We start from the raw sequence: 230686 nt of genomic DNA, 5'->3' as shown, positions 1-230686 counted from the left end.
AACGCTGGCTGTGCCGTGCGGAGTGGTGGTGTCGATGGATCGAAGGTTGGGCCGGAGATGTCGGAACGGGTGAGCGGTGGCGACCGGCCACTGATATCCCAACTGCTCGATGTGGCGGAACTCGACCCGGCCGACCTCGACGCCATCCCGCGCCGGCAGTTGCACCGGTCCCTGCGGCGGCTGATCGACGAGAGCGGCGACCCGACCGCCGAGTTCCTCTGGTTCGGCAACCAGGCCGACAATCCGGGCGCGCGGCGGTGGTGGACGACGTCCGACACCGGGTCCGACGGGGGGACGGCATGACGATCGACGGTTTTCCGGACGCCCCGGCGCGCGGCACGTCCGCGTCCCGGCCCGAGCCGGGGGCGACCGAGACCAGGGTGACCGCCTTCGTCGCCGCGGAGAGCCTGACCGGGCGCACCAACGTGACAAGCAACGTGGCCTGGCTGCTGGCGCGCGCCGGCCGCCGGGTGCTCGTGGTGGACGCCGGCCGGGGGGCGGTCCGGGTGCACGAGCACCTCAGCCCCTTCTACAGCGGGGAGTCGCCCCTCACCGACCACCTGCCGCGCGGGCTGACCGACCTGATGTTCGCGCTGCCCGGGTTCACCACCGGGCAGCCCACCCTGCGGCGCTACGCCGCCCCCGCCGGTCACCTCGACGTGGTGTGGGTGCCCGAGTCGGCGACCTGGCCGCCGGTGACCGAGATCGGCGGTGGGCTGGGCGGCACGATCCGCAGTGAACTGCGCCGGCAGTTGCGGTTCATCGAGTACGACGACGTCCTGCTCGACCCCGCCGACTTCTCCGAGACGGTCGCCCAGTGGCTGGCCGTCCTCTGCGACGCGCTCGTCGTCTGCTTCCCCTACCGGGCGCCCCGGCTCGCCGACGCCGCCGCCGTGGCCCGCCAGGTGCACCGCGGCGCTCCCGCCGGAATCCGGATCATCGCCGCCACCACGCAGTCGGCCCCCGCCGACGCGGTGGCCGCCCGCCGGCACGCCGACGAGGTGGCGTCGAGCTTCCGCGGCGCCCTGGACGAGCCGGCGGTGGGCGTCGACTTCTGGCAGGTCGCCCTCCCCGGCGGCCCGGAGGGCCAGCCGCTCGCCCCGCTGCTGGAGGAGTCCCCGCACCGCGCGTCGGTGCTGGCGGCGTACGGCCAGTTGCTGAGCCTGCTGACGCAGGGTGAGCTGGACCGGGCCGAGCCGGAGGCGGAGCCGGTCCGGGCGCGCTACCGGTTCGGGCTCAGCCGGCCGCTCGCCGAGAACGGCGGCGAGCTGTTCGTGGCCACCCCGGGACGACAGCGGCCGTGGGCCGACTGGCTGAGCGCCGAGCTGACCGAACTCGACATCCGGGTCCGGCCCTGGCGCCCACGCGGTCCGGCCCCCGACGGGCCGGCCACCGTGCTGGCGGTCGCCCCGGACCCCACCGCGCACCGGGCGGGCGGGCCCGGCGTCGAGGACGACGACGAGGCGTGGCTCGACGCGCTGACCGGGGAGATGGCGGCGCGGCCCGGCACGGAGCTGCTGGTGCTGCGTACCGTCCCGGCCGGTCCACCCCCGGCCGGTCGACCGGTGGACCTCTTCGACTGCGACGAGCCGGAGGCACGTCGACGCCTGCGCGCCGCGCTGGGCCTGGCCGCGCTCAAGCCCTCGCCGCTGGACCGGCCCTGGCGGGTGGGCTTCCCGGGCCGGGACGACCAGTCCCGCAAGACGTGCGGCCTGCCCGACCGGCCGCGGCTGTTCGTCGGCCGGGACCGGGAGCTGAGCGAGCTGCGCGACGCGCTGCTGGCGAACCCGGGCGGCCAACCGGTGTGGGTACGCGGCCCGCTGGCCGCCGGCAAGAGCACGCTGGCCCGCGAGTACGTGGCCCGGTTCCACCGCGACTACCGCCTGGTCGTCTGGATCCCGGCGGGCAGCCGGCACGCGGTGCGTACCGCGCTGGCGGCGCTCGCCGACGAGCTCGGGGTCGAGCCGAGCGGCAACGCCGTCCACGAGATGCTCGCCGAGCTGCGCAAGCGCGGCGACCAGTGGCTGCTGGTCTACGACGGGGTCGGTGACCCGGCGGACCTGGTCGGGCTGCTGCCCTCCGGCCGCGGGCACGTCGTGGTCACCGGCGGCACCGGGGACCAGCCCGTCTACGGCCCCTCGGTGGCCGTCGACGGGCTGCGCCGCGACGACGCGACCGGGCTGCTCATCCGGCAGGTGCCCGGGTTGTCCGCCGCCCCGGCCGCCGCGGTCGTCGACGCGGTGGGCACGTTCCCGCTGGACCTGCGGCTGGCGTCGGGGCTGCTGGGCCAGGCCGGCATCCTGCTCGACAAGCGGGAGGCGGTCACCGGGTCGCGTGGCCCGGACGCGGCGGTGCCGGCCTTCCTGGAGGCGATCCGGCCCACCGGCGACGGGGCGTCCCCCACCCGGCGGATCGTCCGGGTGGCGTTGCGGCTGATGGACGAGGAGTTCAGCGGCCGGGTCGCGGTGATGCTGACGGAGATGTACGCCTTCGCCGCGCCGATCGGCATGTCGCTCGCGCTGGTCCAGTCCCGGCGGATGCGCGGGCAGGTCGCCGCCGACCTGACCGACGAGGACGCGGCCCTGCTGCGCGCCGACGGGTGGGAGATGGACCGGGCGCTGGCGCTGGGGATGCGGTTCCGGCTGTTCGACGTCGCCTGGGGCCGCGACGGGACGGTCCGGATGCACCCCGCCGTGCAGGCCACCGTGCTGGCCGACATGACCGCCGGGAAGCACGCCGCGCGCCGCGGGCGGTTCCTGCTCGCCCTGGCCGGGGCGGCGCCCCGGACCATCGCGGCGGCCTCCGCGCTGCGGCACGAGCTGCACCAGCATCTGCTCAGCTCCGGCGCACTGGACGCGGACGGCCCGGACGACGTCCGCCGGCTGGTGGTCGAGCAGCTCGAACACCTCATCGCCCGGGGCGAGGACGAGGCCGCCGAGGCGCACCGGCTCTGGCGGCCGGTGCTGGACCGCTGGCTGGCCGCGTACGGCTGGCAGGACCGGATCACGCTGCGGTTGGCGACCCGCCTCGCCGACGTCACCCGGTCCCTGGGCCACAGCGACGAGTCGTTGACGCTGAGCCGGCAGGTGCTGCGGGAGAGCACGGTCCTGCTCGGTCACGACCATCCGCGGGTCCTCGTCACCCGCCGGGGTCTCGCCGGTGACCTGCGCGGGCTCGGCCGGTTCCGGCCGGCGCTCATCGAGGACCAGGCCACCTGGCGGGGCTTCCGGGACCAGTTCGGCAACTCCCACCCGGAGACGCTGGTCGCGGCGCACAACCTGGCCCAGTCGTACTACCTGGCCGGGCGCACCGACGAGGCGGTCCGGGTGGCCCGGGAGACGCTGGCCCGCCGCCGACGGCTCTTCGCCGACGACCATCCCGACACCCTGGAACTCGCCAGCGACCTCGGTCGCTACCTGGGTGACCTGGGCGACCTCGCCAGCGCGCGGAAGCTGCTCCAGGAGGCGTACCAGGAGCGGTTGCCGGCCGGCCGCAACGGCGAGGAGGACACGCTGCTGCTGCGGATCATCCGCCACCTGGCGGTCATCGCCCGCCGGCAGGAGGAGCTCACCCGGGCCAAGGAACTGAACAGCCGCGCCTACCTGGCGTTGCGACGGCTGCTCAGCGAGGACAATCCGCGTACCCAGTCCTGCCGGCTCAGTCTCGCCGTCGACTACCACCTCGGCGGGGAGAGCGAACACGCGGTGCGGCTGGCGGACGAGAGCCTGGCCGGCTACCGGCGCGACCTCCCGCCCGAGCATCCGTTCACCCAGGTCTGCCTGAGCCTGCGCGGGGTGCTGCTGCGCGGCGTCGGCGACCTCGAAGAGGCGGTGTCCGCCGGGCGTCAGGCCGCCACCGGACTGGCGGCCACCCTCGGCGAGTCGCACCCGTGGACGCTCGGCGGTCAGGTCAACCTGGCCGGCAGCCTGGCGGCGGCGCAGCGGACCACCGAGGCGGAGCGGTTGCTGCGCGGTGTCCTCGACGAGGGCCGCCACTTCCTCGGGCTCCAACACCCGTACCTGCGCGCCACCCGGCGGCTCCTGGCCGCGTTGGTGACCGACGGCGAGATCAGCGGTGGCATCCCGTACGGCCCCGCGAAGCTCGACTTCGTCGACATGGAGGTCCCGGCGACATGAGCGCCCCCATCCCCGCCGACGAGGCAGCCGGGCCGTCCGGCGTCGACGGACGGATCGACGTGATGCTCGCCGACCACGTCCGGGAGCGGCCGGCCATGGTGGACGCGTGCGAGCGGCTGATGCGGAGCCTGCCCGGGATGCTCCACCTCGCCCGGTACCGCACCGGGGTCTGCGACTTCGCCCTGGACGCCCCGGCGCCGGTGGCCGGCGCCCACGAGCTGGACGCCGACGAGCGGCAGCTCGTCGACCGGGACGTGGTGCACGCGATGACCACCCTGGGCGGGGTGTTGCGCCCGGCGCGCAGCGGCGACCTGATCCGGGTGGTGCTGCACACCGCGCGGGGCGCGCTCTTCGCCCTGCAACTGAGCCGGGAACAGCACCTCGTCGGGGTGGTCCGGGTGGAGGATCCGGCGGACGAGCCGCCGCCCCGACAGCCGACGATCCGGGCCGCCGACATCGGCCTGTCCCGGCTGGCCAACGCGGAGCACACGGCCGCCGGCGAGCAGCCCACCAACTACGGCGGCTGGCTCACCCCGGTCAGCACCGCGTCGGGACCGCCCGGCCCGTCCGGTCCGCCCGCCGTCGAGGCCCGGCCCCGGACCTGGGTACGCGACGAGTCGTACGCCGGGTTGGCGGCCCGCTGCGCCGGGCAGGTCCACGCCGAGGGCCTGCACTACGTGGCGGTGTGCCGACCGGGCCGGCTGGAGGCCACCGCGGACGTGCTCGACGACCCGCGGCTGGGCGACTTCTTCGCGGACGCGTCCCCGGCCCGGCGGCGGGCCTTCTACGGCCACCTCGCCCAGCGGGTGGACGAGCTGCTGCGCGCCGTGGTGCGGTCCGCGCACCCGGCGATCGGCTCCCGGGTGCGCCGGCTGGTGCTCGACGTCGAGCAGGGCGCGTTCTACTGCTATCCGGTGGGGCTGGACCGCTACCTGCTCGCCGTCACGCTCGACCAGGACCGGGTGGCGGAGGGGGACGAGAAGGCGGCGGTGTTCGGCGCCGAGCTGGCCGGGTGAGCGCGCCGCCGGGCGGGGCGGGGCCGGCTCCCGCCGACCGCCGGGCCCGGGTGGTCGAGGCGGTGCTGCCGTCGCTGCGCCGCACCGCGCTGTTCGTGCTGGTCGCCACCGCCGGTTGGGCGTTGGCGGCCGGGCGGGGCTGGACCGACGTCCACCGGTCAGCCGGTTACCTGACGGTGGCCACCGCGCTGCTGGCGGTCGGCCTGTTCGCCAGCACCCACGGCATCGACCTCGCGGCGGCCCGGCGGAACCTGCGGCTGGTGCTGCTGGCGGTCACCGTCGGCGTGCTGGTCAAGGCGGCGCTGATCTCGGCGGTGATGTACCTCGCGTTCGGTCGGCCGGCGTTCCTGGTCCTCGGGGTGGCGGTCGCCCAGATCGACCCGTTGTCGTTCGCGGCGACCCGGCTGCGCTCCCGGATGTCCGGGCAGGCGCAGTCGATCCTGTCCGCGTGGGCGTCGTTCGACGACCCGGTCACCGTGCTGCTGACCGTGTACGCCGCCGCCTGGGTGGTCCCCGCGCTGCCCGGCGATCCGGCCGGCCCGACGACGGCGGAGCTGGGTGGGTTCACGCTCTCCCTGGTGCGGAACGCGCTGCTCGCCGCCGTGGCCGCGGTGGCCTGGTGGGGTACGCGGGCCCTGCACCGGCGGGCGGTCACCCGCGCCCGGTGGGTCGGCCGGGCGGTGACCGTCGGTCAGCTCGTGGTCCTGCTCGGGCTCGCGGCGCTGGCGGTCACCCAGTTCCTGCTGCTCGGGCTCGCCGTGGCCGGGCTGTTCTACCGCCCGCCGATCGGGCCGGCGCTCGACCTGCTGACCCGCTGGGCGTTCCTGGCCGCCACGTTCGCGCTCGGGCTGGTGCTGGTCGGTGGCGTGGACCCGGTACCGGGCGTGGTGCTGGGGCTGGCCGCCGTGGCGGCGCACGTGGTGGTGGCGTCCGTGATCGGTGCCCGGCTCCCCGCCGCCGACCGCCTCGACGTGCTGCTCGGCCAGCAGAACGGCATCACCGCCGTCATCCTGGCGCTGGTGCTGGAACGGCAGTTCGTCGGCACGGTCGCCGTGGTGGCGCCGGCGATCCTCGTCGTCAACCTGGTGCACGCGTTGACGAACGGCCTGCGTGAGGCGTCCGGCCGGGGTGGTCCGGGGACGGCCCCTGCCGGGCCGGCGCCGGCGGTCAGGCCGCGTCGTCGGTCAGGGCGGTCACCAGCTCCCGACGTACCCGCGCACTGAAGTCGGTCAGCACGTCGCTCGCCGTCTCCGACCGGCGGACGTCGTCGTCCACGAGGTCCCGCGCGCCGCGGAGCTGCCGCACGGGCAGGTATTCGTGCACGGCGTCGAAGATCTGGCACATCTCGTTCAGCCGGTCCCACTGAAAGGGGGCGGGACCGCCGGGGCGCTGGCGGGCCGCACGGTACCACTCCGCCACGGCCAGCCCGAACGCCTCGACGAGCGCGTTCAGCAGCGTGGCGACGCCGACCGCCGACTGGACCTCCGGGGTCCGGACCCGGGCCCGGACCGCCTGCCGCGCGCCCCGGCCGCCCTCGTCCTCGACGAACGACCGCCGGAACAGCACGCCGACCGGCGTCCGCAGGTCCACCACGGCGAAGGCGCGGTCGAACAGCTCGGTCACCGACGTCGGCAGGTCGGCGAGGTCGTCGCCGTTTCGGCGGTCGCCGGGCGGGACCGGCCAGCGTTGCAGCTCGCGCAGCTCCCGGCGGATGGCCGCTAGGTGCTCGTCGTTCTGGGCCCGCAGGTCGCTGAGCGAACCGTTGAGCAGGCCGAGCAGGTGCTGGGTGGCCGACTGGCGGCGGTCCAGCCGGGCCATGTGCGGCGCCAACGGCACCAGCGCCCCGTCGGCCGGATAACGCTCCTCGATCCGCCCGGTCATCGACGTCACCTCGGCGGCGAGCTGGTCGGCGAACGACCGGGGGCGGTAGAGCAGCGGCTCCCGGCCGACGGCCTCGCGGATCCGGGGGAGGAAGCGCTCGGGCACCGGCTCCAGCACGACGAGCAGCAGTTCGCAGTCGCGGTACGCGTGGCTGATCCGGGCCCGGGTCTCCACCCGGGCGGCGTCGCTCTCCTCCAGCAGCGGACCGGAGACCAGGATGCCGCAGCCGGCGTCGTCCCGACCGGCCGGGATCCAGTAGTCGATGCGGCTGTCCGGGTCGTCGATGGGGAAGAAGTCCGGCCGGGAGTTCTCGTGGCCGGTGCTCACCAGCACCCGCCGGATCTCGGCCAGGATGTTCTGCGCGCCGACGCCCCCGTACAGTTCGCGGGCGGCCTCCCGGACCATGCCGGCGGTGACCTGGCCGCCCTGGTCGCGGGCCCGGCGCCAGAGCCGGTGACAGAGCGAGATGATGCCCCGGGGGACGCCGTTGGCCAGCTCGACGAGCTGCCCGACGGTCGCCTCGCTGAACGGCTCCAGCCGGCCCCGCTGCCGCCGCAGCACGTAGTCGAGCACGTCGGCCGGGCTGAGCGGGGTCATCGTGATCTGCTCGCCGCTGCGGTCCCGCACGTCGCGGCGCAGCGTGCTGAGCAGGTCGGGCAGCCCGGCGAGCAGGAGGAACGTGTTGGAGGCGGCGAAGACCCGCAGCATCTCCTTGAACGCGTCGAGGGCTTCGTCCTCCCGCCGGCCGGCGGCGGTGAGCAGCTGGTCCAACTCGTCGATGACCAGGACGAACGGGTTCGGGCCGTAGCCGATCAGCAGCGCGAAGACGCCCATCGCCTGGAGCGCGGTGGCCTCGCTGCCGGTGAGCGTGCCGGTGATCCCCCGCTCGCGGAGCACGTCGGCCGGCGGCCGACCGGCGATCCACTCCCAGACCGGGTCCTCGAACCCGCCGCGCAGCAGCAGCGTCAGCGCGCGGGCGAACTCGGCGTTCTCGGTGACCTTCCGCAGCCGGTCGCGCAACTGCCCGAGCAGTTGGCTCTCCATCATGTTGAACGTGTCCACCACGGCGACCGGGTCCAGGGTGCCGGCGAGCAGTTGCTCGGCCAGGGGTTCGGTTACCCGGGACCGGCGCAGCTCGACGGCGAGGATGTCGGCGTACAGGCCGCGGACGCGCCGGTGCACCACCTCCCGGCGGTCGGCGAGCTTGTCGGCGAAGGTCCGGTACAGCGAGACGAACGTGTCCGGCGGGGCGGTCAGGTAGATCGACTGGAGGTCGCCGTCGAGGCGCTCGGTGGCGTGTCGGACCAGGTAGGACGCCAGGTGGGTCTTGCCGGTGCCGTAGTCGCCCACCACGGCGACCACCCGACCGGCCGGCGTCTGCGCAGCGTCGTGCAGCGCGTCGAGGTAGCCGTTCATCGCGTCGGTGGCCCGGCGGACCGCCGCGGTGGGAATGGTGTAGACGGTCGACCCGGTGTCGGCGACCTGCGCCACGGCGCTCGACGGATAGGGGTTCGCCTCGCCGATCGGGGCCGGGTCGTACGCGTCCATCAAGGCTGCTCCCTGAGGCGGCGGGCTTCTCTCATGAAGTGTCGGGCCAGATCCTGCCAGGTCACCTGGTTGGGTCGCTCATCTTGCACACGTAGTGTCTCGTAAACGCCGAAGAGTAACCATTGCATCTCGCGGATCGTTGCCAATCTGCCGTCGTCTATGTACTCCTCCAGTGCGGTATCCGCCAGCGGAGGCAGCAGCCCGGGTGTCAGCCGGCCGAGCCGGTCGGCGGCGAAACGGGCCGCGTGCCGGTGGTCGAAGCCGTCGACCTCCAGGTGGACGGTGTTGCGACCCAGCACGTCCCGGTCCCGGCGGTCCAGCGCGCTGGTGGTCTCGGCGAAGAAGACCATCCGCCGGGGCGCCCGCGCGGCGTAGTAGTGCAGCTCCTCGATCAGCTCCACCGGCGGCAGCAGCACGATCAGCGCCTGGTCGGTGTCCAGGCAGCCGGGCAGGTTGCGGTACGCGTCGTCGGGCCGGTCGCGCATCTCGTACGCCAGGTTGTGGCGCAGCAGTTGCAGCTCGTTCAGCTTGTCGAGCAGCGCCCGGCAGGTGTGCTCCCGCCGGGTGGGGATCGGGTCGTTCTCGTGGGCCTCCTGGCGCAGGTTGACCACCTCCGCCCGCAGCCCGTCCCGGCCGAGCCGATCGCGCAGCCAGTGCGCGCAGCGGTTGACCAGCGCGGTCTTCCCGCACCCCCGCTCGCCCCGGACCAGCACCAGCCGCCCCTCGTGGTGCAGGTGGGCGACGTCGGCGAACCGGCCCTGACACTGCTCGAAGGACGCCTCGGTGTTGTCCACCGGGACGTAGTAGTTGACGTGTTCGGCGTACCAGAGCGGGTTGAGCGGGTCGGTGCTGCCCAACCTGGGCACCGCGAACGGGTTCGGCGGATGACCCGGCGCCGGCGGCGGCGCGTCGGGCGGCTGGGGGTTCACCGTACGGCCGCCGGGGTGCGGCCCGGGACCAGCCCGGGATTCTCCACCGCCTGGGCCACCTGCTCCACCTGCGCCTCCAGCCGGCTCAGTTCCGTGCGTTGCCCGCGCACCCAGTCGGCGCGCCGGGGATCGTCCGCCGCCCCGCCGCGCGGCACGTCGTGCAGCGGGCCCGCGGACGAGTCGAGCGTGTCACCCAGCCGGCGGGCCAGCCGCCAACGCGGATGCGCGCCGGTCACCGTGTGCAGTCGGCTGGCCAGCTCCCGGCGCCGGGCCCGGAGGTCGTCCACCCCCGGGAACGGGCCCGGGGTGACCCGTTCCACGTGCGACAGCAGGGACTCGACGGCCAGCGCGTACTCCCGGGTCGCCGCGCGCAGCGCGTCCGCCTCCGTCCGCCGGGTGCCGGCGGTGGCCGACCGGCGGCTGAACCAGCCGGCCAGCGCGGCGCTGGCGGCGGCCAGCAGGATCGACGGGAGGAGAGTGGCCCAGGGCGACGGCGGCGGCGTGCCGGCGCCGGCCCGGTCCAACCGGGCGGCGGCCGTCAGCGCCCGACAGGTGCGGTCGAAGTCGGCCCGCCGGTCGGCCTGCCACTGCTCCGGGCTGCCCTGGCGGCCGGACCAGCTCAGTTGCCCCTCGGCCGGGCCGGGGGTGGCGAGGCCGAGCGCGCGGGCGGCGTCCACCAGGCCCGGACGGTGGGCCGCCGACAGGCACCAGACCCGGGTGGCGTCGTCGACCGGGGGATCACCCCGGGTGGCCAGGCGGACGCCGATGACCAGGAGCGCCGACGCCAGGACGACGGTGGCCACGCCGACGGCCCGTCGCGTCCTGACGGAAGGCATCGGCATAACGGCTGACTGTAGTGACAGTCACTCGTGCGTGGGTACCGCGGTCGGGGTCCGAGATCCGACTCGGCCGATGCGTCGCCGGCCCCCGGAGGGGGTGGGCCGACCGGGACCGGCGGCCCACCCGGGGTGGTCAGCGGAGGTCGTCGGGGCTGTCCGGGCGGGTGCCGGCGCGCGGTGGCGCCGACCAGGGTGACTCGCCGCCGGTGCGGCGGGGCAGGGGTTCGGTCGGGGATTCGGGATAGGCCAGCGTGAGCGGGGCGGTGTCCGGGTCCTTCGCCGGGCCCGGCGCGGACCAGCCGGTGAGCGCGGGCTCGGGCTCGGCCGGAGTGCCGGCCGGGGTCAGCTCCGCCCCGGCTCCCTCCGGCGCGGGCCGGCGACGCCAGCGTCCACCGCTGAACACGGCCATCAGCAGTAGCAGGCCGATGAGGAACAGCGTGCCGTTGTCCAGCGGCTGGCGCAGCGGCAGCGGGTCGCCGAGCAGCTTCAGGTCGCCGGGGATCCGGTCCCGCACGGTGAAGGGCGCGACGAACAGCCCCACGTACGGGGCCGCGAGCAGCAGCCCCGCCACCAGCGGGCCGAGCGGCGAGAAACGCAGCGTGCCGAGCAGGCCGAGCAGGATGCCGGCGACGCCCAGGTAGACGGCCGGTTCGATCAGGTTGGGGGTGCTGTACGTACCGATCTCCACCCAGCGGTTGACGGTCCGCCCAGATCCGTCCTGACCGAGGGTGACGAGCACCCAGGTGACGGGTGCCACCACCAACCCGGCGAGGAAGCTCCAGAGATGTCGCATCCGCGCACCGTACCGTTTCCGGCATGACAGATCATCCCGCGGTCCCGTCGGGTAAGCCGACCTCGTACTCCCGCGTCACGCTGAGTCGCATCATGACCGCCGTCGATGTCAATCTGTACGGGACCGTGCACGGTGGGGTACTGATGAAGTTCGTCGACGACGTGGCCGGCGCGGCGGCGGCCCGGCACAGCGGCGGCACCGCGGTCACCGCCTCCATCGACGAGATCGTCTTCTCCGAGCCGGTCCGGGTGGGCGACCTCGTGCACGCCCACGCCCAGGTCAACTGGACCGGCAGCACCTCGATGGAGGTGGGGGTGCGGGTGGTCGCCGAACGCTGGGACTCGGCCGAGGACGAGCCGGTCCGGGTCGCCACCGCGTACCTGGTCTTCGTGGGTGTGGACGTCGGCGGCGCGCCCCGCCCGGTCCGCCCGGTGCTGCCCGAGACGCCCGACGACGAGCGCCGCTTCCGGGAGGCGGAGATCCGGCGCGCCCACCGGCTGGCCCGCCGGCGCGCCATCCAACTCCACCGCGAGGTGAAAGGAGGGGCCCCCGCCTAACGCCTCCGGTAGAGGAAACGCCCCCGCTTGCCGCGCGATCCACATGGGGTGGGGGTGCGGGGTGTGGGGTGGGCACGCCCCGTGGGCGGCACCGGGTGCGGAGAATGGCGGTACGAGGTAGGGCAAGATGGCGCCACGGCCCATGCACAGTGTCGTGCCGGGCCCCAGGGGAGGGTGGAACGTGTCTGACGTGCTGTGGACGCCCCCGGCCGACGTGCGCGAGCGGTCCCGGATCGGTGACTACCTGCGCTGGCTGGCCGAGCACCGCGGGCTGGAGTTCGCCGACTACGACGCGCTGTGGCAGTGGTCGGTGACCGATCTGACCGGGTTCTGGTCCTCGATCTGGGACTACTTCGACGTGCTTGCACACACGCCCCCGACCGCAACACTGGCCGGGAGGTCCATGCCCGGCGCCCGCTGGTTCCCCGGGGCGACGCTCAACTACGCGGAGAACGTGCTGCGCATGCCGGGGCTCGGCGACGACGAACCGGCGGTGATCGCGCACGGGCAGACCCGCGCCCCGGAGACGCTCACCGCGGCGCAGCTCCGCGAGCGGGTCCGCCGGGTGGCCGCCGGCCTGCGCCGGCTCGGCGTCGGCCCCGGCGACCGGGTGGCCGCGTACGCGCCGAACATCCCGGAGACGTACGTCCTGCTGCTCGCCACCGCCAGCCTGGGCGCGATCTTCTCCTCCTGCGCGCCGGAGTTCGGCACCCGCAGCGTCACCGACCGCTGGCAGCAGATCGAGCCCACGGTGCTGGTCGCGGTGGACGGCTACCGGTACGGCGACAAGCCGATCGACAGGCGCGCCGAGGTGGCCGCGGTCCGGGCCGCGTTGCCGTCGTTGCGGCACACCGTCGCCGTCGGGTACCTCGATCCGGCCGGCCCGGCCCCGGACGGCGCGATGACCTGGGCGGAGCTAACGGCGGAGACCGACGAGCCGCTGGCCTTCGCCCCGGTCGCCTTCGACCACCCGCTGTACGTGCTGTACTCCTCCGGCACCACCGGCCTGCCGAAGCCGATCGTGCACGGCCACGGCGGCATCCTGCTGGAACACCTGAAGATGCTGGCGCTGCACCACGACCTGGGCCCGTCCGACCGGTTCTTCTGGTTCACCACCACCGGCTGGATGATGTGGAACTTCCTGGTCTCCGGGCCGGCGGTGGGCGCGGCGATCGTGTTGTTCGACGGCAATCCGGGCCATCCGGACCTGGGTGCGCTGTGGCGGCTGGCGGCGGAGACCGGCACCACCTACTTCGGCACCTCGGCCCCGTTCCTGCTGGCCTCCCGCAAGGCCGGGCTGGTGCCGCGGGAGATCGCCGACCTGTCCGCGCTGCGCGGCCTCGGCTCGACCGGCGCGCCGCTGCCCGCCGAGGGCTTCACCTGGGTGTACGAGAACGTCAGCGACCGCCTCCAGCTCCAGTCGCTCTCCGGCGGCACGGACGTCTGCACCGGGTTCGTCGGCGGCGTGCCGCTGCTGCCGGTGCACGCCGGTGAGATCGCCTGCCGGGCGCTCGGCGCGAAGGTGGAGGCCCGGTCCGCCGACGGGTCGGCGGTGGTCGGCCAGCTCGGCGAGCTGGTGATCACCGAGCCGATGCCGAGCATGCCGGTCGGGTTCTGGAACGACCCGGACGGCGCCCGCTACCGGGAGGCGTACTTCGAGGTCTATCCGGGGGTGTGGCGGCACGGCGACTGGATCACGGTGAACGAACGCGGCGGCTGCGTCATCACCGGCCGCTCGGACGCCACGCTGAACCGGGGCGGCGTGCGCCTCGGCACGGCCGAGTTCTACTCCGTGGTGGAGGGGCTCGACGAGGTGGTCGACTCGGTGGTGGTGCACCTGGAGGACGACGAGGGCGGCGCGGGGGAGCTGCTGCTGTTCGTGGTGCTCGCCGACGGCCTGGAGCTGGACGACGCGATGCGGAGGAAGATCTGCCGCGAGCTGCGGACCGCGCTGTCGCCCCGGCACGTGCCGGACGAGATCCACCAGGTCCGCGCGGTCCCGCGCACGCTGAGCGCGAAGAAGCTGGAGGTCCCGGTCAAGAAGATCCTCACCGGCACCCCGGTCGACGCGGCGGCGGCCAAGGGCGCCCTGGCCAACCCCGAGTCCCTGACGGCCTTCGCCGCCCTGGCCCAACAGCGCGCCTCCTGACCCCACCCCACCCCACCCCACCTCGTCGATCTTGCACTTGTTGCCCTGGCAAAAGGGGTGAATGCCTCAACCCAGGGGCGGCAACTGCAAGATCGACGAGGTGGGGTGGGGTCAGGGGAGGGTGTGGGTGGTTCGTTCCGTCTCGGCGCGGGCGGGCAGGTGGGTCGGGGTGGGGTGGGCGCAGGCGACCACCGTGGCGCCTGCCGTCAGCGGGGCCAGCAGCCAGTCGACCGGGTCGGGATGCCGGGTCACGTCGACCAGCAGGCGGTCGCCGGGGGCGAGGCCCAGCTCCGTGGCGCGGGCCTCCGCGCGGGCCAGCAGCGCCGCGTCCCCCGCGCCACCCGAGGGGTACGCGGTGAAGTGGTCGCCGTGCCCGCGTACCGCCGACACGAAGTCGGTGCAGCCGGCCGGCACCTGCCGCATCGGCAGCGCGAACGGGTCCAGCGCCAGCGCGTAACGCTCGCCGGCCGGCCAGCGGGCCGCCTCGTCGACCCGGTCGACGGCGGTGAACAGCACCTCCACCGGACCCGGCGCGTCGACCACGGTCAACGCCGCCGACCAGCAGCCGAGCAGCACCGCAGCGGTCTGCCAGTGCGGCGGCAGCAACACGCCGGCCATCTCGTCCGGTGCGGTGCCGACCTCGTCCACGAGCAGGTTGGCGGTCTTGGCCACCCAGTTCGCCAGCGTCGCGCCGGACAGCTCGGTGCGTTCGCCGGTGGCGTCGTCGTACCAGGTCAGCAGCGGTCGGGTGGGGTCGGACGCGGTCGCGTCGGCGAAGACGCGGGCAATGTTGTCGGCCATCGGAGCGAACGATACGCGCCCGAACCGCGTACTCGATGACGACGACAAGTCGGCGTACCGTCGGGTCGCAGTCAGCGTCGGACGGCCCGCGCGGCGTAGGCTTGCCGACAGTGTTCTTCCCCACAACCGTGCCACCTGAGGAGTCGCCCCGTGACCGCCGGTCGCCCGCCCCGCGTTCTCATCGACGCCACGAGTGTCCCCGCCGATCGCGGCGGCGTCGGTCGATACGTCGACGGCCTGCTCGGCGCGCTCGGCCGGGTCTGCGGCGACGGCGTCGACCTGGCGGTGGTGAGTCTCCGCACCGACCTGGAGCGCTACACCCGGATGCTGCCCGGGGCCGAGATCGTCCCGGCGCCGGCGGCGGTGGCGCACCGGCCCGCGCGGCTCGCCTGGGAGCAGACCGGCCTGCCGCTGCTGGCCCAGCAGGTCGGCGCGGAGGTGCTGCACTCGCCGTTCTACACCTGTCCGCTTCGGGCCGGGTGTCCGGTGACGGTCACCGTGCACGACGCGACGTTCTTCACCGAGCCGGAGCACTACGACAAGTCGCGCCGGACGTTCTTCCGCAGCGCGATCAAGACCTCGCTGCGTCGCGCCGCCCGGGTGATCGTGCCGAGCAAGGCCACCCGGGACGAGCTGATCCGGCTGCTGGACGCCGACCCGACCCGGATCGACGTCGCCTACCACGGTGTCGACCAGGCCGCCTTCCACGCGCCGGGCGACGAGGAGAAGGCCCGGGTCCGGGCCCGGTTGGGTCTCGGTGACAACAGCTACATCGCGTTCCTCGGCGCCAAGGAGCCGCGCAAGAACGTGCCCAACCTGATCCGCGGTTGGGCCCGGGCGGTGGCCGACCGGCCGAACCCGCCGGTGCTGGTGGTGGCCGGCGGCCAGGGGCACGACGACGACATCGACCGTGCGGTCGCCGAGGTCCCGTCGCACCTGCGGCTGCTGCGCCCCGGCTACCTGCGCTACGCCGACCTGCCGGGCTTCCTCGGCGGCGCCCTGGTGGCCGCCTACCCGTCCTACGGCGAGGGCTTCGGGCTGCCGATCCTGGAGGCGATGGCGTGCGCCGCGCCGGTGCTCACCACGCCGCGGCTCTCCCTGCCCGAGGTGGGCGGCGACGCGGTGGCGTACACCAGCGAGGACCCGGATCAGATCGCCGCCGACCTGGGTGCCCTGCTGGACGACGAGCAGCGGCGGCTGTCGCTGGCCAAGGCCGGCTTCGACCGGGCCAAGGAGTTCACCTGGGAGTCCAGCGCCGAGGTGCACATCGCCGCCTGGCGGCGGGCCCGCGCCTGACCGGCGGGCGGCGCGCCGCCTCATCCGCCGTGGCGGCTCGCCCGCTTCGGGCATGATGTGCTGATGTTCTACGCCGTCATCCCGGCGGGCGGCAGCGGCACAAGGTTGTGGCCGCTGTCCCGCGCCGGCCATCCCAAGTTCCTCCACCCGCTGACCGGCACCTCCGCCTCGCTGTTGCAGGCCACGGTGGGCCGGTTGGGGCCGCTGACCACACCGGAACGCACACTGGTGGTCACCGGGGCCGCGCACGCCGCGGCGGTGGCCCGGCAACTGGCTGGCCTGCCGGAGGAGAACATCCTGGTCGAGCCGTCGCCACGGGACTCCTGCGCGGCCATCGCGCTGGCCGCCGCGGTGATCGCCGGCCGCGCCCCGGACGCGGTGATGGGCGCGTTCGCCGCCGACCACCTGATCGCCGACCCGGCCGGCTGGGCCGAGGTGGTGCGGCAGGCGATCCACGGGGCCGAGCAGGGGTTGCTGATGACGGTGGGCATCACCCCGACCCGCCCGGAGACCGGCTACGGCTACCTGGAGACCGGTGACCCGGTCGGCGCCGGGCCGCTGCGCCCGGTGCACGAGTTCAAGGAGAAGCCCGCGGCCGAGGTGGCCGAGGGGTACCTCCGTTCCGGCCGGCACCTCTGGAACGCCGGCATGTTCGTCTGGCGGGTGGACGTTTTCCTGGCCGAGCTGGCCCGCCAGCAGCCGGCGCTGCACGCCGGGATCACCGCGATCGCGGCGGCCTGGGGCAACCCCGAGCAGGACGACGTGCTCGGCACGGTCTGGCCGACGCTGCCGAAGATCTCGGTCGACTACGCGGTGATGGAGGGCGCGGCGACCGCCGGCCGGGTGGCGACCGTGCCCGGCGACTTCGGCTGGAACGACGTCGGCGACTTCCACACGCTCAGCGAGGTGTTGCCGACCGACGCCGCCGGCAACGTGGTGCTCGGCGGGGACGCGAAGCCGGGCGTGCTGCTGCACGACACCACCGGCACCGTGGTGGTGCCGCACTCCGGCCGCCTGGTCGCCACCGTCGGCGTGCGTGACCTGATCGTGGTGGACACCCCGGACGCGCTGCTGGTCTGCCCCCGGGACCGGGCACAGGACGTGAAGAAGATCGTCGACCAGCTCAAGGAGCGCGGCGAGGAGGGCCTGGTCTGAGCCGCCGCGCCGCCGGCCCGTCCCGTCACCCGGTGGCGCGACGGGCCAGCGCCGCGAGCGCCGGCGCCACCAGTTGGGCGGTCCCGCCGGCCAGCGGTTCCGGCAGCCGGTCCGGTGGGAACCAGCCCAGCGCCTCGGACTCGTCGCTGACCCGTTCGACCGCGCCGGCCGGGGCGAACACGGCGTACCGGACGTCGTAGTGCAGGGAGCCGCCCTGGCAGGCGACCGGGTGGACGTCCACGTCGATCGGTTCCGGGTCCAGGGTCAGGCCGGTGATCCCGGACTCCTCGGTCGCCTCGCGCAGCGCCGCCGCCGCCAGCGTCCGGTCGCCGGGCTCGCAGTGCCCGCCGAGCTGCACCCACTTGCGGAACCTGCCGTGCAGGCAGAGCAGCACCCGGGCGCCGGTCGGGTCGAGGACCAACGCGCTGGCGGTGACGTGCCCGGGTCGGTGCGCGCGGCTCATCGCCACCGGCCCGGCGGCCAGCAGCGCCAGCGTCCGGTCCCGGTTGGCGGCGGCGGCCGGGCTGGTCGCCGTCCATCGGCTCAGCGTCGTCGTGGCGTCGGCGTGCAGGTCGGCGTACGCGGTGTGATCGGTGTCGGGCACCCGGACACTGTACGAGCGCGGCCTCCGTACCCTGACCCGGTGACCCTTCGACTCGTCGAGTTCCTGGTGGCCGGCAACGAGGCAAGCGACCTGCTGCCGGTCCGTTCGCCGACGCTGCTGCGGGCGTACGGCGCGCGGCGCGGCTTCTGGACCGTGCTGGACGAGGGGCCGGTCGAGCAGTGCCTGGCGCTGCTGCTGGAACGCGACGACGGTGAGTGGGTGGCGCACCACGTGCCCGCCGACGCGGGCCCGGAGAACGGCCGCACCGAGGACGGCGAGGCGCTCGCCCACCACGACGGCTGGGTGTACGTCTTCGGCTCGCACTTCGGGTCCAAGGCCGGGCCGTTGCGGCCCCGGCGCGCGTTCGTGGCCCGGTTCCGGGAGGACGACGCGGTGTCCGGGCCGCTCGCCGTGCACGTGGTACGCAACCGGTTCCGGCTGCACCGGGCGATCAACGACGCGCTCGTCGCCGCGCCGCTGGCCACGCTGCCGCCGGGCGAGCGGGTCCGGCAGCGGTTCGTGACGGAGACCGTGGCGCGGGGCACCGCCCGGGCCAAGGGCTGGGTGAGTCGGCTGGCCGAGGACGACCTGCCGCTGAACGTGGAGGCGGCGGCGTTCACGCCGGCCGGGACGGCGCTGCTCGGGCTGCGTTTCCCGGTGACCGCCGCCGGTGAGCCGATCTACGTGGAGCTGGCCGGGGTGGCGGGGATGTTCGACCGGACCGCGCCGAGCTGGCCCCGGGCGCTCGGGGCGTACGCGCTGACCGGGGTGACGCCGGCCGGCGCGCTGGCCGGCTTCCGCGCGATCACGCCGACAGACGACGGCGGCTACGCGGCGGTGATCGGGTCGATCGACGCGCTGGGCAAGGGTTCGGTGCTGCTCGACGACCACCCGCACGGCGGGAGGGTGACGTCCCGCCACGTGCGGTTCCGCCACTGTGCCGCGGACGACGCCCGGGTGGGCGCGGAGCTGGTGGCGGAGCTGGCCCCGTTCCATCACGTGGAAGGGCTGGCGGAAGAGGCGGGACGCTGCTATTACGTGACCGACGAGGACCACCGGGTGGCGCTCTGGATCGGATGAGCGAGGGCCGGACGGCACCCCTGCGGAACGAATCCGCAGACCCTCGTGGTGCCGTCCGGCCACGCCCGTCAGCCGGCGCCCGGGTCGACACTGCGCCCCGGCGTCGGCGGGCAAGGAAGAGTCTGCCGAACCGGCCGCCCTACCGTCGAGGTTTTTCACGTCACGCTTAAAGATGGAGATTACTGCCGGCGGGTAAAGTGCCAGGGGTGGCGGGCACCTCCGCCGTCCACCCGGGAGCGCTCTCCATGCTGAAGATTATTTTCTCGAGTGAGGACATTCTGCGGACCCGGGTCGCCCCGGCCGCGGACCCGCTCTGGGAACTGGTCCTCAGCCTGCACCTGCTTCAGGGGCGCGGCCGTGACCCCATGATGACCACCTGGCGGCGCGCCGTCGCGCAGGGGCTGCGGGCCGACAACAGCGCCGAGCGCTACCGGTTGCTCCTCGCGCTCAATCCACCGCGCGGCTACTTTCCCGACTTCCTCACGCCGTCCGCCAGCAAGGACGGCATCGAAGCGGGGTTGGAGGCGGTCCGCGGCACCCCGCGCGGCATGCTGCGCCGTGACCTGACCATGCTGGCCCCGGAGACCCCGCTGCCGCCCTCGGCGACCACGCTCGCCCGGGGCGAACCCGAGGTGTTGCAGAACCTCACCGACGCCATGGCGCGCTACCAGTCCCTGGCCGTCACGCCCTACTGGGCCCGGGTCCAGGCCGCCGTCGAGGCGGACCGGGCCCGCCGTGCCCGAGCCATGCTCGACGGTGGCGCCGAGGGGTTGCTCGCCAGCCTGCGACCCGCCATGCGGTGGGGCGGCGGGGTGCTCGAGGTGCTCGACTACCCGGACAGCCGGGAGCTGCACCTGGACGGCCGGGGGCTGCTGCTCGTCCCGTCCTTCTTTTGTTCCCGCACTCCGGTGGCGCTTGTCGATCCGACGTTGCCCCCGGTGCTGGTCTACCCGGTCGACCGGCTCGGCGGCCTCACGCCCGGCCTCGGCGCCGGGCAGAGCGAGGCGCTCGCCGCGCTGCTGGGCCGCACCCGCGCGGCGGTGCTCCAGGTCGCCGACGAGGGCTGCACCACCGGCGAGATGGCCCGGCGGCTGCGTATCTCCGCCGCCGCGGCCAGTCAGCACACCACCGTGCTGCGCAACGCCGGGCTGCTGGTCAGCCACCGGGACCGCAACACCGTGCTGCACACGCTGACCCCGCTGGGTCGCGCCGTCCTCGACGCCTGACCGCGCCGTCCTCGACGCCTGACCGCGCCGGGGCGGTCAGAGTGCCAGCGTGGCGCTGGCGGTGCTGCCCGCCGGCGGTGGCAGCAGCACCGACCCGATGCCCTCGGCGGCCAGCGCGGTGCGTAGGCGTTGCAGGTCCGCGCCGAACCGGACCAGGTCCGGCCGGTCGACAGGTGTCGGCGCCGCGCCGAGCAGTAGACCGGTGGCGGTGGCCGGCCAGTCGGGCACCGTGGCGGCGAACCCGGCGCGTACCTCGTCGTCGGTGACGTGGGTGAACACGGTGCCCGGGGCGACCACGTCGGCGACCGCGGCGATCGCCCGGTCCACCGCGGCCGGGTCGGGGGGCGTCGGGCCGGTCCCGTCGGGGAGCGTGGCCGCCGCCCGGAGGCCGGCGGCGTGCGCCTCGGCGGTGCCCAGCGAGAAGAGGTCCAGCGAGGCGTCCCGCACCAGCGCGCGGGCGCCCTCGTCGTCGTCCCGGGTCGTGCCGAGGTAACCGCGGACCACGGCGACGGGCACCTGGTCGCACTTGCCCTTGATCAGCTCACCGGCGGCGGCCAGTTCGTCGACCACCGCCATCTGGGTGAGCTGGAGTTCGTTGCCGTACGGGTCGACCTCGCCCCGGTGGTCGCGGATCGCCGGGATGCCGGCCACGCCGAGCGCCACGTCGGTCAGGCCGTTGCGCCACGGGCGGCCCATGGTGTCGCTGACGATGACCGCGACGTCCAGACCGTGCCGCTCGCGCAGCGCGGCCCGCAACGCCCGGGCGGACGCGTCCGGGTCGACCGGCAGCAGCACCAGGCGGGTCTTGTCCACGTTGGACGCGTCGATGCCGGCGGAGGCCATCACGAAGCCGTGGTGGGTCTGCACGATCCGGGTCGCGCCCCGGGTGGCGACCACCCGGGCGGTCTCGGCGGCCAGCACCCGGTCCCGCGCGGCGAGGCGTTCCGGACCGTCGGCGGGCACGTCGACCAGCCGGCCCTCCGCCTTCGACACGATCTTGCTGGTGACCACCAGCACGTCGCCGTCGCGCAGCCAGGGTGCCGCGCCGGCGATCAGCGCCGCCAGGTCGTCGCCCTCGGTCACGTGGCCGATGCCCGGCACCGGCAGGATCTCCAGCCTCACATCAACTCCAACGCGGCGCGCACCATCGCGGCGGTCGCCGCCTCGTCGGTCATCCGCAGCGGCGCCGCGCGGACGGTCACGCCCGGCACCACGGCGTCCTCGTCCTCCGGGGCGACCAGCCAGCCGTCGAGCAGCCCGCCGCCGGACCGGCTGCCGTAGAGGGCGCCCACCCCGGCCGCGCTGCACTCCACGCCGAGCACGGCCAGGCAGCGGTCGGCCATGCCGCGTACCGGCGCGCCGCCGATGATCGGCGACACCCCGATCACCGGGGCCGGACCACCGACCACCGCGTCGCGCAGACCGGGCACGGCCAGCACCGGGGCGACGCTGACCACCGGATTGCTCGGCGCGATCAGCACCACGTCCGCGGCGGCGATCGCCTCGACCACACCGGGGGCGGGCTTCGCCGCCTCCGCGCCGACGAAGACGAACTGCTCGGTCGGCACCTCGGCCCGGTACCGCACCCACCACTCCTGGAAGTGGACCGCCCGTCGCCCCTGCTCGTCGGCGACAGTGCCGGCGCTGTTCGCGACTGCGGGGCTCGCAAGCTCACTCCTCCCGCTCACGATCGCGTGCGTCTCCAGCCGCTCGTCGGTGGCCGGCAGCAGGCGTACGCCGGGCTGCCAGCGGGTGGCCAGCGCCTCGGTGACCTGGGACAGCGGGTAACCGGCGTTGAGCATGGAGGTGCGCACCAGGTGGGTGGCGAGGTCCTTGTCGCCGAGGCCGAACCAGCTCGGCTCCGCCCCGTACGCGGCCAGCTCGGTCTTCACCGTCCAGGTCTCACCGACCCGCCCCCAGCCACGCTCCGGATCGGCGCCGCCGCCCAGCGTGTAGAGCACGCTGTCCAGGTCGGGGCAGACCTTCAGCCCGTGCAGCAGCAGGTCGTCGCCGACGTTTACCACGGCGGTCACGTCGGCGCCGGTCTCCCGGGCGTACGCCCGGACGCCGAGCAGGAACCGGGCGCCCCCGATGCCGCCGGTCAGTACCACGATGCGCATGACGTCCATCCTTCCGCACGTGCCGCCGTGGATCGCCCGGTGGCCGGAGAGACTAGGCTCACGTCGCCAACTGTCCGCTTTCGTCCCCTGGGGGAGTCCGTGACCAGCCCCACCGAGCCCGCGTCCGGTGACGCCGCGCAGGCCAGCCAACTGACCAAGCCGCTGCGCGAACTGGCCGCGCTCGTTCTGCTCGGCGCGAACGCCGTATTGCTCTTCGTCGGCCTGCTGCGCCTGCTGGTGCCGGTCGACGACTACAGCACGTTCGGCGGTCGGGCCGGCAGCACCTACTTCACCTTCGTCGGGCTGGAGTCGACGGTCCTGCCGCTGCTGGCCGTGCTGCTCGCCACGCACATCCGTCCGGTGCTGCCGAAGGCGAAACTGATCACCCAGGTGGCGTTGATCGAGTTCGCCGTCTCCGCCGTCTTCGGTGCGCTGACGTTCCTGATCTGGCTGGTGAACCGGCTCGCCGACGGCGAGGTGCTTGACGCGTTCCTCGGGCTGCTCACCCGGGTGGCCTGGCTGGCCGTCTTCGCGATCGCCGGGTTCGTGGTGTTCAAGATCTGGCGCACGCTCTACTACGTGCCGAAGCCCAAGCCGCAGCCCGGCGTCTACGGTCAGGCCCAGCCGGGCTGGCCGCAGCAGCCCGGCCAGCCCGGCGGCTACCCCGCCCAGGGCGGCTACCCGCCGGCCGGGGTGCCGCCGCAGCCGGGCCAGGCCCCGGCGGGCTACCCGTCGGCGGGCGCGCCCCCGCAGCCCGGTTGGCCGCAGGCCGGTCCGTACGGCCAGCCGCAGTCGGCGCCGCCGTTCAACACCGCCCCGCCGCACGCCCCGCAGTCGGCCCCGCCGTTCGCCGGCCAGCAGTTCGGTGGGCCCCAGGCCGGCCCGCAGGCGGGGGGTCCGCAGTTCGGCGCCCCGCAGGCCGGCGCCCCGCAGTTCGGCGCCCCGCCGGCCGGTTCGGCGCCGTCGGCGCCGCCGTTCGGTCAGCCGCCGTCGGCCGACCCGACCCAGGCGATCCCGCGCCAGAGCGCCGAGCCGGGCCAGCCGGCGTCCCCGGCCGACGACGAGCGCACCCAGCGCTTCGACCGCGAGGACCCGAACCAGCCCCGGTGAGTCCCGGCGGCGGGCGGTGGATCCCATCGCCCGCCGCCGCGCCGCCGGAGGTGTCAGGAGGGGACCCTTCTCTACCCGAGGCGTTAAAAGGGGGCCCCGCCTTGCGCCGTCGGCAGCGCATAGGCTGGGCGGATGGTTGAGCGCAGCGAGTTCGTACCGACCGAGGCGAGCGTCCGGCGGGCGCTGGGCCGCGCCGCCACCGGTCGGGCGTTGGACGCGGACGAGGCGGCGGCCCTGCTCACCGCACGCGGCGCGGCGCTCGACGAGCTGTTCCGCATCGCCGGGGAGATCCGCGACGCCGGGCTGCGGGAGGCCGGCCGGCCGGGCGTGGTCACGTACTCCAAGAAGGTCTTCATCCCGCTGACCCGGCTCTGTCGGGACCGCTGCCACTACTGCACGTTCGCCACCGTGCCGCACCGGCTGCCCGCCGCCTACCTGGAGCGCGACGAGGTCCTCGCCATCGCCCGGGAGGGCGCGGCGCAGGGCTGCAAGGAGGCGCTGTTCACGCTCGGCGACCGGCCGGAGGAGCGCTGGCCGGCGGCCCGCGAGTGGCTGGACGAGCGGGGCTACGACTCCACGCTCGACTACCTGCGCGCCTGCGCGGTGGCGGTGCTGGAGGAGACCGGCCTGCTGCCGCACCTGAACCCGGGCGTGCTGTCCTGGTCGGAGTTGCAGCGGCTCAAGCCGGTCGCACCGAGCATGGGCATGATGCTGGAGACCACCGCGACCCGGCTCTGGTCGGAGCCGGGCGGCCCGCACTTCGGCTCGCCGGACAAGGAACCCGCGGTGCGGCTGCGGGTGCTCGACGACGCCGGTCGGGTCGGCGTGCCGTTCACCACCGGCATCCTGATCGGCATCGGCGAGCACCGGGCCGAGCGGGTCGACGCGTTGTTCGCGATCCGTCGCGCGATGCGGGAGTACGGCCACCTCCAGGAGGTGATCGTGCAGAACTTCCGCGCCAAGCCGGACACCGCGATGCGCGGCATGCCGGACGCGGAGCTGCACGACCTGGCCGCGACCGTGGCGGTGGCCCGGGTGCTGCTCGGCCCGAAGGCGCGCATCCAGGCCCCGCCGAACCTGATCGCCGGCGAGTACGACCTGCTGCTGCGCGCCGGCATCGACGACTGGGGCGGCGTCTCCCCGGTGACGCCGGACCACGTCAACCCGGAGCGGCCCTGGCCGCAGCTCGACGAGCTGGCCGCGCGGACCGCGGCCGCCGGGTTCACGCTGCGCGAGCGGTTGACCGTCTACCCGGAGTACGTGCGGGCCGGCGGGCCGTGGCTGGACCCGCGCCTGCTGCCGCACGTCACCGCGCTCGCCGAGCCGGCGACCGGGCTGGCGGTCGAGGCGGCCCGCCCGGTGGGGCGGCCCTGGCAGGAACCGGAGGAGGTCTTCGGCGGCCGGACCGACCTGCACGTCACCATCGACGTGACCGGGCGGACGGAGGACCGGCGCGGCGACTTCGACAGCGTCTACGGCGACTGGTCCGAGGTGGCGAACAAGGTCACCCGCCCGGTGCCCGGGACCGGCGGCGGGGACGCCGACCTGCGCGCCGGCCTGCGGCTGGCGGCGGACGACCCGGCCGCGCTGCTGACGCCGGCGCACGAGGCACAGGCGCTGGCGTTGTTCGGCGCGGACGGCCCGGCGCTGGACGAGTTGTGCCGGACCGCCGACGACGTGCGCCGGGACGCGGTCGGCGACGACGTGACCTACGTGGTCAACCGGAACATCAACTTCACGAACGTCTGCTACGTGGGCTGCCGGTTCTGTGCGTTCGCGCAGCGGGAGAGCGACGCCGACGCGTTCCGGCTCTCCCTGAAACAGGTCGCCGACCGGGCCGAGGAGGCGTGGACGGCCGGTGCCACCGAGGTCTGCCTCCAGGGTGGCATCGACCCGAAGATGCCGGTCACCGGCTACGCCGACATCGTCCGCGCGATCAAGGCGCGGGTGCCCGGGATGCACGTGCACGCGTTCTCCCCGATGGAGATCGTCACCGCCGCCGCGAAGGCCGGCGTGCCGGTGCGGGAGTGGCTGGGCATGCTGCGCGAGGCCGGGCTGGACACCATCCCGGGCACCGCCGCGGAGATCCTCGACGACGACGTGCGCTGGGTGCTCACCAAGGGCAAACTGCCGGCCGCCGCCTGGGTCGAGGTGGTCAGCACGGCCCACGAGCTGGGCATCCGGTCCAGCTCCACGATGATGTACGGGCACGTCGACCACCCCGGCCAGTGGCTGGCCCACCTGCGGGTGCTGGCCGGCGTGCAGGACCGCACCGGCGGGTTCACCGAGTTCGTGGCGCTGCCGTTCGTGCACACCAACGCGCCGATCTACCTGGCCGGCATCGCCCGGCCGGGGCCGACCTGGCGGGAGAACCGGGTGGTGCACGCGATGGCCCGGCTGCTGCTGCACGGCCGGATCGACAACATCCAGTGCTCCTGGGTGAAGCTCGGCGACGCCGGCACGGTGGAGATGCTGCGCGGCGGCTGCAACGACCTCGGCGGCACGCTGATGGAGGAGACCATCTCCCGGATGGCCGGCTCGGGCAACGGTTCGGCCCGTACCGAGGAGCAGTTGCGGTCGATCGCCACGGCGGCCGGCCGGCCGTTCCGCAAGCGGACGACCGCGTACGGTCACGCCCGCGCCTGACGTCGAACCTTTCGCCGCGCCGCGCCGTACCTGTGGGTGCCGGCGGCGGTTGCGGCGAGGACCGCCGCCGGTGACCCCCAGCCCGGGGATCCGGCGGCGTCCGGGTGCCCGGTCCCCGCGGCGCTGCGGCGCCGGTTGCGGAAAGGTTGCCGATGAGCACTGACGAGACCACCGACGCGCCGAAGCGGCGGCCCTGGCCGCGGCTGACCCGCCGGCAGACGCTGACCGCCGCCGCGAGCGCCACGCTGGGCGCGGCGGCGCTCACCGTGCCGGGCCTGTCCGCCGCGCAGAACGCCCCCACCGCGGGCCGGCGCGACGAGCCGATCGTGGTCCACCTGCGCGACGCCGCCACCGGCACGATGGACGTCTTCGTCGGCACGACCCGGGTCCAGGTGCGCGACCGTGGGCTGGCCGACCGTCTGGTGCGCGCCGCCCGCCGCTGACCCCGCTCCTCCCGGCGCGGGCTCCCGGCGCCGGTCCGACAGACGTTTCCCCGACGAAGGTGTGGTCCGCCATGTCCTCTCACCGCGAGGCCCCGGAGATCGCCAAGGATCCGGTCGCCGACAGTTCCGACCTGTACGCGTTCGTCAGCCCGACCCGGCCGGACACGGTCACGTTGATCGCCAACTACGTGCCGGTGCAGCTTCCCTCCGGCGGCCCCAACTTCTTCGAGTTCGGTGACGACGTCCGGTACGAGATCCACGTCGACAACGACGGCGACGGTTACCCGGACGTCACCTATCGTTTCGAATTCACCACCGAGATCACGAATCAGAACAGTTTTCTCTACAACACCGGGCCGATCGAGTCGCTTGACAGCAAGAACTGGAACCGGCGGCAGTTCTACAGGCTGACCCGGATCGCGGACGGCCGGGAGCACGTGCTGGCGAACAAGCTGCCCTGCCCGCCGTGCAACGTCGGCCCGCTGTCCACGCCGAACTACCAGAACCTGGTGAAGCAGGCGACGTTCAAGCTGTCCACCGGCGAGAAGGTGTTCGCCGGCCAGCGCGCCGACGGGTTCTTCGTCGACCTGGGCGCGGTGTTCGACCTGGGTACGCTGCGACCGTTCCAGCAGCTCCACGTGGCCGGCAAGAAGCTGTTCAAGACCGAGGGCGAGCCGGTCAACGCGTTGGACCGGCTGAACGTGCACAGCATCGCGGTCCAGGTGCCGTTGGGCAAGGTGCGCCGGAAGGCCGCCCGGTACGGCTACGCCGACAGCGTGTCGACGATCGGCGTCTGGACCACCGCGTCCCGGCAGCAGGTGCGGGTGCTCGGCGACCGGGTGTCCGCGGACACCGCCACCGGCCCCTTCGTCCAGGTGTCCCGGCTCGGCAACCCGTTGTTCAACGAGGTGATCGTGCCGATGTCGAAGAAGGACCTGTGGAACACGCTGCCGCCGTCGGAGGACAAGCGGTTCGCCGGGTTCGTCGAGCGCCCCGAGCTGGCCGCGCTGCTGCCGGTGCTCTATCCGGGTGTCTTTCCCAACCTGGACGCGTTGAACAAGGCGAAGAAGCCGCGCGCCGACCTGGTGGCGCTGCTGCTCACCGGCGTACCGGCCGGGCTGGTCGACGGCTTCGCGAACACCACCGGCGACACCCAGGCCGACATGCTGCGGCTGAACACGGCGATCCGGCCCAGCGCCCGGCCGGACCGGTTCGGGGTGCTCGGCGGCGACCTGGCGGGCTTCCCCAACGGCCGCCGGGTCACCGACGACGTGGTGACCATCGCGCTGCGCGCGATCGCCGGGTTGACCGTCCCGCTGGTCGACCGGACGTTCAAGCCGGACGCCGCGGCGGCAGCCGTCACGCCGGGTCTGGACGCGACGGACGTGACCGCGCCGTTCCTCGGTGACTTCCCGTTCCTCGGCACCCCGTACGACGGGTTCGGCAACCCGCCGGCGAAGCGGTCCTGAGGGGAGGGGGCGGCATGCACCGGCACCACGACCTCGGCCCGTCGTACCGCGGGACCGTGATGCTCGACCTCGGCGGCGACACCGGCGCACTGATCATCCACACCGGCCGGGACCTGCACGGACGGGAGATCGAGATCAGTCGCGCGGACCGGGACGGCCCGCGTACCCACTCGGCGGTACGGGAGCGGCACGTCCTGGACGGGGTCTTCCACAGTGCCGTCTACCCGGACCTGGAGGCGGGCGTTTATACCGTCTGGTGGGACGATGACACATCGGCCGGCGCGATCTCCGTCACCGGCGGGGCGATCACCGAATTCGTCTGGCCGACCAGTTCACCACCGCGAACCGACTGACCGAACGCTCAGTGACCCACGCGCCCCGTCCACATGTTGGACGGGGCGCGGTCGGCGTTGGCGGGCTGGACGGGCGGTACCGCGCCGAGCGCGTTAACCTTTGCCCCACCATTAGTGATCTTGGGCGGCGGCCGACGGGGGCGTCCGGCCGGCCCGCCGGTGTTGCGCCACGGCAGAAAACTTGGGGCAACTCGCCGGGGAGGGCGTTACTCGCCCGGGGTCTGAATCGATAGGGCAGGTTGCGAGGCTACGGACGGCCGCAGCGGTCGCGCCGGACGTGTCGGGAGGGCGACTCCATTATCAAGTTTGGCTTGACGGCGCACGCATTACACGCGTGTAATTTGAATGGGGTTGTTCGCGCGGAACGCACTAATTGGGTCCGTACGGACAAGCACGCCTTTCGCGTGGGGGGTTGCAGCGGCGAATGACGCCGGTGCGCGACAAGGAGGCAATCGATGGACGGCCAGCTCGAGGTGGCCGACCTGCTCGGGAACGCGCCGGAGTGGCAGGAGCGGGCGCTCTGCTCGCAGACCGACCCGGAGGCGTTCTTTCCCGAGAAGGGCGGCTCGACCCGCGAGGCGAAGCGCATCTGCTCGCGGTGTGAAGTCAAGACGGAATGTCTGGAGTACGCGCTCGGCCACGACGAGCGGTTCGGGATCTGGGGCGGGCTCTCCGAACGGGAGCGGCGCAAGCTCAAGCGGCGGGTGGCCGCCTGACCCGACATGGACCGGGCGGTGGGGGCCGCCCGGGTCCGTGGGGTGCGCGGGGTGCGACGCGGCCGGCGGTCAGGCCAGCTCGTCGGGGTCGACCCCGAGCAGGTTCGCCACCTGCTCGATGATCACGTCGTGCACGAGATCCGCGAGGTCCTCCCGGTCCATCGCGCGGAACTCCAACGGTCGCCGGTAGAGCACGATGCGCGGCGGCACCTCCTGCCGGCCGGGGCGACCCGGCAGCAGTCGGGCGAGCGGCACCTCGCCGTCCTCCAGCACGTCCGAGTCGTAGACGTTCAGATCCGGTGGGACGTCCTCGACGGCGAACTCCACCCCGGCCAGCTCCTTGGCGAACCGGCGTTCGAGCGTCTCCACGGTGTCGAGCACCAGGTCGTCGAAGACCTCGGCCTTGGTCCGGGCCAGCGGCACGGTGGCCGGCACCAGCCGCCCGCGCAGCCCGCGACCGTGCCGGTCGCGGTGGGTGCGCCGGCCCGAGCCGGGGCGGCTGTTCTGCGGGCTCGTCATGACGCACAGGGTAGCCCGGTGACCCGGCCGTCCCGCCGTCGCGCGGCACGCCCGGCGCGCCGGTGCGCCGATCGGACGAATTGTGATCACCGTGACGGGCGTGTCGTAACGCGAAGCGGTGCGCCGGACCCGGTAATGGGGATACCCTGCCGCACGTGAGGTCACCACGGCGCTGCTCCCGTAACGGCTGCCCCCGGCAAGCGGTCGCCACATTGACCTATGTCTACAACGAGTCGACAGCGGTGGTGGGGCCGCTCGCGGCGTTCGCCGAACCGCACACGTACGACCTGTGTGAGCAGCACGCCCGCAGCCTGACCGCCCCGCGCGGCTGGGACGTGGTACGGCACGAGGGCGAGTTCGAGCCGCCGCCGCCCACCACCGACGACCTGGTCGCGCTGGCCGAGGCGGTCCGCGAGGCCGCCCGCCCGGCGCCGCCGCGTCCCCCCGAGGAGCCCCACCCCAAGCCGAACTCCCAGCCGCCGCACCAGCAGGGCCGTCGCGGCCACCTCCGGGTGATCCCGCCCAACCACTGACCGTCGGGTCAGTGGCCCAGGAAACGGTTGAAGAGGGTGGCGCGGCGGGCCGGGCGGTGGGTGCGGTTCTCGGTGGCGTCGGCCGACGACATGATCTTCAAGCCGGCGTTCATGGCCAGCCACCGCAGCGGCTCCGGCTCCCAGCGCGGCGAGCGGTGCCCGACCCAGGGCAACGCGGTCAGGTCGCTCGCCTCGCCCCGGATCAGGTCGGCAAGCGTACGGCCGGCCAGGTTGCTGGTGCCCACCCCGTCGCCGACGTACCCGCCGGCCCAGGCCAGCCCGGTGCGGCGGTCCAGCCCCACCGAGGCGGCCCAGTCCCGGGCCACACCGAGCGGGCCGCCCCAGGCGTGCGTCACCGGCACGTCCGGCCCGAGCGCGGGAAACAGCTCGCCGAGCGTGCGGCGCAACGCCGCGAACACCCGGGGCTCCCGGTCGAAGCCGGGGCGCACCCGGGAGCCGTAGTGGTAGGGGGCGCCCCGCCCGCCGAACGCCAGCCGACCGTCGGCGGTGCGCTGGCCGTACACGATGAGATGCCGGTGGTCGGCGAACGTCTCCCGGTCGGCCAGGCCGATCCGGGCCCAGGTCTCCGCCGGCAGCGGCGCGGTGGCCACCATCAGTGAGTAGACCGGCGCGACCGCCCGCCGGTGCCCGGGCAGCCCCGGCGTGAAGCCCTCGGTGGCGCGGACCACCACCGGCGCCCGGACCACGCCCGCCGGGGTCACCGCCGCGCCGGGCCGCAGCGCGGTGACCGGGGTGCGTTCGAAGACGCGTACGCCCCGGCGCTCCACCGCCCGGGCCAGGCCCCGGACCAGCTTCGCCGGCTGCACGGTGGCGCAGTGCGGCGTGTACGTGCCGCCGCGTACCCCGTCGGCGGCGCAGCGGGCGGTGGCCTCGGCGGCGTCGAGCAGCACCAGGTCGTCGTCGGTGAGCCCGTGCGCGTGGGCCTGGGCGACCTCGGCGCGGGCCCGGTCGAGCTGCGCCCCGGTGCGGGCCAGCACCACGGTGCCGCCGGCCCGCCAGTCGCAGTCGATGCCCTCGGTGGCGGCCACCCGGCCCACCTCGTGGACGGTGGCGTGCATGGCCCGCTGCATGGCCAGCGCCCGGTCCGGCCCGTGGCGTCGGGCCAGCGCCGGCAGCGAGGTGGGGAACAGCGCCGAGCACCAGCCGCCGTTGCGGCCGGACGCGCCGTACCCGGCGATCTCCCGCTCCAGCACGACGACCCGCAGCGTCGGATCGGCCCGCGCCAGGTAGTACGCCGTCCACAGCCCGGTGTATCCGGCGCCCACGATCGCCACGTCGGCGTCCGTGTCGCCGGGCAGGCCGGGCCGTGGGGTCAGCGGCTCGTCCAGGTCGGACAGCCAGTGGGACAACTCCTGGTAGCGCACCGTCTACAGCCGGGACCACGCCTCGGTCAACACCGTGCGCAGGATCTGCTCGATCTCGTCGAACTGCTGCTGCTCGGCGATCAGCGGCGGGGCGAGCTGCACCACCGGGTCGCCCCGGTCGTCGGCCCGGCAGTAGAGCCCGGCCTGGAAGAGTGCGGTGGAGAGGAAGCCGCGCAGCAGCCGCTCGGACTCCGCCTCGTCGAACGTCTCCCGGGTCGTCTTGTCCTTGACCAGCTCGATGCCGTAGAAGTAGCCGTCGCCCCGGACGTCGCCGACGATCGGCAGGTCGGTCAGCTTCTCCAGGGTGGCGCGGAACGCGTCCTCGTTGGCCCGGACGTGCCCGACCAGGTCCTCCCGGGCGAACACCTCCAGGTTGGCCAGCGCCACCGCGCAGGAGACCGGGTGCCCGCCGAACGTCACGCCGTGGGCGAACATGCCGGTCTCGGTGAGGAACGGCTCCATCAGCCGGTCGCTGGCGATCATCGCGCCGAGCGGCGCGTAGCCGGAGGTGATGCCCTTGGCGGTGGTGATGATGTCCGGCTGGTAGCCGTACCGGGTGGCGCCGAAGTACTCGCCGAGCCGGCCCCAGGAGCAGATCACCTCGTCGCTGACCAGCAGCACGTCGTACGCGTCGCAGATCTCCCGCACCCGGGCGAAGTAGCCGGGCGGCGGCGGGAAGCAGCCGCCGGAGTTCTGCACCGGCTCCAGGAAGACCGCGGCGACCGTGTCCGGCCCCTCCCGTTCGATCGCCCGGCCGATCTCGTCGGCGGCCCACCGGCCGAACGCCTCGGCGTCGTCGCCGTGCTCCGGAGCGCGGTAGAAGTTGGTGTTCGGCACCTTGATCCCGCCGGGCACCAGCGGCTCGAAGTCGCTCTTGATGCCGGGCAGCCCGGTGATCGACAGTGCGCCCATCGAGGTGCCGTGGTAGGCGATGTAGCGGCTGACCACCTTGTGCTTGTTGGGCTGGCCGGTGCGCTTGAAGTAGGCGCGGGCCAGCTTCCAGGCCGCCTCGACGGCCTCGGAGCCGCCGGTGGTGAAGAAGATCCGGTTCAGGTCGCCGGGGGTCAGCGCGGCGATCTTCTCGGCCAACTCCACGGCGGTCGGGTGGGCGTACGACCAGAGCGGGAAGTAGGCCAGCTCGCCGGCCTGCTTGGCGGCGGCCTCGGCCAGCTCGGTCCGGCCGTGGCCGGCGTTGACGACGAAGAGCCCGGCGAGCCCGTCGAGGTAGCGGCGGCCCTGTGCGTCCCAGACGTACGCGCCCTCGCCCCGCACGATGGTCGGAACCTCGCCGGCGGAGTAGCTGGCCATCCGGGTGAAGTGCATCCAGAGGTGGTCGGTGGCGTTGGCCATGTCAGCCCCATCGGGTCTCGGGCCGGTCAGGGGTGACACCGGCCGCTCTGCCCACGGTTATCCCACAGTCGATACGGCCAAGGCAAGTGTTATCGGTGGCGCAGGAGGGTAGGCGCGACGAATTCGGCGCGCTGTGGGCTTCCACACAACGGAAACCGCACCTTCGTGATTCGTCGTCCCGGCGAACCCGGCGCGTCCGGACGGCGAGTGCGCTCACCGGCTACCAACTTGAGCGCGTGGACGGTTCACCGTCGTGAGCCGTCCACGCCATCAAGTTCGTAGCGGCCCGGCACGCCATGCCGCAGTGCCGCCCGCCCGACCGGTTCGCGCAGCGGTCGAGGACGTGCGGGACGTCCGCCAACATGTCCCACCGCAACACGCCGGTGGACCGCAGACGTGCACACGCAGCGTGGCTATCGTGCGGCGCAGCGCATCGAGCGACGCGACGGTGAGCGGGGTGTCCCGCCGCAGGCCGTCGAGTGACGAGGGCGGGAGGGGTCCGTTGGCGAACGAGGTGCTGCGGTTGGCGATGGCGGAGCGGGGCGAGACGGCCGAGTCGCTCGCCGCGAAGGTCCAGGTCGACCCGAAGACGGCGGCGCGCTGGCTGACGGCCGATCGCATCCCCCATCCGCACAGCCGGGTCGCGGTCGCCGAGGTGCTGGGCCGCGAGGTCGCCGAGCTGTGGCCGGAGCCGTTCCGCCGCCGCGACCTGCCGTGGTTCCGCCCGTGGGCCGACCTGGAGCAGGACGCCACCTCGTTGCGATCGTATGAGCCGCTGCTCGTGCCGGGCCTGCTCCAGACCGAGGGGTACGCCCGCGCGGTGCTGGGCACCGGCGCGTTGCTGCCGCCCGCCGAGGTGGACGAGATCGTGGCGAGCCGGATCGCGCGTCAGCGCGTCCTCGACCGGGGCGACCCGCCGCAACTCGTCGTGGTGATCGACGAGGTGGTGCTGCGCCGGCCGGTCGGCGACGGGTCGGTGATGGCCGGGCAACTCCGGCATCTCGCGGCGGTCGCCGAGTGGGAGCACGTCCAGGTCCGGGTGATTCCGGCCGACAACCCGTGGCACACCGGGCTGGCCGGCCCGTTCGTGCTGGGCCGGCTGCCCGACGGGACGGAATTGGCGTATCTCGACAATCAGCTTCGCGGTCAGGTCGTGACCGATCCGGTCGACGTGGCTAGCCTGGGTCGGAGGTGGGAGAGCGTGACCGGCGAGGCGCTGCCCCGGCGGCGCTCGATGGAGCTGATCAGGGGAGTGGCGGAGACATGGACATGACCGGCGCCCGCTGGCGCACCGCGACCCGCAGCAGCAACAATGGCGGAAATTGTGTCGAGGTGGCCGACAACCTGCCCGGTCGGGTGCTGGTGCGCGACAGCAAGGACCGCGCCGGCGGCACGCTCAGCTTCACGCCGACCGCCTGGCGGGCCTTCGTCGGCCAGGCTCAGGCCGTGCCCCAGGTGTAGGTCTGCTTGCGCAGCTTGAGATAGACGAACGCCTCGGTCGACAGCACCCCGGGCACGCCGCGCAGCTTCTGGAGGATCTCCAGCAGGTGTGCGTCGTTGCGGCACACCACCTCGGCCAGCAGGTCGAACGAGCCGGCGGTGATCACCACGTAGTCGACCTCCTCGAACTCGGCGAGCCGGTCGGCCACCGGCTCCAGGTCGCCGTCGGTGCGCAGCCCGATCATGGCCTGCCGGGGGAAGCCGAGTTGGAGCGGATCGGTCACCGCAACGATCTGCATGACGCCGGCGTCGAGCAGGCGCTGCACGCGCTGGCGTACCGCCGCCTCGGAGAGCCCGACCGCCTTGCCGATGCTCGCGTACGGGCGGCGGCCGTCCTCTTGGAGCTGCTCGATGATCTGCTTGGCCACGTCGTCCAACAGAGCGTGATTGGAGCCCTCACGCACGGTGACGCGGCGGGTGCCGTTGCCGTTCTCCAGTTGCCGGTTGGCCATCGCCGCTCCCCATGTCCGATTCGCTGTGCAGAAGCGTAGTGCCCCGGCGCAGTCTGGCGTAATTCGTGGTCCTTAGCTATTCCCACAACGGAATCCCTTGTGAGAGAGGGTTCCTCATGTCAGGATCAGGCCTCCATCGCCACTGACCTCCCGCCGGCGAGCCACCCCCGTCCCGCCGCCGACGATGCCCCCCAAGGAGTCGTCACATGCGTAGTCCCCTCCGGACGCTCACCCGGCGTGGTCTGCTCACCGGAACGCTCGGCTCGGCCGCGCTGCTCGCCACCGCGGGCACGCTTGCCGGCTGCGGCACGAAGGGCGCCCAGCAGACCGAGGCCGGCTGTAAGAGCGACGACGTGTCCGCCACCGAGAAGAAGTTGGCGTTCTCGAACTGGCCGCAGTACATGGACACCGACGAGAAGGACGAGTCGAAGCGCCCCACGCTCGACGCGTTCATCGCCAGCACCGGCGTCCAGGTGACCTACACCGAGGACGTCAACGACAACAACGAGTTCTTCGGCAAGGTGCAGAACCAGCTCGCCGGCTGTCAGAGCACCGGCCGGGACATCATGGTGCTCACCGACTGGATGGCCGCCCGGATGATCCGGCTCGGCTGGGTCCAGAAGCTGGACAAGGCGAAGATCGGAAACGTCGAGGCGAACCTGCTGCCGTCGCTGCGTGGCCGGTCCTTCGACAAGGACACCCAGCTCGCGATCCCATGGCAGTCCGGCCTCGCCGGCCTGGCCTACAACGCGAAGGTGGCCAAGGAGATCCGCACCGTCGACGAGTTGCTCACCCGCCCCGACCTCAAGGGCAAGGTGACCGCGCTGTCGGAGATGCGCGACACCATGGGCCTGCTGCTCCAGTCGAACGGCCACGACCCGGCCAACTTCACCCCGGCCCAGTTCGACGACGCGCTGAACAAGCTCAAGAAGGCCGTGGACAGCAAGCAGATCCGGCGCTTCACCGGCAACGACTACGCGCCCGACCTGGCCAAGGGTGACATCGCCGCGTGCATCGGCTGGTCCGGCGACGTGATCCAGCTCGGCTTCGAGGACTCCAAGATCAAGTTCGTGGTGCCGGAGTCCGGCGTGATGCTCTGGTCGGACAACATGCTGGTGCCGAACAAGGCCACCCACAAGGCCAACGCCGAGGCGCTGATGAACTACTACTACGACCCGGCGGTGGCGGCGAAGCTGGCCGCGTACGTCAACTACATCTGTCCGGTGCAGGGCGCGCAGGCCGAGATGGAGAAGATCGACCCGGACCTGGCGGGAAACCCGCTGATCTTCCCGGACGACGCGATGCTGGCGAAGTCGAAGGTCTTCATGGCCCTCGACGAGCAACGCGAGAAGGAGTACGAGACCAAGTTCCAGCAGGTCATCGGGGCGTGAGGCAGATGGCGCAGGAAACACCGGCCGGCGATCTGCGACTGGCCGACCTGACCAAGCGGTTCGGCGTCTTCACCGCCGTGGACGACCTCAGCCTCACCGTTCCGCAGGGCTCGTTCTTCGCCCTGCTCGGCGCGTCCGGCTGCGGCAAGACCACCACACTGCGGATGATCGCCGGGCTGGAGACACCGACCGGCGGGCAGGTGCTGCTCGGCGACCGGGACATCACCGGGCTGCGGCCGTACAAGCGGCCGGTCAACACCGTGTTCCAGAGCTACGCGCTCTTTCCGCACCTCGACATCCACGAGAACGTGGCGTTCGGGCTGCGCCGCCGGGGCATCCGCAAGGTGGGCGACCAGGTCGAGCGGATGCTCGCGTTGGTGCAGCTCCAGGGGTACGGCCGACGCCGGCCGGCCCAGCTCTCCGGCGGCCAGCAGCAGCGCGTCGCGCTGGCCCGGGCGCTCATCAACCACCCGCAGGTGCTGCTGCTCGACGAGCCGCTCGGCGCGCTCGACCTGAAACTGCGCCGGCAGATGCAGCTTGAGCTGAAGCGCATCCAGACCGAGGTCGGCATCACGTTCGTGCACGTCACCCACGACCAGGAGGAGGCCATGACGATGGCCGACACGGTCGCGGTGATGAACGCCGGCCGGATCGAGCAGCTCGGCGCGCCGGCTGACATCTACGAGTACCCGGCCACCGCGTTCGTGGCGAACTTCCTCGGCCAGTCCAACCTGCTCGCCGGTGAGGCCGGCGGCCACGCCGGGGACGACGTGCTGGTCACCGCGCACGGCGCGCGCTTCTCGGTGCCCGCCGGCCGGGCCCGGCTCGTCGACGGGCCGGCCTTCCTCGGCGTACGCCCGGAAAAGCTGCACCTGGTCGACGGCCCCGACGAGGTGCCCGCCGGCCACCAGCACGTCGGCGGCGTGGTCACCGACGCCTCCTACGTCGGGGTGAGCACCCAGTACCTGGTGCGCACCGCGTGGGGCAGCGAGCTGTCCGTGTTCGCGGCGAACAGCGGGCTGGGCGGTCGGCTCGCCACCGGCACGCCGGTGACCGCGCACTGGGACCCCCGGCACGCGTTCCTGCTGCCCCGGGCCGGCGGCGCGGACGACCAGACCACGCCGCTGCTCGACGAGCCGCCGGTCGGGGCGTTGCCGTGACCGCGCTGGCCCACGTCCCCACCTCCGCCGGGTCACCCGCGCCCCCGCCGGCGCGGCGCGGGCGGAACCGGCTGCTGCCGTACCTGCTGTTGCTGCCCGGCGCGGCCTGGCTGCTGGTCTTCTTCGCGCTGCCGCTGCTGCAACTCGCCGCCGCCAGCCTCTACGACCCGGCCGGCTCGCTCTCCACCGGGTACGCGATGACCTGGGCGGTCGGCAACTACCCGGACGCGTTGCAGGCGTACTGGCCGCAGTTCCTGCGGTCCTTCCTGTACTCGGCGATCGCGCTGGTGCTGGCGCTGCTGATGGGGTACCCGCTGGCGTACGCGATCGCGCAGAAGGCCGGCCGCTGGAAGAACCTGCTGCTGGTGGCCGTGGTCGCGCCGATGTTCACCAGCTTCCTGGTGCGCACGCTGGCCTGGAAGACCATCCTGTCGGACAACGGCGCGGTGGTCGGGCTGCTGCGCGACGTGCACCTGCTCGGGCCGGACGGCCGGCTGCTGGCCACCCCGATCGCGGTGGTGCTCGGCCTGACGTACAACTTCCTGCCGTTCCTGGTGCTGCCGCTGTACGCGAGCCTGGAGCGGCTCGATCCCCGGCTGCTGGAGGCGGCGAGCGACCTGTACGCGAGCCCGCTGCGCGCGTTCGCCCGGGTCACGTTGCCGCTGTCGATGCCCGGCCTGATCGCCGGCACGCTGCTGTTCTTCATCCCGGCCACCGGCGACTACATCAACGCGGAGCTGCTCGGCACGCCGAACGAGTACATGATCGGCAACGTCATCGACTCGGCGTTCCTGGTCCGGCTCGACTATCCGCAGGGCGCGGCGCTGTCGTTCCTGCTGATGGCCGCGATCCTGGTGATCGTCTTCGCCTACCTGCGCCGGGCCGGCACGGAGGAGGTGCTGTGAACGCGCGACGCTGGCTCGCCGACCGGTGGGTGATGGGCGTGGCCCTGCTCGTGCTCGGCTACCTCACGCTGCCGATCCTGGTGGTCGCCGGGCTCTCCTTCAACCGCCCGTCCAGCCGGGTCTCCTACGACTTCAACGAGTTCACGCTGGACAACTGGGCCCGCCCCTGCGCCACCGCCGACATGTGCGATGCGGTGGTGCGCAGCATGGAGATCGGTCTGATCGCCACCGTGGTCTCCACCGTGCTCGGCACGCTGATGGCGTTCGCGCTGGTCCGGCACGGCTTCCGCGGCCGGTCCGGGATCAACGGACTGATCTTCCTGCCGATGGCCACCCCGGAACTGGTGATGGGCACCTCGCTGCTCGCGCTCTTCGTCGCCGCCGGCGTGCCGCAGGGCTTCTGGACCATCGTCATCGCGCACGTGATGTTCTGCGTGTCGTTCGTGGTGGTCACCGTGAAGGCCCGGCTCGCCGGCATGGACCGGCGGCTGGAGGAGGCCGCCATGGACCTGTACGCCAGCGAGTGGCAGACGTTCCGCCGGATCACGCTGCCGCTGGTGCTGCCCGGCATCGTCGCCGCCGCGCTGCTGGCGTTCTCACTCAGCTTCGACGACTTCATCATCACCAACTTCAACGCCGGCACCACCGTCACGTTCCCGATGTACGTCTGGGGTGCCGCCCAGCGGGGCATCCCGCCGCAGGTCAACGTCATCGGCACGGCCATGTTCGGAATAGCGTTGCTGCTGGTCGGGGCCAGCTCGCTGCGCGGCCGGCGGGCCCGCAAGGCGGCGCTCGCGGTGATCGCCACCCCGGCGGGCAGGCCATGACGCTCCCGCATACCGGCCGGGCGCTGGCCGACGCCGCGCCCGTGCCGTACTGGCTGGACCGCCCGACACGCCCCGACCCGCTGCCGCCGCTCACCGGCCCGGCGACCGCCGACCTGCTGGTGATCGGCGGCGGATACGCCGGGCTGTGGACCGCGTTGCTGGCCAAGGAGGCCGACCCGGACCGCGACGTGCTGCTGGTCGACGCCGGCACCTGTGGCTGGGCGGCGTCCGGGCGCAACGGCGGGTTCTGCGCCGCGTCGCTCACGCACGGGCTGGCCAACGGCGTCGAGCGGTTCCCCGACGAGATCGGCGAGCTGGAACGGCTCGGCCGGGAGAACCTGGACGCGATCGGCGCGACGATCGACAGGCACGGCATCGACTGCGACTTCGAACGCACCGGCGAACTGGCGGTGGCCGTCGCGCCGTACCAGCTCGACGGGCTCGCCGCCGACGCCGAGCTGGGCCGCCGGCACGGCCGCGACGTGCGGCTGCTCGACCGCGACGAGGTACGCGCCGAGGTGGCCTCGCCGACGTACCTCGGAGGGCTCTGGGACACCGACCGGACGGCGCTGCTCGACCCGGCGAAGCTCGCCTGGGGGCTGCGCCGGGCCGCGCTCGACCTCGGCGTCCGGATCCACGAGCACACCCGGGTCACCGGGCTGACCGCCGACGGCCCGGCGCTGCGCGCCACCACGGCCGGCGGCGCGGACGCCGCGCCCGGCACCGTACGCGCGGCCCGGGTGGCGCTGGCCACCAACGCGTTCCCGCCGCTGCTGCGCCGGCTGCGCGCCTGGACCGTGCCGGTCTACGACTACGCGCTGATGACCGAGCCGCTGACCGCCGCCCAGCGGGACGCGGTCGGCTGGCGCAACCGGCAGGGGCTGGCGGACACCGGCAACCAGTTCCACTACTACCGGCTCACCGCCGACAACCGGATCCTGTTCGGCGGCTACGACGCCGTCTACCACTACGGCAACCGTGTGGCCCCCGCGCTGGAACAACGCGAGGCCACGTTCCACACGCTGGCCGCGCACTTCCTCACCACGTTCCCGCAACTGGACGGGCTGCGGTTCAGCCACCGTTGGGGCGGCGTCATCGACACCTGCACCCGGTTCTGCGCGTTCTTCGGCACCGCCCACCAGGGGCGACTGGCGTACGCGGCCGGGTACACCGGGCTCGGCGTCGGCGCGACCCGGTTCGGCGCGCGGGTCACGCTCGACCTGCTCGCCGGCGCGGACACCCCGCTCACCCGACTCGACCTGGTCCGCCGCAAGCCGCTGCCGTTCCCGCCGGAGCCGATCCGGGCCGCCGGCATCAACCTCACCCGATGGTCGCTCGCCCGCGCCGACGCGCGGGACGGGCGGCGCAACCTCTGGCTCCGTACTCTCGACCGTTTTGGACTGGGGTTCGACTCCTGATGCGTATCCTGCTCGTCGGCGCCGGTGGCGTCGGCTCCGCCGCCGTATCCATCGCCGCCCGCCGTTCCTTCTTCGAGACCATGGTGGTCGCCGACCACGACCCGGCGCGCGCCGCCCGGGCGGTCGCCGGACACGGCGACCGGTTCGTGGCCGCCACCGTCGACGCCTCGGACGCCGACGCGGTCGCCGCGCTCTGCCGGGAACACCGGATCACCCACGTGTTCAACGCGGTCGACCCGCGCTTCGTCCTGCCGATCTTCGACGGGGCGTTCGCGGCCGGCGCCGACTACCTCGACATGGCCATGTCGCTGTCCCGGCCGCACCCCGACCGCCCCTACGCGGAGACCGGCGTCAAGCTCGGCGACGAGCAGTTCGCCGCCGCCGACCGCTGGGCCGCCGCCGGCCGGCTGGCGCTCTGCGGCATCGGCGTCGAGCCGGGCCTGTCCGACGTGTTCGCCCGCTACGCCGCCGACGAGCTGTTCACCGGGATCGACGAGATCGGGGTACGCGACGGCGCGAACCTCACCGTCGCCGGCTACGACTTCGCGCCGTCGTTCTCCATCTGGACCACCATCGAGGAGTGCCTCAACCCGCCGGTGGTCTGGGAGGCCGACCGCGGCTGGTTCACCACCGAGCCGTTCAGTGAGCCGGAGGTCTTCGACTTCCCGGCCGGCATCGGCCCGGTCGAGTGCGTCAACGTGGAGCACGAGGAGGTGCTGCTCATCCCGCGCTGGGTGAAGGCGAGGCGGGTCACCTTCAAGTACGGCCTCGGCGCGGAGTTCATCGAGGTGCTGCGCACGCTGCACAAGCTCGGCCTGGACTCGACCGCCCCGGTGCGGGTGCGCGGCGTCGACGTGGCGCCGCGCGACGTGGTGGCCGCCGCGCTGCCCGACCCGGCCACGCTCGGCGATCGGATGAGCGGCAAGACCTGCGCCGGCACGTACGTCACCGGCACCGGGCCGGACGGCCGGCCCCGCGGGGTCTACCTCTACCACGTGGTCGACAACGAGTGGTCGATGACCGAGTACGGGCACCAGGCGGTGGTCTGGCAGACCGCGGTCAACCCGGTCGTCGCGCTGGAGCTGCTGGCCACCGGCGCCTGGTCCGGTACGGGTGTGCTCGGCCCCGAGGCGCTGCCGCCGACGCCCTTCCTCGACCTGCTCACCGACTACGGTTCCCCCTGGGGGATGGAGGAACGATGACCCGCTACGGCCCGATGTACGGCCCCGACGTCACGTTCCTCGGCGTGCCGCCGTGCACGGTCGAGGAACCGGTCACCTACGCCGACGCCGACGTGGTGGTCATCGGCGCGCCGTTCGACGGCGGCACCTCGCACCGGCCGGGCACCCGGTTCGGGCCGTCCGCCATCCGGCAGGCCTGCTACCTGCCGCACGACGGCTCCCGCCCGTCGCTGGCGCTGCGCGTGGACGCGCTCAAGGACCTGTGCGTCTACGACGCCGGGGACGTGGAGATGTTCGGCGGCGACATCGAACGCTCGCTGGCCGCGCTGGAGACCGCCGTGCACGCGGTCGCCGCCGCCGGGGCGATCCCGGTGGTGCTCGGCGGCGACCACTCCATCGCGCTGCCGGACGCCACCGGCGTGGCCCGGCACCACGGGCTCGGCCGTGTCTCGCTCGTGCACTTCGACGCGCACGCCGACACCGGCGACGTCGAGTTCGGCTCGCTGCACGGGCACGGCCAGCCGATGCGCCGGCTCATCGAGTCCGGCGCGGTACGCGGCGACCGGTTCCTCCAGATCGGCCTGCGCGGCTACTGGCCCGGCCCGGACACGTTGGCCTGGATGGCGGAGCAGCGGATGCGCTCGTACGAGATGACCGAGATCGTGGCGCGCGGCCTGGACACCTGTCTCACCGAGGCGTTCGGCATCGCCACCGACGAGTGCGAGGGCGTGTTCCTCTCCGTCGACGTGGACGTGGTCGACCCCGGCATGGCCCCCGGCACCGGCACCCCCGAGCCCGGCGGGTTCACCTCCCGCGAGCTGCTCGACGCGGTCCGCCGGGTCTGCTACGAGCTGCCCGTGGTCGGCCTGGACGTGGTCGAGGTCGCCCCGCCGTACGACCACGCCGACATCACCGCCTACCTCGGCAACCGCGTCGTCCTTGAGGCCCTGTCCGCGATTGCCCGCCGCCGCCGCGACGCCGAGACGGGCACGACCTGGAACCCCACCCAACCCCTCCTCGACGCCCGCTGAACGTGGCCCCCTAGAGACGCGTTGATCTTGCAGTTGGTGCCCCGGCATTCCGGTCTTTTGGGGCATCAGACGGGCATCAACTGCAAGATCGCGCGGGGAGGCGGGGCGGTTTAGCACAGGGGCGCGGGGGTTGGGGGTTGTGCACAAGGGAGGGGTTGTCCACAGCGGGGTTGGGTGAGGGCGGGGAACGGGGCGGCGGGGGCGCGATGGTGGACCCATGGCTACCGAGTTGTGGCGTACCCGGGAGTTGATGCGGTTGCTCACCGTGAGGCGGGTACGTACACAGGTCAAGCGGGAGGAGCTGACCCGGATCCGGCGCGGTGTCTACGCGCCGACGCCCTGCGACGACGAGGACGAGCTGCGCGCGCTGCTGCTGTGTCTGCCCGACGGCGCAATGCTGGCCATGCAGACAGCGGCGCGCCGCCATGGGTTCGGCGTACTCCGAGAGGTCGCCGTGCACGTGCAGTTGCCGCCGAGCGTCGCCAAGCCTCGGCTGCCCGGTCTGGTCGTCCATCATTCCGTGCTACCGATCCGGCCGGTGAGCGTCGGTGGCCTGCCGTGTGTGCCCGCCGCCCAGTGCGCGGTCGACCTGGCCCGCCGGGTTCGCCGGATGGACGCGTTGCCGGTGCTCGACGCCGCACTCCGCTCCGGTGCCGTCACGGTCGACGACTTCGCGGCGGAGTTGCCGCTGCACCGGGCCCTGCGCGGGATCCGGCAGGCTCGTGATCTCGTGCCGCGAGCCGACGGCCGATCCGAGTGTCGACAGGAGAGCCAGTTGCGACTGGTGCTGCTCGACGGCGGACTACCCGCACCGGAGCCGCAGATGTGGATCTTCGATCAGCACGGCATTCCGCGCTTCCGAACTGACCTGGGCTACCGCGATCGTCGGGTGGGGATCGAGTACGACGGTCTGACCCACCTCGATCGGGACCGCATGCGGTACGACCGGGACCGGATCAACTGGTTGGACGCGAACGGCTGGCGGATGCGCTACTTCACCGACCGCGACCTCTACCGCCGCCCGTCCCACATCCTCACCACCCTCCGCGCCGCCCTAACCCCCTAACCCCCCGTTCCCGTTCCCGTTCCCGTTCCCGCGATCTTGCACTTACGCACCCGGCAGATCGCGCAAATCCGGCTTCTTGCGGGCACAAACTGCAAGATCGCGGGAGTGGAGGTGGGGGTCAGTGACGCGGGCAGTGGGGGAGCAGGCGTAGGCGCTCGGTGGTCTCGGTGAGCGAGTTGGGCTCGACGACCAGGCGGGCGGTGGCGGTGGCGGAGCCGGGGCGGAAGGTGCCCGCGTCGGCGGGGACGGTCGCCGTCCAGGTGCCGGCCGTACGCTCGTCGGTGCACGCGCCGATCACGCCGAACCCGAAGCCGGTGACGTCGGTGCCCCGCACCCGCTGAGCCAGGTGCACCTCGATGTACGCCAGGCCGCGTTCGTCGCCGCAGTCGAACCGGCCCCGCACCGTGCCGGTGTGCGCGTGGACGTCGGCGGCGCCGAACCAGTTGACGGAGATCGCCGGGGCCGAGGCGGCCGGGCTCGGGGCGGCGAGCGCGCTGCCCGGTGCGAGTCCGAGGGCGGCGGCGGTGGCCAGCGTGGTGAGGCCGGCGGCGAGCAGGGATGGTCGGACCTGGTGCATGCGCGGCTCCTGGGACGAGGATCCGAAGTGGACGGCACCAGCATCCCACCCCCGCGAAGCCCACAAGCTGCAAGATCTTGGACAGGAAGGACGGCCCCCTGTTGACGCCTCCGGCACAGCAGGGCGCCCCGCTAACCGGCGGTCCGGCTGAACGGTCCGGGGCTGGCATCCGTATCAGGCGTCGAGGACACCGACGACGGGAGACAACGTGAGGGTGCAGCGCAAGCACGTGCTGGCGGCGACCGTGGCGGTGGTCGCCTCGGTGGGCCTCTCGGTCGGCACCGGAATGGGATTCGCGGAGACCACGCCGGCCGGGCGGTCCGCCTGCGTCGGGTCGGTGACGTTCTCGGCGGAAGGCGGGGCACCGGCCGCCACCAGCGACCGGTTCCCGGCGGGCACCCGGCTGCGGGTGACGAACCTGGACAACAACAAGAGCGCCACCGTGACCGTGGTCGGGCCGTCGGGCAGTTGCGTGCTGCTCAACGCCGCGGCCATGGACCTGGTCCGCGAGCCGGGCAAGAACGTCATCCGCCGCAACGTGGTGGAACGCCTCGACGGCGCCGCTCCCGCCCCCGGCGGCGGGCAGCCGGTCGAGACGCGGCCCGGCAACGCGCAGCCGATCGGCGGCAGCGTCTGCGCCGGAGCGATCACGTTCTCCGCCGAGGTCGGCGCGCCGGCCGCCACCAGCGGACAGTTCCCGGTCGGCACCCGGCTGCGGGTGACGAACCTGGACAACAACAAGAGCGCCACCGTGACCGTGGTCGGGCCGTCGGGCAGTTGCGTGCTGCTCAACGCCGCGGCCATGGACCTGGTCCGCGAGCCGGGCAAGAACGTCATCCGCCGCAACACGGTGCAGTTGCTGCGCTGACCACGAGGGGAGTGGAACACCACGGGCGGGACCTGGGGGGATCAGGCCCGTGGTGCTCCACGATCAGGGGGCGGCCGGGTCAGCCGAACGCGGCATCGAGAATGTCGAGGCCCCGGCCCAACTCGCCGTCGGCGATCACCAGTGGGGGCAGGAAACGCAGCACGTTGCCGTAGGTCCCGCAGGTCAGGGTGAGCAGCCCGGCCGCGTGGCAGGCCGCCGACAGCGCCGCCGTGGCGACCGGATCGGGGGTGGTCCCGCCCGGCTGCACGATCTCCACGGCGAGCATCGCGCCCCGGCCGCGTACCTCGGCGACCCGCGGGTCGCGGGCGGCGATCGCGTGCAGCCGCTCGCCCATCACCGCGCCGATCCGGCGCGCGGCGGCGGGCAGATCCAGCTCCCGCATCGTCTCCATCGCCGCGAGCGCGGCGGCGCAGGCGACCGGGTTGCCGCCGTACGTGCCGCCGAGACCACCGATGTGCACCGCGTCCATCAGCTCCGCCCGCCCGGTCACCGCCGCCAGCGGCAGCCCGCCGGCCATGCCCTTGGCGAGCGTGACCAGGTCCGGCTCGACGCCCTCGTGCTGGCAGGCGAACCAGTCGCCGGTGCGGCAGAAACCGGTCTGGATCTCGTCGGCGACGAAGACCGCCCCGGCCGCCGTCGCCCACTCGCGCAACGCCGGCAGGAACCCCTCGGCGGGTACGACGAAGCCGCCCTCGCCCTGGATCGGCTCGATCAGCAGCGCGGCCACGTTCTCCGCGCCCACCTGCTTCTCGATCATCTCGATCGACCGGGCCGCCGCGGTCGCCCCGTCGAGCCCGCCGTCGCGCAGCGGATACGACATCGGCACCCGGTAGACCTCCCCGGCGAACGGCCCGAACCGGTGCTTGTACGGCATGTTCTTCGCGGTCAACGCCATGGTCAGGTTGGTCCGACCGTGGTACGCGTGGTCGAACACCACCACCGCCGGCCGCCCGGTCGCGTGCCGGGCGATCTTCACCGCGTTCTCCACCGCCTCGGCGCCGGAGTTGAACAGCGCCGACCGCTTCTCGAAGCCGCCCGGCGTCACCGCGTTGAGCTGCTCGCACACCGCCACGTACGACTCGTACGGCGCGACCATGAAACAGGTGTGGGTGAACCGCTCGACCTGGGCGCGGACCGCCTCGACCACCTTCGGGGCGGAGTTGCCCACGTTGGTGACCGCGATGCCGGCCGCGAAGTCGATCCACTCCCGCCCGTCCACGTCGGTGAGCGTGCCGCCGCCCGCCCGGTCGACGTACGCGTCGACGACGCTGCCCACGCCCCGGGCCACCGCCGACGCGCGGCGCTTGCGCAGCTCCTCGCTGGATCCCATGAATCAGCCCTCGATGTGGTGCATGACGTGCTTGATCCGGGTGTAGTCCTCCAGGCTGTAGACCGACAGGTCCTTGCCGTGGCCGGAGTGCTTGAAGCCGCCGTGCGGCATCTCCGACACGAACGGGATGTGCGTGTTCACCCAGACGCAGCCGAAGTCCAGCCGGCGGGTCATCCGCATGGCCCGGCCGTGGTCGCGGGTCCAGACCGAGGCGGACAGGCCGTACTCGACGCCGTTGGCCCAGCGCACCGCCTCGTCCTCGTCGGAGAACCGCTGCACGGTGATCACCGGCCCGAACACCTCGTCCTGGATGATCTCGTCGGCCTGCCGGACGCCGGAGACCACGGTCGGGGCGTAGAAGAAGCCCCGCTCGCCGACCCGGCTGCCGCCGGTGGTGACGTCCGCGTGATCCGGCAGGCGGTCCACGAAGCCGCTGACCCGGGCGAGCTGGTTGGCGTTGTTCAGCGGGCCGTAGAGCACGTCCGCGTCGTCCGGCCCGCCGGTGCGGGTGTTGCGGGCCTGCTCGGTGAGCGCGGCGACGAAGTCGTCGTGGATGCCCGGGCCGGTCAGCACCCGGGTCGCGGCCGTGCAGTCCTGGCCGGCGTTGAAGTAGCCGCCCACCGCGATCGCCTCGGCCGCCGCCGCCACGTCCGCGTCGTCGAAGATCACCACCGGGGCCTTGCCGCCCAGCTCCAGGTGGGTCCGCTTCAGGTCCGGCGCCGCCGCGGCGGCGACCTCCATGCCCGCCCGGGTCGAGCCGGTGATCGACACGAGCTGCGGGGTCGGGTGGGAGACCAGCGTACGGCCGGTGTCCCGGTCGCCGCAGACCACGTTGAACACACCCGGTGGCAGGTGCTCGGCGGCGATCTCGGCCAGCAGCAGCGTCGACACCGGCGTGGTGTCCGACGGCTTCAGCACCACCGCGTTGCCGGCGGCGAGGGCCGGGGCGATCTTCCAGACCGCCATCATCAGCGGGTAGTTCCAGGGCGTCACCTGCGCGCAGACGCCGATCGGCTCGCGCCGCACGTACGACGTGTGGCCGGCCAGGTACTCACCCGCCGAACGCCCCTCCAGCAGGCGCGCCGCGCCGGCGAAGAACCGCAGCTCGTCCACGGCCGGGGGCAGCTCCTCGTCGGTGGTGAGCTGCCGGGGCTTGCCGGTGTTGCGCACCTCCGCGTCGACCAGGTCGGCGGCCCGGGCCTCCACCGCGTCGGCGAACTTCAGCATCGCCCGCTGCCGCTCCGCCGGGGTGGCGTCCCGCCAGCCCTCGAACGCGGTGGAGGCGGCCCGCATCGCCGCGTCCACGTCCGCCGGCCCGGACACGGGAGCGCGGGCGAACACCTCGCCGGTGCACGGGTCGACCAGATCGGCGTAGCCGCCGTCCACCGGGTCGACGTACTCGCCGTTGACGAAGTTGCGCAGCTGCTGCTGGTCGCTCATCTCAAGTCTCCGAGAGGGTGGCCGGAAGGAAGGTCAGCGGAGGTTCTCGCAATCTGACTGCCATCTTGGCTACTGAATTCGAGGCAGACAAGGGTTTGGGCAACTGTTTCCGCGCGGGCGTTCCTGGTCTACGCTGCCGGACGTGGAGCCGAGAGCCTTCTACGTCGCCGGCCGCCCCGCCCACGGCGAGGCAGAGCTGACCGTCACCCACCCGTACGACGGGCGGGCGGTGGGGCGTACCACGCTCGCCACTGCCGACCAGGTCGAAGCCGCCGTCGCGGGCGCCGCCCGGGTGGCCGCGGAGGCCGCGGCCCTGCCCGCGCACGTCCGCGCCGCCGCCCTGGACCATGTGTCCCGGCGGCTCGCCGAACGGGCCGACGAGGTCGCGGCGCTGATCACCGCCGAGAACGGCAAGCCGGTCAAGTGGGCGAAGGCCGAGGTCGGGCGCGCGATCTCGACCTTCCGCTGGGCCGCCGAGGAGGCCCGCCGCTTCTCCGGCGAGCTGCAACGTCTCGACACCGACCCGGCCGCCACCGGCCGGATCGCGCTGGTCCGGCGCGTGCCGCGCGGGCCGGTGCTCGGCATCACCCCGTTCAACTTCCCGCTCAACCTGGTCGCCCACAAGGTCGCTCCGGCGCTCGCCGTCGGCGCCCCGATCGTGGTCAAACCGGCTCCGGCCACCCCGCTCACCGCGCTGCTGCTCGGCGAACTCCTCGCCGAGACCGACCTGCCCGACGGCATCTTCTCGGTGCTGCCGCTGCCCAACGAACGCGCCGCCGAACTGGTCGCCGACCCGCGCCTGCCGGTGGTCTCGTTCACCGGCTCCGGCCCGGTCGGCGCGGCCATCCGCCGCGCCGCCCCGGACAAGCACGTCACGCTGGAGCTGGGCGGCAATGCGGCGGCGGTGATCTGCGCCGACTGGTCGGCCGACGAGGACCTGACATTCGCCGCGCACCGCATCGCCACGTTCTCGAACTATCAGGCCGGGCAGTCGTGCATCGCGGTGCAGCGGGTCTACGTGCACGAACGGCTCCACGACGGCTTCCTGCCCCGGCTCGTCACCGCCGTCGAGGAACTGCGCACCGGCGACCCCCGCTCCGAGCTGACCGACGTCGGGCCGCTGGTGTCCGTCGAGGCGGCGCAGCGGGTGGAGGCGTGGGTGGACGAGGCGGTCGCCGCCGGGGCCACGATCGAGGTGGGCGGCCGGCGCGACGGCGCGACCTTCCCGCCGACCGTGCTCAGCGGCGTGCCGGCCGACGCGAAGGTCTGCGCCGAGGAGGTGTTCGGGCCGGTGCTCGTGGTCGCCCCGGTCCCGGACGACCAGGCCGCGTTCGCCGCGGTCAACGACTCCGCGTACGGGTTGCAGGCCGGCGTCTTCACCCACCGGCTGGACGTGGCGTTCGCCGCCGCCCGGACACTGGAGGTCGGCGGCGTGATCGTCGGCGACGTGCCGTCGTACCGGGCCGACCAGATGCCGTACGGCGGGGTGAAGGGGTCGGGTGTCGGGCGGGAGGGGCTGCGCAGCGCGATGGACGACTACACCGAGCCGCGCGTCCTGGTGCTCACCGGGGTGGCGTTGTAGGCGGTCACCAGGTGCCGTCATCGCGGACCCGGGGGGCGGCACGGCCGAGCAGCAGCGTGGTGAGAGCGGCATCGACGTCCGCGCCGAGGAACCATTCGCCGGCCTGGTCGAGCGCGAAGACCCGGCCGTGCTCGTCGACCGCGAGGATGCTCTCCTGACGTTCGCTGCCCAACGGGAAGAGGCGGACACCCAGGACCGCGCCGAAGTCCGCGAGGGTGTCGGCGGTGTGCGCGACCTTGCGCGGACGCACGTCGAAGCGGGAGATCCACACCGCTTCGCCAGGGCCTTGCCGTGCGCTCACCAGCCCTGGAAAGGCGGTGAGCGTCGCCAGGGCGACGGGGAAGGAAGCATGGCTGTGCTGGGCCCCACGGACCCCGGTGACCTTGCGGACCGAGGCGGCGGCCGACACCTCGTCCCCGAAGTGCGGCCGCCAGCCGGCGACCACAAGCGCGTCCGCCACTTCGGACGGGAACCGTTCAGAATCGGGAGGAGTCTGCGGATCTGGGCGCCACTCCTCGGCGTACGCCAGCTCCGGCCAGGGCAGCACGTCGAAATGCACCAGGAACCGGATGCACGACTCGCATCGCAGGTCTGCCTGACCGCCCGCCGGATCACCGGACTCGCGGATGCGGAAGAACTCGATGCGGCTCACCCTCAACCACTGCCGGGCCTCGTCGAGCGTCAGCGGCGGTAGCCCTTCGGCGGCGCGACGGTGGTCGTGCTCGTGCAACGCGTCGGAGACGACGATCATCTCCGCGTGCCGATCGCCGCCCCGCACCAGGTGACCGGCGGGCAGTTCGTCGAGATAGGACCGGACGAGTGGATGGTGGTGCAGCTCGACGTCGCCCTTCGCGCCCTGCGCGACGTGCAGCCGGCCGTCCAGGGTGAGGTGCGCCGCCGCGCCGGGCGTAGGCAGCCGGGTCAGCTCGCGGAGCAACTGCCCGGCCGGGTCGACCGTACGGGGGGCGCGCGGCGCGGCCGGCCGGCGTTGCCGGTACATCTGCTCGACCGCCGACGCCGGCACCCGGGGCCAGGTGGAGACCTCGCCGGTCTCCTTGTCGATGACCGTGGTCGGCAGGTCGCCGGGCAGGGCCCGAGCCTCGTTGGACACGGTGGACAACACCAGGTAACCCAGGTCGAACTCCTCGACCACCGGCGTGCAGGGAAAGCCGAGGCGGTCGGAGTCGCGCCGGGCCCAGACGGAGGCGATCTGCTCGGCCTGCTGTCGCTCGATCACCACCTGAAATTACCGGACCCCACGGATTCCGTGGCACCCGGTATGGTCGGCCCTACCCACGGTGACGGAAGGGGGGCGGTGGTGGCCGAGAGTGCCGATCGGGATGCGAACCGTGCGTTGCGAGCGAGGTTCGACGAGGTGTACGGCCAGTACCAACGACTGCGGTCCGGCCTGGACGAACTCCAGACCAGGCTGGCCGAGTTGCGGGTGACCGAACGCTCCGACGACGACCAGGTCACCGTCGTGGTCGGGGCGCGCGGCGAGCTGATCACCGTCGAGGTGAGTCCCGCCGTGTTCCACGACCGGGATGCCCGGGCGCTGAGCCGGAAGATCACCGAGACCGTGCTGCGTGCCTCCGCCGCCGCGTCCGCCGCCACCCGCGATCTGGTCTCCGGCTATCTGCCGCCCGGCTCGTCCTCGGTCGAGTTCCTGCGTACCCATGACTTCGGCGCGCTGCTCGGCCGGGCCGACGCCATGGCGTCACGCGGCGAGTGACCGTGGCCGGGGAAGGGATCTGGCTGGACGCGGACCGCGCCCGGCGCGGGGGCGGCGACCTGGCAGCGACCGGCAAGGCCGTCACGGCGGCCCGGCGCGAGACCGGCGATCCGATCGCCGCGGCGAGTGGCCGACGACCGTGGGGGCGCGACGACATCGGCGCCGCGTTCGACAAGCACTACCAGGGCTACGCCGAGACGCTGCTGCGGGCGTGGGAACTGCTCGGACGCTCGCTCGAAGGGCTCGGGTCGGACGTGGTCCGCTCGGTCACCGCGACCGTGGAGACCGATCTGAGCAACGCCCGTGACCTCGGGAAGATCCCGCACCAACGGCACAACCCGCATCGGCCCTGGCGCTGACCACCGGAGGATCCGCGCGTGAGCATGCTGCCCAGCCCGATCCCGCACCCGCTCGACTACTGCCCCTGGGACGTGCCCGGCTGGATCTACGAGGCGCTCGACTGGGTGGTCGGCGTGGAATGGCCGGAGGGCAACGAGCGCGCCGTCTGGGACCTGGCCGACCAGTGGTACTCCGTCGCCGGCGTCCTGGCCGGCCCGCGCGACGAGGCGACCACCGCCGCCGGTGAGGTGAAGAGCGGATACGGCGGCGTCGGTCTGGTGGCGCACGCGTTCGACACGGCCTGGGACAAGGTGGCGGGAGGCGAGGACGCGCCGCTGCACGCCCTCGTGGCGGCCACCGACGAGCTGGGGCGGCTCGTCGACTCCTGCGGCTGCGACATCGAGGGCGCGAAGCTGGAAGCCTGGATCGAGCTGGGCATCCTGGTCGTCGAACTGCTGTCCCTCGCGGTGGTCACCGTGCTCACGCTCGGCGCGGCGTCACCGGCGGCCGGCGCCGCGATCACCGCCACCCGGATCGCCGTGCAACAGATCTTCAAGCGGCTGGTGGCCCAGTTGGCCCGCAAGGCGGTCAAGGAAGGCCTGAAGGAGGCCGGCGAACGGGCCGCGAAGGAGGCCGTCAAGAGCGGCGCCCGGGGTCTCGCCCGCAAGGCCGTGCTCGCCGGCCTGGCGGAGGCCGGGCAGGAGGCGGGCACCAACCTGGCCACCCAGGCGTACCAGAACTCCACCGGCCGCCGGAACGGCCTCGACCTGACCGACGTGGGCGCGTCGGGGCTCGGTGGCTTCGCCGGCGGCGCGGTCGCGCCGCTCGCCGGTCTGGGCCGGCATGCGAGCGGGCGGTTCGCGCAGGTCGGGGAGTGCTTCGGGCGCGAGATGGCCGGCGAGAGCCTCGCCGAGACCGCAGCCGGGCTGGCCACCGGTCAGGGCCCGTCACTGGAAGACCTGGCTCGCGCCGCGGCGTCCGGCGTCAGCGGTTCCGTCACCGGGCAGACCGAGACGGCGCTGCATCACCGACTCGACGGGAAGCTGGGCGGCCTCACGGCCCCGCCGGTCGGCCTGGACCTGCCGCCGGTCGGCCCGGAGGTGTCATCCGGGCCGGGTCCGACCGGTTTCGTTCCGGACCATCGGTCCGCCGGGCCGCCGTCCGCGCAGAGTGATGAGCCGGTCGTGCACTCCCGGCCGGTTGCTGGCCCGCCTTCTTCGACCCCGCTGGCCGATGCCGTGACGGCGGCTCCGCACCTCGACCCGGTGGGCGTGGCACACCCGACGCCGGAACTGTCCACCCCGACGCTGCCCGCCCTGGGAAACGTCGATTCCGCCGTCGTGACAACCACCTCGACCACCACTCCGATGCTGTCCTCGGTGGCCGTCGACACGCCGAACCCCGGCTCCGCTCTTCCGGGGGCCGCCGACGCTTGGCGCGGCGCGGGCCCGACGCCGGCGGTGACCGACACCCATGCTCCGGCACCCACCACACCCGTGCAGGCGGCGGCCCCGACGACACTTTCGCCCCCGCCCGTCGACCATCCGTACCCGGCGATGCCGCCGTCACCGGATCGGATCACCGCCGGCGGGTTTGACGGGCATCTCGCCGCGCCGCCAGCTCCGCCGCCCCATCCCCAGGTCGCGCCGAACCCGGGAGCACCCGGCGTCGGCCCCGATCCCCGGCCGGTGCCGAATCCCCGCTTCCCGCTGCTGGAGACGGTGGGGCCGACGAGTCCGCCGCCGAGCGTCCTCAATCCGTACGACCCTCCGTCTTCCCACCGCGAAACTCCGCAGGAGCGGGCCACGCGTCTGATGGCGGAGCGGGAGGCCCTCGATCGACGTCGCTACCAGGGTTACCTGCGATCCCAGCGCAACTGGTTCGAGGACCGCCGACGTCAGACCCGGGCGGACTGGCTCAATGAACGCGCCGATTACCACGAGGAACGGGCGAGTGACTGGGCGGCGCAAGCCTTGGAGCTGCGCCGGTCGGGGCGGACGCTCGCCGCCGAGCGTTGGCACCGGGAAGCGCATGAGGCCGACCTGGAGGCGTCGGAGTTGCGCGCGGAGGCGCAGCACGTACTCAAAGGGAAGTTGGTTCCGGAACGGGTGATGGTCGAGGACGACCTCGACTTCTACCGGATCAACGACGACGTGGCGGACCTGGCCCTCGGCGCGGTGGAGACGGCCGACCACTCCGCGCTCACCGGCCACGGTCACCCGCCGCCGGTCGACCGGTCCCGCCCCTACGGCCGGCGCGGAGGACTCCGGCCTCCGCTCGCGCTGCACCAGACCGACCTCGAACGGCAGATGCCCCGCAACCCGGACGGCGGCGTCATCCGGACCGCCGATCCCCGGCGCGGCGACTGGTTCCGGCTGGCCAACGACGGTGGCCCGGCCGCCGACGCCACCCGCGGCATCAACTGCCTCGACTGCACGCTGTCCCTCTTCGAGACCTGGGTGCACGGTCGGCCACGGGTCGCCGCGCCGCGTACCTTCGACGGTTATCTCGCGGGCGACGTGCAGCGACCGGTCGGCGGCGAGATCGACGGCCCGCTGCGGGTCGAGGAGACGACCGGCGGCCGGTTCCAGAACCTGTGCCGGCCCGACCGCGCCGGGGTGACCGGCGCGGCCCGGCGGAGGTTGGTCGAGCGCGGCTACCGCGACCTGCACGCGCAACTGGCGTCGGGCGGTCACGGCAGCTACGCCTTCCTCATCACCAGTTTCGAGGGCGGCGGCTCGCACGCCTGGGTGGCGCTCAACCAGAACGGCACGGTGCTCTACCTCGACCCGCAGAGCGGGATGGTGGCGGGGCAGCCGCTCTACCGGCACAGCGGCGTCCCGTTCGAGGGGAACGTGGTGGGGGTGGATGCCCTGGTCCTCGGCCCGGACGGTCGGCCGATGCCGCTTACCGGCCGGCCGCCCGGCGACTTCAACGTGCTGCCCGAGCCACGGCACCGTCCGGTGCCCCCACGACCGCCCGACCCACTGCCGCGCGACCACGGGGGTACGCCCGACTTCAACCGCGTCCACCTGCTCGGCGAGTCCACCACCTTGCACCGCCCGCCCGGCAACGCGCCGCATGCCGAGCCGACGCCTGACCGGATACGCGACAAGCACCGTGCGGCTCACGCGGACCGTATCGCCGCCGGGCTCTACGTGCGCGACGCGCTGGTGGCCAGCGCCAGCCTGGCTGACGCCTTCGCCGCCGGGGTGACCCCGGTCGAGTTGGCGCAGCACGCCGACGGGTCGACGTTGCGACGGCTCGTACCAGGGCTGGACGAGGCCGCGGCCGGTGACCTGAAACGGCTGTTCACCGACGCCCGCGTGCAGCGGATGCTGGACCAGAGCTGGGAGGCCCCGCCGCGGCGGGAGGAACTGCTCGCCGAGACGTTGGTGCGACAGCTCGCGGAGCGTCCCGACCTGGTGCGGATGATCCTGGCGACGCCGGAACTCGCCAACTCGCTGACCGCCAGGCCGGTGACCCTGCACCATCTCGCCAGCCACCAACAGGCCATCGACGTCCTCGGTGACGTGGTGCAGGAGATCGAGAGTAACGGGCCGGACGCGCTGGTCATTCTCGGCGACCGGGATCCCGTTCCGACTCCACTGACCGCCGAACAACGCCGTCTCACCCGAGCGGTGGCATCTCGGCGGCAGTTGGCTCAACAAGCCGGCTTTGAACAGGACCGGAAGAACGACCCGATCTATCTCAATGACTACGTCGATCGGTTGTACGCCGGCGCGGCGGTGGCTCAGTTGGAGCTGAACGACATCGCGAGCACGATAGCGGGCGAGACCGGTACGCCGGGTTGGCGTAGCGAGCCCAAGAGCCGCAAACGCGTTAGGGACAAGCTGGTTGAGTACACAAACAACGCCGCACGTCTGAAGGACCTGGCGGGGGCCAAGGTTGAGTTCGCCACGCTCGGTGAAATCTATGGTGCGCTGGCGACTCTGGCTGATCGTCCCGACGTGTTGATCATGGATATCAAGGACCGCTTCGTCTCGCCGCAGAGCAGCGGCTACCGGGATATCTTGTTGAATCTGAACCTCTCGAACGGTCATGTGGGCGAGCTGCGTCTACACCTCGCCGCACTTGAGGACGTGGCGAAGTGGGAACATGCGCTCTATGAAGTCAGGCGGGATCTGGAAGCACTGGCCGAGTTGGATCATCGGCCGTTGACGAAGACCGAGACAGCGGTTCGGGATGGCCTTCTGCGGCGGGCGCAGAGCATCTACTGGGACGCCGTGCAGGGCGGGCTGGAAGGGTGACGACGATGACGCATCCGCCCGGCCCGACGCTGCCGAAGTTCTTCCTCTACTACGAGTCTCCGCTGAAGCTGGTGAAGGCGGAAGACGGCGGAACAGCCGGTTGGCGACTCTCGCCAGACACCGGTGGCTGGCGCGCGGCGAACAATCTCGTGGACAAGGTTCTCTTCGTGGGGGGCGACGAGATACATGAGATCGATCGCAGCGAGTTCGTCTGGTATGTGGAGCAGGAGCGGGGCCGCTACCTTCGCGGTGAGGGACCCCTCTTCGCGCTCTACGAAACCGTTCGAGGGCTTGAGGACACCATCCGAGAGGAACGTCGCTACCCGACGACGCGCGAGCAGGCACTCATCCGGGGCATCCGGCGGCGGACTTTCGTGATGTTCGAAGAGCAGCTTCAGCGGGCCGGGGACCCTGGCGCTGATCCCGGCATCGCGACCGACGCGTCCTGAGATCGCAGGTGAGCGGCGTTTGCCTGTCCATGCTGTTTCCGGCATCGTCCAGCCATGCCTGATACGAGCCCCGATGCAGGGGCCGGTCCACGCCGGTTCGGCCGGGAGGACATGTTCGTCGCGCCGGACGAGGATCCCCGCGTCGACGGTCCGGGTGCGGACGAGCGGAGCGTCCTGGCCGGCGAGCTGAGGTACCACCGTCGCACGCTGGAGTTGACGTGCGCCGGGCTCGACGCGGAGCAACTCGCCCGGCGGTCGGTGCCACCGTCGACGCTGTCGTTGCTCGGACTGCTCCGTCATGCCGCCGAGCGTGAGCGGCACTGGTTCCGCCGCGTCATGGCCGGAAAGGACGTGTCGCGGATCTGGCCGACCGGTGACGTGGAGGAGCCCTTCACCGGCGCCGTCGCCGATCGGGCGCTGGTCGCGCAGGCGTGGACGGCGTGGCGCAGTGAGGTGACGTTCGCCGAGCGGTTCGTGGCGGAGGCGCCGAACCTGGAGATCAGGGGGCATCGGGGTGACCGGATGGTCTCGCTGCGGGAGCTGCTGGTGCACGCGATCGGGGAGTACGCCCGGCACAACGGGCACGCCGACCTGCTGCGCGAGCGGATCGACGGTCGGGTGGGCCGGTGACGCGCGCCGACCCTGCGCGCCCCGGGAGCCAGGCCGGGCCGCCGACGGAGGGGATTCCGTACCGGCCGCCGGCCGACGTGGCGGAGGCGCTGCGCGTACAGGAGGAGTTGCGGTCGCGGGTCGACCTGGTCGGGCCCGGTCCGAGCGCGCCCGCGACGGTGGCCGGGCTGGACGTCGCGTACGCGGAGAGCGGTGACCGGCTCGCGGCGGCCGTCACGGTGCTGGACGCGGCCACCCTGGCCGTGGTGGACGAGGCGGTGTGCGTGGGGCGGCCGGCGTTCCCGTACGTGCCGGGGTTGTTCGCCTTCCGGGAGATGCCGGCGCTGCTCACCGCGTTGGAGCGGCTGACCGTCCGCCCGGAGCTGCTGGTGTGCGACGGGCACGGGGTGGCGCACCCGCGCCGGTTCGGGTTGGCCTGCCACCTGGGGCTGGTGACCGGGCTGCCGGCGGTCGGGGTGGGCAAGACGCCGCTTGTCGGTTCGTGGACCGGGCCGGGCCCACGGCGCGGCGACCGGGCCGACCTGTGGGACGGCGGGGAGGTGGTCGGGCGGGTGCTGCGGACCCGGGACGGGGTCCGGCCGGTCTTCGTCAGCGTCGGGCACCGGATCGGGTTGGACGGGGCGGTGGAGCGGGTACTGGCTCTGACGCCCCGGTACCGGCTGCCGGAGACCACCCGGACGGCCGACCGGCTCTGCCGTCGGGCCCTCGCGGCGGGTGGCGACCGGAGCTGACCGGGGCGCGTAACGCTGCACACATGTGGGGCGCTCGATGAGCGGGTGCCTGGGTGGCCCGGTAGTAACCTGACCGGCGGATCTCGTCCGGGACGGAAACGGTGAGGTGGGGATGTCGGTGAGGCGGCACGCGGCGCGTTGGGCCACGGCCGGTGCGATGCTGGGTGGCCTGGTGGTCGCCGTGGCGTCCCCGGCGCTGGCCGACGGCGACCGGGTCGGGCTGCGCTCGGCGGGCAGCTTCACGGCCGGCGGCTCGGCGGGCGCGGTGACGGTCGAGGTGCGCAAGCGCACCGAGGGGTGTGTGTCGTTGCGCACCACGCTCGGGTTGCGGCTGGACGGTCTGCGGGCCGATCAGGTCCGGGTGCAGGTGGCGTCCGGTGGCCGCTGGGTGGGGGTGCCGGTCGGCGGTGGTGGTGGCGTGGTGACCACCTCCCAGGTGGCGTCGGTCGAGCGGCCGCTGTGCAAGGGCAAGGGCGCGGCGGTGCGCTACCGGGTGTCCTTCCTGTCTGGCACCGTGGGCGGGCGGCTGGAGATCGCCGGCGAGGCGAGTGCCGCGAACGGCCAGGTGCTCGGCCGGGCCGGCCGGTCGGCCCGGCTGGTGGGCGCGGAGCCGACGCCGAGCCCGAGCCCGACGCCCTCCCGCAAGCCGTCGCCGACCCCCACGCCCAGCACGGTCGCCGTCACGCCGCCGGAGACGGCGGGCACGTCGGCGGTGGTCGCCGCCGTCGAGCCGGCCGCCGGTGCCGCGGCCGACGATTCGTCCTTCGGAGGTTCCATGATCATGTGGTTCGGCATCGGGCTGGTCCTGGTCGGCGTCGCGCTGATCGTCCTGCTGGTGCGCCGCAGCCGCGCGGACCGGACGGACGACGGCCCGGTGGTCGAGCATCCCCCGGTCCCGCTGCCCCGCAGCAGCACCACCTACCGTTCCGGGGCGCCCGGGCCGGCCCCGACGGTGTATGGCGGCGGCGCCACGCCACCGCGCCCGACCGGCAACGTGTACGGGACGCCGCCCGCCGGGTCCCCGCCAGCGGCCCCTACGGACGGGGACGCCACCAGCCTGTTGCCCCGCATGCCGGACTGAGCCGGCCCCGACGGCTCCCGGGTTTACCGTGACCATGGGTGGACCCGGCCGGCCGGGTGTCGAACGGGGCCGGGTGCCGGGGCCGGTTCGCCGTTAAGATCGCGTGCGCCGGACGGCACCGCCGACCGGTGAGACCACATACGTGGAAGGAGCCGCGCCGTGGCCCTGGACCCGCAGTTGCTCGAGATTCTCGCCTGCCCGGACACACACCACGCCCCGCTCGACTACGACCCGCAGGCGCAGACGTTGACCTGCACCGAGTGCGGTCGCGTCTTCGAGGTCCGGGACGACGTCCCGGTGCTGCTCCTGGACGAGGCGCGGGGCGGTCCGGCGGCTGACGACGCGCGGGGCGGGTCGTCGCGGTGATGGACGGTACGGCCGGGGTGAGCGGGCACCGGCACGCGGACGAGGCACTGCTGGACGATCCGGCGCAGCTCGGCGAGCGGGATCCGGGCGGGATGCTGCGGTTCACCGCCTCCGCCGGCGCCCAGGTACGCGAGTCGGCGGCGTTGGCCGCCGAGGCGAACCTGTCCGTGCTGGCCGACGACGGGCGACCCCGGGCGGTGGTCATCGCCGGCATCGGCACCGCCGGGCGTACCGGGGACGTGCTGGCCACGGTCGCCGGGCCGCGCTGCCCGGTGCCGGTGATCCCGCACCGCAGCGCCGGCGTGCCCGGCTGGGTGGGCGCGGCGGACGTGGTCATCGCGGTGAGCGCCTCCGGCCGTAGCCCGGAGGCGTTGGGCGCGGCCGAGGCGGCGCACCGGCGCGGCGCCCGGCTGGTCGCGGTCGGCGCTCCGGATTCGCAACTCCAGTCGGTGGCGGAGCGGGCCCGTGCGCCGTTCATCCCGGTGCCGCGGCGGGCCCCGGCCCGGGCCAGCCTGTGGGCGCTCACCGTGCCGGTCCTGCTCGCCGCCCGTACGCTCGGCCTCGTGAAGGTCAACGAGGCGGATCTGGCCGAGACCGCGGCCCGGCTGGACGCCGACGCCGACCGGTGCCGGCCGACCGCCGAGTCGTTCGTCAATCCGGCGAAGTCCCTCGCGTTGGGGCTGGCCGGGTCGATCCCGATCGTGTGGGGTTCGTCCCCGCTGGCCACCGTGGCCGCCCGCCGGTTCGGTGACACGCTGTCCGCGAACTCCCGCTACCCGGTGGTGAGCGGTGCGCTGGGCGAGGCCGGCCGGGGCCGGGTGGGGCTGCTCGACGGCGTCTTCGGCGGGCTGGCCGAGGGCGAGCGGGACATCTTCGCCGACCCCGACGACTCCGACCCGGACGGCATCCGGCTGCGGCTGGTGCTGCTGCGCGACGGCGGCCTCAACGCCGACGACGACACCGACGAGCCGCTGGCGGTGGAGGAGCGCCGCGCGGACGCGGTGCAGACGCTCGCCGAGCGGCGCGGGGTGCGCTGCGACGTGGTGACCGCCGAGGGTGGTTCCGCGCTGGAGCGGCTCGCGTCGCTGGTGGCGGTGCCGGACTTCGCCTCGATCTACCTCGCCCTGGCACACGGGCTGGACCCGATGGCGGTTCCGGCCATCACGGAAATGAAGGAGCTGGCAAACCAGTGAGCATGTGCGGCATCGAGCGAGGCGGGGCATGAGCGCAAACGGGGGCACCAAGGCGATCGTCGCCGCCCTGGCGGCGAACCTCGGCATCGCCGTCACCAAGTTCATCGCGTTCCTGCTGACCGGCTCGTCGTCGATGCTGGCGGAGTCGATCCACTCGGTGGCCGACTCCGGCAACCAGGGCCTGCTGCTGATCGGCGGCCGGCGGGCCAAGCGGGAGGCCACGCCGCAGCATCCGTTCGGCTACGGCCGGGAGCGCTACATCTACGCGTTCATCGTGGCGATCGTGCTGTTCAGCCTCGGTGGCCTGTTCGCGCTCTACGAGGCGTACCACAAGGCGGCCGACCCGCACCCGATCACGGAGTGGCAGTGGGTGCCGGTGGTGGTGCTGCTCGCGGCGATCGTGATGGAGGGCTTCTCGTTCCGCACCGCGATCAAGGAGTCGAACCTGATCCGGGGCAAGCAGACCTGGGTCCGGTTCATCCGCCGGGCCAAGGCCCCGGAGCTGCCGGTGGTGCTGCTGGAGGACTTCGGCGCCCTGGTGGGTCTGGTCTTCGCGCTGTTCGGGGTCGGCATGACGCTGGCCACCGGCAACGGCATGTGGGACGCGGCCGGCACCGCGATGATCGGCGTGCTGCTGGTGATCATCGCGATCACGCTGGCGATCGAGACCAAGAGCCTGCTGCTCGGTGAGGGTGCCGAGCGCAGCGAGCTGGCCAAGATCGAGCAAGCCGTCACCGGCGGCCCGGAGGTCGAGCGGATCATCCACATGAAGACGCTCTACCTCGGCCCGGAGGAGCTGCTGGTGGCCGCGAAGATCGCGGTGCCGGCCTGCGAGAGCGCGGAGGAGTTGGCCCGGGGCATCAACGCGGTCGAGGCGCGGATCCGCCGCGAGGTGCCGATCGCCCGGGTGATCTACCTGGAGCCGGACATCTGGAGCGCGGCGGCGCAGCGGGCGGGCACCGGCCAGGCCGCCGACACCGCCGTGCCGGAGGCGGAGACGGAGACGGACGACGTGACCGCGCCGGAGGCGGCAAAGGCCGACGAGGTGGCCGGGCGGCCCGGGAGCTGACCGATGGAGTTGATGCAGGGCCGGATCCGGGACTACGCCTGGGGCTCGCGCACCGCGATCGCGCAGTTGCAGGGCCGGGCGGTGCCGAGCGACGGGCCGGAGGCCGAGCTGTGGCTGGGCGCCCACCCGGGAGCCCCGGCCACCGTCGACCGGGACGGCGGCCCGGTGAGTCTCACCGAGCTGTTGCTGGCCGAGCCGGGGCACTGGCTGGGTGAGCGCCTGGTCGGCCGGTTCGGCACCCGGCTGCCGTTCCTGCTGAAGGTGCTGGCCGCCGACGCGCCGCTGAGCCTCCAGGCGCATCCGGATGCCGAGCAGGCCCGCACCGGGCACGCGGCGGACACCGGGCGGGTCAACTACGTCGACCCGTACCACAAGCCGGAGCTGTTGGTGGCGCTCTCCGAGTTCGACGCGCTCTGCGGCTTCCGGGACCCGGCCGAGTCGGCGGCGGTGCTCGCCGGGTTCGGCGTACCCGCGTTGGCGCCGGTGGTGGCCGCGTTGCGTGGCGGTCCGGCGGGGCTGCGGGAGGCCGTACGCGCGCTGTTGAGCTGGCCGGAGTCGGAGCGCGCCGGGCTGGTGGCGGCCGTGCTGGTGGCGGCGACCGCCGGGCCGGCGTCCCCGGACGCGGCGCTGGTCCGCACGCTCGCGGCCGGTTATCCGACCGACCCGGGTGTGGTGGTGGCGCTGCTGCTGAACCGGGTGCGGCTGGCGCCTGGCGAGGGCATCTGGATGCCGGCCGGCAACCTGCACGCCTACCTGCGCGGCACCGGCGTGGAGATCATGGCGGCGAGCGACAACGTGCTGCGCGGCGGGTTGACCTCGAAACGGATCGACGTGGACGAGTTGCTGCGGGTGCTCCGGTTCGAGGTGCTGGCCGATCCGGTGCTGCGGCCGGAGCCGGTGGCGCCCGGCGTGTCGACCTGGCCGGTGCCGGTGGAGGATTTCGCGTTGCACCGGGTGGTGGTGGGTGCCGCTTCGCCGGAGGTGCGGTTCACGTTGCCCGGCCCGCGGGTGGTGCTCTGCGGGGCCGGCAAGCTGACCGTGGACGACGGGGTGGGTGTGGTGACGTTGGCGGCGGGCCGGTCCGCGGTCGGCACCGCCGCCGGTGGCCCGCTGGTGCTCACCGGGGACGGCGAGGCGTTCGTGGCCACCTGCGGCCTGTCCTGAGCCCCGCGGCGCCGATTTCCCGGAAACGCTTGACGGGCCGGTCGCTCAGTGTGAGTCTTTGTGTACGCAGCGTTGTCGCGACGAACGTCCGGGAACGCGCGGGGATCCAAACCGGGGGGATGCACGGGGGTGGCCGGGCCGTGGGCGGAAAAGTCGTCCACGACCGTCCGCCCCCGTGCGCTGTTCGTCGCTCCTGCGCCAACCGGAGCCGGGTGAGCGGGCCCACGCGCGTAAGGTGGAAGGCTGCGCAGCCCTTCGTTCGACAGGAGCTTCCATGACCAGCACGCTTCCGGCGGCCCCCAGCGGCGCGCCGTCCGGCGCCCGGCCGAGCACCCTCGCCGAGGGCGACTACAAGGTGGCGGATCTGTCGCTCGCCGAGTTCGGGCGCAAGGAGATCCGGCTCGCCGAGCACGAGATGCCCGGCCTGATGGCGATCCGGCGCGAGTTCGCCGACGCCCAGCCGCTCGCCGGCGCCCGCATCACCGGGTCGCTGCACATGACCGTGCAGACCGCCGTCCTGATCGAGACCCTGGTCGCGCTCGGCGCGCAGGTCCGCTGGGCGTCCTGCAACATCTTCTCCACCCAGGACCACGCCGCCGCGGCCATCGTGGTCGGCGCCGAGGGCACCCCGGAGGCCCCGGCTGGCGTCCCCGTCTACGCCTGGAAGGGCGAGACGCTGGAGGAGTACTGGTGGTGCACCGAGCAGGTGCTCGCCTGGCCCGACGGGCAGGGCCCGAACATGATCCTCGACGACGGCGGCGACGCGACGCTGCTCGTGCACAAGGGCGCCGAGTTCGAGAAGGCCGGCGTCGTGCCGCCGGTCGAGTCCGCCGACTCCGAGGAGTACGCGGTCATCCTCCAGGTGCTGCACCGCTCGCTCGGCGAGGACAACCAGCGCTGGACCCGGATCGCCGCCGGCATCAAGGGCGTCACCGAGGAGACCACCACCGGCGTGCACCGGCTCTACGAGATGCACCGTGCCGGCACGCTGCTCTTCCCGGCCATCAACGTCAACGACTCGGTGACCAAGAGCAAGTTCGACAACAAGTACGGCTGCCGCCACTCGCTCATCGACGGCATCAACCGGGCCACCGACGTGCTGATCGGCGGCAAGATGGCCGTCGTGATGGGCTACGGCGACGTGGGCAAGGGCTGCGCCGAGTCGCTGCGTGGCCAGGGCGCCCGGGTCGTGGTGACCGAGGTCGACCCGATCTGCGCGCTCCAGGCCGCGATGGACGGTTACCAGGTCGCCACGCTTGACGACGTGGTCGAGCAGGCCGACATCTTCATCACCGCGACCGGCTGCTTCGACGTGATCACCAACGAGCACATGGCCCGGATGAAGCACCAGGCCATCGTGGGCAACATCGGCCACTTCGACAACGAGATCGACATGGCCGGCCTGGCCAAGCGCTCGGACGTGACCCGGGAGAACATCAAGCCGCAGGTCGACGTGTGGCGGTTCGATGACGGCCACGCCATCATCGTGCTCTCCGAGGGCCGCCTGCTGAACCTGGGCAACGCCACCGGGCACCCGAGCTTCGTGATGTCGAACTCGTTCGCCAACCAGACCATCGCCCAGATCGAGCTGTTCACCAAGACCGACGAGTACCCGATCGGCGTCTACGTGCTGCCCAAGCACCTGGACGAGAAGGTCGCCCGGCTGCACCTGGACGCGCTCGGCGCCAAGCTGACGACGCTGACCAAGGAGCAGGCCTCCTACCTGGGCGTCTCCCAGGAGGGTCCGTTCAAGTCGGAGCACTACCGCTACTGATCCCGCACCCGGGAGGGACCGGGGTCGGCCGCCGCGCGGCCGTCCCGGTCCCTTTTCGCGTACGCGGGGACGAACGGGTCCTCCGGCCCTGTGCGATCCGGCCGGCTCGGGACGAGGCTGGGACGACGGTCGCGGCCGGCGGGGTGACGTTGCCGTGAACAACTTGACGCCGTGCCGGAACAGGAGCAAGGTATGGCTGCCCTAAGTTAACTGAGGCATGCCTGACCGACTACGGAGTTACGGATGTTCGCCACGTACCTGATCGGCCTGCGGGAGGGCCTGGAAGCGACCCTGGTGGTCAGCATCCTGGTCGCCTTCCTGGTGAAGTCGCAGCGGCGTGACCGGCTGCCCCAGGTCTGGGCCGGCGTCGGCCTGGCCGTGGTGCTCTCCGTCGTCTTCGGCTCGCTGATCCAGTACACCTCGACCTCGCTGCTGCGGACCTCCGAGTCGCGCGAGCTCTTCGAGGCGGTGACCTCGGTCGCCGCCGTCGTGTTCGTGACCTGGATGATCTTCTGGATGCGCCGGGCCGCCCGGTCCATCGCGGGCGAGCTGCGCGGCAAGCTCACCGAGGCGCTCGCCGTCGGGTCGCTGGCGGTCGCCGGCATGGCCTTCCTCGCGGTGGTCCGGGAGGGCCTGGAGACCGCGCTGATCTTCTACGCCGCGGCCGAGAGCGTGGCCGGCGGCACCGGCGCGGGCTCGCTGCTCGCCCTGGTCGGCGGCATCGCCACCGCCGTGGTGATCGGCTTCCTGCTCTACCGCAGCGCCCTGAAGATCAACCTGAGCCGCTTCTTCACCTGGACCGGCGCGCTGCTGATCCTGGTCGCCGCCGGCATCCTCAAGTACGGCGTGCACGACTTCCAGGAGGCCGGCGTGCTGCCCGGCCTGAACAACCAGGCCTTCGACATCTCCGCCACGCTCGACCCGAACGCCTGGTACGGCGCGCTGCTCGCCGGCATGTTCAACATCACCGCCGCGCCGACCGTGCTGGAACTGGTCGCCTGGGTCGCGTACGCGGTGCCGGTGCTGGTGCTCTTCCTGCGCAAGCCGGCCGCGCCGGCCAAGCCTCCCGCCGCGCCGGCCACCGACGCGCCGACCGCGGCCCCCGCCGCCGACGCGCCGACCGTGGCCTCGGCCGGGAACGCGCCGGCCGAGTCCACCGCGACCACCCCCGAGCCCGCGCCGGCCGCTGTCGACGCCGCCGCCGTCCCGTCCCCGCGCGCCTGACCGCCCGTTTCCGAGGAGATCCCGCACCGATGCGTACCACTCGATTCGTCGCGCCCGCCGCCGCCGGGTTGCTCGCCGTCGCCGGACTGGCCGGTTGTGGCGGTGGTGACGACGCCGGCGCGACCGCCGGCGGGCCGATCGCCGTCAAGGCGACGGACAGCGCCTGCGAGGTCGACAGCACCGAGATCGACGCCGGCCAGGTGACGTTCAAGGTGACCAACAACGGCTCCAAGGTCAACGAGTTCTACGTGTACGCCGCCGGTGACCGGGTGATGGGCGAGGTGGAGAACATCGCCCCCGGGCTGAGCCGGGAGCTGCGCGTCGAGCTGCCCGCCGGGACGTACGAGACCGCCTGCAAGCCGGGGATGAGCGGCCGGGGCATCCGGGGCGCGCTGAAGGTCAGCGGCACCGCCGCGAGCGTCGCGCCGGACGCCGCGCTCACCGAGGCCACCGCCAGCTACCAGCGCTACGTGCGCAGCCAGACCGCCGCGCTGCTGACCAGGACCGAGGAGTTCGTGGCCGCGGTCAAGGGCAACGACGTGGCCAAGGCCAAGGCGCTCTACCCGGTGGCCCGCACCTACTGGGAGCGGATCGAGCCGGTCGCGGAGAGCTTCGGCGACCTCGACCCGAAGATCGACGGTCGCGAGGAGGTGGTCGAGGAGGGCATGGAGTTCACCGGCTTCCACCGGATCGAGAAGGACCTCTGGACCACCGGCGACATCAGCAAGGACGGCCCGATCGCCGACCAGCTCCTGGTCGACGTCAAGGCGATCGTGGCCAAGGCCGACGCCGAGAAGCTCACCCCGCTCCAGCTCGCCAACGGTGCCAAGGCGCTGCTCGACGAGGTCGCCAGCGGCAAGATCACCGGCGAGGAGGAGCGGTACTCGCACACCGACCTCTGGGACTTCAACGCCAACCTGGAGGGCTCGAAGGCCGCCGTCGGCGCGCTGCGCCCGGCCCTGGAACAGCGCGCGCCCGACCTGGTCAAGCAGCTCGACGCCGAGTTCGCCAACGTGGAGGCCGCGCTCGGCAAGCACCGGGCCGGGGACGGCTGGAAGCTGCACACCCAGCTCAGCAAGACCGAGCTGAAGGAGCTGTCGGACAGCATCAACGCGCTGGCCGAGCCGGTCAGCAAGATCGCGGCGGCCGTCGCGCGATGAGCACCCCGGCCGGCGGTGACGCGACGAGCGAGCCGAACAGCAAGCAGACCGGTCGCGGGATCTCCCGCCGGCGGGCGATGACGCTGGCCGGTGTCGGTGCGGCCGGCGTCGGCGCGGTGGCGGCCGGCGCGGGCGCGTTGATCGCCGGTGGCGGCCAGGCGTCGGCCACCGAGACGGCCGCCGGGGCGGTGCCGTTCCTCGGCGAGCACCAGGCCGGCATCACCACCGCGGCCCAGGACCGGCTGCACTTCGTCGCGTTCGACGTGGTCACCAAGGACCGGGACCGGCTGGTCGCGATGCTCCAGGAGTGGACCGCCGCCGCGGCCCGGATGACCGCCGGCAAGGACGCCGGGCTGATCGGTGCGGTCGGTGGCGTGCCGGAAGCCCCGCCGGACGACACCGGCGAGGCGCTCGGGCTGCCCCCGTCGCAGCTCACCGTCACGGTCGGGTTCGGCCCGTCGCTGTTCCGCGATGCCCAGGGCCGGGACCGGTTCGGCATCGCCGACCGCCGCCCCGCCGCGTTGGCCGACCTGCCGCACTTCGCCGGCGACGCGCTCAAGCCGGAGCTGTCCGGCGGCGACATCTGCGTCCAGGCCTGCGCCAACGATCCGCAGGTGGCGGTGCACGCCATCCGCAACCTGGCCCGGATCGGCATGGGCGTGGTCAGCGTCCGCTGGTCGCAGCTCGGGTTCGGGCGTACCTCGTCGACGTCACGGGACCAGGCCACGCCGCGCAACCTGTTCGGCTTCAAGGACGGCACCGCCAACCTCAAGGCCGAGGACGCCGACCTGCTCCGCGAGCAGCTCTGGGTGCAGCCCGGCGACGGCCCGGACTGGATGGCCGGCGGCTCGTACCTGGTCACCCGCAAGATCCGGATGCTGATCGAGACCTGGGACCGCAGCCCGCTGGCCGAGCAGGAGATGATCACCGGCCGGACCAAGGGCAGCGGCGCCCCGCTCGGCCGGCGCGACGAGTTCGACGAGCCGGACTTCGCCGCCAAGGGCGACGACGGCGAGCCGGTCATCGCGCCGACCGCGCACGTGCGGCTCGCCCACCCGGACCAGAACGGCGGCGCCCGCCTGCTGCGTCGCGGCTACAACTTCGTGGACGGCTCGGACGGCCTGGGCCGGCTCGACGCCGGGCTGTTCTTCATCGCCTACCAGCGGGACCCGCGCAAGCAGTTCGTGCCGATCCAGACGCGGCTGGCCCGCAACGACGCGATGAACGAGTACCTCCGCCACGTCTCCAGCGGCCTGTTCGCCTGCCCGCCGGGCGTCCGCGACGCCGCCGACTGGTGGGGCCGGACACTGTTCTCCTGAGCCGGCCCGGTCTCCTGAGCCGGCCCGGTCTCCTGAGCCGGCCGGCCGTGCTCAGCGGCGTACCGGATCGGGCCCGGCGGGTTCCGGCGCGGCCCGCCGCAGCGGAACGCCGGGCGACGCGGCCGGGGCCGGGGCCAGCTCCGGCCAGAGCGCGGCGCTGACCGTGCGGGTCCGGCCCAGCCGGTACCCGGCCCGTCGCCGGCGCTCGGCCAGCACGGCAGCCAGGTACGCCCACTCCGGCGCGATCCACGGCGGCGGCGGTGACGTCACCGCGGCCACCTCAGCCCACAGCTCCCGGCCCAGCCGCACCCGGTCCGCGGCGGCGAGCTGGGGGAGCCGGTCCACGTACTGCCGGACGGCCAGGGCGAGCCCGTCGTCCACCCGGGTCAGGTCCACCGTGCCTGCCCAGGCGAGCAGCGGCGGCACGGCCGGCGGCAACGGCCGCCACACCGACGCGCCCCGGGTGTGCACCACGAGCGTGCCGGCCACCAGGTCGCCCAACCGTCGGCCGCGCGGGTCGGTGAGCATCACTGTCACGGTCGCCGCCCAGCTCAGCAGCGGCAGCACCAGGCCGGGCCACTCCACCGCGACGCCCACCAGCGCCCGGGCCAGCGACTGCCCGACCCCGACCGGCCCGCCGTCGGCCCGTACCACCCGCAGTCCCACCGCCAGCTTGCCCACCGTCCGGCCGCCGGCGAACCGCTCCATCACCACCGGGTAGCCGACCAGCACCAGCACCAGCAGCACGACCTGGAGGCCGCCGGCCAACGCGGCGTCCATCAGGTCCGGCGGCAGCGCGAGCACCAGCAGGGACAGCGCCGCACCGAGCACCAGCGCCAGGCCGAGCTGGACGACCAGGTCGATCAGCAGCGCGAGCACCCGGGAACCCAGCCGGGCGGCCCGGACGTCCAGTTCCACCGCCTCGCCGCTGACCAGACCGGCGTCGGCCCACCGGGAGGGCGGGGGAGGTTGCGCGCGCACCCCGACAGTGAACACCATGAACGAGTGGATCTCGACGCGTACGTGGCGGAGCACGGTGTGCAGTGGCGGCGGCTGGAGCAGTTGACCGGCCGGCGTCGGCTGGACGCGGCCGAGGTCGACGAGCTGGTCTCGCTCTACCAGCGCACCGCCACCCACCTGTCCGTGCTGCGCAGCCGCGCCCCCGAGCCGGCGCTCCTCGGTCACCTGTCCCACCTGGTCCTGGCCGCCCGCGCCCGGATCATCGGCCGGCCCCGGCCGTCCTGGGCGGCGGTACGCCGGTTCCTGCTGGCCGACCTGCCGGCCGCCCTCTACCGGGCCTGGCCGTGGTGGTGCGGCGTCGCCACCGGCTTCAGCGCGTTGAGCGTCTTCCTCATCTGGTTCGTCGCCGGCCACCCGGACACCGCCGCCGCGTTCATCGGCGCCGAGTCGGCCCGGCAACTCGTCGACTCCGGGTTCGCCGGCTACTACACCGAGTTCGCCGCGCCGACGTTCGCGTTCCACCTGTGGACGCACAACGCCTGGCTGGCGGCCCAGTGCCTGGCCGCCGGCGTGCTGGTGGTGCCGGTGTTCTGGCTGCTGTGGCAGAACGCGCTGAACATCGGCGTGGTGGGCGGCGTGATGGTCTCCTACGACCGGGCGGACGTCTTCTTCGGCCTGATCACGCCGCACGGCCTGCTGGAGCTGACCGGCATCTACGTCGCGGCCGGGGTCGGGCTGCGCACCGCCTGGGCGTGGATCGCCCCGCCCGCGCACCTCGGGCGCGGCCGGGCGGTCGCCGAGGCGGGGCGGTCGGCCATGGTGGTCGCGGTCGGCCTGGTCGGGCTGTTCGCCGTCTCCGCGCTGCTGGAGGCGTTCGTCACCCCGGCGCCGGTGCCGACAGCCGTGCGGGTGGCGGCCGGCGCCACCGTCTGGGCGGCCTTCCTGGCGTACGCGCTCATCCTGGGCCGCCGCGCCGCGTCCTCCGCTCCGCGCCCCCGCCACCACTGACCGCAGATTCACGGAAACAGTGGCTGAGGAGCCCGCCACAGCCACTGTTTCCGTGAATCAGGGCCGAGGTGCCCGGGGGTAAGTGTCAGAGCTGGCCCAGGGACTTCAGGTGCAGGTAGGTGTCGGACACGGCGGGGGCCAGTCGGTCGGCGGGGACGTCCACCACTGTCACGCCGTGCCGGGACAGCGCGGCGCGCACCCGGTCCCGCTCGGCCAGCGCCCGCCACGCCGACGCGGCCGCGTACGGGTCGTCGGGGCCGACCGGGGTGGCGGTGGCGAGCCCGGCCAGCACCGGATCGTGGGTGGCCGCCAACACCACCCGGTGCCGGGCGGCCAACCGCGGCAGCACCGGCAGCAGCCCCTCCCGGAGCGCGCCCGCGTCCAGCGCGGTGAAGAGCACCAGCAGGCTGCGCTGCCGCTCCCGGCGCAGCAGCTCACCGGCGATCAGCTCGAAGTCCGTCTCGACAAGCGCCGGCTGGAGCGGCGCCATCGCCTCGACCAACCGGGTGAGCAGCGCCGGCCGGTTGCCGCCGGTCACCCGGGCCCGTACGGCGGTGTCCACGGCGAGCAGGTCCACCCGATCCCCGGCGCGGGCGGCCAGCGCGGTGAGCAGCAACGCCGCGTCGATCGCGGTGTCCAGCCGGGGTTCGTCGCCGAGCCGGACCGCCGAGGTACGGCCGGTGTCCAGCACGCAGACGAGCCGCCGGTCCCGCTCCGGTCGCCAGGTGCGCACCAGCACGTCGGCGCGGCGCGCGCTGGCCCGCCAGTCGATCGACCGGACGTCGTCGCCGACGGCGTACTCGCGCAGGGTGTCGAACTCGGTGCCGTGGCCGCGTCCCCGGGTCACCTGGACGCCGTCGATGATCCGCAGCCGGGCCAGCTTCTCCGGCAGGTGCCGGCGGGAGTCGAAGCGGGGCAGCACGCGCAGCGTCCACGGTGGCGTGCCGGGCCGTTCGGCGCGTTGCCGGAAGCCCAGGCGCATCGGCCCCAGCGAGCGGACGGTCAGCGCCACCGCCGGCCGGTCGCCGCGCCGGGTCGGGGTGAGGTGGACCGGCAACGTGGCCGTGCCGCCGGGCGGGACCGTGAGCGTCTCCCGCGGCGACCGCCCGGGACGCGCCCCGGCGGACGGCACCCACGCGTCGCGGACCTGGGCGTGCAGCGTCCGGTCGGTGGGGTTGGCCAGGTGCAGGGTGACCGTGGCGGTGCCGCCGAGCCGGACGGTCCGGTCGCCGGCGCGGGTGGCGGTGAGCGCGTGCGGCGGGGCGGCGAGCGCCCGGTCCAGGGCGACCAGCAGCAGCACCGTAGCGGTCAGCACGGCGACGCCGAGGAACGGCGCCGGCCAGGCCGGCAGCGTTCCGGCACCGGCCGCCAGCAGCAGGCCCGCCCGCCAGGTCATCGCGGCGTCGGCACGGTGGCCAGCACCGAGTCGAGCACGGCGTCGGCCGTCACGCCCTCCAGCTCCACCTCCGGTCGCGGCCGGAGGCGGTGCCGCAGCGTCGGGCGGGCCACCGCCTTCACGTCGTCCGGCGTGACGTGGTCGCGGCCGGCCAGCCAGGCCCACGCCTTGGCGGTGGCGAGCAGCGCGGTCGCGCCCCGGGGCGAGGCGCCCAGCTCCAGCGCGGGAGCGGCCCGGGTGGCGCGGCAGAGGTCCACGATGTAGCCGAGCACCGGCTCGGCCACGTGCACGGCGTGCGCCTGCGCGCGGGCGGTGGCCAGGTCGGCCGCGCCGGCCACCGGGCGTACGCCGGCGGCGCGCAGGTCGCGTGGGTCGAAGCCGGCGTGGTGCGCGCGGAGCACACCCAGTTCCTCGTCCCGCCCCGGCAGCGGCACGGTCAGCTTGAGCAGGAAGCGGTCGAGCTGCGCCTCGGGCAGCGGGTAGGTGCCCTCGTACTCGACCGGGTTCTGGGTGGCCGCGACGATGAACGGCTCGGGCAGCGGACGGCGCTCGCCCTCGACGGTGACCTGCCGTTCCTCCATCACCTCCAGCAGCGCGGACTGCGTCTTCGGCGGGGTGCGGTTGATCTCGTCGGCGAGGAGCAGGTTGGTGAAGACCGGCCCCTCGCGGAACGTGAACGCGGCGGTGTGCGGGTCGAAGATCAGCGAACCGGTGACGTCGCCGGGCATCAGGTCGGGGGTGAACTGCACCCGTTTGGCGTCCAGGTCGAGCGCGGCGGCGAGCGTGCGGACCAGCAGCGTCTTGGCCACCCCCGGCACGCCCTCCAGCAGCACGTGCCCCCGGCAGAGCAGCGCGATGACCAGGCCGGTGACCACCGCGTCCTGGCCGACGACGGCCTTGGCCACCTCGGCGCGCAGCCGGTGCAGGGCGGCGCGGGCGTCGGACGGGGCGGCCGGCGACGCGGCGGCGATGACGGGTCCGGTCACCGGGGTTCTCCTTCGCTCGGGGGCGGGGCCAGGGTACGGGTCAGCGTGTCCAACGCCCGGGCCAGCTCCAGCAGCTCCCGGTCGTCGTCCGGGGCGGGGCCGTGCAGCAGCCCGGCCACCCGCTCCGGGTCGTCGCCGGTCGCCGCCGCGACCCGGGCCGCCACCTCGTCGTCCGGGGTGTCGGGCGGCAGGTTGAGCCGGGGCAGGACGCGGTCCCGGGCGGCGGCGCGCAGCGTCGCGGCGACGGTGTCCCGGGCGCCGGCCCGCCGGTAGAGGCGGGCCCGGCCACGGACGGTCTCGGCGGCGCGGACGGTCACCGGCAGCGGCTCCGTCACCGGTGGCCCGAGGCGGCGGGCCCGCCAGAGCACCACCAGCAGCCCGGCCAGCGCGAGCTGCGCCAGGATCGCCCAGAACCAGGCCGGGAACGCGTCCCACAACGGGTTGTCGGCGCGCCGCGGCGGGTCCGCCCGGTCGGGGCGCTCGGCGGTGCGGCGGGGCGTCGGCGGAGCCTCGGTCTCGGTGGTCCGCGACGCGCCGGTCCCGGTCGGGGCCGGGTCGGGCGCGGGCAGGTCCAGCCAGACCAGCGGACGACCGGTGGCGCCGAGCAGGCCGGTGGCGAGATCCAGGTTGCCCCACTCGTCGATCCGGTCGTTGCGGAACGGGTCGCTGGCGCCCACCAGCACCACCTCGGTGCCGGCCGGGATCCGGAGCAGCGCGCCGCCGTAGCAGCGGTCGGCGCGCTGCGGCCCCGCGTACCGCTGGTGGTCGACCGCGGCGGTGCCGGCGCGGACCGCCTCGGGCAGCCGGCACTCCGCGCCCCCGGCGTCCGGCGGCAGCGCCCGGGTGGCCCACCGGCGACCGGCCGGCTCGACCGAGGTGCCCAGCTCGGCCAGCACCCGGCGGGACGGCTCGACGAGCACCAGCCGGCTGCCGGGCGGCAGCGCCGTCAGCCCGGTGAGCGTGTCCGGGTGCACCAGGTCGGGTGCGGGCACGAAGAGCGTGCTCGGCACCGTACGGGCGGCCCGCAGCGCCCCGGCGGTGTCGGTCTCCCGGCGCAGCGGCACGCCCTGCGCGCGTAGCTCCTCGGCGAGCCGGCTGCCGCCGTCGTCGTCGCCGGCGACGGGGGAGAGGAAGCCGCGCTCGTCCGGGTCGGGCTGGTCCACCGCGTGCAGCACCACGGTGGCCCCGATCAGCAGCGCGGCCAGCCCGAGCGGGACGACGGTGCGGTGCCACCGGCGGCGGGACGCCGGCGGGGCCGCGGGCCGGGCCGGGGCGGGGGCGACGGTCACCACGCGTCCTCCTCGCCGGTCAGTTCGCGGCGCAGTTCGGCGGCGAGCGCGCGCATCCGTTGGTCGTGGCCGGCGGTGGCGGGACGCTGGGCGTACCAGAGGTCCGAGAAGATCGTGCCGGCGGCGTGCAGGGTGGGCCGTACCGCCGGGCGGGCCCGGGCCGCCGCCTCGGTCAGCTCGGTGACGGTGAGCCCGGCCCGTGGCTCCACCACCTGCCGGGTGACCAGGAGCCGGACCATGTCCCGGAGCCGTTCCCGCACCGCCTCGGCGTAGCGGCCCTCGGCGGCCAGCCGGTCGGCCGTCGCCGGGCCGCCGACGGGTGCCGGCGGCGCGGCCCGGGGCGCGGGGACGCGCACCGGCGGGTCGGGCCGCCGCCGGCGGGCGGGACGGCGCAGGCGCATCCGTGGTCGTCGGAGCCGGGGCAGTCGGAGCCGGGGCAGTCGTAGGCGGGGCAGTCGCAGCCGGGGCAGCCTGATCCGGGGCAGCCGGCGGGGCACCCAGGCCGGGAAGGAGTGCCAGGCCAGCGCCGTCAGCAGCGCGGCGGCCAGCAGGAGCAGCGCGACCAGCGGCAGCGGCACCACGTCGCCCAGCGCGGCGACCGTCTCGGTCCACCAGCGGCTCACCGCTCGACCGCCAGCAGCACCGGCTCCGGGACGCCGGCCGGCGCCCGGGAGAGTCGGATGTCCAGCCCTTCGGTGCGCATCCTGGTCTCCAGGTGCAGCACCGCGTCCAGGCAGGCCAGCGCCGGGTACGCGAGCGCGTTCACCGCCGCCTGCGCCACGACGGCGACCGGCAGCGCCCAGGCCGACACGTCGAACAAATCGAGCAGCCCGAGACCATAGGGGACGCCCAGCCCGATGCCGACCCGGACCAGCCACCAGCCCAGATAGCCGAGCAGCCGGACGGCGGCGGCGCGCCCGCCCACCCGGCCGGCCAGCCGGATCGCCCGTCCCGGTGCCCGGTGCGTCGGCACCCCGTCCAGCACGAGCACCGGCACCACGAGGCCGAGCAGCCCGTACGCGACGAACCAGGCGGGCCCGGCCAGCCCGGCGACGCCGACGGCGAGCCCGACCGCGCCCGCGGCCAGCAGGGTCGCGCCCGGACGGGCCTCGTGGAGCAGCTCCGACGGTGCGCGGCGGCGGCCGAGCAGCGCCGCCGCGCCGCCCCGCGCGGCCGGGTTGCCCAGCAGCGCGATGATCGCCGCCTCGGTGCCGGCGCCGGCCGCGAGCAGCAGCCAGTACCAGCCGAACGACTCACCGCCGGTGGGCCACCAGCCGGGCGGGTGCGCGCCGGCCAGCAGCCGTACCGGGTACAGCACGGCCTGCTCGGCGAGGGCCAGCGCGACGGCGAGCGGCAGCAGCACCCGGGCCTGGTCGCGCAGCAGCAGCACGGCGGCGTCGAGCAGCTCACCGACGGTCAGCGGACGGCGCGGGAGCACCGCGGTCGGGCCGACGTCGGACACGCGTACTCCCGGGCGGGCAGGACAGCAGAGGTGGCGGGCGGCGGGGCACCCGGGGGATCATGGTTGCACGGCGGGTCCGCATCCGGTGGACCCGTCCGTCGCGGCGCGCCACGCTGGTGACCACGCCGTCAGCTGTGGTGCGGGGGCGCGCTCGGCGCTACCGTGCCGGGAAAGACTCCGACCCTCCAGATGAACGGGGATGGAACGATAAACCCCATGAGAGCCCGCGTACTCGTGGTCGACGACGACCCCGCCCTTGCCGAGATGCTCGGCATCGTGTTGCGCAGCGAGGGCTTCGTGCCGTCCTTCGTCGCCGACGGAGAACGGGCATTGGCCGCGTTCCGCGACAGCCGGCCCGACATCGTCCTGCTCGACCTGATGTTGCCGGGGATGAGCGGCATCGACGTGGCCCGGGCGATCCGCGCCGAGTCCGGGGTGCCGATCGTGATGCTGACCGCCAAGAGCGACACGGTCGACGTGGTGCTGGGGCTGGAGTCCGGCGCCGACGACTACGTGGTCAAGCCGTTCAAGCCCAAGGAGCTGGTGGCCCGGATGCGGGCCCGGCTGCGTCGCGGCGAGGACGTCGCGCCGGAGCTGCTCACCATCGGCCCGCCCGGCAACCAGATCACCATCGACGTGCCGGCGCACACGGTCAGCCGGGACGCCGAGGAGGTCAAGCTGACGCCGCTGGAGTTCGACCTGCTGGTCGCGCTCGCCCGCAAGCCCCGCCAGGTGTTCACCCGGGAGGTGCTGCTGGAGCAGGTGTGGGGCTACCGGCACGCCGCCGACACCCGGCTGGTCAACGTGCACGTGCAGCGGCTGCGGGCCAAGATCGAGCCGGATCCGGAGCGACCCGAAATCATCCTCACCGTCCGGGGCGTGGGCTACAAGGCGGGCACCGGATAACCTGGTCAGCACTGTGCTGACCGCCCCGCTGCCCGACCCGCCGACCGCCTCGCCCCGCCGGCTCCGCGCCGCGCGGGCGCTCTGGCGCGCGCTGGCCGGCCGGTCGACGCGGTTCGCCGCCGGCGTGCGCCAGGCCTGGCGGCGGTCGCTCCAGGTCCGCGTGGTCACCATCACACTTGTGGCGTCGAGTCTGCTGGTGGGCGGTTTCGCCTACCTGATCGCCGACAAGATCACCAACATCCTGCTGGAGAACGCCGAGACCGACGTACGGATGCGGCTGAGCAACGGCAGCGAGTACGCGGCGAAGCAGTTCAACCTCTACAGCCAGCCGCAGGAGGCCCAACTCCAGGACACCATCGACGGCACGGTCAACTACCTGGCCGGCGGGGACCCGGCGCAGACCAGCGGCGTGGTGGTGGCGATCACCGCCGACAACTTCGCCGAGTTCATCGAGCCCCGCGTCTCCCCGGACGTGCCGGTGCGCACGGTGATCGGCGACGAGCTGCGGGCCACCGTGGCGTCCGGCAAGGTGGCCCATCAGATCCGCACCGGCACGCTCGGCGGCGACCGCACGAAGTACCTGGTCTACGGCTCCCCGGTGCGCACCCGGTTCGGGCAGGTCGAGCTCTACTACCTCGTGCCCCTGGCCCGGCAGGACGCCACCGCGGCCGACGCCCGGGCCACCGTGGTCGCCACCGGCGTCGCGCTGGTGCTCCTGCTCGGCCTGCTGGCCGCGCTGGTGACCCGGCTGGTGGTGACGCCGGTCCGGGTGGCCGCGCGCACCGCCCAGCGGCTCTCCGCCGGCCTGCTCGACCAGCGCATGGTGGTCTCCGGTGAGGACGACCTGGCCCTGCTCGCCGCCTCGTTCAACCAGATGGCGACCAACCTGCAACGGCAGATCCTCCGGCTGGAGGAGATGTCCCGGCTGCAACGCCGGTTCACCTCGGACGTCTCGCACGAGCTGCGGACGCCGCTGACCACGGTCCGGATGGCGGCCGACCTGATCTTCGCGGAACGGGACGAGTTCGATCCGGCGGTGGCGCGCAGCGCCGAGCTGCTCCAGGCCGAGCTGGACCGGTTCGAGGAGCTGCTCACCGACCTGTTGGAGATCAGCCGGTTCGACGCCGGTTTCGCCGTGCTGGACAGCGAGCCGACCGATCTGGTGCCGGTGGTGCACCGGGTGGTCGAGCGCCTGGCCGGGCTGGCCGAGCGGGTCGGGGTGACCATCGACCTGGATCTGCCGGACGCTCCGGTGATCGCCGAGGTGGACCCGCGCCGGGTCGAGCGGGTGCTGCGCAACCTGGTCGGCAACGCGGTCGAGCACGGCGAGGCCAAGCCGGTGCGGGTCACGCTGGGCGTCGACCAGAGCGCGGTGGCGATCACCGTGCGGGACCACGGCGTCGGGCTCAAGCCGGGGGAGGAGAAGTTGGTCTTCAACCGGTTCTGGCGGGCCGACCCGTCCCGGGCCCGGCAGACCGGCGGCACCGGCCTGGGCCTGTCGATCAGCGTGGAGGACGCCCGGTTGCACGGCGGCTGGCTGGAGGCGTGGGGAGCACCGGGGCAGGGCGCGCAGTTCCGGCTCACGCTGCCGGCGCGGGCCGGCGACCGACTGACCACCTCGCCGTTGCGGCTGGTGCCGGCCGACGCGGCCCTGCCGTTCGGCGTCCCCCGCGACGGTGGCCTGCTCGCCATCGGTCCGGGCAGCGGCGCCGGTGCGCTGGCCGTCGGCCCCGCCGACGACTCCGCGCGGATGGAGGTGGGGCCGTGAACGTGCCGCGGCGGCTGCTGGCCGTGCTGCTGGCCGGCGTCCTGCTGCCGGCCGGGTGCGGCATTCCGGCCCAGACGGACGTTCAGGTCGACGGTTCGGTGCCGGCCGGCGAGGCCGGCTCGCTCAACGGCCCGCCGGCCTCGCCGCCCGCGCCGACCGACAGCGACGAGCCGGTGCCGTTCATCGAGAACTACCTGAGCGCGGCCGCTGCCGGGGAGCGCGACCAGGCGTACACCCGGGCCCAGAAGTTCCTCGCCCCGGAGGCCCGGGAACTGCTGCCCGGCAAGCCGCAGACCAGCGAGGTCGAACTCACCGTGGTCCGGCTGCGGGCGAAGGAGAGCACCCCGCCGAACAACCAGGGCACCAGCCGGGTCACGATCAAGGTGCAGCAGGTCGGAGTGCTGCGGGCCGACGGCACCCTCGGCCCGCCGGGGGCCACCGAGACCGAGTACGTCTTCCAGTTGCGGCGGGCCGAGCCGGCCGGGACCGGGCTGCTGATCACCAGCCTGCCGAACGTGCTGCTGACCAGCGACACGGCGCTGCGCCAGTACTACCGCTCGCGCACCGTCTACTTCTGGAACTCCGACCTGACCCGGCTGGTGCCCGACCTGCGTTACCTGCCGTCGTCGGTGTCGGCGGAGCGGCGCGTCACCGAGGTGGTGAAGTGGCTGGCCGGTGGCCCGTCCGACTGGCTGGCGCCGGGTGTCACCGGGCTCCCGGACGGCACCCGCCCGATCAACAACGCCACCGGCGCGGACTCCCAGTGGGAGGTCAACCTGACCATGCCGGGCGCCAACGAGGGGCGGTTGGCCCGGCTCGGCACCCAGCTCGCCTGGTCGTTGCCGGAGTTGACCGGGCAGCTCGAGCTGAAGATCCAGAACCAGAAGCGGTTCAGCGTCGACCTGGAGCGGGAGCGCGACACCCATCTCGCGTACCCGAGGGGCGCGAATCCCACCCGGTTCAGCGTCTACGACGGGGTCCTCCATCCGCTCGCCATCGGCACCGAGCAGCGGGCCGTCGTCCCGTTGCCGGCCGCGGAGAACCGGAACGTGGTCTCGGCGACCCTCGCCCGCGCCGAGGACCAGGTGCTGGCCGCGCTGGTGGTGACCGGGGCGGACCGGCGGCTCCGGCTCAAGGTGGGCACCGGGCCGGAACCGGTGGCGGTGTTCAACACCAGCGACCCGAAGGCCGGGTTCCAGACGATGAGCCGGCCCACCTGGCTGCGCTCGCTGGCCACCGACCATCCGGCGGGTCTGGTGGCGGCCGACGGCAAGCTCTACCGGTTCGACGGGACGGCCACGCTGAGCCCCGTCCCGCTGAACGTCTCCGGAAGCGTCGTGGCGGTCGCCGCTTCCCTCGACGGCCACCGGATCGCGCTGGTCAGCGGCGGCGCGGTCTACGTGGCGCCGGTGAGCGTGGAGGGCGGCGTGGTCACCCTGGGCCAGCCCCGCCGGCTGCCCACGCTGCTCACCGGCGTGACGGCGGTCGACTGGATCGCGGAGGACCAACTGGTGATCGCCGGCAACGACCCGGACCGACGTTCGGCCATCCACCAGCTCAGCATCGACGGCGGCCTGGGCTCCACACTGAAGTCCGGGATCGGCGCCGCGGTGACCCAGTTGGCGGGATACCCGGGCGGCGGGGGAGGCGGGTTGCCCGCGCTCTCGTTCATGTTCGAGACCGCCGGCAGCGCCTGGCGGAACAACCCGTTCGACCTCGTCACGCCGGAGCAGGTGCTGGACCTGCCGGCGGGCGGCAAGACGGCCAACCCGACCGCACCGTTCTTCTTCTACTGAGATGCCGGTGCCGGACCTGGGCGGCCTCTGGTCGGACCTGACCGATCTGGTGCTGCCCACCGGGTGCGCCGGGTGCGCGGTCCGCTCCCCGGCGCTGCGGCAGGGCTTCTGCCCGCGCTGCGTGGCCGAGCTTCAGGCGCTGCGGCCCGCGTCGACCCGGCCCGATCCGGCCCCACCCGGCCTGCCGCCCTGCGTGGCCCTCGGCCCGTACGGCGGGGCGTTGCGTGAGGGGCTGCTGGCGTACAAGGAACGGGGCCGACACGGGTTGGCCCGGCCGTTGGGCGCGTTGCTGGCCGAGGTGGTGGCCGTGGCGGTGGGCCGGCCCGGCCCGGTGACGCTGGTGGCGGTGCCGGACACCACCCGCGCGGCCCGGGCCCGGTACGGCGACCACCTGGAGCGGCTGGCCCGGCCCGCCGCGGCCCGGCTGCGCGCGGCCGGCTGGCCGGTTCGCGTGCTGCGACCGCTGCGGGCGCTGCCCCGGCCGGACTCGGTGGTGCTGGACAGCGCCGGCCGGGCCGCGGCGGCGGAGGCGGCGTTCCGATTGCGCCGGCCGGGGACGGCGGCGCCGGCCGGGACCGTGGTGCTGCTCGACGACATCGTCACCACCGGTGCCACGCTGGCGGCGGTGAGCCGGAAATTGCACCGCGCGGGAATGACGCCAAAGGTCGCGGCGGTGCTCGCCGCAACGCAAAAGCGGCGGCCTCGGTGACGCTTCGTGGTTCCGTTTCACCCCATGGTGTATGAGGTGTTAATTTTCGCGACCGCTCTCGACAACCGGGGGTGACTGGTGACCGAACAGGAGTTAGCGTTTCCGTGTCGGGGGTAGTGAGGATGCCAATCTTCCCCGGCACTGGAAGGAGGCGTAGCCGTACATCACCGGTCGACGCCGAGCGGGGCCGTCCCAGGCGCGTCGACCGGAAGATCCGGACCGAACGACCGTCCGAACAAGGGAGGTCACGTGGACATCGTGGTCAAGGGCCGTAACGTCGAAGTGCCGGACCATTACCGGGTGCACGTAGCCGAAAAACTCGCGAAGATCGAACGCTACGACCACAAACTCATTCGCGTGGATGTCGAGTTGTTCCACGAGCGCAATCCGCGCCAGGCCGACCACTGCCAGCGGGTGGAGATCACCTGCGTGTCGCGGGGCCCGGTGATCCGGGCCGAGGCCTGCACGAACGACTTCTACAGCGCGCTCGACGCCGCCATCGCCAAGCTGGACACCCGGTTCCGCCGCGCGGCCGACCGCCGCCGGGTGCACCGCGGGCGGCACGCGCCGCTCTCGGTGGCCGCCGCGACCGCCGGGCTGCCGGTGGCCGACCTCGACGGGCCCGGGTTGGCGTCGCTGAACGGGCACGCCACGGCCACCGCCGTGGCGGAACGCCCCGACGCCGACGGCTACGCCGAACCCGACGACCAGCCGTGGCACATCGCCCGGGAGAAGGTCCACCCCGCCGAACCGATGACCGTCGACGACGCGCTGTTCCAGATGGAGCTGGTCGGCCACGACTTCTACCTGTTCCTGGACAAGGAGTCCGGCCGTCCGAGCGTGGTCTACCGTCGACGCGCGTACGACTACGGGATCATCTCGCTCGACACCTGACCCTCGGCCACGACCCGGAGCCCCCGCCCGCCGCGGGGGCTCCGCTCATTCCCCGTCCGACGCCAGCCGACCGAAGATCACCGTGTCGGTGCGGGCGCCGGCCAGGCCGGGCAGCCGCCCCCGCAGCAGGCCCTCCCGCCGGAAGCCGGCCCGCTCCAGCACCCGCTGGGAGGCGACGTTCTCCGGTCGGGTGCCGGCCCAGAGGCGGGCCACCCCGACGCCGAAGGCCCAGCCGGCGACGAGCCGGACCGTCCCGCTGGCCAGGCCCCGGCCGCGGGCCTCGGGCAGCAGGCTGTAGCCCAGCATCGCCTGACCGGTGGCCGGCTCGTCGTACGCCAGCAGGCAACCGCCCACGGGCGTGCCGGTGGCCGCGTCGACGACGGCCAGGTCGGCGGCGTCGCCGGCCAGCCAGTGACTCGCCGCGAGCCGGCACCGGCGGGCGATCGACGCCCGCTCCGGCGGCATCGGCGGCACCCGGCTCGCCACCACCTCCGGCAGCGTGTGCAGCCGGTACATCATGTCCTCGTCCGCCGGTTCGACGCGGCGCAGCGTCACCACGCCGTCGGTGAGCCGGCCGCCGGGCAGGTCCGGCAGCAGCCGGGCGGTCGGCCCGGGCGGGTCGTCGGCCAGCCGCGCCCAGACGACCAGGTCGGGGCGGACGCCGTCGCGTGGCGTGCCGGCGCCCCGCCGCACGCCCTCACGCCGGTAGCCGCAGGTCAGCGCCGTTCGCTGACTCGGCACGTTCTCCTGGTGGGTGAGCAGTTCCAGCCGGGCTGCGCCGGCGGCGAAGGCCCGCTCGGTCAGCAGCCGGGTGGCGGCGGTCGCCACGCCCCGGCCGCGCGCCGACGGCCCCACCCAGTAGCCGATCTCGTAGGTCGCCCGCTCGGCGCTGAGCCGGGTCAGGCCGATGCTGCCGAGCAGCCGGTCGGTGGCCGGGTCGGCGATCGTGTACGCGGCCCCGCCCGCCGCCCGGGCGGCCGGCGCCCCTTCGGTGATCCACCAGCGCGCGCTGTCCGCGTCGTACGGGTCGGGCAGCAGCGGGATGAACCGCCGGGTCTCCGGGTCGGCGCAGCCGGCCACCGTCCCGGGCACGTCCGCCGGGTCGCAGGGGCGCAGCCGGACCCCGTACCCCTCGATCGTCTCCGGGGTCACACCAGGTCCTGGGGCAGCAGGCCGCCGATCCACACGTCCTGCCGCTCGCCGCGGTGCTGGACACCGCCGCGCAGCGTGCCCTCGACGGTGAAGCCGGCCTTCTCGGCCGCCCGCCGGGACGCGGTGTTGCCCACGTTGGCCCGCCACTCGACCCGGGCCAGGCCGAGCGTGGTGAACCCCCAGGCGCAGAGCGCGGTGAGCGCGGCCGGCAGGTAGCCCCGCCCCCGGGCTTCCGGGGCGGTCATGAAGCCGACGTCGGCGACCAGCGGGTCGGTGGGCAGGATGCGCAGGTCGATCGAGGCGACGTAGTGGTCGTCCGGGTCGGCCACCGCGAACATCGCGGCGGTGCCCCGGGCCCAGGCCGGTCGCACCAGGTCCCGCAGGTAGCCCTCGGCGTCCTCCGGCCGGTAGGGGTGCGGCACCGTGGTCCAGCGCACCGTCTGCTCGTCCTGACAGGTGCGGGTGATGTCGGGGAGGTCGCGTTCCTCGAGCGGGCGCAGCCGCAGTTCGGTGCCGCCGGCGGTGGCGAACAGGACGGGCTGCGGCCGGCCGAAGACGGCCGCCCGGCGGGCCTGGAGCGTGGTCGGACCGTACGGGACCGGGTCGCCCGGCGCGGCCAGCCCGGCCGGGAGCAGCGAGCCGATCCACCCCTCCGGCCGGCCCTCGTCGGCCGGGTGGGCCAGCCGCAGCTCTCCCTCGACACGGAATCCGGCCCGCAGCGCGACCAGCCGGGACGCGTGGTTGCCGATCTCGGCCTGCCAGGTCAGCCGGCGCAGGCCGAGCGCGTCGAACGCCCAGCGGGCGACCGCGCGGACGGCGCGGACCGCGACGCCCCGGCCCCGCGCCCAGGGCGCGGTCCAGTAGCCGATCTCGGCCGAGTCGAGCGCGCGGTCGACGGAGACCAGGCCGCACGAGGCGAGCAGCTCGCCGCTGTCGGCGTCGCAGACCGCGAACAGCGCGCCGGCACCCGTCGACCAGGCCGTCGCGGCGACCGTGGTCACGAACGCGAGGGCGTGTTCGGGCCGGTACGGGCGAGGTACGGTGGTCCAGCGCTGGATGTCCGGGTCCTGGCAGGCGCGGTGCACCGCGTCGGCGTCCGCCGCCCGCCAGGGGCGCAGCAACAGCCCGTCCTCGACGATCTCCACAGGCTCCATCCGAGCCATGGTGCCGGATCGTTCGCGGACGGCGTAACCCGATTAGCGGTTGCTGCCCGCGTGCCCGCGGCGTTATGTCGGGTTCCCGGGTTCGGACCGCCGCCACCAGTGACCATCGCCGCGTCGGAGCGCCTACGATGGTTCGAGACCGTCTAGGGGAGCGTTGATCCGTGTCGATTCTGGAAAAGGTCCTTCGCGCCGGCGAGGGCCGCATGGTGCGTCGGCTGAAGGCCATCGCGGCCGCCGTCAACTCGATCGAGGACGACTACGTCAACCTCGACGACGACGAGCTGCGCGGCATGACCGACCAGTTCAAGGAGCGGCTCGCCGACGGCGAGACCCTCGACGACCTGTTGCCCGAGGCGTTCGCGGTGTGCCGTGAGGCCGCCTCGCGGGTGCTCGGTCAGCGCCCCTACGACGTCCAGGTGATGGGCGGCGCGGCGCTGCACTTCGGCAACATCGCCGAGATGAAGACCGGTGAGGGCAAGACGCTGACCTCGGTCATGCCGGTCTACCTGAACGCGCTCGCCGGCAAGGGCGTGCACGTGATCACCGTGAACGACTACCTGGCCGAGCGCGACGCCGCGTGGATGGGCCGGGTGCACGAGTTCCTCGGGCTCACCGTCGGGGTGGTGCTGCCGAACCGGCCCGCCACCGAGCACCGCGCGGCCTACGAGTGCGACATCACCTACGGCACCAACAACGAGTTCGGCTTCGACTACCTGCGCGACAACATGGCCTGGTCGAAGGAGGAGCTGGTCCAGCGCGGCCACTTCTTCGCGGTGGTCGACGAGGTCGACTCGATCCTCATCGACGAGGCGCGCACCCCGCTGATCATCTCCGGGCCGGCCGAGCACTCCGCCCGGTGGTACCAGGAGTTCGCCGGGGTGGTGGCCCGGCTCCAGCCCGGCACCGACGGCGAGGGCGACTACGAGGTCGACCACGCCAAGCGCACCATCGCGGTCAGCGAGCGCGGGGTGGCCCGGGTGGAGGACCGGCTCGGCATCGACAACCTCTACGAGTCGGTCAACACGCCCCTGGTCGGCTACCTGAACAACGCCATCAAGGCCAAGGAGCTCTACAAGCGCGACAAGGACTACATCGTCAGCGACGGCGAGGTCCTGATCGTCGACGAGTTCACCGGCCGCATCCTGCACGGCCGCCGCTACAACGAGGGCATGCACCAGGCGATCGAGGCCAAGGAGGGGGTGGAGATCAAGCAGGAGAACCAGACCCTGGCCACCATCACCCTCCAGAACTACTTCCGCCTCTACGAGAAGCTGTCCGGCATGACCGGCACCGCGCAGACCGAGGCGGGCGAGTTCAACAAGGTCTACAAGGTCGGCGTCGTGACCATCCCGACGCACCGGCCGATGGTCCGGATGGACAAGCCCGACGTCATCTACAAGACCGAGAAGGCCAAGTTCAACGCCGTGGTGGAGGACATCGCCGAGCGGCACGAGCAGGGCCAGCCGGTGCTGGTCGGCACCGTCTCGGTGGAGAACTCCGAGATCCTGTCGCACATGCTGCGCCGCCGCGGCATCCCGCACTCGGTGTTGAACGCGAAGTTCCACGCCAAGGAGGCGGAGATCGTCGCCCAGGCCGGGCGCAAGGGCGCGGTGACGGTCGCCACCAACATGGCCGGTCGCGGCACCGACATCCTGCTCGGCGGCAACCCCGAGTTCCTCGCCGCCAACGACCTCCGCCAGCGCGGCCTCGACCCGGTCGAGCAGCCGGAGGAGTACGCCAAGGCGATGGAGGAGAGCCTCCCGACCTGGAAGCAGGCCTGCGACGCCGAGGCGGAGGAGGTCGCCGCCGCCGGTGGGCTCTACGTGCTGGGCACCGAGCGGCACGAGTCCCGCCGGATCGACAACCAGCTCCGGGGCCGGGCCGGCCGGCAGGGCGACCCGGGCGAGTCCCGGTTCTACCTGTCGCTCCAGGACGAGCTGATGAAGCGGTTCCGCGCGGGCGCGGTCGAGGCGGTGATGGACCGCTTCAACATCCCGGAGGACGTGCCCATCGAGTCGAAGATGGTCACCCGCCAGATCAAGAGCGCCCAGGCCCAGATCGAGGGCCAGAACGCCGAGATCCGCAAGAACGTCCTGAAGTACGACGAGGTGCTCAACAAGCAGCGCCAGGTGGTCTACGCCGAGCGCCTCCGGGTGCTCAACGGCGAGGACCTCTCCGACCAGGTCCGCAACATGATCGACGACACGGTCGGCGCGTACGTAGTGGGCGCCACCAGCGACGGCTACGCGGAGGACTGGGATCTCGACCAGCTCTGGTCCAGCCTGAAGCAGCTCTACCCGGTCGGCGTCACGGTCGACGAGCTGGAGGAGGAGGTGGGCTCCCGGGCCGGCCTCGACCAGGACTTCCTGCTCGCCCGACTCAAGGAGGACGCGCACGCCGCGTACGACCGGCGCGAGGAGACCCTCGGCGAGGAGGCGGTCCGCCAGTTGGAGCGGATGGTCCTGCTCCAGGTGATCGACCGCAAGTGGCGCGAGCACCTCTACGAGATGGACTACCTCCAGGAGGGCATCAGCCTGCGGGCGTACGCCCAGCGTGACCCGGTCATCGAGTACCAGCGCGAGGGCTTCGACATGTTCGCCACCATGATGGACGGCATCAAGGAGGAGACGGTCGGCTTCCTCTACAACCTCGACGTGCAGGTCGAGGAGGCCGCGCCGGAGGCCGAGGAGGTGGAGCTGCTGGAGAAGCCGGTGGAGATCCGGGCCAAGGGTCTCAACCGCACGCCGCAGCAGCAGGGTCTGCAATACTCCGCGCCCGCCGTCGACGGCGAGGCCGGTCGCGGCGCCCCGGTGATCGAGCGGGTCGAGCAGCAGGCGCCGGCGCTGGGCATCGGCCAGCCCGCGCCGGAACGCCCGGCCGCCTCGACGCCGCGTCGGACCCCGGCCGGGGCGAGCGGCCAGGCGGCTGCCGCGAGCAGTGCCGCCCGGCGCTCCGCGTCCGCCCAGGTCGACGGCGGTGAGGGCCCGTCCCGGAACGCGCCCTGCCCGTGCGGCTCCGGCCGCAAGTACAAGCGCTGCCACGGCTCGCCCAACGGCGGCAACTGACCCCAGCACCAGCCCGACGGGCCCCGGCCACCGGCCGGGGCCCGTCGGCGTCCGGTGGGCCTGTCGGGGCTCCTGTGCGCGCTGGAGTGTGCGTGCGTCGACCTGCGAGCGGGGTCGTCAAGGCGCCCGCGATCTCGAGGCCCGGGCGTATCTCAGCGCGGTCAACTTGATGATCAACCGGCCGGATGGAACCGGCCGGTTGATCAAGGAGTTCGCGTCGTCGCGGAGATCGACTCCGACACAAACTCCTTGATCAACCCCGAGGAAGGCGGGAGGGGGTGCCGGCCGCCCTTACCGCCGATCGACGAGGAGGGCGGGTCAGAGCACGTCCAGGACGAGGCAGAGCCAGTTGCCGCGGCGGTGTTCCAGGCGCACGGCGATGGCCCAACCGGTGCCGCCCATGCCGGCGAACACGGCAGTGGCCTCCACCGCGCCGGCCCGGGGTTCACAGACGCGCAGCCGGCGCAGGAGCAGGGCCGGCCGGGCGCTGCGGCGGCGGACCGGGGTGACCCGGCGGGCCGCCCGGGTCAGCTCGGCCGACACCTGGGCGGCGGCCTCGGGCAGGCAGAGCGGCCGGAGCTGCCCGGGCGGCCGGAAGCCGTTGACGATCTCCAGGAACATGCGGACGAACCGGTGCGCCGCCCGGGTCGCCTCGGGCGTGGCGGCGGCGATCCCGGAGGACGGCGGTTCGCCGGTGGGCCGCCCGGCGGCGATCCCGGCGGTGGACCAGCGCGGCCAGCCGGGAGCGCGGTCCGGGGCCCGGTTGGCAGGCCGGTCGGATTCCCGGCGACGCCTGTCGACCAGGTCGAGCGCGAGCTGGCCGACGTGGCTCCAGACGGCGTCCTCGTCGGTGCAGGGCGGGTCGAGCGGCGGGGCGGGGCGGAGACGGACCGGTGGACGCGGTGCCCGGGGACGGCGGGTGTCAACCATGTCAGCCCTCGAATCCTGCGTTTGCCTGCGTTTGCCTTCGATGACCCTCATCTTCAAGCATGAGAAGCGTACGCGTCAATGGCTCACGGTTCTCGGAAGGTCACTCCACGTCGCGCTCGCCCAGCGGGTTGCCACGTACCCACTCGGCGGTCTCGGCGTACTTGCGCTCGATGTACTCCTCCAGGCGCGCCCGTTCGACCCGCCACTGGCCCCGGCCGCCGATCTTGATCGCGGGCAGCTCGCCGCTCCGGACCATGTGGTAGACCTGCGAGTCCGAGACGTTCAGCTCGGCGGCGACGTCGGAGAGCAGCAGGAACCTCGACTCCACGATGACTCCCGGGGTTGGCTTCGTTTGCCTCAGTTTGCCACCAGCGAGCGACACCGTTCACGCCCGCTTCGGCGGACACACCGGTGGGACGCTTCTCCCCGGCGGGTGCCGGGTGTATGACGGTGTCGGCGTACGGCATGATCGGCGCCCGGAGCCGGCGTCCGCCGGCGAGCGGCGGAGAGTGCGGGGAGAGTGCGGTGACCGACGAGCTTGTCCGGGTGTACCTGCCGGCGACCGTCCCGATGCTGGCCCGGCTGCGGGACGAGGGCCTGGCCGCCGAGGTGGCACACGCGGTCACCCCGGAGCTGCGCGAGTGGTACGCCGAGGGCGACGAGGAGGAGCTGGAGTACGTCGCCTTCACCCGGGCCGCCCAGGACGCGTTGCTCCTGCTGCGGGCCGATCCCGGCGCTCCGCGGCGGCGGGTGGTGGTCTCGGCCGACCTGCCGGCCCGCGCGGTCGACCGGGTCGCCGGCGAGCTGGGCTCCAGCGTGGTCCGGCCGGCCGGACCGGTGCCGGTGAAGTCCGTCGCCGCGATCCACGTGGACGGCGCGGACGCGGCCGGGGACGTGGCCGCCGCCGCCGACGTGGCGGCGCAGGCGCAGGCCGGTGACCCCGACGCCCAGTTCACCGTCGACGGCGTCGAGGACCACGAGCTGGAGTGGTACGACGTCACGGAGCTGGACCTGCTGCTGCGCGACGCCGGCTGAGGGCCGCCGGACGGCTCAGGCCGCCGGCTCGTCCTCCTCGTCGTCGACGGCGCGCGGCCCGAGCGTGCGCCCGAAGACGATGAGCGTGGTGAGCGCGCCCACGAAGAGCACCCAGATCGCGTTGTCCACCCGGGAGGTGCCGAGCGCGGTCTGCGCCACCTGGTCGGCCTCGCTGAGCGCGGCGGCCAGGTCGAGCAGCCCGCGCCCGCCGATCCGGATGATCACCTCGGTGAGCAGCAGGAGCAGCCCGGCGCCGGCGCCGGCCACCAGGTACGCCGGCCAGCGCAGCGACGACGCCCCGCCGTCCCGGCCTTCCGCGCGCCGGCGCGACCAGGCGAGGTAGAGGTACGCCACCAGGCCGGCGATCAGCCCGGCGAGCAGCGACTCCGTCCGGGACACCCACTTGGCGGCGTCCAGCACCGACTGCTGCGTCTCCCCGGCGCCGTACAGGTCGGAGAGCGGGTCCCGGGCGCGGCTGAACAGCACCACGAAGATCTGCGCGGCGAGCGTGGCCGCGGCGAGACCGGCCACCACCCGCGCCTGGCGCGCGCCGGCCAGCGCCCCGCCGATGATCGCGGCGGCGGCCGTGGTGCCGGCGATGGTGTTGGTGGTGGCGTTGTCGGCGTACGTGAGGTTGATGCCCACCGCGGTGGCGAGCCCGACCAGCAGGCCGGCGCCGACGGTGGCCAGGAAGCGCAGCGAGGCGCGGTCCAGCCGGTTCGTGGCGGCCAGCGCGACGGTGGCGCCGGTGACCAGCGCCGCGGTGATCACGCCGGGGAGCGCGTACGCGGAGAGGCTGATCGCGGTGACCCCGGCCGCGGTCGAGGTGATCGCCTCCCGGGTGGACCAGAGCATGGCCACCAGCCAGGCGAGCGACAGCACGGCCAGCGGCAGCGCCCCCGGCGCGTACCCCGGCCGGCCGGCGGCGGTGCCGACCTGGCCGGCGACGGGCGGCGCGTCGGCCTCGGGCCGGTCCGGTTCCGCGGCCGTGGAGCTGCCGGGCTGGTTGCTCATCGTCTCCCTTTCGACGGCTGCCGGATCGCCCCGCGCGGGCCGGGCAGGTCACCGGCCATCCAGCGTACGCGTCCCGCGACGCCGCTCCGGCGGGCCCGCCGCGGTGGCCGACCGCCGGCGGTGACGGCCGGGCCGCCCCCGTTCGGCCCGACGCGGGCTCTGACGAATCTTCGACCAGAAGCTCTCTATTCTGACGTTTCGTCGGGTGGGAGCCACTCCTGCCGATGGTCCGGAGAGGGCGGGTGCGTCCGATCTCCCGGCCCGCACCCGGGGAGCCCGGGCCGACGGGAACGTCGCGTGAAAGAATCGGCGCAGGTCCCGCCGCCGCGACCGGTCCGCCGCGTGGTGTCCGGCACCCGGCCGCCCGGCCGGTGCCCGCGGGTCCGGTTTCGCCATCGCCGTCGAGATCGCACAGGAGCCTGTGATGGACGCCGTGTTCTCCGTCCCCGAGCCGCGCAACGAGCCGGTCCACACCTACGAGCCCGGCAGCGCCGACCGGGAGCGGCTCCAGCGGCGGCTGGCCGAGCTGGCCGCCGAGCGGATCGAGCTGCCGATGACCATCGCCGGCGAGCAGCGGATGGCCGGCGGCGAGTCGATCGACGTGGTCCAGCCGCACAAGCACGCGCACGTGCTGGGCGTCACCGGCCACGCCACCCACGACGACGCCCGCGCCGCCGTCAAGGCGGCCAAGGACGCCGCCCCGATGTGGCGGGCACTGCCGTTCGAGGAGCGGGCCGCGATCTTCCTGCGCGCCGCCGACCTGCTGGCCGGCCCCTGGCGGGACACGCTCAACGCGGCCACCATGCTGGGCCAGTCCAAGACCGCCGTCCAGGCCGAGATCGACGCCGCCTGCGAGCTGATCGACTTCCTCCGGTTCAACGTCCACTTCGCCCGCCGGCTCCTGGCCGAGCAGCCGATGTCCTCGCCGGGCGTGTGGAACCGCTTCGACCACCGGCCGCTGGAGGGCTTCGTCTACGCGGTCACGCCGTTCAACTTCACCGCCATCGCCGGCAACCTGCCGTCCGCGCCGGCCATGCTCGGCAACACCGTGGTCTGGAAGCCGGGCCCGACCCAGCAGTTCGCCGCGCACTTCACCATGCGGCTGTTCGAGGCGGCCGGCCTGCCGCCCGGTGTGATCAACATGGTCACCGGGCGCGGCGAGGAGGTCTCCGACGTGGTGCTCGCCGACCCCGACCTGGCCGGCATCCACTTCACCGGCTCCACCAAGGTCTTCCAGCAGCTCTGGCGCACGGTCGGCGAGAACATCGCCCGCTACCGGGGTTACCCGCGACTGGTCGGCGAGACCGGCGGCAAGGACTTCGTGGTGGCGCACACCAGCGCCGACGTGGACGCGCTGCACACCGCGCTGCTCCGGGGCGCCTACGAGTACCAGGGCCAGAAGTGCTCGGCCGCCTCGCGGGCGTACGTGCCGCGCTCGCTCTGGGAGGGCGGGCTGCGGGACCGGCTCGCCGCCTCCGCGGACGCGCTGACGTACGGCGACGTGACCGACTTCAGCAACTTCGGCGGCGCGGTCATCGACGACCGGGCGTTCGGCCGGCACACCGCCGCGCTGGAGCTGATCAAGGGCGACGACAGCTGTCGCGTGCTGGCCGGCGGCACCGCCGACGACTCGGTCGGATACTTCGTCCGGCCCACGCTCTTCGAGTGCTCGGACGCCGCGCACGAGACGTTCACCACCGAGTACTTCGGGCCGATCCTGGGCGTGCACGTCTTCGACGACGCCCGGTTCGACGACGTGGTCGCCCAGGCCGAGTCGATCGCGCCGTACGCGCTGACCGGGTCGATCTTCGCGACCGACCGCCGGGTGGTCGACCAGGTGGCGGAGAAGATGCGGTACGCGGCCGGCAACTTCTACATCAACGACAAGCCGACCGGCGCGGTGGTCGGGCAGCAGCCGTTCGGCGGCGCGCGGGCCAGCGGCACCAACGACAAGGCGGGCTCCTGGCACAACCTGGTCCGCTGGACGTCACCCCGGACGATCAAGGAGACGTTCGTCCCGCCGACCGACCACACCTACCCGCACATGGGCTGAGGTGTAAGGAGGGGCCCCTTCCTAACAGACGTCTGTTAGGAAGGGGCCCCTCCTTACTGTCGTCGGTCGACGGTGCACTCTGGACCGCCTACGAGTGGCGAAAACGGCAAATCCTGGACGCCAGAGCCGACAAAGTGGCAGCTTAGAGGGCATGGCGGAATCCGGAGTCAACCCGACGGCGGCGGCCCTGCTCGGCCTGCTGCACGACGGCCCGATGACTGGCGGCCAGTTGATGGCCGCCGCCGAGCGCCGGCTGGCGCCGTACTGGTCGATGACCCGTAGCCAGGTCTACCGGGAGCTGCCGGTGCTGGCCGAGAAGGGTCTGGTGCGGCTCGGCAAGCCCGGGCCGCGGATGAGCCAGCCGTACGCGCTCACGGCGGCCGGGAAACGGACATTCTCCCGCTGGCTCGCGGAGAATCCCGGCAAGGACACCATCCGCAACCCGGTGGCGCTGCGGATCGCGTTCGGCAACCTGCACTCGGCGAGCCAGCTCAAGAACCTGTACGCCTCGGCCAACGAGTACCACACCGAGGCGCTGGCGGCGGTGCGCGAGCAGGTCAAGAACGCGAAGAAGGAGGGCGACGGCTACGATGCCAGCGCGCTGGAGTTCGCGGTCGCCTACCATCGGGCGGCGCTGTCCTGGCTGAAGACCGCGCCGGCCGGCTGACCACCTGCGGCGAACGCGCTGGACTAGGCAGTACTGTTGTCTGTCGTGACCGCTGCCGATTATGCCGAACAGCTCAAGGAACTCGACGCCACGCTGCGCAACATCGAGGCCGTGCTCGACCTCGACAAGCTGCGCGAGCAGAAGGCCCGCCTGGAGCAGGAGGCCTCCGCGCCCGACCTGTGGGACGACCAGGCCAAGGCGCAGGCGGTGACGTCGCAGCTGTCGTACGTCAACGGCGAGATCACCAAGCTGGGGGACCTGCGCTCCCGGCTCGACGACGCCGGCGTGCTGCTGGAGTTGGCCCAGGCGGAGTCCGACCCGGCCGCGCTGACCGAGGTCGAGTCGGAGATCACCGGGCTGACCAAGGCCATCCAGGAGATGGAGGTCCGCACGCTGCTCTCCGGCGAGTACGACTCCCGGGAGGCGCTGGTCGCCATCCGGGCCGGGGCCGGTGGCGTGGACGCCGCGGACTTCGCCGAGATGCTGCTGCGGATGTACCTGCGCTGGGCGGAGCGCCACGGCTACCCGACCGAGGTCTACGAGACGTCCTACGCCGAGGAGGCGGGCCTGAAGTCGGCCACCTTCACGGTGAAGGTGCCCTACGCCTTCGGCACGCTCAGCGTGGAGTCCGGCACCCACCGGCTGGTGCGGATCAGCCCGTTCGACAACCAGGGCCGCCGGCAGACCAGCTTCGCCGGCGTCGAGGTGCTGCCCGTGGTGGAGCAGACCGACCACATCGACATCCCCGAGAACGAGATGCGGATCGACGTCTACCGGTCCTCCGGGCCGGGCGGGCAGAGCGTCAACACCACCGACTCGGCGGTCCGGATCACCCACATCCCGACCGGAATCGTGGTCACCTGCCAGAACGAGAAGTCCCAGCTCCAGAACAAGGCGTCCGCGCTGCGGGTGCTCCAGGCCCGGCTGCTGGAGCGCAAGCGGCAGGAGGAGCAGGCCAAGATGGCCGGTCTGAAGACCGACGCCGCCGGCTCCTGGGGCGACCAGATGCGGTCGTACGTCCTGCACCCGTATCAGATGGTGAAGGATCTGCGTACCGAGCAGGAGACGGGCAATCCGTCCGCGGTCTTCGACGGCGAACTGGACAGCTTCATCGAAGCGGGTATCCGCTGGCGGAAGCAGCAGCAGCTCACTGCTGACAGTGCGTGATCACACTCGGACGCAGCGCGTCATCGATCTCGGTCTGACCCGGTAAATCGATGACGCGCGCCGCATCTGAGGGGCGTGGGGCTTGGCTCTGCGGTTACACCGCGTAGACTACCGACCCGTGATTCAGCTTGAGCAAGTGACGAAGACGTACCCGAAGGCGTCCCGGCCTTCGCTCGACAACGTGTCCGTCTCGATCGAGAAGGGCGAGTTCGTCTTCTTCATCGGTCCATCCGGCTCCGGCAAGTCCACCATCATCAAGTTGCTGCTGCACGAGGTCACGCCCAACAAGGGTCGCGTCGTCGTCAACGGCAAGGACGTCACGTCGATGCGTTCCTGGAAGCGACCCCACTTCCGGCGTTCCATCGGCTGCGTCTTCCAGGACTTCCGGCTGCTGCCGAACCGCACCGCGTACGAGAACGTGGCGTTCGCGCTGGAGGTGATCGGCAAGACGAAGGCGGTCGCCCGTCGGGTCGTACCGGAGGTGCTGGAGCTGGTGGGTCTCGGTGGAAAGGAGCACCGCTACCCGCACGAGCTCTCCGGTGGTGAGCAGCAGCGTGTGGCGGTGGCCCGGGCGTTCGTGAACCGGCCGCTGATCCTGCTGGCGGACGAGCCGACCGGAAACCTGGACCCGGACACCTCGATCGAGATCATGCGCCTGCTGGACCGGATCAACCGCACCGGCACGACCGTCGTGATGGTCACGCACGACTCCAACATCGTGAACCAGATGCGGCGCCGGGTGATCGAGATCGAGAGCGGCCGCATCGTGCGCGACCAGGCCCGCGGCGTCTACGGCTGAGCCGACAAGGCAGCCCGAAGACCCCGACGACGAACACCTCACGCCGGAGAGCCGGAGGAATATCCCGATGCGGATGAAGTACGTCCTGTCCGAGGTACTGGTCGGACTGTGGCGCAACGTCACCATGACGGTCGCCATGATCATCACCATGGCGGTGTCGCTGTTCATGCTGGGCGGCAGCGGCCTTCTGTACCAGAAGGTCGGCGACATGAAGGATCTCTACTACGAGAACGTCCAGGTGTCGATCTTCCTGAAGACCGACGTCCAGGAGCAGCAGCGGACCGACCTGGAGACCAAGCTCAAGGCCGACCCGCTGGTCAAGGACGTCACGTACGTCAACAAGGACGAGGCGTACAAGCGCTTCCAGCAGATGTACGCGGACGCGCCGGACCTGGTGAACGCGGTCAAGGCGGACCAGCTGCCCGAGTCGTTCCGGATCACGCTGAACGACCCGCAGCAGTACAAGCAGATCTACGACCAGTACAAGGCCGCCGAGGGCATCGACACCATCGTCGACCAGTCCAAGCTGCTCGACAAGGTCTTCGGCGTGCTCACCGGCATCCAGAACGGCGCGTTGGCGCTGGCCATCGTGATGGCCGCCGCCGCCCTGCTGCTGGTCGCGAACACCATCCAGGTGGCCGCCTACAGCAAGCGCCGTGAGGTCGCGGTCATGAAGCTGGTCGGCGCCTCCAACTGGTTCATCCAGGCGCCGTTCGTGCTGGAGGCGGTGGTGGCCGGCCTGATCGGCTCCATCCTCGGTCTGCTCGCGCTGATCGGCGTGAAGACACTCGCGGCCGGCAGCTCGATGGCGGCGCTGGAGGGCCTGATCACTCCGATCTCCTGGTCCGAGATCTTCCTGACCTTCCCGCTGATGGCCGCCGTCGGTGGCCTGGTCAGCGCCATCACCGCCTGGGTCACGCTCCGCTTCTACCTGCGGGTCTAGTTACCCGTACGGCTCTGGCCAAGAGCCCTCCCGTGCCGGAATAAACGGCGCGGGAGGGCTCTTGTGGTTCCGGTAGCATGATCTTCGCTCGTCGGCCGCCGGCCGGGGAGCCGGCGGAAAGGGGGTGGCGCCGATGCCACGGGAAAAGGGTCGCAAGGTGGTCGCCTCCAACAAGAAGGCGCGGCACGACTACGCCATCCTCGACACGTACGAGGCGGGCATGGCGTTGACCGGCACCGAGGTGAAGTCGCTGCGGGCCGGTCGGGCGTCGCTGGTCGACGCGTTCGCCCAGGAGCGCGACGGCGAGCTGTACCTGCACGGCATGCACATCCCGGAGTACACGCAGGGCACCTGGACCAACCACGAGCCCCGGCGGACCCGCAAGCTGCTGCTCAACCGGTTGGAGATCGACCGGCTGATCGGCAAGACCCGTGAGGGCGGCCTCACCATGGTCCCGTTGCAGGTCTACTTCTCGGACGGCTGGGCCAAGGTCGAGATCGCCCTGGCCAAGGGCAAGAAGTCGTACGACAAGCGGCAGGATCTGGCCAAGCGGGACGCCGACCGGGAGATCCAGCGGGTGGCGGGCCGGCGCGGCAAGGGCATGGACGATTGATTTGTCACGTTCGTCCGGTTCGGCGCGTCCAACCGGGGCTCGGGATGAAACCCGTTGCGGGAGGCGTTAGGCTTGTCAGTGCCACCACGTGGGTGGCCCGTCGAGGGGGTGACTGGTTTCGACTTCGTACGCAGCGACAGGGGAAGCGAGCCGAGGAAGCCGACGTCGTCTCGAGAATCGGTCGTCGGAAACCAATAAGCGCCAAGAACAATCGCGCTGACTTCGCTCTCGCCGCCTGAGGCGAGTAGCAAGTCTGTCGGCCTGGGAGCGCCTTCGACCCAGTTAGCCGGCATCAGCTAGAAGGCTGGCCAATCGGACCCGGTCGCGGGGTCCGTGCGGCGAGATTAATCAGCGACTGGGCCCGTCACACCAACTTGCTCGCGTGAGCGGTGGGGCCGAGTAGAGGCACAGCGAGCTGCGCTCGGAGAAGCCCTGACAAACCGGCGAAGGACCCGGGTTCGATTCCCGGCACCTCCACCACCTTGACCTGTGCGCCCCGGTCCACCGGACCGGGGCGCACAGTCGTCTGTGCCGCCCGCACGAGCGGTGTTAAGCGGGGGCCCCTGCTATGCGGAATGCGTTAAGCGGGGGCCCCTCCTTACTCCTGGGGAACCGGGCGGGGCGGTTCGGCGTCTGATCCGTATGCGCCGATCGATCGCCCTGCTCGGGCTGCCGCTGCTGGTCCTCTCCGGATGCGCCGCGCCCGGCGTCGGGTCGGGCGCGCCGCCGCCCGCCGACCCGGACCAGCGCCCCGCGTTCACCAAACGGGCCGACGAGGTGGCCGCGCGGTGGCAGCCCGATCCGCGGTGGCGCGACGGATACGTCCCGCTCCAGGACGCCACCGTGCTCGCCGGCGATCCGGCCTTCACCGAGGAGACCAAGGTGGCGTTCGCCGCCGGCTGGTACCGGGACCAGATCGCGATGCCGACCCGCGTTCCGCCGCAGGGCTCGATCCGCTTCCCCGACGGTGTGCTGCGGGTGCCGCTGGTCAGCGCCGCGGACGCGTACGCCCAACTGGACCGGGGCGATCCGCCGTCGTGCGACGGTCGCCCCCGTGGACCGGAGCCAGCCGCCTCGACCGCCGCGCCGGGCCCGGACGACCCGGTGTCGACAAGCGCGCCCACCCCGTGCATCCCACTCACCGTCACCTCGGTGCGGCTGGGCAGCGCGCCGGTGTGGACCAGCCGGGGCCGGGCCGACGTGCCGGCCTGGCTGTTCACCGTGGCGGAACTGGCCGCGCCGGTGGCCCGGCTGGCGGTCGCGCCGCGCGCGGTCGGCACGGTGCCCGGCGGCGCGGCGGACACCGGCCCGCTGCCGGCCGGCCTGGTCGCCGCGCAGGAACTGCGGACGGTGGCGGCCGACCGGCTCGACTACCTGGTCGGCGTCGGCGCCTGCGACGGCGCGCCGACCCCGCTGGTGCGGGAAGGACCGGACGTGGTGGTGGTCGGCGCCGCCGTGGTCACCGCCACCGGCCCCTGCACCATGCAACTCGCGATGAAGCCGGTCAGCGTCACGCTCGCCGCCCCGCTGGGCGACCGCACGGTCCTGGACGTCGGCAGCGGCGCGCCACTGATCGTCCGCACCGGCGGGTGAGGGTCACAGGATCCGGGGTACCTCGGTGCTGATCGGCACCGGCAGCACCGTGGGCCGGTCCGCGTTCAGCGCCCGGGCCAGCGCCGGGCCGAGCGCGTCCGGCGACGTCACCACCTCGGCCGCGCAGCCGTAGCCGCGGGCCACCGCCGTGAGATCCAGTCCGGGCAGGTCCAGCGCCGGTACGCCCGGGGTGTGCTTCAGCTCGGCGAACGCCTTCAGGATCGCGTACTGCTGGTTCACCGGGACCACGATGGGCAGCGCCAGGCCCAGCCGCGCCGCGGTCCACAACGCCTGCACAGAGTAGTGGATTGAGCCGTCACCGATCACCGCGACCACCGGTCGGCCCCGCCCGGTGTCCCGCTCGGCCAGCGCCAGGCCCACCGCTGCCGGCAGCCCGAACCCCAGTCCGCCGCTGGCCATGGTGAAGTACGAGCGCGGCCGGTCGATCCGCAGCCGGCGGCGCAGTGCGGCCAGGTTGGACGGTGACTCCTGCACCAGCACCCCGTCCGCCGGCCAGGCGGCGGCCAGCGCCGCGAAGAGCGCGTCCGCGCTGGGCGGCTCGGCCGGCTCGGGCGGGGCGGGCGGATCCCGGGGCGGCGGCGCGGGCCGGTCGGTCGGCGGGAGCAGCTCCCGCAGCGCGGCCAGCACCAGCTTGGCGTCGCCGAGCAGGCTCTCCCCGACCGGGGCCCGGCCCGCCTCGTCCGGGTCGTCGGTGACGTGCAGCAGCCGGGCGTCGCCGGGCAGGTAGTCGCCCGGCACGTGCGGGTAGTAGCGGAACACCGGGGCGCCCACCACCAGCACCACGTCGTGGCCGCGCAACGCCGCCGACAGCGGCCCGATCGCGTACGGCAGCACGCCCCGGAACTGCGGGTGATCCTCGGGGAAGACGGCCCGTTCCGGTGCCGGGGCGGCCCAGACCGGGGTGGCCAGCCGTTCGGCCAGCGCGACCGCCTCCGGCCAGCCGTCGGCCCGGTCCACGGCCGCGCCCAGCACCAGCACCGGGGCGCGGGCGGTGGCCAGCGTGGTGGCGAAGTCGCGCAGCCGATCCGGGTCCGGCCCGATCCGGGTGGCCACGGTACGCACCGGCGGTGGCGGGTCGGCGGGCCGGTCCCAGTCGTCCATCGGCAGGGATAGGAAGACCGGCCCGGTGGGCGGCTGCGCCGCCGTGGCGTACGCCCGCATGAACGCCGCCGGGACGTCCTGCGCGCGGGCCGGCTCGTGCGCCCACTTGACGTACGGCTGGGCCAGCTCGACCGCCCGGGGGCTGGCCAGGCGCGGCTCGATCAGCAGCATCTCGCGGGTCTGCTGGCCGGCGCTGACGATCAGCGGGGTCCGGTTGTGCCAGGCGGTGACCAGGTTGCCCATGCCGTTGCCGGTGCCCGGCGCGGTGTGCAGGTTGACGTGCGCGGGCCGCCCGGTGCCCTGCGCGTAGCCGTCGGCCATGGCCACCGCGGACGCCTCCTGGAGCGCGTGCACGTAGTGGAAGTCGGCCGGGAAGCCGGCGAGGAACGGCTCCTCGGTGGAGCCGGGGTTGCCGAAGACGGTGGTCAACCCGAGCGCGCGCAGCAGGTCGTGGGTCGCCTCGCGCACCGTCGCCATCGCCGGCTGCCTCCGTCCCTGGCCGAGAGCGTCGGAGACGGCCCGGTGCACAGCCCCGACCCACCGAATCTAGCGGGCCGGGCGCGGCTTTTCGGGCGCTTCGCCCCGGCTCAGGGCAGCGGGAACGGCAGCGTGATGTCGTCCAGCGTGCTCCCGCAGGGGCAGTCCCGCGTGGTGGGCAGCGCGGCGACCGCGTCCAGCAGCAGCTCGCGCAGCCGGTCGGTGTTCTCCGCGAAGACCCGGAACACCTCCTCCTGGGTGACCGACTCGCCCGCCTCGACGCCCGCGTCCAGGTCGGTGACAAGCGCGATGGACGTGTAGCAGAGCGCCAACTCGCGGGCCAGCACCGCCTCCGGGTGCCCGGTCATGTTGACCACCGCGCCGCCCATCGAGGTGAACCAGCGAGACTCCGCACGGGAGGAGAAACGCGGGCCCTCGACCACCACCACCGTCCCGCCGTCCACCGCCGGCACGTCCCGCCGGGCCGCCGCGTCCAGCAGCGTCCGTCGCCCGGCCGGGCAGTACGGATCGGCGAACGAGACGTGCACCGCCCCCTGGTCGTAGTAGGTCTGCGCCCGCCCGCTGGTGCGGTCGATGAGCTGGTCCGGCACCACGAACGTGCCCGGACCCAGCTCCGGCCGGAGCCCGCCGACCGCACAGGGCGCCAGCACCTGGCGTACGCCGAGGGAGCGCAACGCCCACAGGTTGGCCCGGTAGGGGATCAGGTGCGGGGGGTGCCGGTGGTCCCGACCGTGTCGCGGCAGGAACGCCACCCGCCGGCCGCCCACCTCGGCGACCGTGATCGGGTCCGACGGCGCCCCGTACGGGGTGTCCACCACGTGCTCCACGCCGTCGAGCAGGGCGTAGAGACCCGACCCGCCGATCACCGCCAGTTCCGCCTGCGCCGCCATCCGGTCCTCCCTCGATCCGTCGCGATCACCCGACGGTCAGACCTTAGCCAGCAGGCGGGACGCAAGCTATGGTGCGTGACATGGCGTTGACAGCGTGGACGGTCGACGACGGAGGGCCCGCGCGGGCGCACGGCTGACGGGTGTCGGACATGCAGGGTGAGGGGCAGGCGATCGGTGGCCGAGCCATGGAGTCGATGACCGGACGGCTGCTGGTCGCGACACCCGTGCTCAAGGACCCGAACTTCGACCGTACGGTCGTGCTGCTGGTCGCCCACGAGCCCGGCGGTGCGCTCGGCGTGGTGCTGAACCGGGCCACCGAGGTCCCGGTGGCCGATGTGCTCGGTGACTGGAGCGACCTGGCCCGCGAGCCGGCGGTGCTCTTCGAGGGCGGCCCGGTGCAGCCCGATTCGGCCATCTGCCTGGCCCGGATGCGCCACCCCGTCCAGCCGGTCAAGGGCTTCCATCGGGTCTCCGGCGCGGTCGGCACCATCGACCTCTCGGTCGACCCGGAGAAGCTGCGCGACGCGGTCGGCGGCATCCGGGTCTTCGCCGGCTACTCCGGCTGGGGCGCCGGTCAGTTGGAGCGGGAGATCGAGGAGGGGTCCTGGTTCGTGCTTGACGCGCTGCCCGGTGACGCCTTCGTCGACCGGCCGGACGATCTCTGGCCGATGGTGCTGCGCCGGCAGGGCGGCATGATGGCGGCGGTGGCCCACTTCCCGCCGGACGTGGCGCTCAACTGACCGCCCGGGGGGACCCCGCGAGATGACCATGGCGGGCGGCGTGTGTATAGTTCTTCCCGTGCCCGGGCGACCGGGGACGACCGCAAGGGGCCGTGGCGCAGCTGGTAGCGCACCACACTGGCAGTGTGGGGGTCAGGGGTTCGAGTCCCCTCGGCTCCACCTTGTGTTTGTGCAGGTCAAGCGGCATTTCTCATTGAGAAATGCCGCTTTTCTTGATCTCTTAGTCACAGATTTGCTCACAGCGGCGCCCCACCCTCCACCCGGGCGACAAGATCGGCCACCGGTTCCGGGCCGCGCCTACCTGGTACGGGCCTAGGTCTTCTCTCGGTCACCCTTCGTGAGATCGACGATTGCGTCTGTCCGGTTCTGGGCGCGTCATCCTCACCAGCTGTGTTCGGGTCTTGACGCCGAGAGATGGTGATCTTAGCGTCCTCGATCACTTGGCTCGTGGATGCGGGGGCGACGTGGTGAGTGCGATGGGTTCTTCGCGGTTGTTCGCGCGACTGAATTGGCTGGTGCGGCGTGGGGCGTTGCCAACCGCGGTGGCGGTGGGCTTGTCCTTGCTGCCGTTTGTGCCGGCTCAGGCAGCGCCGAAGCCGTCGGCGGATGGGGTGGCGCGGGATCGCTCGGTGCCGGTGTCTGCGCTGAGGCCGAAGAAGGCTGCGCTGCCCGCGATGGAGAAGTTCAAACCGGCGCCGGTGTCGTGGCCGTCTGCGGCTGCGGCGGTGGTGGATCTACCGCTGTCGTCTGATGGGTCGCGGCGGCTACCTGCGCGAACGAAGGTCGGCGGACTGCCGGTCGCCATCGCTCCCGGTGCGGCGTCGGCGAAAGCGGCTCCGGGAGCGGTTGGCGATGCCGCTGTCCCGCCTCGGGTGGCTGTGCGGGTGTTGGATCGGGCTGCGGCGCGGCGGGCTGGTTTTCCGCTGGCGGTGAGGGTGGCGCGGGCGGATGGCCGAAGTGAGGCAGGCCGGGTCAAGTTTGAACTGGACTATTCGGCGTTCCGGCACGCCTACGGCGCCGACTGGGATTCCCGCCTCCAGTTGGTCTCCCTGCCTGCGTGCGCGTTGACGTCGCCTGAGGTGGAGGCGTGTCGCCAAGCGCAGCCGCTGTCCACGGTCAACGACTACCGGGCGGGGGTGGTGCGTGCCGAGGTGGAGGTGACGCCTGACCTGCCGGCTTTGTCGGAGAAGGAAGCTGCCGCAGCTGGCTTGGACCGCCCGGCTGCTGTCGGTGCTACGGAGCAGACGGTTGTGGCGTTGAGTTCGGCGGGATCGTCGTCGGACACCGGTGACTACTCGAAGACGGATTTGAGCGCGTCGTCACAGTGGGTGGCTGGCGGGTCGTCGGCGGATTTCTCGTGGAGCTACGACATCTCCGGCCCGCCTGTGCCGGGGGAGCTGGAACCTGAGGTGTCGTTGGGCTACAGCTCAGGCTCGGTCGATGGTCGTACGGCGGGGGAGAACGTGCAGCCGTCGTGGCTGGGGGAGGGCTGGGACTACCAGCCGGGGTTCATCGAGCGGTCGTATCGGCCGTGCTGGGATGACCGGGAACCCGGCACCACGTACTGGACGGCTGCGAACGGTCTTCCGGATGCCTGCTGGCGGTTGAACAACGCCCGGATCGCCTGGCATGGCCGTGCCACGGAGATCGTCCTTGGCGACGACAAGGTGTGGCGGCTGGCCGACGATGACGGCTCGAAGGTGGAGCTGCTGTCGGACAACGCCGTCGATACGTTGAACTGGCACAACGAGCGGTGGCGCATCACCACCAGCGACGGAACCCAGTACTACTTCGGTCAGTCCGTTCTTCCGGGCACGACGACGCGGACCAATTCGGTGCAGGGTCAGCGGGTGGTGTCGAATGACAGCGGTGAGCCGTGCTTCTCGACGGTGTCGTTGGAGTTGTCGAGCTGTGCGATGGCGTACCGGTGGAACCTGGACTACGTCGTCGATGCCCACGGCAACTCGATGGTCTACTACTACAACAAGGAGTACAACCGGCAGCGGGTGGTCGGCAGCACGACAGCCACCGCCACCTACGACCGGGCCGCGCAACTCGACCGCATCGAGTACGGCTTGCGCGCGGGTAGCGAGGGCACGACGACGGCACCGGCCAAGATCCTTTTCAATACTGCCGATCGGTGTCTGACCTCGTCGTGTGCCACGCACGACAAGGCGAACTGGCCGGACACCCCGTGGGATCTGGCTTGCTCGGCGAGTCCGTGTGGTCCGGCGTCGTTCTGGTCGACGAGACGGCTGACCTCGATCGCGTCGCAGACGTGGACCGGCACCGGCACCGCCTACAGCACCGTGGATCAGTGGGATCTGACGCACCAGTTCCCGGCCACGGGCAACGACACATCCCCGGCGCTGTGGTTGGCCACGGTGACCCGGACGGGTAAGGCCAACGGGGGCAGCATGGCGCTGCCGGCGGTCAACTTCAACGGGGTGCGGTTCGACCAGCGTGCGGACTATGACCCGAACGGCACGATGGCCAAGCCGCGTAAGTGGCGCATCGCGCAGATCGACACCGAGACCGGTGGTCGGACCGAGGTGGCGTACGAGGCCACGGACCCGGGCTGCCAGTTCGGCACCGCGTTCCCGGACCCGGACAACAACACCAAGCGGTGCTTCCCGCAGTACTACTATCCGCAGCAGGCGCCTCAGGGGTGGTCCTGGTGGCACAAGTACATCGTCAAGTCCGTCACGGAGAAGGACCTCGTTGGCGGCTCACCGGACGTCGTGACCAGCTACAGCTATTCCACGGTCGGCTCGTCGACGCCGGTGCTGTGGGGCCATGACGACGGCGCGGCCACCTGGGCGTCGTTCCTGCCGAAGCGATCGTGGGCGGACTGGCGCGGGTACTCCACCGTCACCGCCACCACCGGCCCGTCCTCCGGCCCGCAAACACAGACGAAGTATCTCTACTACCGCGGCCTGTGGCTCGACTACACCGACACCGGCGAGAACCGCGCGGCGTCGATCACCAACTCCCTCAACCAGGTGTCCAACGACGACTGGTCGCGTAGGGGCTTCCTGCACGAGAAGATCGAGTACGCCAGCCCGAACGGGCAGGCCCTGACCAAGACGATCTCCACACCGGTCTCACACCAGACCGGACAGCGGGTCCTCACCGCCGACTGGGCCATCCCCACCAAGCAGACCTCCTACATCACCCGCACGGCACAGGAAACGACCTACACCTGGCTGGCAGCGACCAACACGTGGCGGTCGAGCCGCGTCAACAACACCTGGAACCCGTCCACCGGTCTGCTCACCGAGGTCGACGACGTCGGCGACACGGACACCGCCGCGCCCGCCGACGAGACCTGCACCACCTACACCTATGCCAGCAACACCACGCCGAACCTGCGTCGCTTCGACGGCACCGGCCCGTCCACGCTCGACCTGCAACCTAAGGTGATAGCGGCCGACTGGTCCGGCTACGACGTGACCTTCCCCGCCGGGGACTTCAACGCCGACGGCAAAACCGACCTCGTCGCCCGACGGCCCGCCGACGGCAGCCTGTGGCTCATCCCCGGCAACGGCACCGGCGGATACGGGACCGCGGTCAAGATCGGCAACAGCGGCTGGAACGCCTACCAGGACCTGTTCTCGCCAGGCGACTTCACTGGCGACGGCAAACCGGACGTCCTCGGTTCCAAGCCCGACGGCACCCTGTGGCGGTGGAACAACGCCACCACCCTGTCCAACCCGGCCCAGATCGGCACCAACAGCTGGCAGAACTACGACCTGTTCTCACCAGGTGACTTCACCGGCGACGGCAAGAGCGACGTCCTCGGACGCAACGCCAGCGGCGCGCTTTTCCTGTGGGCCGGCACCGGCATTGGCACTGTCGCCGCTGGCGCCCAGATCGGCGCCTCCGGGTGGGACGCCTACAGTCAAGCCTTCGGCTGGGGCGACTTCACCGGCGACGGCAAAACCGACATCATGGCCGCCGACCAGGCCGGCATCTGGCTGTACGCCGGCAACGGGACCGGCGGCTACGCCGCCCGCGTCCGCATGGCCACCGGCCTCATCGGCGTGGACACCGACTGGCTCATCGCCACCGGCGACATCACTGGCGACGGCAAAGCCGACCTCCTCGCCCGCCAACAGCGCTACCTGACCTCCCCTCAGGCCAGTCAACACACCGAGGCGGTGTCCTGCCCGGCTACTCCGATCTTCCCCGCCGACGCCCTCGGAGACACCCGCTACTACTACGACCAGCCCGGCGCCACCACCCCGACCATCGCCGCACTCCCGGTGGTCGGGAACGTGACCCGTACCGAGCAGGCCGACAAATATGGCGGCTCCACCCCGAACTGGATCACCACCGCCGAGGCGATCTACGACCAGTGGGGGCGGCCCACCACAGACAAGGACGCCCTGGGATATGCCACCACCACCAGCTACACCCACGCCAGTACCGGGCTTCTGACAAGCTTCAAGATCACCAACCCCGCGCTACACGAGACGACAGTCGTCGTCGACCCTGCGCGGGGCGTGTCGAAGAGCACCACAGATCCCAACGGCAAGACCACCACCGCTACGTATGACGCGCTGGGCAGGCTGACCAAGGTGTGGCTGCCCGGTCGCTCCACCAGCGATCCCGGCAACCAGGAATACAGCTACTCCATCACCAAATCAGCCCCGAGCTACGTGCAGTCAAAAATCCTGGGGCCCAACAACAACCAGATCAGTTCCTTCGAAATTTACGACGGGCTCCTGCGGCTACGACAGACCCAGGCGACCGCGCCGGACGGTAAACGCGCCATCACTGACACGCAGTACGACGCGCGGGGCCTGACGACGAAGGCCTCCACCTTCTACAACGGCGCCTCCGGCCCGACCAGCACCCTGGTCAGCTTCGCGGACACCGGCGTCGCGACCCAGAAGCGGGCGACCTACGACGGCCTCGAACGGCAGACGATTGACGCGCTGTGGTCCTTGGGCGCACTGAAGTGGCAGACCGTCACCGCCTACGATGGCGATCGGGTCTCCGTCGACCCGCCCGAGGGCGCCACCCCCACCACCACCATCCTCGACGCCCAGGGACGCAAGTCAGCCCTGCGTCAGTACAAGGGCTCCGCGCCCAGTGGCGACTACGACGAGACCCGATACTCCTACGACGCTCTTGACCGGCTGACCGGCATGACCGACGCAACTGAGAACACTTGGAGCTACGACTACGACCTGCTCGGCCGGCAAACCAGCCGTGTCGACCCCGACGCCGGCACCACCACCTCTACCTACGACAACGCAGGCCAGCTCATCACCACCACCGACAGCCGTGACGAGGTCCTCGCCCGCGTCTACGACCCCCTCGGCCGGCTTAAGGAACTCCGCGACGACACCATCAGCGGACCCGTGCGCGCCTCCTACGTCTACGACACCCTCGCCAAGGGGCAACTGACCTCCTCCACCCGGCACGTCGGCGCCAACGCCTACACCACCACGATCACCGGCTACACCGACCTGTACGCACCAACCGGCAGCACCATCACCATCCCCACTGCGGAAGGCACGCTCGCCGGCACGTACACCAGCGAAGCCACCTACAACCCCGACGGTTCACCGGCCACGACCACCCCGCCCACGGCAGGCGGCCTCCCGGCCGAAACCCTCACCTACAGCTACAACGACGCCGGCCTACCCACCACCCTGACCGGTGCCACCACCTACGTCGCATCCACCACCTATGCCTGGGACGCCACCGTCTCCCGGCGGCTGCTCGGCACGACCGGCAAGCAGGTCCGCCTTACCGAGACCCGCGACGACAGCACCCGCCGGCTGACCACCCAACAGGTCGACACCGAGAGTCAGGCCTCACCCGGATCCTTCGACGACAAATCCACCACCGACTACGGATACGACCAAGCCGGCAACATCACCGCCATCGCTGGGAAGACCAGCGGCACGCGCGACCAGGTCGAATGCTTCCGCTACGACTACCTCCGCCGCCTCACCGACGCGTGGACCGAAGCCGACTGGACCTGCCAGACCCCACAGCGAACGGGTGTCGATCCCTACCGGCTGTCCTGGACCTACGACGCCACCGGCAACCGACGCACCCAGACCAGCTACAGCTCGACCGGCACCACCACCGGCACCTACAGCTATCCCGCCGCAGGCGGCCCCAACTCCCACCGGCTCAACCAGGTTGCCTACACCGGGGAAACCATTCGTACGGACAGCTACGACTACGACAACGCCGGCAACACCACCACCCGAACGGTCAACGGGACCGCTCAAACCCTCACCTGGGATCCTGAAGGCCACGTCGTCACCACCAGCCAGAGCGGGCAAAACGTCAGCTACATCTACGACGTAGACGGTAACCGCCTGATTCGGCACGACTCCACCGGCGTCACTCTCTACCTCGGCGACACCGAACTCCGCCTCAGCAACGGGCAGACCGACGGCACTCGTTACTACAAACATGGCGACACTGCTGTCGCGGTTCGCACCATCACCGGCCTCACCTGGCTGAGTGCAGACCACCACGGCACCAACCAGCTCGCCATCGACCCCAGCAACCTGGGCATCACCCGACGGCGGACCCTCCCCTTCGGGGAAGCCCGCGGTCCACAGCCCGCAGGTTGGCCCGGTGAAAAGGGTTTCGTCGGCGGTACGCAGGACCCCAACGGACTCACACACCTCGACGCCAGAGAATACGACGCCGTCGCAGGCCGTTTCATCAGCGCCGATCCGATCATGGACGTGTCTGATCCACAACAGTGGAATCCGTTCGCATACAGCAACAACAGCCCCGTCACGTTGTCGGACCCGTCCGGGCTGAAGGCCTGCTCCGACGACCGATGCGGCTCGGGTGCCGACTACGAGGACGTAACTGGAAAATACGTCAAGGTTCGGGGCAACAATGACGGTTGCCGCGGCTCTTGCGGCGACGATGACTGGGCAAAAGCGCGGAAGAAGTCGCAGTCGAAGGGTGGAGGCAAGAAGCCGAAGCAGCCGGCCAAGAAGCCTCAGAAGGACAAGCCGGCTCAGCGCCAGGAGAAGAAAAAGGAATCAGACGCCATAGCCTTCGCCGGCACGCTTGCGAAGGTATTCGACGGCCTCAGTACGGTGCTGGGCCTCCTGCCCGGCTTCATCTGCCAGCCCTGTGCCGTACTGGGGATGATCGCCGGCACCCTTGCGGGTGTCATGTTCCTCATTGCAGGCAAGATCGGTGATGCGATCAAAGCATTTGGTGGGGCGTTACTCGGCATGGTGTTGGGCGAGGCGGGCAAGCTGCTGTCCAGCAAGCTCCTTGTCAAGAAGTTCGGCGGTCAGTTCTTCGATGTCGCCCATTCGATCAGCAACAAGGTGCATCGTTATCGTTTTGTTCCGTCAGCCGTCCGCGCTAAGGTCGATGCGGCCGTCGACACCATCAATGCAGGCGTCGGGACGCTCTACAACGCACTCGTCCCGCCCACCGGCTGACCGTGCGAACCGAGACGCAAGGAGGGCCGGGAATGGCGAGCACGTTCGGCCGACGAGAGCTGAGGTTGGTCCTGGCGGTTGTCCTGGGCACCCTTCTGGTCGGCGCAGGGATCCTGCTCACTGTTCGGCTACGCGAGGCGATCGACGAGCGGGTTCGCGTCGGCGCCGAGACGACAGGCGAAGTGGTCCACGTCGAACGGTTCAGGATCACGCGTTCGTTCTCTGCCAACAGGCTGACTGTGGACTACACGTTCGACGGCGTGCGGTACCGGGAGCGGTTCTCCAGCGAGCTCGACGAGAGTAAGTTCCGCGTCGGCGAGTCACTCGACGTACGCGTCGACAGGACGGATCCGACCCGGGCTGCCACGCCCGACGGGTACGCGACGGAGGATCTGCTCCTGCAGGTGCCGACCCTCCTGGAAGTACTCGGTGCCCTCATGATTGTGATCCCGCTCGCGCTGATCAGAACGGGCCCCCGGCGCGATTAGGTGGGCGGGTGGAACTCGGATGGCCGCCCCGGCCCTGGGTCGGGGCGGCCATCCGAGCGCACCGTAGCCAGCGTCGATCCTGTCGACGACGTCTCGACCCGGGTCAGCGTGCCTCGCTCGCTGGGGCTGAGCCGGGCAACCGCGACCCCTGCGCTCGTCTCACCGCCGGATCCGAAATCGGTGTCGCCACCGCTTGGCGATACGTGCAGGAAGCGATCGTAAACATCCTCTCTGGGATGCGTATCGGTCGATCCGTCATCCTGGCGACAGGCGCTCGCCTCGATCGGTGCTCATCGCTCCGAGACGGCTGCCCCACACTCTGGCGCGTCACAGGAGGCGTCGCAAATCAAGATCGAACCGACGGCATCAGCCGGCAGTGCGCGGCAAACTCTGACATAGCTGATCGTCGGGCTGACGGCGTCGTACGCCCCGTCGCACGCCGCCGAGGGTGAGGCCCGGACGACGATCACCGACCAGCCCGGTGCTCCGGGGACGATGCTTCGACAGTTCGAGGACCTGACCGGTCGGCCCGTCGGCGACCTGGACAAGGTGCTGGCCGTCGACGCCGGCGGCCGGGCCCTCACCGCCGACCAGATGGAAGCGCTCGTCGCCGGCGAGGAGGTGGACGGCGTCAAGGTCGTGGGCACGATGCCGGGTGGCCGGGACATCCTCGGCACGACGATGGCCGACCTCGCCGACGGCTCCTACGACGGCACCGGTGACGGGGAGACGGCGACCACGTCGCTGATCTTCGCCTCGTCGGTGCCCGGCGGTCGGGAGTGGTGCCTGACCATGTGCGTCGCCAACGGCAAGTCCATCTGGGAATGCCTCCTGTCGCGCCGGGGAACCGACCAGATCCTCACCCTCGACCTCACCGGTGACACCACCGTGGGCGGGACGAAGGCCGCCTTCGAGAAGGCCAACGGCGTCGCGGTCGCCGGACCGCACAGCGTGGAGACGCTGATCGGCGACCGCGAGCCCTCGGCGGAGGAGATCAGGACGCTCCTTGACGGCAAGGACATCGAGTCGCTGCGTCGGGTGGCGACGGTGGACGGGCCGGATCCCGGGTGGGCGTTGGAGAACGTCGCCGCGAAGTCGGGCGTCCCGTACGCGAAGACCAGGGCCCACATCTTCACCTTCAGTCTTCCCGTCCTCGGGAAGTTCCTCGCGGTCTGCGTCTCGCAGGACGACGGGAAGACCTGGAAGTGCTCGGCCCGCCCGTGGAGCGGCTTCTAGCGGGTGCGTGTCGCCCCGCTCCCGAGCGCCCGATGACCACCAGGGCCCAGCACAGCGCGCCGAAGCCGCCCGTGCTCGCCGGTGCCCGGACCAGGTTCCACGCCACCCAGGTGGTCTCGAACCGTTGTCGAGCGGCTTCGAGATCGGACGCGCCGGCCGCCGACAGCGCGGCGAGCACCGGCGTACCCAGGAAGGGGGCCCGACCGGTAGTTCGCCGGCCGGGCCCCTCCGGTCAGGACTCCTGTGTCCGGCGACGCCGGGCGAGGAAGAACAGGGTCCCGCCCGCGGCGACCAGGACACTTCCCGCACCCGCGAGGGCGGGCACCTGGTTGCTGCCGGTCACCGGCAGCATGCCGTGGTTGCCGGGACCGCCCGGCTTGCCGGGCCTACCGTGTCCACCCGGTGCGCCAGGGCTGCCGGGCGGGCCGGACGGTCCGGGCGGGCCGGACGGCCCGGGCGCTCCCGGGCTGCCGGGTGCGCCGGGGCTGCCGGGTGCGCCAGGGCTGCCGGGTGCGCCAGGGCTGCCGGGTGCGCCGGGGCTACCTGGGGCGCCGGGGCTGCCGGGTGCGCCGGGGCTGCCGGACGGGCCGGGCGGGCCCGAGGGCCCGGGTGGGCCGGTCGGTCCGGCGCACACCGGGGCGGTGATGACGTTGGTGTCGAGAGTGACGGCCGCGGTTCGAGCCAGTGCACGGCCCTGAAGGTTCGCGCCCGTGGCCATCGTGACCGACGCCTGGGCCATGATGGTGCCCAGGAAGGTGGTGCCCGTACCGAGCGTCGCGGAGCTGCCGATCTTCCAGAACACGTTGCATGCCGAGGCGCCGTTGATCAGGACGACGCTGCTGTTCGACGCCGTGGTCAACGCGGAGTCGACCTGGAAGATGAACACGGCCTGGGGGTCGCCCTGCCCGTTCAGCGTCAGGGTCCCGGTCAGTTGGGCCGCCCCGATCCGGTAGACGCCGGGGTTGAGGGTGTTGCCACCGAGTTCCGCGGGCAGGTTGGTGAACGGGGTCCGGCCGGCGGCGTCGTTGAAGGCCGTGGTCAGGTCGCTCTGGGCCTGGAGGGCGACCGCGTCGCCGAGGTGGACCTCACCCCCGATGGTCGCCGTCCCGAAGCCCGAGGCGGTGTTCCCCGGGAACCTGCCGAGGCTCTGCGCGAGGAAGCTCGGGCCGGTGTTCGTGGGCTCGGCACCGGCCAGGACGGAGAAGTTGCCGGCGGTGCCGAGGTTGACCGGCGCGTCCGCCGCGCTGGCCGCGGTGGAGTTGAAGATCAGCATGGCGACGGCCACGGCGGCACTCGCGGAAGCAGCGAGTACTGACGGGGCCGCCCGCCTCAGGCGATGAACGGTTTGGACTTTCACAGAACACCCTCCGTGGGTACTACTCGCAGGGATGTCATGTGACCGGCCCTGCTCAGGTGACACGTGTGGCACAAGGTATGCACTGACCACCAAATCACCCGGCAGTGGAAATAGTTGCGCAAACGATACAATTCGACTATAGTGAGTCGATCTCAGGTGCTGGTGGACCTCAGCCGGTCGTGCGGCCGGCGACCACCAGCGCCCAGCAGAGCGCGCCGAACCCGGCCGAGTTCGCGAGCGCGCGGAGGACGTTCCAGGCGACCCAGGTGCCCTCGAACCGCTGTCGAGCAGCGTCGAGGTCGGACGCCCCGGCCGCGGCGAGCGCGTCGTTCAGTGGGACGTTGACCGCCGCGGTGACGGCGAACATCACCAGATAGAGGGCGAGACCGACGAGGATCCACGGCAGCGCCGGGCGGCCGGCACCGCGCCAGGCCAGGATCGCCGACAACGCGGCGAGCACCGGTGTGCCCAGGAAGATCAGCAAGAACCAGCCGTTGACGATGGTGACGTTGATCCGCTGCATCACGTCCACGAACGCGCGGTCGTCGGCGCCCCGCAACGCCGGCATCACGGCGTAGGCGAAGGCGGCGAAGAGCCCGGCCATCAGCCCGGCCCCGACCGTGGCCCCGACCAACGACAGTTGCTGCACGAGTCGCATGCGCCCAGTCAACCCGCCGTCCGGTGGGACGGCCCATGGCCAGGACGCGCGATCCTGTGTGTAATCGTCTCCGTGGACGCCGTTGCCGGCCTGCTCGACGGGCCCCGGGCCCGCGGCGCCTTCCTGCTCCGTTCGATCCTGACGCCGCCCTGGTCGATGCTGATCCGGGACGAGGCGCCGCTCACCCTGGTCGCGGTGGTGAGTGGGGACGCCGCGATCGTGTCCGAGGAGGGCGCGGCGGCACGGCTCGGCGCCGGGGACGTGGCGATCGTGCGCGGCCCGGGTCCGTACACCGTCGCGGACGATCCGGCCACGCCGCCGCAGGTGGTCGTCCACCCCGGGCAGCGCTGCACCACGCCGGACGGGCGCGAGCTGTACGAGATGAGCCGGCTGGGCGTCCGCACCTGGGGCAACGGTCCGGACGGCCGGACGGTGCTGCTCACCGGCACGTACCCGGTCCGGGGTGCGGTCGGCCGGCGGCTGCTGGACGCGTTGCCGCCGCTCGTGGTGGTCCCGCGCGCGTCCTGGGACTCGCCGCTGGTGCCGCTGCTGGCCATCGAGATCGTCAAGGACGACCCCGGCCAGGAGGCGGTGCTGGACCGCCTGCTCGACCTGCTGCTCATCGCCGCGTTGCGGGAGTGGTTCGACCGGCCGGGAGCGGCGGCGCCCGCCTGGTACCGGGCGTACGCCGATCCGGTGGTGGGGCAGGCCCTGCGGATGCTGCACCACGACCCGGCCGGCCGTGGACCGTGGCGTCGCTGGCCGCCGGCGTCGGGATCTCCCGGGCGACGCTGGCCCGGCGCTTCACCGGGCTGGTCGGCGAGCCGCCGATGTCGTACCTCACCGGGTGGCGGTTGGCGCTCGCCGCCGACCTGCTGCGGGAACCCGGCGCCACGGTCGGCGCGGTGGCCCGCCGGGTCGGCTACGGCAGCTCGTTCGCGCTGAGCGCCGCGTTCAAACGCCGGTACGGCACCAGCCCGCGCCAACACCGTTCGTCGACAGGTGGACCGGCTCCTCGGAAGCCGGAATGATATCCACGCCCGTCTAAGGATGGGTGCGGCGGGCCGGAGCCGAACCGGCCGCCCGGGTGTCGGAAGGGGCCGGGATGACGGAGAGCGGGCAGCGCGGATGCTGCGGGGTCGATCGGCGTACGGTGCTGCGTGTCGCCACGCTCGGTGCGGGCGCGCTGGCGGTGGGCGGGGTGATGCCGCCCGGTGCCGCGTCCGCCGCGCCGGTCATCTACAACCCGTTCAGCGGCTACCCGATCACCGACACTTGGGAGGGGCACCTCAGCCGGGGCTCACGCGGCGGCATCGACTTCGGGATGGGGGTGGGGACGCCGCTGCCTGCCTGCGGCGCCGGCACCGTCCAGAACATCCCCTACAACGGTGACGGCGGGCACACCGTCACGATCCACCACGGTGACGGCTACCGCAGCCAGTACCTGCACCTGTCGCAGTTCCTGCTCGCCGACGGTGCCGGCGTGGGCGCGGGCACCATCGTGGGCCGCTCCGGCGGCGCGCAGGGCGCGCCCGGGTCGGGCAGCTCGACCGGCCCGCACCTGCACTGGCACATGATCGACCCGGCGGGGACGTACATCAGTCCGCTCGAATACATCGCCCGGAATCCCGCCGCCCAGCCGCGTCAGGTGTTCGAGGCGGCGAGCAACGCCGGGTGGCGGGCGCTGCCGGTCTCCGGCAGCGGGGGCGCGGTGACGGGCTCCGCGGTGGCGTCGATCGGATCGGGCGACACGAAGATCATTTACTCGCTGAACGGCGGGCGGGTCTTCGAGGCGGCCAGCAACGCGGGGTGGCGGAACCTGTGGACCGGGATCTCCGGCGCGCAGGGCACCGCGTTGGCGGCGTTGAGCCTCGGCGGCGAGAAGCTGATCTACAGCGTCGTCGGTGGTTACGTGCACGAGGCGAGCAGCTACAACGGCTGGCGCAACCTCAACAGCGGCATCAGCGGCGTCGCGTCCTCCTCGATCTCGGTGATCGCGCTGGCCGGCGTGAAGTACGTCTACAGCATCGTCGGCGGCTACGTGCACGAGGCGCACAGCGCCAACGGCTGGCGCAACCTCAACACGGGTATCGCGGCGTCGGCGGCGGCGGCGATCACGCTCGGCGACACGAAGATCATTTACTCGCTGAACGGCGGGCGGGTCTTCGAGGCGGCCAGCAACGCGGGGTGGCGGAACCTGTGGACCGGGATCTCCGGCGCGCAGGGCACCGCGTTGGCGGCGTTGAGCCTCGGCGGCGAGAAGCTGATCTACAGCGTCGTCGGTGGTTACGTGCACGAGGCGAGCAGCTACAACGGCTGGCGCAACCTGAACAGCGGCGTCCGTGGTGACACGGCGGCCGTGCTGGCGTTCGGCGGCGTCAAGCACATCTACGCCGCCTGACCCGCCGGGTGGACGGTCGGGCCGCCGGCAGGGGCGGCCCGACCGGTGGCGTCAGCGGGGACGCCGGGTCTTCGGCAGGTCGAACTGGTCCGCCCGGCGGCAGTCCTTTGGGCCGCCGACCGCGCCCGGGCCGACCCGGTCGAGGGCTTGGCGGGCCCGGTGCCGGCCCAGGTTCCAGGCGTACCAGGGGTCGGGCTGGTCGAGGTCGTCGGCGATCCAGCTCAGCGTGCAGCGGCGTACCGGGTCGGGGAGCCGGGTGAGGGCGGGCGTGGCGTCGGCGGACAGCGCGCGCAGGTACCAGGCGTCGATCTTGCCGGTCTGCTCGTACCGGAGGGTGTTGCGCCGGGCCGCGTAGTCCTCCGGGTTGAGCCTGCGTTTCGGCATTCCTAAGGGATGGCACTGACGACCGCTAGCGGCTTCAGCGTCGACGAAGCTCTCGCCCTTGGAACAGCGCATGAGCTTGACGGCGACACACCGGGGCAAATGTGGGGATCGGAAGATTCCAACACCGATCTACATAATAATCAGGTAGGAGCGCGCCTTGGCGCGAAAGTCATGTCCAAATGGAACTACGTCGCCCCCGTTGGTGCGACTGGTGGTGCTAAGCAGAAGATCGAGACGCGCCTGCTTGCGATGCTCAAGGGATATGATAGAAGCATGGGTCCTTATACTCGAGAAACGCGCGATGGCAGGCTGCGGCTTATTCCACCACCTGAGAAGTGAGCTGATGAGGAAGATTTTTTCAACGCTGGCGGTTTGTTTGATCCTCGCGTCTGTGAGTGGTTGCACCTTGCTGGCGCTAGGGGAGCCGCAGGTCACTAGTGTCGCGTGGGTTTCGCAGGACAGGCTCTACTACCTCCGTGAGGACGACTCCGAAATTAGCGAGTTGTGGCTGCGTGACGCGGGACGCGAGCGCAAGTTGGCATCCCAGTCGGATATGCCCACACCTTGTGGTCGGCTTGATTTTTTGTTCGCCGTCGAGCCGGGCACGCTGGGTCTTGGGATGGCATGCGATGGATTCCAGAGGTTGATTTCGTACTCGGAAACCGCTGCTTCATTCGATGACCTCCTGGACGTACCCTCGGCGGCCGATGTTGCTTTGAACGCTGACGGTCGAAGCGGTTACATCAGCAGCGGCAAGGACGACTGTTGGGGAATCCAACCGTTCGGAGATGTCGCCGCCGGCCAATTGATCGACTGGGATGAATTCTCCTGCCGCGTGGGAAAATCAGCCAAGGGCCCCGTTGTAGCTAGTGGCGGAAGCGTCGTTTTCGCTGCCACCAACGATCCTCCACCTGAGCAGTTAAAGGCGGAGGAGCGGCGCGTCTGGCGGTTAATGGTCGCCTCTACGGAGCGGGGAGAGGTGAAGCAGGTAGGGCCGGAATTGCATGGACTCCCTGATCTGGTCGGAGTGCCCGGAGGGAGTAAGGTGATCGTTGCAGTGTCTTACAATGGACCGGCCGATATCTTCGAAGTTGATCTTCAAAGTGGTGTATCCCGACGAATCCGCCAGGCGGACCTTGCAAAATCGCCAAGTGTCTCACCGGATGGCAAAAAGGTAGCGTTCGTGGATGGAAGGGGGACCATCGTTGTTCAAGGGCTCTCCTCCTGAGGTGGTCCATCACGGCGTTAACCTCTGCCCTTCGGTCAAGGCTGTTCGCGGATTGGGCTGAGAACGAAAGATGCTTCGACACGCGCCCCAGGTGCTTTCACGGCTCCGTCGGTGACTCGGTGAGCTCCTTGAAGGCGATCTTCGCAGCGGTTGGTCTCGGCGCATCTACCAGGCAGAGGGGTATTGCGCTGTCACCCAGCGTTTCGCCGGATGGCAAAGGAGTGGCTTTGTGGGCGGGGACCGGCTCTTGATTTTCCAGAAGCTTTCCTCATGAAGCCGTCTTGGGGCTGCTTATCTTGGAAGCTCGACCCCCGTCCCGTCGAGGCCGCCTTGAATGCTCACCACGTCGCCAGCTGGTCATCCGCCGCCTGTGACCGTCTGGTGCCACCCCGTCGAGCGGCCGGCGACCACGAGGGCCCAGCAGAGCGCGCCGAACCCCGCCGTGCCCGCCAGCGCACGGACCACGTTCCAGGCGACCCAGGTGGCCTCGAACCGCTGCCGGGCGGCGTGGAGGTCGGACGCGCCGGCCGCCCCCAGTGCGTCGTTCAGCGGCACGTTGACCGCGATCGTGACGCCGACCGTGATCAGGTAGAGAACGAGCCCAGCGATGAGCCACGGCAGTGCCGGACGACCCGCGCCGCTCCCGGCCAGGATCGCCGCCAGCGCGGCGAGCAGCGGCGTACCGAGGAAGAGCAGCAGGAACCAGCCGTTGACGATGGTCACGTTGATCCGCTGCATCGCGTCCACGAACGTGCGGTCGTCGGCCCCGCGCAGCGCCGGCATGACGGCGTAGGCGAACGCGGCGAAGAGCCCGGCCATCAGCCCGGCCCCGACCGTGGACCCGATCATCGACAGTTGCTGCACGAGTCGCATGCGCTCAGTCAACCGCCGTCCGGTGGGACGGCCCATGGCCAGGACGCGCGATCCTGTGTGTAATCGTCTCCGTGGACGCCGTCGCCGGCCTGCTCGACGGGCCCCGGGCCCGGGGCGCCTTCCTGCTCCGCTCGATGCTGACGCCGCCCTGGTCGATGCTGATTCGGGACGAGGCACCGCTCACCGTGGTCGCGGTGGTGCACGGCGACGCCTGGCTGGTGCCGGCCGAGGCCGCTGCCGCGCGGCTCGGCGCCGGAGATGTGGCGATTGTGCGCGGTCCGGCGCCGTACACCGTCGCGGACGATCCGGCCACGCCGCCGCAGGTGGTCGTCCACCCGGGCCAGCGCTGCATCACGCCGGACGGGCAGGAGTTGTACGAGATGGCCCGGCTCGGCTTCCGCACCTGGGGCAACGGCCCGGACGGCCGGACGGTGCTGCTCACCGGCACGTACCCGGTCCGGGGCGCGGTCGGCCGGCGGCTGCTGGACGCGTTGCCGGCGCTCGTGGTGGTCCCGCGCGTGTCCTGGGACTCGCCGCTGGTGCCGCTGCTGGCCGCCGAGATCGTCAAGGACGACCCTGGCCAGGAGGCGGTGCTGGACCGCCTGCTCGACCTGCTGCTCATCGCCGCGCTGCGGGAGTGGTTCGACCGGCCGGGAGCGGCGACGCCCGCCTGGTACCGGGCGTACGCCGATCCGGTGGTCGGGCGGGCCCTGCGGATGCTGCACCACGATCCGGCCCGGCCGTGGACCGTGGCGTCGCTGGCCGCCGGCGTCGGGATCTCCCGGGCGGCGCTGGCCCGGCGCTTCACCGGGCTGGTCGGTGAGCCGCCGATGTCGTACCTCACCGGGTGGCGGCTGGCGCTCGCCGCCGACCTGTTGCGGGAACCCGGCGCCACGGTCGGCGCGGTGGCCCGGCGGGTCGGCTACGGTAGCTCGTTCGCGCTGAGCGCCGCGTTCAAACGCCGGTACGGCGTGAGCCCGCGCCAGCACGTCGACCGGTCCGCCTAGCCGGCCCGGGGCGAGCGGGGTGCCCGCCCCGGGCCGGCGCCGGCTCAGCGGGCCCGGTACGCCTTCGGCAGCCGCATGCCGCGTTCGGCCATGAGCTGTCGGACCCGGTTCGGGTAGTCGGTGATGATTCCGTCCACGCCCAGGTCCATGAGCGCGGCCACGGTCGGCATGTCGTCGCAGGTCCAGGGGATGACCTTGAGCCCGCGCGCATGCGCGTCCGCGATCATGCGGGCGTCCGGGTAGAACCGGAAGGTCGGGTCGGCGATGGTGCCGTTCTGCGGGAACCCGTAGTTGGGGGAGAGCGCCGTGACGCCGGGAATGGCGTCGGCGGCGCGGACGAAGTCACCACCGAAGTCGTCCGCGTCGAGCCCGCCCAGCCACGGCGACGCGCCCGGCTGGCCGACCTGGAGGAAGTCATAGTTGGTCAGCGCCACCAGGGGCCAGCGCGGCGCCAGTCGGTGCATCGCCCGCAGCGCTCCCCAGTCGAACGACTGGATGGTGACCTGCCGCTCGATGCCGGAGCGGCGGATCTCCTCGAAGACGCGCCTGACGAACAGCTCGCGCGGCGCGGTCTGCTCGGGCGCCCCCGCCTCCACCTTGGTCTCGATGTTGAGCGTGATCCCGTACGCGCGGTTGCGCTTCACCAGGTCGAGCACGTCACGCAGCTCGGCCATCCGGACGCCGGCGATCCGCTCCTGCTCCGGGAAGCCCGGCAACTGCTGGTAACCGCAGTCCATCGTCTTGATCTGGGCGAGCGTCAGGTCCTTGATGTACTTCCCGACGTAGGGGTACGTCGAGTCGCCGGGGCGGACCGGGCCGGTGTCCCGGCACTTCTGTGCGCTGACCTGACGGTCGTGCGTGACGACGACCTTCTCGTCCCGGGTGACCTGGGTGTCCAACTCCAGCGTGGTGACGCCGAGCCGCATCGCCTTGGCGAAGCCGGCCAGCGTCTCCTCGGTGGTCATGCCGATGCCGCCACGATGGGCCTGCAGGTCGAAGTGGGTCCGCTGCGGCGGCACCCCGGGCCGGGTCGCCGGGCCGGCGTGGGCGGCCGTCGGCACGGCCAGCACCGCGCCGGCGACCAGTGCCGTCATGAGTCGACGGACGGACATGGAGGAACCTCCGCTACCTCGGTTGATGGTGCGCAACCGAAGCTAGGTGCCCCGGGCGGTGGGGACCGTGGCGACCAGGTGAGGGGAGGATGAACGGTCGCGGGCGAGCCGGTCCCGGTCGGGCCACGCGTCCGGGCGGCCCGACCGGTGGGCGTCAGCGGGGACGCCGGGTCTTCGGCAGGTCGAACTGGTCCGCCCGGCGGCAGTCCTTCGGGCCGCCGACCGCGCCCGGGCCGACCCGGTCGAGGGCTTGGCGGGCCCGGTGCCGGCCCAGGTTCCAGGCGTACCAGGGGTCGGGCTGGTCGAGGTCGTCGGCGATCCAGCTCAGCGTGCAGCGGCGTACCGGGTCGGGGAGCCGGGTGAGGGCGGGCGTGGCGTCGGCGGACAGCGCGCGCAGGTACCAGGCGTCGATCTTGCCGGTCTGCTCGTACCGGAGGGTGTTGCGCCGGGCCGCGTAGTCCTCCGGGTTGAGCACCGCGAGGCCGAGCAGCATCGCCACCGCCAGCGCCACGGTGGTGCCGGGGATCCACCTGCCCTGCCACCGCACGCCGGCCGCCAGGATCATCAGGAAGACCGCGCCGAGCAGCAGCTCGAACGCCATCACGAAGATCCGCTCGCCGGTGAAGCTGTAGACCTTCTGGTAGGTCCACATCCGGGACAGCGCCGACACCACGATGACCACGCTCAGTGCGCTGAGCAGGCCGAGCAGGACGCGCAGCAGGTTGCGTTCGACCGGCCGCTCCCGGCCGGCCCAGCGGCTCACCGCGCCGAGCACCGCCACGGTCAGCAGCGTGACGAAGAGCAACTGCCAGAAGCCGCTGCGGGCGTACTCCGCGTAGCTGAGCCCGGCGACCTTCTGCACGTGCCGTTCGCCGCCGAAGAGCACGGTGAACTGCACCACCACGAAGCCGGCGAAGAGCAGCGTCAGCGCCGCGATGGCCGGCGCCCACTCCAGCAGGCCGAGCCGCCGCCCGCCCGACTGGTCCACGGTGGACAGGTCCGGCGGGGCGGCCAGCGTGTAGACGGCGGCGACCGCGATCAGCCCGCCCACCGCGGCCAGGAACAGCCCGCGGAACACCATGCCGAGGTCGACCTCGGGCACGACCGTGGCGAGCGCCTCGGAGAACGCCGCGTCGGCCGAGGCGAGCAGGCTGCCGAAGACCACCAGCACCACCACGGTGGCGACCACCGAGACGGTGACCTTGCGGACCGTCGCCGCCCCGGGCGAGGCGGTGACGTGGCCGCGGACCCAGGGCAGCCCCCGGAACGCCGCGAACGGCGTGGCGACCAGACCGAACAGGATCGAGCGGACCAGCCGGCCGCCGACGATCGCCAACGTGGCGCAGCCCAGCGCGCCGAGCACGCAGAACGTCACCAGCCACCAGGCGTTGCGGAACGCCGGCACGGCGAGCAGGGCCAGGGCCGCCGCCGCCCAGCCGGCCCGGATCAGCCGGTCGGCGCGGGACAGTTCGGCGGTGCGGGTCCGGACCGCGAACAGCACCCCGAGCGTGAGCGTGAGCCAGCCGAGGAACCAGCCGATGCCGACCCGGCTCAGCGGTACGAATATCGCACTGCCGAGCGCGCCGGCGAGCACCGCGAACGGCGCAGCCCGACCGGTGGCCGGTTTCGGGCCGGGCCAGCGCGCACCCAGGAACGAGGTGCGGGGCGTCCGCGGCCGGGGCGCCCATCCCGGTGCCGGCGGGTAGCTGGTCCACGGTCGTGGGTCCTGGTGCCCCCGCCCGGGCACCAACGGTGCCGCTCCACCGTGGACCGGAGGAAAGACATGCCCTACGGTCGCCGTCGGGGCGCCATGAGGGCCGGCCGTACCGTCCGGGGCCGCCGGCAAGCCCGGTGCGGACGGCGTGGCGACCGGCGCGGCGGTGCCCACCGGGGCGGGCGCGCCGGCGACCGGAGCCGGGGCCGGCCCCGCGGTGGTCGACGTCGACGAGGTGACCGGGGCGGCATCCGGCGGCGCTGCGACCGGCTCGTCGCCGACCGGTCGGCCGACGGAGCCGGCCGCAGCCGCGCCGCTGTCGTCCCGGTGCGACCCGACCGGCGGCGCGGCGCCCGGTCGCGTCGGACCGTCCGTCGGCGGCATGGCGTCCGGGGGCCCGGCCGGGGCGGTGGTGGTCGGGGTCTCGACGGCCGGCGGCGCGGCCTGGGCGGGCACGCCGGTCGGCGTCGGCTGGCCGGCGGCCGGGACCAGCGGCACGAACAGCGCGTAGCCCTGGGTGCCGGGCGGCACGACGACCGGTATCGCCCACGCCGGTTGGCCCTCCCCGCCGGGCCACGGCACCGGGGGCGGCGCGCCCCCCGCCGTGGGCAGCACCAGCAGGTACGGCTGTGCGGTGGGCGGCAGGTCGCCCGTCGGAGAGCCGTCCGTGGGGGCGGGACGGGGCGGCTCGGAATGCTGTGCCGGCTCGGGCAAGACGCGCTCCTCGATCACAGGGTGTCGTCACTGTAAGGCCCGCCCCGACCGCTCCGCCGCCCCGGTTGTCCGTTCGGCCAGCCGAGCCTGACCGGTCGTGGCACCGGTGCGGATCGAACCTTTGCCGCTTCCGGCCCGTACCAGTGCGCGGGAGGTCGATCACATGGGCACACGTCGCGCGCTCGTCGCGTTCGCCGTCATCGGCACGACGCTGCTGCTCACCGCCGTGCCGGCGAGCGCCCACGGCGCGCCGACCAGCCCGCTGAGCCGCGCGGCGGCGTGCGGTCCGGAGGGTGGGCGGGCGGAGACACCGGCCTGCCGGGCCGCGATCGCGGCCGGCGCGGCGGTACGGGAGTGGGACAACATCCGGGTGGCCCGGATCGACGGGCGGGACCGGGAGCGCATTCCGGACGGCGAGCTGTGCAGCGGCGGGCTCTCCGCGTACCGCGGGCTGGACCTGCCCCGGACCGACTGGCCGGCCACCACGCTCACCGCCGGCGCCCGGCACACCTTCCGCTACCGCACCACGATCCCGCACCGGGGCACGTTCCGGTTCTACGTCACCACCGCCTCGTACGCCCCGGACGCGCGGCTGACCTGGGCCGACGTGGAGCGCAAGCCGTTCCTGTCGGTGACCGACCCGCCAATCCGCGACGGCGCGTACGAGATGCCGGGACGACTGCCGGCCGGGCGCACGGGCCGGCACCTCATCTACGTGATCTGGCAGAACTCGAACACCCAGGACACCTACTACTCCTGCTCCGACGTGATCTTCCGCGCGTCCTCGCGGGCCACCCGGCCGGCCGCACCGGCGGCGAGCGCGGCGGTGCCGCGTACCCGCTCGGAGTCGGCGACCGCGGACGCGCCGGGAGTGCCGGTCGCGGCGGTGACCGGGACCGGCCCGTTCTCCCGGCCGCTGGTCGTCGGGGCGGCGGCGGTGGCGGTCGCCGCGCTGCTCGCGGCCGTGCTCGGCCGGCGGATGCGGCGGGCCGGCGGCCCACCGCCCGGGCGCCCGTGCGGGGTTCGTAACCATCGCGCCGGGCGGCGCCGGATCTGGTGAGGCGACGGCCCCGGCGCGGCCCGGGTCGTCGCGCGCGCCGGTGACCGGCCGCGCAGTCACCCGACCGGTCGCTTCCGCGTTGCCCCGGTGTCGGACCCGCCAGGGCAACGCAGAGGAGTGTCGATGTTCCTACGTCTCGCAGTGGTACTCACGGTGCTGGCCGCCGCCGTTCCGGTCGGCCCGTCCGCGTCGGCGGCGCCACCCGTCGCCGCCGACGACTTCTCGCTGACCGTCGCGCCCGTCGCCGTCACGGCGGTGGCCGGACATCCGGCCCGGGCGACCGTCGACACGGCCACCACCAGCGGGGCGCCGCAGCCGGTGGCGCTGCGGGTGACGAACCTGCCCGCGGGCGTCTTCGCCGCCGTCACGCCGGCCACGGTGACGAGCGGGGCCTCGGCCACGGTGTCCGTCCAGACCTCCGTCTCCGCCCGCGCCGGCACCTTCACGCTCGTCGTCGAGGGCGTCGGCGCGACGCTGCGGCGCCAGGCGGCGCTGCGGCTGGTGGTGCGGACGCCGACCGCCGTCCGGGCCGCCTTCTACTACCCGTGGTTCCCGGAGGCGTGGCGGCAGGGCGGGCTGGACCCGTACACCAACTACCGGCCGAGCCGGGGAAGCTACACGGTGGACGCGACGGTGGTCCGGGAGCAGGTGGCGGACATGCGGTACGGCGGCATCACGGTCGGGCTGGCCTCCTGGTTCGGCCAGGGCACCACCACCGACCGGCACTGGCCGGCGCTCTTCCAGGGGGCCCGGGACACCGGGTTCGCCTGGGCGCCCTACTACGAGCCGGAGGGGAGGGGCCGGCCCACCCCCGACCAGATCGCCGCCGACCTGCACTACCTGCGCAGCACGTACGGCGGGGACCGCTCGGCGCTGGCCGTGCTGCCCGGTCGGGGCATGGTGGTCTTCGTCTACAACGCCCTCGACCTGACCATGGCCGAGGGTTGCGGGACCGTCGACCGCTGGGTCCGCGCCCGGTCGTTGCTCCAGCGGCTCTGGGGCGAGTCCATCTATCTCAACCTGAAGGTGTTCTCCGGCTACCGCCACTGCGCCAACAGCGTCACCGTGGACGGCTGGCACCAGTACGCCCCGGCCCATCCCGAGTCCGACTTCAGCGGGGCGCCGGGCGGCGCGTACTCCGTCTCGCCGGGTTTCTGGAAGGCCGGGCTGCCGTACGGGCGCTCGCCGTTCCTGTCCCGCAACCTGGACCGGTGGCGGGCCGGGGTGGCCCGGATGACCGCCTCCGGGGCGTTCTGGCAGCTCGTCACCACGTACAACGAGTGGGGCGAGGGGACGGCGGTCGAGAGTTCCGTGGGGTGCCGGGGCGTCGCGCCGGCGGGCGCGCTCTGCGACTGGAGCGGTGGTGGCCGGTCCGAGTTCGTCACCGTGCTGCACGACCACCCGCCGGTCGTGACGTCCGGCTGACGTCGGCGCGCGGCGTCGACCACGTGCCGCCGCCGCGCGACCGTCGCGTTCCGCTGTCCAAATAACGCATTGCCGCCCCGAGCCGGGGCGTCTCCATTCACAACTGCGCCATTGTTGCGACGCGGCGCGTCGCGGCGGTGGCGCAGTTTTTTCGTGGTGCCCGACGCGCGTCGCGCGGCAACGTGAAAGCCCTACCTTTGCCGCCCCTGAGCTGGCAATGTGCCTCGTCTATCTATGAACCACTGCGGTCCGGTTCGTTTATTGCACGTGTCGTGGTGCTGACGTTTCAGGAACTGGAAGTCCTCTGTTAACCCTCCGTACTCTTTGCGTATCCGAGCCGCCACCCCGTGCTGCGGGTTCGTCCCTTACTGGGCTCCGGGAAATCGATTCATTTCTCCGGCGGACGGTTCTGCATCCAGTGCCCGTCATCAACGTGGCTCACGCCGCTCGTGCCGACCATGGGGGTTGACATGAACAGAGTCGGATCCGGAGTTCGCGACCGGCGAACCGAACCGGAGGCGCAGCTCCAGGCGCTGCACGAGGCGGACGAGGGCCGCCCGCCCCGACTGACCGTCATCGTGCCCACCCGGAACGAGGCGGAGAACGTCCCGATCCTGCTGGCGCGGCTCGGCCCGCTGCTGGCGCCGCTCGACGCCGAACTCCTCGTGGTCGACGACAGCGACGACGGCACGCCGGGGGTGCTCGCCCGGGTGGCCGCGGCGGCGTCGATCGACGTACGGCTGCTGCACCGGCCGCCGCACGCCCGCGCCGGCGGACTGGGCGGCGCGGTCCTGCTCGGCACCGCGCACGCCCGCGGCGAGTGGGTGCTGGTGATGGACGCCGACCTCCAGCACCCGCCGGCCGCGGCGGCGACGCTCGCGCGGATCGCCATGCGCCACGACGTCGACGTCGTCATCGGCACCCGGTACGCCGGCAACGGCTCCCCGGGCGGGCTCGACGGGGCCCTCCGGACGGCGACCTCGTCCTGGGCGACCCGACTGGTGAAGGGCATGTTCCCGCGTCGGCTGGCGACGGTGAGCGACCCGATGAGCGGGCTGTTCGCCTTCCGCCGGGCCGCGGTACGCCTGGACAGGATGAACCCGATCGGCTTCAAGGTGCTGCTGGAGTTGCTGGTGCGCCATCCCGGCGCCCGGGTCGCCGAGGTGGCGTACGACATGGCGCCCCGGCACGGCGGCCGGTCGAAGGCGTCCCTGCGGGAGGGCGTGACGTTCCTGCGACACCTGGCCCGGCTGCGGGGCCGCCGCCTCGTCGGGCAGATCCGGCGGAGCCCGCGTACCCACGTCGAGCGGCTGCGTGAACTGGGCCGGATGATCGCGTTCGGCATGGTCGGGCTCTCCGGCATGGTGGTGAACACCGCCGTGCTCTGGTTCTGCTACGAACCCGCCCGGATGCACCACCTGATCGGTGCGGCGCTGGCCACCCAGGTCTCCACCTCGTGGAACTTCCTGCTGATCGACAGCCTGATCTACCGGCGGAACCGGCACGGCTCGTTCGCCGCCCGGGCGGCCCGGTTCTTCCTGCTCAACAACGCGTTGCTGCTGTTGCGGCTGCCCGTGCTCCAGGCTCTGGTGTGGGCGGGGGTCGGCATCCTGGTGGCCAACGCGGTCACCCTGGTGGCGCTCTTCCTGGTCCGGTTCCTGGTCAACGACCGGGTCATCTACACCGCCGTCGACAAGGCCCGACGCGACCCGGTGCGGTTGCTCGTCGCCGGCGCCTCCGAGGCGCCCAGCACCCCGTCGCGCCGGCGCTACCAGTACCTCAAGTACCGCTACGACGTCGCCGGCGTGGTGACCATCGGCTCGCAGATCATGCTGCCGGAGCTGGAGTTCTTCCGGGCCCAGTGGGTGCCCGACTCCGAGGTGGACATCGCGGTGCGGGTCAGCGACATCGGCGGTCGTGGGCCGCAGCGCCGCGCGGCCATGACCCAGTACGCCGACCAGTCCGTGCTGCGCTACGAGGAGCAGCTCGGCCGGTGGGGCGCGAACTTCCGCATCCAGCTCGGACCGCCGATCGAGATCCAGGTCGGCCCGCTGCTGGCCCACTCGCCGCACGTGGTCTACACCAACATCATCGAGGCGCTGCTCCGGTTCGTCATGGTGGCCCGGGGCCACATGCTGCTGCACTCCGCGTGCGTCACGCTCGACGGGGTCGGGGTGATGCTCTCGGCGCTCACCGACACCGGCAAGACCGCCACCGTGCTGCGGCTGCTCCGCGACCACGGCGGTCTCTTCCTCTCCGACGACATGACGATCGTCCGGCCGGACGGGGTGGCGACCTGCTTCCCCAAGCCGCTCACCATCAGCGCGCACACGCTCCGTGCGGTGCAGGCGCAGGACCTGACGCCCGCCGAGTGGCGGCGGCTGCAACTCCAGAGCCGCCTGCACTCCAAGGGTGGCCGGTCCCTGGCGCTGACGCTCAGCCGGTTCAACCTGCCGATCATGGGGATCAACGCGGTCACCCAGCTGCTGATCCCGCCGCCGAAGTACAGCGTCGACCGGCTGGTGCCGTGCCGGATCGGCACCACCACCCGGGTGGAGGAGCTGTTCGTCATCGAGCGCGGCAAACCCGACATCACCGAGCTGGGCGCCGCCGACACGCTCGACCGCATGATCGACAACACCGACGACGCGTACGGGTTCCCGCCGTTCCGGTACCTCGCGCCGTCCATCACGATCGACGGCCAGGGGTACGTCCAGCTCCGGGCACGGGAGCGGGACATCCTCGCCGGTTTCCTGTCCCACGTCCGCAGCCGGGTCGTCGTCTCGGACACCTTCGGCTGGGCCGACGACATCCCCCGGCTGCTGCGGGAGGAACGCGCCGGCCGGGGCGCCCCGGTGGTGCCCGCCCAGCCGTGGCCGAGTTGGAGCGGTGACCTGACGGTGGCGGGAGGGCCGGCGTGAGCGTGAGCCATCCGGCCACCACCGACACGCTGCCCGAGCAGCGGCGGGGCGAGGCGCAGCGACCGGTGAGGTCCGCGCCGCCGTCCTGGCTGCCGGCGCTGCGGCGGCCACGGTGGAAGGTGGCCGGTGGACTGACCGGGGTCGCCGTGCTGGCGCTGTTCGTCCGGACGTGGCAGATCGACGCGTTCGGCTTCAACAGCGACGAGGCGGTGTACGCCGGGCAGGCCGCCTCGCTCGCCGGCAACCCCCGCTACACCGAGTACTTCCCCGTCTTCCGGGCCCACCCGATGCTCGTCCAGGCGCTGCTGTCGCCGTTCTTCCGGGCCGGGGAGGTGGACGTGGCCGGCCGGCTGGTCGTGGTGGCGCTCGGCGTGCTGACCGTGCTCGCGGTCTACCCGCTGGGCGCGCGGCTCTACACCCGGCGGGTCGGGCTCATCGCCGCGCTGTTGCTGGCCGTGATGCCGTACCACGTGGTGGTGACCCGGCAGGTGCTGCTGGACGGGCCGATGGTGCTGCTGGCCACGCTCACGCTGTACTGCATGGTCCGGTTCGTCCAACGGCAGGACGCGCTCTGGTACGTGGCCACCGCCGCCATGCTCGGCGTCACCATGCTGGCCAAGGAGACCAGCATCGTGCTGGCCGGCAGCGTCTACGCGTTCCTGGCGCTCACCCCGGGCGTACGCCGGCCGGTGCGGGCCACGCTGCTGGCGCTGCCGGTGCTGGCGCTGGTCTTCGCCACCCATCCGATCTCCCAGGCGTTGGCCGGCCGCACCGAGACCGGGCGCAACTACCTCGTCTGGCAGTTGTTCCGGCGCCCCAACCACCCGATGTCGTTCTACCTGGAGAACGTGCCCTCGTCGATCGGGCTGCTGGTGCTGCTCGCCGCGTTCGGGGGCCTGTGGTGGGCCCGTCGGCAGCGGAGCTGGCGGGAGACGCTGCTGCTGTCCTGGATCGCCGTGCCGGTGGTCTTCTTCCAACTCTGGCCGGTCAAGGGTTTCCAGTACCTGCTGCCGGTCGTCGTGCCGGTGGCGGTGCTCGCCGCGCGGGCGTTGGTCGTCCTGCCGGTGCCGGCCCGGGTCGCCGCCGTCCCCCGGCGGGTGATGCCCCGGGCCCGCGTCCACCTGGTGGTCCGGCTGGTGGCCGTCGCCACGGTCGCGCTGAGCCTCCTCGGACCGTGTTGGCGGGCGGTCAGCCAGCAGGGTGGGGCGCACTTCCTGGCCGGCTCCGGCGGCGTGCCGGGCGGCCGGGAGGCCGGGAGGTGGTTGACCGACCACACGCCGGACGGGTCGGTGATCCTCACCCTCGGCCCGTCCATGTCGAACATCATCCGCTACTACGGCCAGCGGCAGAGCTACGGGCTGTCGGTCAGCCCGAACCCGTTGCACCGCAACCCGTCCTACGTGGCGCTCAACAACCCGGACGGGTGGCTGCGCAACAACAACCTGCACTACATCGTCTGGGACTCGTTCTCCGCGCGTCGCTCGACGTTCTTCGCCGACCGGCTGGCGACCCTCGTCCGGCGCTATCACGGCCGGATCGTGCACACCGAGTACGTCGGCGGCGCCGACGCCTCCGGCCGCGCCGTTCCCGTCCCCGTGATCATCATCTATGAGGTGCGTCCATGACCCGTCGGAACGATTCCGTGCTCCGGCGCCGCGCCGGGCGGCTGTCGGCCGTCGCCGTGCTGCTGGCCCTGGCCGTGGTGACGGCGACGCCGGCCGCCGCGTCGGCCGCCCCGGCGACGCCGACGTCACCGACCACGCCGATCGAGAACCTGGTCTTCCTGATGCAGGAGAACCACACGTTCGACAACTACTTCGGCACCCGGCCCGGGGTGGACGGCATCCCGAAGGGCGTCTGCATGCCGATGCGGGCGGACCTGCCGGAACCCTGCGTCAAGCCGTTCCACATCGGCAAGCTGGGCGCGATCGACCTCGACCACTCCGCCGACGCGTTCGCCCAGCAGTACAACGGCGGCCGGATGAACGGCTTCGTGGAGGGGGTGAGCAAGGCGGGCAAGGACGGCCGGATGGCGATGGCCTACTACGACGACCGCGACCTGCCGTACTACTGGAACCTGGCCGACGAGTACGTGCTCTTCGACCGCTTCTTCAGCTCGTCGCACTCCGGCAGCATCCGCAACCACATGTACCGGGTCACCGGTGGTCCGGGCGCGGCCGGCAAGGCGGAGACCATCCCGGCGACCGGCTGGGGGAACATCCCGACCATCTTCGACCGGCTGGAGGCGGCCGGGATCAGTTGGAAGTTCTACGTGCAGAACTACGACCCGACCATCACGTTCCGGTCCCGGGTCGAGGAGGAGGACATCGACCGGGGCGCGCAGGTCATCTGGGTGCCGCTGCTGGGATACGCCCGCTACGTCGACGAGCCACGCCTGTTCTCCAAGATCGTGGATCTCGACGAGTACTACGCGGACGCGGCCAGGGGCGACCTGCCGGCGGTCTCCTTCATCGCGCCGGCCGGCAACAGCGAGCACCCGCCGGGCAACATCGGCGCCGGCCAGAACCTGGTCCGGGCGCTGCTGACGCAGCTCATGCGGTCCCCCGAGTGGTCCTCCTCGGCCTTCATCTGGTCGTACGACGACTGGGGCGGCTGGTACGACCACGTCAAACCGCCGAGGGTCGACCAGTACGGCTACGGGTTCCGGGTGCCGGCGCTGCTGGTCAGCCCGTACGCCCGGCGCGGACGGGTCGACTCCACCACGCTCGACTTCACCTCGGTGCTCAAGTTCATCGAGATCAACTGGCGGCTGAGACCGCTCGCCAGCCGGGACGCCAAGGCGAACACGTTCCTCGACGCGTTCGACTTCGACGCCCCGCCCCGCCCCGGCGTCCTGCTCAGCGCCGAACGCACCACTGTCGCGTTGAAGCGGCCCGACCCCCGGCCGGTCTACGGCTCGTACGCCACCGCGCTGCTGCTGGTCGGCGCGCTGGTCGGCGCCGCGGCCGTCCGGGGTCGGCGGCGGTCGCGGTGAGCGCCGCCCGCCGGCTGCTGCCGCCGCTGCTCCTGGTGCTCCTGGCCGTCCTGCTCACCCCGGTCGCCGCCACCGCGGCACCCCGCTCCGCGCTGCCCGGCACGCTGCACCTGCAGATGGTGCCGCCGATCCGGGGCGTGCCGGTCGCGGTGGACGGCAACACCGGCCGCTCGGACGCCAAGGGCCGGGTGAACATCCGGGTGAAGAACTTCCTCGGGCTCGACAACCGGCTCACGGTCGGGTCGGCGACGGTCGGCGCCGACCGGAAGGCGGTGCTCGACCGCATCCGGGGCAGCGTGGACCACGGCGTCCGGGACCGGATCGTCGAGGTGGGCCTGCGCACGATCCGGCGGGTGAGCTGGCGCTACACCGACCGGTTCGGGTCACCGGTGCCGGCCCGGCGGGCGACCGCGATGCGGCTGCGCAGCAACACCGGCGAGATCATCGAGCTGACCGGCGACCAGTTGACGAGGCCGCTCTGGGTCGCCGAGAGCCGCACCCAGCAGGGGCCCCGGGGGCTCGTCTCGAAACGTCTCTACTACGTGGTGGACGCCGTGGTGGTGGACGGCACCTCGGTGGTGAACCGGGCCGGCCAGAAGTTCGTGCCCTGGGACCGGCAGGCCTGGGTGGTGCAGCTGCTCTTCTTCAAGGTGTCGTTCACCGCCTCGGACATGCTCTTCCCCCGGCGGGCCGGCAGCGGGATCCAGCTCACCCGGGCCGACGGGCGGGTGCAGCGGCTGGGGTTCGGCCCGGACGGCACCGTGCTGGTCCCCGACCTGCCCCGGGGCACCTACACCCTGACCGTCCGCGGCGGCGGCCTCTCCTTCGGCCGACCGGTGACCATCAGCCGGGACCAGGAGGTGACGCTCACCGTGATCAGCATCGTCGACCTGACCCTGGTGGCGGTGGGCGTGCTCGGGGTGGCCGTCGGGTTGGTCCTGCTGGGCCGCCCGCACCTGCGCCGCCCGTTCCGGGCGCTCCGCCGCGCCGCGCGACGGTCCGGTCGGCGTCGCTGGCGGCCACGCGCCGCCGTCGGCCTGGTGCTGGTGCTGGTGGCGGTCGCCGCGGCGAGCCTGCCGGCGGGCCGGGCCCAGGCCGCGTGCGCCCGATCCGGGCCCGCGGCGACCCCGACCTCGTCGCCGGTTCCGGTGCTGGCCTACTACTACATCTGGTTCAACCCCAGCTCGTGGAACCGGGCGAAGACCGACTATCCGGTGCTCGGCCGCTACTCCAGCGACGACCAGGAGATCATGCGGCGGCACGTCCGGATGGCCAAGGCCGCCGGGGTCACCGGCTTCCTGGTCTCCTGGAAACACACCGAGCAACTCGACGAACGACTCGCCGCGCTGGTCGAGGTCGCCCGCGCGGAGAGCTTCCGGCTCGGCATCGTCTACCAGGGCATCGACTTCAGTCGTAAGCCGTTACCGCTGGCCACGGTCCGGACCGACCTGGCCCTCTTCGCCGAACGCTACGCCGCCGACCCGGTCTTCGGGATCTTCGACCAGCCCGTGGTGATCTGGAACGGCAGCGACAGGTACTCCGCCACCGAGGTCGCGGACACCGTCCGCCAGGCCCAGGAGAAGCTCCAGGTTCTCGGCACCGCCAAGAGCGTCTCGGTGGTGAACAGCCAGTCGACCCTGGACGGGCAGGCGTACTACTGGTCGTCCGCCGACCCGCTCGTCGACAAGAGCCGGGACAAGCTCACCGCGATGTCCCGGGCCGTCCATCTCCGGGGCGGGCTGTGGATCGCCCCGGTCTCGCCCGGCTTCGACGCTCGCCAGATCGGCGGGAGAAGGGAGGTGCCCCGCCGGGACGGCGAGACCCTGCGCGCGTCCTTCGCCGCCGCCCGGCTCTCCCAGCCCGACGCCCTCGGCGTCATCAGCTGGAACGAGTTCACCGAGAACACCTACGTGGAACCGAGCGAACAGTGGGGCAGCAGGTACCTGGAGGTCCTGGCCGACCTGCTCGGCGTCGCCCCGCACCCGGACGCGCAACTGGACAGCAGCGCCGAGGGCGACAACTGGGGCCTGCCCGCCTGGGCCGCGCTGATCCTGGCGGTCGGCGCGGTGGTCCTGGTGCCGCTCTGGCTGTACCGCCGTCGACGGCGTGCGCGAGCCGCCGCCACACCGTCGACCCCATCCGGCGCCACGCGGTCCGAGGAGGCGCCGCTCCACCACTGACCGGGCGACCCGATGTCGCGGCCGGCCCGGACCACCCTCCACACCGTTCTGGAGGAGCAATGACAACTCAATCCCGATCCCCGCTCCGTCTCCTGGCGCCGGCCCTGGTCCTGGTCCTGGTCCTGGTCGGCCTTGCTCCGCCCGCTACCGCGGCACCCGCCGGCACCCCGGCGAAGCCGCACGCCACCACCGCGGCCCAGGTGGCCCGGGCCGCCGCGGCCGTGACGCTCAACCCGGTCGCCGACGCCTGGGTGGACGCCGCCCACCCGACGGTCAACGCGGGGCGGACCGCCTCGCTCCGCGTCGACGCCGTGCCCCGGCAGGTCGCCTACCTGCGCTTCGAGGTCACCGACGTGGCCACGGACCCGACCGCGGTGCTGCGTCTCTACGTGGAGACCGCCAGCAGCACCGGGGTGGACGTCCACCCCGTCGCCGACGACACCTGGGACGAGAACACCATCACCTACGACAGCGCCCCACCGATCGGCGCGACGGTCGTCCGCAGCGGACCGGTGGGCGCGGACACCTGGGTGTCGGTGAACGTCTCGTCGCTGGTCACCGGCAACGGGCCGGTGACCGTGGCGCTCACCACCACCAACGACACCGGCCTGCGGGTGACCAGCCGGGAGGGCGTCAACAAGCCGCAACTGTTGAGCCCGGCACCGCCCAACCCGTCGCCGTACGTGGTGACCCGGACCGGGGCGACGACCTACCGGGCGGCCTCCGACGTCACCGGTGAGACCTACACCGGCAGTCTCAAGACCGTGCTGGAGAGCGCCGTGGTCGAGCTGAACCGGCTGGGCGGCGGCACGGTCCGGTTCGAGGCCGGCACGTTCGACTTCGGCGCGGAGTACATGAAACTGGAGGGCATCCGCAAGGTGACCTTCGTCGGCGCCGGCATGTACGACACGCTGATCCGCAACGACAACTCGTCGGCAGGGGACACCGAGCCGTTCAACACCAAGGGCTGGGACGGGGTGATCGTCCGGGACCTCGCGGTCTCGGCCGGCGGGGCGTTCCGGAGCACAAGCGACGCGCTCGACTTCGACGACGGCAACAACATGGTCGTGGAGCGGGTGCGGGTGACCGCGTCCCGGGGGCGGGGCATCGTGTTCGACGGCAAGAACCAGACCTGGACGTCGATGGGCAACACGGTCCGGGACTGCGTCATCAGCGGCGCCCAGAGCGACGGCGTCGAACTGCTGGCGACCAGCGGTGACACGGTCACCGGTTGCACCATCACCAACGTGGGCGGGCACGGCATCCAGGTCAACCGCGCCTCGTCCACGGCCGACCAGCCGAACAAGACGGCCGACCACAACCTGATCAGCGACAACGTCGTCGACCAGGCCGGGCAGGACGGCATCAACATCAACAGCGGCACCGGCAACCAGATCATCGACAACCACGTCACCGACAGCGCCGACGACACGCCCAACCGGGACGGCATCCGGGTCACCACCGCGACCGGGATCACCTGCGTCGACACCGTGGTCAGCGGGGACGTGGCCGTCGACGACCAGACCGTCAAGACGCAGCGTTACGGGCTCTACGTCACCGAGGGCTGCAACGCGACTGTGGTCGGGCCCGGCAACACGTTCACCCCGAACCGGGTGAGCGCGGTCCGGGACGCCGGCAACGGCACCATCTTCCAGTAGCGTCGCGCGTCCTCAGGCACCGGCGAGGATCTGGTCGATCTCGGCCAGGTCCTCGCCCGCGAGGTCCAGGTCGTCCAGCGCGGCGACGTTGCCGGCCAACTGCTCGACACTGCTCGCGCCGATGATCAGGCTGGTCATCCGCGGATCACGCAACGCCCAGACCAGGGCGAGCTGGGCCAGGCTCTGCCCCCGCCGCCGGGCCACCTCGGCGAGCGCGCGGACAGTGGCCATCCGCGACTCGTCCAGGTCGCTCTCGTTGAGGAAGACGCTGGTCCGCACGCGCGAGTCGGCCGGGATGCCGCCCAGGTAACGGTCGGTGAGCAGGCCCTGGGCCAGCGGGCTGAACGCGATGCACCCGGCGCCGACCTGGTCCAGCGTGTCCAGCAGGCCGTCGGACTCGGTCCAGCGGTTGAGCATCGAGTACGACGGCTGGTTGATCAGCAGCGGGGTGCCCAGGTCCCGGAGGATCTCGGCGGCCCGGGCGGTCTGCTCCGAGTCGTAGTTGGAGATGCCCACGTAGAGCGCCTTGCCCGAGCGGACGACCGCGTCCAACGCGCCCATCGTCTCCTCGAGCGGGGTGTCCGGGTCGAACCGGTGCGAGTAGAAGATGTCCACGTGATCCAGGCCCAACCGGCGCAGCGACTGGTCCAGCGACGAGATCAGGTACTTCCGGGAGCCCCACTCGCCGTACGGGCCGGGCCACATCAGGTAGCCGGCCTTGCTCGACACCACCAGCTCGTCCCGGTACGGCTTCAGGTCGGTGGCGAGCAGCCGGCCGAACACCTCCTCCGCCGCGCCCGGCGGCGGGCCGTAGTTGTTGGCCAGGTCGAAGTGGGTGATGCCGAGGTCGAAGGCGCGGCGGACGATGTCGCGCTGCCGTTCGAAGGGTCGGTCCGGCCCGAAGTTGTGCCACAGGCCGAGGGAGATGACGGGCAGCTTCAGCCCGCTGCGGCCGCTGCGCCGGTAGAGCATCGAGTCGTAACGGTCGTCGCTGGCGAGGTAGGTCACCCGATCATTCTGCGCCCACCGGCGAACCGGTGTGCGGCCACCGGGGCGCGGGTAGCGTCGGAGCCATGCGTTTCGTGCGGCTCGACACTCCCAAGCCCATTTCCAAGATCGGCCTCGGCACGTGGCAGTTCGGCTCCCGCGAGTGGGGCTACGGCGCCGACTACGAGCGGCGGGCGGCCGAGATCGTGCGGCGGGCGCTCGACCTCGGGGTCACCCTCTTCGACACCGCCGAGCTGTACGGCTTCGGCCGCAGCGAACGCATCCTCGGCGCCGCGCTCGGTGCCGACCGGGCGAAGGTGGTGGTGGCCAGCAAGATCTTCCCGCTGTTGCCGGTCGCCCCGGTGGTGCAGCAGCGGGCGGTGGCCTCCGCCGCCCGGCTCGGCGTCGACCACGTCGACCTCTACCAGGTGCACCAGGCCAACCCGGTGGTCGCCGACACCACCACCATGCGCGGCATGCGCTCGTTGCAGGACGTCGGGCTGGTCGGCGAGGTCGGGGTCAGCAACTACGACCTGCGCCGGTGGCGGTTCGCCGAGGCCGCGCTGGGCCGCCGGGTGCTGAGCAACCAGGTCCGCTACAGCATGATCGACCGCGGCCCGGAGGAGGACCTGATCCCGTACGCGGAGCAGGCCGGCCGGATCGTCATCGCGTACAGCCCGCTGGCGCAGGGGTTCCTCTCCGGCCGCTACGACGCCACCAACCCGCCGTCCGGGGCGGTGCGCCGGGCCAACCCGTACTTCCTGCCGGAGAACCTGGCCCGCGGCACCGAACTGATCGCCACGCTGCGCGAGGTGGCCGACGCACACGACGCCACGCCGAGTCAGATCGCGCTCGCGTACGTGCTGCGGCACCCGAACGTGGTGGCCATCCCCGGCGCGTCCGGGGTGGAGCAGATGGAACGCAACGCGGCCGCCGCCGACATCGACCTGGCCGACGACGAGTACGCCGCGCTGGTCGCCGCCGCGCACGCGTTCCGGCCGGTCACCGGCCTGGCCGCGATGCCCCGGCTGATCCGCGCCCGACTGGGGAAGTGACCGCATGGACGACGTCACCGCACTGATCCTGGACGACCACGCCGCCTTCCGGCGCGGCTTCGCCCGACTCGACGACGCCCGCGACCCGGCCGAGATGCTGGCGATCTGGGAGGCGCTCGCCCTGCACCTGGACATCCACGCCGAGGCGGAGGAGGCCATCCTCTATCCGCACCTGGTGAAGCACGGCGACGACGGCGAGGACGAGACCGCCGACGCGATCGGCGACCACAACAAGATCCGCGACGCGATCGCCGAGGCCAAGCTGCACGAGGTCGGCTCGGACGCCTGGTGGGCGGCGGTCGGCACGGCCCGCCGGGAGAACAGCGAGCACCTGGCCGAGGAGGAGGACGAGGCGCTGCCCGACTTCCGCCGGCACGCGAGCGTGGAGCTGCGGGCCGAGCTGGGGGCGCGTTGGCTCACCTTCTACGGCGAGCACAAGAACGGCCGGGACCTGCCGTTCCGCGACAAGGACCCGCAGGGCTACGTGCGCGACCACCGCTGACGGGCCGGTCTCCCCGGCGCGGGGGAGTCGCCCGGCGACCGGCGACGGGACAATGACCGGACGACGGTCCGGGGCGCGCTCGCGCCGCTGGTGCGCGGCAGCACCTGGCGGCGTGCCGTGTTCCTGCTGCTCGGCGGCGTGCTCGCACTGCCGTACGCGCTGCTGGTGGTGGCGTTCGCGCAGCTCCTGACCAGCACCGAGGTGCCGCGCCCGCTCGGGCTCGGGCTGCTCACCGCCCCACGGTTCTGGGCGTTGACCGGCGGGTTCAGCCTCACCACGCTGCCGATGCTGCTCTGGCCGCTGCGGGCGCTGACCGCCCCCGGTGGTCGGTCCCGGTCACGGGGCGGGACCGACCACCGGGCGACGCGGGAAAACTGAGCTAGCGTGGTGCGGGTGAGCGCTCACTCCCAGGTTTCCCCGGCTCCGCCGGCCGAGCTGCCCGCCACGCTCGGCGCGCTGCGCGCGACCGGCCACCACTACCGCACCGTCAAGCAGGAACTCCGCGACAACCTCCTCGCCCGGATGCGGTCCGGCGAGGAGCGCTTCCCCGGCATCGTCGGCTACCAGGACACGGTGCTGCCCGAGGTCGAGCGGGCGCTGCTCGCCGGCCACGACATGGTGCTGCTCGGCGAGCGGGGGCAGGGCAAGACCCGACTGATCCGCGCGCTCGGCGGCCTTCTCGACGAGTGGACCCCGGTGATCCCCGGCTCGGTGCTCAACGAGCACCCGATGCACCCGCTCACCCCGGCCAGCCGGGCCCGGGTGGCCGAGGCCGGCGACGACCTGTCGATCGGCTGGCTGCACCGCTCGATGCGCTACGGCGAGAAGCTCGCCACGCCGGACACCAGCGTGGGCGACCTGATCGGCGACGTCGATCCGGTCCGGCTCGCCCAGGGGCGTACGCTCGGCGACCCGGAGACCATCCACTTCGGCCTCGTCCCGCGCACCAACCGGGGCGTGTTCGCCGTCAACGAGCTGCCCGACCTGGCCGAACGGATCCAGGTGGCGCTGCTCAACGTGCTGGAGGAGCGGGACATCCAGGTCCGCGGCTACCAGCTCCGGCTGCCGCTGGACCTGCTGCTGGTGGCCAGCGCCAACCCGGAGGACTACACCAACCGGGGCCGGATCATCACTCCGCTCAAGGACCGCTTCGGCGCCGAGATCCGCACCCACTACCCGCTCGACCTGGAGCTGGAGCTGGCGTTGATCCGGCAGGAGGCCGACCTGGTCGCAGGCGTGCCGGAGCACGTGCTGGAGGTGCTCGCCCGGTTCGCCCGCGGGGTGCGCGAGTCGCCGTCGGTGGACCCGCGCTCCGGGGTGTCCGCCCGGTTCGCCATCGCCGCCGCGGAGACCGTGGCCGCCGCCGCGCTGCGCCGCTCCGGCCTGCTCGCCGCCGGCGACACCGCCGGCACCGCCGACGCCGGGTCCCGCCGCGCGCCGGAGGAGGCGGTGGCGCGCGTCGGCGACGCGGTCTCGGTGACGTCGACGCTGCGCGGGAAGGTCGAGTTCGAGAGCGGCGAGGAGGGGCGCGAGATCGAGGTGCTCGCACACCTGCTGCGTACCGCCACGGCGGAGACGTTCCGGGCCCGGCTGTCCGGGCTGGACCTGTCCGGCTTCACCGGGCTGGTCGCCGAGGGCGGCGCCGTCGAGACCGGTGAGCTGGTCTCCGCCGCGGAGCTGCTGCGCCAGGTCGGCACCGTGCCAGGGCTGGCCAAGGTGCTCGACCGGCTCGGTCTGGGTGACGCGCCCAGCCCGGCGGAGGCCGCCGCCGGCGTCGAGTTCGTCCTCGAAGGGCTGCACCTGACCCGCCGGCTCGGCAAGGACGTCACCGACTCCGGGCGCACCGTCTACGGCGGCCGGGGCTGACCGTGGCCGGCAACCGGTTCCGGTACGGGCAGTGGCGCGGCGGGCCCGACCCGCTCGCCCCGCCGTACGACGTGCGTGCCGCGGTGGACGCGGTCGGCGCGGAGGTGCTCGGCGGGGGCAGCCTCCGGGAGGCGCTGCGGGACCTGCTGCGGCGCGGCCCGGACGGGCGCGGCGGCCTCCAGGACCTGGCCGCCCGGGCCCGCCGGCTGCGCCGGGAGGCGCTGCGCCGGGGCGACCTGGACGGCGCGGTGACCCGGGCCCGCGCGCTGCTCGACCAGGCGCTCGCCGCCGAGCGGGACGAGCTGCGGGGCCGCGACGGCGACGACGCCCGGTTCGCCGAGGCGGTGCTGGACAATCTGCCCCGGTCCACCGCGCGCGCGGTCTCCGAGCTGTCCGGGTACGACTGGGCCAGCGCCGAGGCCCGCCAGACGTACCAGCGGATTCTCGACGGGCTGCGTGGCGACGTGCTGGAGCAGCGCTTCGCCGGGCTGCGGGACGCGGCGCGGGCCGCCGGTGACCCGGACGCCCAGCGCCAGCTCGGCGACATGATGCGCGACCTCAACGAGTTGCTCGCCCGGCACGCCCGCTCGGAGGACACCACCGACGCGTTCGCCGAGTTCATGCGCCGGCACGGCGAGTTCTTCCCGGAACGGCCCCGCAACGTCGACGAGCTGATCGACGTGCTGGCCCGCCGGTCGGCGGCCGGGGAACGACTGATGCGGTCGCTGTCGGACCGGCAGCGCGAGGAACTGGCCGGGCTGATGCGCCAGTCGCTCGGCGACCGGCTCGCCGGGGAGCTGTCCCAACTCGACGCGCACCTGCGTTCGCTGCGCCCCGACCTGAACTGGCAGCGCGGCGAACGGGTCCGCGGCGACCAGCCGCTCGGCTACGGCGAGGCGACCGGCGCACTCGACGAGATCGCCGAACTCGACGAGCTGCTGGACTCGCTCGACCAGGACCAGGCCGGCGCCACGCTTGACGACGTCGACGTCGACGCGGTGGCCCGGACGCTGGGCCGGGACGCCGCCGACGACGTACGCCGCCTGCGCGACCTGGAGCGGGAGTTGCGCCGCCAGGGCTGGGTGACCCGGGACGCGGACGGGCTCACGCTCAGCCCGAAGGCGCTGCGCCGGCTCGCCGGCACCGCGCTGCGGCGGGTCTTCGCCGACCTGACGGCCGGTCCCCGGGGCCAGCACGACCTGCGCTCCGCCGGTGCGGCCGGCGAGGTCAGCGGCGCCTCCCGCCCCTGGGAGTACGGCGACGAGCAGCCGCTGGACGTGGTGCGCACGCTGACCCGGGCGGTCCGCCGGGCCGGCCCCGGCGTGCCGGTGCCGCTCGCGGTCGAGGACTTCGAGGTGATGGAGACCGAGCGTCGGGCGTCCGCGGCGGTGGTGCTCTGCGTCGACCTGTCGTACTCGATGATCTCGCAGGGGCGGTGGGGCCCGATGAAGCAGACGGCGCTGGCGCTGTCGCACCTGATGGCCACCCGGTTCCCGCAGGACGCGTTGCAGATCGTCGGCTTCGGGCGGGAGGCGATGCCGCTGACCCAGCAGGAGCTGGCGGCGGCGGAGCCGGACATGGAGCAGGGCACCAACCTCCAGCACGCGTTGCGGCTGGCGGGCCGGCACCTGCGCCGCCACCCGGGCGCCGAGCCGGTGGTGCTCGTGGTGACCGACGGCGAGCCCACCGCCCATCTGGATCCGGACGACGGCGAGGCGTACTTCAACTGGCCCCCGCTGCCGGAGACGATCGAGGCGACCATCCGCGAGGTGGACAAGCTGACCCGGTACGGCGCCACGCTCAACCTGTTCATGCTCGGCGACGACCCGGGGCTGCGCCGGTTCGTCGACGCGGTGGCCCGCCGTTCCGGTGGCCGGATGTTCACCCCCGACCTGAACGACCTCGGCGAGTACGTCGTCTCCGACTACCTCCGCGCCCGCCACGGCCGCCGCTGACGATCTCATCCGGGTGAACCGCACCGGGTAGCCGTGGTGCGGGCGGTCGCTCCGAGGGTTGGATGCGGGCATGGACGAGGTGGACGCCGGAGCGCTGCGGCGGGCCTATGACGAGCTGCTCGCCGAGGTGGACGCGGGCGGGTTCGGGCCGCCGCCGGAGGGGGAGCTGAGCGCCGAGCAGATCGTCGCGCACCTCGCCGCCAACGACGAGCTGATGAGCGAGGCGACCGAGGCGGTGCTGGCCGGGTCGCCGTTCGCCTACTACGACCTGGACACCGTGCACCGCCCGCAGCTCGACGCGCTGGTCTCCGAGTGCGGCGGGCTGGACGGGCTGGCCGCCCTGCTGCGGGCCACCAGCCTGAAGCTCTGCGCGCTGGCCGAGCGGCTCGGCCCGGCCGCCGAGACGCCCGTCGAGACCGTGCTGCGCGAGGGCTTCGACCTCGACGTGGACGACGCGCTGCCCTGGGGGCGTGCGCTCGACCTGCACATCCGGGTGCACCTGCCGCTGCACCTGACCCAGCTCCGCGCGCTACGCCGGCAGCCCCACCTGGCCTGACCCCGAGGGCGCGCGGAAGGCGCGGCGGTAGGCGGTGGGGGCCACGCCCACCCGGGCGTGGAAGTGCTGGCGCAGGGCGGCGGTGGTGCCGAAGCCGGCGTCCCGGGCGATCCGGTCGACGCTCAGGTCGGTGGTCTCCAGCAGCACCCGGGCGTGCTCGGTGCGTTGCCGCAGCAGCCACTGCGCCGGGCTGAGCCCGGTCTCGGAGCGGAAGTGCCGGGTGAACGTGCGGACGCTCATCCGCGCGTGCGCGGCCATCTCGCGCAACGCGACCGGTTCGTGCAGCCGGTGCCGGGCCCACTCGCGGGTGGCCGCGGTGCCGGTGGTCGTGGCCCGGGGCACCGGCCGCTCGATGTACTGTGCCTGGCCGCCGTCGCGCCACGGCGGCACCACGCAGCGGCGGGCCGCCCGGTTGGCCACCGCGCTGCCGTGGTCGGTGCGGATCACGTGCAGGCAGAGGTCGATGCCGGCGGCCACCCCGGCCGAGGTGAGCACCGGCCCGTCGTCGACGAAGAGCACCTCGGGGTCGAGCCGTACGCCGGGGTACAGCCGCCGGAAGCGGGCCGCGTACGCCCAGTGGGTGGTGGCCGGCCGGCCGTCGAGCAGGCCGGCGGCGGCGAGCACGAACGCGCCGGTGCAGATGGACATGATCCGGGCGCCCCGCTCGTGGGCGGCGCGCAGCGCGTCCGCCACGTCGTCGTCCACCGTGCCGGCGGTGAGCGGTGGGCCCTCGTGGATGCCGGGGACGATCACCGTGTCGGCGGTGGCCAGCGCGTCGAGGCCGTGGTCGGGGAGCACCCGGAAGCCGCCCGTGCTGCGGACCGGACGGGCCCCGGCGGTGCAGGTGGTGACCGCGTACAGCCGGGTCCGGTCCGTGACGCGGGCGGCGCCGAAGAGCTGGGCGGGGGTGCCGAGGTCGAGGGCGACCACGCCGTCCAGGGCGAGGACGACGACGCGGTGCGGCGGCAGGGCGGGCATGGCCCGATTATTGCGCACGATGGCTTTCCGGCCACTCGTCCCCGGCGCCCGCCGAGGCGAGACTCGGAGGGTGAGAAGACTGCACCCGGCCTGGCTGGTCGCCGGCGTCGCGTTCGTGGCCCTGGTCGGCGCCGCCGGCTTCCGGGCCACCCCGGGCGTCCTGCTGCATCCGTTGCACGCCGAGTTCGGCTGGCCGCTCGCCACCATCTCCGCCGCCGTCTCGGTCAACCTGCTGCTCTACGGCGTCACCGCCCCGTTCGCCGCGGCGCTGATGGACCGGTTCGGCATCCGCCGGGTGGTGGCCGTCGCGCTGCTGCTGGTGGCCGCCGGCAGCGGGCTGACCGTGGCGATGACCGAGAGCTGGCAGCTCATCCTCTGCTGGGGCGTGCTGGTCGGGCTGGGTACCGGCTCGATGGCGCTCGCGTTCGTGGCGACCGTCACCGGGCGCTGGTTCGTCCGCCGCCGGGGCCTGGTCACCGGCGTGCTCACCGCCGGCGGGGCGGCCGGGCAACTGGTGTTCCTCCCGCTGCTCGCGGTGCTGGTGCGCGACCACGGATGGCGGACGGCGGCACTCGTCGTGGCCGGGGCCGCGCTCGCCGTCGTACCCCTGGTGGGGTGGTTGCTGCGCGAGCACCCGGCGGATCTCGGCCGACCCGCCTACGGCGCCACCGAGGTCGTGCCGCCGGCCCGGCCGGCCGGCGGCGCGGCGGGCCGCGCGGTCGGCGCGCTGGCCGCCGCCGCGCGGACCCGGCCGTTCTGGTTGCTGGCCGGCGGCTTCGCGATCTGCGGCGCGACCACGAACGGGCTGGTCGGCACGCACTTCGTGCCGGCCGCGCACGACCACGGCATGCCGGAGACCACCGCCGCCGGCCTGCTCGCCCTGGTCGGGATCTTCGACATCGCCGGGTCGGTGGCGTCCGGCTGGCTCACCGACCGGGTCGACAGCCGGCTGCTGCTCGGCGCCTATTACACGTTGCGCGGCGGATCGCTGCTGGTGCTGCCGAGCCTGTTCGCCGGCCGGGCCGAGCCGAGCATGCTGGTCTTCGTCGTCTTCTACGGGCTGGACTGGGTGGCCACCGTGCCGCCGACGGTGGCGCTGTGCCGGGAGTGGTTCGGCGCGTCCGGCGCGGTGGTGTTCGGCTGGGTCTTCGCCGCGCACCAGGTGGGCGCCGCGCTGGCCGCCACCGGCGCCGGCCTGGTCCGGGACCGCCTCGGCGACTACGCGATGGCCTGGTACGTGGCCGGTGCGCTCTCGATCGGCGCGGCCGGGCTCTCCCTGCTGCTGCGCCGACGCTCCGTCGGTGAGCCGGCGTTCGCGCCGCCGCCGGTGGCGGCCGGCCGGCGGGCGTGGAGCTACCGGGGCTGAGTCAGCCGAGCGCCCACTGCTGCTCGGCGGCGCCGCCGCACGGCGCCTGTTCCAGCTCCCGACCGGCCTCGGTGCCCGCGTCGTCGACCTGCGCGCACTTTCCGCTGTGCACGGCGACCAGCAGCACCGGCCCGCCGCCTGTCGGCTGGAGCTTCCACTGCTGGTTGGCCTGCCCGTTGCAGGACCACTGCTGCACGTCGGCGCCGTCGTCGGTGCTCGCCTCGTTGACGTCGAGGCACTTGCCGCTGGCGGCGTTGACCAGCAGGTAGGTGTCCGGGGCGACCGGCGTGACCACCCACTGCTGCTCCGGCCCGCCGGTGCAGTCGGCGAGCGCGGCCTGCGCGCCCTCCGGGTCGTCACCGGTGACGCCGACGCAGCGCCCGGACGGCACGCCCCGGATCACCCGGGGCGTGGCCACCGGCGCGGCCGGTGTCTCCGGCGTCGCGCTCGGCGTGGGCGACGGCGCGGCCCTGGTCGTCGGCGGGGCCGAACTCGGCTCGCTCTCCGCCGGGGTCGGCACGGCCGCCGCCGGCACCACCGGCCGGTCGGCCCCGCCCCCCAGCACGCCGGTCGCGAAGAACACCCCCAGGAGTACGCCGACCAGGCCGATGCCCAGCGCGGTCCGCATCAGCGGGTCCCGGGGCAGCCGGCTCCCGCCGCGGGCGGGGCGGGCACCGTAGACGGTGCCGGACGGGTCGGGACGCGGGTCGGCCATGGGGGCATCCTGACCCACCGGAGCCGCCGAGGGCCAGTCGCCCCGGCGGCCGGTGACTCAGTCGACGACCCGGACGTCCTTCCAGAACGCCACCCGGTCCCGCACCATCTCGGCCCCGGACTTCGGGTCGGGGTAGTACCAGACCGCGTCCGGGCTGGTGGCCCCGTCGTGTTCCAGCGTGTAGTAGGAGGCGGTGCCCTTCCACGGGCAGACCGTGTGCGTGTCGGAGGAGCGGATCAGGTCGTCGCGCAGGGCCGTACGCGGGAAGTAGTGGTTGCCCTCGACCAGCACGGTGTCGTCGCTCTCCGCGACGACCAGGTCGTTCCAGACGGCTTTCGGCATGTCCTTCACGCTATGCCGCGACCCGCCCGTCGGCCACCGTCGAGGGTGCCACGAATTGTCGGACCGGGGCGTAAGGTGATCTCATGCGAGCTGTCCGTGATCATGAACGGGCGGTGGACGCGTTGCGGCGGTCCTACGCCGCGGTGCCCGCCGGTGAGACGGTGCGGCTGGCCAAGCAGACGTCGAACCTGTTCCGTCCCCGGTCCGCGCCCCGGGTGCCGGGGCTGGACGTGCGCGGGCTGACCGGGGTGCTCGACGTCGACGCGACGGCCCGCACCGCCGACGTGCAGGGCATGTGCACCTACGAGGACCTGGTCGACGCGACACTGCCGCACGGCCTGATGCCGCTGGTCGTGCCGCAGTTGCGCACCATCACGCTGGGCGGCGCGGTGACCGGCCTGGGCATCGAGTCGACGTCCTTCCGCAACGGCCTGCCGCACGAGTCGGTGACCGAGATGGACGTGCTCACCGGCGCGGGGGAGCTGATCACCACCCGTCCCCGGGGCGAGCACGCCGAGCTGCACCGGGCGTTCCCCAACTCGCTGGGCAGCCTCGGTTACGCCACCCGGCTGCGCATCGAGCTGCAACCGGTCGGCCGGCACGTGGCGCTGCGCAACATCCGGTTCACCCGGCTGGAGGAGCTGGTCGACGCGATCGGCGAGGTGGTCGACAAGGGCGCGTTCGGGGGCGAGCCGGTCGACGCCATGGACGGCGTGATGTTCAGCCCCGGCGAGTCCTACCTGGTGCTCGCCACGTTCACCGACCAGGCCGACGGCCGTCCGTCCGACTACACCGGCCAGGAGATCTACTACCGCTCCCTGCGTCGGCGCACCCGCGACGTGCTGACCGCGTACGACTATCTCTGGCGGTGGGACACCGACTGGTTCTGGTGCTCGTCCGCGTTCGGCGTGCAGCACCCGGTGCTCCGGCGGCTCTGGCCGCAGCGCTACCGGCGCAGCGACTTCTATCACAAGATCGTGCGCTTCGAGCACCGGCACCAGGTGGCCGCCCGGGTCGACAGGTGGCGGGGCCGGCCGGCGCGCGAGCGGGTGGTGCAGGACGTGGAGATCCCGCTGGCGCGTACGCCGGAGTTCCTGCGCTGGTTCGCGGCGAACGTGGGAATGGATCCGGTGTGGCTCTGCCCGCTGCGGTTGCGGGAGCCGGCCGGCCCGGGATCGGCCCGGGCGTGGCCGCTGTATCCGCTCCAACCGGGCGAGACCTATGTGAACATCGGCTTCTGGGGCAGCGTCCCGATCGCGCCGGGCGCCGCCGACGGCGACGTCAACCGGCGGATCGAGCACATGGTGTCGGAGACGGGCGGCCACAAGTCGCTCTACTCCGACGCGTACTACGACCGGGCCGCGTTCGACCGGCTCTACGGCGGGGAGACCTGGCGCGCCGTGAAGGACCGCTACGACCCGGATCATCGACTCACCGGACTGTACGAGAAGGCGGTATCCCGAGCATGAGTCTGACCGACCGAACACCGGGGGCGGCGAGCGCCCCGGCCGGGCCGCCCACGGGCGGCCGGCGCACCGGACCGACCGTCGCGGACGTGATCCGCGCGGTGACCACCGGCGACCTGCCCGTCCGGGTCACCGGGTACGACGGCAGCGCGGTGGGCCCGGCCGACGCCGGGATCACCCTGGCGATCCGCACCGAGCGGGGTCTGTCGTACCTCCTCACCGCGCCGGGTGACCTGGGCATGGCCCGGGCCTACGTCAGCGGTGACCTGGGGCTCGACGGCGTGCACCCCGGTGACCCGTACGAGGCGTTGCGGGTGCTCAAGGACGAGATGCCGCTGCGGATGCCGCCGGTGGCCGACGCGCTGGCCCTGGTCAAGGGGCTGGGCTGGGAGCGGCTGCGGCCCCCGCCGGCCCCGCCGCAGGAGGCGGCGCCGCGCTGGAAGCGGGTGGTGAACGGGCTTCGTCACTCGCGGGCGCGGGACAGCACCGCGATCTCCCACCACTACGACGTGTCGAACGCCTTCTACGAGAAGGTGCTCGGCGAGTCCATGACGTACACCTGCGCGGTCTTCCGCAGCCCCGGCGACACACTGGAGGAGGCGCAGCGGGCCAAGTACGACCTGGTCGCCGGCAAGCTGGCGCTCACGCCGGGGATGCGGCTGCTGGACGTCGGCTGCGGCTGGGGCGGCATGGTCCGGCACGCGGCCCGGGAGTACGGCGTCAAGGCGCTGGGCGTGACGCTGTCCAGGGCGCAGGCCGAGTGGGCACAGGCCGCGATCGAGCGGGAGGGGCTGGGCGACCTGGCCGAGGTGCGGCACCTCGACTACCGGGACGCGCCGCGCGAGCAGTTCGACGCGATCTCCTCGATCGGGCTGACCGAGCACATCGGCGTGCGCAACTACCCGGCCTACTTCGGCGCGTTGCGGTCCCGGCTCAAGCCCGGTGGTCGGCTGCTCAACCACTGCATCACCCGGGCCGACAACCGGGCGCCGCACCGCTCCGGCGCGTTCATCGACAGGTACGTCTTCCCGGACGGTGAGCTGGCCGGCCCGGGGCGGCTGATCAGCGAGATCCACGACGCCGGGTTCGAGGTGCACCACGAGGAGAACCTGCGCCAGCACTATGCGCTGACGCTGGCCGGCTGGTGCCGCAACCTGGTCGAGCACTGGGACTTCTGCGTCAACGAGGTCGGTCCGGGCACCGCCCGGGTGTGGGGCCTCTACATGGCCGGCTCCCGGATGGCGTTCGAACGCAACGGCATCCAACTGCACCAGGTGCTCGCCACGCACAACGGCCCGCAGGGGGTGAACGGCTACCCGCTGCGTCCGGACTGGACGCCCTGACCCGTACCGACGAGAGGCCGCGCGGACCCGCGCGGCCTCTCGTCGGCGCTATTGACAAATGATTTTTGTACGTACAAACTTGTTTTTGCCATGAGAGACGTCCTGTACCTGGAAGCACGCGAGCAGGCGGAGACCCTGCTCAAGCCGCAGCGCATCGAGGTGCTGCGGCAACTCGCCGAACCGCGCACCTGCACCGAGGTCGCCGCCCGGCTGGACCAGACGCCGCAGCGCGTCTACTACCACGTCAAGCAACTGGTCGCGGCCGGCCTGGCCGAGCAGGTCGCCCAGCGGCAGGTGCGCGGCATCACCGAGGGCATCTACCAGGCCGTCGCCCGGTCCTACTGGCTCTCCCCGCGGCTGGTCGGCCGCATCGGCGACGGGCGCCGGGTGCGCGACGAGCTGAGCCTCGGCTACCTGCTCGACCTGATGGAGGAGGTCCAGGCCGACATCGCCGCGCTCGACCGGGCCGCCCCCGAGCTGCCCTCGATCGGCGTGTCCGGCGAGATCCGGGTGCCCGCCGAGCGGCGCCAGGAGTTCCTGCACGACCTGCAGTCGACGCTGCGGGACCTGTTCACCCGATACGGCGGCGCCGAGGGAGACGCCTTCAAGCTCGCCGTGGCCTGCTACCCGAAAGGCGACAACACCGATGACTGAGCCGCTGACCGTCCGCGCCCGCCTCGCCGCCGACGTGGCGACCGTCCGCCGCGCGCTGACCGACCCGACCGAGCTGCGCGTGTGGCTCGCCGAGCACGCCGAGGTCGAGCTGCCCCGCCGGTACGAGTTCTGGGGCCGCTTCACGCCCGAGGGCGACGCGCCGCACCAGCGGCTGCGGCACGTCGACGACACGTCACTGCGCTTCACGTGGACGCTCGACGGGGTGGAGACCACCACCGAGATCGAGCTGGCGCCCGACGGCGACGCCACGATCCTCACGCTGCGGCAGAGCCACTTCTCCTTCGACGAGGCGATGAGCGGCAGCAGCATCCGGGGCGTGCTCCAGACGTACTGGGCGCTGTCGATCGCCAACCTCAACGCGCACCTGGAGGGACGGTCGCTGCTGCCGCGTACCGACTTCACCGCCGCCGACCTGCGCGGCGAGCTGCTGATCGACGCCCCGATCGACGCCGTGTGGACCTCGCTGACCGACTCGGAGCAGGCCAGCGCCTGGTTCGGCTACCCGATCGGCATCGAACCCTGGGCGGGCGGTCGCTACGCGATGGGCGGCTTCGACACCGGCTACGCGGCCAAGGTGCTGGACGTGACGCCCGGGCGGGCCATCTCCGTCGACTGGGGGCCCACCGGCGTCAGCACCTGGGAGCTGGCCGAGTCCGCCGGCCGGACGAAGCTGACGTTCGTGCAGTCCGGCTTCGACGAGGGCAACCCCCCGTACGCCGCCTGGACCGGCACCGTGGCCGGCCTGGCCGAGCTGCGCCGCTTCCACGAACTCCCCGCCTGGCGCCCCATCTGGCTCTGACGGTGAAAGGACGGGCCCCCTGTTAACGCCTGCGGTATAGGAGGGGGCCCCGCTTAACCCGTGCCCCGGGTGGGTAATGCCGGGCGATGTTCTTCATCTTCGGGCTGCGGACCAAGGTCACCCGGTCCGGTGTCGTCACCCGGGTCTGTCGTCACTGCGGCAACCAGGCCGCACAGGTGATCACGCGGAGGGCCACGAAGTTCAGCCTCTTCTTCGTCCCGCTGATCCCGGTGCGCACCCGGTACGCGCAGCAGTGCACGTTCTGCGGCGCCGAGTACGACATCTCCCGCGCCGAGGCCGAGCGCCTCCCGGTCGGCTGACCGTGACGCGCTTCCTCTGTTGGCTGATGGGACGGCCGATGGTCACACCGCCCGCCGTGCCGGTGCACACCGCCGCCCGTCCGCCCTGCACGCCCGGCCGTCGGCACCGTCGCCGCAGCCGGCCGGCGGCTGGCGCGCTGTCCCCGCGCTCCCCGTGGAACCGTTCCGCCGGACGGTGACCCACCGGAGCGGGTGTCAACAGGGGAACCCTCCTCTACCGGAGGCGTTAACAGGGGGCCCGTCCTTACACTTCATCGGGTGGAAGATCGGCTGGGGGAGATTCGGGGTGGGGGGCCGCCGCGGCGGCACAACGCCCGCACCATCGCGGCGCTGACCGGCAACCCCGGGTGCACCCGGCGCGCCGTGCTGGACAGCGCCGGCGCGGACAAGCCGGCGCTGGCCGAGCGGCTGGGCTTCCCGGCCCGGTTCGGGCAGTCCCGGTTCGCCATCACCCGGGGCAACGCGTTCGAGGCCCAGGTCAAGGCGGACGGCGGGGTGGAGCTGCTGCGCCTGGTGGCGGAGCGGCTCGGCGTACCGGTGCCGGCGGGCGCGACCTGGACGGACCTGGGCGGCGACGACGACCGGACGGAACGCTCCCGGGCGGCGTTGACGGCCGGCGGGGACGCTCCGGCGCTGTTCGACCATCCGCTGCTCGGCCTGGACGTGGCCGGCCGACGCGTGCACCTGGAGCCGGACCTGGTCGCCGCCCGGCTGGCCGGCCGGTTCCACGTCGTGGAGATCAAGTCGTTTCCGGTGATCGACGGGCAGGCCGACCCGGCGAAGGTGGCCGCCGCCGCGATCCAGTCCGCGGTCTACGTGCTGGCCCTGCGGGAGCTGCTCGCCGCCGCGGGACGCGATCCGGAGCTGGTCTCGCACGAGGTGGTGCTGATCTGCCCGCGCGACTTCGCCAACCGGCCGGTGGCCAGCCTGCTCGACGTCCGCCGGCAGCTCCTGGTGCTGCGCCGGCAGCTCGCCCGGATGGCCCGCGTCGACGACCTGCTGGCCACCCTGCCGGCCGGCTTCACCGCCGACCCGGCGGCCGACCCGGCCACGCTGGCCGCCGCGCTGCACGAGGTGCCGGCCCGCTACGCGCCGGACTGCCTGGCCGCCTGCGAGCTGGCCTTCTTCTGCCGACACGAGGCGCGCGGCCAGACCGGGGCGCTGGGCCGGCCGGTCCGGGAGGCGCTCGGCGGTGTGCCGGCGGTGACGGACGTGCTGGCGCTCGCCGCGGGCGTCCGTACCCCGGAGCCGGAGCAGGCGGAGGCCGCCGCGCTGCTGCGGGCCGCCGCGCGCCTGCGCGCCGACGCCCTCGCCGGAAACCCCGCATGAGTACGCCCCGAAGCGCGCGGGCGCGTCGAGCGGGGGAGCCGCGGTGAGTACGCTGCGCGCGCTGGCCCGGGCGCAGGCGGTCGCCGCCGGGCGGGCCCAGCCGGTGGCCACGGTCCGGCACCTGCACCTGTCGGACCGGCCGCTGGTGCTGGTGCCGCTGGCTCTCGCGGGTGAGGCGAACGCCCCACTGGCCGTGCTGGTGGGCGCCGCGCCGGACGAGGCCCGGCTGCTGGTGGTGCCGCAGCCCCGCAACCGGGACCAGCGGTTCGCGTTCGCCGCCGAGCTGGCCGGCATCGTGCTGCCCTATCTGGACTCGTTCCGCGGCGTGACCGAGGCGGTGGCGGTGGACCGGGGCCGGGACGTCCGCCACCGGTACGTCGACGCGCCGCAACTGCTGGTGCCGAACCCGGCCGGGGTCACGTTCCTGCGGCTGTTCGGTCGGTCCACCCGCTTCCGTCGCCCGGACGGCGACCATCCGGTGCACCCGTCGGTGCCGCTGCTCGGCCGCTGGTTGACGTTCTTCGCGGAGCGGGCCGAGCAGCCCGGCTCGGCGGCGCTGCTGGCGATGACCGACGCGTTGACGCTGCACTGGGCGACCGGGCAGAGCGCGGTGGAGGACCTGCACCTGCCGGCGTTGCTCGGCTGGCTCGACCCGCCGCCGGGGTCGACCGGGGCCGAGGCGGCGCTCCGGGCCGAGGATCCGGCGCTCGTGCCACCGGCCGGGCCGGCCACCGACCCGGAATTCGACAACCACCGGCTGGCCCCGGCGATCGAGGCGTACGCCGGGGGCGATCCGGCGGCGTACGACGAGCTTGCCGGGCTGCTGCGCGGCCAGCTCGCGCCCACCTGGGAGCTGATGTGGCGCGGTGTCGGGCTGTTGCGGGCGTTGCCGCCCGGCGCGCGGGTGGCGGGTCGGTGGGCGGGGGACCGGGACGCGTTCACCGGGTACGCCGAGCACGTCGACGCCGGCGGCGGTCCGCAGCCGCGCCGGGACGGCGCGGTGGCCGCGGCGCTGCGGTTGCAGCGGCTGGAGCGGGCGCTGACCGCGTGGGCGGTGCAGCGGGCGTACGACGATCCGCTGGTGATGGCCGAGCACCGGCTGGCCGGCGAGGCGTTCGTGGGCGAGGTGACGCTGGCGGACCCGAAGCGGGTGGACGACTCCGGCCGGCGGCCGGTGCTGCGGCCCCGGATCCAGGTGGTGACCGTCGAGCCGGTGCCGATGCCGGTGGGCGCGACGCTGTATTCGCCGGCCCGACCGGGCCAGAAGGCGACCGTGGTGTTCGTGACCCCGGGCGGGGACGGCAAGACGGAGGTGGTGCTGGAGCTGTCCGGCGGGATGGGACGCGGGCTGACCGCGCCGGCCGGCAGCGTGCCGGAGGTGGGGGAGCGGATCTGCCTGACCAGCCTCTCCGACGGCTACCTGCCGGGTGGCGTGTTCCCGACGCCGGAGGAGACGCCGTGGACGCACGGCGGACCGCCGGAGCATCACGACGGGTAGCAGTATCAATTCATTTACATGCTTGAAACTTAATCGGTTCAGTAGTGCACTGGTGGCAGCCACGCCCGACCCCCTGACCCGAAAAGGTGACCCATGCGAAGCCGCAGGATCCGCCTCGCGTCGACCGCCGCCGCCACCGTCCTGGCCGCCGCCACCGCCCTCTCCGTCGTCGCGCCGGCCGAGGCGCACACCGTCGCCCCGGCCAACGCGAACGCGTCCACCGCCACCCGCAACGTGCTCAACTGGCTCGCCCACCTGCCCAACCGCAGCAGCAACCGGATCGCCTCCGGCTTCTTCGGCGGCTACAGCAACAGCGGCTTCTCGCTCAGCCAGACCGAGGAGCTGCGCGCCGCCACCGGCCAGTACCCGGCGATCCTGAGCTGCGACTACGGCTCCGGCTGGGCGACCAACAACGACATCACCGCGCTCGTCGACTACTCCTGCAACTCGTCGCTGAAGTCCTGGTCGGCCAGCGGGGGCCTGGTCACCATCAGCGTGCACCTGCCCAGCCCGGCCAACGCCAACGGGGGCGGGCTGAACACCCCGATGGGCAACTTCGCCGACCTGCTCAACCCGTCGACCGCCGCCGGCGCCCGCTGGCGTCAGCTCCAGGACAAGATGGCCGCCGGCCTCCAGGACCTGGAGAACGCCGGGGTGCCGGTGCTGTTCCGACCGTTCCACGAGGTCAACGGCGACTGGTTCTGGTGGGGCAACCGCGACCCGAACACGTTCAAGCAGGTCTGGCAGCAGACGTACACCTACCTCACCGGCACCAAGGGGCTGGACAACCTGCTCTGGGTCTACTCGGCCGACTTCAGCCGGGGCAACCGCACCGCCTACTACCCGGGCAGCTCCTACGTGGACGTCGTCGGCATGGACGCGTACGACGACAACCCGCAGGTCTCCGGCATCCAGTCCGCGTACAGCGAGCTGGTCGGGCTGGGCAAGCCGTTCGCGTTCGCCGAGATCGGGCCGGACAGCCAGGGCTCGTTCGACTACGGGCGCTGGGTCACCGCGTTCCAGCAGAGCTACCCGAAGACGTCCTACTTCCTGGCCTGGAACGACGGCTGGGGCCCGGCCCGCAACGCCGGCGCGAGCACGCTGTTCAACAACTCCTGGATCGCCAACCGGGGCGAGGTCGACCTGGGTAACGTCACCGAGCCGGGTGGCGGCGGCACCACCCCGCCCCCGTCCGGCGGCACGCTGCTCAACGGGTTCGAGTCCGGCACCGAGGGCTGGACCGGCGCAGGAGTCACCGGCGGGCCCTGGCAGGTCACCGAGTGGGCGGCGGAGGGCACCCGCTCGCTGAAGTCCGACGTCAACCTGGGCGCCGGCGCCGCGTACCTGAAGAAGACCGCCACCACCAGCCTGAGCGGGCGTGGCACGCTGCGGGCCACCGCGCGCGTCGCGCCGTGGGGCAGTTTCGGCACCGGCAGCCAGGCGAAGCTCTACGTCAAGACCGGGGCCGGCTGGCAGTGGTTCGACGGCGGCACGGTCGCGGTCACCTCGGCCGGGGTGAACCTGTCGCTGTCGCTGGCCGGCGTGGCCAACCTCGGCGACGTGCGGGAGATCGGCGTGCAGTTCGTGCCGGGCAGTGGCGCGGGCGGCACCTCGGCGGTCTATGTGGACAACGTCACCGTCCAGTGACGACGGACCGGTCCGGTCCGGCTGACTGTCGCTATTGGGCGGTTATGTTCCGGCGCGCTACACGTCCCGTGTCCGCCGGATAACATCCAGCGGGACCGGACCGGACCCCCGGTCCGCGCCGATCGAACCACGGGGGATTCGTTGTCAGTTCGCCATGCCCGCCGGTGGGGAGCCGCTCTCCTCGGCGTCGTCACCGTCTCGACGCTGCTGGGTGGTGGGACCGCGTCGGCCGTCAGCGGTGCCACCCCGGTGCCCGACGGCACCTACGTTTTCACCGCCAAGATCACCTTCGGTGACCTGCGCGCCTGCACCGGCGCGCTGGTCGACCCGAACTTCGTGGTCACCGCGAAGACCTGCCTGACCGACGGCACCGGCCCCGTCACCGCCGGCGCCCCGGCCCGCCCCACCACCGTCGTCGTCGGGCGCACCGACCTGACCGGCACCGCCGGTCACCAGCGCGCCGCCGTCGCGGTCCTCCCGCACCCGGACCGCAACCTGGCGCTGCTCCGGCTCGCCAACCCGGTCACCGGCATCACCCCGGTCGCGCTCGCCACCGCCGCGCCCGCCGCGGCCGACACGCTGACCGTCGCCGGGTACGGCCGCACCGCCACCGAGTGGGTGCCGGACCGGCTGCACGCGGCCGACTTCACCGTGGAGGGTGTCGGCGCGGCCACCGCCGACGTCACCGGCGCCTCGGCCGGGGCCACCATCTGCCGGGGCGACGCCGGTGGCCCGGCGCTCCGCCTCGTCGCCGGTGTGCCGCAGCTCGTGGCGATCGGCAACACCTCCTGGCAGAAGGGCTGCCTCGGCGAGACCGAGACCCGCGACGGGGCCACCGTCACCCGGGTGGACGACCTGTCCGCGTGGATCCGCGAGCGGACCGCCGACGTGCAGATCTTCGGGGTGACCGCCACCGGGCAGCTCACCTACGGCGTCATCGACGCCGCCAGCGGCGAACTGCGCGCGAACCGGGTGTCGACCGCGACGCTCGGCTTCACGCCCAAGGCGATGGCCACGCTGAACGAGAACACCATCCTGGTGACGGACACCGGCGGCAAGATGTACCGGCTGGACGTGACAGGCGTCGACCCGCTGACGTTCACCACCACCTGGATCGGGGACGGCTGGTCCTCCTACGACCGGCTGACCTACGACGGCTACGGCTCGCTCTACGGGCAGATCGGCTACGAGCTGCGTCGCCGGACGCTCACCACCGAGAAGCCGACCTCGCAGAACGACCTCGGGTACCCGGTGACGGTCGCCGCCGGCTTCAGCCAGAAGACGCTCACCTCCCCGGCGCCGGGCCGCATCCTCGGCAACCTCGCCGACGGCCGGCTGCTCTCCTACCGCATCAACGGAGGCGGGCCGGAGGGGTTCATCCTCAGCACGCTCGCCACGACCGGCTGGGCCGGTTACACCCACGTGCTCTCGCCCGGTGGCGGCTGGTACTTCGCCCGCACGGCCGGCGGCGGGCTGGACCGCTTCCGCGACGCGAACCCGGTCGACGGCAGCGGCGCCGACCTGGCGAAGTCCACAGCGGTCAGCACCAGCGGGTGGAACCAGACCCTGCTGTCGGCCCGGCCGTGGCACGGCGTCATCTCGGTCTTCGGCGCCCGGCCCGACGGGCGGCTCACCTACACCGCCCTCGACCCGGTGACCGGCGCGATCGTGGTGCGGACGGTCTCCGAGCAGACGCTCGGCTTCACGCCCAAGGCGCTGGCCACCCTCAGCTCGGACACCCTGCTGGTGACCAACGGCGGTGACCTCCACCGGGTCGACGTCACAAGCGTCCAGCCGCTCACCTTCACCCGCACCACCGAACGCCTCGGCGGCGGCTGGACGCACGACCGGCTGGTCTACGACGGCAACGGCTCACTCTTCGGGCAGGCCGGCAGCGTCCTGCACAGGTACACGGTGGCCAAGGCCAAGCCGGCCGACGCGACCACCGACCTGCCCAACCACGTGGTGCCGATCGCCAGCGGCTTCGGGGTGCAGTCCCTCGGCGCCAACGGCAAGGGGCATCTGATTACCACGACCAGCACCGGGGCCCTGGCCACCTACGTCGTCACGCCGGCCGGCGCCTGGGACGGCCGGTTCGACCCGGCGACCAGCGGCTGGAACGGGGTCACGTCGCTCTTCTCGCCGGGCGGCGGCCAGTACTACCGGCGCGACGCCAACGGCGTGCTGACCGGCTACCTGGAGACCAGGCCGTTCGACACGAGCGGCGCCGACCTGGCGGCGTACGTGCCGACCGGCACGGCCAGCGCCGGCTGGGACGCGATCCTCTCCGCCCAGTCGTACGACTCCTGGCCGGACAGCACCCGCCGCTGGTGATCCGCGCCGAGGTCCGATGAGGACGCGGGCCGTCTCCACTGCGGTGGGACGGCCCGCGTCGCGTCCGGTGGCCGACACCGGACCGAGTCTGGCGGCGGCCCCCGGCGCTGACTAGGCTTGCGCCGTTCGTCGTCCGCCGTCCGGTCCTCATCACCGAGGGCGCACGTCTGGAAGAGAGCCGGAGCGCATCGTTGTCCCCCCGCACGACGTGAGCCTCGCCGCCGCGGCGCCGGCCCGTCACCCGCTCGCCGGCCGTGTCGGACTCGTCGCGGCCGCCGTCGTCGTACTCGGGGAGATGATCTGGCTGGTCGCCGCCCTGCCCGGCGCGGCGCTTGTCAGCGACCTCGGCGCGATGGCGGTGTCGAGCTGGGCGGCGGTGCTCTGCGTCGGCGCGGCCCGCCGGCACCCGGTCCCGCTGCGGCGGTTCTGGTTGCTGCTCGCGACCACCATGGCCCTCGCCGCGCTCGGTCGTACGGTGTGGACGGTCGAGCGGCTCAGCGGGATCGACCTGCCGCACACGCCGCTGGTCGGCGGGCTCTTCACCGCCGGCATCGTCACCGGCACCGCCGCGCTGCTCTGCTCCCGGGCCGGCGGAAGCAGCCTCATCGGGCAGGCCCGCACGCTGCTCGACGGCGTGATCGTCGGGCTGGCCCTGATCCCGATCGGCTGGGTGGTGGTGTTCCGCGACCTCGCCGCCGCCGACCTGTCCGACCCGCTGCGTACGTTCGGGCTGCTCTACCCGATGTTCGACCTGATGCAGCTCACCATCCTGGTGGCGGTCGCCGGGCCGGGCCGGCCGATGTGGCGGGCGCTCACCCTGATCGGCGCGGGCCTGGCGATCCGGGCCGGCGCCGACGCGGTCTACGTCTCCCTCGTCGCGCACGGCAGCTACGCCCCCGGGCACCCGGTCGACGTCTGCTGGCCGCTGAGCTACCTGCTGGTCGGCCTGGCCACCCGCTGTCCGGCGCCGGGCGGCGGTGACCGGGAGGACGACGCCGGCGAGTCGCCGCTGCCGCCGTGGTGGCGGGTCGCGCTGCCGTACCTGCCGGTGGGCGGCGCGATCGTCGCGGTGATGGTGTCCCGGCAGCCCACCGGGCAGACCCCGCACCTGGTCTTCGTCGGCATGATGGCGCTGCTCGGGGTGCTGGCGCTGCGGCAGGGGCTGGCCGCGAACGAGAACCTGCGGCTGGTCGCCCGGCTGCGCCGGCTGGCCTACTCCGACCAGCTCACCGGCCTGCCCAACCGGCTGACCTTCATCCGGCGACTGCGCCGCGCGCTGCGGGCGGGTGGACCGGTCGCCGTGGTGCTGCTCGACCTGGACGGCTTCAAGCAGGTCAACGACCGGTTCGGGCACGCCGCCGGGGACCGCCTGCTCACCACCACCGCGGCGCGCATGCGGGACGCGACCGGCCCGGACGGGATGGTCGCCCGGCTCGGTGGCGACGAGTTCGCGGTGCTTGTCGCCGGGGACCGCCCGGTGGCCCCCGAGCGGCTCGCCGTGCGGCTGCTCGCCGCGCTCGAACCGCTGCCCGGCGAGGAGGACCTCGGCGTCCACCCGTCGGCCAGCATCGGCATCGCCGAGTACGGCCCGCAACACAGCTCGCACACCGACCTGCTGCGCGACGCCGACATCGCCATGTACGCGGCGAAGGCGGCCGGCAAGTCCGCCTGGCGCACGTGCACGCCGGAGCTGCGCGAGTCGGCGGTGAGCCGGGCCGAGCTGATCGCCGACCTGCGCCGCGCGGTCGACGAGGGTCAGTTGCTGATGGAGTTCCAGCCCATCGTCGACCTGGCCACCGGCACGGTGCGCAGCGCCGAGGCGCTGGTCCGCTGGCGGCATCCCCGGCTCGGCGTGCTCACCCCGGCGCGGTTCCTGCCGCTGGCCGAGGAGACCGGGCTGATCCTGGCCATCGACCGCTGGGTGATCCACGAGGCGTGCCGGGCCGCCGCGACCTGGCGGGAGCGGGCCCCCGAGGTGACCGTCGCGGTCAACATCGCCGCCGCCCACCTCTGCCGGCCGGACCTGATCGCCACGGTCACCGGCGCGATGGGCGCGGCCGGGCTGCCGCCGCGCGCGCTCACCCTGGAACTCACCGAGTCGGCGCTGATCGAGGGCAGCGAGGCGGTGCTCGACCGGCTGGCCCAGCTACGCGACCTCGGCATCCGCATCGCCATCGACGACTTCGGGACCGGCTACTCGTCGTTGAGCTACCTGCACCGGATCCCGGCCACCGAACTGAAGATCGATCGATCCTTCGTGGCCCGGCTGGGCGCCGGCGACTCCCGCGCGTACGCCACGGTGGAGATGGTCAACCGGCTGGCCGGCGCGTTCGACCTGGCGGTGGTGGCGGAGGGGGTGGAGACCGGCGCCCAGCACGCGGCGGTCACCGCGATCGGCTGCCGGCAGGGCCAGGGCTGGCGGTACGGCCGTCCGAGCGCCCTGCCGGACCTGCTCCCCACGTTGGCGCACGAGAGAATCAGCGGGTGACTTGACCCTCACGCTGCGGGAGGCGGGAGCCTTGGTCGCGGAAGGGAGGGAACCCATGGCGTACACGGTGGGTCAGGTGGCGCGGGCGGCCCGGGTGACGGTCCGCACGCTGCACCACTACGACGAGATCGGGCTGCTGCGGCCGAGCGGGCGGACCCCGGCGGGCTACCGCCGTTACGAGGACCGCGACCTGGACCGCCTCCAGCTCATCCGCTACTACCGCGAGCTGGGGTTCCCGCTTGACGAGATCGCCGCGATCCTGGACGACCCGGACGCCGACCCGGCGGCGCACCTGCGCCGGCAGCACGAGCTGCTCTCCGGGCGGATCGGCAAGCTCCAGGAAATGGTCGCGGCGATCGAGCGCGCGATGGAGGCGAGGAAGTTGGAGATCCGATTGACGCCGGAGGAGCGGTTCGAGGTGTTCGGGGACTTCGACCCGGACGAGCACGCCGAAGAGGTGGAGCAGCGGTGGGGTGACACCGAGGCGTACCGGCAGTCGCAGCAGCGGGCCAGCCGCTACTCGAAGGAGGACTGGCTGCGCAACAAGGCGGTGAACGAGGACTGGGGGCGGCGGTTCGCCGCGCTGATGGACTCGGGCGCGTCGGCCGACGGCCCGGAGGCGATGGCGCTGGCCGAGGAGCACCGCCAGCTCATCACCGAGTGGTGGTACGACTGCTCGTACGAGATCCACACCGGGCTGGCCGACATGTACGTGGCCGACCCCCGGTTCACCGCGTACTTCGAGACGATCCGGCCCGGGATGGCCGCCTACCTGAACGAGGCCATCCACGCCAACGCGATCAGCCGGGCCTGAGCCCGCCCCGGATGGCACGATGGCCGGATGTTCATCGTCGCCGGCACCCTCTACGTCGATCCGGCCCGGCGGGACGCCTACCTGGCGTCCTGCGCGGAGGCCGTCCGCGCGGCCCGCGCCGCACCCGGCTGCGTCGACTTCGCGGTCAGCGCCGACCTGGTCGAGCCGGGCCGGATCAACGTGTACGAGCGGTGGGAGTCCGACGAGCAGTTGCTCGCGTTCCGTGGTTCCGGGCCGGACGCGGCGCAGGTGACGGCGATCCTCGGCGCCGAGGTGCACAAGTTCCGCATCTCCGGCGTCGAGGCGCCCTGAGCAGGGCTCGTGGCCCTGGCTGGCCTGGGGCGAACAGTGCCCACGGGTCGCCTACGAACTTGATGGCACGGATGGGTCAGCACGGCGGCTGCTGTTGGCCGCGCCCTGGTTGACCCATTCACGCCATCAAGTTCGTAGGCGGTGTGAGAGCATCCTCGTTCGTCGCAGCCGGGCAGCCCGGCAGCCGGGGGCTAGACGAAGACGTCGAGCAGGAGGACGCCGAGGAAGCCGACCACCGAGATGATGGTCTCCATCACCGACCAGCTCTTGATGGTCTGCCCGACGGTCAGCCCGAAGTACTCCTTCACCAGCCAGAAGCCGGCGTCGTTGACGTGTGAGAAGAACAGCGACCCGCAGCCGATCGCCAGCGCCAGCAGCGCCACCTCGGGGCCCTGGAGCGTGGCGGCCAGCGGCGCGACGATGCCGGCGGCGGTGATGGTGGCGACCGTGGCCGAGCCGGTGGCGACCCGGATGCCGACCGCGACCAGCCAGCCGAGCAGCAGCGGCGACAGGTTGGCGCCGGTGGCGGCGTCCGCGACCAGGTTGCCCACGCCGGCGTCCACCAGCACCTGCTTGAAGCCGCCGCCGGCGGCGACGATCAGCAGGATGCCGGCGATCGCCGGCAGCGAGCCACCCAGGAAACCCGAGACCTGGGTACGGCTGAAGCCGTTCCGGTAGCCCAGGAAGACCATGGCGAAGATGACGCCGGCGAGCAGCGCGACGATCGGGGTGCCGGCGATGTCCAGCGCCTTGCGGCCGGCGGTGTCCTCGTCGAGGGTCAGCTCGCCGATGGCGCGCAGCAGCATGAGCGCCACCGGCAGCAGCACGGTGACCACGGCGGCCCAGAGCGCCGGCGTGCGCCGGGACCGCGGCCCGGCCGGCTCGTCGATCGACGCGCCGGGACGACCGGTGCCGGGGTTGACCAGGTCGTCCTCGGTGACCAGGTCGCCGTCGGCGTCGGCCCGCCCGTCGCCGGGACGGGTGGGGCTGCGGTCCCCGGCGACCGCCAGGTCGCGCCGGGTGGGCAGCAGCGCCTCCGGCGCGGTGGCCGGCACGTACCGGGAGATGAAGTTGCCGAACACCGGGCCGGCGATGATCACCGTGGGGATCGCCACCAGCAGGCCGAACGCGAGCGTCTGGCCGAGGTTGGCGCCGAGCGCGTCGATCGCGACCAGCGGGCCCGGGTGCGGCGGCACCAGGCCGTGCAGCACCGACAGGCCGGCCAGCGCCGGGATGCCGATCTTCATCAGCGGCACGTCGACCCGGCGCGAGACCAGCAGCACGATCGGCACCAGCAGCACCACGCCGACCTCGAAGAACAGCGGCAGGCCGATCAGCGCGGCGACCCCGGCCATCGCCCAGGGCAGCGCGCCACCGGAGACTCGGCCCACCACCCGTTCGACGATGCTGTCCGCCCCGCCCGACTCGGCCAGCATGCCGCCGATCATCGCGCCGAGCGCGATCAACAGACCGACGCCGCCGACCGTGGAGCCGACGCCGCCGCTGAACGAGGTGACGATCTTGTCGGCGGAGACGCCGGCGACCACGCCCAGCACCGCCGCGCCGAGGATCAGCGCCAGGAACGGGTGCACCTTGCCCCAGGCGATGAGCACGACCACCGCCGCGATGCCGAGCAGCGCGGCGACGACGAGTTGGGTGTTGCCGGCGTTCGTGAGTGGTTCCGCCGGTGCGGCGAGCAGTGTGACCACGGCTATCACGACCTCTGTTCGGTCATCGGGGTGGGGCGGTGGGTGGTGGCTCCGGCGGCAGGCTCGGGGCCAGCCGTCGCAGCGACGCGAACGTCGGCACGAGCGCGTCGTACAGCTCGGAGAAGAGCGGGAGCAGTGCCGCGTACGTGGCGGCGGCGGCGGGGTCGGGGCGGACCGTCTCCTCGATCCGGACCAGGTCGGCGGCGACCTCGACCGAGGGGATCAGGCCGAGCGCCTGCATGCCGAGCAGTGCGGCGCCGAACCCGGAACCCTCGTGCCCGGCCGGGAAGCGCACCGGCATGCCCAACGCGTCGGCCAGGATCTGCCGCCACAGCGGGCTGCGCGCGAAGCCGCCGCTGGCGCGGACCTCGCGGACCTCGTTGCCGGCCGCGCGGACCGACGCCAGGACCAGCGCGAGCTGCTGGCAGACCCCCTCCAGCGCGGCCCGCACCAGGTGGGCGCGGCCGTGGCCGTGGGTCAACCCGACGTACGCGCCGCGCGGCAGCGCGCTCCAGTGCGGCGCCCGCTCGCTGAGCAGGTACGGCAGCATGATCAGCCCGCCGGAGCCGACCGGCGCCTGGGCGGCCAGGCCGAGCAGTTCCTCCTCGGCGTGCTCGCCCAGCTCCGGGGCGAGCGCGTCGTGGGCCCACTGGAGCACGATCCCGCCGTTGTTGATCGCGCCGCCGACCACCCAGCGGTCCTCGGTCAGCGCGTAGCAGAAGACGCCGCCCAGCGGGTCCACGCCGGGGCGTTCCACCATCACCCGCATCGCGCCGCTGGTGCCGATCGAGCAGGCCACCACACCGGGGCGGACCGCGCCGAGCCCGAGGTTGGCCAGCGGGCCGTCGCCGGCGCCCACCACGAGCGGGGTGTCCGCCGGCAGGCCGGTGGCCCGGGCGGCCTCGGCGGTCAGCCCGGGCAGCACGTGCGTGGTGGGGACGAGCTGGGGGAGCTGCTCCTCGGTGATGCCGGCGACGCGCAGCGCCTCGGTGTCCCAGGCCAGCCGGTGGATGTCCATCAGGCCGGTGGCGGAGGCGACCGAGTGGTCGGTGACCAGCGCCTCGGCGAGCCGCCGCAGCACGAGATCCTTGATGCCGACCCAGTGCGACACCCGCTCGTGCAGCTTCGGCTCCTGCTCGGCGAACCAGACCAGTTTGGGTAGCGGCGCCATCGGGTGCACCGGCGTGCCGGTGCGCCGGTGCAGGGCCAGCCCGGACGGCACGGCCCGCAGCCGTTCGGCCTGCGCGCTGGCCCGGGAGTCGGCCCAGGTGATCGACGCGGTGAGCGGGTTGCCGTCGGCGTCCAGCCCGATCAGGCTGTGCATCGCGGTGCTGAACGACAGGCCGGCGACCGGCCGGCCCAACTCGTCGACGACCGCGCGGATCACGCCGAGCACGGCCTGGTAGATGAGGTCCGGGTCCTGCTCGGCCCAGCCCGGGTGCGGCTCCTCCAGCGGGTAGCCGATCGAGTGGCTGGCCAACTGCCGGCCGTCGGTGTCGAACGCGACCGCCTTGCTGCTGGTGGTGCCGATGTCCACGCCCACCACGACGGCCGGGTCGCCCACCGGTGCACCTCCACTCGCCGCCGGGGGCCGCGGACGCCCCGCCCTGCGGCTGACGTTACCGACGTGCCCACCGGCCCGCATGGCGAAGCGGAGTGGCCGTCAATCAACCAAACGGACTAATTAGCGACTTTCGCGTGTCTTCGCGCCCCTGCCCGCCCGTTGTTACCAGTGACACCCCGGTTGGTGGGCTCGCGCGGCGGAGGAGTCGGCGTGGCGATGACTGATTCGACGGGTTCCACATGGCGTTACCGGTGGGCACACCGGCAGAACGAACGGCGGCAGCGGGCCTTCCGCGCGGCCGACGAGGCGTGGCGACGCCGCGACGACGAGCTGCGTCGCCTGCGTACCCTCGCGGTTTCCTTTCACGGCTCGGTGCGGGCCGGCGTGGGCCTGCCGATGGAGCTGGCCCCCGGCGAGGTGGTCTTCTGGACGCTGCCGGCCGCGCAACTGGTCGAGGTGCGGCACACCGCCGTGCTGCCGGCCCCCGAGCTGACCGTCGACCCCGACCCGGCGGTGCTGCGCCCGCGCCGCCCCGAGGGGGTGCGGGTGGTCGACGCCGGGCTGGCCGTGCTCACCAACCGGCGGCTGGTGCTGCTCGGCGGGCGCGGGCGGCGCGACTGGGTGTACGGCCGGATGACCGGGCTGTCCCACGACCCGGCCGCGCCGGTCACCCTGATCCAGGTGCTGGACCGGCGGCGTACCTCGGGGCTGCTGCTGCCCACCGGCGCGGCGGCCGACTTCCGGTTCACGCTCACGCTGGCCTTCGCCGACGCGATCGAGCAGCGCGCCGCGGTCGTCGCCGAGCTGGACGCACTGCTCGACGAGCACGCGGAGTCCCGCCCGCAGCGCCCGGCCGTGCTCACCCCCGGCCAGGCCCGGCCCTCCGCGCTGGTGCCCGGCGGCCGGCGGACCGTCGCGGTGGGCGCGGCGCTCGCGCTGGCCGTGCCGGCGATGCTCGTCGAGTCCAACCCGCCCACCCGGGCCGGGTCGGAACGCGCCGCCGCCGCCACCCCGGCGGCCACCGGCACGCCCGCGCCACCGGTCGTCGCCCCTGCCGTCCAGGTCCGGCCCAGCGCCGACCCGGAACCGCGCCGCACCCGACCCGCGGCGCCGCGCGACGCCGTCCCGCAGCCGGCCACCGAGCGGCGCTGCGGCGCCCCGGTGAACCCCTTCGGGTACGACTTCTGCGGCGGCAACCGGATCCGCAGGCCGGCCGCCGGCGTCTGCGACTGGTTCGAGTGCGTACCCGGGTTCTGGTCCGGTCGGGGCTGGCTGGTCCAGTGCCGGGACGGCACGATCAGCCGGACCGGCGGCCAGCGCGACGCGTGCGCCGACCACCGCGGCCCGCGCCGCACCTTCCGCAGCTGAGGTGTAAGGCGGGGCCCCCTGTTAACGCTTCCGGTATAGGCGGGGCCCCCGGTTAACACCCCGGGCGCGCAGCGGCAGCAGGCCGGCCAGGACCAGCGCGGCGCCGACCGGCAGCAGGTCCAGGTTCACCGCGATCGCCACGAACCCGACCAGCACCAGCACCGGCGCCCACACCGGCAGCAGCCGCGCCGCCGCCGCGCGGTAGAGCAGCACCAGCAGACCCACCTCGAACAGCGCCGGCCCGCCGACGAGCACCACTCCGGGGGTGTCCACCGCGTCGGCGAAGCGTGGGAACAGGTCACCGAGGATCACCCAGACGAAGGCGGCGGCACCGACCAGGCCGGCCAGCGCGGCCACGTCGTCGAGCGTCCGCAGCCGGCCCGACGGGGTACGCAGCAGGCCGTGCAACCCGACGATCAGCGCGGCGAACCCGAGCACGCCGAACAGGAACAGGGTGTGCCCGGTGTTCCACGCCCAGGCGCCCTTGTCGCTGTGCCCGTCCAGGCGGTCGAGCAGGCGCAGCAGCCCGTAGCCGAGCAGCAGCAACGCGGCGGTCACCGCGACCGGCCGCAACCAGCGGTACGCGGGAGGAGTCCGGGAATCGAGAAGGCTCATTGCCCCAGCGTGTCCGCCGCCCGTCGCCGGGACATCCGGGAGCCGCCCCGCAGCGCTCCCGGATCAATCCGCTCGCCTCCCGTAGGGGTGCTCGGTTAGCGTCCGGCCGTGTCCCGCACCGTGACAGTGGTCCTGGTCGACGCCGCCGGTCGGCCGCTCGGCGCGCTGCCTCCGTTCGGCGTGCCGGACCCGTGGTGGCAGCAGGTCGCGTCGATCGTCGACGGCGTCCGCCACCGGCACGGCGTCGACGTGGCCGTACTGCGGCTGCTCGACGCCGACCGCCCGCACCCACCCGGCGGCCACGTCCGCTACCTGGCCCAGCTCACCGGGGCCTCGGCCGCCGTCGCGGCGCCCGTCATGCCCCTGGAGCCGGTCGCGGTGGACCTCGCACCGCACCCGCTGCGCCAGCCGTGGGCGGAGCCCGGCGGCCCGGCCCGCAGCGTGGCCTGGGCCACCGACGAGCTGCGCCGCCTCGGTCGCCCGGTGACCGCCGTGGCGCAGCAGCGCACCTGGAACCTCTCCGCGATCTGGCGCCTGGACACCCCACCGGGCCCGGCGTGGCTGAAACAACTCCCCCCATTCGCCCACCACGAACCCGCCGTCCTGACCTGGCTGACCACCCTCCCGCTCCCCGCCTCCCTCACCTCCCCGGTCGATCAGGGAGTTCGCGTCGCCGGAGAGCTCGACGGAGACGCGAACTCCTTGGTCGACGACGCCGGGGTCGGGCCGGGGGTGCTGGCGGTGGGTGGGGAGGGGCGGGTGCTGGTGGAGGACGTGCGGGGGGAGGACCGGTACGGGGCCGGGGAGGCGGAACTGGCCGGCATCGCGGCGGCGCACCACGCGGTGCAGGTGCGCGCCGTGGGGGCGGCGGGTCGGCTGGTCGCGGACGGCGTACCCGACCTTCGCGGGGTGCGGCTGGGTGGGTGGATCCGGAGGTGGCTGGCGGGGCACGACGTGTCGGCCGCCGCGGAACTGCTCGACGGGCTCGACGAGCGGCTACGGCAGGTTCGCGACTGCGGGCTGCCCGACACGCTCGTGCACGGTGACCTGCACCCCGGCAACGTCCGCGGCGACGGCACCCGGCGCGTCGTCCTCGACTGGGCGGACGCGTTCGTCGGCCATCCCGCGTTCGACGTCCTGCGTCTGGCCGAGGGCCTGGCCGCGCCGGCCGCCGCCCGGCTGATCGACGCGTGGGCCGACCGGTGGCGGGCCGACGCGCCCGGTTGCGACCCGCACCGGGCGGTCGACCTGCTCCGGCCGGTCGCGCCGCTGCGGCTGGCCGCCGCGTACGCGATGTTCCTCGCCGGCATCGAGCCGAGCGAGCACCCCTACCACGCACTCGACGTGCCGGCCGCGTTGGCGCGGGCCGCCGCCGAGGCGCGCCGCTAGACCCGGCGTACCGGGATCCACAACTCCGCGTCGGCGGTGCCGCCGCCCTCGGCGATCCGCACCCGGGAGATCTCCGGCCCGGGGCGGATCTCGTACGGGTTGGACGGGAACCACTGGGTGAACACGTCCCGCCAGAGGTGCTGCAACGCCTGCGGGAACGCGCCGGAGCTGCGGAAGACCGCCCAGTCGCCGGCCGCCACCGGCAGGGTGTCCAGGTCCGCCGGCACCGGGCCGCCGGTCACCACCGCGTGCCAGTAGTCCAGCTCGGTGCCCTCCGCGCGCGACCCGGCCAGGTCGTCGCTGACGTTGACGATGCCGCCCGGCTCCTGGTCGGACAGCGCCTCGATCCGGCGTACGGTGTCCGGGTCCACGCTCTTGACGAACGCCACGATGTGCGGGTTCATCCCCTCGTGGACCAGCGGCACCCGGGCCTTCCGGCCGGCGAGGTGGCAGGCGCCCTTGGTCACGATCCGGTAGTCCATGCTGCTGCTTCCTTCGACGACGAGCCGGAACGACATCCGGGGCTGTGACCGCAGCACCGCACCGGTGCGCCGTGCCTGCGCCGGGCCGACGCCGTGCACGGACCGGAACGCGCGGGCGAACGCCTCGTTCGACCCGTAGCCCCACCGGATCGCCACGTCGAGCAGCGACTCCCGGTCGGCGAGCACGTCGGCGCCGGCCAGCGTGAGCCGGCGACGGCGCACGTACTCCGACAGCGGCATCCCGGCCAGCGCCGAGAAGAGCCGCCGGAAGTGGTGCTCCGACGTGCAGGCGACGCGGGCCAGCGCGGCCACGTCGAGCGGCTGGTCGAGCCGTTGTTCGAGGTGGTCCATGGCCTGGTTGAGCCGATCCAGCACCGGATGCTCCTTCCTGGGTTCGCCCTCGACGCCATGGTTCCGGCTGCCCGTGACCCCGCCCCCACCGGCCCCCTCCCGGTCGGCTGAGCCGCCACTGGCGGGGGTGTCGCATCATGGCCTCGTGATCATGCGGAAGCGACACCACAAGAAGAAAAAGCACCGGGACTGGTGCGACTGCGACTGCGATCTGCTCGACTGTGACGGTCCGGGCTGCTGCGACCTGGGGCTCTTCTCGACGCTGCTCACGCTCGGCTCGGTGACCGCCGGCCTGGTGCGGACGCCGGCCGTGGACCGGGCCGGCCGGGCCGCCATCCTCGGCTACCGACGCTGGCTGTCGCACCGCTGGCCGGGGACCTGCCGTTTCACGCCGACGTGCAGCGCGTACGGGCTGGCCGCGGTGGAACGGCACGGCCTCTCGGTGGGGGGCCGGATGGCCGCCGACCGGGTCCGCCGGTGCCGCCCCGACGTGCCGCGCGGCACCCACGACCCGCTGCGCTGACCGTCGGCCGGCACGCGGTCAGGGAACCGACGTGGGGCCGCCGAAGACGACCGGGACGCCGGGGGAGTGCAGCACGCTCACCGGCGGCCCGTCCGGCGCGGGCAGGCCGGCGGCGGTGACCAGCTCGTCGTCCAGGTGCAGCAGTTCGGCGCGGTGCAGCGGCCACCGCGGATGCCAGTTCGGCAGGTGCCGGGTGCGCCCGTACGCCCGGGTGTGCAGGCCCCACCGCGCGGTGAGGAAGTGCTCCAGCGGCGTCGGCTCGGGGATCGGCGCGCCGACCCGGACGGTCATCCGGCTGGCCGCGCCGGCCGGGCCGGGCCAGCGCCGCCGGCAGTGGTAGGTGAGCGTGTCGCCGGCCCGCTCCAGCCGCATCGCCGACCACTTGTAGGGCAGGCGCAGGCTGAGCTGGGCGACCAACACCGGCACCAGCCGGGACGCGTCCAGCGAGCGGAACACCACCGCCCGCCGGCCGGCGCCGTCAACCGAGTAGAGCCGCACGTTGGTCTCGGCGAACGTGCCGAAGTAGGGCACGCCCGGCCCGCGGCCGAACCCCAGCCCGACCATCCGGAAGCCGATCAGCCCGACGTAGCTGAGCCCGTCGAGCGTGTCGGGACGGGTGCCGGCCGGCAGCAGCGGCGCGACCCGCTCCGGCGGCACCGCCCAGTGCAGGAACGTGAGATCGTGCCAGCGTTGCGCCAGCCAGGCCCGACGGATCGCGCGTGCGGGCGCGTGCTCGACCGGTTCGATCTCCACCCGACCATCCTGCCTCCCGCCGGGCCGGCGGGTCACTCCGGCCGGTGACAGACCGCCTCGACGTTGTTGCCGTCCGGGTCGCGGACGAACGCGCCATAGTAGGCGGCGTGGTATTCCGGCCAGACCTTCGGCGCGTGCAGCACCTCGGCACCGGCCGCCACCGCCGCGTCGTGGAACGCCTGCACGGCCGCCCGGTCGGGCGCGGTGAACGCGATGTGCAGCGGCGCCGGGGCGGCGTCGGCCGGCGCGGGCTCGACCCAGAAGTCGGGCGTGTCGACGCCGTAGCCGATCGGCCCGGGCTCCATGATCCGCCGGCCGCCCAGCGGGGCGAGGACCGTGTCGTAGAAGGCGCCGCTGGCCGCCAGGTCGCGCACCGCTACGGAGAAGTGGTCGAGCACGTCGCCTCCCTGTGATCGTCGAGAACCCCGCCAGGCTACGAGCCCACTACGACACTTCCCGGGCGTTCGGGCGCCGCACTCCCGCCCGTACGCCGGGCGGCACGCCGCCGCCGGGCGGTGTCCACGCCGACGAGCAGGCCGGGCAGCGCGCCGAGCAGCCAGATCACGCCCACCGGCCAGTGGATCAGCGCGCCCACCGCGCCCCGGATCCGCGGCTCGTCGCCGACCACGTAGGACGCCTCCGGATCCGACGTGCGGCAGGTCAGCGTCCACGCCCCGGCCGCCGGCAGCCGGACCGAGGCGACCCAGGCGTAGCTGGCGGCATCCCCGCCGTAGCCGCCGGGCGGCACCCGGACCGGTTCCGCCACCCGGACCGCCGCGCCCGCGCCGGTGAGCCGGCAGTCCGGGGCCGCCGGTGAGAGACCCACCCCGAAGATCGCGTACGCCCCGGGCGCCGGCACCGTGACCCGCCCGGCCGACGTGGCGTAGGGGCCCGTGCCGCCGTACTCCCTCGGGGGTTCCCCGACCGTGCTGCCCTCGGCGCCGAGCCGGACCGCGGACTGCGCCAGCAGCGCCCCGAACACGACGGCGAGCGCGCCGACCAGGTAGCCGCGCCGCGACGGCGGCCGGTCCCGGCGGGGCAGGCGCGCGCCGGCGGCGTACCCGGTCAGCGCGCCGGCCACCGCGAGCGCCAGGCCACCGAGCAGCGCCTGCCCCCAGCGAGCCTCGCCGGTCAGTGGCACCACCCAGCGGAAGAACGCCAGTGACGCGCCCAGCAGCACGGCCGTGAGCGGAGTGGCGACGGCCACCGCGAGCGCGGGGCCGGCGACGCCGCGGCGGCGGGGCTGACCGGCCGCTACCAGGGCGGCGAGCACCGGCGACGCCAGCACCGGCCACCACAGCGCGGCGGTGAGCGGCGGGTCCTCCTCCCACCGGTGGGTCCACTCGAAGAAGATCAGCGGGACCGGCACGGTCGCCAGCAGCCACGCCGCCAGGACGCCCGGACCGGGCCACCGAACGCTCATCCACCGATCCTCGCACGCCGTTCATCGACGCAAGGGCGCGTGCCGTCCGAAAAGGATTGGTCACTGACGGTAGGATGCTGGCGAGACAGTCGAACTCCACGGGGGAAACGATGTTCGAGCGACTGGGCAGGTTCGTCGTCGGCAAGGCGTGGTGGGTGATCGGCGGCTGGGTCCTCGCCGCGATCGCCGTGGTGGTCACCAGCCCGTCGTTGAGCGACATCACCTCGGCCGACCAGGAGAGCTTCCTGCCGCGCTCCTACGAGTCGGTGCGGGCCACCGAGTTGGGTGCCAGGGCGTTCCCGCAGGCGGCCACCGCCACCGCCACCATCGTGGTCAAACGCGGCGACGGCACGCCGCTCAGCGCGGCCGACGAGGCGCGCGTCGGGCAACTCGCCGCCGCGCTCAAGGGGCGGGACATCCCGCAGACCTCCGGCTACCTGACCGGCCCGCCGGCCGTCGCGCCGGACCGGTCCGTGCAGATCATCTCCGTCGGTCTCGACGCCGAGAACCCGGGCGACCCGAAACTGCTCGACGCCGTACGCGACCTGCGCGCCGCGCTCGGGCCGGACCTGGCCGGCAGTGGCCTGACCGCCGGGGTGGCCGGCGACGTGGCCAGCTTCGTCGACAACGAGGACACGTTCAACTCGGCATTCGCGATCGTCGGCGTCGCCACCATCGTCCTGATCATCGGGCTGATTCTGATCATCTTCCGCAGCCCGATCGCCGCGCTGCTGCCGGTCGTGGTGATCAGCGTGGTCATGTCCGTCACCACCGGGCTGGTCGCCGCCGCCGGCAAGGCGTTCGACCTCAACGTCAGCCAGGACCTCCAGACCATCCTGCTGATCGTGCTGTTCGGCATCGGCACCGACTACATCCTGTTCCTGCTGTTCCGCTACCGCGAACGGCTGCGCGCCGGCGACGACAAACGCACCGCGATGATCGTCTCGGTGCAGCGGGTCGGCGAGGTCATCACGTCCGCCGCCGGCGCGGTCATCGTCGCGTTCCTGGTGCTGCTGCTCGCCTCGCTCGGCTTCTTCGGCTCGCTCGGCCCGGCGCTCGCCATCGCCGTCGGCGTCATGCTGATCACCTCGCTGACGCTGATCCCGGCGATCGTGTCGCTGCTCGGCCGCTGGGTGTTCTGGCCGTCGAAGGCGTGGCAGCGCCAACCGAAGGCGACGCTGTCCCGGCGGCTCGGCGCCGCCGTCGGCCGCCGACCCGCCGTGGTGGCCGCCGCGTCCGGCGCGCTGCTCGTCGCGCTCGCCGCCGGCGTGCTCAGCTACCAGGCCGACTACGACTTCAGCGCCGGCTTCCCGCAGGACACCGAGTCGGCACGGGCCGCCAAGGACCTTCAGCGCGGCTTCGCCGCCGGCGCGCTCGCGCCCACCGAGGTCTACCTGACCACCGGCAACGGCACCCCGCTCACCGACCAGCAGGTGAACGCGTTCGCCGCCGCGTCGGCCGACGCGCCCGGCGTGGCCCGGGTGCAGCCGGCCGAGCGCAGCACCACCGACCCGAGCGTCGCCCGCATCAACGTGCTGCTCGACGAGAACCCGGTCTCCAACGAGGCGATCGCCCTGGTCCGCGACGACCTGCGGGACGCGTTGCACGCCAAGGCCCCGCAGGGCACGAAGGCGCTGGTCGGCGGCCCGACCGCGATCTTCGCCGACATCAACTCGGCCAACAACCGAGACCTGTCGGTGATCCTGCCGGTCGCCGCCGCCCTGATCGCGCTCATCCTCGGGCTGCTGCTGCGCAGCCTCGTCGCGCCGGTCTACCTGGTGATCGCCGTGCTGCTCAACTTCGCCGCCACGCTGGGCGCGACCGTCTACCTGTTCCAAGGGCTCCAGGGCAAACCCGGCGTCACGTTCCAGCTCCCGATCATCCTCTATCTGTTCGTGGTGGCGATCGGCACCGACTACAACATCCTCATGATCGCCCGGCTCCGCGAGGAGGCCCGCGAGGGCCACGAACCGCACCGGGCCGCCGCCATCGGCGTGGAACACGCCGGCCCGACCATCGCCGCGGCCGGGCTGATCCTCGCCGGCACGTTCGGGGTGCTGATGCTCGCGCCGATCTCGTTCCTCCAGCAGATGGGCTTCGCGGTGGCGATCGGGATCGTGCTGTCCGCGTTCGTCATGTCGATGTTCTTCGTGCCGGCGCTGACCGGGCTGATCGGGCACCAGGCGTGGTGGCCGGGGCACGGCGACGAGCGGCGCGACGGCGGCCGACCGGCCGAACCGGAGCCGGCCACCGTCGACGTCGGGTAGCCGGCCGGGTCATGCCTCGCCGGGGCGGACCAGCCCACTCTCGTACGCGATCACCACGAGCTGGGCGCGGTCACGGGCGGCCAACTTCTGGAGCAGCCGGCTCACGTAGGTGCGCGCGGTGTCCGGGCTGAGGAACAACGCCGCCCCGATCTCCGCGTTCGACCGCCCGGTGCCCACCTGCGCCAACACGTCCCGCTCCCGGGCGGTGAGCCCGGCCAGCCGCGCCGGGTCGGCCACCGGCGAGCGGGCCGCCGCCGCCAGCACCCGACGGGTGACGGCGGGGGAGAGCAACGCGTCCCCGCCGGCCACCACCCGCACCGCGTCCCGCAGCGCGTCCGGCGGGGTGTCCTTGAGCAGGAAACCGGCCGCCCCGGCGCGGATCGCCTCGAACAGGTACTCGTCGTCGTCGAACGTGGTCAGCACCACCACCTGCACGCCGGCCAGCGTCGGGTCGGTCAGGATCCGCCGGGTCGCCGCCAACCCGTCCCCGCCCGGCATCCGCACGTCCATCAGCACCAGGTCGGGCCGCTGCTCCCGCACCACCGCGACCGCGCCGACGCCGTCGCCGGCCTCGCCCACCACCACGATGTCCGGCGCGCGTTCCAGCAGCGCCCGCAGCCCGGTCCGCACCAGATGCTGGTCGTCCACCACGACCACGCGCACCGGGTTCACGCGGCGACCCGCGCGAGCGGCAGGTCCGCGTACACCCGGAAGCCGCCGGCCACGACGGCGCCCGCCGCGACCGTGCCCCCGAGCAGCGCGACCCGCTCCGCCATGCCCCGCAACCCCTGGCCGGCGCGGCCCGGCGACCCGCCGCGACCGTCGTCGACGACCTCCACCGTCAACCGGCCCGGCGTCGCCCGCACCGCGACCGTGACCCGGCCGGCCCCGGCGTGGCGCACCACGTTCGTCAACGCCTCCTGCACCACCCGGTAGACCGTGCTGCCCACGACCGCCGGCAGCGCCGCCACCGGCCCGTCGACGCGCAGCTCCACCGCCAACCCACCCCGGCGGACGCCGTCGACGAGCGCCGGGAGCTGCGCGAACCCGGGCGCCGGCTCGTGCCGGCCCGGCTCGCGGCGCAGCGTGCCAAGCGTCGCCCGCAGCTCCGCCATGGCGCTACCGCTCACCGCGTGGATCGCCGCCAGCGCGGTCTCCGCCCGCGCCGGCGCAGAATCGGCAAGCGCCTCCCGCGCCACCGCCGACTGCAACGTGACCACCGACATGGTGTGGCCCAACGTGTCGTGCACCTCGCGGGCGATGCGCAGCCGCTCCGCCTCCACCTGCCGCGCTGCCTCCCGGCGACGGTCCTCGGCCGCCGTCGCGGCCTGCCGGTCCAGCGCCGCCCGCAGCGACCGCCGGTTGCGCACCGCGTCCCCGAGCGCGATCACCGCCAGCATCAGCGCCGCCTCCGACCCCAACGCCGCCCCCACCACCACCGCGACGTCGTCGCCCTCGACCAGCCGGGCGGTCACCGACACCGCCAGCAGTCCGCCGGCCACCAGCGCGGCCGGCAGCACCCGCCCCCGCTCCGCGACCCGGTAGAGCACCGCGGCGGCCGGCGCGGCCACCCCGAGCGGCGGCAGGTCCAGCGCGTAGTACCCGAGGATGCCGACCGCCGTGGCCACCAGCGCCGGCAGCGGCCACCGCCGCGCGCACCACACCAGCGCGGCGAACCCGACCCCGAACGCGCCGGCTACCGTCGCCACGCCCGGCGCTGTCGGCTCCGTCGCCACGGCCACCACGACCAGGCCGAGCGTGGCCGCCGCGAGCAACGCGTCGGCGCGGGTCAGCGAGAAGTCCGGCACGGCCCCGAGCCTAGGTCCGCGCGGCCTTCCGGCGCTGCCGCCCACAGGCGTCAGGGACACCCCCAAGGTGTACGCCGAGAGGCGACAACCGCTCACGCGGCTACGCGGACGACGCCAGACGGTCGCCGCCCTAGCGTCGATGGCGTCCCCTTCAGATGAGGAGAACCGTCGTGTCCCGCACCAAACTGACGTGGCTCGCGCTGATCGTGATGGTCTGGGCGGCGATGCTGTCGTTCGGCGGGGTGGCCGCCGAGACCGTCATGCTCTACCCGAACATCTTCAACGACCCGCCCGCCTCGCTCGACCGCGCCCGCGCGTTCCTGGTCGACGGCGGCCCGCACGACTACTTCCCGCCGCTGGGCGCTTCCGTCGTGCTGAGCAGTCTTGCCGCGACGCTGCTCACCTGGCGCGATCGCCGGCTGCGCTGGTGGGTCGCCGGTGCCACCGTCGTCTTTGTCGCCTGCGAGTTCCTGTTCTCCGCGGTGTTCTTCTGGCCGCGCAACGAGATCATGTTCGTGGACCCGCCGGGGACGCACTCGCCGGAATACCTGCGGCAGGTGGCCTCGGAGTTCGTCGCGGGGCACTGGGTGCGGTTCGCGGGTGGGGCGGTGACGGCCGGGTTGGCGTTCGTCGCGCTGCTGCGGTTCGTCCGCTCGACCGCGCCGGCGGTGGTCGAGCGATGAGCGCCCGTCGTACGCTGCTGGGCCGCTGGTGCCCGCGCCACGAACCCGTGGTGGCCCCGGCTGAGGGGTCACCCGCTGTCCAGGCGGGGCTTCCCTCTTTGGGGCCTTTAGAGCTGAGTCGAAGGTGATATCACGCGGCGATGGCGCGGGCGGCGGCGTACATGTCAGCGGGTAGCGGACACTCCAGCTCCCACAAAATCCGCATCGGTCGTTCCCCGCTGTGCTTCTGGTAGATCATCGGCCCGGCGTACAGGTACGGCGGCGCACCCAGATCGCGGTCGGCAACCCGCGTCTCCCGCACGAACAGGTGCACCGTCGAACCCTGCGCGACGTGGTTGACGTACCGCCGCCCGGTTGCCGACGCCGCCGATGTGGTGCTCTGCGACTCCCACTGGAACAACCGGTCGGTGATGGCCCGGTCCGCATACAGGGTGGTGGGGGAGTAGTGCTCCGCCGACTTGACCAGCGTGACGAAGAAGAGATCGGCCCGTTCGTCCGGCAACCACTTCACGCCCTCGCGCAGCGATCCCGGGTTCGCCATGCCGAACGCCGCGCACGCCTCGTTTCGGCTGTAGCGGGCGTGTACCCGCAGCGGCACCCGCTCCGAGGCCGGCCGCTCGGTGACGCGGTGAATCCGATCGCGCAGCACGTCGGCCACCTGCTGTAGCTCCGCGCAGCGCGCCGGCTGCGCCCAGAGCCGCTTGAGCCGGGCGTCGCGCTCGGTCAGCGGCACCGCCGGCCCCCACAGGCTGAAATGCAGCATGTCGAGCAGCCGCCCCGACGGCGGCTGCTGGCCGGCCGCCACTCGACCAATCAGGTCCAGCCGATCGACGTCGTCGACATGCAGCATCCGCCCGATGGCCCGACCAAGGTCGCGGTCGTCTGGGTCGCCGCCCGATGCGTCGAGCCCGGCCAGGCGTCGCAGCCCGGCCCAACCGCCGAGGTTCGCCGACCGGTAGACATCCTCGATCTCCAGGCCGGTCTCGTGCAGGAAGTCAGACAGGCTGACGTCGCCGAGCTGCCGCAGCTCCGCCACCAACGCGTTCTTCGATGTGGGGAGCGCCGACTTCAGGTTGGCGAGCACGATGTCCTTCGCCACCCGGTCCAACTCGATGTGGCAGCCGCTGGGAAGGGACGGGAAGTCCTCGCGGACGGCGGATTCGACGGCCCGTCGGCTGACGCCGGCCAATGCCCGCCAGCGCAGGTCGAAGCGGAAGTTGGCGTGTTGGCCGCCGATGAAGTCGAGGACGGTCAGGCACGGCTTGTCGTCGTCCAGCCGCAGTCCTCGACCGAGTTGTTGCAAGAAGGTCGTGGCGCTCTCGGTGGGCCGCAGCATGAGGATCGTGTCGACCATCGGCAGGTCGACGCCCTCATTGAACAGGTCGACCGTGAACAGCGCCCGCAGCTCCCGCTTCCGGAAGCGGTCGATCAGCGCGTGCCGCTCGACGCGGTCAAGCGTCGACGTCACGGCCGCTGACGGCACGCCGTGTCGGGTGAACCAGTCGGCCATGAACTCGGCGTGCCCGATGCTGACGCAGAAACCGAGCGCCCGCATCCGCCCCACGTCGGCGATGCGGTTGACCGCCTGCAGGATGAGCCGCGCCCGAGCGTGGTTGCCGGTGTAGACGCCATCCAAGTCGCCCTTGTCGTAGCCCTGCCCGCGCTTCCACCGCACCCGCGTCAGGTCCACCTCGTCGTGCAGCCCGAAATACTGGAACGGCGCGAGCAACTGCCGCTCCAACGCCTCCCACAGGTGCAACTCCACCGAAGCGCGACCGTCGAACCACCGGCGCACATCCCCGCCGTCGCTGCGGTCGGGCGTCGCGGTCAATCCCAGGAGTACGCGCGGCCGAAGCCGCTCCAACAGGCTCGTGTACGTCGGCGCTTCGGCGTGGTGGAACTCGTCGACGATCACCATGTCGTACGCCTCGGGGTCGATCTCCTGCCGGTGCAGCGACTGGATCGACGCGAACACGTGCTTCCAGCCGTCCGGCCGGTCGCCGCCCACCAGGGTTTCGCCGAAGGTGCCGTCGCCCATCACCTGGCGGAACACGGACCGGCTCTGCCGCAGGATCTGCTCCTGATGCGCGACGAAGAGCAGCGAGTCGACTTGCCCCGCCCGCTGGAGCCGGCGGTAGTCCAACGCCGCCACCACCGTCTTGCCGGTGCCGGTCGCCATCACCACCAGGTTCCGCCAGCGCCCGTGCACCAGTCGCTCGGCGTCGAGATCGTTCAGGACCTCCTGCTGGTACGGGAACGGCCGCACGTCGAGGTTCGCGATCTCGGTCGGTGCCTCGCCGGCGCGCTCCCCGTGCAGCGCGACGCGCAGCCGCTCGGCGTCCTGCGCCGGGTCGTACGCCTCGAACGCCGAGTCGTTCCAGTAGTCGGCGAACGTGGCTTCGAACGTGTCGATGACGTGCGGCTGTTCCAGATTCGAGATGCGCACGTTCCACTCCACGCCGTCGACAAGCGCGGCCTTCGACAGATTGGACGAGCCGACGTACGCGGTGGTGGTGCCGTTGGTGCGCCGGAACAGCCACGCCTTGGCGTGCAGGCGGGTGGTTCGCGTCTCGTAGGAGACCTTGACCTCGGCGCCCAACTCCACGAGCCGGTCCAGGGCGCGCTGATCGGTGGCGCCCAGGTACGTGGTCGTGATGACGCGTACCCGGCCGCCTCGGTCGATCAGCTCCCTGATCGCCGGCTCGATGATGCGCAAGCCGTGCCACTTGATGAACGCGCAGAGCAGGTCGACCGCGTCCGCCGACGCCATCTCGTGGCTGACCTCGTGCCCGATCCGCGGCTGGTGCCGACCGTTGACCAGGAGCGCGCCGGTGGAGAGCGGCGTGGCGGGGCGCGTCGGGAAGACCGGCGCGGCCGGTGGGACGGGAGGGGCGGCGATGGCGTGCAGGAGGCGCTGAGTATCGGCCACCTGGTCGTCGGTGGTGACGGCACGAGGTTCGGCCTCAGCGATGTGTGCCGCGATGCGGTTCGCCAGGTCCACCTGTCGGGCCAGCTTGTTGTCGCCGCCGCCGACCGCCAGCAGTGCTCGCCGGGTGAGAGCCGCGATGTGCCGAGCCAGCACGTCGTGTGCGTCAGCGGGTTCGAGCTTCTCGTGTTGGACGCGGTGACTTTCGATGTTCCGAAGCCGCGTAGCCAATTCTTGCGTGATCAGGTGCTCATAGAGGCCGCTTTCGAGATCCATTAGCTCGCACGATAGCTACCGTCCCGAAGTGCTTCGCAGAGCTGTCGGCTCCATGACACTTGTCGCCGAAGCGATGGGGATGAGAGCCGCTAAGCGAGTAACCCGGCTCGTTGTGCTAGCGGACGTAGCCCTGGTGTCGCTGCTCGCCTTTCCTTGGTCATCAGGTCGAGCAGGATCGCCCGTGCTTGAACGTTCGCATGTACCTGCTCGGCGGCTACCCGCTCGGCTTCGAGCAGGTGCAGCACCGTAGTGGACCTGTCCGCCGACGATATGTACGCGGCTGCGGCCAGGTCGATGTGCACCTGCGCCCGCCGCCCGACGATGACGGGCGGCAGCCGTGAGGTGTCGAGGCGCGATCCGACTTCTAAGGCGTGCTCGGCCTTCCGGGACCGGACGGCGGCGGAGACGGAATGGATGGCCACGTTCGTCGGGCCGAAGGCCGTCCAGAGCCGGTTCCGTTCCGCGCCGAGGTCGGCTGCCAGCCGCTCGGCCCGCGACAGGTACTGGGCAGATTCCTTCGTGTCGTCCTGCCCGGCCGACATGACGGCGGCGAGAAGGAGCAGGGCCCCCTGTGCTGACAGCAGGTCGGGATCGGCCGTCGGGTTGCCGGCGGCGAGGTGGTCGATGCTGCTGCGCGTGATCTCCTCGGCTTCACCCGCTCGGCCGGGCATCCGCAGGAGGCCGCATGCGGCCTGGTACGCCGCGATCGCCACGAGGGCCTGGTCGTCGCTGATTCTCGCGGCGGTCGCTGCTCGGTCGGCACTGAGCAGCGCGGTTTCTCCGTCGCCGACCTTGGCCGCGAGCTTGGCTGCCGCGAGGTAGCCGGCGGCGAGCAGGCGGAACGCATCCCTGGTTTGGGACCCCGAGGGGTGGTTGGTCAGTTCGGTTGCCTGGCGCAACACGTCGGGCAGCAGGCGGGCAGCAGACGAGTAACTCGCCCGTTGGTAGAGATCGTGGACTCGCCGGACGGACCGTCGAAGCTGGGCGAGGGACTGGGCTGGCTGGGCCGGCGGCATGAGGTAGTCGGTCAGGAAGCTCCGCACGCCACTCAAAAGCTCTGGCCGGGCAGCACTCGCGCTGCTGGCGTCGTGGTCCTGAGTCCCGTCTCCCATAGCCTGCCCTCGGCGCTTGGCCACCGACACGTCGGCGAGCATGTCGTCGACTTGTTCGAGCGTAACGCCCAACGCGAAGGCGATCCGGGTTCTGTGCCAGGGGTGCGGATCAGTCTCGGCGTTCTCCCACCTCACCACCGTGGACCGCTCCACGCCCAGGATGTCGGCCAAGCGCTCCTGGCTGTATCCCAGGGCCTTCCGGCGCTGGCAGAACCGGTGCCGCTTCAACGCCATGCTCGGCCTCCCTCCGCTCTGTCGTCAATGTAGTCACAGCGCGTCGAACTGGCGGGGCGGCGTATGCCTCATTTCTGCGCCATACGGGCTCCTTCGGCGCTGTAGTTCCGCGTCTCTTCTCGCTCGAAGCTGGTGACACGGCCCGGGGCGGGTGCTGGCTCCGGCGGTGCCGCGCTCCCGATCGTGGCGTTACCGCCGCTCCCGCCCGCCCCGGCGCCGCTACCCGACACCCCGATTCCGGAGGCGCCCACCGATGCCCGCCGTACCCGTCGACTTCCCCACCCTGACCCCGGTCGCCGCCCCCGACCCGTCGACCGTGCGCGCCCCAGCGCCGGCAAGTCACCCCACGTCCGTCCCGTACCCGTGCCACCCGGGACACGCGACGGCGCACGCGGCCGGCGCGGGGTGGCTGTCGTGATCGACGAGACGGCGGGTCGGTTCTGGGCAGCGATGCAGGACCGCTGCCCGGGTCAGCTACCCGAGCGGGACGCCGCGCTGCTGCACGCCACCCTGCTGCGCCTGCTGAACGGCGGCGAAGACCGGTCGGCGCGCCTGGCGTCGCTGCGGGTGCTCGGCTGCGCGTACCGCGATCTCGGTTGGCGGCCCTGGCACGCGGCGGCGCTCGGCGGCGCGTTGCTGGCCGTGCCCGGTGTACGGTGGCGGCGGGTGTGGCGGCTGGTCGAGCGGACCGCGGCCCGGGTGGGTGACGGCCCGGCCTGGTGGCCGGCCGAGGTGGTCGACCACGACCGCGCCGCCGAGGGCGTCGCGGCGCTGACGGTACGCCCGTGGCGGCGGCTGCCGCACCGGCCCGGCCAGGCGGTGCCGGTGTGTACGCCCCGCCACCCTGGACGGTGGCGGTGGCTGTCGCCGGCCAACGCGCCGCGTGTGGACGGCACCGTCGAGTTCCATGTCCGCGCCGTGCCCGGTGGGTCCGTCTCCGGCAGCCTGGTCCATGAGGTACGCCCCGGCGAGCTGCTCCACCTCGGCGCGCCCGCCGATTCCGGGCTGGAGTTGGCCGGTGGGGACGACGATCTGCTGTTGGTGGCCGGCGGCACCGGGCTGGCGCCGCTGCGGGCCCTGGTCGAACAGGTTGCCGGCGCATCGACTCGTCGGCGGGTGACGCTGATCGTCGGCGCGCGCACCTTCACCGACGTGTACGACGCGATCGCGTTGGACAAGCTGCAACAGGCCCACGACTGGCTGAGGATCGTGCCGGCGTTCTCCGACGACCCGGACGCCGAGCCGGCCGAGCAGGGCACCGCGATCGGCCTGGCGATCCACCACCACCGGCCCGGCCAGCACGTGTACGCGTGCGGGCCGCCCGCCATGCTCGCTGCCGCCCGCCGCTGGCTGCCCATCGCCGGCGTGCCCGCCGACCGTCTGCACCTGCCCACGCTCGGGCCGCGATGACGGCCGGCCGCCGCATCGTGAACATCGAGAATCGACGTGCCGAATGTGCACTCCGCAATTGGCAGTCGGAAAGAATCGGCGCTGGAAATTCCACGGCATCCGGTCATCGATTGCGCGGCGGCGAAAATATCGGCATGACGACAGGGTGTGTCCGCCACCACCCCTGGTGATCAGGGAAGATGCCTTTCTATTCTGGTTGGACAGAGGGGATTATCAATGTCCAGCGGGGGTGGGGAATGGCGTTTTCGCGTGCGTACCGAATGGTTTCGGCTGCCGTCCTCGGCGTTTTCCTGATCATTTCCGGCGGGCCTGCGCCGGGGATGGCGGCGGCGAAGCGGGAGATGACCGACTACCTGGCGGCGCACCCGGGTGGGGTGCCGGTGACCGCCAACGAGATCAGCTATGGCGACGGCGCGGTGCTGGTCACACTGCGCGCGCCCGCCGGCACCTATGCGCTGGCCGACTGCCCCCGGGGCTGGTTCTGTTTCTACGACCGGCCCAACTTCGGCTATCCCCGGGGGAAGCTCTCCGACTGTGGTCGGCAGAACCTCGCCACCTGGCAGTGGCAGTTCCGGATCGGGTCCGCGCACTACAACATGTCCAGCGGATCGGCGACGTTCTACTACAACGACACCGCGTTGTTCAGCGTCGGCCTCAGTAACCCGGTCCGCACCGACGCCGCGCCCTGGCGGGACTGGGCCAACTATGTCAGCCGTCGCTGTTGACCGTCGTCAGGTCGACGCACGGCGGATCACCGATGGAGTCGGTGCGGGCGCTGGTCAGGAACAGGTAGTAGGCGAGCAGGTGGTCGTCCGCGCTGGTCTTGATGTGGCCGAGCAGTCGGCCGGTGTCCTCGTCGAACAGGAGCGTCTCCTGCTGGCCCGCGGCATTCGTCGCACTGATCGCGTACCCGTAACGGTCGGCGCGGTCGGCGAAACGGCCTCGGTGGACGATGCCGTCCGTCCCGGCCAGCAACCTCAGTAGCGTCGCGCGCTGCGGGGCGGTGAGCGGCCGGAACTGGTAAATCCAGGCGACCAGCTCCAGCGTGCCGGCTGCGTTGCGCAACGCTGGCGGTTTCTTCCGCAGCAGCGCCTCGACCTGCCCGCGCAACTCCGTCAGATCCTCCGCCGGGTCCGGCGGCACGTCGGTCAGCTCACCCCGGTCATAGCGGGAAACCCGCGGCCGCGACCGCCGACCGTCGTCGACCGCGAGGACGGTACGCCGGCCGGACCGCTCGCCGGTCCACCAGAGCCACTCCTCCTGGTAGCGCATCAGGTCGTCCGAGCCGAGCGCGAGATCCTCCGGCGACCACACCCGCAGGCAGGTGAACGCGTACCGGCCCCGGCTCGGCGTCTCCGACAGCCCCGCCGTCCGGTCGGCGATCTGGTCGAGCTTGGTGCCCGGGTCCACCGGCTCCGACGGCACCGGGTCGCGGGGGCCGCCGCGGCTGGGCTGCGTCTCGCGGCTGGACGGCGGCACCGTCACCGGCGGCCGGACGTCCCGGTCCGAGGTGCTCCCGGGGGCGAGTTGCACCACGAGACTGCCGCCGAGCGCGGCGAGGACGGCCACGGTGAGGCGGCGCCTTCCGACCCCGCCGGCCGAGCGCCGGGCGCGTGGGTGCCGTACGCCGTTGGTCAGGTCGTCGGCGAGGGGCCGCCCGATGTTCCGGTGTGCCGGCCGTTCGGCCTGGTCGGGGTCGATGCCTGTGGGAGCGGCGTTGCGGGGGTGACCTGTCTCGATTCGGTGCCGTCCCGGTGTGCCCGGACCGTGCCACCGGGCCGGGGGCATGTCATAGGTGGGCGTGTTGGTGCGCCAGGACGGGTCGATCGGCGTGGGCAGCGGCGCGTCCTGGGCGGCGGCAGCGGTCGGGGGAGTCAGTCCGCTGTGGTATTCCCGGCGGTACGCCTCCGCCGCGTGCGCGGCCAACCGTAGGCACCACCAGCGGCCCTCCCGGCCGAGGCTGTCGAAGGTGGTGGCGGTGAGCGCCCGGGCGATGAGCGACAGCCGGTACTGCCTGCGCCACTCCGACCGCCAGTTCCCCGGCTTGGTGTACTCCATCCCGGCGTCGTGGGTGAGACGCACGAGCTGGGCCAGCGCCGGGAGCAGTCGGGTCGGGGCGTCCTGGTCCGGTCGGATCAGGTGGTCCCGCAGGGCGTCGGCCTGGTCGGTCGGCAGCCCTCGGGGTGACGTCTCGTCCGGCCCGGGCGGGGGCGCGACCCAGCGGAGGGCGATGGACACCAGCAGGGCGACCGGGTCGCGGGTCACCGGCGCCCCGCTCTCGTAGGACTCGAAGTCGATGACGGTGAACCTGCCCGGGTCGAGAACTCCCTCGGTGGTAACCGGGATCAGCAGGTTGCCCCCGTGCAGGTCGCCGTGGGCGAACCCGCGGACATAGTGGATGCGGGTGTCGCCGAAGGGGCCCCCACCCTCGGCCAGCCGCAGCGGGTTCGGCAGCGTCGCGCCGTCGATCCGCACCCAGTCCTGTTCCGCATCGCGTAGCCCGAGTTCGTGGAGAGCGGAGCGGATCGCCGACAGCGACGCCGTCGTCGTCACCTCACGGTGGAGGTACTCCCGCGCGGTGCTGGCGGCGGTGGAGGGCCGGCCAAGCTTCGGCGGGCGGTTCCAGCCCGTCAGGAGGCCGGCGAGCACCTTCCGGAAGACGCGGACGAGATCGCCGTCGTCCGTGATCTCGTCGATGGTGACCACCCGGTCGCCGCCATTGGCAACGTCCTGAAAGGAGAGATGACGGCCGTCGCCGACCGGATGCCAGCCGTAGTGCTCCTCGACCATGTGCCGCTTCGCGAAACCGGGGGCGTCCGCTCTCGCCTGGGCGTGCCGGCTCGGTTCCGGCCGGCCCGTCCCGCCCGGTACATGCACCTTGACCAGCAACTTGCGGTCGTCGGTGCGCCCGGGGCCAGCGGGGCGCTCCTGCTTGACGATGAACAGGTAGGCGTTGGTGTAGCCGCGCATCGGGCGGTCCTGCGGCAGCACCTCGACGGTGCCCCCGCCGGCGCCGGCGGGCCAGCTGTGCAGCGCTTGTCGTACGGGTTCGTCCCGCTCGAGCCACTTCGGTGTGGCGTCGGAACCGTCTTTCATGGTCGTCGTTGAACCTTCTGGCGTGGAGGGATGTCGGGGGTTCGGTCGTCCGGGTGGGCCCGCCGAGGGGAGGCGCACTGGTGAGTGCCGGCTCAACTTACATGAATTCTCGCGAAGTGGTCACTAACTCGCGCCTCAGGATGAAAGCCTACTTATCGGTAGTTCAACGATTACCGAGAAGGCGCGTCGGGTCACCACATGTCACATCTAGCAGGCTGGATGTACGATCGGGTCGGCGGACCGGGAGGTTGACGTGACGGACCGGACTGATTCCCTGCTCAGGCGTCAGGTCGACCCGGCCATGATGTCGCTGCTGCGGGCCATGTCGGTCTGCCACGCCCGCGCCCAACGCCTCGACGCGCTGCGCACCACGGTCTCCGTCGTCATCGCCGGCGCCGGCGCGACAGTCGCCTTCACCGGCGTGTCGGCCACCGCCGTCACCGCGCTCGGCGCGCTCTGGGCCGTGGTCAACGCGCTCGGGCTCGCCTCCTGGTCACGCGGACAGCTCCGGCGGGCCGCCACCATCCAGGAGATGTTCGACGTCGACCTGTTCCGCCTGCCCTGGAACGCGGTGGCGGCAGGCGACCGGATCGCCGCGCACGAGATCAGCCGACTCGACCGCGCGTTCCGGGGCACCGAGCGCTACCTACGCGACTACTACGAGATCCCGGAACTGCCCGCCCCGTACGACGTCCTCGCCTGCCAGCAGCAGAGCCTCGGCTGGGGCGCCCGGCTGCGCCGCCGCTACGCGTACACCGTGCTCGTCGCGGTGGCGACCTGGACGGCGGTCGGCGTCGGCTACGGGGTGCTCGCCGGCCTGACCGTGGCGCACCTGCTGCTCGCCTGGTTCGTGCCGTCCCTCGGCGCGCTGCTGCTCGGCGTCGAGATCTACCGGGGGCAGCGCGAGGTCGCGGTCGAACGCGACCGGGCCATGGCCATCGTGCACGGTCACATCACCTCGGCCGTCCGCGACCCGTCAGCCGGCGACCTGCTCACCGTGGCCCGTCAGGTGCAGGACCTGCTCTTCCACAGTCGCTGCACCCAGCCCCGCGTGCCGAACTGGTTCTTCCGGCGGTTCCACGCCGCGGACCGGGTCGACTTCCAGTCCACCATGGTCGGCCTCGGCCAGGTGCTGCACGCGCCCGCACCCGCGGCGCGACTGGACGGGTGAGCACGGGGCCGCGCGGAGCGCCCGACGCCGGTACCGTCCCTCGGGTGCCGCACACCGAAGACCCGCTGGCCGGGTTCACGCCGGCCCGGGCGTACACCAAGGATGTCGTCGCCGCCGCGCCCGCCGCGCCCGGCGTGCACCTGGTGCTCGACGGCGGCGTGGTCGCCTACGTCGGCCGCACCGGCAACCTGCGCGCCCGGCTGCGGCAGCACCTCACCGGCAACCGCGACTCGTCGGTGCTGCACGAGCAGGTCGGCCAACTCCTCGATACGCCGGGCCGCGCCGCGACCCGCGACGACATCGCCGGGTGGCTGGGGCGGTGCGAGGTCCGCTGGCAGGAGACCGACAACCCCGAGGGTACGAAGGAAGCGCTGGTGTTGGCGCTGCGTCCCCGCTTCAACCGTCAGGTGCCCCGCTCCCGCTGATGGTGGAGATTCACTTCAGTTCGCGAAACTCGAAAGCGCCACCGATTTCACGCTGGCTATTCTGAGTGCTCGATTCGTGACTCTGAGGAGTTGGTGATGGTTGGTCGATGGGAAGCGGAACCTGCTGCCACGTTCGCCCGTCGCCTCGGACGGTCCGCCGCCGAACTGGGCGAGAGCGGCGGCACGACCACCTGCCCCGACATCTGGGAGCTCTCCAACGGTGACGTGGCCGTCATCGGCCGCGACCTCACCACCGCGTACGACGGACGCCTGCCGGAGGGTGTCAGCGTCGGTCCCGACGAGCGGCTGGTCGTCATTCCGCGCAGCATGATCCGGGCCGCCAAGCCGGACATCCCGGATGCGTGACCTGCTGCGGGCGGCATCCGCCCGACAACTGAGCCTGCCTGAGTACGAGGCCGACTTCTACGCCACGGTGGAGACCGTGGACGGGGTGATCCTCAAGACCGAACGGGCCCAGACGTTTTGTGAGCCGGGCAGCCCCAGTTGGGAGGCGTTCGCGGCCGGTCGGTGGGACGAAGCGCTGCGGATCGCCGCCCAGCCCGATCCCGACCTGGCCCAGTTCTTCGCCCGCCTCGACGAACGGGGCTCCGGTCTGCACCGGCTGAGGATCGTGGAGCTTCCTCTTACGCCGTACCTGTTCTGGGAGTTCAACTTCCTCCGCTTCCGCGCCGAGGCGGGGGAGCAGATCCGCGTGCTCGACGCGGGTGCCGTTACGGAGTTGGAGCAGGAGCACGGCCGGGTCCCCGAGCTGATGGTGGCCGGCAGCCGGGCCGTCTACGACGTCCGGTACGACGAGACGGGGCTTCCGGTCGGCGCGGACAAGATCGTCGAGTCCGGGGTCGTCGAGGGCTGCCGGTCCCAGATCCTGGCGATGCTCGACCAGGCCGAGCCGTTCGAGCCCTTCTTCCGTCGGGAGGTCGACGGCCGGACGCCCTCCACCGCCCACCTGTAGTAGCCTGCCCGCACCAGCGACCCTGGAGGCAGGCGTGCCCCGACTGCGCGTGGTGACCAGCCTGGCCCGCCGGTCGGCGACGCCAACCGCGCTGCTACTCGCCGTGCTGGTCATTCTCGTCGCGGTGCTGCTCACGCCGATCGGCCTGCTCTGGATCGGTGACCGTCCCGGCTACGACTGGCCCCTGCTGGGCAACGTCGGATAGGCGTACGGGGCTGCCTCCGCCATTCTCGCCGCCCTTGCGTTGATCGGCGTGGTCGTCTCTCTGATCGTGCAGGCGCGGGAGGCCAAGGCAGCTCGGGAACAGGCGCTCCGCGCGTTGCACACCGACCTGCTCAAGATGGCCATCGACGACCCCGGGCTGCTGGAGTGCTGGGGCCCGATCGAGGAGTCGACGGACCTGGGCTGGTTCCGCAAGCACGTCTACAGCAATCTGATCGTGACCCATTGGCAGCTCATGTGGGAGGTGGACACGCTCAGCGAGCCGCACCTTGAAGTGCTTGCCGACCAGTTCTTCAAGGGCACCGCCGGGCGACGTTTCTGGGTGGAGGCGAGGGCCCACGCATGAAGGCTGAGACGTCACGTCGGGCCCGCCGCTTCACGCTGGTCATGGACCGGCGCTACCAGGCGGCCGTCGCGGCGGGCCCGGCAGCCGACGCGGTACGTGCCCGGCCGGAGTCGAGCAGCCCGGCGTCGAGCCGTCCCTCCGCCTCCCTCGTGAGCGCTGTCGTCCTCGGCGGTGGGGTGGCTCTCGCCGGCCACTACCTGGTTCGGCGGCTCACCGCTCGTCGGGGCTCCTCGTAGCGGGGCGGGCTCCTCGCAGCGCGTCGACCACCACCGCCCACCGGCTCGGCGTCATCTCGTCCGGTGAGCGCAGCACGTCCCCGTCGTGCACCACCACCCCCGCCTCCCGCAACAGCCGCAGATTCGGCGCATAGGCGGGGTGCGCGGCCAGCGCGGCGTTCACCCGGGGGAAGACGTGGATCGGCAGCCCGGTGCCGAGCAGTTCGTTGAGGATGCCCAGCGCCAGCGTGTCGCTCGCGCCGGCCGCCCACTTGTTCAGCGTGTTGAAGGTGGCCGGCACGACCGCGGCGGCGTCGGCCGGCGGGTGCGGTTCGGGGTCGCCCGGCCGGCGCCACTGCACGCGTACCGGATGACCGGTCTGCGCGGCGAGCGCGTCGCGGTCGAGCCAGCTTCCCGCGATCGGGGTGGCGATGAGGCAGACCCGCCACCCGTCGGCGGCGAGCAGGTCGGCGAGTTCGCCGATCCGCTGGGCCGGGGGAGCGGCGCAGACGACGAGGTGGAGCACCGGCGCTTCACTCATGCCCGCAAGTCTTACCCGGAAACGCTCCCGCCCGAGCACCCTCGGTGGGTGCTCGGGCGGGCGAGGTGTTAGGAGGGGGCCCCTCCTATACGGGAGGCGTTAAGAGGGGGCCCCGCCTTTCTGCACCACGCCGTTGACCTTCAGCGTGTACGGGGCGTACTGCTGGACCTGCTCGGTGGGCTCGTCGTAGGCGACCACGGCGACCACCTTCGGGAAGAGCGCGAGCAGCGCGAGCTGGGCCCGGTTGAGCGTCAGGCTCGACTTGCCGTTGAACTCGAACTGCCAGGCCAGCGAGTGCTTCTCGTCCAGACCGACGAGCCGCACGTTCCAGTTGTGCACCGCGATCGGCTTGATCTCGGTGGGCGAGTCGAACGCGGCGAGGCTGCTGCCGTCGCTGACCGGGGCGCCGCCGAGCGTGACGTCGTCGACGAGCAGGCCACCCTCGTTGACGCCGCCGTCGCTGACGTAGCGGAAGCCGAGCAGGATGTTCTTGCCGGCGTACGCGGACAGGTCGAAGCTGTGCGGCTCGAAACCGTCGGTGGTGCCGTTGAGCGCCGGGCCGAGCGGACCGTCGGTGGTCTTGTCGCCGGCGACCGCGGTGTAGGTGGCGCCGCCGTCGGTGGAGACCACCACGTAGCCGTAGTCGAAGCCGACCTCCGCGCCGTACTTGGCGAGGAAGCGCAGCGTCGGGTCGGCGGTCGGCACGGTGACCGGGGTGACCGCGGCGGCGTCGGTGTTGTCGGCGTTGCCGGAGAACAGCACCGGGTTGCCGGCGCGGTCCGGGTCGTTCGTCACGACGGTCCAGGCCAGCGGCAGCGACGGCAGCGTCTTCGCGCCCTGGAACGACAGCGACCGCAGGTCACGGCCGCGCAGCACGGTGCCGTCGGCCTTCGCCAGCGGGACGTAGTCGGCGCCGTTGGGCGCCGCGCCGGGCGTGGCGTACGCGGCCGGGTTGGCCAGGTTGACGGTGGAGCGCAGGCTCTTCGTGGTCACCCGGCTCTTCGGTACGCCGAGCATGATGCCCGTGCGCGACTCCCCGACGATCTTGTCGACCAGCGTCATGGTCTGGTAGTCGTGGATCACCTGGTACATGTTCTTCGCGCCCTCGGCCTTGAGCGCGGCGTCCAGGCTGGCCAGCCCCTGCAGGTCGGCGTCGTTGTGCAGCCGGTGCACGATGTCGTTGCCGTAGCGGTCGTACAGGAACTGGATGAACGCGTACGCGTTGCCGTAGTCGGCGAGCACCGCGTTCGGGTTCGGGCTCTCGCCCCACAGGTTCAGCGAGTTCTCCGGGCCGCCGCAGTCGCGCGGGTTCGCGTTGTACGGCGTCTGCACCGTGCCGAAGCCCTGCTGGCAGTAGAGGTGGCTGTCCGCGCCACGGTCGAAGACGGTGGCCTTCGTGTCCACGTACCCGGTGAGCGTCTGCGCGAAGTCGGACAGGCCCTCGTTCATCCAGGTGGTCTCGAACGGGTCGCTGTAGTAGTGCGCCAGGTGCTGCCACTCGTGCGCGAACGTGCCCTCGTAGCTGAACGGGCGGGCCGGGCGGCTGGTGCACAGGTCGCCGGTCGGCTCGTCCGGCGGGTTCGCGCCGGTGCGGTGCAGCCAGTCGAACGCGTCGACGGTCATCACGTTCCGGTCGAACAGCTCGTTGAGCTGCGCCGAGAAGAAGCCGGCGATGTAGGTCGGCGCGGCCGGGAAGTCGTAGAAGTTGTCGTCCCGGACGTTGTCGATCAGGGTGACCGTCTTGTTGCCGCCGCCGGTGTAGTCGCCGCCGTTGCCCTGGGCGTCCGGCGGGATCTGGGCGTTGCTGCCGTCGCGGTCCGGTGGCCGGCTGAACGCCACCGTCTCCTTCGGGTACATGTTCGTGTCGAACTCGTGCACGAAGCTCTGCACCTGCGCGTCGGTGATCTGCGTCGACGTGGGGATCTGGTTGCGGCAGTCGTCGGCCGGGAACGCGATGTCGTTGGCGACCCACACCTCGACGTTGTCGCCGACGCCGCGCAGCGTGTAGTCCTTGCGGTAGTAGCTGCCCTGGAAGTCGTCCATGCCGAGCCACTGCCGAACGGTGCCGACCGGCGGGGTCGGCGCCGCGGCGGCCTTCGAGCGGGCCTGGGCGCGCTTCTGGTAGCGGGCCGGGGTCTTGACCGGCTTGCCGTCGAGCGTGAAGTCCTTGCGGGTCAGCTCGCGGGTGTCGTCGGTGGCCGGCGTGGCCTTGGCGGGCGCGGCCTGGGCGGGCGCGGCGGATGCGGCCGTCGCGGGCAGGACGCCGAGGAACGGTAGGACGAGTGCGATGGCTGCGGTACCGGCGATCCGGCTGCGTGCCATTGGCCCCCCTTGTCGGGTGTGCGGAATCCGGCCGACGGGGTCACCGTCGCGTGCGCCGGAGAGACATTCACGTCGTTCGTACGCCACACTGTTGCCTTTGGCAACCAGTCGAACGTGTTAAGAAGGGGCCCCGCCTCTACCGGATGCGTGAAGAAGGGGCCCCGCCTTGCAGGTTGTGGAGAGTGTGCTGCGTGACGTGCGCGAGGGCGCGCACCGCGGCGTCGTCGTCGACTCGCCGCCCGGCGCGGGCAAGAGCACGCTCGTCGTCCGCGCCGCCGCCGAGCTGGCCGTCACCGGGGACCCGCTGATGATCGTGGCGCAGACCAACGAGCAGGTCGACGACCTCATCGACCGGCTCGCCCGGCGGGCGCCCGAGCTGCGGATCGGCCGACTCTCCGCGACCGACTACCGGCCCAGCGAGCGGGTCACCGGCCACGGGACGGTCCGGGTCGCGGCGAAGGTCGCCGACCTCGGCGGTCCGGCCGTCACCATCGGTACGGCGGCCAAGTGGGCCACCGTGCCCGAGGGCTCCTGGCCGTGGGCGATCGTGGACGAGGCGTACCAGATGCGGGCGGACGCGCTGCTGCGCGTGGCCGGTCGGTTCGAGCGGGCGCTGTTCGTCGGCGACCCCGGGCAGCTCGACCCGTTCTCCGCCGTCGAGACCGCCCGCTGGACCGGCCTGACCTGGGACCCGATGCAGTCGGCGGTGGCCACGCTGCTGCGGCACAACCCGGACCTGCCGGTGCACCGGCTGCCGGTGTCGTGGCGGCTGCCGGCCTCCGCCGCGCCCGTGGTGTCCGCCGCGTTCTACCCGTTCACCGGGTTCCGGGCCGGCACCGGCCCGGCCGACCGGGCGCTGACGTTCACCGGGGCCGGTCCGGGCGACGGCTACGACGCCTCGGTCGAGCTGGCCGCCGCGACCGGCTGGGCGTTGCACGAGCTGCCGGCGCGACACACCGTGCGTACCGACGCCGAGGCCGCCACGGCCTGCGCGGAGCTGGCGCTGCGGGTGCTGGCACGCGGCGCGGTCGCGGTCAGCGAGGCAGCGCCCGGCGGCGCGCCGGTGACCGCGGACCGGATCGCCGTCGGGGCCGCGCACCGCGACCAGGTCGCGGCCATCCGGTCCCGGCTGGGCACGGCCGGCGCGGGCGTCACGGTGGACACCGCCAACCGGCTCCAGGGCCGGGAGTACGACGTGACGATCGTGCTGCACCCGCTCTCCGGCCGACGCGACGCGACCGCGTTCCACCTGGAGTCGGGGCGGCTGTGTGTGCTGGCGTCCCGGCACCGGCACGCCTGCGTGGTGGTGGCCCGGGCCGGCATCGGCGAGCTGCTCGACGCGTACCCGTCGACCGAGCGGGTGCACCTGGACGTGCCGGTGAAGTTCCCGGACGGGTGGGAGGCCAACCAGACCGTCCTCACCCACCTCGACGCGCACCGGGCCTGAGTACGCGCACCTGGGTACGCGCACGGGTCGGAAGCGACGGGCGGGCCGGCCGGGCGGTCCGTTCGGATCTTCCGACAACCGCGGGTGGTGGGCAGGATGGCCGGGTGCATCCTCACGACCCTTATCAGCCGGATCCGTACCAGCCGTACTACCCGCCGCAGTACCCGCCGCAGCCGGAGGAGGACGGGATCAACTGGACGACGGTCCTCTGGGTCGCGGTGCCGGCGCTGCTGGTGATCCTCTGCTGTGCCGGGTGCGTGGTATCCGGGTTCGCCGGGGCGTTCATGGAGGGCTTCCAGGAGGGCTACTCGTCGTCGTAGGCCGGCGGGTCGCACCTCGACGCGCGCGGCTGGCGGTGGTGCGTTAGACAGGGCGCATGACCTTGAGCGTGCTGCCCTGGCTGGGCGGGGCCCTGGTGGCGGTGGCCGCCGGGTTCCTCGCCACGGTGCTGCCCCGGCGCCGCGAGCGTGACCGGGGCCGGCGGGTCGCCTGGTCGTCGGCGCGGGCGGCGATCCACGACGCCGCCGTCAGCCGGGACGCGGCCACCACGCCGGTGCCCGAGGCGGACCGGTTGCTGGCCCGCGCCGAGCTGCTCGCCGCCGCGCGCGACGGCGGCGCGGACGCGGCCCGGGAGGCGACCGCGCACGCGCGTCGCGCCGACGAGCTGTGGCGGGCCGGCCGATGAGGGTACGCCGGGAGCTGCTGCGCTGGTCCCTGCTGGCCGTGGCGGCGGCGGTGCTGGCGGTGTTCCTGGTGGCGCAGCGGCAGAGCGTCGACGTCAGCTACGGGCGTTCGCCGTCGTCCGCCTCGCTGCCGGGGGAGGGGTCCGCGGGCGAGCTGAGCGACGCGACGGTCCCCTCGGTCGAGGAGATGACCGCGCTGGTCGCGGCCGATCCGGTGGTACGCCTGCCCGGCGCGACCGCGCGCTGGGACACCGCTCGCGTCCGGGCCGCCATCGGCGGTGACGACACCCGCATCCTGGTCGCCCCGCCGGGGCTGGACGAGGCGGAGCGGCGGCGGGTCAAGGACGTCGAGAACGCCGCGATCCGGATCGTCGGCACCGAGGTCAGCGGCGGTCTCTACGTGGCCACGGCGGACGACCTGCCGGGCTGGCGGGCGCAGTTCGCCACCGGCGACGTCACCGGGCAGGTGCTCGCGCTGCTCGCCGGGCTGCGCAAGCAGCCGTCCCCGCCGGACCGCGACGACCTGCGCTGGCGGGAGCCGACCGCCGCCGAGTTGGCCCCGGTGACCGCCGCGCTGCGGGCCACCGGCCGGTACGTCGGGGCCGGCGCCACGCTGCCCCGGCTGCCGGAGCGGACCGCCGAGGACGCGTTCCCGGACGGGGCCTGGTTCGTGGTGCTGCCGGCCCAGCCGTACGGGGCGCCGCTGCCGGCGTACGGGCCGGCGCTGCATCGGCTCGCCCCGGACCGGCCGGTGGTGGTGATGTACGGCGGCTGGATCGAGTACCACGGTCCGGGCGCGGCGGACTTCGCCGAGGTGGCCGGCGCCAGCTTCTACGCCCAGTACGGCGGCCGGCTCAGCCGCTACGCCTATCCGCAGCTCAACGTGCTCGGCGCGTACCTGGCCCGGGTCACCGACGTGCGGTACGCGGGGCTGTTCGACAGGCCGCTGCCGTACCGGCCGTTCGACCCGCTGCGGGTGGCGCTGCCGGCGCTGCCGTGGCTCTTCGCCGGCTGTGTGGCCGGCTTCGTGGTGCTGTCGATCCGGACCGTGCGCGGCGCCGGTCGGGGCCGGCCGGACGACGTCGGGCCGGGCGGCACGCCGGCGCGGCTGGCCGGGCTCTCCGCGCTGGCCGTGGAGCTGTCCCTGCTCACCGACGCGCGCAGCGACCCGGCGCTGGTGCGGGGCGTCGGCCGGCTGCGCGCCGCCCGGTACGCGCTCGACGACGGGCTGCCCGACCGGCACGTACGCGGCCTGCTGGCGGACGCGGCGGCCGAGCTGGACGGCGTGGCCCGGGACGTGCGGATGCCCGGCTACCGGCCGGACGTCTACCTGCGCGGGAGGCTGTCGTGACCGGGACCGAGCGTCGGCGGGCGGGCACCGAGCGTCGGCGGGCCGGCACAGGGCGCGGGCGGGCCGGGACCGCGCGTCGGCAGTCTGGGACCCCGCGTCGGCAGGCCGGGACCGCGCGCCGGCCGGTGGGCACCGTGCGCCGGCTGCTGGGCCGGCTGGTCGGGACCGCGTTCGGCCGGGCGGTGCTGGCCTGCCTGGTGCTGGCCGGCTGGGCGCTGTGGACCGGCGGCCTGTTCGACGGGCCGGCCGCCCGGCAGGTACGCGCCTCGTCGGTCTACGCGGCGCCCGGCGTGGAGCTGGACCGGGCCGCCGCCGAACGGGTCATCGGCAACCGCCGGCTGGTGGTGCTGATGATGCGGCCCGGCACCGACCTGTCCGAGGCGTGCGACGACACCGAACGGGCCACCCAGGGCACGCTGGTGCTGGCGATGAGCCGGGACGGCGACGACTGGGACACGTACGGCTGTTCCCGCCTCGGCGGCGACAGTCCGCGCGACGTCGGCCGGTCCGTGGTGGTGGAGACCGTGATCGGCCAGGGCGCGGACGCGTTCGTGGACCGGCCGGTCGAGGCGCTGAAGGTGATCGTGCTCAACTACGACCGGCTGGTCCGCACCGGCCTGGTGCCGGACGGCGCTCGGACCATCAGCCCGTCGTTGCCCCGCTACCTGCTGGCCGGCGGCGCGCTCGGCGGCGTGGTGGCCGGCGCGGCGGTGCTCTGGTTCGGTGGCCGGCGGGCCGGCCGGTTGGCCGACGCGCGGCGGGCCGGGCGGGACGCGCGCGCCGACGAGCGGGCCGCGTTGGGCGCGGCGACCGCCGTGCTCGCCCAGCAGATCATCGACCTGGACCGGGCCGGCGGGCCGGGCGGGTCGGCGTACCGGCGGCTGGCCGGCGACTACGTCGGGCTGCTCGACGAGGTGTCCGGATCGGACGCCGGGGACCCGGGGGTGGGCCGGCTGCGGGAGCGGGTGGACGAGTTGAGCCGGCGGGCGGCGGAGCTGGCGGACGACGCGGCGGTCGCCGCACCGGAGTCGGCGCGGACGCGCGGACGGGGCCGGCGGTGACCCGCCGGCCCCGTCCCCGGAGCGTCGTCAGCGCCCGGCGGCGACCACCGTGGCGGCCGGCCAGCTGTCGCTGAAGATCTGGGCGGGCGTGGCGCTGCGGGCGGCGAAGCCGAACAGCGAGTCGACCCGGGCGGCCTCGGTGGAGCTGGGGTACGGGTTGGTGCAGCTGGTGCCGGCGCTGCCGCCGGACATCAGGATGGCGCAGTTGCCGTTGTAGTTGTCCGGCAGGCCGAGGATGTGGCCGATCTCGTGCGTCATGATGCGCAGCGGCGAGTACTGCTGGGCCTGGTTGTAGTCGATGACCACGCGACCGTTGCCGAGGCTGGTGCGCTGGGCGTACGACCCGCCGCCGTAGGTGTAGTAGATCATCAGGTTCGACCCGCACTGGGCCATGTTGATGTTGTTGGTGTAGTTGTTCCAGATCGACGCCGCCTGCACCGCCGTGCTGGCGAACGGGCCGGCCTGGCTGGTGTTGTAGCAGACGTTGCGGATCGCGGCGGAGGCCGGTGCCGGGTTGACGGCGACCGCGCCCAGCGCCGTCAGCGTCACGGCCGCGAGGGTGGCGAGGATCCGGGACAGCTTCGGCGTACGCATGGTTCACACTCCTGGGGGATGGGGGGTGTGCGGACGCCGACAGCCTATCGATACGGATCGATCGATATCAAGGTCTGTCAGGTGGCGGCGTGCGGATCGGCCGCGTTCAGCTCGGCGACCACCCGGTCGTACTCGCCACGCGCCGCCGCGTGCCGGAGGAACTTCACGCGCTCGACCTGGATCTCCGTGGCGTCCGGCTGCGCCTCCAGCAACGCCACCACCTCGGCCACGAACTCGTCCAGCGGCATGGCGAACTCGCTGCTCTCCTGCCCGGGCAGCAGCCCGGTCCGCACCGCCGGCGGCACCAGCTCCACCACCCGTACGCCGGTCGGGGCCAACTGGAGCCGGATCGACTCGCTGAGCATGTGGATCGCGGCCTTGGACGCGTTGTAGCTCGGGGTGACCCGCAGCGGCACGAACGCCAGGCCGGACGAGACGGTGACGATGGTGGCGTTCCCGCGCTGCCGCAGGTGCTCGACGAACGCGCCGATCAGCCGGATCGGGCCGAGCACGTTGGTGGTCACCACCTCCTCGGCCGAGGCGAGGAACGTCTCGGGCGAGCGCCAGTCCTCGATCCGCATCACACCGGCCATGGCCACCACGACGTTGAGGTCCGGGTGCCGGGCCAGCACCGATTTCGCCGCCGCCGTGATGCTCGCCGGGTCGGTCGTGTCGATCGGCACGGTGTCCAGGCCCGGGTGGGTCGCGGCGATCTCGTCGAGCAACTCGGTACGCCGGCCGCCGACGATCACCGTGTTGCCCCGGTCCCGCAGGGCGAGCGCCAGCGCCAGGCCGATCCCGCTGGTGGCGCCCGGAATGAAGATGGTGTTCCCGGAGATGTCCATGCCGCCAGCATGGCCGGTCCGTGGTGGCCGGGGCAGAGTTCCGTGATCGGGGGATCCCGGATCCCTGGTTCGCGTCGCCCGGCGGCGGATACTCGGATCATGGACCGGATCGCCCTGGCCGACTTCCTCCGCCGCCGCCGCGAGGCGCTGCGCCCCGGTGACGTCGGGCTGCCGCCGGGTGCCCGGCGGCGGGCCCCCGGCCTGCGGCGGGAGGAGGTCGCCGCGCTCGCCGCCATGTCCACCGACTACTACACCCGGCTGGAGCAGCGGCGCGGCCCGCAGCCCAGCCCGAACCTGCTCGCCGGGCTGGCCCGGGCGCTGCGGTTGACCGGCGACGAACGCGACTACCTGTTCCGGGTGGCCGGGCACAGCCCGCCCGAGGCGGTCTCCACCGCCACCCACGTCGCGCCGGCGCTGCTGCGGGTGCTGGACCGGCTGGCGGACACGCCGGCGCTGATCCTGTCGAACCTGGGGGAGACGCTGGAGCAGAACCGGTTGGCCGCCGCGCTGCTCGGCGAGCGGACCGGCCACACCGGGCCGGCCCGCAGCGGGATCTTCAGGTGGTTCACCGACCCGGCCGAGCGGGCCCGCTACCCGGTCGACGACCACGACCGGCAGAGCCGCGCACAGGTCGCCAACCTGCGTGCCGCGTACGGCCAGATGGGTCCCCGCTCCCGCGCCGGTGAGCTGGTCCGGGTGCTGCGCGCGGCCAGCGACGAGTTCGCCGGGTTGTGGGAGCGGCACGAGGTGGCGCAGCGCTACGCCGACCACAAGACGCTGATCCACCCGGAACTCGGCCCGATCGAGCTGGACTGCCAGGTGCTGTTCACCGAGGACCAGTCCCAGGCGCTGCTCGTGCTCACCGCGCCGCCGCGCAGCGAGGGCGCGGAGAAGCTGCGACTGCTCGCCGTGCTCGGGCACGAGCGTTTCCCGGCGTGAACCAGGCACAGGAACGGCTATTCACGCCGCCGGGAATTCCCGGCTCCGGTGTCAACCTCCCGTCACGCAGGGTGTTCTGCTGATCCCTTCCGGTCGATACCGTCGGGCCACTGGCCGCCGACGAAGGGCCGAGAATGGACACCAACAGACATCCGCTCGACCGCAGGCGACTCCTCGCCGGCGCGGCGGCGGCCTCGACGCTCACCCTGACCGGTCTGGCCGTCGCGCCCGGCCCCGCCGCCGCGGCCCCGGCCGGCGCCGGAACGCCGCTGGTGACCCGGGACCGGATCGCGACCGCCGCGTTGCGCGCGCCCGACGGTTCCGCGCCGGCGGTCCGGATCCGGGCCGACTTCTCCGACCGGCTCGCCGCCTGGCTGGCGTTCTGGTCGGCGAACTCCCCCCGCGCCTGGAGCGCGCCGACGCAGGTGGTCGCCCGGGTCGCGCCGGCCGGCGACGCGCTGGACCTGCACGCGGTCCGCTACCGCCGCGACGACGAGCCGCGGGCCGGCTTCACCGCCACCCGGCGGGACGCCACGCACCTGGCCACGCTGGCCAGCCTGCACCACCACTTCCCGAGCGTGCGCGTCCGGCCGGACGGGACGATCCGGATCGGCGACGGGCCCGCCGGCTTCACCGGCGCGCCGGAACAGGTCGCCTTCGCGGTCGCCGCCTGCCGTGGGCTGTGGGGCGACGCGGCGGCCACCGCCGACCGCTGGCGGGAGCACGCCGGCCGGGTCCTCGCCCGCGCCGGCCGGCCCGCCGACGCCGGCTCGCACGCCGGCTGGGCGGCCTTCACCCGGACCAGCCTGCGTCGCGGGCTGGGCACCGAATCGTACGAGTGACCGGAGGAAAACAGATGGCCCGCAACGAGTTCCGCTTCGTGGTCGACGGCGTCGACCTGACACCCGACCAGCAGACCCTGATCGCCGGCGAGATCCAGAAGGCCGGCCTGGCCGCGCTGCGTACCGCCAACGCCAAGCTCGTCAACCCGCTCACACTCGGCCACGGCAACATCAAGCTGCGGCCCGAGTGGTACGGGCTCTGGGTGCTCGACGGCGTGTCCGCGCAGGACCTCGGGCAGAAGATCAACGACATCGGGTTCTGGATCCAGCGGTGACCGACGCCGCCCGATCGGCCGGCCCGCCGGAGCGGATGTGCCCGAGCACGCCGGCGTCCAACGCCACCGTGTTCCTCGGCATGATCACGCCGGCGGGCCGGGTGGCCTACGTGACGCCGGCCGTGCCGGCCGAGGTGGCGCTCGCCGGGGCCGACGACTCCGACGGGCCGATCGAGTCCCGGGTCCGGCTCGCCGGTCCCTGCGTCACCTCGTCCTGCGGCTTCTGGACCGGCTCGCACTGCGGCCTGGGCGCCCGGATGGCCGCCTCGTACGCCGAGGCCGCCCCGCCGGCCGAGGAGACGCTGCCGAAGTGCGCGATCCGGCGTACCTGCCGATGGTTCGCCGAGCAGGGGCCGGCGGCGTGCCCGGCCTGCTCGCACGTGGTCACCGACGCACGGTGAGCGCGGGTGGCTGCTTGACCCGGCCACGCACAGCCGCTGATCCTCGCGGCCGTGTCGTTCGCCTCCGCTGCTGGAGCGGTCAGCCGGTGGACACCTGGTGTGACCCGTCGTGGACACGGCGGTAGCGCTCGTAGATCACGCGGGAGCTGAACGTCTTGGTCTCGACCAGGTTCAGCGGGATGTCGGCGGTGACCGGCGGCAGGTACGGCGTGCCGCCACCCACCACGACCGGGCACCGGTACATGCGCAGCTCGTCGACGAGGCCGAGCTCGATCGCGGCCCCGGCCAGCACGGTGCCGCCGATCGAGACGGGCTTGTCGGTCGCGTCCAGCGCCATGGCGATCTCCTCGGCCACCGACGCCTTGGCGAGCCGGGCGTTACCCTGGACGTCATCGAGCGTACGGCTGAAGACGACCTTCGGCAGGTCGCGCCAGGTGTCGGCGAACGCGGCCCCGATCTCGGTCTCGCGCATCGCCGGATCCGTCTCCCACACCAGCATGTTCTCGTAGAGCCGGCGGCCCAGCAGGTAGCCGCCGAGCTGGCCCACCTCCGCGTGGTGGAACCGGATCAGCTCATCGTCGGGGCCCGTCCAGTCGAACGAGCCCGCGCGGTCGGCGACGAAGCCGTCCACCGAGACGCTCATCGAGTACATCAGCACAGATTCTCTCCTTCTCCGGCCTATCTGGACCACAGCCTGACACATCGGGACGATGTTCTGGCGCCTTGAGACCGCGGCGTCGCCGCCTGTCGGACCGGTCGACTAGCGTCGGGAGGTCATGGAGCCGCGGTTCGGCGAGGGGATCATCGGGCGGGAGCACCCGGCCGGGTTGCTGCGCGCCGAGGTGGCGCGCGTGGTCGACAGCCACGGCGGTCTGGTCCTGGTCACCGGTGAGCCGGGCATCGGCAAGACCACCCTGGTCTCGGCCGCCGCCGACGAGGCCCGCCGACGCGGGGCGCTGGTGCTCGGCGCCGCCTGCTGGGATTCCGACACCGCCCCCGACTACTGGCCCTGGGTGCAGGTGCTGCGCCGGCTGGCCCGGGCCACCGGCGACGCCGCGCCCGCCAGGGAGGCCGCCGACGCCGGGCTGGCGGCCCTGCTCGGCGAGCACGCCGCCGACAACGACCCGGTCGAGCCGGGTGACGACGGCGGGCGGGACGAGTTCGCCCGGCACGACGCGGTGACCGGCGCGCTGGTCGCGGTCGCCCAGCACCGGCCGGTCGTGGTGGTCCTCGACGACCTGCACTGGGCCGACCCGGCGTCGTTGCGGCTGCTCCGGTTCGCCACCCAGCACACCTGGTTCGAGCGGCTGCTGGTGATCGGCACCTATCGCGACGCCGAGGTGGAGGCCGACGACCACCGGCTGCGCCCGCTGCTGCTGCCGTTGGCCGCGAAGGCCACCACCGTCACGCTGACCGGCCTGGGCCGCGACGAGGTGGCCGCGCTGATCCGCCGCACCGCCGGCCGGGAACCGGGCGCGGCGCTCGTCGACGAGGTGCACCGCCGCACCGGCGGCAACCCGTTCTTCGTCGAGCAGACCGCCCGGCTCTGGCACACCGACGGCCTGGCCGACACCATCGCCCCCGGCGTACGCGAGGCGGTGCGGCGCCGGCTCGACCAGCTACCCGCCCCGGTGGTCGAGGCGCTGACCGTGGCCGCCGTGCTGGGGCGCGAGTTCCACCGGATGACGCTGGCCGCCTGCGTGCCCGCTCCGGCCGCGCAGGTCGACCGGCTGCTCGACCGGGCCGCCGCCGCCCGGCTGGTGCTGTCCGGCGGCGGTGGCCGGTTCGCCTTCGTGCACGACCTGGTCCGGGAGACGCTCTACGACGGGCTGTCCGAGCATGAGCGGCATGCCCGGCACGCCGCCGTGGTCCGGGCCGTCGACCGCGCCGACGACGCGCTCGCCGGCCGGCCCATCGCCGCCGACCTGGCCCGCCACGCCTGGCTCGCGGGCCCCGAGCTGGATCCGGTACGCGCCGGTGACCTGCTGCTGACCGCCGCGCGCGACGCCAGCGGCCGGCTGGCCGTGGAGGAGTCGGTGCGGCACTTCCGGCGCGCGCTGAGCCTCACCGACGAGCCGGTCCGGCGGGTCCGGGTGCTGCTGGAGCTGGCCGGGCTGCTGCACCACGCCGGCACGCCGGGCGAGGCCGAGCAGTTGCTCGTCGACGCCGCCGCGCTGGCCCGAGGGCTGGCTGAGCCGGCCGTGCTGGCCCGGGTGGCGCTCACCGTCCACAGCCAGCACTCGGCCACCCGGCGCCGGCTCGACGCCGACGCGCTGGTGCGGGAGGCGTACCAGCGGTTGATCGGCCCGCCCGAGCCGGAGCGGTCGACACGTGCCCTGGTCACCGACCTGATCACCGCGACCGAGACGCTCGCCCGGCACGGCCGGGACGACGAGGCGCTCACGTTCAGCCTGTGGGCCCGCCACGACACCACCTGGGGGCTCGGCACGGCCGAGGAGCGGGCCGTGGTCACCGCCGAGATCCGCGAGGTGGCCCGCCGCGGCGGCGACCGGGACACCGAGCTGTGGGCCACGTCGCTGCGCTGGGTGGCGCTGCTGGAGCTGGGTGACCCGGCGTACCGGGACGAGCTGGCCGCGTTCGTCGCCGGCTGCCGGGCGGGCGACGTGGCCCGGCAACGGATGGCGGCGGCCGTGGACAGCGGCATCATCGCCGCCTTCCGGGGCGACTTCGACGCCGCCGACGCGTGCTACGCCGAGATGGACGGTTACGGCGAGTGGGAGCACTCCGACCACGCCTTCATGGCCCACCACCTGCGCTGGTCCCTGCTTCTGCTGCGCGGGCGGCTCGCCGAGGCCGAGGCCGTGCTCGACCGGCCCGGCGCGGCCAACCATCCGCAGGTGGAGCTGCTGCGGGCGATCACCGCCGCCGAGCGCGGCGACGCCGACACCGTGCTCCGGCTGGTCGGCGGCATCGAGGCCGCCGACACAGCGTACCCCCGGCCGGTGTCGGCGCTGTGGCTGCGGCTGCGGGCCCAGGCGGCGGCCGTGGACGGCGACCCCCGTCGCTGCGCCGAGGCACGGGCGGCCCTGGCGCCGCACCGCGGACGGTGGATGGTCGCGCTGTTCGGCTGCGACATCGGCGGCCCGGTCGACCTCTGGCTGGCCACCGTGGACGCGGCGGAACGGCGGTGGGACGACGCGGTCGCCGGCTACGCGGCGGCCCGGGCCGCCGCCGACCGCCTGGGCGCCCGCCCCTGGTCGGTGCTCGGCCGGGCCGGGCTGGTCACCGTGCTCGCCGGGCGCGGCGGGCCGGGTGACGCGGCCGAGGCGGCCCGGTTGTGGGCCGGGACGGTGGCCGAGGCGCGGGAGTTGGGCATGGCCCAGGTGATCGAGCGGCTCACCGCGGCCGGCCCGCGGGCGGCCGACCTCGACGTGGACGTGTCGACGTCGCGGGCCGACCGGGCCGCGCGGGTCGGATCCACCACGGCGGCCAGGTCGGGTGTCGCCGGTCGGGGCGGCCTGGGAGGTGGGCCCGGCATGAGCGGTTGGGCCGCCATGACGGTCGGTGCGGACCCGAGCGGCCGATCCGGTGCCACGGCCGGCGACGGCCCTGACGCGGAGGTGCACGGCGCCGACCCGGCCATGCCCGAGTTCCGCCTCGACGGTCCGGTGTGGCGACTCGCCTACGCCGGCGTGGTGGTGCACCTGCCCGACGCCAAGGGCCTGCACGACCTGCGGCTGCTGCTGAGCCGACCCGGTGTGGACGTGCGCGCGGTCGAGCTGCTCGACCCGGCGGCCGGCGCGGAACTGGTCGCCGCCCGCCGCCTCGGCGCCGACCCGGTGCTCGACGACGAAGCGAAGGCGCGCTACCGGCAGCACCTGCGGCGGCTCGACGACGAGATCGACCGGGCGGCGCTGCGCGACGACGCGCGGCGGCTGGCGGCCCTGGACGCCGAGCGCGCGGCGCTGCTCGACCAGCTGCGCGCCGCCGCCGGGCTGGCCGGGCGCAGCCGCCGCCTCGGCGACCAGGCCGAGCGGGCGCGCAAGGCGGTGACCGGCCGGATCCGCGACACGCTGCGCCGGATCGAGCAGCGGCACCCGGTGCTCGCCGCCCACCTGCGCGAGTCGGTCACCACCGGCGGCACCTGTCGGTACCTGCCGGCCGAGCCGGTGCGCTGGCGACTCTGAGCCCGACCGGTGTTCCCACGCCGGAGCGGCGGGACCCGGAGCGTCCGGGCCCCGCCACCCCCGGGTCAGCGGCGGTTGTAGCGGCGCATGGTCAGCGTGCCGAACACCACCACGAACCCGGCGCTCCACAGCAGCAGCCACATGGTGTTCGTGGCGTCCGTGGCGCCGGCCATCGCGGCCCGGACCGAGGCGACCAGGTGGGTCACCGGGTTGACCTTGACGAACGCCTGCAACCAGCCCGGCATGGTGGCCGGCTCGACGAACACGTTGCTCAGGAACGTCAGCGGGAACAGCACCATCATGCTGACGCCCATCACCGACTTCTCGCTGCGCAGCACCAGGCCGAAGAACGTCCACACCCAGGAGAACGCGAACGAGAAGACCACCAGCAGGCCGATGCCGGCCAGCACGCCGGGCAGCCCGCCGTCGGGACGGAAACCGAGCACCAGCCCCACGGCGAGGATGACCACCGCGGCCAGGATGTACCGCAGCACGTCGCCGAAGATCATGCCGACCAGCGCCGCCGGCCGCCACACCGGCAGCGTCCGGATCCGGTCGAAGACGCCCTTCTCGATGTCGTTGTTCAGCCCGAGCCCGGTGTACATGGTGATCATCACGACGCTGGTGACCATGATGCCGGGCAGGAAGAACTGGAGATACGCGCGCGGGCTGTCGGCGAGCGCGCCGCCGAACAGGTACGTGAACATCAGCACCATGATGATCGGGAACGCGGTCACGTCGAACAACTGCTCCGGCACGTGCTTGATCTTCAGCACGGCCCGCCAGCCGAACGTCAGCGACGCCGACAGCGGCCCCGGTGGCGCCGGCCGCTCCCCGGGGGCGAGCACGGTGGCCAACGCCTCGGTGGAGGGCACGTAGACGGACGGGGCCCGCCCGGTGGTGGTCGCGGTGTCGCTCATCGGGCCGCCTCCAGCTCGTCGTGCCGGTCGTCCGCCGCGACGGCCGGGTGGTCGGTCAGGGCCAGGAACACCTCGTCCAGGCTGGGCTGGCCGAGGGAGAAGTCGTCCACCACGATGCCGGCCCGGGCCAGCTCGCCGAGCGCCCGGGCGGCCTGCTCACCGGCCTCCAGGTCGGTGCCGTCCTCGCCGACCCGGGCGGTCAACGCCACCGGGTCGGCGGCGAGCTGCACCGGCACGTTCAACGTCGTCCGCAGCACCTGCTCGGCCCGGGGCCGCTGCCCGGCGTCGCGCAGTCGCACGTGGACGGTGCCCGACCCGACCGACGACTTCAGCTCGCCCGGGGTGCCCTCCGCGATCACCCGACCGTGGTCGACGACCGCGATCCGGCCGGCGAGCTGGTCCGCCTCGTCCAGGTACTGCGTGGTCAGCAGCACCGTGGTGCCGTGCGCCACCACCGCCCGGACGATCTCCCACACCTGGTTGCGGCTGCGCGGGTCCAGCCCGGTGGTCGGCTCGTCCAGGAACAGCAGGTCCGGCGTGTTCAGGATGCTCGCCGCGATGTCGATGCGCCGCCGCATCCCGCCGGAGTACTTCTTCACCTGCCGGCCGGCGGCCTCGGTCAGCCCGAACGCGGCGAGCAGCGCCTCGGCCCGCTCCCGCGCCGCCGGGCGGCCCAGCCCGAGCAGCCGGCCCAGCAGGACCAGGTTCTCCGCGCCGGTGAGGTCCTCGTCGAGCGAGGCGTACTGGCCGGTCAGGCTCATCCGGGCGCGGACCGCGTCGGCCTCGGTGACCACGTCGTGGCCGAAGACCCGGGCGGTGCCGCCGTCCGGACGCAGCAGCGTCGCCAGCACGCGTACGGCGGTGGTCTTGCCGGCGCCGTTGGGCCCGAGCATCCCGTAGACGGCGCCGGCGGGGACCCGCAGGTCCAGGCCGTCGAGCGCCCGGGTCGAGCCGAACGACCGGGTCAGGCCGTCGGCCTCGACGGCCAGCCCGGTGTTCCGGTTACTCATGATCACTACCTCTCTCCATGGATGGTTCCCCGCATGCGTACGGGCGGGCCGCGCGCCCCTCGCGCAACGCCAGGCCCCACCAGCACAGCTCGTCGAGGAGCACCCGGACGTCCTGCCGGAGCCGTTCCTCGACGTGCCCGTCGGGCAGCCCGCCGTCGAGCAGGTCGACGCCGACGGTGTCCCGCACGGTCGTCGCGTGCAGCGCGGTGAAGACGGTCCGGAGCTGCTCGACCGCGTACCGGCCGACCGACCGGTAGCCGTACGAGACGAAGCCGACCGGCTTGGCCTGCCACTCGTCGTACGCGAAGTCGATCGCCTGTTTCAACGAGGCCGGGAAGCTGTGGTTGTACTCCGGGGTGACCACGACGAACGCCTCCGCCTCCGCCACCTGCCGGACGAACTCCCGCATCGCCGGCGTGGGCTCGGCGGGCAGGGCGGCCGGGAAGTCGTACCCGGCCAGGTCGATCTCCCGCACGACCAGCCCGGCGCGGTGGCGGGCCTGGTCGGCGAACCACCTGGCGATCCGGTCGCCGACCCGGCCCTCCCGGGTGCTGCCGACGAGCACGGCGAGCCGTAACGGTGTCATGCCGCCCCTCCCTCGCTGCCGGCCTCGACCGGTAGGCGCCAGAAGGCCCGCCAGATCGGATCTGGCGGGCCGTTTCGTCGGGGGTCTCTGGTCGAATCGGTGGATGACCGAGGTACGCATTCTCCGCTGGAGCACCGACGACCTGGCGTTGCTGCGGGCGCTTAACAGTCCCGAGGTGCGGGCGCACACCGGCGGCCCGGAGACCGACGAGCAGGTGCGCGCCCGCCACGAGCGCTACGTGCGCGGGACGGGCCCGCGCAGCGGGACCATGTTCACGGTGGTCACGCCGGACGGGACGAAGGTGGGCAGCGTCGGCTTCTGGCCGCGTGACTGGCGCGACGAGCCGGTGTACGAGATGGGCTGGGCGGTGCTCCCGGCCCACCAGGGGCGGGGGCTGGCGACGGCGGCGGTGCGTGCGGTGGTGGCGGCCGCCTCGGCGGTGGGCGACCGGCGCTTCGCGCACGCGTACCCGTCGGTGGACAACCCGGCGTCGAACGCGGTGTGCCGCCGGGCCGGGTTCACGCTGCTCGGCCCGACGGAGTTCGAATACCCGCCGGGGCACCTGATGCGCTCGAACGACTGGCGCATCGACCTGACGCGCTGACCCGGTCGGTCGGTCAGTGCGCCGTGTCCAGTCGCGTCCGCTGCTCGGCGGTCAGCTCCAGGTCCACCGCGGCCAGGGCCTCGTCCAACTGGGCCACCGAGGAGAAACCGACAAGCGGGATCGCCGGCACGTCGCCGCCCATCAGCCAGGCCAGCACCACCTGGTTGACGGTGGCGCCGGTCTCGGCGGCCACCGCGCGCAGCGCCGCCAGCCGGGCCGGCGTGCCGGGCAGCGCGTACGCCTCGCCGAGCCGCTCCGGCTTCGCGTACGCGCCCTTGAGCAGCGGGGAGTACGCGACCAGGGTGAGCCGCGGCTCGGCCCGAAGGTAGCTGACCAGGTCGGGGCCGGCCCAGCCGATCTGGCCGTCCGGGTCCAGTTCGCTCGGCAGGTCCACCCGGGGCGGCAGATAGCTGCGGTGGTACTGGAGCACGTCGTAGCCGGGCAGCCCGGCCGCCGCCGCGAGGGCCCGGGCCCGCTCGACCCGCCAGGCGCGGTGGTTGCTCGCGCCCAGCAGCCCGACGGTGCCCTCGGCGACCAGCTCCGCGAAGCCCTCCACCGTCTCGCGCAGCGGAACGGTCCGGTCCTCGATGTGGGCGTAGAGCAGGTCGATCCGGTCGACGCCGAGCCGTTCCCGGCTGCGTTCGGCGGACTCGCGGATCACCTTGGCGGACAACCCCTCCGGGTTGTCCCGGTAGCTGGTGCCGGGCGCGAGCGGGCGGGCGCCGAGCTTGGTGGCGAAGACGATCTCGGCGCCGATCCCGCGGCTGCGCCGCCAGCGGCCGAGGAGCGTCTCGCTCTCGCCGCCCTGGCCGCCGTTCTGCCAGAAGGCGTAGTTGTCCGAGGTGTCGACGAACGTTCCCCCGGCCTCGACGTACCGGTCGAGGATGGCGTAGGAGGTGGCCTCGTCGGTGGCGGTGCCGAACAGCATCGCGCCGAGGCTGAGCACGCTGACCTCGCGGCGGGTGGCCGGATCGGTGCCGATGGTGCGGTGACGCATGTCTGGGTCCTCCCCGTCGGAGCGTTTCCGCCACCCTGCCCCTTCGAGCGCGCGCGAAGTCAAACGCCGGCCAGGGGCCGGCCGACGAGCCCGTCGGGGAGCCGGCCGGCGCGGCGACACCATTCGCGCACCGTCGAATCATTGGCGCGTACCGGGGGTGGTGGTCTGCAATGGCAGGGCAACGACGCCCGCCTCGACGGGTGGTGCGGAACCAGGAGGCGGCGGGCCGGTCAAACGGGGGTCGGCCCGCCGCACGGCCGGAGGAGGGGCCACGTCGGCCCCTCCTCCGGCCGGTTCAGTCCGGTACGTAGTCGAACGTGTCCGGGTTGGGGCCCTGCCGACCGGCCTCGCCCTGGTCCAGGCCGCCGAGCCGGTCCATCGTGGCGTCGTCGAGCGTGAAGTCGAAGATGCCGAAGTTCTCCTCGATCCGCTTCGGCGTGGTCGACTTCGGGAAGACGATGTCGCCGCGCTGCACGTGCCAGCGCAGCACCACCTGGGCCGGGGTCCGCCCGACCTGCTCGGCGACGTCGACCACGGTCGGGTCGTCGAGCACCTTGCCCTGCGCGATAGGCGACCACGCCTCGGTGCCGATCTGGTGCGCCCGGTCGTACGACCGCACCGCCTCGTTGCCGAAGTACGGGTGCGCCTCGACCTGGTTCACCGCCGGCACCACGTCCGCCTCGGCGGCCAGCCGCTCCAGGTGCGCCACCTGGAAGTTGGACACGCCGATCGACCGCACCCGGCCGTCACGTTGGAACTCCTCCAGCACCTTCCAGGTGGAGACGAAGTCGCCGTCGTAGAGCGTGGGCAGCGGCCAGTGGATCAGGAACAGGTCGAGGTAGTCGAACTTCATCTCCCGCAGCGACCGCTCGAACGCCTTGCGGGCGTCGTCCGGGCGGTGGAAGCCGTTGTTCAGCTTGCTGGTGACGAAGACGTCGCCCCGGTCCAGGCCGGAGGCGCGCACCGCCTGCCCGACCTCGGCCTCGTTGCCGTACATCTGGGCGGTGTCGATGTGCCGGTAGCCGATCTCCAACGCCGTGCCGACCGCTCGGGCGGTCTCCCCGGGGTCGATCTGGTACACCCCGAAGCCGAGCTGCGGGATGGAGTTGCCGTCGTTGAGCGAGATGTCCGGAACGCTGTTGGCGGCCATGTCGTGTCTCATCTCCGATCGTCCGGGATGCCCGGAAGCGCTTCCACGCGGCTCCCGGGCCGTGCCACCCGGGGTTCCTACCCGCTCGGCGGGCGTCCTCACGGCCGGCGGCGGGTGATCTGGGACAAGCCGTCAGCCCCAGATGGACCGCGCCCACTCGGGGTGGTCGACGAACGGATTGCGGTTGCCCTGCCAGCGCTCGTAGATGCGTTGGTTGCGGCGCTGCTCGAACGCGTCCGGCGGATCCTGTTCGTTCCAGGCGAGCAGCTTCGACAGCCGGCCGAGCCGGGGCGTGGTCCCGTTGGCCACCGAGTCGTTCGGCTCCAGGTCCGGCCAGCCGTCGTCGCCCTCGTACCGGATCGCCATGTAGAGGATCATCCGGGCGACGTCGCCCTTCACCGCGTTGCGCGGCTCGAACGAGTCGGCGTCGGTGTAGCAGCCGGGCGCCTCGGCCACCGCGCTGCCGCCGGCGTCGAAGTCCTTGTTGCCGCGCAGCGAGTTGACCGACACGTCCTCCGGTCGCAGGTGGTGCACGTCGGTGCCGGGGCCGGTGGCGGTGCCGAAGTCGCCGTGCGACTTGGCCCAGACGTGCTCGCGGTTCCAGTCGTCGACGCCGCCGCCGTTGCTGGTCTTGCTCTGCGAGCGCCCGCTGTAGAGCAGGATGACGTTGGCCGGGTTCGCCGGGTCCTGGTCGGTGTCCTTGAGCGCGTCCCACACCTGGTCGTACGTGAGCTTGGTCTGGGTCCTGATGATGGTGTGCAGGGCGGTGCGCAGCGCCGGCCCGGTCCTGCCGGTCGCGGCGGCGTAGTAGTCGGTGGGCGAGGCGGTGCCGGTCGGGCTCGGGGTCGGGCTCGGGGTGGTCCCGCCGCCGAGGCTCATCGCGGTCGGGTTCTTCAGGCCGCCGTGGCTGAAGTACGCGGTCAGCGTGCCGGTCGCGGTCACCTGCCGGCCCCGCAGGGAGGGGTTGGCGAGCAGCCCGAAGGTGGTCCGCCAGGCGGCGGTCACCTGCACGTACAGCATCCGGCCGGTGCCGGTCTCGGTGGCCTGGTCGGCGATCGCGATCGCGGTGTCCGCGGTGAAGCCGGACGTGATCACCGTGTTCGTCGCGGTCGGCTGGCCGATGACGTAGCCGGTGACGGTGGCGGCGCGGCCGTCCTGGGCGGCCAGCGCCTGCGCCACGGTCAGCGTGGTGGCCGCCGACGCGGCGTGGGTCACCGCGAGTGGGGTCGCGACGGTGACGGTCAGCACGACCGCCGCGATCAGCCGCCCGGATCGCGAGCGGGTGACGCTCCTCATATTCATGCCCAGCGATGCTATTCGGTGTCGGGTGAACTCCGGGAGATCACGGCGACAACTTTCCGTCCCGACCGGCCTCGAACAGCACCGGCCAGGGGCGGGCCGACGGGGCGACGAACGCCGGCCCGGCCGGCGTCTCCGCCGCGGCCAGCACCTCGGCGGCGAGCCGGCCGACCATCGGCGCTGCCGGGTGCGCCGCCCGGTCCGGCCAGACGGCGGAGATCCGTCGGGCCAGCGGCGCGCCGACGAGCGGTCGCCAGGCGATACGCGGTTCCCGCCGCGCCAGGGCCGCCGGCTCGACGGCCACCGCCCCGCCGGCCAGGAGCAACCCGAACAGGAACTCGGGGTTGCGCGCCGGGCGAACCCGGGGCGGGACGAAACCGTGCTGCCGGCACACCGTCAGCAGGTGCTCGTGCCAGCCGGGGGCGGTGGCCGGTGGCGCGGTGACCAGATCCAGACCGGCCAGGTCGGCAAGCGCGACCTCACGGGCCCGGGCCAGCGGCGAGGTCCGGGGCAGCAACGCCCCGACCGGCACGTCCACCGGCTTCCCGAACCGCAGTCCGGCCTCCTCGACCGGATGGTGCAGCAGGCCGACGTCCAGCCGTCCCTCCGCCAGCATCCGCCGCTGCTCGGCGCTGGTCAGCTCGTGCAGATCAAGGTCGAGCCCGGGTGCGCGGGCGGCCAGCCCGTCGAGCAACGCGCGCACCGTCACCGCCGGCGTCTCCGGGGGTACGCCGACGCGCAGCACACCGAGCGCGCCCCGGCGCACCTGGTCGGCGAGGTGGCGCAGTCGGCGTTCGCCGGCGAGCAGGTCGTCCGCCTCGCCGAGCAGCAACTGGCCGGCGGTGGTGAGGCGGACCTGCCGTTGCGAACGGTCGAAGAGCGCGGTGCCCAGCTCCCGCTCCAGCCGCCGGATCGACTGGCTCAACGGCGGCTGCGCCATGCCCAACGTGTCGGCGGCCCGGCCGAAGTGCAGCTCCCGGGCGACCACCACGAAGTGCCGCAGGTGTCGCAGCAGGTCCACCCGCGCACCCTAGCGTCCGCGCTGGTTACCGTGTCGGCGTGGATGCGGCGCAACGGGTCGGGGAGATCTTCGGACGGGCCGGGCTGAGCGGGTGCCTGCACGTCGCCGACGTGGACGACCCGTCGCGCGAGGTGGCGCTGCGTGCCGACGAGCAGATCGTCATCGCGTCCGTCTTCAAGATCCTGCTGGTGCTGGAGTTCGCCCGGCAGGTCGCCGCCGGCCAGCTCGACCCGACCGAGCGGGTGCTGGTCGGCGCCGCCGACCGGCTCGGCGGCTGGGGGGTGGCCGGCTGCGCCGACGACGTGGAGATGTCCCTGCGCGACCTCGCGTACCTCGCCATGTCGGTGAGCGACAACGCGGCGGCCGAACTGCTGCTGCGCCGGGTCGGCCCGGACGTGCCGTCGATGCTGGCCGCGGAGCTGGACCTGCCGCGTACCCGGATCGTCGGCGGTCCCCGGCAACTGGTCGAGACGATGCTCGCCGACGTCGGCGCGCGTACCGAGGCGGACTTCGCGCGGATCTTCCCCACCCTGTCGCCGGAGCGGATCCGGGCGATGCGGGTCTTCGACCCGGAACACACCTCCTCCAGCACCGTCCGGGAGCTGACCCGGCTGCTGCGCCTGGTCTGGCGGGACGAGGCCGGACCGGCGGAGGCCTGCGCGACGGTCCGGGAGTTGATGGGCCGGCAGCTCTTCTGGACCCGGCTCACGGCGGGCTTCCCACCCGGCGTCCGGGTCGCCGGCAAGACCGGCACGCTGCCCGGCCTCCACCTGGAGGCCGGTGTCGCGGAGTATCCCGACGGCGCCCGGTACGCCATCGCGGTCCTGGTGCGCACCGATCAGCTCGGTACCCGCCGGATCCACGTGGACCTGGCGATGGGGGAGGCCGCCCGGGCCGCGGTCGAGTCGCTGCGCTGATTTCCGGACCGCCGGCCCTCGGGGTTACCGGCTCCGACCTGCGGTCATATCGAAACGGATATCGATCCTTCCGCCGTTCGATCTTGGACGCCGTCGCCGGTGCGGTGGTGGGGTGGGCCTACCGATCCACCGATTCCGAACGGGGAGGACCACCCATGCCCGAGAACCGACCGGCCGGCTACGCCCGCCGCCGCTTCCTGCGTGACACCGCCGTCGGCGCCGCCGCCGTCTCGACCGCCGGGCTCGTCGCCGGCACCCCGGCCCAGGCCGCTCCGAGCGCCCCGCCCGCCCGCCGGCAGCGGGCCGGCGCGGTGAGCTTCCGCTGGTGGGGCACGGCCGGCTGGCGGATCGACATCGGCGACCGGACCGTGCTTGTCGACCCGTACCTCAGCCGTTTCGACACCGGACTCTTCCGGGGGGCGTTCCACCCGGACACCGCGCTGACCGTGGCCGCCGACGTGGTGGACCGGCTCGCCGACCGCGCCGAGAACATCCTGGTCACGCACACCCACTGGGACCACTTCAACGACGTGCCGCACATCGCCGCCCGGACCGGCGCCCGGGTCCTGGGCACACTCACCGCCTACCACCTCGGCGTGGCGTACGGGCTGCCCACCGGGCAGCTCGCCCCGGTCAAGGGCGGTGAGGTGCTCGACTTCGACGGGTACACGGTGGAAGTGGTCGGCTCGCTGCACAGCCGCAACGCGGCCTTCTCGATGGCCTTCCCCGGCGTACGGGTCAGCCCGCCGCCGCAGCCGACGAAGGTCTCCGACCTGCCCGAAGGGGACACGCTTGCCTACCAGATCCGGGTCGACGGCGGGCCGTCGGTGTTCTTCATGGGCGCCAGCGACCTGGACGAGCGCCGGTACGCCGGCCTGGCCCCGGACGTGGCGATGATCGCCTCCGCCGCCACCGCGTCCGTGGCCGACTACGTGCCCCGGCTGATGGCCGCGCTGGACCACCCGAGGACCGTGGTGCCGGTGCACTGGGACAACTTCGAGACCCCGCTGGTCAACCCGCCGACGGTCGCCGCGACCGACCGGGACCGGCTCGACGCGCTGATCGCCGAGGTGCGCCGGGTCTCGCCGCGCAGCCGGGTGGTGGTGCCCGAATACCACACCGCGTACCGGTTCTGACCGGTCGCGCTCAACCGGCGGTCAGGTCGCGCAGCGCCAGCACCGACTTCCAGTTGCGCGCCGTCGCCACCACGCCCAACGTCTTCTCCAGGTACGCGGTGGTGAACTTCGTCCGCCCGTAGTTGCCGGCCGGGTAGTGCAGGTGCAGCTCCCGGCCGACCACCGCGTACGCCATCTCCTCGCCGGCCGGCACGGCCAGCTCGCGGACCCGGGCCGGGTCCGGCGCGGCGGACAGGAACACCACGAGCACCCGGGTCGGGTCGTCCTGACGCCCGGCGTACGGGCTCGCGCCGACCAGCGCGGCCAACTCGTCGCCGTCGCGGACCAGCACCGGCACCCGCAGGCCCACCTCGTCGGCGAGCCGCCCGGCGATGCCCTCGGCGAGCACCTCGTCGCGGGTCGGTGGGGCGGTGAACACCACGTTGCCGCTCTGGAGGTACGTCTTGACGTCGGTGTGACCGAGGTCGGCGACGACGCGACGCAGGTCCGCCATCGCGAGCCGGGTGGCGCCGACGTTGACGCCCCGCAGCAGGGCGGCGTAGCGGTTCATGACCCGCAGCCTAGGTCAGGCGGACGCCAACCGGGCGTAGACGTCGCCGGAGCGGCCCGCCGGCCGGTACGCCTCCAGCAGCCGCACCAGGCCGGCCGCGTCGAGCCACTCGTCGGCGGCGAAGCGCATCGTCTCCACCGGGGAGTAGTTGTAGCGATAGCCGCCCGCCGACGCGCCCAGCCGCTGCACCTGGTCGAGCACCGCGAGCGCGGCGTCGTGCGCCGGTGGGAGGTACTCGAAGGAGAGCGCGCGCACCGGCCGGCTCAGCCCGGCCAGCACGTCACCCTCGAAGCCCTCCACGTCGACCTTGCAGAACGCCGGTACGCCGTGCTTGGCGACCAGGTCGTCGAGTGTCACCACCGGCACCTCGACCGAGCGGTCCCACCGCACCCCGGCGAAGCTCGGGTCCGCCGTCACCGAATCGATCCAGGACGACGACATGGTGGACACCGTCGGCGTCGCGGACGACAGCTCCAACCGCGCCCGGCCGGCGCGGGCGCCGACCGCGGTGGGTTCGATGGCCACGCCGCCGTCGCGCCCGAACGCCAGGCGCAGCACCCGCAGGCAGTCCGGCTGCGGCTCGACCGCGACCACCCGCGCGCCCAGCCGACGCCAGGTGCGGACCCGGCCACCGACGTGGGCGCCGATGTCGAAGCCGAGGTCGCCGGGGCCGAGGAACTGGCCGTAGAGCCGGCGGGCCCGGCGGTGCTTGGCCGGCTGTCCGTGGTAGATGGCCAGGGACCGGGTGATCCCCCAGGTCCGTGCGAGCATCGTCACGCCGTTCCTAACTGTGAGTCCTGGACTGCGGGCCGAACGCCCGCAGGAACCGGTCGCGGAACTCCTCCATCGGCCAGACGGGGGCGTTCGGGGCCGGGTTGAGGCCGGCCTGCCAGCCCCACCCGGCGACCCGGTCGAGCACGGCCGGGTCCTTGGCCACGATGGTGATCGGCACGTCCCTGCCGGCCCCCTCGCCGGTGACCGCCCGGGCCGGCTGGTGGTCACCGAGGAACACCAGCACGAGGTTCTCGTCGCCGTAGCGTTCCACGTAGGAGACCAGGGTGCGCAGCGTGTAGACGATCGAGTTCCGGTAGGCCTTCCGGGTGCCCTCGTCCGCCCGGTCGGCGCGGTTGGTGCCGGCGAAGACCGATCCGTCGCCCAGGTCGTCCCAGTCGACCAGGGGCGGCACCGGCGACCACGGAAGATGGCTGGAGAGCAGCGGGATCTCGGCCATCACCGGGGCGTGCCCGGGGGCCCGCTCCGCGCGTTGGAAGGCCTCCAGGGTGAACTGGTCCGGCGGCGAGGAGAAACTGAACGTCGGCCCCCGGTAGCCGAGGTCACCGGCGCCGTAGACGCGGTCCGGGGCGAAGAAGTCGGCCTCCGGCCAGGCCCGGGTGAGGGCCGGCATGACAAGCGACGTCCGCCATCCGGCGCGCTTGAACGCGCCGTTGAGCGTCAGGCGGTCGCTGCGTACCAGGTTCGTGTAGCGGAGCTGGTTGTCGGCCCGGATGCCGGACATCAGCGTGGCGTGCGCCAGCCAGCTCCCGCCGCCGGTGGTGGACGAGGTGAGGAACGCGGTGCGGCTGCCGTAGCCGGCCGCGGTCAGCCGGCGCGTCCCCTCGTCGAGGACGGCGTCCACCTCCGGGGCCAGCTCCGGGTCCTCCACCGCCACCCGGCCGTAGCTCTCCACGAACGTGACCAGGACGTCCTTGCCGCGCAACCCGGTCAGCAACTGGTCGCCGGGGGTGTCCCGGAACGGGTCGCCGGCGAGCTGGGCGCGCAGCCGCTCCTGGTCGTGCAGCCCGGCGTTGACCTGCCGGGTGCGGTCGTACACGCCGGCCGCGACCGTGCCGGCGGCGATCGGCAGCCCGGGGACGAGCTGCGCGCCGAGCACCGCGCAGGCGACCCAGGCCGCGCCGAGCGCGGTGGCGACCCGGGCGCTCACCCCCCGGTGGCCGGCGACCAGCCGGGCGAGTCGCCCCACCGACAACGTCACCAGCACCGGTACGGCGACGACCGCGGCCACCGCGGCGACCACGGCCCCCACCTGGGCGGCCCGCCCGTACGACTCGGCGAGGAACTCCGCGCCGGCGGCCAGGAACGCCCAGTCCGCGATCAGGTCGAAGCGGCGGTCCAGCACGATGGAGAAGCCGAGGTCGGCGATCTTCAGGACGAGCACCAGGCCGAGCAGCGCGCCGAGCACCGTGGCCACGATCCGGCGGGGTCTCGGCGGCAGCGCCAGCAGCAGGGCGACCGCGATCAGCCCCTCCACCGGGATGCGGAGGAACGCGGCCGGGGTGAGGTCGTTGACGTCGGTCGGCAGGATCAGGGCGACCAGCGCCAACGCGGCGGCCAGCACGGTGACGGCCCTGCGCCGGAGACTGTCCGTCGGGGTCGGGTCGTGCCCGGCGGTCGGGGTCGGGTCGTCGTCGGTCACGGCCGCCGACCGCCGACCTCGGCGCGTCCGACGAGCACCGGAGCGGCGGGCTCCCAGCCGGCCCGGCGAGCCGCCGGCACGGGGGAACGCACCGCCGCCGGACGGGCCGGCTCGATGCGGACGGCCGGCGTGCGGTGCCGCCACCGCCAGCGCACGTCCCGGCCGAACGACTCGACGAGCAGCGCCAGCGCGCCGACGAGCACCGCGACGGCCAGCGCCGTCGGCAGCACCTCCGCCGCCACCACGGTCAGCGCGATGCCCTGGACCGCGGCGACCGTCTTGCGCCAGTAGCGCGGCGGCAACGGACCGTTCAGCCAGGGCAGCAGCCAACCGGCCGCGACGAAGGCGTACCGCATCGCGCCGATCACCAGCACCCACGGGCCCACCTGGTCGGCGACGTGGAGGCAGAGCACCAGGACGAGGAAGGAGTCGACCTCCATGTCGAACCGGGCCCCGAGCGCGCTCACCGTGCCGGTGCGCCGGGCCACCTGCCCGTCCACCCAGTCGAGCGCGAGCGCCACGGTGGTGAGCCCGACCAGCACCGCGACCGGGGTGGGCCGGCTGAACGAGTCCACCACCAGCGCGGTCACGCCGCCGGCCAGCGTCGCCCGGGTCAGCGTCACCCAGTCGGCCGGCCCGAGCCGGCACGCGCCCGCGAGGCGCAGCCCGTGCCCGAGCGCGGTGAGCAGCACCGCCCCGTAGACGAGACCGGCCAGCCAGCCGGCCCGGCCCAGGCCGACGGTGCCGGCGATTCCCGCCAGCACACCGAGCTGGAGGATCGCCCCCGCGAATGGATCAGTCCGAACCACTGACACTGTGCCTCCGAATGACGCGCGTACGACCCACCGGTGTGTACGCAGAACATGCCCGAACGGTTCGCTCTGATACCGAAAACGCACGATCAAGAGCGCACGTCACACCGGGCCGTCTGCCCGGCCGGGCGGGCCGAGCGCATTCGTGTCGGGGCGGGTCAGCGGGGCGGCGCGTCGGCCGGGTCGTCCGCGCGGCCGGCCAGCGCCGAGCGGCGGTAGCCGTACAGCGCGTAGACGACGGCGCCGAGCAGGAACCAGACGCCGAAGCGCAGCCAGGTCACCGGGTCGAGGAACGTGATCAGCCAGATCGAGAACACCACGCCGACCGCCGGCACCACCGGCATGCCGGGCAGCCGGAACGTCCGGGGCGCGTCCGGGCGGCGGTAGCGCAGCACGATCACCGCCACGCAGACCACCACGAACGCCAGCAGGATGCCGATGTTGGTCAGCTCGGCGGCCTGCCGGATCGGCAGGAAGCCGGCGATCAGCGCCGAGGCGACGCCGACGATCCAGGTGACCCGGCTGGGCACCCGGCGCACCGGGTGCACCTTGGCGAACCAGGCCGGCAGCAGCCCGTCCCGGCTCATCGAGAACCACACCCGGGTCACGCCGAGCATGAACGTGAACATCACCGTGAGGATGCCGATGATCGCCCCGACCGCGATCACGCTGGCCAGGCCGGAGAGCCCGACCGAGGCGAACGCGGAGGAGAACCCGCTCTCCGGATCGATGTCCCGGTAGTTCTGCATGCCGGTGAGCACCAACGTGGCCAACACGTAGAGCACCATGGAGATGAGCAGCGACCAGATGATCGCCTTCGGCATGTGCCGGCGGGCGTCCCGCGACTCCTCGGCGGCGGTGCTCATCGCGTCGTAGCCGAAGACCGCGAAGAACACGGTGGCCGCCCCGGTGATCGCGCCGCCCACCCCGAACGGGAAGAACGGCGAGTAGTTGCCGGTCTTCACGTGGAAGAAGCCGACCACGATCACCAGCAGCACCACGGCGACCTTCAACCCGACCACGAACGTCTCGAACCGCGCCGCGGCCTTGATGCCCCGGTTGAGCAGGTACGCGATGAGCAGGCAGAGCGCCGCCGCGAACAGGTCGACGCGGTGCCCGTCGCCGGTGCCCGGCGCGCCGAGCATCCAGGCCGGCAGGTCGGCGCCCAACTGGGTGACCAGGAAGCCGAAGTAGCCGGAGATGCCGATCGCCACCACCGCCACGATGGCGGTGTACTCCAGCAGCAGGTCCCAGCCGATGAACCAGCCGACCGCCTCGCCCAGCACGGCGTAGCCGTAGGTGTAGGCCGAGCCGGCCTTCGGGATCATGCCGGCGAACTCCGCGTACGACAGCGCGGCGGCGGCGCTGGCCAGGCCCGCGATCAGGAACGACACCAGCACGGCCGGACCGGCGGTCTCGTTGGCCACCGCGCCGGCGAGCGCGAAGATGCCGGCGCCGATGATGCCGCCGACCCCGATCGCGGTGAGCTGCCACAGGCCCAGCTCGCGGGCGAGCCCCTCCTCGGTCTCGTCGGCGATCTGCTCCACCGGCTTACGCCGGAAGATGCCCTGTCCAACGGTCATGGTGACCCCTCCCGCCGCGCCGTCACGCTTCCGAGCCGTGGTCACGCCGCGACACGCCGCGGTCACGCCACGGCACGACGGTAAGTCCTCGCGCCGAAGATCGCAGCCCGTGGCGGTCAGGTGGCGCGCAGTGGCGGCAGGCCCAGCGCGGCGCGTACCCGGGCCGCCTGCCGGACGCCGTCGTGCGCGGTGGCGGCCCGGGTCGCCCGGCGCAGCTCGGCGGCGCCGGCGGCCCCGGCCGCGAGCCGCCACTGCCGCAGCGCCACCTCGTGTTCGGTGAGCAGCGCCGCCATCGGCGCCTGCACGGCGGCCGGCCAGCGGACCGCGCGCAACTCACCGGCGCAGGCGAGGTTGGCGTCCACGACCGCCCCGGCCCGCTCCCGCACCGTCCGCCACGGCCGGCCCGCCTTCTGGGCCTCGGCCAGCTCGTCGCGGGCGATGTCGTACGCCGCCACCGCGGCCAGGTAGCGCCCCTTCGCCTCCTTGACCGTCAGCGGCGCCACCGGGCTCGGCGTGGGGCTCGCCGGCGGGGGAAGGGCGACCTGTTTCGTCTCGCCGCCGCAACCGGCGAGCAGCAGGGCCAGGACCAGAGCCGGGGGCGCGAGCCGAGGACGCAACGGAACTCCCATGGGGGCGGTCGGGGCCCCGAGTGTAGGACGGCACCCGCCGATCGTGCCGGCCTCGGTCACCGGGGGTCGTCGTCCCGCCTCACCAGCCGCCAGTACTGCCGTTTCCCCTCGTCCCGCACCACGACGCCGAGCCGGGCCAGCTCCCCGTGCAGCTCCCGGACCTCGGCGCCGCGGCTGTCCTTCAGCGCCCGCTCCCGGGCCCGCAGCAGCGCGTCCGCGCCGGCCGGCAGGCCGGGCAGCCCGGGCACCCAGCGCCGGTACGCGTCCCGGTGCGGGTCCTGGTCGACCCAGGGCCAGCCCTGGCCGGTGAACGCCTCCCGCAGCCGGCCGGCGCTCAGGTCGGACCGCTCCCGGGCCAGCTCGCCGCCGGCCCGGTCCAGCAGCACGAGCGCCCTGCCGTCGACGAACACGCCGGCCACCTCGGTCCGGGCGACGTCCCGGCCGTGCCCGTCCCGGTGCAGTCGCACCGACCGGCGCCCGACCGTGACCCGCAGCCGCTCCCGTACGCCCACCACGGCCAGGGCCAGGCCCGCCACCGCCGCCACCCCCGCGCCGAGCGGGTACGACCGCTGGTCCGGCCACCTGTCGAGCAGCGCGAACACGTCCTGGAAGGGGAACCAGGCCAGCCCGGCGAGCCAGCCGGACAGGGCGGTCAGCCCGGCGCCCAGTCCCGCGCCGAGCAGCGGGAACCCGGCCCACATCACCACCAGCTCGCCGACTCCGCCGTCGACCACGACGGCCCCGGGTTCCCGGTCGGCCACGGTCAGGACACCTCCCGCCGCATCGTGCGGATCAGGCCGGCGACCAGCGGCACGACCATCCAGACGGCCAGCGAGACACCGAGCCGACCCCACTGCCCGGCGGTCATGTCCGGGCTGAGCAGCGGCGCCATGGTGACCGAGGTGTCCAGCCAGCCGGCCGGCTCCCGCAGCGCCTTGATCATCGCCGACAGCACGCTCCACACGGTCGGCAGCAGCAGGAAGGTGACGACGGCCAGCGGCGTGTTCAGCAGCAGCAGGCCGAACCCGGCGCCCATCAGCACGTTCGCCACCTGGAACACCGCCGCGTACGGCAGCAGCTGCCAGTCGAACGTCCAGGCGCCCGCCCCGCCGGTGGCCTTGGCGGCGAGCGTGCCGGCGGCGGCGACGGCGAGGCTGACCAGCACCGAGGCGAGCGCGGCCAGCACCACCGCGGCCAGCTTGGCGACGATCACCCGCTCCCGGCGGGGCACCAGCGCGAACGTGGTCAACGCGGTGCGCTGCGACCACTCGCCGGTGATGGAGAGGATGCCCAGCACCGGCAGCAGCAGCCCGACCGGCAGCAGCGACGGCGCGAAGAACGCGGTGAACGTCTGCTCCGGGCCGTCGGTGACGAAGAGTTGCACCACCACGATGGCGACCGCGATCAGCGCGATGCTGATCAGCAGCCAGCGGCCGGCCCGGGTGTCGGCGAGCTTGCGCAGCTCCACCCCGGTCAGCCGGGCCAGCGAGGGGCCGGCGGCCGGCTCGTGCCGCGTGGGGGCGGCGGTGGGAACGGGCGTGGTGGCGGTGGTCATCGGACGGCCTCCCTGGTCGACGCGCCGGCGGTGAGGGTGAGGAAGAGCTGTTCCAGGCCGCCGCTGCCGGCCGGTCGCAGTTCGGTGAGGACCAGTCCGGCGTCGGCCGCGGCCTGACCGACGGCCTCCGGCTCGGCCCGGACCACGAAGCCGCCGTCGGTGCCGACGGTGGCCGGCAGCGCGGCGCGGTCCAGGGTGAGGCGCAGGGCGTGCTGATCGCGGGCGCGGACCAGCGTGCCGGCGCCGGCCAGCAGCTCGTCCTTGCCGCCCTGGGCGACCACCCGGCCGCCGCCGATCACCACCAGCCGGTCGGCCACCGCCTCCACCTCGCGCAGCAGGTGCGAGGAGAGCAGCACGGTGCCGCCCCGGTCGGCGTAGTCGCGCAGCAGGCCGCGCATCCAGTAGATGCCCTCCGGGTCGAGGCCGTTGGCCGGCTCGTCGAGGATCAGCACCCGGGGGTCGCCCAGCAGCGCCAGCGCCAGGCCGAGCCGCTGCCGCATGCCCAGGGAGTACGCGCCGACCCGGCGCCGTGCGGCGGTGTCGTTCAGCCCGACCAGGTCCAGCTTCGCGGCCACCTGCCCCCGCTCCACGCCCATGGTGCGGGCGGCCAGGGTGAGCGTCTCCCGCCCGGTGCGTCCGGCGTGCTGGGCCGAGGCGTCGAGCAGGACGCCGATCTCCCGGCCCGGGTTGGGCAGCGCCCGGTAGGGCCGGCCGGCGACCGTTGCCGCGCCGGAGCTGGGCGGCGTCATCCCGCAGATCATGCGCATCGTGGTGGACTTGCCGGCGCCGTTCGGGCCGAGGAATCCGGTCACCGTGCCCGGTTCGCACCGGAACGTCACGTCCTCGACGGCCGTGTGCGGGCCGTACCGCTTGGTCAGTTGGTCGACTTCGATCATGCCGAGAAGCCTGCCGGGGCCACCCGGTGCCCCGCTGCGGCCGACGGTCGTCGCCGGCGCCGACCGAGGTTCACCGCAGGCGTCGACTTTGGTAGCTGGCAGCCGGTCCGGCCGGCTCCCTAGCATGGGGCGGGTGAGCAGCGCCGTCGTCCCCGATCATCCCTGGCTCCTGCCGGGCTCCCTGGTGCCCGCGCGGGCCGCCCGCCGGACCCCGCGGGACTGGTTCGTCGACAGCCTGTTGTTCCTGATCGCGCTGGGCTGGGTGCTCCTCGCGCACGACGACGCGGTGAGCGGGCGACCGGAGTTCGCGCTCAACGCCGGGCCGAGCTGGCTCGCCGAGATCGACCTGTTCGTCGGCCTGCTCGCCGCCGGCGCGCTCTGGCTGCGCCGCCGCTGGCCGGTGGGGCTGGCGGTGGCCACCGCGCCGCTGACGCTGTTCTCGGTCACCTCCGGGGCCGTGCTGCTGGTCGTCCTGTTCACCGTGCTGGTCCACCGACCGCTGGTGGTGGGGCTGACGCTGGTCGGCTGGCATCTGGCCACCGCGCTGCCGTTCATCGCGGTCCGCCCCGACCCGGCCATGCCGTTCTGGGCGGCCGTGGCGTGGACCGTGCTCTTCATCGGCATCGTGGTGGCCTGGGCGCTGTTCGTCCGGGCGCGCCGGCAGCTCGTGCTGTCGCTGCGCGACCGCGCCGAACGGGCCGAGGCCGAACAGCAGCTCCGGCTGGACCAGGCCCGGAACCTCGAACGCGGCCGGATCGCCCGGGAGATGCACGACGTGCTCGCCCACCGGATCTCGCTGCTCAGCCTGCACGCCGGCGCGTTGGAGTTCCGCCCGGACGCGCCGCCGGAGGAGGTCGCCCGGGCCGCCGGGGTGATCCGGGCCAGCGCGCACGCCGCGTTGCAGGACCTGCGCGAGGTGATCGGCGTGCTGCGGGCCGAGACCGGCTCCGAGGCCACCCCGGAACGGCCGCAGCCGACGCTCGGCGACGTGCCCGCGCTGGTGGCCGAGAGCCGGGACGCCGGGGTACGCGTCAGCGTGGTGGACGAGGTGACCGAGCCGGCCGCGGTGCCGGCGGCGATCGGGCGCAGCGCGTACCGGATCGTGCAGGAGGGGCTCACCAACGCGCGCAAGCACGCGCCCGGGGCGGTGGTGACCGTCCGGCTGGCCGGCGGCCCCGGCGAGGGGCTGGCGGTGGACATCCGTAACCCCTGGCCGGTGGGCGGGCCGGCCGCCGCGATCCCCGGCACCGGCACCGGCCTGGTGGGCGTCGCCGAGCGCGTCACGCTGGCCGGCGGACGCGTCGACCACGGACGGGACGCCGACGGCGACTTCCGGCTGGCCGCCTGGCTGCCCTGGGCCTCCTCATGAGCGAACGCACCGAGCGGAGCGAGGGCCGTGAGGGCATGCCCGGTCGGTACGGCATGAGCGAACGCACCGAGCGGAGCGAGGGCCGTGAGGGCATGCCCGGTCGGCCCCGCCCGATGAGTGGGCCGGTGCGGGTGCTGATCGTCGACGACGACCCGCTGGTCCGGGGCGCGCTGTCGATGATCCTCGGCGGCGTACCCGACCTGGCGGTGGTGGGCGAGGCGACCGACGGCGTCGAGGTGCCGGCCGCCGTCGCCGCGTACGCCCCGGACGTGGTGCTGATGGACATCCGGATGCCCCGGGTGGACGGGCTGGCCGCCACCGAGGCGCTGCGGGCGGCGGCGGACCCGCCCGAGGTGCTGGTGCTGACCACGTTCGACGCCGACGAACAGGTGCTGCGCGCGCTGCGGGCCGGGGCGAGCGGCTTCCTGCTGAAGGACACCCCACCGGCCGAGATCGTGGCGGCGGTACGCCGGGTCGCGGCGGGCGAGGCGACGCTGTCCCCGGCGGTGACCCGCAGGTTGATCGCGCACGTGACCGTCGCCGTGCCGGCGCCCGCCCGGGATCCCCGCCGCGAGCGGGCGGTACGGCTGCTCGGCGAGCTGTCCGAGCGGGAGCGGGAGGTCGCGCTGCTGCTCGGTCGGGGCCGGACCAACGCGGAGATCTCCGCCGAGCTGTTCATGAGCGTGGCGACCGTGAAGGCGTACGTGTCGCGGCTGCTCACCAAGCTCGACCTGAACAACCGGGTGCAGGTGGCGCTGCTGGTCCAGGACGCCGACCTGGTCTGACGAAGATGCTCTCATTGGTGATAGTATCAGCGATGAGAGCATCGGCGACGAGGGTCTTCCAGGTGGTCGCGTGGACGGTTTTGTCGGCAGGACCCGTGAGCTGGCTCAACTCGACGGGGTGCTCAGCCGCGTCGCACGCGGCGGTCGGGCCGGCCACCCGGGGCGGGCGCTGCTCATGCGGGGCCGCCGCCGGGTCGGCAAGTCCCGCCTGGTGGAGGAGTTCGTCGAGCGGGCGGGCGTGCCTCACCTCTTCTTCACCGCCTCGGCGCAGCCCACCGCCGCCGCCGATCTCGCGCTCTTCGTCGCCGCCGCGGCCGACTCGACGCTGCCCGACGCGGGGCTGTTCACGGCACAGACGCCGGCGACCTGGGACGCCGCGCTCACGCTGCTCGCCGCCGCGCTGCCCACCGACCGGCCCAGTGTCGTCGTCATCGACGAGATGCCGTATCTGATCGCCACCGATCCCGGCTTCGAGGGCACCCTGCAGAAGGTCTTCGACCGGGAACTGTCCCGCCGGCCGGTTCTGGTGATCGGCATCGGTTCGGACCTCGCGATGATGGAGGCGCTGAACGACTACGGCCGTCCCTTCCACCAGCGCGCCACCGAGATGGTGATCCCGCCGCTCAGTCCGGGCGACGTGGGCGAGATGCTGGATCTGCCGCCGGCCGATGCCATCGACGCCTACCTCGTCACCGGTGGCCTGCCCCTCGTGGTGGACGACTGGGCACCCGGTGCGGGTCTGCGCGACTACCTCGCCGACGCGGTCGTCGACCCCACCTCCGCGCTGCTCGTCAGTGGCGAGCGGGCCCTCGCGGCCGAGTTTCCCCCGCAGTCCCAACCGGACGTGGTGCTCCGGGCCATCGGTGCCGGGGAACGCACCTTCTCGTCGCTCGCCCGGGCGGCGGGAATCCCGCAGGCGTCGCTGCACCGCGCGCTCCGCCTGCTCACCGAGAAGAGGATCGTCGAGGCCGCTCTTCCCCTGTCCACCCGACCCTCCCGCGAGACCCGCTATGTCGTCGCCGACCCGTACCTCCGTTTCTGGCTCGCCTTCCTCGGCCCTTACCTGCCGGAGATCGAGCGTGGCCGGGGAGACCTGACGTTGAACCGGATCGACTCCTCGTGGACCTCCTGGCGAGGACGCGCGGTCGAACCGGTCATCCGTGAGTCACTACGCCGGCTGCCGTCCGGCCATCTTCCGGCCGACACGGCCGTGGTGAACGGTTACTGGACACGTACCAACGATCCCGAGATCGACCTCGTCGGTGCCGACCGTGCTCCGGTGGCCAGGCGCATCACGTTCGTTGGCTCGATCAAGTGGCTGGAACAGGCGGCGTTCGACGCCCACGACCTGGGCCGGCTGCTTCACCATCGGGCACGCCTCCCCGGCGCGGACGAAGACACCCCGACCGTCGCGGTGGTCCGCAGTGGGCGCGCCGTCGACGGCGTCACCGTCCTCGGGCCGGAGGAACTGCTCACCGCGTGGCGGGATTGAACTGTCGCCGGTGTCCGGCCGTACCAGTGGGCGAGGATGTGGTGCGGCCGGTCCGCCGCACCGCTGCCGAGCTGCGGGAGGCCTGCCGTGCGTGTTGGTGAGCAGTCGACGGATCCCATCGACAAGGTCCTGGGCGAGGTGCCGATGCCGGCGCCGTTGACACCCGAGGACGTCCGCATCGCGGTCCGGGCGGTGGTGGTGCACGCCGCCGAGGAGTGGCCCGCGGGGCCGAAGTGCCGCAACGACGGGGCGGCGTTCCCCTGCCGGTTGCACCGTTGGGGGCGCCGGGTGCTGGCGACACACGGCCTCAACGAGCGCCAGATCGACGCGCTGATCCGGCACGGCAACCCGTTCGTGCACGTGCCCTTCCCGTTCGTGCTGACCGGCCCGTCGGCGGCCCGACCGGCCGTCCAGGCGGCCCGCCCGGGCGCGGCGCAGACTGCCCGGCCGGGCGCGGGTCAGGCGGCCCGGCCGGGCGCGGCCCCGGCGGCCCGTCCGGTCGCCGGCCAGGCGCGTGGCCCGGTCCCGCGGGTCGTCGCGCCGCCGGTGCGGCCCGGCCTGCGGCCCGGCGCCGCACGGCCGGCCCCCGCGGCCCGGCCGCGCTGGCCCCGGGCGAGCTGACCCCGGGTACGGGTCGCGGCCGGCGCGCCCGACGCGGGGCGCCCCCACCCCCCGCGTCGGGCCGTCGTGCGTCCGGATCAGTTGATTCCGCAGTCCGGGGCCGACCAGTCGGTGGTGTTCGTCGACTTGTCCCGGGTGTTCTCCCGGCGCGAGTCCACGTGCGTGTGGTCGTCGTGATCCGGGTAGCCGGGGCCGTAGATGCCACTGAAGCCCTGGTCCCGGGCCGACCGGGCGATCTCGCAGAGGGTCCGGTCCCGCGAGGTCAGGTCGGCCGCGTTGCCGTACAGGTGCTGGCTGTCGGTGGCGCCGCCGACCTGCCGGTTGCAGGCGATGCTGCGGAATCCGCTGGTGACGTAGAGCGGCTTGTCGCCGAGGCTGCGCCGCAGCGCCTCCAGCTTCCACATGGTGCGTACCGCGTTCTCCCGGGTGGCGGACGACGAGAGCGGACCCCCACTCCACCCGCCCTTGCCGCAGCCGTTGTCCAGCTCGGCGTAGCTGAAGTGCTTCGGGGTGCAGTCGTTGTCCTGGAGGTCGTAGATCTTGGCGAAGGTCCGCGGCCCGGCGACGCCGTCGGCCCGCAGTCCGTACGCGGACTGGAAACGCTTGACCGCGGCGGTCGTCTCCGGGCCGTACCGGCCGTCGACCCGGACGATGCCGGCGTACCCGGCCCAGCCGGCCACCCGGATCTGGAGCTGCCGGACGTCCTCGCCCGAGCGCCCCTGCGACAAGGTGCGGGGCCAGGTGTAGCAGCCGTCGGCGTGGGCCGCCGGTGCGGCGACGACCGTCGCGACCGCCGCCCCGGGCAGGGCCAGCGCGAACGCGACGGCCGCCCGCTTCAGGGTGTTGACGCGCACAGGAGTCCTCCCGATCAGAGTGGAAATGGGGTCGGGACGGCACATCGACCACCGCGTCCCGTCCTTCTCACCGTGACATTCGGCGGGCCTCTTCGTGGTGATTAGCGGAAATTGTTCTCACATTCGGTCATGGTCGGAGGGGAGCGGTAACGTCTGCTCCCGGGCCCGGATCGACCCCCGGGCGGGCGAGCCCCGCGGGCAGGGGAGGTGGGCGATGGCGCGTGGCGGCGTGTTCTGCGTCGAGGGGCAGTGGCACCGCGACCTCAACGAGCGCGGCTCCGTCCTGCCCACGCTCGAACTGCTCGAACGACTGAACCGGATCCGCTACATCCACAAGGACGCCGCCACCCGGGACGAGCTGTTCTACTTCCTCGACCGATGGCTGCTCAAGCAGTACGCGGACCATCGCGTCGGGTTCTTCGCCATGCACGGCGAGCCGAGCCGGCTCTGCCTCACCGACTGGGACTCGGTCGAGCTGTCCGACGTGGCCGAGCGGATGGCCGGCCGCGCCGACGGGCGTCGCCTCTACTTCGGCAGCTGCTCGGTGCTGCGTGCCTCCGACGCCACGCTGCGCGGCTTCCTCGAGGTCACCGGCGCGGCGCTGATCTGCGGCTTCACCCGCGACGTGGACTGGGTCGAGTCGGCCGCGTTCGAGACCGTGCTGCTCGACGTGCTGGCCAACGGGCAGCGGCACAATGCCGCCGAGCTGCGGATGGGCTCGGCGCACTGGGCGCCGCTCGCCGCGTACCTCGGTTTCCGGGTGATCTACGCCAACGGCCGCGCCTGGCGGCCCACCGCCCGCCCGCGCGTGCCCGAGCAGGTCGCCCCGCGCCGGGCCGCCGGCCGCCCGCGCTGAGATCCGGCCGCCGGCCTGGTAGAACCGAGGCATGCCACGCAGCATCGCGCGCAACACCCGGGTCGACCGGGACGCCCTGACCGAGTTCCTCCGCCCCCGGCACCGCGTCGTGCTGATGACCACCCGGGCCGACGGCCGCCCGCAGTCGTCCCCGGTCTCCTGCGGCGTCGACGCCGAGGGCCGGCTGGTCATCTCCACCTATCCGGAGCGGGCCAAGGTGACGAACATCCGCCGCGACCCGCGCGTCTCCGCCTGCGTGCTCTCCGACGACTGGAACGGCCCGTGGGTGCAGGTCGACGGCGTGGCCGAGGTGCTCGACCTGCCCGAGGCGCTGGAGCCGCTGGTGGACTACTTCCGCAGCATCTCCGGCGAGCACCCGGACTGGGACGAGTACCGGGCGGCCATGGTCGCGCAGGGCAAGTCGCTGATCCGCGTCACGATCGAGTCCTGGGGGCCGATCGCCACCGGCGGGTTCCCGGCCCGGCTCGCCGACTGATCAGTACGCGGCGGTGAACCGCGCGTTGCCGAACCGGGGGTTCTCGATCTCGTCGACGATCGCCACCGCGAGATCCTCGTAGGTGAGCACCGAGCGGCCCTGCGCGTCGGTCACCGGGTGGTCCGTGCCGGTGCGGTAGTGCCCGGTCCGCTCGCCGGGGTGGAACTCCAACGGCGGCGGGGAGACGTACGTCCAGGTCACCCCGTCGGCCGAGGAACGGTAGAACGCCAGCGCGTCCGCCTGCCCCTGCGCCGAGTCGCGGTACTCGGCGGGGAAGTCCGGCTCGTCCAGGAACCGGGTGCCGCTCGGGGTGAGCAGCGTCGCGCCGCCGCCGACGTGGATCACCCGCGGCGGGTCGGGCATTCCCCGCAGCGTGTCCACGAGCGTCCGCGCGGCGTCCCGCCAGAGGTCACGCTCGCCTCCGCCGATGGCCACCACCAGCACGTCCGCGTCCTCGGCCAGCTCGCGTACGCTCCGCGCCGAGGTGGCGTCGCCGGTCACCGTGCGTACGCCCGGGGGCAGGTAGCCGACCGCCTCCGGCCGGCGTACCGCGGCGGTGACCCGGTGCCCCCGCTCGGCCGCCTCGGCGGCGATCCGGGAGCCCGCCGTCCCACCGGCGCCGAACACGACGATGTCGCTCATGCCTCACAGGCTAGGCAGCCGGCCGCCGGCCGGGTGCCGTTCCGCCGGAACCGGCCGGCCCCGGCCGGTTCTGCCCGCTCAGCCGGGGGTCAGTCGACCAGCGCGGAGTAGACGAGCTGGCGCAACTGGCTGCGCAGCGGGTACGTGCTCGACGGCATGAGCTGCGTGAACAGCAGCGCGGTGACCTCCTCCACCGGGTCCACCCAGAACGCCGTGCTGGCCATGCCGCCCCAGTAGAACTCGCCGACGCTGCTGGGCACCCGGGCCGGCACCGGGTCGAGCACCACGGCGAAGCCCAGTCCGAAGCCGATCCCGTCCAGCACCGTCTCGGAGAACCCCTCCGGGGAGAACGAGGCGAGGTCCCGGCCGCCGGGCAGGTGGTTGCGGGTCATGAAGCGGACCGTGCGGGGGCCGAGCAGGCGCACCCCGTCCAGTTCGCCGCCGCGCAGCAGGAACTGGGTGAAGCGGTGGTAGTCGGCGGCGGTGGAGACCAGCCCGCCGCCGCCGGAGTGCCAGCCCGGCGCCGCCAGCGCGGCCCGGCCGATGCCGTCGGCGCGTACCGCCTGACCGGTGGCCGGGTGCGGGGCGTAGAGCGCGGCGAGCCGCTTGGCGTCTGCCTCGTCCACCCACCAGCGGGTGTCGGTCATCCCGAGCGGGCGCAGGATCCGCTCGGCGAAGAACGCGTCCAGGGACTGCCCGGAGACCACCTCGACCAGACGGCCCAGCACGTCGGTGGAGACGCCGTAGTTCCAGCTCGTCCCGGGCTGGAACAGCAGCGGCAGCGTGGCCAGGCCGGCCGAGGCCGTGGCCAGGTCCGCGCCGGCCGGCACGCCCAGGTCGAAGCCGGCCGCCCGGTAGAGGCCGTCGACCACCGAGACCTGGGCGAAGCCGTACGTCAGGCCGGCGGTGTGGGTGAGCAGGTGCCAGATCCGGATCGGCTCGGTGGCCGGCAGGGTGTACGGCTTGAGCACCGACCCCCGGTCGTAGACCCGGACGTCGGCGAACTCCGGCAGCCAGCGGCTGACCGGGTCGGTCAGCTCGAACCGGCCCTGCTCCCAGAGCATCATCGCGGCGACCGAGGTGATCGGCTTGGTCATCGAGTAGATGCGCCAGAGCGTGTCCGCCTCGACCGGCGTGCCGGCCTCCCGGTCGCGCAGCCCGTACGTCGACGAGTGGGCGATCTCGCCCCGGCGGGTGACGACGACCTGCCAGCCGGCGAGCCGGCCGTCGTCGACGTAGCGGGCGAAGTGCTCGTCGATCCGCGCCAGTCGGGCGGGATCGAAGCCGACACGGCCGGGATCGGTGCTGACTGCGACGCTCACCCCCGCGAACCTACCCGCCGGTACGGCGAGCCGGAAGTGTCGGCCGGCCACACTAGTGTCGGCGGCATGCCGGAGCCCGTCGAGGACGTCACCTACCGCCAGCAGGACTGGTACGCGGAAGAGTTGGTCGATCGGCACTTCGTGCGCTGCGAGTTCTTCGACGTCGACCTCACCGAGGCGGTCAGCCGGGGCGCGGTGTTCACGGAGTGCGTCTTCGGCACCGTGGCGTTCAACGCCTCCCGACACGTCGACTCGGCGTTCACCCGCTGCACGTTCACCCGCTGCAACCTGTTCGAGGCGGAGTTCACCGGCTGCAAGCTGGTCGGCAGCAGCTTCGACCGGTGCGACCTGCGCCCGCTCCGGGTCGACCGCGGCGACTGGTCGTTCGTCGCGCTGCCCGGCGCCGACCTGCGCGGCGCCCGGATCACCGACGTACGCATGCGCGAGGCCGACCTGACCGGCGCCGACCTGACCGGCGCGGTGCTCACCGGCGTCGACCTGTCCGGAGCCCAGTTGCACGCCGCCAAGCTGACCCGCGCCGACCTGCGCGGCAGCGACCTGTCCGCGCTCGACCCGACCGCGGTGGAACGGGCCGGGGCGCGGGTCGACGTGGAGCAGGCCGTGACACTGGTCCAGGCGCTCGGCTTCCAGGTCGGCTGACCCGGCCGCCCCGCCCGCCTCCGTGGTCGCTCGACCGCCCCGCCCCGCCGGTGCCGTCGCGCTGCCGGCCGGCGTCACGCGCCCGGCCCGGTTGGCTGGAGGTCCGGGCCTCGGTCGTCACGGTGCGTTACACCCTGTCGAGGACGACTCCTCTGAAGCGACATACCGCTGTGTCATATTTATGACCCACGGGTATATCGCTTCCCACGGAATCCTTTCTCCCGGCCGACACGCCCGGGGTGGGAGCGACGAAATTGGTTCGTGTCGGCTGCTTCTCGGAGATCGAAGCATGTGTCATCCTGCCCTGCGGCGAGCCGCGGTGATGGTCGCCGACTCCGGCGGCCGAGGGAGGGGCGGTGGCTGAGGAGGAACTCACGCAGTCCGGAATGCGGGTCGGAGGTTGGCTGCCCGCCGTGCCGGTCGAGCCCGTCGCCACGCCGCAAACGCCGGCCGCTCCGCGTCGCCTCGCCGGCGAGCCGGACGACGGCGCGTGGGAACCGGCCGCCCCGGCCGTCTCCCCGATCGACGATGCGGCACCAGCACCAGCACCGGCACCGGCACCGACCGGGCCCGCGCCGCTCGGCCCCGCGTCCGGCGGGCCCGCGCCTGGGCTGGCCCCGCTGGTCGGGCATGCCCCGGCTGGGCACTGGCCGAGCGGGCCCCAGCCGGCTGGGCTCGGTCCGGTTGGGCCGGGACCGGCTGGGCTCGGTCCGGTTGGGCCGGGACCGGCTGGGCTCGGTCCGATTGAACCGGGCTCGGGACCGGGCGGGCTCGGCGCGGGTGGACCGGGGCCGGAAGCGGGCGGGCTCGGGCCAGTTGGGCCAGGGCCGGCCGGTCCGGTGCCGGCTCAGACGTCGGCCCGGCCGGAGCGTGCCGGCCGGCGGGCGCGGGACGGCCGGCGGGCGCGGGACGGCCTGCGGGCGGTGGACGGGGACCCGTTCGGGGACGGGATGCCGGCGCTGGCCGGCCGGCACACCGCGCCGGAGAGTCTCCGCACCCGGCTCACCGGCCTGGCCGGCCCGCTCGCGACCCGGCTGCGGCACGCTCTCCGCCCGGATACGGCGCGGCCCGCGAGCGAGGCCGGGGCCACCCGGGTCGCTGCCGCCCGGGCCCGCCGCCGGCGTCGGCGAGCCGTGCTGGCCACCGCCGCGCTGACCGCGTCGGTGGTGGCGTTGGCGTACTCCGCCCGGTCGCCGACGCCGCCCGAGCGTGGCCGGGCCGTGCCGGCCGCCGGGCCGACGACGCCGGCACCGGCGCCGACGGCGGCGCCCCCGACGGTCGTGCCGGTGACCGGCGACCCGGCGCTGCCCGGCGACCCGCTGCTCGGGGTGGATCAGGAGCCGGTGCCGCCGGCGGTGTCGCTCACCCTGCTCGGCACGCGGGACTGGCGGCACTGGGGCGGCGCGGGCGCGGACAGCGTCCAGCGTAAGCAGCGCGGCACCGGCGAGATCGAGGACCCGGGCGGCGACCGGCTGGAGCACAACGCCGGGGTGTCCGGCCTGAGCTGGACGGACGGCACGCCGACGGTGCGGCAGGAGAGCACCCGGACGGGCGTCTTCCAGCGCGGTGCCGGCAAGTCCTTCAGGCTCGGTGTGGCCGGCGGCGGGGACCTGCGGACCGTCCGGCTGTTCGTCGGTGTGTTCTCGGCCGGGGCCCGGCTCGACGTCTCGCTCTCCGGCGGCGGTGATCCGGCCGTCCGGGAGGTGGCCATGGCCCAGGGCGACCGCTTCTACCAGTACGTCATCCACTTCCGGGCGCCTCGCGGCCAGCGGCTGCTGATCACCTGGCGGGCGCTCGCCGTGACCGGCGGGCAGAACGACGGGGTGTCGCTGGAAGCGATCACGGTAAGCTGACCCGCCGCTCGGCTGGACGGCGACGGGTCCGTTCTGCTACCTCTTGGTAACGAACGGGAAACGCCCGTCGGCTCACATATGGCGCAAACGGCCGGGCGGTGACACCGTGAAGCCCGTCACG

General features: G+C 73.1%; 200 protein-coding genes, 1 tRNA gene, 1 other RNA gene and 4 pseudogenes. 131 read left to right on the top strand and 75 right to left on the bottom strand.

Annotated elements, in window-relative coordinates; genetic code table 11:
- Nucleotides 1-57: 57 nt before the first annotated feature.
- From AB0B02_RS20660 to AB0B02_RS20645, 4 genes are read left to right on the top strand one after another with little or no spacing between them, the layout of a single operon-like run.
- Entirely contained in the window at nt 58-303 is a 246-nt protein-coding gene (locus AB0B02_RS20660; RefSeq protein ID WP_281944097.1) for a hypothetical protein, read from the top strand.
- A complete protein-coding gene (gene fxsT / locus AB0B02_RS20655) occupies nt 300-4136 on the top strand; it encodes an FxSxx-COOH system tetratricopeptide repeat protein (RefSeq protein ID WP_357302510.1) in 3837 nt (1278 codons plus the stop codon). Before AB0B02_RS20660 ends, fxsT begins: the two co-directional genes overlap by 4 nt.
- Nucleotides 4133-5152, top strand: coding sequence for a hypothetical protein (locus AB0B02_RS20650; protein WP_357302507.1), 1020 nt, complete (start codon nt 4133-4135; stop codon nt 5150-5152). The genes fxsT and AB0B02_RS20650 overlap by 4 nt, the downstream gene beginning before the upstream one ends.
- Entirely contained in the window at nt 5149-6375 is a 1227-nt protein-coding gene (locus AB0B02_RS20645; protein ID WP_357302504.1) for a hypothetical protein, read from the top strand. Before AB0B02_RS20650 ends, AB0B02_RS20645 begins: the two co-directional genes overlap by 4 nt.
- On the opposite strand, the gene AB0B02_RS20640 is transcribed toward AB0B02_RS20645, so the two are convergent.
- From AB0B02_RS20640 to AB0B02_RS20625, 4 genes are all read right to left on the bottom strand, one after another.
- Entirely contained in the window at nt 6320-8581 is a 2262-nt protein-coding gene (locus tag AB0B02_RS20640; RefSeq protein ID WP_357302501.1) for an AAA family ATPase, read from the bottom strand. The two genes, AB0B02_RS20645 and AB0B02_RS20640, sit on opposite strands and share 56 nt — an antisense overlap.
- Nucleotides 8581-9438 carry a hypothetical protein gene (locus AB0B02_RS20635; RefSeq protein WP_281944087.1) on the bottom strand — a complete coding sequence of 286 codons (858 nt, stop codon included), beginning with the start codon at nt 9436-9438 and terminating at the stop codon, nt 8581-8583. The genes AB0B02_RS20640 and AB0B02_RS20635 overlap by 1 nt, the downstream gene beginning before the upstream one ends.
- Before the next feature lie 68 nt (nt 9439-9506).
- A complete protein-coding gene (locus AB0B02_RS20630) occupies nt 9507-10352 on the bottom strand; it encodes a hypothetical protein (RefSeq protein ID WP_357302498.1) in 846 nt (281 codons plus the stop codon).
- Between the two features lie 130 nt (nt 10353-10482).
- The gene (locus AB0B02_RS20625) at nt 10483-11142 is read right to left on the bottom strand and encodes a hypothetical protein (protein ID WP_281944083.1); all 660 of its coding nucleotides are present in this window, start codon (nt 11140-11142) and stop codon (nt 10483-10485) included.
- Nucleotides 11143-11165: 23 nt separating this feature from the next.
- Here AB0B02_RS20625 and AB0B02_RS20620 point away from each other — a divergent pair, with 23 nt between their 5' ends.
- Both AB0B02_RS20620 and AB0B02_RS20615 read left to right on the top strand, forming a co-directional pair.
- Nucleotides 11166-11699, top strand: a complete 534-nt coding sequence (locus AB0B02_RS20620) for an acyl-CoA thioesterase (protein WP_281944081.1) — start codon at nt 11166-11168, stop codon at nt 11697-11699.
- A gap of 181 nt (nt 11700-11880) precedes the next feature.
- Nucleotides 11881-13848 (top strand): acetoacetate--CoA ligase, encoded by a 1968-nt coding sequence (locus tag AB0B02_RS20615; RefSeq protein WP_357302493.1) that lies wholly within the window; start codon nt 11881-11883, stop codon nt 13846-13848.
- A 111-nt stretch (nt 13849-13959) separates the two neighbouring features.
- Here AB0B02_RS20615 and AB0B02_RS20610 read toward each other — a convergent pair whose 3' ends face one another.
- Nucleotides 13960-14649: a TIGR03089 family protein gene (locus AB0B02_RS20610; protein WP_281944077.1), complete on the bottom strand. Its 690-nt coding sequence runs from the start codon at nt 14647-14649 to the stop codon at nt 13960-13962.
- Between the two features lie 150 nt (nt 14650-14799).
- On the opposite strand from AB0B02_RS20610, the gene AB0B02_RS20605 reads away from it, so the two are divergent.
- Nucleotides 14800-15945 (top strand): glycosyltransferase family 1 protein, encoded by a 1146-nt coding sequence (locus tag AB0B02_RS20605; RefSeq protein ID WP_107157768.1) that lies wholly within the window; start codon nt 14800-14802, stop codon nt 15943-15945.
- Nucleotides 15946-16008: 63 nt separating this feature from the next.
- On the top strand, nt 16009-17100 hold the full coding sequence (locus AB0B02_RS20600; RefSeq protein WP_281944074.1) for a sugar phosphate nucleotidyltransferase: 1092 nt from the start codon (nt 16009-16011) through the stop codon (nt 17098-17100).
- 25 nt (nt 17101-17125) lie between these two features.
- Here the strand turns inward: AB0B02_RS20600 and AB0B02_RS20595 are convergent, their stop codons facing one another.
- The gene (locus tag AB0B02_RS20595) at nt 17126-17671 is read right to left on the bottom strand and encodes an NUDIX hydrolase (protein ID WP_281944198.1); all 546 of its coding nucleotides are present in this window, start codon (nt 17669-17671) and stop codon (nt 17126-17128) included.
- A gap of 72 nt (nt 17672-17743) precedes the next feature.
- Between AB0B02_RS20595 and AB0B02_RS20590 the strand changes: the two genes are divergently transcribed.
- Nucleotides 17744-18784 carry a hypothetical protein gene (locus tag AB0B02_RS20590; RefSeq protein ID WP_281944072.1) on the top strand — a complete coding sequence of 347 codons (1041 nt, stop codon included), beginning with the start codon at nt 17744-17746 and terminating at the stop codon, nt 18782-18784.
- Nucleotides 18785-18990: 206 nt separating this feature from the next.
- Nucleotides 18991-20010: a winged helix-turn-helix domain-containing protein gene (locus tag AB0B02_RS20585; protein ID WP_281944070.1), complete on the top strand. Its 1020-nt coding sequence runs from the start codon at nt 18991-18993 to the stop codon at nt 20008-20010.
- 36 nt (nt 20011-20046) lie between these two features.
- Here AB0B02_RS20585 and AB0B02_RS20580 read toward each other — a convergent pair whose 3' ends face one another.
- Both AB0B02_RS20580 and cofD read right to left on the bottom strand, forming a co-directional pair.
- Nucleotides 20047-21132 carry a coenzyme F420-0:L-glutamate ligase gene (locus AB0B02_RS20580; RefSeq protein ID WP_281944068.1) on the bottom strand — a complete coding sequence of 362 codons (1086 nt, stop codon included), beginning with the start codon at nt 21130-21132 and terminating at the stop codon, nt 20047-20049.
- Nucleotides 21129-22130 carry a 2-phospho-L-lactate transferase gene (cofD, locus tag AB0B02_RS20575; protein ID WP_357302486.1) on the bottom strand — a complete coding sequence of 334 codons (1002 nt, stop codon included), beginning with the start codon at nt 22128-22130 and terminating at the stop codon, nt 21129-21131. The genes AB0B02_RS20580 and cofD overlap by 4 nt, the downstream gene beginning before the upstream one ends.
- Nucleotides 22131-22229: 99 nt before the next feature.
- Between cofD and AB0B02_RS20570 the strand changes: the two genes are divergently transcribed.
- The 6 genes from AB0B02_RS20570 (at nt 22230) to AB0B02_RS20545 (ending at nt 28867) form a co-directional block, all read left to right on the top strand.
- Nucleotides 22230-23240 (top strand): hypothetical protein, encoded by a 1011-nt coding sequence (locus AB0B02_RS20570; RefSeq protein ID WP_281944064.1) that lies wholly within the window; start codon nt 22230-22232, stop codon nt 23238-23240.
- A gap of 132 nt (nt 23241-23372) precedes the next feature.
- Nucleotides 23373-25886, top strand: a complete 2514-nt coding sequence (locus AB0B02_RS20565; protein WP_357302483.1) for a bifunctional FO biosynthesis protein CofGH — start codon at nt 23373-23375, stop codon at nt 25884-25886.
- A 152-nt stretch (nt 25887-26038) separates the two neighbouring features.
- Nucleotides 26039-26329, top strand: coding sequence for a hypothetical protein (locus AB0B02_RS20560; RefSeq protein ID WP_107157760.1), 291 nt, complete (start codon nt 26039-26041; stop codon nt 26327-26329).
- A gap of 71 nt (nt 26330-26400) precedes the next feature.
- Nucleotides 26401-27798 carry a DUF4331 domain-containing protein gene (locus AB0B02_RS20555; protein ID WP_357302480.1) on the top strand — a complete coding sequence of 466 codons (1398 nt, stop codon included), beginning with the start codon at nt 26401-26403 and terminating at the stop codon, nt 27796-27798.
- A gap of 14 nt (nt 27799-27812) precedes the next feature.
- Nucleotides 27813-28151 (top strand): phospholipase, encoded by a 339-nt coding sequence (locus AB0B02_RS20550; protein WP_357302476.1) that lies wholly within the window; start codon nt 27813-27815, stop codon nt 28149-28151.
- Between the two features lie 455 nt (nt 28152-28606).
- Entirely contained in the window at nt 28607-28867 is a 261-nt protein-coding gene (locus tag AB0B02_RS20545) for a WhiB family transcriptional regulator (RefSeq protein WP_013284161.1), read from the top strand.
- Between the two features lie 69 nt (nt 28868-28936).
- On the opposite strand, the gene AB0B02_RS20540 is transcribed toward AB0B02_RS20545, so the two are convergent.
- Nucleotides 28937-29386 carry a metallopeptidase family protein gene (locus AB0B02_RS20540; RefSeq protein WP_107157758.1) on the bottom strand — a complete coding sequence of 150 codons (450 nt, stop codon included), beginning with the start codon at nt 29384-29386 and terminating at the stop codon, nt 28937-28939.
- Nucleotides 29387-29541: 155 nt separating this feature from the next.
- Between AB0B02_RS20540 and AB0B02_RS20535 the strand changes: the two genes are divergently transcribed.
- Complete coding sequence (locus tag AB0B02_RS20535) at nt 29542-29919, top strand: DUF3499 domain-containing protein (RefSeq protein WP_357302471.1); 378 nt, start codon at nt 29542-29544, stop codon at nt 29917-29919.
- Nucleotides 29920-29927: 8 nt separating this feature from the next.
- On the opposite strand, the gene AB0B02_RS20530 is transcribed toward AB0B02_RS20535, so the two are convergent.
- A complete protein-coding gene (locus AB0B02_RS20530; protein WP_357302468.1) occupies nt 29928-31304 on the bottom strand; it encodes an FAD-dependent oxidoreductase in 1377 nt (458 codons plus the stop codon).
- A gap of 3 nt (nt 31305-31307) precedes the next feature.
- Complete coding sequence (locus AB0B02_RS20525; RefSeq protein WP_281944050.1) at nt 31308-32654, bottom strand: aspartate aminotransferase family protein; 1347 nt, start codon at nt 32652-32654, stop codon at nt 31308-31310.
- Nucleotides 32655-33183: 529 nt separating this feature from the next.
- Between AB0B02_RS20525 and AB0B02_RS20520 the strand changes: the two genes are divergently transcribed.
- Nucleotides 33184-33927, top strand: a complete 744-nt coding sequence (locus tag AB0B02_RS20520) for a helix-turn-helix transcriptional regulator (protein ID WP_281944196.1) — start codon at nt 33184-33186, stop codon at nt 33925-33927.
- Complete coding sequence (locus AB0B02_RS20515) at nt 33918-34115, top strand: DUF397 domain-containing protein (protein ID WP_281944049.1); 198 nt, start codon at nt 33918-33920, stop codon at nt 34113-34115. Before AB0B02_RS20520 ends, AB0B02_RS20515 begins: the two co-directional genes overlap by 10 nt.
- Here AB0B02_RS20515 and AB0B02_RS20510 read toward each other — a convergent pair.
- Nucleotides 34094-34606, bottom strand: coding sequence for an Lrp/AsnC family transcriptional regulator (locus AB0B02_RS20510; protein WP_281944047.1), 513 nt, complete (start codon nt 34604-34606; stop codon nt 34094-34096). The genes AB0B02_RS20515 and AB0B02_RS20510 overlap by 22 nt on opposite strands.
- A 206-nt stretch (nt 34607-34812) precedes the next feature.
- Here AB0B02_RS20510 and AB0B02_RS20505 point away from each other — a divergent pair, with 206 nt between their 5' ends.
- The 8 genes from AB0B02_RS20505 (at nt 34813) to AB0B02_RS20470 (ending at nt 43585) form a co-directional block, all read left to right on the top strand.
- Complete coding sequence (locus tag AB0B02_RS20505; protein ID WP_281944046.1) at nt 34813-35997, top strand: spermidine/putrescine ABC transporter substrate-binding protein; 1185 nt, start codon at nt 34813-34815, stop codon at nt 35995-35997.
- Between the two features lie 5 nt (nt 35998-36002).
- Nucleotides 36003-37157: an ABC transporter ATP-binding protein gene (locus AB0B02_RS20500; protein ID WP_281944044.1), complete on the top strand. Its 1155-nt coding sequence runs from the start codon at nt 36003-36005 to the stop codon at nt 37155-37157.
- Nucleotides 37154-38062 (top strand): ABC transporter permease, encoded by a 909-nt coding sequence (locus tag AB0B02_RS20495; protein WP_107157750.1) that lies wholly within the window; start codon nt 37154-37156, stop codon nt 38060-38062. The genes AB0B02_RS20500 and AB0B02_RS20495 overlap by 4 nt, the downstream gene beginning before the upstream one ends.
- Nucleotides 38059-38889 (top strand): ABC transporter permease, encoded by an 831-nt coding sequence (locus tag AB0B02_RS20490; RefSeq protein WP_281944041.1) that lies wholly within the window; start codon nt 38059-38061, stop codon nt 38887-38889. The genes AB0B02_RS20495 and AB0B02_RS20490 overlap by 4 nt, the downstream gene beginning before the upstream one ends.
- Nucleotides 38886-40307, top strand: a complete 1422-nt coding sequence (locus AB0B02_RS20485) for an FAD-dependent oxidoreductase (RefSeq protein WP_357302460.1) — start codon at nt 38886-38888, stop codon at nt 40305-40307. Before AB0B02_RS20490 ends, AB0B02_RS20485 begins: the two co-directional genes overlap by 4 nt.
- Nucleotides 40307-41509, top strand: a complete 1203-nt coding sequence (locus AB0B02_RS20480; RefSeq protein ID WP_357302456.1) for a saccharopine dehydrogenase C-terminal domain-containing protein — start codon at nt 40307-40309, stop codon at nt 41507-41509. Before AB0B02_RS20485 ends, AB0B02_RS20480 begins: the two co-directional genes overlap by 1 nt.
- Nucleotides 41506-42519: an agmatinase gene (gene speB, locus AB0B02_RS20475; protein WP_281944035.1), complete on the top strand. Its 1014-nt coding sequence runs from the start codon at nt 41506-41508 to the stop codon at nt 42517-42519. Before AB0B02_RS20480 ends, speB begins: the two co-directional genes overlap by 4 nt.
- Before the next feature lie 217 nt (nt 42520-42736).
- Complete coding sequence (locus tag AB0B02_RS20470; RefSeq protein ID WP_357302453.1) at nt 42737-43585, top strand: DUF559 domain-containing protein; 849 nt, start codon at nt 42737-42739, stop codon at nt 43583-43585.
- Nucleotides 43586-43703: 118 nt separating this feature from the next.
- Here AB0B02_RS20470 and AB0B02_RS20465 read toward each other — a convergent pair whose 3' ends face one another.
- On the bottom strand, nt 43704-44162 hold the full coding sequence (locus tag AB0B02_RS20465) for a hypothetical protein (RefSeq protein ID WP_357302450.1): 459 nt from the start codon (nt 44160-44162) through the stop codon (nt 43704-43706).
- 208 nt (nt 44163-44370) lie between these two features.
- Here AB0B02_RS20465 and AB0B02_RS20460 point away from each other — a divergent pair, with 208 nt between their 5' ends.
- The gene (locus tag AB0B02_RS20460; RefSeq protein ID WP_281944029.1) at nt 44371-45030 is read left to right on the top strand and encodes a hypothetical protein; all 660 of its coding nucleotides are present in this window, start codon (nt 44371-44373) and stop codon (nt 45028-45030) included.
- Between the two features lie 79 nt (nt 45031-45109).
- On the opposite strand, the gene gabT is transcribed toward AB0B02_RS20460, so the two are convergent.
- Nucleotides 45110-46381 carry a 4-aminobutyrate--2-oxoglutarate transaminase gene (gene gabT / locus AB0B02_RS20455; RefSeq protein ID WP_357302447.1) on the bottom strand — a complete coding sequence of 424 codons (1272 nt, stop codon included), beginning with the start codon at nt 46379-46381 and terminating at the stop codon, nt 45110-45112.
- 3 nt (nt 46382-46384) lie between these two features.
- Entirely contained in the window at nt 46385-47821 is a 1437-nt protein-coding gene (locus tag AB0B02_RS20450) for a gamma-aminobutyraldehyde dehydrogenase (protein ID WP_281944026.1), read from the bottom strand.
- 142 nt (nt 47822-47963) lie between these two features.
- Between AB0B02_RS20450 and AB0B02_RS20445 the strand changes: the two genes are divergently transcribed.
- A complete protein-coding gene (locus AB0B02_RS20445; protein WP_357302444.1) occupies nt 47964-49403 on the top strand; it encodes an aldehyde dehydrogenase family protein in 1440 nt (479 codons plus the stop codon).
- 4 nt (nt 49404-49407) lie between these two features.
- Here AB0B02_RS20445 and AB0B02_RS20440 read toward each other — a convergent pair whose 3' ends face one another.
- Nucleotides 49408-50640 (bottom strand): SUKH-3 domain-containing protein, encoded by a 1233-nt coding sequence (locus AB0B02_RS20440; RefSeq protein WP_357302442.1) that lies wholly within the window; start codon nt 50638-50640, stop codon nt 49408-49410.
- A gap of 81 nt (nt 50641-50721) precedes the next feature.
- Here AB0B02_RS20440 and AB0B02_RS20435 point away from each other — a divergent pair, with 81 nt between their 5' ends.
- The 15 genes from AB0B02_RS20435 (at nt 50722) to efeB (ending at nt 67905) form a co-directional block, all read left to right on the top strand.
- Nucleotides 50722-51135, top strand: a complete 414-nt coding sequence (locus tag AB0B02_RS20435) for a YbaB/EbfC family nucleoid-associated protein (protein ID WP_281944020.1) — start codon at nt 50722-50724, stop codon at nt 51133-51135.
- Nucleotides 51136-51137: 2 nt separating this feature from the next.
- Entirely contained in the window at nt 51138-51494 is a 357-nt protein-coding gene (locus AB0B02_RS20430; RefSeq protein WP_357302438.1) for a hypothetical protein, read from the top strand.
- A gap of 24 nt (nt 51495-51518) precedes the next feature.
- Complete coding sequence (locus AB0B02_RS20425; RefSeq protein WP_357302542.1) at nt 51519-55745, top strand: toxin glutamine deamidase domain-containing protein; 4227 nt, start codon at nt 51519-51521, stop codon at nt 55743-55745.
- Between the two features lie 5 nt (nt 55746-55750).
- On the top strand, nt 55751-56194 hold the full coding sequence (locus AB0B02_RS20420; protein ID WP_357302435.1) for a hypothetical protein: 444 nt from the start codon (nt 55751-55753) through the stop codon (nt 56192-56194).
- A 54-nt stretch (nt 56195-56248) separates the two neighbouring features.
- Entirely contained in the window at nt 56249-56824 is a 576-nt protein-coding gene (locus AB0B02_RS20415; protein ID WP_357302432.1) for a DinB family protein, read from the top strand.
- Between the two features lie 77 nt (nt 56825-56901).
- Nucleotides 56902-57555: a deoxyribonuclease V gene (gene nfi, locus AB0B02_RS20410; protein WP_281944193.1), complete on the top strand. Its 654-nt coding sequence runs from the start codon at nt 56902-56904 to the stop codon at nt 57553-57555.
- Between the two features lie 112 nt (nt 57556-57667).
- On the top strand, nt 57668-58636 hold the full coding sequence (locus AB0B02_RS20405) for a hypothetical protein (protein WP_357302429.1): 969 nt from the start codon (nt 57668-57670) through the stop codon (nt 58634-58636).
- Between the two features lie 159 nt (nt 58637-58795).
- The gene (locus AB0B02_RS20400; protein WP_107157732.1) at nt 58796-59002 is read left to right on the top strand and encodes a Trm112 family protein; all 207 of its coding nucleotides are present in this window, start codon (nt 58796-58798) and stop codon (nt 59000-59002) included.
- A complete protein-coding gene (locus AB0B02_RS20395) occupies nt 58999-60195 on the top strand; it encodes an SIS domain-containing protein (protein WP_107157731.1) in 1197 nt (398 codons plus the stop codon). The genes AB0B02_RS20400 and AB0B02_RS20395 overlap by 4 nt, the downstream gene beginning before the upstream one ends.
- Nucleotides 60196-60223: 28 nt before the next feature.
- Nucleotides 60224-61264, top strand: a complete 1041-nt coding sequence (locus AB0B02_RS20390; RefSeq protein ID WP_281944008.1) for a cation diffusion facilitator family transporter — start codon at nt 60224-60226, stop codon at nt 61262-61264.
- 3 nt (nt 61265-61267) lie between these two features.
- On the top strand, nt 61268-62428 hold the full coding sequence (gene manA / locus AB0B02_RS20385) for a mannose-6-phosphate isomerase, class I (RefSeq protein WP_281944006.1): 1161 nt from the start codon (nt 61268-61270) through the stop codon (nt 62426-62428).
- Nucleotides 62429-62702: 274 nt separating this feature from the next.
- Nucleotides 62703-64202 (top strand): adenosylhomocysteinase, encoded by a 1500-nt coding sequence (ahcY, locus tag AB0B02_RS20380; protein WP_357302424.1) that lies wholly within the window; start codon nt 62703-62705, stop codon nt 64200-64202.
- A 243-nt stretch (nt 64203-64445) separates the two neighbouring features.
- Nucleotides 64446-65426, top strand: a complete 981-nt coding sequence (gene efeU / locus AB0B02_RS20375; protein WP_357302421.1) for an iron uptake transporter permease EfeU — start codon at nt 64446-64448, stop codon at nt 65424-65426.
- 29 nt (nt 65427-65455) lie between these two features.
- On the top strand, nt 65456-66586 hold the full coding sequence (gene efeO, locus AB0B02_RS20370) for an iron uptake system protein EfeO (RefSeq protein ID WP_357302418.1): 1131 nt from the start codon (nt 65456-65458) through the stop codon (nt 66584-66586).
- A complete protein-coding gene (gene efeB / locus AB0B02_RS20365; protein WP_357302415.1) occupies nt 66583-67905 on the top strand; it encodes an iron uptake transporter deferrochelatase/peroxidase subunit in 1323 nt (440 codons plus the stop codon). The genes efeO and efeB overlap by 4 nt, the downstream gene beginning before the upstream one ends.
- A gap of 51 nt (nt 67906-67956) precedes the next feature.
- On the opposite strand, the gene AB0B02_RS20360 is transcribed toward efeB, so the two are convergent.
- Complete coding sequence (locus tag AB0B02_RS20360; RefSeq protein ID WP_357302413.1) at nt 67957-68886, bottom strand: RDD family protein; 930 nt, start codon at nt 68884-68886, stop codon at nt 67957-67959.
- Between the two features lie 24 nt (nt 68887-68910).
- Between AB0B02_RS20360 and AB0B02_RS20355 the strand changes: the two genes are divergently transcribed.
- Complete coding sequence (locus tag AB0B02_RS20355) at nt 68911-69873, top strand: stage II sporulation protein M (RefSeq protein WP_357302410.1); 963 nt, start codon at nt 68911-68913, stop codon at nt 69871-69873.
- Nucleotides 69874-69958: 85 nt separating this feature from the next.
- Here the strand turns inward: AB0B02_RS20355 and AB0B02_RS20350 are convergent, their stop codons facing one another.
- Genes AB0B02_RS20350 through AB0B02_RS20330 form a run of 5 tightly spaced genes read right to left on the bottom strand, consistent with a single transcriptional unit; the run spans nt 69959 to nt 75006 of the window.
- Entirely contained in the window at nt 69959-71269 is a 1311-nt protein-coding gene (locus AB0B02_RS20350) for a DUF58 domain-containing protein (RefSeq protein WP_357302407.1), read from the bottom strand.
- Entirely contained in the window at nt 71266-72255 is a 990-nt protein-coding gene (locus AB0B02_RS20345; RefSeq protein WP_357302404.1) for a MoxR family ATPase, read from the bottom strand. Before AB0B02_RS20345 ends, AB0B02_RS20350 begins: the two co-directional genes overlap by 4 nt.
- Complete coding sequence (locus AB0B02_RS20340; RefSeq protein WP_357302401.1) at nt 72252-73544, bottom strand: DUF4350 domain-containing protein; 1293 nt, start codon at nt 73542-73544, stop codon at nt 72252-72254. Before AB0B02_RS20340 ends, AB0B02_RS20345 begins: the two co-directional genes overlap by 4 nt.
- Entirely contained in the window at nt 73541-74167 is a 627-nt protein-coding gene (locus AB0B02_RS20335; RefSeq protein WP_357302398.1) for a DUF4129 domain-containing protein, read from the bottom strand. The genes AB0B02_RS20340 and AB0B02_RS20335 overlap by 4 nt, the downstream gene beginning before the upstream one ends.
- Nucleotides 74164-75006, bottom strand: a complete 843-nt coding sequence (locus AB0B02_RS20330; RefSeq protein ID WP_281943984.1) for a hypothetical protein — start codon at nt 75004-75006, stop codon at nt 74164-74166. The genes AB0B02_RS20335 and AB0B02_RS20330 overlap by 4 nt, the downstream gene beginning before the upstream one ends.
- A gap of 216 nt (nt 75007-75222) precedes the next feature.
- Between AB0B02_RS20330 and mtrA the strand changes: the two genes are divergently transcribed.
- The 5 genes from mtrA (at nt 75223) to raiA (ending at nt 81079) form a co-directional block, all read left to right on the top strand.
- Entirely contained in the window at nt 75223-75912 is a 690-nt protein-coding gene (gene mtrA, locus AB0B02_RS20325) for an MtrAB system response regulator MtrA (RefSeq protein WP_091060316.1), read from the top strand.
- A 13-nt stretch (nt 75913-75925) separates the two neighbouring features.
- Complete coding sequence (mtrB, locus tag AB0B02_RS20320) at nt 75926-77680, top strand: MtrAB system histidine kinase MtrB (RefSeq protein WP_357302394.1); 1755 nt, start codon at nt 75926-75928, stop codon at nt 77678-77680.
- Nucleotides 77677-79476, top strand: coding sequence for an LpqB family beta-propeller domain-containing protein (locus tag AB0B02_RS20315; protein WP_281943977.1), 1800 nt, complete (start codon nt 77677-77679; stop codon nt 79474-79476). Before mtrB ends, AB0B02_RS20315 begins: the two co-directional genes overlap by 4 nt.
- 7 nt (nt 79477-79483) lie before the next feature.
- Nucleotides 79484-80185 (top strand): ComF family protein, encoded by a 702-nt coding sequence (locus tag AB0B02_RS20310; protein ID WP_281944191.1) that lies wholly within the window; start codon nt 79484-79486, stop codon nt 80183-80185.
- Nucleotides 80186-80434: 249 nt separating this feature from the next.
- Complete coding sequence (gene raiA / locus AB0B02_RS20305) at nt 80435-81079, top strand: ribosome-associated translation inhibitor RaiA (protein ID WP_357302390.1); 645 nt, start codon at nt 80435-80437, stop codon at nt 81077-81079.
- A gap of 45 nt (nt 81080-81124) precedes the next feature.
- Here raiA and AB0B02_RS20300 read toward each other — a convergent pair whose 3' ends face one another.
- Both AB0B02_RS20300 and AB0B02_RS20295 read right to left on the bottom strand, forming a co-directional pair.
- Complete coding sequence (locus AB0B02_RS20300) at nt 81125-82231, bottom strand: GNAT family N-acetyltransferase (RefSeq protein ID WP_357302387.1); 1107 nt, start codon at nt 82229-82231, stop codon at nt 81125-81127.
- A complete protein-coding gene (locus tag AB0B02_RS20295; protein WP_357302384.1) occupies nt 82228-83385 on the bottom strand; it encodes a GNAT family N-acetyltransferase in 1158 nt (385 codons plus the stop codon). Before AB0B02_RS20295 ends, AB0B02_RS20300 begins: the two co-directional genes overlap by 4 nt.
- 170 nt (nt 83386-83555) lie before the next feature.
- On the opposite strand from AB0B02_RS20295, the gene secA reads away from it, so the two are divergent.
- Nucleotides 83556-86459, top strand: a complete 2904-nt coding sequence (secA, locus tag AB0B02_RS20290; protein WP_357302381.1) for a preprotein translocase subunit SecA — start codon at nt 83556-83558, stop codon at nt 86457-86459.
- 318 nt (nt 86460-86777) lie between these two features.
- Here the strand turns inward: secA and AB0B02_RS20285 are convergent, their stop codons facing one another.
- A complete protein-coding gene (locus AB0B02_RS20285) occupies nt 86778-87389 on the bottom strand; it encodes an Rv3235 family protein (protein WP_281943971.1) in 612 nt (203 codons plus the stop codon).
- Between the two features lie 100 nt (nt 87390-87489).
- Nucleotides 87490-87720, bottom strand: a complete 231-nt coding sequence (locus AB0B02_RS20280; RefSeq protein ID WP_281944189.1) for a helix-turn-helix domain-containing protein — start codon at nt 87718-87720, stop codon at nt 87490-87492.
- Between the two features lie 194 nt (nt 87721-87914).
- On the opposite strand from AB0B02_RS20280, the gene AB0B02_RS20275 reads away from it, so the two are divergent.
- The gene (locus AB0B02_RS20275) at nt 87915-88424 is read left to right on the top strand and encodes a hypothetical protein (RefSeq protein ID WP_281943969.1); all 510 of its coding nucleotides are present in this window, start codon (nt 87915-87917) and stop codon (nt 88422-88424) included.
- Nucleotides 88425-88439: 15 nt separating this feature from the next.
- Here AB0B02_RS20275 and AB0B02_RS20270 read toward each other — a convergent pair whose 3' ends face one another.
- Nucleotides 88440-89438, bottom strand: coding sequence for a hypothetical protein (locus AB0B02_RS20270; protein WP_281943967.1), 999 nt, complete (start codon nt 89436-89438; stop codon nt 88440-88442).
- A 424-nt stretch (nt 89439-89862) separates the two neighbouring features.
- On the opposite strand from AB0B02_RS20270, the gene pruA reads away from it, so the two are divergent.
- From pruA to AB0B02_RS20230, 8 genes are all read left to right on the top strand, one after another.
- Nucleotides 89863-91491, top strand: coding sequence for an L-glutamate gamma-semialdehyde dehydrogenase (gene pruA / locus AB0B02_RS20265; RefSeq protein WP_281943966.1), 1629 nt, complete (start codon nt 89863-89865; stop codon nt 91489-91491).
- A 151-nt stretch (nt 91492-91642) separates the two neighbouring features.
- The gene (locus AB0B02_RS20260; protein WP_107157710.1) at nt 91643-92158 is read left to right on the top strand and encodes a PadR family transcriptional regulator; all 516 of its coding nucleotides are present in this window, start codon (nt 91643-91645) and stop codon (nt 92156-92158) included.
- Between the two features lie 45 nt (nt 92159-92203).
- On the top strand, nt 92204-93325 hold the full coding sequence (prfB, locus tag AB0B02_RS20255; RefSeq protein ID WP_107157709.1) for a peptide chain release factor 2: 1122 nt from the start codon (nt 92204-92206) through the stop codon (nt 93323-93325).
- 118 nt (nt 93326-93443) lie between these two features.
- A complete protein-coding gene (ftsE, locus tag AB0B02_RS20250; RefSeq protein WP_013284225.1) occupies nt 93444-94124 on the top strand; it encodes a cell division ATP-binding protein FtsE in 681 nt (226 codons plus the stop codon).
- A 67-nt stretch (nt 94125-94191) separates the two neighbouring features.
- Entirely contained in the window at nt 94192-95067 is an 876-nt protein-coding gene (ftsX, locus tag AB0B02_RS20245; RefSeq protein WP_281943960.1) for a permease-like cell division protein FtsX, read from the top strand.
- 133 nt (nt 95068-95200) lie between these two features.
- A complete protein-coding gene (smpB, locus tag AB0B02_RS20240) occupies nt 95201-95680 on the top strand; it encodes an SsrA-binding protein SmpB (protein WP_281943959.1) in 480 nt (159 codons plus the stop codon).
- Between the two features lie 104 nt (nt 95681-95784).
- Nucleotides 95785-96160: a transfer-messenger RNA gene (ssrA, locus tag AB0B02_RS20235) on the top strand.
- A gap of 162 nt (nt 96161-96322) precedes the next feature.
- Nucleotides 96323-97273 (top strand): hypothetical protein, encoded by a 951-nt coding sequence (locus tag AB0B02_RS20230; RefSeq protein ID WP_281943957.1) that lies wholly within the window; start codon nt 96323-96325, stop codon nt 97271-97273.
- A 3-nt stretch (nt 97274-97276) separates the two neighbouring features.
- Here AB0B02_RS20230 and mdlC read toward each other — a convergent pair whose 3' ends face one another.
- Nucleotides 97277-98872 (bottom strand): benzoylformate decarboxylase, encoded by a 1596-nt coding sequence (gene mdlC, locus AB0B02_RS20225; protein WP_357302371.1) that lies wholly within the window; start codon nt 98870-98872, stop codon nt 97277-97279.
- 110 nt (nt 98873-98982) lie between these two features.
- Nucleotides 98983-99783 carry an S-methyl-5'-thioadenosine phosphorylase gene (locus tag AB0B02_RS20220; RefSeq protein ID WP_281943955.1) on the bottom strand — a complete coding sequence of 267 codons (801 nt, stop codon included), beginning with the start codon at nt 99781-99783 and terminating at the stop codon, nt 98983-98985.
- A 149-nt stretch (nt 99784-99932) separates the two neighbouring features.
- Between AB0B02_RS20220 and AB0B02_RS20215 the strand changes: the two genes are divergently transcribed.
- From AB0B02_RS20215 to AB0B02_RS20190, 6 genes and pseudogenes are all read left to right on the top strand, one after another.
- Entirely contained in the window at nt 99933-100523 is a 591-nt protein-coding gene (locus AB0B02_RS20215; RefSeq protein ID WP_107157788.1) for a YqgE/AlgH family protein, read from the top strand.
- 86 nt (nt 100524-100609) lie between these two features.
- Nucleotides 100610-100682, top strand: a tRNA-Ala gene (locus AB0B02_RS20210).
- Between the two features lie 317 nt (nt 100683-100999).
- A complete protein-coding gene (locus AB0B02_RS20205; RefSeq protein WP_357302368.1) occupies nt 101000-107968 on the top strand; it encodes an FG-GAP-like repeat-containing protein in 6969 nt (2322 codons plus the stop codon).
- Between the two features lie 32 nt (nt 107969-108000).
- On the top strand, nt 108001-108456 hold the full coding sequence (locus AB0B02_RS20200; protein ID WP_357302365.1) for a DUF3592 domain-containing protein: 456 nt from the start codon (nt 108001-108003) through the stop codon (nt 108454-108456).
- Nucleotides 108457-108506: 50 nt separating this feature from the next.
- Nucleotides 108507-108674 (top strand): annotated as a pseudogene (locus tag AB0B02_RS20195) (IS5/IS1182 family transposase); the annotation flags it as partial.
- 277 nt (nt 108675-108951) lie between these two features.
- A complete protein-coding gene (locus AB0B02_RS20190; RefSeq protein WP_357302362.1) occupies nt 108952-109692 on the top strand; it encodes a hypothetical protein in 741 nt (246 codons plus the stop codon).
- A gap of 232 nt (nt 109693-109924) precedes the next feature.
- Here AB0B02_RS20190 and AB0B02_RS20185 read toward each other — a convergent pair whose 3' ends face one another.
- Nucleotides 109925-110977, bottom strand: a complete 1053-nt coding sequence (locus tag AB0B02_RS20185) for an ice-binding family protein (RefSeq protein WP_357302358.1) — start codon at nt 110975-110977, stop codon at nt 109925-109927.
- A 241-nt stretch (nt 110978-111218) separates the two neighbouring features.
- Nucleotides 111219-111707, bottom strand: coding sequence for an anthrone oxygenase family protein (locus AB0B02_RS20180; protein WP_357302355.1), 489 nt, complete (start codon nt 111705-111707; stop codon nt 111219-111221).
- 72 nt (nt 111708-111779) lie between these two features.
- Here AB0B02_RS20180 and AB0B02_RS20175 point away from each other — a divergent pair.
- Together AB0B02_RS20175 and AB0B02_RS20170 are read left to right on the top strand one after the other, a co-directional pair.
- Nucleotides 111780-112738, top strand: a pseudogene (locus AB0B02_RS20175) (AraC family transcriptional regulator).
- Between the two features lie 74 nt (nt 112739-112812).
- A complete protein-coding gene (locus AB0B02_RS20170; protein WP_357302352.1) occupies nt 112813-114108 on the top strand; it encodes a M23 family metallopeptidase in 1296 nt (431 codons plus the stop codon).
- Between the two features lie 51 nt (nt 114109-114159).
- Here the strand turns inward: AB0B02_RS20170 and AB0B02_RS20165 are convergent, their stop codons facing one another.
- Nucleotides 114160-114492 (bottom strand): DUF4153 domain-containing protein, encoded by a 333-nt coding sequence (locus AB0B02_RS20165; RefSeq protein WP_357302349.1) that lies wholly within the window; start codon nt 114490-114492, stop codon nt 114160-114162.
- A 9-nt stretch (nt 114493-114501) separates the two neighbouring features.
- On the opposite strand from AB0B02_RS20165, the gene AB0B02_RS20160 reads away from it, so the two are divergent.
- Nucleotides 114502-114831: a hypothetical protein gene (locus AB0B02_RS20160; RefSeq protein ID WP_357302346.1), complete on the top strand. Its 330-nt coding sequence runs from the start codon at nt 114502-114504 to the stop codon at nt 114829-114831.
- 4 nt (nt 114832-114835) lie between these two features.
- Nucleotides 114836-115720 (top strand): hypothetical protein, encoded by an 885-nt coding sequence (locus AB0B02_RS20155; protein WP_357302343.1) that lies wholly within the window; start codon nt 114836-114838, stop codon nt 115718-115720.
- Between the two features lie 357 nt (nt 115721-116077).
- On the opposite strand, the gene AB0B02_RS20150 is transcribed toward AB0B02_RS20155, so the two are convergent.
- A complete protein-coding gene (locus AB0B02_RS20150) occupies nt 116078-116593 on the bottom strand; it encodes an anthrone oxygenase family protein (RefSeq protein WP_357302340.1) in 516 nt (171 codons plus the stop codon).
- Nucleotides 116594-116664: 71 nt separating this feature from the next.
- On the opposite strand from AB0B02_RS20150, the gene AB0B02_RS20145 reads away from it, so the two are divergent.
- Nucleotides 116665-117600 (top strand): AraC family transcriptional regulator, encoded by a 936-nt coding sequence (locus tag AB0B02_RS20145; RefSeq protein WP_357302337.1) that lies wholly within the window; start codon nt 116665-116667, stop codon nt 117598-117600.
- A gap of 44 nt (nt 117601-117644) precedes the next feature.
- Here AB0B02_RS20145 and AB0B02_RS20140 read toward each other — a convergent pair whose 3' ends face one another.
- Complete coding sequence (locus AB0B02_RS20140) at nt 117645-118712, bottom strand: glycerophosphodiester phosphodiesterase family protein (protein WP_357302334.1); 1068 nt, start codon at nt 118710-118712, stop codon at nt 117645-117647.
- 154 nt (nt 118713-118866) lie between these two features.
- On the bottom strand, nt 118867-121140 hold the full coding sequence (locus AB0B02_RS20135; protein WP_357302331.1) for a DUF4153 domain-containing protein: 2274 nt from the start codon (nt 121138-121140) through the stop codon (nt 118867-118869).
- 163 nt (nt 121141-121303) lie between these two features.
- Here AB0B02_RS20135 and AB0B02_RS20130 point away from each other — a divergent pair, with 163 nt between their 5' ends.
- From AB0B02_RS20130 to AB0B02_RS20100, 7 genes are all read left to right on the top strand, one after another.
- Nucleotides 121304-122200, top strand: a complete 897-nt coding sequence (locus tag AB0B02_RS20130; protein ID WP_357302328.1) for a lytic polysaccharide monooxygenase — start codon at nt 121304-121306, stop codon at nt 122198-122200.
- A 123-nt stretch (nt 122201-122323) separates the two neighbouring features.
- Nucleotides 122324-123625, top strand: coding sequence for a hypothetical protein (locus AB0B02_RS20125; protein WP_357302325.1), 1302 nt, complete (start codon nt 122324-122326; stop codon nt 123623-123625).
- Between the two features lie 470 nt (nt 123626-124095).
- Nucleotides 124096-126546 (top strand): glycosyltransferase, encoded by a 2451-nt coding sequence (locus AB0B02_RS20120; protein WP_281943944.1) that lies wholly within the window; start codon nt 124096-124098, stop codon nt 126544-126546.
- On the top strand, nt 126543-128171 hold the full coding sequence (locus tag AB0B02_RS20115) for a glycosyltransferase family 39 protein (protein ID WP_281943942.1): 1629 nt from the start codon (nt 126543-126545) through the stop codon (nt 128169-128171). The genes AB0B02_RS20120 and AB0B02_RS20115 overlap by 4 nt, the downstream gene beginning before the upstream one ends.
- The gene (locus tag AB0B02_RS20110) at nt 128168-129541 is read left to right on the top strand and encodes an alkaline phosphatase family protein (RefSeq protein WP_357302321.1); all 1374 of its coding nucleotides are present in this window, start codon (nt 128168-128170) and stop codon (nt 129539-129541) included. The genes AB0B02_RS20115 and AB0B02_RS20110 overlap by 4 nt, the downstream gene beginning before the upstream one ends.
- Nucleotides 129538-131721 carry a hypothetical protein gene (locus AB0B02_RS20105; RefSeq protein ID WP_357302318.1) on the top strand — a complete coding sequence of 728 codons (2184 nt, stop codon included), beginning with the start codon at nt 129538-129540 and terminating at the stop codon, nt 131719-131721. Before AB0B02_RS20110 ends, AB0B02_RS20105 begins: the two co-directional genes overlap by 4 nt.
- A gap of 59 nt (nt 131722-131780) precedes the next feature.
- Complete coding sequence (locus tag AB0B02_RS20100) at nt 131781-133379, top strand: DNRLRE domain-containing protein (protein WP_281943937.1); 1599 nt, start codon at nt 131781-131783, stop codon at nt 133377-133379.
- A gap of 12 nt (nt 133380-133391) precedes the next feature.
- On the opposite strand, the gene mgrA is transcribed toward AB0B02_RS20100, so the two are convergent.
- The gene (mgrA, locus tag AB0B02_RS20095; protein WP_357302315.1) at nt 133392-134387 is read right to left on the bottom strand and encodes an L-glyceraldehyde 3-phosphate reductase; all 996 of its coding nucleotides are present in this window, start codon (nt 134385-134387) and stop codon (nt 133392-133394) included.
- A gap of 65 nt (nt 134388-134452) precedes the next feature.
- Here mgrA and AB0B02_RS20090 point away from each other — a divergent pair, with 65 nt between their 5' ends.
- The 6 genes from AB0B02_RS20090 to AB0B02_RS20065 all read left to right on the top strand — a co-directional run bounded on the left by AB0B02_RS20090 (nt 134453) and on the right by AB0B02_RS20065 (nt 140300).
- Complete coding sequence (locus tag AB0B02_RS20090) at nt 134453-135421, top strand: aldo/keto reductase (RefSeq protein ID WP_281943933.1); 969 nt, start codon at nt 134453-134455, stop codon at nt 135419-135421.
- 4 nt (nt 135422-135425) lie between these two features.
- Entirely contained in the window at nt 135426-135923 is a 498-nt protein-coding gene (locus AB0B02_RS20085) for a hemerythrin domain-containing protein (protein ID WP_357302311.1), read from the top strand.
- Nucleotides 135924-136013: 90 nt separating this feature from the next.
- On the top strand, nt 136014-136301 hold the full coding sequence (locus AB0B02_RS20080) for a hypothetical protein (protein WP_357302308.1): 288 nt from the start codon (nt 136014-136016) through the stop codon (nt 136299-136301).
- A gap of 6 nt (nt 136302-136307) precedes the next feature.
- Complete coding sequence (locus tag AB0B02_RS20075; protein ID WP_281943927.1) at nt 136308-137789, top strand: magnesium chelatase; 1482 nt, start codon at nt 136308-136310, stop codon at nt 137787-137789.
- Between the two features lie 2 nt (nt 137790-137791).
- Nucleotides 137792-139744 carry a VWA domain-containing protein gene (locus AB0B02_RS20070; RefSeq protein ID WP_281943925.1) on the top strand — a complete coding sequence of 651 codons (1953 nt, stop codon included), beginning with the start codon at nt 137792-137794 and terminating at the stop codon, nt 139742-139744.
- Between the two features lie 79 nt (nt 139745-139823).
- Nucleotides 139824-140300 carry a hypothetical protein gene (locus AB0B02_RS20065; protein WP_281944187.1) on the top strand — a complete coding sequence of 159 codons (477 nt, stop codon included), beginning with the start codon at nt 139824-139826 and terminating at the stop codon, nt 140298-140300.
- On the opposite strand, the gene AB0B02_RS20060 is transcribed toward AB0B02_RS20065, so the two are convergent.
- Entirely contained in the window at nt 140274-141278 is a 1005-nt protein-coding gene (locus tag AB0B02_RS20060) for a helix-turn-helix domain-containing protein (RefSeq protein ID WP_281943923.1), read from the bottom strand. The two genes, AB0B02_RS20065 and AB0B02_RS20060, sit on opposite strands and share 27 nt — an antisense overlap.
- Nucleotides 141279-141297: 19 nt before the next feature.
- Here AB0B02_RS20060 and AB0B02_RS20055 point away from each other — a divergent pair, with 19 nt between their 5' ends.
- Complete coding sequence (locus AB0B02_RS20055; RefSeq protein WP_357302303.1) at nt 141298-142644, top strand: MFS transporter; 1347 nt, start codon at nt 141298-141300, stop codon at nt 142642-142644.
- Between the two features lies 1 nt (nt 142645).
- On the opposite strand, the gene AB0B02_RS20050 is transcribed toward AB0B02_RS20055, so the two are convergent.
- Together AB0B02_RS20050 and AB0B02_RS20045 are read right to left on the bottom strand one after the other, a co-directional pair.
- Nucleotides 142646-143359, bottom strand: coding sequence for an RICIN domain-containing protein (locus AB0B02_RS20050; protein WP_281943919.1), 714 nt, complete (start codon nt 143357-143359; stop codon nt 142646-142648).
- A 57-nt stretch (nt 143360-143416) separates the two neighbouring features.
- Complete coding sequence (locus AB0B02_RS20045) at nt 143417-143701, bottom strand: DUF427 domain-containing protein (protein WP_281943917.1); 285 nt, start codon at nt 143699-143701, stop codon at nt 143417-143419.
- A gap of 83 nt (nt 143702-143784) precedes the next feature.
- Between AB0B02_RS20045 and AB0B02_RS20040 the strand changes: the two genes are divergently transcribed.
- The 12 genes from AB0B02_RS20040 (at nt 143785) to AB0B02_RS19985 (ending at nt 158726) form a co-directional block, all read left to right on the top strand.
- Nucleotides 143785-145170: an FAD-binding oxidoreductase gene (locus AB0B02_RS20040; protein WP_357302298.1), complete on the top strand. Its 1386-nt coding sequence runs from the start codon at nt 143785-143787 to the stop codon at nt 145168-145170.
- On the top strand, nt 145167-146510 hold the full coding sequence (locus AB0B02_RS20035; protein ID WP_357302295.1) for a class I SAM-dependent methyltransferase: 1344 nt from the start codon (nt 145167-145169) through the stop codon (nt 146508-146510). The genes AB0B02_RS20040 and AB0B02_RS20035 overlap by 4 nt, the downstream gene beginning before the upstream one ends.
- A gap of 90 nt (nt 146511-146600) precedes the next feature.
- Nucleotides 146601-147164, top strand: coding sequence for a helix-turn-helix domain-containing protein (locus AB0B02_RS20030; RefSeq protein WP_281943911.1), 564 nt, complete (start codon nt 146601-146603; stop codon nt 147162-147164).
- Nucleotides 147157-147984 (top strand): SRPBCC domain-containing protein, encoded by an 828-nt coding sequence (locus AB0B02_RS20025; RefSeq protein WP_281943909.1) that lies wholly within the window; start codon nt 147157-147159, stop codon nt 147982-147984. Before AB0B02_RS20030 ends, AB0B02_RS20025 begins: the two co-directional genes overlap by 8 nt.
- A gap of 86 nt (nt 147985-148070) precedes the next feature.
- Entirely contained in the window at nt 148071-148304 is a 234-nt protein-coding gene (locus AB0B02_RS20020) for a zinc-ribbon domain-containing protein (RefSeq protein ID WP_107158271.1), read from the top strand.
- A gap of 258 nt (nt 148305-148562) precedes the next feature.
- Nucleotides 148563-149633, top strand: a complete 1071-nt coding sequence (locus AB0B02_RS20015; protein WP_357302290.1) for a hypothetical protein — start codon at nt 148563-148565, stop codon at nt 149631-149633.
- A gap of 43 nt (nt 149634-149676) precedes the next feature.
- Entirely contained in the window at nt 149677-151131 is a 1455-nt protein-coding gene (locus tag AB0B02_RS20010; protein ID WP_357302287.1) for a hypothetical protein, read from the top strand.
- A 93-nt stretch (nt 151132-151224) separates the two neighbouring features.
- Complete coding sequence (locus tag AB0B02_RS20005; protein WP_357302284.1) at nt 151225-152778, top strand: glycosyl hydrolase; 1554 nt, start codon at nt 151225-151227, stop codon at nt 152776-152778.
- A gap of 141 nt (nt 152779-152919) precedes the next feature.
- Nucleotides 152920-155112: a S1 family peptidase gene (locus AB0B02_RS20000; RefSeq protein WP_357302281.1), complete on the top strand. Its 2193-nt coding sequence runs from the start codon at nt 152920-152922 to the stop codon at nt 155110-155112.
- Nucleotides 155113-155320: 208 nt separating this feature from the next.
- The gene (locus AB0B02_RS19995; protein ID WP_357302278.1) at nt 155321-157600 is read left to right on the top strand and encodes an EAL domain-containing protein; all 2280 of its coding nucleotides are present in this window, start codon (nt 155321-155323) and stop codon (nt 157598-157600) included.
- A gap of 55 nt (nt 157601-157655) precedes the next feature.
- Entirely contained in the window at nt 157656-158414 is a 759-nt protein-coding gene (locus AB0B02_RS19990; RefSeq protein ID WP_281943898.1) for a MerR family transcriptional regulator, read from the top strand.
- Nucleotides 158415-158441: 27 nt separating this feature from the next.
- A complete protein-coding gene (locus tag AB0B02_RS19985) occupies nt 158442-158726 on the top strand; it encodes an antibiotic biosynthesis monooxygenase family protein (RefSeq protein ID WP_281943896.1) in 285 nt (94 codons plus the stop codon).
- Between the two features lie 191 nt (nt 158727-158917).
- On the opposite strand, the gene AB0B02_RS19980 is transcribed toward AB0B02_RS19985, so the two are convergent.
- Together AB0B02_RS19980 and AB0B02_RS19975 are read right to left on the bottom strand one after the other, a co-directional pair.
- The gene (locus AB0B02_RS19980) at nt 158918-160435 is read right to left on the bottom strand and encodes an SLC13 family permease (protein WP_281943894.1); all 1518 of its coding nucleotides are present in this window, start codon (nt 160433-160435) and stop codon (nt 158918-158920) included.
- 22 nt (nt 160436-160457) lie between these two features.
- Complete coding sequence (locus AB0B02_RS19975; protein ID WP_357302274.1) at nt 160458-161999, bottom strand: gluconokinase; 1542 nt, start codon at nt 161997-161999, stop codon at nt 160458-160460.
- 210 nt (nt 162000-162209) lie between these two features.
- Between AB0B02_RS19975 and AB0B02_RS19970 the strand changes: the two genes are divergently transcribed.
- The gene (locus AB0B02_RS19970; protein WP_281943890.1) at nt 162210-163367 is read left to right on the top strand and encodes a hypothetical protein; all 1158 of its coding nucleotides are present in this window, start codon (nt 162210-162212) and stop codon (nt 163365-163367) included.
- A 21-nt stretch (nt 163368-163388) separates the two neighbouring features.
- On the opposite strand, the gene AB0B02_RS19965 is transcribed toward AB0B02_RS19970, so the two are convergent.
- Nucleotides 163389-163982 (bottom strand): hypothetical protein, encoded by a 594-nt coding sequence (locus AB0B02_RS19965; RefSeq protein ID WP_281943888.1) that lies wholly within the window; start codon nt 163980-163982, stop codon nt 163389-163391.
- A 108-nt stretch (nt 163983-164090) separates the two neighbouring features.
- Between AB0B02_RS19965 and AB0B02_RS19960 the strand changes: the two genes are divergently transcribed.
- Nucleotides 164091-165371, top strand: coding sequence for an aminoglycoside phosphotransferase family protein (locus AB0B02_RS19960; RefSeq protein WP_357302269.1), 1281 nt, complete (start codon nt 164091-164093; stop codon nt 165369-165371).
- On the opposite strand, the gene AB0B02_RS19955 is transcribed toward AB0B02_RS19960, so the two are convergent.
- On the bottom strand, nt 165368-166228 hold the full coding sequence (locus tag AB0B02_RS19955) for an AraC family transcriptional regulator (RefSeq protein ID WP_357302266.1): 861 nt from the start codon (nt 166226-166228) through the stop codon (nt 165368-165370). The two genes, AB0B02_RS19960 and AB0B02_RS19955, sit on opposite strands and share 4 nt — an antisense overlap.
- 127 nt (nt 166229-166355) lie before the next feature.
- On the opposite strand from AB0B02_RS19955, the gene yidD reads away from it, so the two are divergent.
- On the top strand, nt 166356-166727 hold the full coding sequence (yidD, locus tag AB0B02_RS19950) for a membrane protein insertion efficiency factor YidD (RefSeq protein ID WP_357302536.1): 372 nt from the start codon (nt 166356-166358) through the stop codon (nt 166725-166727).
- An 18-nt stretch (nt 166728-166745) separates the two neighbouring features.
- Here yidD and AB0B02_RS19945 read toward each other — a convergent pair whose 3' ends face one another.
- The 3 genes from AB0B02_RS19945 to AB0B02_RS19935 are packed head-to-tail and all read right to left on the bottom strand — an operon-like array spanning nt 166746 to nt 168903.
- A complete protein-coding gene (locus AB0B02_RS19945) occupies nt 166746-167480 on the bottom strand; it encodes a DUF2071 domain-containing protein (protein ID WP_357302263.1) in 735 nt (244 codons plus the stop codon).
- A 32-nt stretch (nt 167481-167512) separates the two neighbouring features.
- Nucleotides 167513-167878, bottom strand: coding sequence for a VOC family protein (locus AB0B02_RS19940; RefSeq protein ID WP_357302259.1), 366 nt, complete (start codon nt 167876-167878; stop codon nt 167513-167515).
- 35 nt (nt 167879-167913) lie between these two features.
- Nucleotides 167914-168903 carry a hypothetical protein gene (locus AB0B02_RS19935; protein ID WP_357302256.1) on the bottom strand — a complete coding sequence of 330 codons (990 nt, stop codon included), beginning with the start codon at nt 168901-168903 and terminating at the stop codon, nt 167914-167916.
- Between the two features lie 110 nt (nt 168904-169013).
- Between AB0B02_RS19935 and AB0B02_RS19930 the strand changes: the two genes are divergently transcribed.
- The gene (locus AB0B02_RS19930) at nt 169014-171170 is read left to right on the top strand and encodes an MMPL family transporter (protein ID WP_357302253.1); all 2157 of its coding nucleotides are present in this window, start codon (nt 169014-169016) and stop codon (nt 171168-171170) included.
- A gap of 9 nt (nt 171171-171179) precedes the next feature.
- Here the strand turns inward: AB0B02_RS19930 and AB0B02_RS19925 are convergent, their stop codons facing one another.
- On the bottom strand, nt 171180-171842 hold the full coding sequence (locus tag AB0B02_RS19925) for a response regulator transcription factor (RefSeq protein WP_357302250.1): 663 nt from the start codon (nt 171840-171842) through the stop codon (nt 171180-171182).
- Complete coding sequence (locus AB0B02_RS19920; RefSeq protein ID WP_357302245.1) at nt 171839-172978, bottom strand: sensor histidine kinase; 1140 nt, start codon at nt 172976-172978, stop codon at nt 171839-171841. The genes AB0B02_RS19925 and AB0B02_RS19920 overlap by 4 nt, the downstream gene beginning before the upstream one ends.
- Before the next feature lie 170 nt (nt 172979-173148).
- Here AB0B02_RS19920 and AB0B02_RS19915 point away from each other — a divergent pair, with 170 nt between their 5' ends.
- Complete coding sequence (locus AB0B02_RS19915; RefSeq protein WP_357302242.1) at nt 173149-173661, top strand: anthrone oxygenase family protein; 513 nt, start codon at nt 173149-173151, stop codon at nt 173659-173661.
- 130 nt (nt 173662-173791) lie between these two features.
- Here the strand turns inward: AB0B02_RS19915 and AB0B02_RS19910 are convergent, their stop codons facing one another.
- Entirely contained in the window at nt 173792-176863 is a 3072-nt protein-coding gene (locus tag AB0B02_RS19910) for a DUF3427 domain-containing protein (protein WP_357302239.1), read from the bottom strand.
- Nucleotides 176864-176952: 89 nt separating this feature from the next.
- A complete protein-coding gene (locus AB0B02_RS19905) occupies nt 176953-178209 on the bottom strand; it encodes a helix-turn-helix transcriptional regulator (RefSeq protein ID WP_357302234.1) in 1257 nt (418 codons plus the stop codon).
- A gap of 414 nt (nt 178210-178623) precedes the next feature.
- On the opposite strand from AB0B02_RS19905, the gene AB0B02_RS19900 reads away from it, so the two are divergent.
- Complete coding sequence (locus AB0B02_RS19900) at nt 178624-179619, top strand: FAD-binding oxidoreductase (RefSeq protein ID WP_357302231.1); 996 nt, start codon at nt 178624-178626, stop codon at nt 179617-179619.
- Between the two features lie 341 nt (nt 179620-179960).
- Nucleotides 179961-180344 carry a peptidase inhibitor family I36 protein gene (locus AB0B02_RS19895; protein ID WP_357302227.1) on the top strand — a complete coding sequence of 128 codons (384 nt, stop codon included), beginning with the start codon at nt 179961-179963 and terminating at the stop codon, nt 180342-180344.
- On the opposite strand, the gene AB0B02_RS19890 is transcribed toward AB0B02_RS19895, so the two are convergent.
- Nucleotides 180328-182715 (bottom strand): hypothetical protein, encoded by a 2388-nt coding sequence (locus tag AB0B02_RS19890; protein ID WP_357302224.1) that lies wholly within the window; start codon nt 182713-182715, stop codon nt 180328-180330. The two genes, AB0B02_RS19895 and AB0B02_RS19890, sit on opposite strands and share 17 nt — an antisense overlap.
- A 253-nt stretch (nt 182716-182968) precedes the next feature.
- Between AB0B02_RS19890 and AB0B02_RS19885 the strand changes: the two genes are divergently transcribed.
- From AB0B02_RS19885 to AB0B02_RS19860, 6 genes and pseudogenes are all read left to right on the top strand, one after another.
- Nucleotides 182969-183886, top strand: a complete 918-nt coding sequence (locus AB0B02_RS19885; protein ID WP_357302221.1) for an S-4TM family putative pore-forming effector — start codon at nt 182969-182971, stop codon at nt 183884-183886.
- Between the two features lie 44 nt (nt 183887-183930).
- Nucleotides 183931-184311: a hypothetical protein gene (locus tag AB0B02_RS19880; RefSeq protein WP_357302219.1), complete on the top strand. Its 381-nt coding sequence runs from the start codon at nt 183931-183933 to the stop codon at nt 184309-184311.
- A 96-nt stretch (nt 184312-184407) separates the two neighbouring features.
- Nucleotides 184408-184677, top strand: coding sequence for a hypothetical protein (locus tag AB0B02_RS19875; protein WP_281943850.1), 270 nt, complete (start codon nt 184408-184410; stop codon nt 184675-184677).
- Nucleotides 184670-185284, top strand: a complete 615-nt coding sequence (locus AB0B02_RS19870) for a DUF6879 family protein (RefSeq protein WP_357302214.1) — start codon at nt 184670-184672, stop codon at nt 185282-185284. Before AB0B02_RS19875 ends, AB0B02_RS19870 begins: the two co-directional genes overlap by 8 nt.
- A gap of 34 nt (nt 185285-185318) precedes the next feature.
- Nucleotides 185319-185489, top strand: a complete 171-nt coding sequence (locus tag AB0B02_RS19865) for a hypothetical protein (protein WP_357302211.1) — start codon at nt 185319-185321, stop codon at nt 185487-185489.
- A 12-nt stretch (nt 185490-185501) separates the two neighbouring features.
- A pseudogene (locus tag AB0B02_RS19860) lies at nt 185502-185852 on the top strand (DUF6082 family protein); the annotation flags it as partial.
- A 210-nt stretch (nt 185853-186062) separates the two neighbouring features.
- Here AB0B02_RS19860 and AB0B02_RS19855 read toward each other — a convergent pair.
- Nucleotides 186063-186608: a flavoprotein gene (locus tag AB0B02_RS19855; protein WP_357302208.1), complete on the bottom strand. Its 546-nt coding sequence runs from the start codon at nt 186606-186608 to the stop codon at nt 186063-186065.
- Nucleotides 186609-186707: 99 nt separating this feature from the next.
- Nucleotides 186708-188930 carry a choice-of-anchor J domain-containing protein gene (locus AB0B02_RS19850; RefSeq protein ID WP_357302205.1) on the bottom strand — a complete coding sequence of 741 codons (2223 nt, stop codon included), beginning with the start codon at nt 188928-188930 and terminating at the stop codon, nt 186708-186710.
- Between the two features lie 166 nt (nt 188931-189096).
- On the opposite strand from AB0B02_RS19850, the gene AB0B02_RS19845 reads away from it, so the two are divergent.
- The 5 genes from AB0B02_RS19845 to AB0B02_RS19825 all read left to right on the top strand — a co-directional run bounded on the left by AB0B02_RS19845 (nt 189097) and on the right by AB0B02_RS19825 (nt 193472).
- Nucleotides 189097-190377, top strand: a complete 1281-nt coding sequence (locus tag AB0B02_RS19845) for an AAA family ATPase (RefSeq protein ID WP_357302201.1) — start codon at nt 189097-189099, stop codon at nt 190375-190377.
- 104 nt (nt 190378-190481) lie between these two features.
- Entirely contained in the window at nt 190482-190697 is a 216-nt protein-coding gene (locus AB0B02_RS19840; protein WP_281936221.1) for a hypothetical protein, read from the top strand.
- Nucleotides 190698-190753: 56 nt separating this feature from the next.
- Complete coding sequence (locus tag AB0B02_RS19835; protein WP_281936219.1) at nt 190754-191062, top strand: DUF6403 family protein; 309 nt, start codon at nt 190754-190756, stop codon at nt 191060-191062.
- Nucleotides 191059-192411 carry a hypothetical protein gene (locus AB0B02_RS19830; protein WP_357302197.1) on the top strand — a complete coding sequence of 451 codons (1353 nt, stop codon included), beginning with the start codon at nt 191059-191061 and terminating at the stop codon, nt 192409-192411. Before AB0B02_RS19835 ends, AB0B02_RS19830 begins: the two co-directional genes overlap by 4 nt.
- A gap of 134 nt (nt 192412-192545) precedes the next feature.
- Nucleotides 192546-193472 (top strand): hypothetical protein, encoded by a 927-nt coding sequence (locus tag AB0B02_RS19825; protein ID WP_357302194.1) that lies wholly within the window; start codon nt 192546-192548, stop codon nt 193470-193472.
- 27 nt (nt 193473-193499) lie between these two features.
- Here AB0B02_RS19825 and AB0B02_RS19820 read toward each other — a convergent pair whose 3' ends face one another.
- Both AB0B02_RS19820 and AB0B02_RS19815 read right to left on the bottom strand, forming a co-directional pair.
- Nucleotides 193500-194066 (bottom strand): snapalysin family zinc-dependent metalloprotease, encoded by a 567-nt coding sequence (locus tag AB0B02_RS19820; protein ID WP_281936213.1) that lies wholly within the window; start codon nt 194064-194066, stop codon nt 193500-193502.
- Nucleotides 194067-194143: 77 nt separating this feature from the next.
- Nucleotides 194144-194911 (bottom strand): SDR family NAD(P)-dependent oxidoreductase, encoded by a 768-nt coding sequence (locus AB0B02_RS19815; protein ID WP_357302191.1) that lies wholly within the window; start codon nt 194909-194911, stop codon nt 194144-194146.
- A gap of 99 nt (nt 194912-195010) precedes the next feature.
- On the opposite strand from AB0B02_RS19815, the gene AB0B02_RS19810 reads away from it, so the two are divergent.
- The 4 genes from AB0B02_RS19810 to AB0B02_RS19795 all read left to right on the top strand — a co-directional run bounded on the left by AB0B02_RS19810 (nt 195011) and on the right by AB0B02_RS19795 (nt 197368).
- Nucleotides 195011-195850: a helix-turn-helix transcriptional regulator gene (locus AB0B02_RS19810; protein ID WP_281936209.1), complete on the top strand. Its 840-nt coding sequence runs from the start codon at nt 195011-195013 to the stop codon at nt 195848-195850.
- 134 nt (nt 195851-195984) lie between these two features.
- The gene (locus tag AB0B02_RS19805; RefSeq protein ID WP_357302187.1) at nt 195985-196692 is read left to right on the top strand and encodes a hypothetical protein; all 708 of its coding nucleotides are present in this window, start codon (nt 195985-195987) and stop codon (nt 196690-196692) included.
- 14 nt (nt 196693-196706) lie between these two features.
- On the top strand, nt 196707-196967 hold the full coding sequence (locus tag AB0B02_RS19800) for a hypothetical protein (protein WP_281936205.1): 261 nt from the start codon (nt 196707-196709) through the stop codon (nt 196965-196967).
- On the top strand, nt 196964-197368 hold the full coding sequence (locus AB0B02_RS19795; RefSeq protein ID WP_281936204.1) for a hypothetical protein: 405 nt from the start codon (nt 196964-196966) through the stop codon (nt 197366-197368). Before AB0B02_RS19800 ends, AB0B02_RS19795 begins: the two co-directional genes overlap by 4 nt.
- Nucleotides 197369-197447: 79 nt before the next feature.
- Here AB0B02_RS19795 and AB0B02_RS19790 read toward each other — a convergent pair whose 3' ends face one another.
- Complete coding sequence (locus tag AB0B02_RS19790) at nt 197448-198020, bottom strand: dihydrofolate reductase family protein (protein WP_357302534.1); 573 nt, start codon at nt 198018-198020, stop codon at nt 197448-197450.
- A gap of 124 nt (nt 198021-198144) precedes the next feature.
- Here AB0B02_RS19790 and AB0B02_RS19785 point away from each other — a divergent pair, with 124 nt between their 5' ends.
- The gene (locus AB0B02_RS19785; RefSeq protein ID WP_357302183.1) at nt 198145-201516 is read left to right on the top strand and encodes an AAA family ATPase; all 3372 of its coding nucleotides are present in this window, start codon (nt 198145-198147) and stop codon (nt 201514-201516) included.
- 65 nt (nt 201517-201581) lie between these two features.
- Here AB0B02_RS19785 and AB0B02_RS19780 read toward each other — a convergent pair whose 3' ends face one another.
- Genes AB0B02_RS19780 through AB0B02_RS19770 form a run of 3 tightly spaced genes read right to left on the bottom strand, consistent with a single transcriptional unit; the run spans nt 201582 to nt 204032 of the window.
- Complete coding sequence (locus AB0B02_RS19780; protein ID WP_357302180.1) at nt 201582-202436, bottom strand: ABC transporter permease; 855 nt, start codon at nt 202434-202436, stop codon at nt 201582-201584.
- Nucleotides 202433-203446 carry an ATP-binding cassette domain-containing protein gene (locus AB0B02_RS19775; RefSeq protein WP_281936198.1) on the bottom strand — a complete coding sequence of 338 codons (1014 nt, stop codon included), beginning with the start codon at nt 203444-203446 and terminating at the stop codon, nt 202433-202435. Before AB0B02_RS19775 ends, AB0B02_RS19780 begins: the two co-directional genes overlap by 4 nt.
- Nucleotides 203439-204032 (bottom strand): NAD(P)H-dependent oxidoreductase, encoded by a 594-nt coding sequence (locus AB0B02_RS19770; RefSeq protein ID WP_281936196.1) that lies wholly within the window; start codon nt 204030-204032, stop codon nt 203439-203441. Before AB0B02_RS19770 ends, AB0B02_RS19775 begins: the two co-directional genes overlap by 8 nt.
- A 103-nt stretch (nt 204033-204135) precedes the next feature.
- Here AB0B02_RS19770 and AB0B02_RS19765 point away from each other — a divergent pair, with 103 nt between their 5' ends.
- Nucleotides 204136-204636, top strand: a complete 501-nt coding sequence (locus AB0B02_RS19765) for a GNAT family N-acetyltransferase (protein ID WP_281936194.1) — start codon at nt 204136-204138, stop codon at nt 204634-204636.
- 13 nt (nt 204637-204649) lie between these two features.
- Here the strand turns inward: AB0B02_RS19765 and AB0B02_RS19760 are convergent, their stop codons facing one another.
- The 4 genes from AB0B02_RS19760 to AB0B02_RS19745 form a co-directional block, all read right to left on the bottom strand.
- Complete coding sequence (locus AB0B02_RS19760) at nt 204650-205633, bottom strand: aldo/keto reductase (protein ID WP_357302175.1); 984 nt, start codon at nt 205631-205633, stop codon at nt 204650-204652.
- Between the two features lie 295 nt (nt 205634-205928).
- Nucleotides 205929-206783 (bottom strand): aldo/keto reductase, encoded by an 855-nt coding sequence (locus AB0B02_RS19755; protein ID WP_357302531.1) that lies wholly within the window; start codon nt 206781-206783, stop codon nt 205929-205931.
- A gap of 132 nt (nt 206784-206915) precedes the next feature.
- Nucleotides 206916-208085, bottom strand: coding sequence for an endonuclease (locus AB0B02_RS19750; protein ID WP_357302172.1), 1170 nt, complete (start codon nt 208083-208085; stop codon nt 206916-206918).
- Between the two features lie 40 nt (nt 208086-208125).
- A complete protein-coding gene (locus AB0B02_RS19745) occupies nt 208126-209103 on the bottom strand; it encodes a LysR substrate-binding domain-containing protein (RefSeq protein ID WP_281936190.1) in 978 nt (325 codons plus the stop codon).
- A gap of 38 nt (nt 209104-209141) precedes the next feature.
- Between AB0B02_RS19745 and AB0B02_RS19740 the strand changes: the two genes are divergently transcribed.
- On the top strand, nt 209142-210020 hold the full coding sequence (locus AB0B02_RS19740) for a serine hydrolase (protein WP_357302169.1): 879 nt from the start codon (nt 209142-209144) through the stop codon (nt 210018-210020).
- 155 nt (nt 210021-210175) lie between these two features.
- The gene (locus tag AB0B02_RS19735) at nt 210176-211156 is read left to right on the top strand and encodes an MBL fold metallo-hydrolase (RefSeq protein ID WP_281936186.1); all 981 of its coding nucleotides are present in this window, start codon (nt 210176-210178) and stop codon (nt 211154-211156) included.
- A gap of 10 nt (nt 211157-211166) precedes the next feature.
- Here AB0B02_RS19735 and AB0B02_RS19730 read toward each other — a convergent pair whose 3' ends face one another.
- The 9 genes and pseudogenes from AB0B02_RS19730 to AB0B02_RS19690 all read right to left on the bottom strand — a co-directional run bounded on the left by AB0B02_RS19730 (nt 211167) and on the right by AB0B02_RS19690 (nt 219615).
- On the bottom strand, nt 211167-211706 hold the full coding sequence (locus tag AB0B02_RS19730; RefSeq protein WP_357302164.1) for a DUF1697 domain-containing protein: 540 nt from the start codon (nt 211704-211706) through the stop codon (nt 211167-211169).
- A 15-nt stretch (nt 211707-211721) separates the two neighbouring features.
- Nucleotides 211722-212477, bottom strand: a complete 756-nt coding sequence (locus AB0B02_RS19725; protein WP_281936300.1) for an FkbM family methyltransferase — start codon at nt 212475-212477, stop codon at nt 211722-211724.
- A gap of 13 nt (nt 212478-212490) precedes the next feature.
- A complete protein-coding gene (locus AB0B02_RS19720) occupies nt 212491-214140 on the bottom strand; it encodes a sulfatase (protein ID WP_357302161.1) in 1650 nt (549 codons plus the stop codon).
- A 41-nt stretch (nt 214141-214181) separates the two neighbouring features.
- A pseudogene (locus tag AB0B02_RS19715) lies at nt 214182-214955 on the bottom strand (CDP-alcohol phosphatidyltransferase family protein); the annotation flags it as partial.
- Nucleotides 214956-215110: 155 nt separating this feature from the next.
- Nucleotides 215111-216535, bottom strand: a complete 1425-nt coding sequence (locus AB0B02_RS19710) for an amino acid permease (RefSeq protein ID WP_281936180.1) — start codon at nt 216533-216535, stop codon at nt 215111-215113.
- A 116-nt stretch (nt 216536-216651) separates the two neighbouring features.
- Nucleotides 216652-217152: a hypothetical protein gene (locus tag AB0B02_RS19705; RefSeq protein ID WP_357302157.1), complete on the bottom strand. Its 501-nt coding sequence runs from the start codon at nt 217150-217152 to the stop codon at nt 216652-216654.
- Between the two features lie 68 nt (nt 217153-217220).
- Nucleotides 217221-217925 carry a hypothetical protein gene (locus AB0B02_RS19700; RefSeq protein WP_281936176.1) on the bottom strand — a complete coding sequence of 235 codons (705 nt, stop codon included), beginning with the start codon at nt 217923-217925 and terminating at the stop codon, nt 217221-217223.
- A gap of 2 nt (nt 217926-217927) precedes the next feature.
- Entirely contained in the window at nt 217928-218719 is a 792-nt protein-coding gene (locus tag AB0B02_RS19695; protein ID WP_357302154.1) for an ABC transporter permease, read from the bottom strand.
- Complete coding sequence (locus tag AB0B02_RS19690; RefSeq protein WP_281936173.1) at nt 218716-219615, bottom strand: ATP-binding cassette domain-containing protein; 900 nt, start codon at nt 219613-219615, stop codon at nt 218716-218718. The genes AB0B02_RS19695 and AB0B02_RS19690 overlap by 4 nt, the downstream gene beginning before the upstream one ends.
- 133 nt (nt 219616-219748) lie before the next feature.
- On the opposite strand from AB0B02_RS19690, the gene AB0B02_RS19685 reads away from it, so the two are divergent.
- The 4 genes from AB0B02_RS19685 (at nt 219749) to AB0B02_RS19670 (ending at nt 223882) form a co-directional block, all read left to right on the top strand.
- Entirely contained in the window at nt 219749-220984 is a 1236-nt protein-coding gene (locus AB0B02_RS19685; RefSeq protein WP_281936171.1) for a histidine kinase, read from the top strand.
- A 113-nt stretch (nt 220985-221097) separates the two neighbouring features.
- Nucleotides 221098-221769: a response regulator transcription factor gene (locus AB0B02_RS19680; RefSeq protein WP_357302527.1), complete on the top strand. Its 672-nt coding sequence runs from the start codon at nt 221098-221100 to the stop codon at nt 221767-221769.
- A gap of 70 nt (nt 221770-221839) precedes the next feature.
- Nucleotides 221840-223261 (top strand): DUF234 domain-containing protein, encoded by a 1422-nt coding sequence (locus AB0B02_RS19675; RefSeq protein ID WP_357302149.1) that lies wholly within the window; start codon nt 221840-221842, stop codon nt 223259-223261.
- Between the two features lie 87 nt (nt 223262-223348).
- Nucleotides 223349-223882 (top strand): hypothetical protein, encoded by a 534-nt coding sequence (locus AB0B02_RS19670; RefSeq protein ID WP_357302146.1) that lies wholly within the window; start codon nt 223349-223351, stop codon nt 223880-223882.
- A 77-nt stretch (nt 223883-223959) separates the two neighbouring features.
- On the opposite strand, the gene AB0B02_RS19665 is transcribed toward AB0B02_RS19670, so the two are convergent.
- Nucleotides 223960-224736 (bottom strand): D-Ala-D-Ala carboxypeptidase family metallohydrolase, encoded by a 777-nt coding sequence (locus AB0B02_RS19665; RefSeq protein ID WP_281936166.1) that lies wholly within the window; start codon nt 224734-224736, stop codon nt 223960-223962.
- A gap of 214 nt (nt 224737-224950) precedes the next feature.
- On the opposite strand from AB0B02_RS19665, the gene AB0B02_RS19660 reads away from it, so the two are divergent.
- A complete protein-coding gene (locus AB0B02_RS19660; RefSeq protein WP_281936164.1) occupies nt 224951-225592 on the top strand; it encodes a hypothetical protein in 642 nt (213 codons plus the stop codon).
- A gap of 31 nt (nt 225593-225623) precedes the next feature.
- Nucleotides 225624-226088, top strand: a complete 465-nt coding sequence (locus tag AB0B02_RS19655) for a PPOX class F420-dependent oxidoreductase (protein ID WP_281936162.1) — start codon at nt 225624-225626, stop codon at nt 226086-226088.
- Here AB0B02_RS19655 and AB0B02_RS19650 read toward each other — a convergent pair whose 3' ends face one another.
- Both AB0B02_RS19650 and AB0B02_RS19645 read right to left on the bottom strand, forming a co-directional pair.
- On the bottom strand, nt 226089-226730 hold the full coding sequence (locus tag AB0B02_RS19650) for an NAD(P)H-binding protein (protein ID WP_281936161.1): 642 nt from the start codon (nt 226728-226730) through the stop codon (nt 226089-226091).
- Nucleotides 226731-226819: 89 nt separating this feature from the next.
- Nucleotides 226820-228052 carry a serine hydrolase domain-containing protein gene (locus AB0B02_RS19645; protein WP_281936160.1) on the bottom strand — a complete coding sequence of 411 codons (1233 nt, stop codon included), beginning with the start codon at nt 228050-228052 and terminating at the stop codon, nt 226820-226822.
- 66 nt (nt 228053-228118) lie between these two features.
- Here AB0B02_RS19645 and AB0B02_RS19640 point away from each other — a divergent pair, with 66 nt between their 5' ends.
- Both AB0B02_RS19640 and AB0B02_RS19635 read left to right on the top strand, forming a co-directional pair.
- Nucleotides 228119-228712 (top strand): pentapeptide repeat-containing protein, encoded by a 594-nt coding sequence (locus tag AB0B02_RS19640; RefSeq protein ID WP_107162367.1) that lies wholly within the window; start codon nt 228119-228121, stop codon nt 228710-228712.
- A gap of 839 nt (nt 228713-229551) precedes the next feature.
- The gene (locus AB0B02_RS19635) at nt 229552-230565 is read left to right on the top strand and encodes a hypothetical protein (RefSeq protein ID WP_357302140.1); all 1014 of its coding nucleotides are present in this window, start codon (nt 229552-229554) and stop codon (nt 230563-230565) included.
- Nucleotides 230566-230686: the final 121 nt, after the last annotated feature.

The organism is Micromonospora sp. NPDC049240 (genome assembly GCF_040647835.1).
In the GTDB taxonomy this organism is placed as follows: domain Bacteria; phylum Actinomycetota; class Actinomycetes; order Mycobacteriales; family Micromonosporaceae; genus Micromonospora.
The sequence above is the reverse complement of the archived record's forward strand: the minus strand, read 5'-3'. Positions and strand labels throughout refer to the sequence as shown.

Coding starts and splice junctions, on each gene's coding strand:
- AB0B02_RS20660 (WP_281944097.1), top strand. CDS start 58: ATGTCGGAACGGGTGAGCGGTGGCGACCGGCCACTGATATCCCAACTG.
- fxsT (WP_357302510.1), top strand. CDS start 300: ATGACGATCGACGGTTTTCCGGACGCCCCGGCGCGCGGCACGTCCGCG.
- AB0B02_RS20650 (WP_357302507.1), top strand. CDS start 4,133: ATGAGCGCCCCCATCCCCGCCGACGAGGCAGCCGGGCCGTCCGGCGTC.
- AB0B02_RS20640 (WP_357302501.1), bottom strand. CDS start 8,581: ATGGACGCGTACGACCCGGCCCCGATCGGCGAGGCGAACCCCTATCCG.
- AB0B02_RS20630 (WP_357302498.1), bottom strand. CDS start 10,352: ATGCCGATGCCTTCCGTCAGGACGCGACGGGCCGTCGGCGTGGCCACC.
- AB0B02_RS20625 (WP_281944083.1), bottom strand. CDS start 11,142: ATGCGACATCTCTGGAGCTTCCTCGCCGGGTTGGTGGTGGCACCCGTC.
- AB0B02_RS20620 (WP_281944081.1), top strand. CDS start 11,166: ATGACAGATCATCCCGCGGTCCCGTCGGGTAAGCCGACCTCGTACTCC.
- AB0B02_RS20610 (WP_281944077.1), bottom strand. CDS start 14,649: ATGGCCGACAACATTGCCCGCGTCTTCGCCGACGCGACCGCGTCCGAC.
- AB0B02_RS20600 (WP_281944074.1), top strand. CDS start 16,009: ATGTTCTACGCCGTCATCCCGGCGGGCGGCAGCGGCACAAGGTTGTGG.
- cofD (WP_357302486.1), bottom strand. CDS start 22,130: ATGCGCATCGTGGTACTGACCGGCGGCATCGGGGGCGCCCGGTTCCTG.
- AB0B02_RS20565 (WP_357302483.1), top strand. CDS start 23,373: ATGGTTGAGCGCAGCGAGTTCGTACCGACCGAGGCGAGCGTCCGGCGG.
- AB0B02_RS20560 (WP_107157760.1), top strand. CDS start 26,039: ATGAGCACTGACGAGACCACCGACGCGCCGAAGCGGCGGCCCTGGCCG.
- AB0B02_RS20555 (WP_357302480.1), top strand. CDS start 26,401: ATGTCCTCTCACCGCGAGGCCCCGGAGATCGCCAAGGATCCGGTCGCC.
- AB0B02_RS20550 (WP_357302476.1), top strand. CDS start 27,813: ATGCACCGGCACCACGACCTCGGCCCGTCGTACCGCGGGACCGTGATG.
- AB0B02_RS20545 (WP_013284161.1), top strand. CDS start 28,607: ATGGACGGCCAGCTCGAGGTGGCCGACCTGCTCGGGAACGCGCCGGAG.
- AB0B02_RS20540 (WP_107157758.1), bottom strand. CDS start 29,386: ATGACGAGCCCGCAGAACAGCCGCCCCGGCTCGGGCCGGCGCACCCAC.
- AB0B02_RS20525 (WP_281944050.1), bottom strand. CDS start 32,654: ATGGCCAACGCCACCGACCACCTCTGGATGCACTTCACCCGGATGGCC.
- AB0B02_RS20520 (WP_281944196.1), top strand. CDS start 33,184: ATGGCGGAGCGGGGCGAGACGGCCGAGTCGCTCGCCGCGAAGGTCCAG.
- AB0B02_RS20515 (WP_281944049.1), top strand. CDS start 33,918: ATGGACATGACCGGCGCCCGCTGGCGCACCGCGACCCGCAGCAGCAAC.
- AB0B02_RS20510 (WP_281944047.1), bottom strand. CDS start 34,606: ATGGCCAACCGGCAACTGGAGAACGGCAACGGCACCCGCCGCGTCACC.
- AB0B02_RS20505 (WP_281944046.1), top strand. CDS start 34,813: ATGCGTAGTCCCCTCCGGACGCTCACCCGGCGTGGTCTGCTCACCGGA.
- AB0B02_RS20500 (WP_281944044.1), top strand. CDS start 36,003: ATGGCGCAGGAAACACCGGCCGGCGATCTGCGACTGGCCGACCTGACC.
- AB0B02_RS20485 (WP_357302460.1), top strand. CDS start 38,886: ATGACGCTCCCGCATACCGGCCGGGCGCTGGCCGACGCCGCGCCCGTG.
- AB0B02_RS20480 (WP_357302456.1), top strand. CDS start 40,307: ATGCGTATCCTGCTCGTCGGCGCCGGTGGCGTCGGCTCCGCCGCCGTA.
- speB (WP_281944035.1), top strand. CDS start 41,506: ATGACCCGCTACGGCCCGATGTACGGCCCCGACGTCACGTTCCTCGGC.
- AB0B02_RS20470 (WP_357302453.1), top strand. CDS start 42,737: ATGGCTACCGAGTTGTGGCGTACCCGGGAGTTGATGCGGTTGCTCACC.
- AB0B02_RS20465 (WP_357302450.1), bottom strand. CDS start 44,162: ATGCACCAGGTCCGACCATCCCTGCTCGCCGCCGGCCTCACCACGCTG.
- gabT (WP_357302447.1), bottom strand. CDS start 46,381: ATGGGATCCAGCGAGGAGCTGCGCAAGCGCCGCGCGTCGGCGGTGGCC.
- AB0B02_RS20450 (WP_281944026.1), bottom strand. CDS start 47,821: ATGAGCGACCAGCAGCAGCTGCGCAACTTCGTCAACGGCGAGTACGTC.
- AB0B02_RS20425 (WP_357302542.1), top strand. CDS start 51,519: ATGCTGCCCAGCCCGATCCCGCACCCGCTCGACTACTGCCCCTGGGAC.
- AB0B02_RS20420 (WP_357302435.1), top strand. CDS start 55,751: ATGACGCATCCGCCCGGCCCGACGCTGCCGAAGTTCTTCCTCTACTAC.
- AB0B02_RS20415 (WP_357302432.1), top strand. CDS start 56,249: ATGCCTGATACGAGCCCCGATGCAGGGGCCGGTCCACGCCGGTTCGGC.
- AB0B02_RS20405 (WP_357302429.1), top strand. CDS start 57,668: ATGTCGGTGAGGCGGCACGCGGCGCGTTGGGCCACGGCCGGTGCGATG.
- AB0B02_RS20390 (WP_281944008.1), top strand. CDS start 60,224: ATGAGCGCAAACGGGGGCACCAAGGCGATCGTCGCCGCCCTGGCGGCG.
- manA (WP_281944006.1), top strand. CDS start 61,268: ATGGAGTTGATGCAGGGCCGGATCCGGGACTACGCCTGGGGCTCGCGC.
- ahcY (WP_357302424.1), top strand. CDS start 62,703: ATGACCAGCACGCTTCCGGCGGCCCCCAGCGGCGCGCCGTCCGGCGCC.
- efeU (WP_357302421.1), top strand. CDS start 64,446: ATGTTCGCCACGTACCTGATCGGCCTGCGGGAGGGCCTGGAAGCGACC.
- efeO (WP_357302418.1), top strand. CDS start 65,456: ATGCGTACCACTCGATTCGTCGCGCCCGCCGCCGCCGGGTTGCTCGCC.
- efeB (WP_357302415.1), top strand. CDS start 66,583: ATGAGCACCCCGGCCGGCGGTGACGCGACGAGCGAGCCGAACAGCAAG.
- AB0B02_RS20350 (WP_357302407.1), bottom strand. CDS start 71,269: ATGACCTGGCGGGCGGGCCTGCTGCTGGCGGCCGGTGCCGGAACGCTG.
- mtrA (WP_091060316.1), top strand. CDS start 75,223: ATGAGAGCCCGCGTACTCGTGGTCGACGACGACCCCGCCCTTGCCGAG.
- AB0B02_RS20295 (WP_357302384.1), bottom strand. CDS start 83,385: ATGGAGCCTGTGGAGATCGTCGAGGACGGGCTGTTGCTGCGCCCCTGG.
- AB0B02_RS20285 (WP_281943971.1), bottom strand. CDS start 87,389: ATGGTTGACACCCGCCGTCCCCGGGCACCGCGTCCACCGGTCCGTCTC.
- AB0B02_RS20270 (WP_281943967.1), bottom strand. CDS start 89,438: ATGAGCAACCAGCCCGGCAGCTCCACGGCCGCGGAACCGGACCGGCCC.
- pruA (WP_281943966.1), top strand. CDS start 89,863: ATGGACGCCGTGTTCTCCGTCCCCGAGCCGCGCAACGAGCCGGTCCAC.
- AB0B02_RS20260 (WP_107157710.1), top strand. CDS start 91,643: ATGGCGGAATCCGGAGTCAACCCGACGGCGGCGGCCCTGCTCGGCCTG.
- ftsX (WP_281943960.1), top strand. CDS start 94,192: ATGCGGATGAAGTACGTCCTGTCCGAGGTACTGGTCGGACTGTGGCGC.
- smpB (WP_281943959.1), top strand. CDS start 95,201: ATGCCACGGGAAAAGGGTCGCAAGGTGGTCGCCTCCAACAAGAAGGCG.
- AB0B02_RS20230 (WP_281943957.1), top strand. CDS start 96,323: ATGCGCCGATCGATCGCCCTGCTCGGGCTGCCGCTGCTGGTCCTCTCC.
- mdlC (WP_357302371.1), bottom strand. CDS start 98,872: ATGGCGACGGTGCGCGAGGCGACCCACGACCTGCTGCGCGCGCTCGGG.
- AB0B02_RS20220 (WP_281943955.1), bottom strand. CDS start 99,783: ATGGCGGCGCAGGCGGAACTGGCGGTGATCGGCGGGTCGGGTCTCTAC.
- AB0B02_RS20215 (WP_107157788.1), top strand. CDS start 99,933: ATGCAGGGTGAGGGGCAGGCGATCGGTGGCCGAGCCATGGAGTCGATG.
- AB0B02_RS20205 (WP_357302368.1), top strand. CDS start 101,000: ATGGGTTCTTCGCGGTTGTTCGCGCGACTGAATTGGCTGGTGCGGCGT.
- AB0B02_RS20200 (WP_357302365.1), top strand. CDS start 108,001: ATGGCGAGCACGTTCGGCCGACGAGAGCTGAGGTTGGTCCTGGCGGTT.
- AB0B02_RS20190 (WP_357302362.1), top strand. CDS start 108,952: ATGCTTCGACAGTTCGAGGACCTGACCGGTCGGCCCGTCGGCGACCTG.
- AB0B02_RS20180 (WP_357302355.1), bottom strand. CDS start 111,707: ATGCGACTCGTGCAGCAACTGTCGTTGGTCGGGGCCACGGTCGGGGCC.
- AB0B02_RS20170 (WP_357302352.1), top strand. CDS start 112,813: ATGACGGAGAGCGGGCAGCGCGGATGCTGCGGGGTCGATCGGCGTACG.
- AB0B02_RS20165 (WP_357302349.1), bottom strand. CDS start 114,492: ATGCCGAAACGCAGGCTCAACCCGGAGGACTACGCGGCCCGGCGCAAC.
- AB0B02_RS20160 (WP_357302346.1), top strand. CDS start 114,502: ATGGCACTGACGACCGCTAGCGGCTTCAGCGTCGACGAAGCTCTCGCC.
- AB0B02_RS20155 (WP_357302343.1), top strand. CDS start 114,836: ATGAGGAAGATTTTTTCAACGCTGGCGGTTTGTTTGATCCTCGCGTCT.
- AB0B02_RS20150 (WP_357302340.1), bottom strand. CDS start 116,593: ATGCGACTCGTGCAGCAACTGTCGATGATCGGGTCCACGGTCGGGGCC.
- AB0B02_RS20140 (WP_357302334.1), bottom strand. CDS start 118,712: ATGTCCGTCCGTCGACTCATGACGGCACTGGTCGCCGGCGCGGTGCTG.
- AB0B02_RS20130 (WP_357302328.1), top strand. CDS start 121,304: ATGGGCACACGTCGCGCGCTCGTCGCGTTCGCCGTCATCGGCACGACG.
- AB0B02_RS20125 (WP_357302325.1), top strand. CDS start 122,324: ATGTTCCTACGTCTCGCAGTGGTACTCACGGTGCTGGCCGCCGCCGTT.
- AB0B02_RS20120 (WP_281943944.1), top strand. CDS start 124,096: ATGAACAGAGTCGGATCCGGAGTTCGCGACCGGCGAACCGAACCGGAG.
- AB0B02_RS20110 (WP_357302321.1), top strand. CDS start 128,168: ATGACCCGTCGGAACGATTCCGTGCTCCGGCGCCGCGCCGGGCGGCTG.
- AB0B02_RS20100 (WP_281943937.1), top strand. CDS start 131,781: ATGACAACTCAATCCCGATCCCCGCTCCGTCTCCTGGCGCCGGCCCTG.
- AB0B02_RS20090 (WP_281943933.1), top strand. CDS start 134,453: ATGCGTTTCGTGCGGCTCGACACTCCCAAGCCCATTTCCAAGATCGGC.
- AB0B02_RS20085 (WP_357302311.1), top strand. CDS start 135,426: ATGGACGACGTCACCGCACTGATCCTGGACGACCACGCCGCCTTCCGG.
- AB0B02_RS20060 (WP_281943923.1), bottom strand. CDS start 141,278: ATGCCCGCCCTGCCGCCGCACCGCGTCGTCGTCCTCGCCCTGGACGGC.
- AB0B02_RS20055 (WP_357302303.1), top strand. CDS start 141,298: ATGGCTTTCCGGCCACTCGTCCCCGGCGCCCGCCGAGGCGAGACTCGG.
- AB0B02_RS20050 (WP_281943919.1), bottom strand. CDS start 143,359: ATGGCCGACCCGCGTCCCGACCCGTCCGGCACCGTCTACGGTGCCCGC.
- AB0B02_RS20045 (WP_281943917.1), bottom strand. CDS start 143,701: ATGCCGAAAGCCGTCTGGAACGACCTGGTCGTCGCGGAGAGCGACGAC.
- AB0B02_RS20040 (WP_357302298.1), top strand. CDS start 143,785: ATGCGAGCTGTCCGTGATCATGAACGGGCGGTGGACGCGTTGCGGCGG.
- AB0B02_RS20035 (WP_357302295.1), top strand. CDS start 145,167: ATGAGTCTGACCGACCGAACACCGGGGGCGGCGAGCGCCCCGGCCGGG.
- AB0B02_RS20030 (WP_281943911.1), top strand. CDS start 146,601: ATGAGAGACGTCCTGTACCTGGAAGCACGCGAGCAGGCGGAGACCCTG.
- AB0B02_RS20025 (WP_281943909.1), top strand. CDS start 147,157: ATGACTGAGCCGCTGACCGTCCGCGCCCGCCTCGCCGCCGACGTGGCG.
- AB0B02_RS20020 (WP_107158271.1), top strand. CDS start 148,071: ATGTTCTTCATCTTCGGGCTGCGGACCAAGGTCACCCGGTCCGGTGTC.
- AB0B02_RS20005 (WP_357302284.1), top strand. CDS start 151,225: ATGCGAAGCCGCAGGATCCGCCTCGCGTCGACCGCCGCCGCCACCGTC.
- AB0B02_RS19990 (WP_281943898.1), top strand. CDS start 157,656: ATGGCGTACACGGTGGGTCAGGTGGCGCGGGCGGCCCGGGTGACGGTC.
- AB0B02_RS19985 (WP_281943896.1), top strand. CDS start 158,442: ATGTTCATCGTCGCCGGCACCCTCTACGTCGATCCGGCCCGGCGGGAC.
- AB0B02_RS19965 (WP_281943888.1), bottom strand. CDS start 163,982: ATGAGCCTTCTCGATTCCCGGACTCCTCCCGCGTACCGCTGGTTGCGG.
- yidD (WP_357302536.1), top strand. CDS start 166,356: ATGCGGAAGCGACACCACAAGAAGAAAAAGCACCGGGACTGGTGCGAC.
- AB0B02_RS19935 (WP_357302256.1), bottom strand. CDS start 168,903: ATGAGCGTTCGGTGGCCCGGTCCGGGCGTCCTGGCGGCGTGGCTGCTG.
- AB0B02_RS19930 (WP_357302253.1), top strand. CDS start 169,014: ATGTTCGAGCGACTGGGCAGGTTCGTCGTCGGCAAGGCGTGGTGGGTG.
- AB0B02_RS19910 (WP_357302239.1), bottom strand. CDS start 176,863: ATGGATCTCGAAAGCGGCCTCTATGAGCACCTGATCACGCAAGAATTG.
- AB0B02_RS19905 (WP_357302234.1), bottom strand. CDS start 178,209: ATGGCGTTGAAGCGGCACCGGTTCTGCCAGCGCCGGAAGGCCCTGGGA.
- AB0B02_RS19895 (WP_357302227.1), top strand. CDS start 179,961: ATGACCGACTACCTGGCGGCGCACCCGGGTGGGGTGCCGGTGACCGCC.
- AB0B02_RS19890 (WP_357302224.1), bottom strand. CDS start 182,715: ATGAAAGACGGTTCCGACGCCACACCGAAGTGGCTCGAGCGGGACGAA.
- AB0B02_RS19875 (WP_281943850.1), top strand. CDS start 184,408: ATGGTTGGTCGATGGGAAGCGGAACCTGCTGCCACGTTCGCCCGTCGC.
- AB0B02_RS19870 (WP_357302214.1), top strand. CDS start 184,670: ATGCGTGACCTGCTGCGGGCGGCATCCGCCCGACAACTGAGCCTGCCT.
- AB0B02_RS19855 (WP_357302208.1), bottom strand. CDS start 186,608: ATGAGTGAAGCGCCGGTGCTCCACCTCGTCGTCTGCGCCGCTCCCCCG.
- AB0B02_RS19850 (WP_357302205.1), bottom strand. CDS start 188,930: ATGGCACGCAGCCGGATCGCCGGTACCGCAGCCATCGCACTCGTCCTA.
- AB0B02_RS19835 (WP_281936219.1), top strand. CDS start 190,754: ATGACCTTGAGCGTGCTGCCCTGGCTGGGCGGGGCCCTGGTGGCGGTG.
- AB0B02_RS19830 (WP_357302197.1), top strand. CDS start 191,059: ATGAGGGTACGCCGGGAGCTGCTGCGCTGGTCCCTGCTGGCCGTGGCG.
- AB0B02_RS19820 (WP_281936213.1), bottom strand. CDS start 194,066: ATGCGTACGCCGAAGCTGTCCCGGATCCTCGCCACCCTCGCGGCCGTG.
- AB0B02_RS19815 (WP_357302191.1), bottom strand. CDS start 194,911: ATGGACATCTCCGGGAACACCATCTTCATTCCGGGCGCCACCAGCGGG.
- AB0B02_RS19810 (WP_281936209.1), top strand. CDS start 195,011: ATGGACCGGATCGCCCTGGCCGACTTCCTCCGCCGCCGCCGCGAGGCG.
- AB0B02_RS19805 (WP_357302187.1), top strand. CDS start 195,985: ATGGACACCAACAGACATCCGCTCGACCGCAGGCGACTCCTCGCCGGC.
- AB0B02_RS19800 (WP_281936205.1), top strand. CDS start 196,707: ATGGCCCGCAACGAGTTCCGCTTCGTGGTCGACGGCGTCGACCTGACA.
- AB0B02_RS19790 (WP_357302534.1), bottom strand. CDS start 198,020: ATGTACTCGATGAGCGTCTCGGTGGACGGCTTCGTCGCCGACCGCGCG.
- AB0B02_RS19785 (WP_357302183.1), top strand. CDS start 198,145: ATGGAGCCGCGGTTCGGCGAGGGGATCATCGGGCGGGAGCACCCGGCC.
- AB0B02_RS19780 (WP_357302180.1), bottom strand. CDS start 202,436: ATGAGCGACACCGCGACCACCACCGGGCGGGCCCCGTCCGTCTACGTG.
- AB0B02_RS19775 (WP_281936198.1), bottom strand. CDS start 203,446: ATGAGTAACCGGAACACCGGGCTGGCCGTCGAGGCCGACGGCCTGACC.
- AB0B02_RS19770 (WP_281936196.1), bottom strand. CDS start 204,032: ATGACACCGTTACGGCTCGCCGTGCTCGTCGGCAGCACCCGGGAGGGC.
- AB0B02_RS19765 (WP_281936194.1), top strand. CDS start 204,136: ATGACCGAGGTACGCATTCTCCGCTGGAGCACCGACGACCTGGCGTTG.
- AB0B02_RS19760 (WP_357302175.1), bottom strand. CDS start 205,633: ATGCGTCACCGCACCATCGGCACCGATCCGGCCACCCGCCGCGAGGTC.
- AB0B02_RS19755 (WP_357302531.1), bottom strand. CDS start 206,783: ATGGCCGCCAACAGCGTTCCGGACATCTCGCTCAACGACGGCAACTCC.
- AB0B02_RS19750 (WP_357302172.1), bottom strand. CDS start 208,085: ATGAATATGAGGAGCGTCACCCGCTCGCGATCCGGGCGGCTGATCGCG.
- AB0B02_RS19735 (WP_281936186.1), top strand. CDS start 210,176: ATGCCCGAGAACCGACCGGCCGGCTACGCCCGCCGCCGCTTCCTGCGT.
- AB0B02_RS19730 (WP_357302164.1), bottom strand. CDS start 211,706: ATGAACCGCTACGCCGCCCTGCTGCGGGGCGTCAACGTCGGCGCCACC.
- AB0B02_RS19725 (WP_281936300.1), bottom strand. CDS start 212,477: ATGCTCGCACGGACCTGGGGGATCACCCGGTCCCTGGCCATCTACCAC.
- AB0B02_RS19710 (WP_281936180.1), bottom strand. CDS start 216,535: ATGACCGTTGGACAGGGCATCTTCCGGCGTAAGCCGGTGGAGCAGATC.
- AB0B02_RS19695 (WP_357302154.1), bottom strand. CDS start 218,719: ATGACCACCGCCACCACGCCCGTTCCCACCGCCGCCCCCACGCGGCAC.
- AB0B02_RS19690 (WP_281936173.1), bottom strand. CDS start 219,615: ATGATCGAAGTCGACCAACTGACCAAGCGGTACGGCCCGCACACGGCC.
- AB0B02_RS19680 (WP_357302527.1), top strand. CDS start 221,098: ATGAGTGGGCCGGTGCGGGTGCTGATCGTCGACGACGACCCGCTGGTC.
- AB0B02_RS19660 (WP_281936164.1), top strand. CDS start 224,951: ATGGCGCGTGGCGGCGTGTTCTGCGTCGAGGGGCAGTGGCACCGCGAC.
- AB0B02_RS19655 (WP_281936162.1), top strand. CDS start 225,624: ATGCCACGCAGCATCGCGCGCAACACCCGGGTCGACCGGGACGCCCTG.
- AB0B02_RS19650 (WP_281936161.1), bottom strand. CDS start 226,730: ATGAGCGACATCGTCGTGTTCGGCGCCGGTGGGACGGCGGGCTCCCGG.
- AB0B02_RS19640 (WP_107162367.1), top strand. CDS start 228,119: ATGCCGGAGCCCGTCGAGGACGTCACCTACCGCCAGCAGGACTGGTAC.